This window comes from Variovorax sp. Soil_C_12, assembly GCF_057657375.1.
Window position 1 is genome coordinate 1 of sequence record NZ_JBDGIO010000006.1, and the last position, 217,623, is coordinate 217,623.

Here is a 217,623-nt window from a genome sequence, read left to right on the forward strand (position 1 = left end):
CGCTCCTGCGTCAGGCGGATCTTCTTGCCGTTGACGATCAGGGTGTTGCCCTCGACGGTGACCTCGCCCTGGAAGCGGCCGTGCACCGAGTCGTACTGGAGCATGTAGGCCAGGTACTCGGGCTCGAGCAGGTCGTTGATCGCGACGATCTCGATGTCGTTCTTGAAGTTCTGCACCGCCGCGCGCAGCACGTTGCGACCGATGCGACCGAAGCCGTTGATGCCGAGTTTGATAGCCATGTGGTTTGCTCCTGGAAGGTTGAAAACTGGGTGCGGCCGGATCAGCGCGCGAGCGCCGCCTCGACCGTGGCAGCGACGTTCTCGGCCGTGAAGCCGAAATGCTTGAACAATACGCCGGCGGGCGCCGACTCGCCGTAAGTGTCGATGCCGACGACGGCAGCGACACCGTACTTCCACCAGCCGTCGGTGGCACCCATCTCGACGGCGATGCGCGGCGTTCCTTGGGGCAGCACGCTCTTCTTGTAGGCCACGTCCTGGCGGTCGAAGGTGGTGGTGGAGGGCATGGAGACCACGCGCACGGCGATCTTCCTTGCCGCCAGCAGCTCCTGGGCCTTGAGCGCGAGCTGCACTTCGGAGCCGGTGGCGATGATGACGGCCTGCAGCTTCTTCTTGAGTTCGGGCTCGGCCAGCACGTAGGCGCCCTTGCTGATGTCGCTCAGGTCTTTCTTGGGCGCATAGGGCAGGTTCTGGCGCGACAGCAGAAGCGCGGTCGGGCGCGTGGCGTTCTGCAGCGCGACGGCCCAGGCCACCGCGGTCTCGGCCGTGTCAGCGGGGCGCCAGACGTCGAGATTGGGGATGAGGCGCAGCGAGGCCGCGTGCTCGATGGACTGGTGCGTGGGGCCGTCTTCGCCGAGGCCGATGGAGTCGTGCGTGAACACATGCACCACGCGCTGCTTCATCAGCGCTGCCATGCGGATGGCGTTGCGGCTGTAGTCGCTGAAGGTCAGGAAGGTGCCGCCGTAAGGGATGAAGCCGCCGTGCAGCGCCACGCCGTTCATGATGGCGGCCATGCCGAACTCGCGCACGCCGTAGTTGATATGGCGGCCCGGCAGGCCGTCGGGGATCTGCTCGTTGCCCTCGGTGCGCACCACGGCGCCCGTGGCGTCGAAACGCAGGGCCGGCGTGCTCTTGGTGTTGGTGAGGTTGGAGCCGGTCAGATCGGCGCTGCCGCCCAGCAGCTCGGGCAGGGCAGCGGTGAAGGCTTCGAGCGCCAGCTGCGAGGCCTTGCGCGAGGCCACCGTCTCCGCCTTGGTGTGGGCCGTGACGACGGCATCGAAAGCGGTCTGGTGGAAGTTCTTCGGCAGCTCGCCCTTCATGCGGCGGGTGAATTCGGCCGCGAGGTCGGGGAACTGCTTCGCATAGGCGGCGAACTTGTCGTTCCACGCGGCTTCGCGCTGCGCACCGGTGGCGTTGGCGTCCCATTCGTCGTACACCGCCTGCGGCAGCTCGAAGGGCTCGTGCTGCCATTGCAACGCGGTACGGGTGAGGCCGATTTCGTCGGCACCCAGCGGCTCGCCGTGGGCCTTGGCGGTGTTGGCGCGGTTGGGGCTGCCCTTGCCGATCTGCGTCTTGCAGATGATGAGGGTGGGGCGCTCGTCCTGCTGCCGGGCCCGCTGGATGGCGTCCGACACTTCCTTCACGTCGTGGCCGTCGATCGGGCCGATCACGCTCCAGCCGTAGGCCTTGAAGCGCTCCGCCGTGTTGTCGATGAACCAGGGCTTGACCGGGCCGTCGATGGAGATGCCGTTGTCGTCGTACAGCGCGACCAGCTTGCCCAGCTTCCAGGCTCCGGCCAGTGCGGCGGCCTCGTGGCTGATGCCTTCCATCAGGCAGCCGTCGCCCAGGAAGGCGTAGGTGCGGTGGTCGACGATGCTGTGCTCGGGGCGATTGAACTCGGAGGCCAGCAGCTTTTCGGCCAGCGCGAAGCCGACTGCGTTGGTGATGCCCTGGCCCAGCGGGCCGGTGGTGGTTTCCACGCCGGGCGTGATGCCGGTCTCGGGGTGGCCGGCCGTCTTGCTGTGCAGCTGGCGGAAGCGCTTGAGCTCCTCCACCGGCAGTGCGTAGCCGGTGAGGTGCAGCACGGCGTAGATGAGCATCGAGGCGTGGCCGTTCGAGAGCACAAAACGGTCGCGGTCGAACCACTGCGGATTGCCTGGGTTGTGCCGGAGATGCTCGCCCCACAGGGCGACCGCCATGTCGGCCATGCCCATCGGTGCGCCCGGATGCCCCGAGTTCGCGAGTTGAACGGCATCCATGGCCAACGCGCGAATCGCGTTGGCCATCAAGGCTTGGTTGGCCATGTGGTCGGGGCTTTCTTGGGGGTGCTGGTTGGGGAGAACCCGGGATTTTAACGGGCGGGGCATGGCGCCTGTCCGGAGGCGCGGCAGAGGGCTGATAGAGTGCCGGCCATGCATGGGCTGCACCTGACCGCCGACCTCCACGATTGCCGTTGCGAGACGCGCTGGCTGGTCGATGCGCCAATACTGGGTGCCGCCTGCGTGAAGGCGGTGGAGGCGGCCGGCCTGCAGGTGGTGGGCACGCTGTTCCACGCTTTTCCGGCCAGCCCGCAGGGACCCGGCGGCGTGACGGCCACGGTGCTGCTCGCCGAGTCGCATCTGTGCGTCCACACCTGGCCGGAGCAGCGCGGGGCGACGCTGGATGTCTATGTCTGCAATTTCGGCGCCGACCACTCGGCCAAGGCGAGGGCGCTGATGGGGGCGCTGGAGGCGCTGTTCGTGGCGGGCCGCGTCGAACGGCACGCGCTGCAGCGCGGGGCCATCGCGGCGGAGGCGGTTGCTTCATGAGCATCCGGGCCATGATCCTCGCCGCCGGTCGGGGCGAACGCATGCGGCCGCTGACCGACACGAGACCCAAGCCGCTGCTCGAGGTGCAGGGCAAGCCGCTGATGCAATGGCCGATGGAGGCGTTGGCAGCAGGCGGCTTCCGGCGGCTGGTCGTCAACACCGATTGGCTGGGCGAGCTGATCGTCTCGCGCTTCGGGCACCGGCACGCTGGTGGCGAGATTGCCTATTCCCACGAAGGCCGCGACTTCGGCGGCGCCCTGGAGACTGCGGGCGGCATCGTGCGGGCGTTGCCGCTGCTGGGTGAGATCTTCTGGGTGCTGGCGGGCGACGTGTTCGCGCCGGATTTCGCCTTCACCCAGGCCGCGGTGGACCGTTTCGCGGCCGGCAAGGGCCTCGCGCACCTGTGGCTGGTGCCGAACCCGCCGCACAACTTGCGCGGCGACTTCGGGATCTCGCCCGATGGGCTGGCGCTGAACGATGCGCCGCTGATGCACACCTTCTCGACCATCGGCCTGTACCGCGCGGCGTTGTTCGCGCCGCCGTACTGCCGCATTCCGGCGGGCAACCCCGGCGGCGTCAAGGCGCCGCTGGCACCGCTGCTGCGTGCGGCCATGGCCGAGGGCCGGATCAGCGCTGAGCTCTACGAGGGCGCCTGGACCGATGTCGGGACGCCGGAGCGGCTCGCGGCGCTGAACGCAAGAAGACGACCTGCCTAGATCGCGGCCGCTCAGGGTACGTTGGCCGTGCGGATGTGGAAGGGCTTGCCCTCCATCGCATAGCTGCCGCCGAACTCGATGTTCAGGCCGCCCGTGGGCTGGACGGGACACCCGGTAGGCGGCTGGCAGGACCAGGAGCCGCCGCGGTCGGCGAAGACGACGGCGCCGTAGCGGTAGTTCGACACCGCCTTGCCCGTGTAGTCCGCGATGCTCAGCACCATGTTGTCGCTGGCGAAGTTGTCGGCGTCTTCCACCGCGATCGGGTCGACGATGCGTGAATCCTGCAGGGTGCGGACCACGCTGCCGCTGTCGCCGTTGGAGGCGAAGCGCACCCATTGGATCTTGCGATCGCCGCGCGAGGCCACCAGCACCTGCTGGTTCAACGGCTCGATGTCCCTGTTTTCCGGGTCGATCTTCGAGATGGCCAGCGAGGTTGGGTTCTTGCCGACTGCGACACGGCCCTTCTCGAAGACGTCCGTCGCGGTGGTGCCGGCCGGCACATTGCCCAGGCCGTAGATGCGCAGCGAGCCGCTCTCGGTAGCGATCCACGCACGATGGACGGGCCCGAACAGCGTAGTGCGTACTGCCGTCGGCCGGTCGTCCAGCGCCACGGTCGAGATGACCGCCGGCGTCTGCTGCGGCTTGTAGGCAAAGGTGTAGGGCCACTGGTTGTCGGCTTGGCCCAGGTTCGTGAACTCCGTCGGGCCGGTGCCGAAGTAGACGCCGTTGACGTAGCTGAACAGCGGCTTCAGGTCGATGAAGGCGGCCTTCTTCTCCGACTTGGAGATGACGACGGCCACGCCGGCCTTGGCATAGCGGTTGGCGTTGGAGCCGGAACCGCTGAAGGTCGCGCGCTTGGCCGGGTCGGTCAGGGGCGTGTAGGTCTGGCCCATGAACTCCCCATATTTTTCTGGCAGTGCGGTCTGGAACTGATCGAAGCCGGTAGTGACCGCGATCTCCGTTGGCGCGTTCATGCCCGGCAAGTCGATGTAGCCCAGGACCTTCATGAAGGCGGTGTTGCCCATGTTCGGGAGCCCGGGGTAGACCGCCATCCACTCATGCCACCAGTCGTACCAGGCGTCGTAGCTGCCGTTCCTCGCCGAGTTGTAGGGGTTGCAGTTGTTGCACAGCCCCGCCAGGGAGATTACCGCCACCTGGCCCTTCAGCGCCGTCGTGTCCCACACCGTCACCAGCGCGTATTCGCTGTTGTTCGTCATGGCGATGCCCGTCGGCACCTTGTTGGCAGGTAGCTTGACGGAGGTCCGGTTATTCGCGGTGTTGCTGCCGGCCGTGCCGATCAGGCCATTGTTGAAGGCCACGAGCGAGGTCGCGCAGAAGCCCACGCGCCCACCACACCGTGCCACCGCGACCGGGTCGCCGGTCACCAGGCCCGCGCTCTTGTAGGTGGTGACGTTGTAGTTGTTGCGCCCGGCGCTGCCGTCCCAGGCGGCCGCTTCCTGCCAGGGCAGCTGCGGCGCCTGCGCGAAGGTGTTGTGGTCGACCGCCGAAATCTGCAGGTCGCCCACACCGACGCGCAGCGTCGGATCGTCCGCCACGAAGCCCACATGGGCTTGGTTGGTGGAGTACAGGCCGGGTTCGGCCAGCAGCGGTCCACCGACCTGCCAGGTGCCGCCGTGGTAGCTCGCCATCGTCTGGTCGGTGCGCTTGAACAGCGTGGGGATGCCGCTGTTGTTGACGACCGGCGCATCGCCGTAGCGGTAGGCGATGCCCTCCGCCTTGGCCAGCCTGGGCGCCAGGGCGCGGTAGGCGTCGGCAACGACACGGCCGGCGCTGTCGATCACGTCGCCGGTAATCGGTGCGGGGGCGGGTGCCGGTGCCGGTGCCGGTGCGGGTGCCGGTGCCGGTGCCGGTGCGGGCGCCGGTGCCGGTGCCGGTGCGGGTGCCGGTGCCGGTGCGGGTGCCGGTGCCGGTGCCGGTGCGGGTGCCGGTGCCGGTGCCGGTGCGGGTGCCGGTGCCGTGGCAGGCACGCTGGCGGCTCCGAGTGAATAGCAGGCCTTCACGACAAAAGGCAGGGGATCGCCGCCGAAGAATTCATTGGTGCAGGCAGCACTGCCAGTGACCGTCTTTTGGATCCACGACGTGCCGGCGCCGTATTGGACCAAGGTCGCGACGGCGACAGTGAACGAAGAACCCTCCTTGGCGAGCAGCGTTCCCGCGACCGGTGCGGGTGCGGGTGCTGGTGCTGGTGCGGGTGCTGGTGCTGGTGCGGGTGCTGGTGCTGGTGCGGGTGCTGGTGCTGGTGCTGGTGCGGGTGCTGGTGGTGCGGGTGCCGGTGCCGGTGCGGGTGCCGGTGCCGGTGCCGGTGCCGGTGCCGGTGCTGGGGCCGGGGCCGGGGCCGGGGCCGGCGCGGGCGTCTGGCCCTGGATGTAACAGGCCTTCGCAACATTGGGCAGCGGGTCGCCGAAGGTCGCGTTGCTGCAGTCGACGGACCCCGAAAGTGTCTTGGATCTCCAGGTCGACTTTGCCCCGTACTTGACGACCATCGCGGAAGCCAGCACGAAGCTTTGATTCTCGTCAGCGACCTTGGTCCAGCTCGAATCGAGCGGCTTGCTCGAGGCTTCGGTTTCCTTTGCGTCGGCAGAGTCGGTGGTGGCCGTCGGGGTCGGGGCAGGGGCGGCTGTCGACGCCGCACCATCCGCCAGCGAGACGGGGAAGCCCCCACCCGAGTTACCGCCTCCACCTCCGCAACCCGCCAGCGCACCCGCAGCAACAAAGAGCAGAAGCGCGCTTTTGTCCGTGACTTTCATCCAATTGCTCCAGAAAGGATCGAGGTGGAGATTGCAGAAGCAGGCGATACGTCTTTCTACGTTACTTGCATTCCGTTTCTTTTCGATCCTTTTAGGGCCGTGTGCGTTACTGAAGTTTCAATTGGTTACTTGAACTTTCCAAAAAGGCATACTGAAGAATTCGTTGCCGACAGCAACTGTTTGAGGGAAGCAACAGCCAAAAAAAAGCGGCCCGCACAAGGCGGGCCGCAAAGCTTGGATCGAATCAGACGATCAAGGCACGTTGGCTGTCCTCAGCATGAAGGGCCGGCCCTCCATCGTGAAGCTGCCGCCGAACTCCATGTTCATGCCGCCGGTTCCCTGCACCGGACAGCCGCCCGACGACGCAGGGCAAGCCCCGCCACCCGCGAAGACCACCGAACCGTAGCGGTAGTTCGACACCGCCTTGCCCGTGTAGTCCGCGATGCTCAGCGTCATGTTGTCGCTCGCGAAGTTGTCGGCATCTTCCACCGCGATCGGGTCCACGATGCGTGAATCCTGCAGGGTGCGAACCACGCTGCCGCTGTTGCCATCGGAGGCGAAGCGCACCCACTGGATCTTGCGATCGCCGCGCGAGGCCACCAGCACCTGCTGGTTCAACGGCTCGATGCTCCGGTTCTCCGGGTCGATCTTCGAGATGGCCAGCGAGGTCGGGTTCTTGCCGACTGCGACACGGCCCTTCTCGACGACGTCCGTTGCCGCGGTGCCGGTGGGCACGTCACCCAGGCCGTAGATGCGCAGCGAACCTTCTTCGGTGGCGATCCAGGCGCGGTGCACGTTGCCGAACAGGGTCGTACGAACCGCGGTCGGCCTGCTGTCCAGTGCCACGGTCGAGATCACCGTCGGTGTCTGCTGCGGCTTGTACGCGAAGGTGTACGGCCACTGGCTGTCGGCTTGACCCAGGTTGGTGAACTCCGTCGGACCGGTACCGAAGTACACGCTGTTGACGTAGGTAAACAGCGGCTTCAGATCGATGAATGCGGCCTTCTTCTCCGACTTGGAGATGACGACGGCCACGCCGGCCTTGGCGTAACGGTTGGCGTTGGAGCCGGAGCCGCTGAAGCTGGCGCGCTTGCTCGGATCGGTCAGGGGCGAGTAGGTCTGACCCATGAACTCGCCTTGCTTCTCGGGCAACGCCGTCCTGAACTGGTCGAAGCCGGTGGTGACCGCGATTTCCGTCGGTGCGTTCATGCCCGGCAAGTCGATGTAGCCCAGCACCTTCATGAAGGCGATGTTGCCCATGTTCGGCAGACCCGGGTACACGCCCATCCACTCATGCCACCAGTCGTACCAGCGGTCGTAGGTCCCGTTGCGGATGCCGGTCGGCGTCCCGCCATTCGAGTTGTACGGGTCGCAGTTGTTGCACAGCCCCGCCAGCGAGATCACCGCCACCTGGCCCTTCAGCGCCGTCGTGTCCCACACCGTCACCAGCGCGTATTCGCTGGTGTTGGTGATGGCCATACCGGTCGGTACCTTGTTGGCAGGCAGCTTCACCGAGCCTCGGTTGTTCGCCGTGTTGCTGCCCGCCGTGCCGATCAGGCCATTGTTGAAGGCCACAATGGAGGTCGCGCAGAAGCCTGTGCGGCCACCGCAACGCGCCACCGCGACCGGATCGCCATTCGTGAGACCGGCGGTCTTGTAGGTGCTGACGTTGAAGTTGGTGCGTCCGGCGCTGCCGTCCCATGCGGCCGCTTCCTGCCAGGGCAGCTGCGGCGCCTGCGAGTAGGTGTTGTGGTCGATCGCAGAGACCTGCAGATCGCCCACGCCCATGCGCAGGGTCGGATCGTCGGCGACGAAGCCGACATGCGCCTGGTTGGTCGAGTACAAGCCCGCGTCGCTCGTGACAGGGCCGCCGACCTGCCAAGTCCCGGCGTGGTAGCTCATGGTTTGGTCGGCGCGCTTGTAGAGCGTGGGAATGCCGCTGTTGTTCACGGTCGGGGCGTCGCCATAGCGATACCGGATACCTTGCACCTTGGAGAGCAGGGGTGCCATGGCGCGGTACGCGTCAGCCACCAGGTTTCCGGCGCTGTCGACGACGTCGCCGGAGACAGGGGCCGGTGCGGGTGCGGGTGCGGGTGCGGGTGCGGGTGCGGGTGCGGGTGCGGGTGCGGGTGCCGGTGCGGGTGCGGGTGCCGGTGCGGGTGCCGGTGCCGGTGCGGGTGCCGGTGCGGGCGCCGGGGCCGGCGCGGGGGCAGGTGCCGGCGCGGATGCTGCACCGAGCGAATAACAGGCCTTGACCACGAACGGCACGGGATCGCTGCCGAAGAATGCGTTCGTGCAGCTGGCGCTGCCACTGACGGTCTTCTCAACCCACTTGCCGTTGGCGCCATATTGCACGCGGGTCGCAGAGGCCACCGTGAAGGACGCGCCCTCGGCGGCCAGGCGCGTGCCTGCAGCGGGCGCAGTCGCGGGAGCGGGAGCGGGAGCGGGTGCGGGTGCGGGTGCGGGAGCGGGTGCGGGCGCAGCCTCGGTCCCAGTCTGGACATAGCACGCCTTCACCACGAAGGGCAGCGGGTCGCCGAAGGTTCCGTTGCTGCAGGACTGCGAGCCCGACAGCGTCTTGGTGGCGTAGGTGTCGTTCGCCCCGTATTTCACGACCGTCGCGGCGGCCAGCGTGAAGGTCCGATCCTCGTCCGCGACCTTGGTCCAGCTGGCATCGAGCTTACTGATCGGTGCGGCTTCCTTGGTCGCCGTGGATTCGGCGGCAGGTGCGGCGGTGGTTGAAGAAGCGGTCGCAGGTAACGCGTCCGAGCCCTGGGCTGCGGCGAATCCGCCGCTGTTGCTGCCTCCACCCCCGCATCCTGCGAGTGCGCCAGCTGCAACAAAAAGCAGAAGCGCGCTTTTGTCGATGACTTTCAAGCAAATCCCTCCTAAATTGGTTAAGTTGGGGTTTGTACGGGTCAATGGCTTCGCGGGCAACCGCTCTTGCACTTCTTTTCCTATGTGTATGCCGCCTCCCCAGGGCGGTGTTACTAACGTTGTGATTGCTAACGCTTTCAACGCAAATCCTCCAGATTGAGGAGGAACCTTCTTCGTACTGTCCATTCAGGGAGGGCGACGACCAAGCGCGTGCGTTCGGCCGAGACGCACAAGAAAAAAGGCCCGCACGAGGCGGGCCTTTGTGATCAATTGACGCTGGTTTTCAGCTGATCACGGCACGTTGGCAGTTCGAATCTGGAAGGGCTTGCCCTCCATCGCAAAGCTGCCGCCGAACTCGATGTTGACCCCATTGGTGGGCTGAACTGGGCAGCCACGCGGCGGCTGGCACGACCACGAGCCACCGCGATTCGCGAAGATGACGGAACCATAGCGGTAATTCGACACCTTTTTGCCGGCGTAGTCGGCAATACTCAGCACCATGTTGTTGCTGGCGAAGTTGTCGGCGTCTTCCACGGCGATCGGGTCCACGATGCGCGAGTCCTGCAGGTTGCGGACCACGCTCCCGCTGTTGCCGTCGGACGCGAACCTCACCCACTGGATCTTGCGCTCACCCCGCGAGGCCACCAGCACCTGCTGGTTCAGGGGCTCGATCGAGGTGTTCTCCGGATCGATCTTCGAGATCGCCAGCGAGGTCGGGTTCTTGCCGATCGCCACACGACCCTTCTCTGCCACGTCGGCAGCCACCGTCCCGGTGGGCACGTTGCCCAGGCCATAGATGCGAAGCGAGCCGCTCTCGGTAGCGATCCAGGCGCGGTGCACGCTGCCAAAGATGGTGGTGCGCACTGCCGTCGGACGGTCATCCAGCGCCACGGTCGAGATCACCGTCGGCGTCTGCTGCGGCTTGTTCGCGAAGGTGTAGGGCCACTGGTTGTCGGCCTGACCCAGGTTCGTGAACTCCGTCGGGCCGGTGCCGAAGTAGACGCCGTTGACGTAGCTGAACAGCGGCTTCAGGTCGATGAAGGCGGCCTTCTTCTCCGACTTGGAGATGACGACGGCCACGCCGGCCTTGGCGTAACGGTTGGCGTTGGAGCCGGAACCGCTGAAGGTCGCTCGCTTGGCCGGGTCGGTCAGGGGCGAGTAGGTCTGGCCCATGAATTCGCCGTTCTTCTCGGGCAGCGAGGTTCCGAACTGGTCGAAGCCGGTGGTGACCGCAATTTCCGTTGGTGCGTTCATGCCCGGCAGGTCGACGTAGCCCAGCACCTTCATGAAGGCGATGTTGCCCATGTTCGGCAGGCCGGGGTACACGCCCATCCACTCATGCCACCAGTCGTACCAGGCGTCGTAGCTGCCGTTCTTGGCCGAGTCGTAGGGATTGCAGTTGTTGCACAGCCCCGCCAGCGAGATCACTGCCACCTGGCCCTTCAGCGCCGTCGTGTCCCACACCGTCACCAGCGCGTATTCGCTGTTGTTCGTCATGGCGATGCCCGTGGGCACCTTGTTGGCGGGCAGCTTCACCGAGCTCCTGTTGTTCGCGGTGTTGGTGCCGGCCGTGCCGATCAGGCCGTTCTGGAAGGCCACCACCGACTCCGCGCAGAAACCCGTGCGACCGCCGCAGCGCGCCACCGCCACCGGCTCGCCGTTCGTGAGACCGGCGGTCTTGTAGGTGCTGACGTTGTAGTTGGTTCGCCCGGCGCTGCCGTCCCAGGCGGCCGCTTCCTGCCAGGGCAGCTGCGGCGCCTGCGCGAAGGTGTTGTGGTCGACTGCCGAGATCTGCAGGTCACCCACGCCCATGCGCACCGAAATGTTGTCCGGCACGAAGCCGACGTGGGCCTGGTTGGTCGAGTAGAGGCCGGCGTCGGCCAGCAGCGGTCCACCGACCTGCCAGGTGCCGGCGTGGTAGGCCGACATCGTCTGGTCGGCACGTTGGAACAGCGTCGGGATGCCGGTGTTGTCGACTGCGGCCGGGTTGCCGTAGCGGTACGCGATGCCGGCGTCCTTGGCGAACGCAGCAGCGGTCGCCTTGTAGGCATCCGCAGCGATCGTGCCGGAACTGTCGATTACTTCGTTCGGAACGGGCGTGGTAGCCGAAGACTGAGTGGCCGGCGCGGTGCCGGTACCGGTGGCGGTACCTGTATCCGTACCCGTACCCGTGCCCGTCGCCGTGGCGCCGAGGGCGGCGAATCCGCCGCCACCGCCGCCACCACCTCCTCCTCCACAACCTGCGATGAGTGCGCTTGCGACGACGGTCGCCAGAAGCGCGCCTTTATATGAAAAATTCAACAAAAACACCTCCAATTTGACAAGATGGTCATTTGTACGTGGGCGGCCTCCTACAGGGCAACCCTTCTTGCAAATGTTTTCGTGATGTGTTCCTACTCTCCAGGGGAGTAGTTACAAAGGTATTGCATAGTGACGTTATGACCGCAAATCATCTGGCCCGCCGCCGCAAGGAACTTTCTTCTTACTTGGGACCCGACGCGGTCGCCATCATCCCGACCGCGCCGGAGCGTCCGCGCAATCGGGACAGCGACTTCCTCTTCCGCCACGACAGCTACTTCTATTACCTGACGGGCTTTACCGAGCCCAACGCCTGGCTGGTGCTCACAAGCGAGGGACATGCCACCCTGTTCTGCGCCCCCAAGGACCGCGAGCGCGAGATCTGGGACGGCTACCGCCTGGGCCCGGAGGCGGCACCGGCGGCGCTGGCCGTCGAAGAGGCTTTCTCGATCGAGGAGCTCGATACCCGCATGCCGAAGCTGCTGGAGAACAAGAAGACGGTCTGGTACCCCTTCGCGACGCACAAGGGGCTGGAGTCGCGCGTCGACGGCTGGTTGTCGGCGGTGCGCGCCCGGGTGCGCTACGGCGCGCTGTGCCCCGAAGAGCAACGCGACCTCTGCGGCCCGCTGGACGAAATGCGGCTGATCAAGGATGCGGGCGAGCAGGACACGATGCGACGAGCCGCGCAGATCAGCGCCCGCGGCCATGTCCGCGCGATGCAGCTGTCGGCGCGCATGCTGCGCGAGGGCCGGGACGTACGCGAGTACCACCTCGATGCCGAGCTGCTGCACGAATTTCGCCTCGGTGGCTCGCAGTACCCAGCCTACAACTCGATCGTGGCCGCCGGCGCCAACGCCTGCGTGCTGCACTACCGCGCCGACGTGGCGCCGGTGCGCTCGGGCGAGCTGGTGCTGATCGACGCCGGCTGCGAGCTGGACGGCTACGCCAGCGACATCACCCGCACCTTCCCCGCCAACGGCACGTTCACCGGCCCGCAGCGCGCGCTTTACGAGCTGGTTCTGGCCAGTCAAGACGCAGCGGTGGCTGCAACGCGAGCGGGCGCTCGCTTCAACGATCCACACGAGGCCACGGTGAAGGTGCTGTCACAGGGCATGCTCGACCTGGGCCTGCTGGATGCCGACAAGGTGGGCGGCGTGGACGACGTGATCGAGAAGCGCGCCTATTTCGCCTACTACATGCACCGCACCGGCCACTGGCTGGGCATGGACGTGCATGACTGCGGCAGCTATGTGGAGCCCGCGCAGGCCGGCGAGGTGAGCGAGCGCCGGGACCCGCTGTCGAACGAGCTGATCAAGAACCGCCCCAGCCGCATCCTGAAGCCGGGCATGGTCCTGACCATCGAGCCGGGCATCTACGTGCGGCCGGGGGAGGGCGTGCCGGAGCAGTTCCACAACATCGGCATCCGCATCGAAGACGACGCGATCATCACCGAAACGGGCTGCGAGCTGATCTCGCGCGGGGTGCCGGTCAAGCCGGATGAGATCGAGGCGCTGATGCGGCCATGAGCCGCACGGCCGCTCCGAAGGCTCATAGCACCTTAGCCGAAGGCGAAGGTACTCCGGTGAGCGGCCCGGATTTCTAGGCGGCCTCGTCCGGGCCAAGCACCTTTCGCGCCCACGCGGGCAGCCAAAGCCCATGAGGCTGGACGCGCCCGGCGACCACCGAAGCCAGCAGGTGCGGGCCCCCGGCCTCGACGTCCGCCCCGTCGAACAGCATCGCGAGCGGCACCGCGCGAACGGCCACCCGCAGGTTCTCGAGGGTGCGCGGATAACGCGCCAGGATCTTGCTGGCCGGCACGTCGTGGCCGCCCTCATGCACGCGCTGTTGCACGCGCTCCAGCAGGCGGCGCGGCTCGTCGAGACACACGATGTAGAGCGCCACCTCGAAGCCGAAGGTCCGCGCCTCGGCAAGGAGTTCCAGCTTGGAGGGATGCGAGAAGACGGTCTCGCTCACGAAGGAGCGCCCGGCCTCCAGATGTGCCTGGCGTTGCGCGTCGGCCCATGCCCGGGCGGCCTCCGAGCGCCGCACGGCATGCCGGATATGACCGAGCTGCTCGCGCTCGTACAGGTCGGCGTTGATGAAGGGCAGCTGCGGGTAGCGCGGCTGGATCAGGTAGCGGTACAGCGTCGACTTGCCGGCGCCATTCGGGCCGGCAATCAGGTGCAGGACCGGCATCAGGCCGCGCGGCGGCTGCGCGGACGGGGCTGCGCCTTGGCGCGGTTCTCGCCCACCGCCGCCTTGGCCCGTTCAGCCAGTGCGCCGGACTGGGCCAAGGCCAGCACGTGACCATGCAGGGCGTCGAGTTCGGGCGACAGGGCCGGCTGAGCCTGACCGGCAACGACGTAACGTGCACCTTCTTCGCGCGCAATCAGCGCCTGGCTGTCCTGCGTGGAGAGGCCCGCCTGCTCGAGCGCGCGGCCGAGGGTGGCCCAGTATTCGATCTGGCTTGCCACCGAGCGGCGCATGGGCTGGGCCGCGTCGCGTGCCTTGTCGACCAGCGCGGCAGGCAGCTTGACGGAAGCGAAGGGGGTGGCCGAAGACATTGGGTTCACTCCTGATTGGCGCATTTTGCGCCAGTCTGCGAGGGCCCGTCAAACGCGATTCAACCAGCCGCCAGATGTCCGCGGACGAAGGCCTCTTCGAAGATCGAATACCCCGACCAGTCGCTGTGCGCAAAGGCCAGGCGGCCAGCGACGACGCGCTCGTGCGCGCCGCGGCCGGCGAGCAGGCCAGGCCCCGGGATGGCCATGGCATGGCCGTAGCGGGTGATTTCGATGCGGGAGGCGAGCCCGGCAAGATCGGGATGAGGCACCGACAGCTCGCCGAGAAGCTCGTCGCGCCAGCCGCTCCAGGGCCGGTCGAGCAGCAGGCGCCGGCCTTCCGGCCCGTCGTAAGCGCTCGGGCCCAGCGGCCGATACCAGCTCAGCACCGTGGCGCCCGGCGTGGGGTCCAGCGCCTGATGGCGAGCATCGACGTAGCCGAGCCCACGCGTGCCGTAGACCACGTTGTCCCAGCTCGGCGCCGCGCCGGGGCGGTCGGCCAGCGGCGCGCGCACATGCACGTTGGCCACCAGCCATGGCGCATAGCGCAGCCGGGCCGCCGCCTCGCGCAGCGGCGCGGGCGGGTTCTCCACCACGCGGGCGGCGATGAAGACCGGCAACGCGACGATGCAGCGCTCCGCCTGCCAGCGCACGCGCGCCCGGGCCGCCACATCGAAGGCCTCGACCTCGACGCCCGAGCGCGTCTCGGCGATGCGCAGGACGGCCTGGCCCGTCTTCAGCCGATCGCCCAGCGGCGCCGCGAGCCGCCGCGCGAGCCAGCCATTGCCCTCCGGCCAGGTCAGCACCGCGTCGCGCTCCGCTTCCTCGTCGCCGGGTGCATGGAAGCCGTGCCGGCTCGCGAAATAGTGGATGCCGGCCCAGGCCGAAACATGGGCGCTGCCGGCGCCGTAGTCGTCGCGGCAGCAATAGTCGAGATACCAACGCAGCTGGGGATCGTCGAGGCCTTCGCGCTCGAGCCAGGCGGCGAAGGGCAGCGCGTCCAGTTCCAGCAGGCGCGGCGTGAGCGGCACGCGCAGCGTCGGAATGGCGAAGCGCGTCTCGCGCCGCAGCGCTTCCACGCGCCGCGAGAACAGGCGGTACTGCGCCAGGGTGCGCTCGCGCACGCCCTGCACGGGCAGCAGTCCGTCGTGCCAGGCGCCTTCGAAGAACAGTCGCTCCTGGGGGCTGTGGCAGAGGTGGCGCTCCTCGTACTGCCATCGGCCGGCCACGCGCCGGCGCAGGCCGAGTTCCTCCAGCAGGTCTTGCACCTCGTGCGCCTCGTCGCCCGGCAGCGGCAGGTAGTGGGCGCCAAGCGGGCAGGCGATGCCGCCCACCTGGCCGCCGCGGCTGTTGCCGCCGGCCTGGTCTTCGAGCTCGAGCAGCACGAAGTCCTCGATGCCGGCCAGCCGCAGGGCGCGCGCGGCCGCCAGGCCGGCCACGCCCGCGCCGGCAATGAGGACACGGGTGCGGCGCGTGGCCGAAGGCGCGTCGTTGCGGCTCAGGGTCCCGTCGCGCAGCGCATGGCCGCGCTCGACGTCGATGCCGGCAAAGCCGCCCTCGATCTCGTGCCGCGCGTCGCAGCCGCCGAGCGCCAAGGCGCCGGCGGCGGCACTCAGGAATTCGCGACGCTTCATCAGTGGCCGGCGACCTTGCCCCACTCCTGCTCGTAGGTCGTGACGAGGGTCTGGTTCGACAGCCGGTTCACCTCGGCCGGCACCCGCGCCATGTCACGTGGGAACTCGAAGAGCTGCGGCAGCGCCGGCCCGGCCAGGAAGCGCAGGCCCTCGGGCAGGGCCTCGGGCAGCCGGTAAGGCCTGCGGCTCGCGATGATGAAGCCCCACTCGCCGAAGCTGGGCACATGCGCGTGGTAGGGCGCGGTCCGCAGGCCCACCGATTCGACGGTCGCGACCACGGTCCAGAAGCTCTTGCGGGCGACCAGCGGCGAGGTGGTCTGGATCACGGCATAGCCGCTGGCGGCCAGCCGCTTGTCGAGCAGGGCGTAGAAGGAGTTCGTGTAGAGCTTGCCGATCGCGAAGTTGGTGGGATCGGGGAAGTCGACCACGATCACGTCGAACATGTCGCCGGCTTGCTGCAGCCACTGAAAGGCGTCGGTGTTGACGACATGCACCTTCGGTGACTTGAGCGCGCCGCCGTTGAGCGCCGCCAGCGTCTCGTGCTCGCTGAACAGCCGCGTCATGTTCGGGTCGAGCTCGACCAGCGTGATGCTCTCCACCGAGGGGTACTTGAGGACCTCTCGCACCGCCATGCCGTCGCCGCCGCCGAGCACGGCCACCTTCTTCGGTGCGCCCTGCGCCGCCATGGCCGGATGCACCAGCGCCTCGTGGTAGCGGTACTCGTCGCGCTCGGCGAACTGCAGGTTGCCGTTGAGGAAGAGCCGATGCCCGGCGGCGCCCCGTGTGACGACGATGCGCTGATAGGGCGAGCTCTCGCTGAAAACGATGCGGTCCTGGTAGAACTTGTCTTCCGCCAGTGTCGTGATGTGGCCGGCGAAGACGAAGGCGCCGGCGAGCGCAGCCAGGGCCAGCACGCAGGCCAGCGCATGCGCGCCCAAGCGGCGCAGCTCGTGCCTGAAGAGCCACAGCGCCCACAGCGCCACCGCCGCATTCATGAGCCCGAAGAGCAGGCCGGTGCGGATCATGCCGAGCTGGGGCACCAGCAGCAGCGGGAAGGCGACCGACACCGCCAGCGCGCCCAGGTAGTCGAAGGTCAGCACCTGCGAGACCAGGTCTTTCAGCATCACGTTGCGGCGCAGGATGCGCATCACCAGCGGGATCTCGAGCCCCACCAGCGTGCCCACCACCAGCACCAGCCCGTAGAGCAGCAGCCGGAAGGCGCCGGGGATGTAGGCGTTGGCGATGAAGAGCAGGGCGGGAAGCGCGCCGCCGATCAGCGCCACCATCAGCTCGATGCGCAGGAAGTGCGCCGGCAGCTGGCGCTCGAAGTAGCGCGAGAGCCAGGAGCCCACGCCCATCGCGAACAGGTAAGTGCCGATGATGGTGCTGAACTGCAGCACCGAGTCGCCGAGCAGGTAGGAGCTGAGCGCCGCGGCGCTCAGCTCGTAGACCAGCCCGCAGGCCGCGACCACGAACACGCTGGCCAGCAGCGCGATCTCGACTGGCTGCGGGCCGCGCGCCGCCCTCGCGGGAGCCGGATGCAAGGCTGCCTCGCTCATCGACCGCCGGGAAGGCTCAATGGATCGCGGCCGCGACGATGATGCAGATGCCCAGGCTCATCGCGGCCACCACCACGCCGAGCGCCACGTTCTGCTTCTCGACGATCTCCTGCCACAGGTCGTAGGGCGTGAGCTTGTCGATGAGCAGGAAGGTGATCCAGAACACCAGCACGCCAATGATCGCGTACAGGATCGAGCCCAGGAAGGCCGCGGGCCTTAGCCATTCAATTCCCAACATGAGGACCTCCGGAAAAAGTCATTTGTGGCCGCCGCCACTGGAATAGCCGCCATAGGAGCCGCCCGAGCTGCGCGAACCGCCCGAGCTGCTGGTGCAGGTGCTCAGGATGATCAAGAGGATGATGATCACCACGATGATGAGGATGATGGTGCCGCAGCCGAGCTTGCTGGCCGAGCTCACCGGCAGCGCGTCGCCGCGCTTGAACATGTCCTTCTTGCCGTCGAGCTTGAAGGCCGCGGCCACCGCGGCACTGTCGATTTTGCTGCCGGACGACCAGGTCAACTCGTTTGCAGAGCGTTCCATCGACAGCAGGGCCGTGCCGCTCGCGAAGTCGCGGTTGAAGGTCTTCTGTCCGCGCTCGACCTGCCAGTAGAACTCGCCGGCCACGTAGGTGGTTTCGGCGTTGTAGGCGTACTGCTGCTGGTAGACCTTGCCCAGGTAGGTGGCGCGCGAGCCGCTCTCGGCCATGGTCGGCGCGCCGGTGGCGGGCTTGACCAGGCTCCAGCCGTCCTCGGCATCGACCAGGAAGCTGAAGCCGCGCTTCTTGTTGTAGAGCAGGTATTCGTTCCAACCGAAGTGCTCGTCGTCGCCCGGCGCCACGCCCATGCGGTGCTGGAAGCCCACGACCTGCCACAGCGCGCCCTGCAGCTGGCCGGTGGTGCCGACCGGGATCAGCGGCTGCACCGGTTCGTGCTGCTCCGCGTGGCGCAGCTCGCCGCCGATGCCCTGCGTCAGGTCGATGATGCTGTTGCAGGCGCGGCAGGTGATGCTCTTGCTCTCGGCGAAGTTGACCGTGACCGGCGAGCCGCAGTTCGGGCAGTTGAAGCTGCGGCCCTTTTCCTCCTTCGCCGATTCGTCGCGCAGGCCGGTAAGCTGCAGGTCCTCGAGCTGCACCGAGCGCCCGAGATAGGCGCCGGGCGGCCGGGTGTCGTAGTCGAGGCTCAGCACCAGGCCCTGGTCGCTGCGCAGCTCGACCACCGCGAAGGGCCGGCCGAGCTCTGGCAGCCGCGGCAGCTCGCCCTGGGCCGAGACCAGCCGGACCTGCTCGTTCGAGGCCACCGTGTAGCTCTGGCCGTTGAAGGCCGTGGTGGCGCCCACGCGCAGCTCGGCGGGATCCGGCGCCTCGCGCTGCAGCTGGTGCGGCAGCGAGAAGACGAAAGCGCCGTTGTCCTCGCTCAGGATGCCGGTGCGCTCGCCGTCGAGCGCGGCGATCCACTCGGTCCAGCGGCCGCCCTCGTAGCTGTACTGCAGGCGCCCCACCAGCGTGAAGGGCTGGTCCTGGATGCGCCCGGCGGCGAAGAGCTGCAGCGGGCTGAAATCGTCGAACAGCTCCGCCATCTTGCCGGTGCGCGCGAGGGTTTCGCCCTGGCGCACGACCGTGCTCTGGCAGTAGGGGCAGACGGCGTGGGTCGACTGCGCCGATCGGAATTCGACGGGCGCGCCGCACCCGGGGCAGGGCGCGCGGTAGTAGCGCTGCTGGGAGGAGTCGGTGGCCACGAAAAGACGGCAAGGATCCGCTCAGCGCGGCCCTGTCGACGCGTCGACGGGCTCGCCGCAGCGGAACGGGCTCAGACCAGCTTCTTCAGCAGTTCCGCCTTCTTGGCGTCGAATTCTTCCTGGGTGAGGATGCCCTTGGTCTTGAGCTCGCCGAGCCTCTCGAGGGTGGTCATCACGTCCGCCGGATTGACCACGGCGACGACGGGTTGCTGTTGCGCCGTCGCGGGGTTGTTCGGATTGAGCCCCTGCTGCAGGTTCTGCGCCAGCACCTGGCCCAGCGCGACGCCGGCGCCCAGGCCCATCGCATCGCCAGCGATGCCGCTGCCCTGGCCGGCGCCCTCGGCGAATTTGGGAATTGCCTGCGCCGTCTGGTACTGCATGAACTTGCCCATGTCCTGGCCGACCATGCCCATTCCGATCTTCTGGTCGAGGATCTTCTGCAGCTCTTCGGGCAGGGAAACGTTCTGGACCGTGATGGCCTCGAGCTGGATGCCGATCTTGGCGAACTCGGGCACCAGCTGCGCCGCCAGCGCCTGCGCGAACTGGATCTGGTTGGCCGCCAGGTCGAGAAAGGGCACGCCGCTGGAAGCGATGGCGTTGCTGATGTTCTGCAGCACCAGGCCGCGCAGCTGGCCGTCGAGGTCGGCCACGCTGTAGATGTCGCGCGTGCCCGAGATTTCGGTGTGGAAGAGCTTGGCGTCGCCGATGCGGAAGCTGTAGTTGCCGAAGGCGCGCAGGCGCACGGCGCCGAAGTCCTTGTCGCGGATCGTGATCGGCTGGGGCGTTCCCCATTTCTGGTCGACCTGCTGGCGGGTGCTGAAGAAGTAGACGTCGCTCTTGAACGGGGACTCGAAGAGCTTGTCCCAGTTCTTGAGATAGGTGAGCACCGGCAGCGTCTGCGTGGTGAGCTTGTACATGCCCGGGCCGAACACGTCGGCCACCTGGCCCTCGTTGACGAAAACCGCCACCTGCGACTCGCGCACCGTGAGCGAGGCGCCGTTCTGGATTTCCATCTCGGCCATCGGGAAGCGCCAGGCCAGCGTCCCATCTCCAGTTTCGGTCCACTGGATGATGTCGATGAACTGCTTCTTGATGAAATCCATCAGCGCCATGGTCGGTCCTCGTCCGGTTTTTCTGAGCGGGCATATTGCCACAACGGCTCGACGCTTCGGGCCTTTTTGGCCGCACCGGCGGCGCGGCAAGGCCGGTGTTCCGCGAATCGCGAGGTCTACAATCGGCGCCCCTCACAAGAAGCGTTGCACGGAGCCAAGGCACATGTCCGATCTGACCTCCCCGATCCCCACGCCTGAAGACAAGCGCGCCGAACTGCGCAAGGCGGCCCTCGAATACCACGAGTTCCCTGTTCCGGGCAAGGTCGCGATCGCGGCGACGAAGCAGATGCTGAACCAGCGCGACCTGGCGCTGGCCTACTCGCCCGGCGTGGCGGCGCCTTGCGAGGAGATCGTCAAGGATCCGGTCAACGCCTTCAAGTACACCGCGCGCGGCAACCTGGTGGCGGTGATCACCAACGGCACCGCGGTGCTGGGCCTGGGCGACATCGGGCCGCTCGCCTCCAAGCCGGTGATGGAAGGCAAGGGCGTGCTGTTCAAGAAGTTCGCGGGCGTCGACGTCTTCGATATCGAGATCGACGAGAAGGACCCGGCCAGGCTGGTCGACGTCATCGCGGCGCTGGAGCCGACCTTCGGCGCCATCAACCTCGAGGACATCAAGGCGCCCGATTGCTTCTACGTGGAGCGCGAGCTGCGCAAGCGCATGAAGATCCCGGTCTTCCACGACGACCAGCACGGCACCGCGATCACGGTGGCGGCCGCCATGCTCAACGGCCTCAAGGTGGTGGGCAAGGACATCGCGCAGATCAAGCTGGTCACCTCCGGCGCCGGCGCCGCGGCGCTGGCCTGCCTCAACTTGCTGCTCAAGGTCGGCCTGAAGCGCGAGAACGTGTTCGTGACCGACCTGGCCGGCGTGGTCTATGAAGGCCGTACCGAGCTGATGGACGACGACAAGCGCCAATACATGCAGAAGACGTCGGCGCGCTCGCTGGCCGAGGTGATCGAGGGCGCCGACGTGTTCCTCGGCCTCTCCGCCGGCGGCGTGCTCAAGCCCGCCATGGTGGCCAAGATGGCGGCCAGGCCGGTGATCTTCGCGCTGGCCAATCCGAATCCGGAAATCACGCCCGAGGACGCGAAGGTCGTGCGCGACGACGTCGTCATGGCGACCGGCCGCACGGACTACCCGAACCAGGTCAACAACGTCCTGTGCTTCCCCTACATCTTCCGCGGCGCGCTCGACTGTGGCGCGACCACCATCACCGACGAGATGGAAGTCGCGGCGGTGCATGCCATCGCCGAGCTCGCGCAGGCGGAGCAAAGCGAGCGCGTGGCGGCGGCCTACGTCGGCGAGAAGCTCAGCTTCGGCCCCGAATACCTGATCCCGAAGCCCTTCGACCCGCGGCTCATGATGAAGATCGCGCCCGCAGTCGCCAAGGCGGCAGCCGAATGCGGCGTCGCGCTGCGGCCCATCGCCGACCTCGATGCCTACCGCGACAAGCTGCAAAGCTTCGTCTACGCATCGGGCACCACGATGAAGCCGATCTTCGACGCCGCCAGGCGCGCCCCGAAGAAGCGGGTGGCCTACAGCGAAGGCGAGGAAGAACGCGTGCTGCGCGCCGCACAGATCGTGGTCGACGAAGGCATCGCACGGCCCACGCTGATCGGCCGGCCGGCGATCATCGCCCAGCGCATCGAGAAGTTCGGCCTGCGGCTGAAGGAAGAGCTCGACTACGACGTCGTCAACACCGATTTCGACCACCGTTACCGCGATTTCTGGCAAACCTACCACCGCATGACCGAGCGCAAGGGCATCACGGTGCAGGTCGCCAAGATCGAGATGCGCCGCCGCCTCACGCTGATCGGCGCGATGCTGCTGCACAAGGGCGACGTCGACGGGCTGATCTGCGGAACCTGGGGCACCACGGCACTTCATCTGCGCTATATCGACCAGGTCATCGGCAAGCGCGCCGGCGGCTGCCCGAGCACCCCCCAGGACGTGCCGATCTACGCCTGCATGAACGGCCTGCTGCTGCCCGACCGGCAGGTGTTCCTGGTCGACACGCACGTCAACTACGACCCGACGCCCGAGGAACTGGCCGAGATCACGACCATGGCGGCCGAAGAGATGATGCGTTTCGGCATCAAGCCCAAGGCCGCGCTGCTGTCGCATTCGAATTTCGGAACCAGCGAACACCCGAGCGCGGTCAAGATGCGTCAGACGCTCGCGCTGCTGCGCGAACAGGCGCCGTGGCTGGAAGTCGACGGCGAGATGCACGGCGACGTCGCTTTGGACGGCAAGCAGCGCGCCGCGGTCATGCCGCACAGCGCCCTGGCCGGCAATGCCAATCTGCTGGTATTTCCGAACATCGATGCGGCCAACATTTCCTACAACCTGCTCAAGACGGCGGCCGGCGGCAACATCGCCATCGGTCCGGTCCTGCTCGGGGCTGCCAAACCGGTGCACATCCTCACGGCCAGTGCCACGGTACGCCGCATCGTCAATATGACGGCCCTCACCGTTGCCGACGCCAACGCCGAGCGTTAAGCCTTCGTGCGACAGCGGTCGCTAACTTCAGTTGAAGCGATGAGACCCTGGCGCCTGCTCAAAGATTGAGCAGGCGCTTGCGTTTTGTACGGCCCTAGGGCACACTTGCGGCCTTGAATTTGCGGGTTAACCCGGAGGTTGACCTGCGATTCGGCCCTCGCTCTTTTCCTTCTGGTGCCCCATGGCGGCTTACGCCTCGATCACGTCCCCGGTTTCCAAATTCGCGCTCACAGGCCTCCTGCTGGTGGCCCTCGGCGCCGGAGCTCAGGCCCGTGAATGGATCGGCACCCGCGCCGGACAGCCGGCACAGGAAACGATCGCGCTGGCCGAATTGCCGGTGCAGGGCCAGCGCACTTACGGAGCCATCTTGAAGGGTGGCCCCTTCCGATATGAAAAGGACGGCTCGGTGTTCGGCAATCGCGAACGCCTGTTGCCGCGAGAGCGCCGGGGCCATTACCGAGAGTACACGGTCGAAACACCCGGCTCGCGTGACCGTGGTGCACGGCGCATCGTCTGCGGGGGCGAGCGCACGACGCCCTCGGTGTGCTGGTACACGGCAGACCACTACGCGAGTTTCAGGCAGATCGTGCCATGAGCGATGAACTGGATTTGAGCGGCGCACCCAGGCGCCCTGAGGTAAAGATGACCACGACAACTATGGAAAGACCAGCGGAGATGACCCCCACCCTTCGGGGCGTGCGACCCAATATCGTGCAGTCGATTCGTGCGTTTCGCGTGAGCGATCTGCAAGAGGCGGCGCACGCAGCGGGCCAGCACTTCCTTTACGCCAACCTGGGCAACGCCCAGTCCAAGCAGGACGTGCTGGACCTGATCGCCCAGCAGTTCACCTTTCCGCAGCATTTCGGCAAGAACTTCGATGCGCTGTACGACTGCATGACCGACCCGTTGCATAAATCGGGCCCGCAGCCCGGTTTCGTCATCGTGCTCGAGCAGATCCCTGCCAACGCCAAGTTCGACAAGGAAGCGCGCGAGCAGCTGCTCGACATCTTCCGGGATGCCGCCGACTACTGGGGAGATCGGAAGATACCGTTCCGGTGCTTCTATTCTTTTCTGTAGCCCGTTCTGCATCCACCAGCCAAGCAGAACGGGCGAACGAGGCTAACGGTACCGAATCGGTGCCCGGTATCGAAGTCCAAGGCAATAGCGACCCGGCGGCAGAAAAGATGCCGACCGACAAACTGGTCGACGTGTCGCCCCTGGCGCTGCGCATGAGCAGTCCTTTCAACGCAGGCTACTGGCTCGCAGCCGCGTAGGCTTGCCCGAAGAAAGGCCCGTCTCTGACGGGCCTTTTTCTTTATGGGGCGATGGCTTGGGCGAGGGCGACGTACTCGGCCACGGGCACTTCTTCGGCGCGCCGCTGCGTGTCGAAATCGCCGGCGAAGCCATGCTGCTCCAGCCATTTGCCCAAGCTATGGCGCAGCAGTTTGCGGCGCTGGCTGAAGGCGACCTGGACGATCTCGCCCAGCCGGCTCGCGTCAACCGGCGGCGGCTCGGCCAGGGGCACCATGCGCACCACGGCACTGTCCACGCGCGGAGGCGGATCGAAGCTCTCGGGCGGCACGAACAGCACGTTCTCCATCGCGTAGCGCCACTGCAGCATCACGCTCAGGCGGCCGTAATCCGAGGTGGCCGGCTGCGCGGTCATGCGGTCGACGACTTCCTTTTGCAGCATGAAGTGCTGGTCGGCAACCAAGTGCGCGAAGTCCAGCAGGTGGAACAGGATCGGCGTCGAGATGTTGTAGGGCAAGTTGCCCACCACGCGCAGCAGCTGCGTGGCCGGAGGGACCGCCAGTCGCGCGGCCAGGGCGGCGAAATCCACCTTCAGGACGTCCGACTCGATCACCTCGAGCTGCCCATGCGCCCGCAACCGCTGCGCCAAGTCGCGGTCCAGCTCGATCACCGTCAGCCGGCCCAGGCGCTCGACCAGCGGCTGGGTCAGCGCCGCGAGGCCCGGGCCGATCTCGACCATCGCATCGCCGGGCCGCGGCGCGATCTCGCGCACGATCGCATCGATGATGCCGGCGTCGGACAGGAAATGCTGTCCGAAGCGCTTGCGGGCAATGTGCTTCACCGAGGGCCGCCGCGGCGCCTTGCCATCAGGACTGGGGTGCCTCGCGGTACTCGACGTAGGCGCGCGTGCGCAGTTCCTGCGCCCAGGTTTCGTAGGCTTCTTCCAGCTTCTTCTCTCGCAGCACGCCACGCGCAGCCTCGCGCTGCTCGGCCTGGCTCAGCTTGGCATCGCGCCGCGCGACCACCTGGATCAGGTGCACGCCGAAACGGGACACGACCGGGTCGCTGACTTGGCCGGGCGCCAGCCGGTTCATGGCTTCCTCGAACTCGGGCACGAACTGCCCGGGACGCGACCAGCCCAGGTCGCCGCCTTCCTTGGCGCTGCCGTCTTGCGAGTTGTCGCGGGCCAGCCCCGCGAAATCGGCCGTGCCCTTCTGGATGCGATCCTTGAACTCGGCCAGCTGCGCCACCGCCTGAGCGGTGGTGCGCTTCGCGTCGTTGCGCAGCAGGATATGGCGCACCTGGGTCTGGGTGACCACCGCGTCGGCCGAGCCCGGCTGGCTCTTGGCCAGCACCTTGAGCACATGAAAGCCGGCGCCCGAGCGGATCGGCCCGGCAATGCCGTTGACCGCCGTCGACTGCGTCGCCTCGACGAACAGGGAAGGGTAGCGGTCGGCGCTGCGCATGCCCAGCACGCCGCCGTTGGCGCGATCGGGCGAATCGGAAAATTCCTGCGCGAGCTTCGCGAAATCCTCGCCGGCGCGCGCCCGCTGGGCGACGCCCTGGGCGCGCTGCTGCAGCGTCGCGATCTGCGCCTCGGTGGCGTTCTCGGGCACCGCCACCAGCACCTGCGCGAGGTTGAGATTGGGCGCCACGGCGGCGTTGGCACCGTTGCGCTGCTCGCGCATGAACTGGTCGACCTCGACGTCGCTGATCTTCACCTTGGCCTCGATCTCGCGGTCCCGCAGCCGGGTGAGCAGGAGTTGGTCGCGCAGGTCGTTGCGGAAGGCCTGGGGCGAGATGCCCTCGGCCGCGACGCGGCTGCGCAGTTCGGTCAGGCTCATCTGGTTCTGCCGGGCCACGGTCTGCTCGGCCTGGTCGATGGCGAGCTCGTCGACCTTGATGCCGACCTCCTTGGCCGCCTGCAGCTGGGTGCGCTCGGCGATCAGCCGCTCCAGCACCAGGCGCGTGAGCTCCGCCCTCGGCACGCGCTGCGCCTCGGCGTTTTCTTTCATCAGGCGCTCGACCCGGGTCTGCACCTCGTTGTTGGTGATGGGCTCGGAATTGACGAGCGCCACGATGTATTCGGCCGATCGCTGGGCGGTCGGTGCCGCCGGCGCGGCGCGGGGTGCGGCAGGTGCTGGCGCGAGGCGCGGGCCGGCGCGCATGATGTCCGTGATGCCGACGCCGGGGCGGGAGCCCTGTCCCTGCGCACCGGCCGCCGCGGCCAGCGTTGCGAGGCACGCCAGGGTGAGGATGGAGCGGATGTGGTTCATGGCGGGAAGGCTCAGTCGTAGTTGGTGAAGCGGCTCGGTGCGGGGAAAGGTTGCCGCAGAGGCTGGTAGCGCTGGATGTTCTGGGTCAGGGTGCGCATGGGGCTCGATCCGATGGAGGCGAAACCGACGAATTCGATCTGGAACATGATGCGCGTGTTCGCGGTGGCTTGGCCAGTGGTCAGGCGTTCCAGGACCACGCGACCGATCCAGCAGCAGCCGTCGTACTCGAAGCCGAGCACGCCGTCGGTGAGCTTGCGGTCCTGCAGGCTGTAGTTGAGCCGGCCCACGGCGTACCAGCGCCCGCCGCCCTGGCCGCGGCCCGGGCCGAGGTCCTTGCCCTTGTCGCCCCACAGGTCGTTGACCGGCCACTGCCAGCTCACGTCCAGCGACTTGTTGCCGTCGTTGGAGGTGGGGGTCGTGTTCGCCTGGTACCGGTAGGCCGCCGAGATGTTGCGGTAGGGCCCGGGGTTGTAGCGGGCGCTCAGCGCCGTGCGGGTCGACTTGTGGTCGTCGGGGTTGTACTGGACGGTGCCGTCCACGCTCCATTGCGGCGTCCAGTTGATCTGGGCGCCGAGCAGCAGGTCGCTGACGCGGTCGGTCACCGCCGTGCCGCCCGGCAGCGTGACGCGCTGGTCCTTGAAGCGCAGCCGCTGCGCGATCCCGAAGCGGGCCGCCTCGGCGCCGCTCTCGGGATCGATCAGCCGCGAGGTCACGCCGGTGGTGAGCGTGTTGCTGTCGGAGATGCGGTCGTTGCCGGAGAAGGCGTTCTCGGTGTAGACGGTCGCGAAGTTGAAGTCGTTGGCGGCCGAGTCGTAGTTCGGCAGCAGGCTCTGGTTGCGGTAGGGCGTGTAGACGTAGAAGGCGCGCGGCTCCAGCGTCTGGCGGAAGTCGCGGCCGAAGAAATTGGCGTCGCGCTCGAAGATCATGCCGCTGTCGAGGCTGAAGGTCGGCACCGTGCGGCTGGCCGAGCTGGCGCCGTTGGACAGCGGCGCATCAAACTGGTAGCTGGTCGTGTGCAGCTGGATCTTGGGAATGACGAAGGTGCCGGGCGTGAGGAAGGGCCGGCTCAGCGAGGCCAGCGCGAACACCCGTTCGCCATCGGGCTGCTTCTGCAGCGACGGGTCCCCGCGAAAGCGGGAGTAGTCGGCGTTGAACGAGAAGTCGAAGCCGTTCCAGTCGTACTTGTTGTAGTTGGCAGTGATCTGCGGCAGCCGGTCGTAGGGCGGCACGATCGGCGACAGGTCGTACTGCAGCGTCTGGTACTTCAGCGTGCGCACGACGCCGTTCCAGTCGCCCTTGGTCCAGTTGAGCGAGGCATCGTTGGCCAGCAGACGCGTCGTCAGCGACGGCGTGCGCGTGAAGTCGCGCCAGTAGTCATCGTCGCTCACCCGGTTGAACCTGAGAGAGGCGGTCAGCGAGTCCAGGCCCAGGGGCTTGGGGTCGAAGGTCTGCGAGTGGTTCGTCCAGATGCCCCAGCGCTTGCGGTTGCGCAGGCTGTCGGTCGGCATGTAGTCGACGCGAACGTCGCCGCTGTAGCCCTTTTCGAGGTAGCGGAACTCGGTGCCGAAATTGACGCCACGCTTGCTCATCACCTCAGGGTAGAGGGTCGCGTCGCGATTCGGCGCGATGTTCCAGTAGTAGGGCGTGGTGATGTCGACGCCGTTGACGCTGCCGATGCCGATGGTCGGCGGCAGGAAGCCGCTCTTGCGGTCGTTGCTGAGCGGAAAACTCAGCGACGGAAAGGGCGGCGTGCTGATGCCCATGAAGCTCAGCCGTGCATCGGTGGCCACACCGACGTTCTCCTCGGTGTCGGTGGTCAGGGTCGCGGCGCTCAGCAGCCAGGCCGGCATCCAGCCGGGATAGTCCTCGCGCCGGCAGGTGGTGTAGGTACCCTGCCGGGCGATCGAGACGTTGCTGTCGACAAAGTCCACCCGCTCGGCGTCGCCCTGGCCGCCCGAGGCCAGGAAGCGGTAGCGCACCTTGTTGAAGAAGCCCTCGAAGGTCTCGAGCTTGAGCTCGAGTTGGGGGCCCTCGTAGACGTTGCCGGCCTGGTTCACGCGCACGTTGCCGCTCGCCTTGGCAAGGTCTTCGGGCTGGTAGTACTCGAGCCGGTCGGCGTGGATCACCGTGTCGCCGCGTCGCAGCGAGGCATTGCCTTCGATCACGGTTTCGAGGTCGGGCCGGCCGGAGATGCGGTCGCCATCGACGAAGCTCGGCAGCTCGCCGCGCTGCGTCTTCGGGATGGTCTCCAGCAGTTGCGGCGTGCGCTTGAGCGTGATCGGCGCGTCCAGGCCGGCGTCCTGTGCCGATGCGCCTTGGGCTTGCAGCAGCGCCAGCGTCAACAAGGCCAGCGGCAGAGGCGGTCGGCACCGGCGCCAGTCAGCTCGGGTCAGGTCAGGCATCGGTACGGAAAGAATTCTTCTGGGGGGAGCGCCGGTGGTCGGGGGTTGCGACAGGCCCGCGCCGGGCGGATTTGTAGAATTGATTATCCATGACAGCCTCCCCGCCCCCGGACAGCGGCGCCTCGACGCCTTCCCAACCGATCAGCTGGAGCGATCCGGAGCGTGCCCAGGCCTTCGCGCATTGGCTGGCCGCCATCGGACCGCGGCACCGGCTGCTGCCGGCCACCGTGCGGCCGGCCTCGGCCGACGCCAGCTTCCGCCGCTACTTCCGCATCGACACGGAGGACCCGGCCGGCACGCGCATCATGATGGATGCGCCCCCCGCCCAGGAGAACAGCGCCCCCTTCGTGCAGGTCGCCCGGCTGATGCGCGACGCCGGCCTGACCGCACCCCAGGTGCTCGAATGGGACCAGGCGCGAGGCTTCCTGCTGCTCGACGACCTCGGCCGCCAGACCATGCTCGAGGTGATCGACCCGGCTAACCCCGACGCTGCGCGTCCGCTCTATGCCCAGGCGATCGATGCCCTGATCCGGTGGCAACTCGCGTCCAGGCCGCAGGTGCTGCCACCCTACGACCGGGCGCTGCTCGAGCGCGAGCTGGCCCTGTTCCCCGACTGGTACGTGGCCCGGCACCGTGGCCTGGCCGTCGAAGGCCCGCTGCTGGAGCGCCTTCAACGCAGCTTCCGCCTGATCGTCGAGAACAACCTCGCAGCGCCGAGCGTCTACGTACACCGCGACTTCATGCCGCGCAACCTGATGATCACCGGCGGCCCGGCTCTGGGCGTGCTGGACTTCCAGGACGCGGTGCACGGCCCCATCACCTACGACATCGCCAGCCTGATGCGCGACGCCTTCCTGAGCTGGGACGAGGACTTCGTGCTCGACGTGACGGTGCGCTACTGGGAGCAGGCGCGCAAGGCCGGCCTGCCGGTGGACGAGGACTTCGGCGCCTTCTACCGTGCGGTCGAATGGATGGGCCTGCAGCGCCACCTGAAGGTGGCGGGCATCTTCGCGCGGCTGACGCTGCGCGATGGCAAGCCGAAGTACCTGGCCGACACGCCGCGCTTCATCGCCTACATCCGTGCGACCGCGGGCCGCTATCGCGAGCTGACGCCGCTGCTGCGCGCCATCGACGAGATCGAAGGCACGCAGCCGCAGAGCGGCTTCGCGTACGGGCGGATGTGAAGCCGCGCTTCCACTGCACCACGGCCCTCGCCGCGCACAGCGCGATGGCGCTCCCGCCCGGCGCCGCGCGCCACGTCCAGGTGCTGCGCATGCAGCCCGGCGACGCGCTCACGCTCTTCGACGGCAGCGGCGGCGAGTACGCCGCCACCGTCGAGCGCATGGGCCGCAGCGAGGTGACGGTGCAGGTCGGCGCGCACGCCGCGATCGAGCGCGAGGCGCCGCGCGCCGTGCACCTGGCGATCGGCATGCCGGCCAACGAGCGCATGGACTGGCTGGTCGAAAAGGCAACCGAGCTCGGCGTCGCCAGCATCCAGCCCCTGATGACCGCGCATGGCGTGCTGCGCCTGGCCGGCGAGCGCGCCGACAAGAAGCGCGCGCACTGGCAGGCGATCGCGATCGCCGCCTGCGAGCAGTGCGGCCGCAACCGGGCGCCGCTGGTCCACCCCGTGCGCGCGCTGGCGGGCTGGATCGACTCGCCGCCGATCGACGACGCCGAGCGCTTCGTGCTCAGCCTGGCCGATGGCGCGCACAGCCTGCGCGAGATCCGCGATGGCGCGCCGGCCACCGGCCTGCGCGGCGCCTGCGTGCTCAGCGGCCCCGAAGGCGGCCTGAGCGCCGCCGAGGAGGGCGACGCCATCGCGCGCGGCTTCGCGCCGCTCACGCTCGGCCCGCGCGTGCTGCGCGCCGAGACCGCGGCGCTGGCGGCGCTTGCATTGCTCGCGCACCCGTGACCAAATCCTCCGGCACCTTCTTCGTGCTCTTCCCCCTCATTCATTTCAGGAGCCCATCATGGGATTGCTCGATTCGGTACTCGGACAAGTGCTCGGCGGCGCGCAGCCGCAGCAACCCCAGGGCGGCGGCTTGGGCGGGCTGGGTGAGCTCGGCGGCCTCGCCGGCGCGCTCGGCGGCCTGCTCGCCAACAACAGCGAGGTGGGTGGCCTCGGCGGGCTGGTCTCCAAGTTCGAACAGGCCGGCATGGGCGACGTGATCGGCTCGTGGATCAGTCAGGGCGAAAACCAGCCGGTCACCGAAGGCCAGCTGCAGAACGCGCTGGGCAGCGACGTCGTCTCCGGCCTCGCGCAGAAGCTCGGCATCAACGCCGCCACGCTGCTGCCGATGCTGGCCACGCTGCTGCCGATGCTGATCGACAGGCTCACGCCCCGGGGCCAGGCGCCAGCCGAGGGCCTGGGCGACCAGGACGAGCTGCTGTCCTCGCTCAGCAGTCTGCTGCACAAGGGTTGAGCACCTTTCGATGAACCGCAATCTCTGGCTGCTTGCCGTCTGCCAGGGCTTGTTCCTGACCAACAACGTCGCCTTCATCGCGATCAACGGCCTGGTCGGCCTGGCGCTGGCGCCGCGCGGCTGGATGGCCACGCTGCCGGTGATGGGCTATGTGGTCGGCGGCGCGCTGGCCACCGGCCTGGTGGCACGCACGCAGCGGCGCCTCGGGCGGCGCCGCTCCTTCCAGATCGGCCTGGCCGTGGCCCTGGGCTCGGCGCTGCTGTGTGCGCAGGCCGCGTTCTGGCAAGACTTCTGGCTGCTGTGCGCGGCCACGGTGGTGGCGGGCTACTACAACGCGAACGCCGCGCTCTACCGCTTCGCTGCCGCCGAACTGGCCGCGCCGGCGTGGCGCGAGAAGGCGGTCTCGCTGGTGATGGCGGGCGGGCTCATCGGCGCGGTGGCGGGCCCGAACCTCGCGGCCCTTACGCGCAGCTGGTTCGCGGTGCCTTTCGCGGGTGTCTATCTCGCCCTCGGCGCCGTCGCGCTGCTGGCGATGGGCCTGATGCACTTCATCGACTTTCCCGCGCCGCCCGCGAGGAGTGCGGCAACCGGCGGGCGCCCGCTCGGCGAGATCGTGCGCCAGCCGGTGTTCATCGTCGCTGCGATGGCGGGCGCTCTCAGTTATGGCGTGATGAACCTGCTGATGGCCGCCACGCCGATCGCGATGCAGATCTGCAGCCTGCCTTTCGACGATGTCGCGCTGGTGCTCGAATGGCATGTGATCGGCATGTTCGCCCCGGGCTTCTTCACCGGCCACCTGATCCGCCGCTTTGGCGCGCTGCCGGTGATGGGCGCAGGCCTGCTGCTCAACCTGGGCTGCATCGCAGTGGCGCTGTCGGGTGTGGAATTGCACCAGTTCCTCGTCGCGCTCTTCCTGCTGGGGCTGGGCTGGAACTTCCTCTTCACGGGCAGCACGACGCTGTCGCTCTCGGCGTACACGGCCGAGGAGAAGGACCGTGCGCAAGGCGCGCTCAACTTCTGCGTGTTCGCGACGCTGGCGCTCAGCTCCTTCGCCTCCGGCGTGCTGGTCACGACGCAGGGCTGGCAGCTGCTGAACATTGGCTCGCTGGTGCCGGTGCTGCTGACCGGCGCAGGACTGTTGTGGCTCGCGCGCAAGCGGCGTGCCGCGGCTGCGGCGGCGGCTTAGGCCGGCGGGAAGCGGGCATCGAGCCAGCGCGCCAGCGTGTCGAAGACGGGTTTCGATTCCAGCTCGTTGAAGATCTCGTGATAGAGCGCGGGGAAGCAGGTGGCGCTGAGCACCTTGGCCGGGGCGGCCTCCGCAAAGCGGCGGCTGCCGGCCGGCTTCACCAGGCGGTCGTCGCCGGCGTAGACCAGCAAGGTCGGCACCGTCCATTGAGGCGCCGCCGCCTGCACGACCGCGCCTTCGTCGGCCAGGAAGCGCGCCAGCCGCGCGCCGATACGGTCGTGGCACAGCGGGTCCGCGCGATAGCCCTGGACCACGGCCGGATCGTGGGAGAGATAGCGGTCATCGAGGCCGTTGCCCACGCGCAGCGTGGGCGCCGTGCGTGACAGCACGGCGACCAGCAGTTTCTGGAACGCGCTGAGCCCCGCATCCAGTCCCGGCGACGAGAGCACCAGCGCATCGACGGGCCGCACCGCGCGCGCCACGAAGCTCGCGGCGACCAGCCCGCCGAGGCTGTGACCCAGCACGACCAGCGGCAGCCCCGGGTACAGGCGGCGCGTGTCGTCGACCACCAGCGCGAGGTCATCGACCAATCGCATCACGCTGGGCAGACCGCCGCGCGCGCCGCTCGATGCGCCGTGGCCGTAGTGGTCGGCGGCGCGGACTGCGAAACCCCAGTCGTTGAGACCTTGCGCCACATGCGCGTAACGGCCCGCATGTTCGCCGATGCCATGCACCAGCACGACAACGGCCCGGGCGGGGCGATCGGCCGAAAGCGGCCAGTCGCGCAGGGCCAGCGTCTCGCCGTCCGGCGTGCGCAACTGCGCTTGCGCCACGAATGCGGCGGCCGGCTTCAGGCGCCGGCGGCGCGAGCGGCCGGCAGCGCAGCGATGACCTCGGCCACGGCCGCGGTCAGCTTCTTGGCGTAGGGCACATGCAGGAACTCGTTGGGTCCGTGCGCATTGCTCTTGGGGCCGAGCACGCCGCAGACCATCATCTGCGCCTTGGGGAAACCCACGCTCAGCATGTTCATGAGCGGAATGGTCCCGCCTTGCCCGATGTAGCCGCAGCTCGCGCCGAAGTGCGCCTGCGAGGCGGCGTTGAGCGCACGCTCGAACCAGGGTGCGGTAGAGGGCGCGTTCCAGCCGGTGGCGCCGCCGTTGCTCTCGAAGGTGACCTTGGCCTGGTAGGGCGCGTTGTCTTCGAGCAGCGTCTTGAGCTCCTGCACGGCCCGGTCGGCATCGACCAGCGGCGGCAGGCGCAGTGAGAGCTTGAATGCGGTGTACGGACGCAGCACGTTGCCCGCGTCCTTCAGCGCCGGGAAGCCTTCGGCGCCGGTCACGGAGAGCGTGGGCTTCCAGGTGCGGTTGATCAGCGCCTCCACCGGATCGCTGGTGGTCGGCAGCGCGAAGGCGGTCGCGCCGCCGCAGTCGTAGTGCGCCCAGGGGAAGCGCTTGTAGACCTCGTCGCCCAGGATTTCGGCGGTGGCCCTGGCCTGCACAAGGCGATCGGCCGGCAGCTCGCAGTGGAAGCTCTGCGGCAGCAGGCGGCCGGTCTGGCTGTCCTCGAGGCGGTCCAGCACCTGGCGCATGATGCGGAAGCTCGAGGGCACCAGGCCCGAGGCGTCGCCGGAGTGCACGCCCTCGGTCAGGATCTCGACCTTCAGCGTCCCGCTCGCCATGCCGCGCAGCGAGGTGGTGAGCCACAGCTGATCGTAGTTGCCGGCGCCCGAGTCGAGGCAGATCACGAGGCCCACCTCGCCGAGGCGCGGCCGCAGCGCGTCGATGTAGGGCAGCAGGTCGTAGGAGCCGGACTCCTCGCAGGTCTCGATCAGGCCGACCACGCGCGGATGGGCTGCGCCCTGCGCCTTCAGCGCCTGCAGCGCCGCGACGCTCGCGTAGACCGCGTAGCCGTCATCCGCGCCGCCGCGGCCGTAGAGCAGGCCGTCTTCATACTGGGGGGTCCACGGGCCGAGGTCGCTGCGCCAGCCGGTGAACTCGGGCTGCTTGTCCAGGTGGCCGTACATCAGCACGGTGTCGCTCATGTCGGTGCCGGTGGCCGGCACCTCGAAGAAGAGCACCGGCGTGCGCCCTTCGAGCCGCACGATCTCGAGCGTCAGGCCCTCGACCTTCTGCGCCTCGACCCAGGCGGCGGCATTGCGCATCACGGTGTCGAGATAGCCGTTCTGCACCCAGTCCTTGTCGAAGCCGGGCGACTTGGCCGGGATGGCGATGTACTCGGTGAGCTGGCGGACGATGTCCTGGTCCCATTTCGTCGAGACGTCGGACAGGGCACGCTCGGCGTCGAGCAGGCCCGAAGGCATTTCGCGGTGCAGGGGAGCGTTCATGGGGTTCTCCGCGTGGTGGGTCTGGGCGAGGGGATCTCGCGAATTATGGGCGCATGCCGCGCGGCCCGCAGGGCTTTGGGCTAATCTCTGCCGGCTTCGAAGTGGCAACCGATCGGAGGCAGATCTTGAGCAGCAACAGCACGAAAAAGCACGTTCGCGTCGGCATCGGCGGCTGGACCTACGAGCCCTGGCGCAAGAACTTTTATCCCGAAGGCCTGCCGCACAGCCAGGAGCTGCACTACGCGAGCCGGCAGCTCACGGCCATCGAGGTCAACGGCACTTACTACAGCAGCTTCAAGCCGCCGACCTTCAAGAAGTGGCACGACGAGACGCCGGAGGACTTCGTGTTCTCGCTCAAGGCCTCGCGCTTCGCGACCAACCGCAAGCAACTGTCGGCCGCGGGCGAGTCGGTCTCGCGCTTTGTCGAGAGCGGCATCACGGAGCTGGGCGACAAGCTCGGCCCGATCGTCTGGCAGTTCATGCCGACCAAGGCCTTCGACGCCGAGGACTTCGAGGCCTTTCTCGCGCTGCTGCCGAAGAAGGTGGGCAGCCGTGCGCTGCGCCACGTGATGGACGTGCGTCATCCGAGCTTCATGGCGCCGGCCTACCTGGCGCTGGCGCGCAAGTACCAGGCGGCGACGGTCTTCACCGACGCGGACAAGTTCCCGTCCTTTGCCGATCTGACGAGCGACTTCGTCTATGCGCGGCTGATGATGAGCGACGCCGGGCAGAAGACCGGCTATGCACCCAAGGCGCTCGATGCCTGGGCCGAGGCGGCGAAGCGCTGGGCCGGCGGGGGCCTGCCGGAGACGCTGCCCTATGTCGAGGAAGGCGGCAAGGGTACGAAGAGCGCGCGCGACGTCTTCATCTACTTTATCAACGGCGCAAAAGAAAAGGCACCGGCGGCTGCCGGTGCCTTGATTCAGCGCCTGGGCTGAAGGGAAGTCCGCGGCTTCAGGCTGCGGCTTGCAGCGCCGGCTTGCTGGCGCTGCTGCTGCCAGCGGCGGCACCGAAGCTGATCTCGCCGGAGAGCTGGCCACCTTCCTCGACCACGATCTTGCCGTAGCGGATCTTGCCGGTGACTTTGCCGGTGGAATGGATGACAAGCTTTTCGCGCACTGTCAGGTTGCCGTCGAACAGGCCGCGGATCTCGGCGATGTCGATTTCGGCCGAGCCCTTGAAGGCGCCTTGTTCGGCGATCTGCATCACGCGCGAGTCCATGGTCGCCTCGACCAGGCCTTCGACCACGAGCGTGTCGCAATCCGTGATCTCGACGCCCTTGAGCTTGATGTTGGGGCCGACGGTGAGCTTGCTGCCGCCTTCCTTGGCCACCGCGCTCGCTGTCGACTGCGCCGACAGATTGGCCGGGGCCACGGGCGAACCCGACAAGTTGGTGCCGGAACCCATCAGTGGCGCGGGACGAGAGGCAAGGGGTTCGGCTTCGCGTTCACGCTTGCCGAAGAAGGGGGACTGTGTGGCCAATGGGAAGCTCCTCAAAAAGGGTCATCGTAAGAAGACGCTCCGAGCTCACTGCACTTCATTGCGCAAGAAGCGTAACTGAATACGTCTCGAATGGCAGTGCCTGGGAACTTTCGTCTGCGTCTCGCGGGGTCGGCTCACGCAGTCTGCCACACCGCGCGCCCTTGCGCGGCATCGTCGATCGTTGCGATGAAGCCGGCGACCGCGGGCTCGGGCACGCTGAGAGCGAAATGCACGAGGCTTTCATGGCGCACTTCGCGCAGCGTGGCGCCTGCCGTCGCCATCTCGCGGCGCACGACGCCTTCGAGCGCGTAAGGGACGGCGCATTGCAGGCAGCACTGCTTCACCAGCGGCACGAGCGTTGCGCCGAGCAGCGCCTGCGCAATGCTGTCGGTGTACGCGCGCACCAGTCCGCCCGCACCGAGCTTGACGCCACCGAAGTAGCGCACGACGGTTGCGACCACGCCTTCGAGCGCGTGGTGCCGCAGCACTTCCAGCATGGGCCGGCCGGCGGTGCCGCCGGGCTCGCCGTCGTCGTTGGCGGCCGATTGCCCACCGGCCATCAGCGCCCAGCACACATGGGCCGCGCCGGGGTGCGCGCTGCGCAGCGCATCGACGATGGCCTGCGCGGCCGCGCGATCGGCCACCGGCTGCACGCAGCCGATGAAGCGGCTCTTCTTGATCAGGAGTTCGCTGTGCAGCGGCGCGGCGAGGGTGAAGGCCATTTGTTCCCGGCGCGCAGCCGAAGGCTCGGCTTCTTCAGCGCTCGCGCTCGAACTTGAAGACCGCCGTGCCGGCCCGCGCGTTCGGCAGCCAGCGCACCTCGGTGCCTTCCTGCAGGCCGAAGGCGTCGAGCACGCGCAGGCGGTTCTTGCGCGCGAGCACTTCGAAGTCCTTGAAGGTGCCGACGCGGATGTTGGGCGTGTCGTACCACTGATAAGGAAGGCGCCGCGTCACGGGCATGCGGCCGCGCGCGATGCTGATGCGGTTCGGCCAGTGCGCGAAGTTGGGGAACGCGACGATGCCGATGCGGCCGACGCGCGCCGTCTCGCGCAGCATCACCTCGGCATTGCGAAGATGCTGCAGCGTGTCGATCTGCAGCACGACGTCGAAGGAGGCATCGTCGAACATCGCCAGGCCTTCGTCGAGGTTGAGCTGGATCACGTCGACGCCGTGGCGGATGCATTGCAGCACGTTGCCGTCGGCGATCTCGACGCCGTAGCCGCTGCAGCCGCGCTCGCGCTGCAGCAGGTCGAGCAGGGCGCCGTCGCCGCAGCCGAGGTCGAGCACGCGCGAGCCCTCGGGCACGAGGCGCGCGATCAGGCGCTGGGTGTTCAGGTCACTCATTGAACCACCCCCTTTTTCGCGATGTGCTCGAAGTACGAGCGCACGACGCTCATGTAGCGCACGTCGTCGAGCAGGAAGGCGTCGTGCCCGTGTGGTGCATCGATCTCCGCATAGCTCACGTTGCGGCGGTTGTCGAGCAGCGCCTTCACGATCTCGCGGCTGCGCGCGGGCGCGAAGCGCCAGTCGGTGGTGAAGCTCACGAGCAGGAAGCGGGCGGTGGCCGGCGCCAGGGCGGCGCGCAGGTCGCCGCCGTGGGCGCGCGCGGGGTCGAAGTAGTCGAGCGCGCGCGTGATCAGCAGGTAGGTGTTGGCGTCGAAGTACTCGCTGAATTTGTCGCCGTTGTAGCGCAGGTAGCTCTCGATCTGGAACTCGACCTCCTGAGTCGAGTAGAGGAAGTCCGTGCCGGCCACATCGCCCTCGACGGCGTTGCGCAGCGCACGGCCGAACTTCTCGTTCATCAGGTCGTCGCTCTGGTAGGTGATGTGGCCGATCATGCGGGCGATGCGCAGGCCGCGCTTGGGGATCACGCCATGCTCATAGAAGTGGCCGCCGTTGAAGTCGGGGTCGGTCACGATGGCGCGGCGGGCCACCTCGTTGAAGGCGATGTTCTGCGCCGTCAGGCTGGGCGCGCTGGCGATCACGACCGCATGGCGCACGCGCTGCGGATACTGCAAGGTCCACGACAGCGCCTGCATGCCGCCCAGGCTGCCGCCCATCACCGCGGCCAGCGTGTCGATGCCGAGCGCGTCGAGCAGGGCGGCCTGCGCGCGGACCCAGTCCTCGACGGTGACCACCGGGAAGTCGGCGCCGTAGATGTGCCCCGTCGCAGGGTTCACATGCATGGGGCCGGTGGAGCCGAAGCAGGAGCCCAGGTTGTTGATGCCGATCACGAAGAAGCGGTCGGTGTCGACCGGCTTGCCCGGGCCGATCATGTTGTCCCACCAGCCCTCGGACTTCTCCTGGCCCGCATACACGCCGGCCACGTGGTGCGAGGCATTCAGCGCATGACAGACCAGTACTGCATTGCTGCGCTGCGCGTTGAGCGTGCCGTAGGTCTCGTAGGCCAGGCTGTAGTCGGAGATCGTCGCGCCGCTGCTGAGCGGCAGCGGACCCGCGAAGGACATGGATTGCGAAGAGACGAGCAGCGACATGGAAAAGAAAAACCCGGCCTCGCCAAAAACGAGCCGGGTCGGGCATCCGTCTTTAGCAGCATTTGTTAAGCGCCCGCAAGCTGGAGCAAATCGGCGCGTCCGGGGAGTATATGCCGCTCAACCCCAGCCGATCAACGCGCCGGCGCCGAGCAGCAGGAAGAGCGCGGCGGAGACGCCGTGCACCAGCTTGATGGGCGCCCGCTTCACGATGCGCTCGCCCAGCCACACCACCGGCGCGTTGGCCAGCATCATGCCCAGCGTGGTGCCGAGCACGACCCATGCATAGGCCTCGACGTAGCGCGCGGCGAGCATGACGGTGGCGATCTGCGTCTTGTCGCCCATCTCGGCGAGGAAGAAGGCGACCAGCGTGGTGCCGAAGACGCCGAAGCGCGAGGTCTTCGGCAGTTGGTCGTCATCGAGCTTGTCGGGAATCAGCATCCACAGCGCCATCGCGATGAAGGAGCCGCCCAGGATCCAGCGCAGCACATCAGGCCCCAGCGCGTGGGTGACCCAGTTGCCTACCGCGCCCGCCAGCGCATGGTTGACGACCGTGGCCGCGAAGATGCCCAGCACGATCGGCCAGGGCCTGCGAAAGCGCGCGGCGAGGACCAGCGAGAGCAGCTGGGTCTTGTCGCCCATTTCGGCGAGCGCGACCACGCCGGTCGCAACGAGAAAAGCTTCCATGAAACGGGATTCCTGGGCCGAAGGACGCAATTGACCGTGCAACACCTTCGGCCACATCCGAAGCTGCACGGTCAAAGGTCTCGCCAGGTGGAACACTGTCTGCGCCATGTCCGGCCGCGGCCGGACAAGTCTGTTGACGCACACCCTTCTCGCATGGAAGGCGGCTACTCCCCAATGACCGGGCGATTCTAGCCATGCGCAAGCTCCGCTTTGTGAGCAGGCGCAAACTTCCCATTTATTTTTCGCGAGGGCGCCATTGCGGGCAAATTCCTACTTGCGGGCGAATCGTTTCACCCATAATGCACGAGCCTCTCACTTGAGTTTTCGGGCGAGGGGCGATTCGGTGATCGGTCAGTTTCGCGCGGCCCAGCGGCATTTTCGTGGGTGGTGCTCCCGGGACTCCATCGCTTTTTCTTTGTGTTTATAGGAGTCCCTTCATGGGCAACAAACTGTACGTCGGCAACTTGCCTTATTCGGCACGCGACGGTGATCTTGAGCACGCATTCAGCCAGTTCGGCACGGTGACGAGCGCCAAGGTCATGATGGAGCGCGACTCCAGCCCGCCACGTTCCAAGGGTTTCGGCTTCGTTGAAATGGGCAGCGATGCGGAAGCGCAAGCGGCCATCAAGGGCATGAACGGCCAGGACATGGGTGGTCGCAGCGTCGTCGTGAACGAAGCGCGCCCCATGGAAGCGCGCCCACCGCGTAGCGGCGGTTACGGTGGTGGCGGCGGTGGCTACGGCGGCGGTGGTGGTGGCGGCTATGGTGGTGGTGGCGGCGGCGGTCGCAGCGGCGGTGGCGGCTACGGCGGCGGTGGCCGCAGTGGTGGCGGCGGCTACGGCGGCGGTGGTGGTGGCGACGGCGGTTTCCGCAGCCCCTACGGCGCCGGTCCGCGTGGCGGCGGCCGCAGTGGTGGTGGTGGCGGCGGTTATGGCGGTGGCGGCGGCAACAGCGGCTACTGATTCGCACCTCGCACAGACTAGAAAGGCTCCCTCGGGAGCCTTTTTCGTTGTGGGGCGCAGCCCACTCGTCATCGGCGCCAGGACTTATCCCTTGCGTCGTTGCTTTCGCCCGCGGCCCTGGACCGCGATATCGAACAAGCCATTGGGCAAGGCCCGCATGAGCTTGGCCACCACGCCCATCTGCCACGGAATCACGCGGTAGCTGGCGCCGGCCTCGATCGCGCGAAAGGCGCGATCGGCAAACGCCTCGGGCTGCAGCAGGAAGGGCATACCGTAGCGGTTGCCCCGCGTGAGCGGCGTATCGACATAGCCGGGCAACAGCGTGACCACTTTGACGCCGCTGGCGCGCAGCTCGCCGCGCAGGCTCTCGCAATAAGCCACCACGCCGGCCTTGCTGGCGCAGTAGGCGCCATGGCCGGGCAGGCCCCGGATGGCTGCGACGCTGGCGATGCCCACCAGGCGCCCGCTGCCCCGCGCGCGCATCGCGGCGACAAAAGGATGGAAGGTGGCGGCCAGGCCGACGTTGTTGATGGCCAGCGTCTCGGCCAGCACGTCGAGATCGCCGCGGTCTTCGGTATCGATGCCCACGCTGATGCCGGCGTTCGCGATGACCACATCCGGAATTCCCTGGCGCGCGATGCAGGCGGCGCCCGCCCCCACGATGCTGTCGATCTGCGCCACGTCGGCGCCATAGACCTGGACATCGCCGGCGCCGATGCCGCGCGAGGCGGCCCAGGCCTCGATCTCGGCGGTCCGCCGCGCCGCCAGCGCGAGCTGGTAGCCTGCCTCGTGGAAGCGCGCCGCCAGCGCCTGGCCGATGCCGCTCGACGCGCCGGTGACGAAGGCCAGCGGCTTCAACGCTTGGTTCCGGGCGTGGACGGCATCAGCATCCCCCGCACCCGGCCGTGCAGATTGGCCACGCCCGAGAGGTTGTCGTAGTCCATCGAATCGGCGGTGAACTGGTCCGAGCCGCGAATCAGGGTGACGGGCTTGTGCGACTTGACCCGCTCGGTGTCGAGGAAGGCATGCAGGAACTCGCCGCGGAACTCCAGCCGCGGCATCAACTTGCCGTCCGCCGTGGTGGCCGCTTCGCGCACCACGATCGCGTTGCCGAAGAGCTGGATCTCGCTGCCGTCGGCATTCGACAAGCCGCGCTTGGCGGTGGCGCGCGTGGTCAGGCCTTCCGGTGACACGGAGCGCAAGCGCACCTGGTCCACCTCCATCGTGTCGGTGTCCGGATAGTGCCGGCCCTCGGTGCCGAACAGCTCGCTGCGCAGCTCGCCGCTGGGCAGGAAGTTCTTGATCACGAAGTCGCGCATGAAGTAGTCGGGCTCGTGCTTGGGTGCTTCCTTGGGCACGGGTTCGAGCAGCTTCGGCGCATTGCGCACCAGCCAGTAGGTGCCCAGCGCGAGCACCGCCGTCAGAATGATCGGCAGGTAGATCGTGACCCGGTCGAAGGCGTCGCGCAGCACGTTCCAGGCCGCCTTCGCCTTCATGCGGCGGGGCCTCGCGCAATGTCCAGCAGGCGGCGGTAGTGGCCGCCGGCCGTGAGCAGGAGATCGCAGAATTCGCGCGCCGCGCCCTCTCCGCCGCGCGCGGAGGTCACATGGTGCGCGACCGCGCGCACCTCGGCATGCGCATTTGCGGGCGCGGCGGCGAAGGCGACGCGCGCGAGCACCGGCAGGTCCGGCCAGTCGTCACCGATGGCGGCGGCTTGTGTCCATTCGAAGCCGAGCAGCGCGAGCATGGCCTGCGCGGCCGGCAGCTTGTCCTCGGTGCCGTAGCGCACATGCTCGATGCCCAGGGCCTGCAATCGCAGGCGCAGCGGCTTGGAGTCGCGCCCCGTGATCACCGCCGGCGTGATTCCGGCCAAGCGCAGCAGCTTGAGGCCGTAGCCGTCGAGGATGCTGAAACGCTTGAGCGTTTCGCCGTGCTCGCTGAAATAGACGCCGCCATCCGTCAGCACGCCGTCGACGTCGAAGAAGGCGACACGAATGTCCTGGGCGGCGAGCAAGGTCTCCGCCGTGAATGGGAGTGCCATCAGATGACTTTCGCGCGCATCAGGTCGTTGATGCTGAGCGCGCCGATCAGCACGCCCGCCGCATCGATCACCAGCACGCTGGTGATCCTGTGCTGCTCCATCAGCTCGGCCGCCTCCGCCGCCAGCGCATCGGCGCGCAGCGTGCGCGGGCCGGGGTGCATCACGTCGGCCGCGGTCAGGGCGCGCAGGTCCGCACCGGTCTCGATCTGGCGGCGCAGGTCGCCGTCGGTGAAGATGCCGATCGCGCGGCCCTCGCGATCGACGATCGCGGTGGCACCCAGGCCCTTGGAGCTCATCTCGCGCATCAGCTCGCTGAAGCTGGCGTCGGGTCCCACCCGCGGCACGGCGTCGCCGGAACGCATGACGTCGCTGACATGGGTGAGCAGCTTGCGGCCCAGGGCGCCGCCGGGATGCGAGCGCGCGAAATCCTCGGTGCCGAAGCCGCGCGCATCGAGCAGCGCGACCGCCAAAGCGTCCCCCATGGCCATCTGCGCGGTGGTGCTGGCGGTGGGCGCGAGGTTGAGCGGGCAGGCCTCTTTCTCGACGCCGCCGTCGAGCACGATGTCGGCATGGCGGGCGAGCGTGGAGTCTGTGCGGCCGGTGATCGCGATCAGCGGCACGCCCTGCCGCTTGACGACCGGCAAGATTACCGTGAGCTCGTCGACCTCGCCGCTGTTGGAGATGGCGAGCACCAGGTCGACCGGCTTGATCATGCCGAGGTCGCCATGGCTGGCCTCGGCCGGGTGTACGAACATCGCGGGCGTGCCGGTGGAGGCCAGCGTGGCCGCGATCTTGCGGCCCACATGGCCGCTCTTGCCCATGCCCATGACGACGACGCGGCCGCGCACCTGCAGGATCTTCTGCACCGCCTCCACGAAGCTCGCGCCGATGCGCTGCTTGAGGCCGAGCACGGCCTCGGCCTCGATGTCGAACGTGGTGCGGGCCCGCGCGAGCATCGCGTCGGAGGAGGCCGGAAGGGCCGGGTCGGGGCTGGAGCGCATCGCGGGATTTTATCGGCCGGGCATGATCTCGCCCGCGAATGGGGGTTCCATTCAGTAGCATCGACCCATGTCCTCCTTCGATCTCACGCTGATGTACCTGCTCGCGGCAGTGGTCGGCGTGGTCGCCTGCCGCTTCCTGCGCCTGCCGCCGATGCTGGGCTACCTGGGGGCGGGCGTGCTCATCGGGCCCCATGCGCTGGCTCTGGCCCAGGACGCGGAGGGCATCCGGCACCTGGGCGAGTTCGGCGTCGTCTTCCTCATGTTCGTGATCGGGCTGGAGTTCAGCCTGCCCAAACTGCGCGCAATGCGCAAGCATGTGTTCGGCCTGGGGCTGCTGCAGGTCATGCTCACCATGGCGATTGCGACCCTGGGCGGGCTGCTGCTGGCCTCGTGGCTGCCGCCCGACTGGCAGCTGGGGTGGCAGACGGCGCTGGCGCTCTCGGGCGCGCTCACCATGAGCAGCACCGCGATCGTGGTGAAGCTGATGGCCGAACGGCTGGAGCTCGAGAGCGAGCACGGCAAGCGCGTGATGGGCGTGCTGCTGTTCCAGGACTTGGCCGTGGTGCCCTTGCTGGTGCTGATCCCGGCGCTGGGCGCACCCCCGGAGGCCATGCTGAAGGCGCTGGCCATCGCGTGGTTGAAGGCCAGCTTCCTGGTGGGGGTGTTGCTCTACGGCGGGCCGCGGGTGATGCGCTGGTGGCTGACGCTGGTAGCGCGACGGCGCAGCGAGGAGCTCTTCATGCTCAACCTGCTGCTGGTCACGCTGGGTCTGGCCTGGCTGACGGAGCTCGCGGGGCTGAGCCTGGCGCTCGGGGCCTTCGTGGCCGGCATGCTGGTCTCGGAGACCGAGTTCAAGCATCAGGTGGAGACCGACATCCGGCCCTTCCACGACCTGCTGCTGGGGTTGTTCTTCATCTCCATCGGGATGTCGCTCGACTGGCACATCGTGGTCGAGCGCTGGGCGCTGGTCGGCATCCTGCTGCTGCTGCCGCTGGCCTTCAAGCTGGTGCTGGTCACGCTGCTGGCGCGTTTGCTGGGGGCGACGGCCGGTGTGTCGCTGCGCACCGGGCTGTACCTGGCGCAAGCGGGGGAATTCGGCTTCGTGCTGCTGAGCCTCGCGCAGGGCGAGGAACTGCTGCCGGCGTGGCTCGCGAACCCGGTGCTGGCCTCGATGGTGCTGTCGATGCTGGCGACGCCCTTCATCGTCCTGTACAGCAACCGCATCGTGCGCAAGCTGGTGGCCAGCGACTGGCTGCAGCAGTCGCTGCAGATGACCTCGATCGCGCGCAAGACCATCAACACGGCCCAGCACGTGATCATCTGCGGTTACGGGCGTTGCGGGCAGAACCTGGCGCGCATGCTCGAGCGCGAGGGCATCCCCTACCTGGCGCTGGACCTGGACCCCGACCGCGTGCACCAGGCGGCCGCGGCCGGCGACTCGGTGGTGTTCGGCGACGCGGCGCGGCTGCAGGCGCTGATGGCGGCCGGCCTGGCACGCGCCAGCGCGGTGGTCGTGACCTACCTCGACACTCCCGGCGCACTCAAGGTGCTGGCCAACACGCGGGCGCATGCGCCGCAGGTGCCGGTGATCGTGCGCACCAAGGACGACCGCGAGCTGGAAAAGCTGCAGACCGCCGGTGCGACCGAGGTGGTGCCGGAGGCGATCGAGGGCTCTCTGATGCTCGCCAGCCACGCACTGGCACTGGTCGGCGTGCCGATGCGGCGCGTGATCCGCGTGGTGCAGGACCAGCGGGATGCCCGCTACAACCTGCTGCGCGGCTACTTCCACGGCGCCGACGACGACAACGCCGACGAGCTCGACCACGAGCGGCTCAACAGCTACACGCTCACGGCCGAAGCGCAGGCGGTGGGCCGGCCGCTGGACCAGGGAGCGCTGGAGGCGGTGGGCGTGCGGGTGGCCGGCCTGCGCCGGCATAACGGCAAGGCCGAGGCGGTGAGCGACGACGTGGTGCTGGCGGACGGGGACACGCTGGTCCTGTCGGGCAAGCCCGGCGCGCTCGCCATCGCCATCGAGCTGCTGCACAAGGGCTGAGCCCCCGCGCAACGGGGCTCAGTTGGCGAGGTTCGGGTTGCGCTTCTCCTCGTCGATCTGCTGCTGGCGCCGCACCGCGTCGCACTGGGCGTGGGCCCTGTTCTCGGGCCTGGCGCATTGGGCGACCATGCAGCGCGAGCGGCCGAAGAAGCCTTGACTCGAACATGCCGCCTCCGGGCTGGGCGGCGCGACCGGTTCGGCCGGCGCCGCGGCGGCGATCGCTACAGGCGTCGGCGCTGACTGAGGTATGGGCGTCGGCGCGGGCGGCGGGGCCTTGCGCGGCTTGGGCGCGGCGGCGACCACAGCCTTGGGCGCAGCGGCCGTAGCCTTGGGCGCAGCGGCCGTAGCCTTGGGCGCGGCAGCGGCAGCGGCTGCGGGCTTGGCCGGAGCTTCGGCCTTGGCGGGCGGCGGGGCGGCTGCGGGCGGCTCGGCGATGGCCGTCGCCTGGGGCGCCGGTGCGGGCTCTTCAGCCGCGGCCGGCGCGCTCTGGGCAGGCGGCGCCGGCTCGGGGGCCGGAGCGGGCGCCGCCGCCTCATGCACGGGAGCAGACGGCGCCATGGCGACGGGTCCCGCCGCCGCTGGCGTTTGGCTCACGGCCGGTGTCATGGCGTCGCGCGGGCTCTGCATGTACCAAGCACCCGCAGCGAGTAGGACGAGCAACAGGGCCAAGCCGCCCCACCGCGCCCGAGATCGGCGCGGTGCCGGCGGCGTGGAGAGCGCGGCGGGACGCGATGCCGCCTTGGGCGCTCGAACCGCGGGCGGAGACGGTGGCAATGGGGCGGGGCGGGTTGGCACCCGCGGTGGCGGGGCCGGTGAACGACCGATCGCCTCGGTTGTTTCATCGGCGGCGGATGAAGACCTCTTCGCCAGGGCCTCGGGCAGCGGCATCGGCTGCGTGATCGGCCAGCCGGCAGGCGCCCCCCTGTCGTTCGCGGCGACGGCCACAGCCACCAGTCGATGGCCGCAGCCCTTGCAGAACTTGGCGCCGTCGCGATTCTGCGTCCCGCAGGACGCGCACTCCACAGCCATCTTGGAAGCCCCTCAATCTGTACGCAACACCCTCCAAGCGGCGGAGGATGTTGGTCGAGGCACTCGTCAGGCCGAGAGCTTCAGGTCACCGCCACGCGCTTGGGCTTGTTGACCATTCTCTTCGCAATCACCGCGCCCAAGGCCATCGAGAGCTCAAGGGTCAGGGCAGGCTGGCGGTTCGACATCTCGGCAAAGCGGATGGCCGTAAGCCGCCAGACGCGCGCCGCGCCCGTGGCCACCACGTTCGCCGAGCGCGGGAGCCTGGAGAAGAAGGCGCCTTCGCCCACCACCGAACCGGGATTGAGGATGGCGAGCCGCATTTGCCCCTGGCTACCGATCAGATGCACGCTGAGTGCGCCGCGCTCGATGAAGAAGAGCGTGCGGTCGTGAGCGCCCTGGTCGATCAGCACCTGGCCTGCATTGAGGTCGTAGGGCTGCAGATAACCGGCGAACGTCTCCCACTGCTGGGCATTGAAGGCCGGAGCGAACGCGTCGTAGCTGGTGTTCTGTGCGACGGCGCGGCAAAGATCCTGGATGCTCGAAGACATGTTGATTCACCCTGCTGTGCGTGCGTGCCGGAACGCAGTATCGACGATTGCGTGAGATTGCAGTGACAGAAGTCACATCTACTAACGCTTTCTGTCTACTTTCCGATACAAAACCGGGAAAAAATCACACCCAGCAGGTCGTCGGCGCCGAACTCGCCCGTGATTTCGTTGAGCGCGTTCTGAGCCAGGCGCAGTTCCTCCGCCAGCAGATCGAGGGATTGCGCGCGGGCCGCCAGGTGCTCGGCGGCCATCGCGAGATGCTCCTCGACGCGCGACAGCGCCTGCACATGGCGCGCCCGCGCCAGGTAGACGCCTTCCGGCACCGCCTGCCAGCCAGCCACCTCGAGCAGGCGCTGGCGCAGCGCTTCGATCCCGAAGCCGGTCCTGGCGGACAGGCTGATGCCCGCGGCCGGCGCCGCGGAAGGGGCTGCGTCCTGCTTGCTCCAGACGTCGAGCACCGGCACGCCGGCGGGCAGTTTCTCGCTCAGCAGCCGCAGGATCTCCGCATCGGCCTGCGCGTAGTCGGCGCCGGCCACGCGCGTCAGGTCGTGCAGGAACAGCACGGCGTCGGCGCCTTCGATCTGGCCCCAGGCGCGCGCGACCCCGATCTGCTCCACCAGATCCGTGCTGTCGCGCAAGCCGGCGGTGTCGACCACATGCAGGGGCACACCGTGGATCTGGATGGTCTGCGACACCACGTCGCGCGTGGTGCCCGGGATCGGGCTCACGATGGCGAGCTCGGCGCCGGCCAGAGCGTTGAGCAACGAGCTCTTGCCTGCGTTGGGCTGCCCGGCGATGACCACCTTGATGCCTTCGCGCAGCAGCGCGCCCTGGCGCGCACGCAATTGCACCGCGCCCAGCTGCGCCTGCAGGGCGGCGAGCTGGCCCTCGGCATCGGCCTTCTGCAGGAAATCGATCTCCTCCTCCGGGAAATCCAGCGTCGCCTCCACCAGCATGCGCAGGTGGATCAAGGCGTCGCGCAGCGTGTGGATCTCCTGCGAGAAGGCGCCCGACAGCGAGCGCCCGGCGCTGCGTGCCGCCGCCTCCGTGCTGGCGTCGATCAAGTCGGCGATGGCCTCGGCCTGGGCCAGGTCGATCTTGCCGTTGAGAAAGGCGCGCTGGCTGAATTCCCCCGGCTCGGCCACGCGCAGGCCGGCCAGCCGAGGCCGGCCGGTGGCAGAGTCGGCTTCGGCGGCCGCTTCCAGGCAGCGTGCCAACAGCAGCTGGAGCACCACCGGCCCGCCGTGCGCCTGCAGCTCGAGCACGTCTTCACCGGTATAGGAATGCGGCGCCGGGAAGTGGATGGCCAGGCCATGGTCGATGGCGCCGCCGCCGGCATCGCGAAAGGGCAGGTACGTGGCCTCGCGCGGCTTGAGGCTGCGCCCGCAGACCGCCGCGATCAAGGGTGCCAGGCGCGCGCCGGACACGCGCACGATCCCCACCGCACCGCGGCCGGACGCCGTGGCGATGGCGACGATGGGTTCGGTGGTGCGCGCCAGCATGGGATGGATGATGCTTCAACAAGAAGGGCCGCATTCTGCGGCCCTTGCTCGAGATCGTTCCGATCGTGCAGCTACTTGCCGAGCACGCCCAGGCGCTTGTTGATGAACCACTGCTGCGCGATCGACAGCACGTTGTTCGTGATCCAGTAGAGCACCAGACCGGCCGGGAAGAAGATGAACATCACGCTGAAAGCCAGCGGCATGATCCACATCAGCTTGGCCTGCATCGGGTCCGGCGGCGTCGGGTTGAGCCAGGTCTGGAACAACGAGGTTGCGGTCATCACGATCGGCAGGATGAACCAGGGGTCCGGCGCCGACAGGTCCTTGATCCAGCCGATCCAGGGCGCGTGGCGCATCTCGACCGACGACAGCAGCACCCAGTAGAGCGCGATGAACACCGGGATCTGGACCACGATCGGGAAGCAGCCGCCCATCGGGTTGACCTTTTCCTCGCGGTAGATGCGCATCATCTCCTGCTGCATCTCCTGCGGCTTTTCCTTGAGCCGCTCGCGCATTTCCATCACCTTCGGGTTGATGGCCTTCATCTTCGCCATGCTGGCGTAGGCCTTGGCGTTGAGCCAATAGAAGGCGGCCTTCAGCAGCACCACCAGCGCGACGATGGCCCAGCCCCAATTGCCCAGCATCGTGTGCAGCTTGTCGAGCAGCCAGTAGAGGGGCTTGGAGATGATGGTGAAGATGCCGTAGTCCTTGACCAGTTCGAGGCCGGGCGCCACGGCTTCGAGCGTCTTCTCGGCCTGCGGGCCGACGAAGAACTCGGCGTCGATGGCCTTGGAGGCGCCGGGCTCCACCGCGCCGGCCGGCGTGATCATGCCGACTGCGTAGAGGTTGTTGTCGACCTTGCGCGCGAACAGGTCGCGCGGAACGCCGTCCTTCAGCAACCAGGCGCTCGCGAAATAGTGCTGCACCATCGCAACGTAGCCGTTGGTCGCTTCCTTGACGAAGTCGGCCTTGTTGCTCTCGATGTCCTTGAACTCGATCTTCTGGTACTTCTTCGCGTCGGTGTAGACCGCCGGTCCGGTGAAGGTCGAGTAGAAGGAGGACTCGCCCGGCGGCTTGTTGCCGTCGCGCACGATCTGCAGATAGAGCTGCGGCGAGACCGGCGCCGTGCCGGTGTTGACGATCTCGTGGCGCACCTGCATGTCGTAGGAGCCGCGCTTGAGGGTCCAGATCTTGACCAGCTTGACGCCGCCCAGGTCCGCGGATTCGAAGCGCAGCGCCAGTTCGTTGGCACCCTCCTTCAGCGTACGTTCGCCGGTGAAGGTCATCGGCGTCTTGTGCGTCGGGAAGGTGCCGCCGATCAGGCCGGTCTGGGCTACGTAGTAGCGGTTGGCGCTCTGGTCGAGGAGGACGAAGGGCTTGTCCTTCTCCGTCAGGTCGTCATGCTGGATGAACTCGCTCTGCACCAGGGAGCCGCCCTCGGTGTCGAAGGTCAGCTTGAGCACGTCGGTGGTGACCACGACTTTTTCGCTCGCCGCAGGCGCAGCGGTCTTGCCATCCGGCACCGCACCGGCGCCGCTGGCGCTGGACGGGGTCGTGCTGGTGGCCTGCGGCACTGCGCTTGATGCCGCACCCGAAGCTGCACCGGCCGGAGCGCCCACCGGCGCCGTCGCTGTCGCGTGCGGCTTGGTCGACGGCAGGAAGGTGGGATTGCGGCCGTTGAAGACCTGCCACTGGTCCCACAGCAGCACCAGCGAGAAACCAAAAATCACCCACAGGATGGTGCGGCGAATATCGTTCATGAAGAAGACTTCTTGTCGTCGGAGAAAAGGGAGGAGAACAGCGCACGCGCATCGCGGGCACCGCGCTCCTTCCTCGGGGGAACGGGATCATGGCCGCCCTGGCACCACGGCTGGCAGCGGACGAGACGGCGCAGAGTCAGATAGCTGCCGGCCGCCGCGCCATGGCGCTCGAGCGCCTCGATGGCGTAGACCGAGCAGGTGGGCTCGAAGCGGCAGCCCTGGCCGAGCCAGGGGCTCAGCAGCAGACGGTAGGCCTTCACCAGGCCGATCAGCAGGGCTTTCATGAGGCGCGCGCAGCAGCAGCTCGGGCGGCCCGCTCCATCAGTTGCTGGAGCTCGGCACGAACGGCGGCCTTGAGCTTGTCGGAACTCGCACTTTCGAATTCCTTGCGGTCGAAGCCCGCGCGCAGCCGCACCACGTGCGCAGCAGGCGGCAACGAAGCTTCGGCGGCCGAACTCATGCGGTAGATCTGGCGCTTGATGGCATTGCGGGTGACGGCCCGGCGCGCCCAGCGCTTGGGCACCATGGCCCCGACCCACACATCCTGCGTGGCGAACAACGGCGTGGCGCCCGCTTGCGCGTCAAGCGCGCAACGGTGCAAGGCGAAATGGGTGGTGCGCGCCACGGTAGCACCTGCAAGAACAGCCTGGAATTGCGCGCGGGTCTTGAGCCGCTGCATGGAAGCCAATCGCAGGGCGCCGACGGACAAGGACGGCGGCAGCGGAACGACTGGCAACGGAGCCTTAGACGGCGAGGCGCTTGCGGCCCTTGGCGCGGCGTGCGTTGATCACGGCGCGGCCGCCGCGGGTCTTCATGCGGACCAGGAAGCCGTGGGTACGGGCGCGGCGGACTTTGGATGCTTGGTAGGTGCGTTTCATGATGGTTTTCCTGATGGACCCGCAAGCTGGGCTTGTCGGGTTCTGTTGCCATGCCTGTTGCCAAAGCGGCTCCGGGCTGACCGAAGATCAAGTTTGATTACCCCGAAACCCACAAAGAGGTTTTCAGGGAAACCCGCGATTATCGCAAACATTCTGCGCCGCAACAATCCACGCGTGCCTGGGAGCGGTTTCCGCGCATCGGAAAACCATGTGGATAAGGTTTTGACAAGTTAGAATCACCGGCCCATCCCAGGGGCGACTATCCACAAGCAGAACGACAAATGATCGAGGGACACTTGACCTTTCAGACCCCCCATGCCGAGTGAAGGCATTGGCGACAGCCTCTGGCAAGCCTGCGTCGACCAACTCGCGCAGGAACTGTCGGAACAGCAATTCAACACCTGGATCAAGCCGCTGACCGCCAGGGTCGCGGACGATCTTTCGCGGGTCACCGTCTTCGTCGCCAACCGCTTCAAGCTGGACTGGATCCGGGCTCAGTACGCGGGCAAGATCGCCGCCATGGCCGAGAAGCTTTATGGCCAGCCGGTGATCATCGAGTTAGCGCTTGCTCCTCGGGAGATCGTTGCCCGGCCTGTATCCATGGCCGTCGCAGTCGAAACCGATGTGCCACGCGATGTGGCCGGTCCGGGCGAGGATCCGTCCGGCGGCGCCTTCAAGAACCGACTCAACTCCGGCCTGACCTTCGAGACCCTGGTCGAGGGCACGGCCAACCGCATGGCCCGCGCCGCCGCCATGCACGTGGCCGGCACGCCGGGCCATCTCTACAACCCCCTGTTCATCTACGGCGGCGTCGGCCTGGGCAAGACTCATCTGATGCATGCAGTGGGCAACCGGCTGCTGTCCGACCGCCCCGACGCCAAAGTTCTCTACATCCACGCGGAGCAGTTCGTGTCGGATGTGGTCAAGGCCTATCAGCGCAAGACCTTCGATGAGTTCAAGGAGCGCTACCACTCGCTCGATCTGCTCCTGATCGACGACGTCCAGTTCTTCGCCAACAAGGACCGGACGCAGGAAGAATTCTTCAATGCCTTCGAGGCCCTGCTGGCCAAGAAGTCGCACATCGTCATGACCAGCGACACCTACCCCAAGGGGCTGGCGGACATCCACGAGCGGCTGGTCTCGCGCTTCGATTCCGGGCTCACGGTGGCGATCGAGCCGCCCGAGCTCGAGATGCGCGTGGCGATCCTGATCAACAAGGCGCGCGCCGAGAACGCCGAGATGCCGGAGGAAGTGGCCTTCTTCGTGGCCAAGAACGTGCGCTCGAACGTGCGTGAGCTCGAAGGCGCACTGCGCAAGATCCTCGCCTACTCGCGCTTCAACCAGAAGGAAATCTCGATCGCCTTGGCGCGCGAGGCGCTGCGCGACCTGCTGTCGATCCAGAACCGGCAGATCTCGGTCGAGAACATCCAGAAGACGGTGGCCGACTACTACAAGATCAAGGTCGCCGACATGTACTCGAAGAAGCGCCCGGCGTCGATCGCGCGGCCGCGCCAGATCGCGATGTACCTGGCCAAGGAGCTGACCCAGAAGAGCCTGCCCGAGATCGGCGAGCTGTTCGGCGGTCGCGACCACACGACGGTGCTGCACGCGGTGCGCAAGATCTCCGGCGAGCGCCAGCAGCTCACCGAGCTCAACCAGCAACTGCACGTGCTGGAACAAACCCTCAAGGGCTGATGCATGCCTGTCATCGCAGATTCACGAAGGCCTGTCAAAGGACAACTCTGGGGAAAGTTCCGGCACAAACGGGCGCTTGTCCACAGGCGAGTCGCGCTCCCGGAAGTTGTGCGCCTTGGCGCGACAGCACCGAAGCACGCCTGCACACAGCCAGCCGGCAACGGCAAGTGCCTGTCGCCAAAGCGGAAAATGGCTCTGTCCACAGCGGGGCCCGTCCCTTATCTACTACTACTAATTTGAATTAAAGAAATAAAGGAAGAGGTAAGTCATGATCGTTTTGAAAGCTACACAAGACAAAGTCCTCGCCGCCCTGCAGTCGGTGGCGGGGATCGTGGAACGGCGCCACACGCTGCCGATCCTGGCCAACGTGCTGATTCGCAAGACCGGCCCCCGTCTGCAGCTGACCACCAGCGACCTGGAGATCCAGATCCGCACGCATGCGGAGCTCGGTGGCGACGACGGCAACTTCACCACCACCGTGGGCGCGCGCAAGCTGATCGACATCCTGCGCACCATGCCGGCCGACCAGACGGTGAGCCTGGAGTCGAGCGCCAGCAAGCTGGTGCTCAAGGGCGGCAAGAGCCGCTTCACGCTGCAGTCGCTGCCGGCTGAGGACTTCCCCCTAGTGCAGGAATCCGCCAACTTCGGTCCCGTGTTCAGCGTGCCGCAGAAAACCCTGAAGGACCTGCTCAGCCAGGTCTCCTTCGCGATGGCGGTGCACGACATCCGCTACTACCTGAACGGCATCCTGTTCGTGGCCGAGGGCAAGCAGCTCAGCCTGGTGGCCACCGACGGCCACCGCCTGGCCTTCGCCTCCGCCATGCTGGACGTCGAGGTGCCGCGCCAGGAGGTGATCCTGCCGCGCAAGACGGTGCTCGAAATGCAGCGCCTGCTGTCCGACGCCGAGGGCGCGATCGAGATGCAGTTCGCCAACAACCAGGCCAAGTTCGCCTTCGAGGGCATGGAGTTCGTCACCAAGCTGGTCGAGGGCAAGTTCCCCGACTACAACCGCGTGATCCCCAAGACCCACAAGAACTCGGTGACGCTCGGCCGCGCGCCACTGCTGGCCAGCCTGCAGCGCACTGCCATCCTGACCAGCGAGAAGTTCAAGGGCGTGCGCCTCAACATCGAGCCCGGCACGCTTCGCATCGCCTCCAACAACGCCGAGCAGGAAGAAGCCCAGGACGAGCTCGACATCGACTACGGCGGCGACGCTATCGAGATCGGCTTCAACGTGGGCTACCTGATCGATGCGCTGGCCAATATGGGCCAGGACATGGTGAAGCTGGACCTCGCGGATTCCAACAGCTCCGTGCTGATGACGATCCCCGACAACGCGTCCTTCAAGTACGTCGTCATGCCGATGCGCATCTGATGGCGTTCGACAGGGAGTGACGAGACCCGCCCGCGCATTCCGCGGGCTTGGTCTTTCAAGAGACGAATAAAACCTGGTTCCCGAGAGAGTAGAAAGATCCTGATGAGCGAAGACAGCAAGCCGGAAACGCCGCACACCGAGCCGGTCTACACCCCCGAGATCGACAGCGCAATCCCGATCGAAGTGACGCCACCCGCCGCCGACGCCTACGGCGAAGGCTCCATCACGATCCTCGAGGGGCTGGAGGCGGTGCGCAAGCGTCCCGGCATGTACATCGGCGACACCTCCGACGGCACCGGCCTGCATCACCTGGTGTTCGAGGTGGTCGACAACTCCATCGACGAGGCGCTGGCGGGCTATTGCGACGACATCGTCGTGACCATCCACACCGACAACTCGATCTCGGTGGTGGACAACGGCCGCGGCATCCCGACGGGCGTCAAGATGGACGACAAGCACGAGCCCAAGCGCTCGGCGGCCGAGATCGCGCTGACCGAGCTGCATGCCGGCGGCAAGTTCAACCAGAACAGCTACAAGGTCTCGGGCGGTCTGCACGGCGTGGGCGTGAGCTGCGTGAACGCGCTGAGCAAGATGCTGCGGCTCACGGTGCGGCGCGAGGGCAAGGTGCACGTGCTCGAGTTCAGCAAGGGCTTCGTGCAGAACCGCATCGTCGAGACGGTGAACGGCGTCGAGGTGTCGCCGATGAAGGTCACGGGCGACACCGAGAAGCGCGGCACCGAGGTGCACTTCCTGCCCGACACCGAGATCTTCAAGGAGAACGCCGACTTCCACTACGAGATCCTCAGCAAGCGGCTGCGCGAACTGAGCTTCCTCAACAACGGCGTGCGCATCCGCCTGCTGGACGAGCGCACCGGAAAGGAGGACGACTTCTCCGGTGCCGGCGGCGTCAAGGGCTTCGTCGAGTTCATCAACAAGGGCAAGACGGTCCTGCACCCCAACGTGTTCTACGCCGCCGGCGAGCGGCCGGCCGACACCTACGGCGGCATCCCCGGCACGCATATCGGCGTGGAGGTCGCGATGCAGTGGAACAGCGGCTACAACGAGCAGGTGCTGTGCTTCACCAACAACATCCCGCAGCGTGATGGCGGCACCCACCTCACCGGCCTGCGCGCCGCGATGACGCGGGTGATCAACAAGTACATCGAAGAGACCGAGCTGGCCAAGAAGGCCAAGGTCGAAGTCACCGGCGACGACATGCGCGAAGGCCTGTGCTGCGTGATGAGCGTGAAGGTGCCCGAGCCCAAGTTCTCCAGCCAGACCAAGGACAAGCTGGTGTCCAGCGAGGTGCGCGCGCCGGTGGAGGACATCGTCGGGCGCCTGCTCGGCGACTACCTGCAGGAGCGCCCGAACGACGCCAAGATCATCTGCGGCAAGATCGTCGAGGCCGCGCGGGCCCGCGAGGCGGCGCGCAAGGCGCGCGAGATGACGCGCCGCAAGGGTGTGCTCGACGGCATGGGCCTGCCCGGCAAGCTGGCCGACTGCCAGGAGAAGGACCCGGCGCTGTGCGAGGTCTACCTGGTGGAGGGCGATTCCGCCGGCGGTTCGGCCAAGCAGGGCCGCGACCGGAAGTTCCAGGCCATCCTGCCGCTGCGCGGCAAGATCCTCAACGTGGAGAAGGCGCGCTACGAGAAGCTGCTCACCAGCAACGAGATCCTGACCATGATCACGGCGCTGGGCACCGGCATCGGCCGCGCCGGCGCGACCACGGCGGGCGGCGGCGCCGACGACTTCAACGTCGCCAAGCTGCGCTACCACCGCATCATCATCATGACCGACGCCGACGTCGACGGCGCCCACATCCGCACGCTGCTGCTGACCTTCTTCTATCGCCAGATGCCGGAGCTGGTCGAGCGCGGTCACATCTACATCGCGCAGCCGCCGCTCTACAAGGTGAAGGTCGGCAAGGAGGAGCAATACCTCAAGGACGGCCCGGCACTCGACGCCTTCCTGCTGAAGGTGGCGCTCAAGGACGCCAGCATCCGGACCGGCGGCAACGAGCCGACGACGCTCGGCGGCGATACCCTGGCCGAGCTCGCGCGCAAGCACCAGCTGGCCGAGGCCGTGATCGCGCGCCTGGGCAACTTCCTCGACGCGGAGGCGCTGCGCGCCATCGCCGACGGCGTGTCGCTGGACTTGGACACCACCGCCGGTGCCGAAGCCTCGGCCGTGGCGCTGCAGGCCAAGCTGCGCGAACTCAGCGCCACCGGCGTGCCGGCCGAGGTGGCCAGCGAGTTCGACGTGCGCACCGACAAGCCCTTGCTGCGCATCAGCCGACGCCACCACGGCAACATCAAGAGCAGCGTGATCACGCAGGACTTCGTGCACGGCGCCGACTACGCCGCACTGGCCGAGGCCGCCAAGACCTTCCGCGGCCTGCTGGGCGAAGGCGCCGTGGTGCGCCGCGGCGAGGGCGAGAAGGCCAAGGAAGAGAAGGTGGGCGATTTCCGCGAGGCCATGCGCTGGCTGATCGGCCAGGCCGAGAACGCCACCTCGCGCCAGCGCTACAAGGGCCTGGGCGAGATGAACCCCGAGCAGCTGTGGGAAACCACCATGGACCCGAACGTGCGGCGCCTGCTCAGGGTGCAGATCGACGACGCGATCGAGGCCGACCGCGTGTTCACCATGCTGATGGGCGACGAAGTCGAGCCGCGGCGGGAGTTCATCGAGCAGAACGCGCTGCGGGCGGCGAACATCGACGTGTAAGGCGCGCGCCTCGGCGCCTTCTACCCGCCTGCCTGCGCCTGAGCGCGGCCCCCGCGCGGGCCGCCGACATGAGAGTCGCAAAAAAGTGCCGCATCAGGCGCGCTTCCCAGCCGCACTGCTCGTAAACGCTATACCTAGCCCGACTCTTGCTAAGCAAGAATTTCGGCCGATTGGACGCCGTTTTTGGAGCGAGGACAGCAGCATGAAAGCGAACCGGATCGGGTGGCCCCTGGCGGCATGGGTCTTCCTTGGTGCATGGACATCGGCGCAGGCGCTGCCGTCGAACCCGCCGATCCTGATGACCCAAGGCATCGAGTACATGTGCGGCGGCAAGAGCAGCGACGAGGCGGCGTTCATGCGCATGGTGTCGCCGCGCTGGGCGGCCACGCTGGAGTTCTCGGTCAACCGCGCCAAGCCCGGCGAGGTGCCTGACGATGTGGCGGTGGTGGTGCGTGAGCGCTATACCGGCCGCCCGATCATGCAAGCCGTTGCGGGCGCCCCCTTCATGCTGGCGCGACTCGATCCCGGCGCTTACGAAATCGAGGCCACGCTGGCCGGGGTCACGCTGAAGCAGCCGCTGACCGTGTTCAACGGCGTCGCTTCGCGGGCCGTGTTCGTCTGGCCTTCCAACGTCGATTTCGCCAATGCCGGCGGCCCGCGCAGGGCGGAGCAGCAGGCAGCTGCGCGCACCAGCGACTGACGCAGCGCGCCGGCGGCAGCACGCCACCGAAGTTCAGGTTGATCTAAGGCTGGCCGCCCATAGTCCCGGGCGTGGGGCGAACCGCTTCGCCTCCTCTTCCCAACCCGAGCAAGGACATGGCTATGAACACAACCCGTTTCTGGCGGCCGGTGGCCGCCCTGGCGTTTGGCGGCGCGTCGCTTCTGGGTGCGCTGGCGGCGCATGCGGCCTACAACCCGCCGATCCACATGGCCAATGGCATCGAGTACATGAGCGGGGGCATCAGCAGCGACGAAGCCGCGCTGATGCAGACGGTGGCGCCGCGCTGGCCGGCCACCTTCGAGTTCGCGATCAAGGACGGCACCCGCTCCGACTTCGCGGCCGATGTCGCCATCACGGTGCGGGATGCCGCGGGCCGCGCGCTGCTGTCGCAGGTCAACGCGGAAGGCCCCTTCATGGTGGCGCGCCTGGAACCCGGCCGCTACGAGGTGGAAGCCACGCTGGCCGGCCGCACGCTGAAGCAGACGGTCGAGATCCACGCCGGCAGCCCGACCCGCACGCTCTTCCTCTGGCCCGCCGGCACCGACGTCAGTGCGCATTCGTGAGCCACGGCCCGAGGAGCCTCGGGGCCTCTCGGCCCACATCCTGCCGACCTCGGCCACGATGGTCGGGGTGTGCATGACGGTGCTCTCGATCGGCCGGCTGCGCCGCAACGGCCGTTCGGGCGTGCTGATCGACAAGCTGCTGGCCTTCGACGCCCTGGTCTTCCTCGCGAGTGCGGTGCTTTCGTTCGCCTCGATACGTTCGCGCCACCAGGGGCCGCGTCACGAGCGCCGTGCCGAGCTGCTGTTCCTGGCCGGCCTCGCCATCCTGGCGCTGGGCGCTGTGGCACTGGCCTTCGTGATCGAGTGAGGTTGCTCTGGAACGGACCGTTACTTTTTGCTGGCACGCGCCTTGAATGCGGCGCTACAAGGGCCCACATGCGCTGCTGGTGCTTCGCTACCGTCCAAGGCCTCGATGCCGCTTCGCCCCCTCACACTCCTCGTCACGCTGCTGCATGTCTACATAGGCCTGCGGCTTCTGCCTGCGCTGGCGAGCCTCACCAGCGCCTGGCCGCTGCTGCTGGCCGCGCTGTTGCTGTCGGCCGCGACCATGCCGCTGCCCTTCATCGGTGCGCGCGGCGGCGCCGGGCGTCCGGCACTGGCCCATGGCTGGAAATGGCTGGGCCTGCTGAGCATGGGCTGGTTCTCCTCGATCTTCGTGCTCACGCTGGTGCGCGATGCAGGCCTGCTGCTGGCCTGGGCGCTCGCCCTGGTCGGTGGCGGGTCGATCGATAGCCCGGGCGCGCAGTCCTGGAGCGCGGCGGCCGTGGCGCTGCTCGCGACGCTGGTCACTCTGATCGGCTTCTTCAACGCCCGGCGCACCGCCAGCGTGGTGCGCGTCGACGTGCCGATCCGCGGCCTGCCCGCGGGCCTCGAGGGCTTCACCATCGCCCAGCTCAGCGACATCCACGTGGGCCCGACCATCCGGCGCGGCTACATCCAGCGGATCGTCGATGCGGTCAACCGGCTGGGCGCCGACATGGTCGCGATCACGGGCGACCTGGTCGACGGCACCGTGGCCGAGCTGCGTGAGCATGTGGCGCCGCTGGCCGGCCTGCGCGCGCGCCACGGCACTTTCGTGGTGACCGGCAACCACGAGTACTACGCCGGCGCCCACGCCTGGATCGACGAGCTTCGGCGCCTGGGCCTGCGCGTGCTGCTCAACGAGCATGTGGTGCTGCAGACGCGCAACGTGAAGGGCGCGCAGACCGACGAGGAGGTGCTCGACAGCGCCCTGGTGGTAGCCGGCGTGACCGACTACACCGCGGCGCATTTCGATGCCGCCCATGCCAGCGACCCACAGGGTGCGCTGAACAATGCGCCGCCGCTGGTGCGCACCCGGCTGCTGCTTGCGCACCAGCCGCGCAGTGCGCCGGCCGCGGCCGAGGCGGGCTACCAGCTGCAGCTCTCGGGCCACACGCACGGCGGGCAATTCTTTCCGTGGAACCTGTTCGTGCCGCTGCAGCAGCCCTTCACCGCCGGGCTGCACCGGCTGCGCGAGATGTGGGTCTACACGAGCCGCGGCACCGGGTACTGGGGGCCGCCCAAGCGCTTCGGCGCGCCCTCGGAGATCACGCTGCTGAGGCTGGTGCCGGAGCAGCCCTGAACGAGGGCGTGGACGCCCTCAGTCGGGCCGGATGTTGCGCGCCGTCGCCAGCAGCGTGGCGCACAGCGTCTCGCCGCCCTCCGGGGCCACAGCGTAGACCTCCGCCGCGCACACGGTGAGCAGCTGGCCGCCATGCACCACGCGCCCGCGCGCCCGCACGGCGCGGCCGGCAGCGGGAGCCACCAGCTTCAGCGTGGCGTCCACCGTGGCGTTGCGCCAGCCCTCGGGCAGCACGCTGCCGGCCGCCGACACGGCGGCGAAGTCTGCCGCTGCGAACACTGCGGTGGCCTGCAGGCGGCCCGGGCTGAAGCTGAGGGCCTCGGTGATCGGCAGCTCGATCTCGACCTCGCCGGCCGCGAGCTGTGTGAAGCGCAGGCCCAGCGTGCGCGCCATCGGCATGGCGAGCACGGCTTGTTCGACCCGCTGGAGTTGGGGGTTGTCGTTCATCGTCGCTTCTCCTTGGCGCCCGGCCAGGGCGCCTGTTTCGCTTTCTTCGAGGGGGTCGCGGCGCGCTGCGGGCGTTGCGCCCGCAGCCAGTCCGCGTGCTCGATCACCTGCGTGCGCAATGCCTGCAGCCGGGCGATCTCCTGGTCGAGGGCGGCCGCGCGCTCCTCCAGCGCATCGGTCATGCGCGTGATGCTCAGGCGGCCGGCGCGGTAGGCCGGCAGCAATTCGGCAATGGCGGGCAGCGAGAAGCCGATGCGCCGCGCCATCGCGATGAACACCACTTCGCGTCGCATCGACTCGGGATAGTCGCGATAGCCCGAGGCACTGCGGGCCGGCAGCAGCAGGCCCAGCCTCTCGTAGTGGCGCAGTGCATGCACCGTGACGCCGGCGCGGCGAGCGAGTTCCGAGATCCGCATGAGCCCAAGGCTAGCAAGCCTCGCGCTACGCGAAGCTTGGGTGAGGGCAGTTTTTTTGCGCCGCGACCCGGCGCGCGTTCAGGCCTGTGGCCCGGCGAGCCGCAGGGCATTGGCGCTCGCCTTGGCGTGGATCGGCTTGAGGCCGCGCTGCGCGATGCGCGCGCCGGCGCTCGACAGCTGGCTCAGCGTGGCGGCCGAACGCGTGGCCGCAACCGCGAGCGCGCGGCCGTGCGTCGCGATCTGCGCCGGCGTGGTGCTGGTGGCGAGCGAGACCAGCGCAACGGCGCCGCCCAGCCACTGCCGGACGGCGCGATTGACCAGGGCGAACTGGGTGCTGTGCAGCTGGTTGGCGATCGCGGAGCCCGACTCGGTGGCCGCCGCCAGCTTCTCGTGGCCCATGAGCTGCATCTCGGCAAGGTCCGCGTCGCTCGGCACCAAGCCGGCCTTGGCCATGAGCCCGGTGCGCAGCTGGATCACGGAGCTGGAGTACAGCAGCATCTCCTGCGTCTTGAGGGCCACGTCGACCCACAGCATGAACGGGTTGAAGAAGCGGGGGGAGGAGAGGGCTGCGGACATGAACGTCATACGAATGAGCTGAGATGCACTATAGGCTCATCGACGGCTTCTGCGGCAGCGCGGCAAAATTTGAGAGAAGATTTCCTATCTTCCGTCGCGGCGACCCTCCCTCGTCCGTCTGCTGTAAGGCGGCGATGGTAGTCACCGTTTTCGTTCGTCGCAGGTGCTGTTCGAAAATGCCTAATAAAAATCTGTCCTGCGTCAAGGTTCTGCTGTGTGCGGGACTCTTGTCGCTCTCTCTCGCCGCCTCCGCCTTCGAGGATGGCAACCCCGCCTTCTACTTCGATGCCGGCCGCGCGCCGCACAACGACACCAGCACCCGGTCGCTGACGATCGGCGCGGTCCTGCCCTGGGGTGCGCAGCATCTCGTGTGGGGCACTCGGGTGACGGCCTATGCGGACCTGTTCCTGAGCCAGTGGCGTGCGCCCACCGTCGCCCGGGATGGCTATCACAACTTCTCGCAGCTGGGCGCCATCGCGGGCTGGCGCTTTCGCTTCGACGAGGGCGCCTCGCCGTGGTTCTTCGAGGCGGGCCTCGGCGTCACTTCGATGAACGACCGCTACGAGTCGCCCGACCGCAGCTTCAGCACGCGCTTCCAGTTCACCGAGCAGCTGGGCATCGGCCACAGCTTCGGCACGCGCGGGGAGCATGAGCTGTCGCTGCGGGTCCAGCATTTTTCGAACGCGGGCATCAGAAAGCCGAACCCCGGGGAGAATTTCTACAAGGTCCGCTACCTCTATCGCTTCTGACGGGAGCGCTTGCGCGCGGCCAGGTATTCGTTGGCGACTGCGAGGTCTTTCAACCACTGTTCATAGGCCGATTCGCGCTGCTCCGGATCGCCCCTCAGCAGGGCTGATGGATGCAGCGTGACCAGCACCGGCAGGCCGCGCGCGTCGGTGTGCCAATGGCCCCGCTCGCGCATGACCGCGACCGGCCGCCCGAGCAGGGCGCGCGAGGCGGTGGCGCCGAGCGCGATGAGGGCCTGGGGGCGCACCTGGGCGATCTCGCTTTCGAGCCAGTGCAGGCAGGCGGCGACCTCGCGCTGGGCCGGCGTCTTGTGCATGCGCCGCTTGCCGCGCAGCTCGAACTTGAAGTGCTTGACCGCGTTGGTCACATAAAGCCGATCGCGCGACCAGCCCAGGTCCTCCACGGCCTTGTCCAACAGCCGGCCAGCCGGGCCCACGAAGGGGCGGCCCTGCAGGTCCTCCTGGTCGCCGGGCTGCTCGCCGACCACCATCACGGTGGCGCCGACGGGCCCTTCACCGAACACCGATTGCGTGGCGTGCTCGCCGATCGGGCATTCGCGGCAGCGGTCCGTGGCCTGGTGGAGTGCTTCCAGGGCCCGCTCGGGGTCCTCGGGGAGTTCGGGCGATGAAGGGGCGTCGGGCATGGCAAGCTCCGTGGGTCTTGCGCCGCATGCGGCAAGGGGGATTCGGCGCAGGGGCGTGGTCGGCGCGGCTTCGATCATGCGTTCGCTGCGCGATGTGGCGTCGCGTGCCAGCGCGTCGATGAGCGGGGCTTCCGGCAGGTTGTGCCAGTAGCCTCGCGGCATGTGCCGCTGCATGCTGGCAAGCTTGAGGCGTGCCGGATTGAAGACATGGCGGTAGTAGGTGAGCCACAGGCGCTCGCCCGCGTCGGGCGGCGGCCCCTGATCGCGCGATGCGCCGGGGCCGCATTCGAGCACCGCCCCATCCCAGCGCAAGCTGCACTCGGGCGTGAAGATGGCCCAGCGCATCTGGGTGAAGCGTTGCACGAAAAATGGCGCGACCGCCTCCACGATGTGGTGCTCGGGCTCGAACCACGCCACATGCAGCGGCGCATCCGAACCCGGTTCCTGAACCGTGCGGAATCGGACGAAGGCCTTCATGCGATGCATGTCGTTTCGCACCGCCTGCGCCATGCGGCGGATCCTCAGGCAGTCTGCATCGAGCGGATCGTGGCGCAAGCCGGGCTCGCGCACCAGGCGCCACAGCAGCCGATAGAGCATCGCGAAGCGCGCCGGATCGGCATGCAGGATCACGAATTCGCACAGCGAAAGAAAGGAGGCCGGTACCAGGAGGGCTTCCGCGCCCGTGTACACGCACTGCGTTGCGGGCGGTGCCTCGTCGAAGAGTTCGCAGGTGCTGCTGCCGTCGCGCGTGCACCAGCTCACCTGATCGGGGGGTACGAGACGAGCCATCAGCATGCGGGCCTGGCGCCGGAAGCCCGGCCAATCGGTCTCGCTGTCCAGCGTGACGAGCTGATGCGCCATGCTGCAGGGTAGGGAGCGGGGGGCAGACGTGTTGTAGGTCTTCAGCCGGAAAACAGCGAGGCCTGAACCGGCGCAGGCTTGAAGCGGGCGGCGATGTCGGCGGCCTCGAGTTTGCGGCCGGGTCGATGGTCCTCGGTGATGACGAACGACATCACGGTGGACAACGGAACGCGCAACCGGCGCAGGTCCTCGCTGCGCAGCCGCCGCACGCGGCGCGCGGCGAGCAGGCGGTCGACGGCCTTGACGCCGAGTCCCGGCACCCGCAACAGCATCTCGCGCGGCTGCCGGTTCAGGTCCACCGGAAAGCGTTCGGGATGTGCGAGCGCCCATGCGAGCTTGGGATCGAGATCGAGCCGGAGCATGCCGCCCTGCGCCGGAACGATCTCCTCGTGCGAGAAGCCGTAGTAGCGCATCAGCCAGTCGGCCTGGTAGAGGCGGTGCTCGCGCGCCAGCGGTGGAGCCTGCAGCGGCAAGGACGAGGAGGCGTCGGGAATGGGGCTGAACGCAGAGTAGTACACGCGGCGCAGGCCGTAGGCGCCGTACAGCCCGGCGCTGGTCGAGAGGATGGAGCGATCGTCGGCGGCGTCCGCGCCGACGATCATCTGGGTGCTTTGCCCCGCGGGCGCGAACGGTGCGGGCGCACTGCGGCGGGGCGGTACGCCGGGCATCGAGACGGGCTTGGCGGGCGCTGCCTCTTTCGACTCCGCGCGTGCCTGGTCGATCTGCGTGCGCAGCCGCGCCATCGAGCGGCGGATGGCCTGGGCGCTTTTTTCGGGGGCGAGCGAGGCCAGGCCTTGCACCGTCGGCAGCTCGATGTTGATGCTCAGCCGGTCGGCGTAGCGGCCGGCGCGCTGCAGCAGCTCGGGCGCCGCGTCCGGAATGGTCTTGAGATGGATGTAGCCGCGGAAGTCGTGTGTCTCTCGCAGCACACGCGCGACCTCGATGACCTGCTCCATGGTGTAGTCGGGGCTGCGGATGATCCCCGAGCTCAGAAACAGTCCCTCGATGCAGTTGCGGCGGTAGAAGTCGAGCGTCAGCGCCACCACTTCGTCGACCGAGAAGCGGGCGCGCGCCACGTTGCTGCTGACGCGGTTGACGCAGTAGAGGCAGTCGTAGCCGCAATAGTTGGTGAGCAGCACCTTGAGCAGCGAGACGCAGCGGCCGTCGGGCGTAAAGCTGTGGCAGATGCCGTGGCCGTCGGTGGAGCCCATCCCGCGGCCGCCGGTGGAGTCGCGTTTCGCGCCGCCGCTGGAAGCGCAGGACGCGTCGTACTTGGCCGCGTCGGCGAGGATGGCGAGCTTCTGCTGGATGTCCACTGGATGAATATACAGTGACGACGCGCCCCCACCGGCGTCAGGGTCTGCGCTGTCGTGCCCGCCGCCGGCGGTGCCGCACACGCACCTCGGTGAAGAAATAGGCGGCGGACGCGATGCACAAGGGCAGCAGGTAGTAGATCGCCCGATAGGCCAGCAGTGCGCCCAGCAGGCGATCCGTCGCGATCTGGTGCGACAGCAGCGCGACGAACACCGCTTCCAGCACGCCCAGCCCGGCCGGCACGTGCGTAATCACGCCCGCCACCGCGGCCACCAGCAACACGGCGAGCACCTGCGGATAGGGCAGCTGCTGCTGTAGCAGAAGCCAGATCACGCCGCCGATCAGCGCCCAGTTGGTGCAGGACATCACGAGCTGCAGCAGCGCCATGCCGAGGGCCGGGGTCTGCAGCTCGTGCCCGCGCAATTCCCAGGTGTGCTCCCGCGCCACCGCGCAGAGGATGAGGTAGGCGAGCGCCAGCACGATCAGCGTGCCGCCGAGAATGCGCAGCCCGTCCTCCTCGATCTTCCACTCGGGCGGCAGCGCCATCGGCCAGAAGAAGAAGGCGAGGCCGGCCACCACCAGGTAGCCGAGCCAGTTGGTCAGCATGCTGAAGCCGAGCACGCGCGTGATCGTGAGGTTGTCCAGGCCGTGGCGCGAATAGAGCCTGTATCGGAAGGCGACGCCGCCGATCAGCGATCCGAGGTTGAGGTTGAAGGCATAGCTGATGAAGGTCACGCCCATGACCGTGCCGGTGCCCAGCCGGTGGCCCGTCATGTGGCGGCCGAGCAGGTCGTAGGTGCTGTAGATCGCGAAGCTGCAGGCGGCCACGAGCAGGGCGGCCAACAACGCCGGCAGCGGGATCTCGACCACGGCCTGCAGCACCTCGCCCCAGTCGATGGTGCGTGCCTGGCGCACCAGCAGCCAGGCCACGAGGCCGAAGAAGCTCCAGGTCGCGATGCGCTTGAGCCAGGGCCACCACGCGTGCCGCGCCATGCCGCGCACCGGCACGCCGTTGCGCAACACGGGGCGCGCATTGCCGCTCATGCGTTGTCCGTCCGCGTCGCGCCGCCATGCGGCCCCTGGCCAGCCAGCGGATGGAGTCGCGGCGCGTGGCGCGGCAGCCAGCCGGCCCAGGAGGGATACCAGCGCAGCAGGTGGAAGAGGAAAAAGCTGCGCACCAGCCGCCAGGCGCTCCACTCGCTGAGATCGGCCACGTCGATCTTCTTGCAGTGATGCCGCATCAGATGTTCCAGCCGCTCGCTGAGCTGTGCGGTGAAGGCGGCATCGCGCACGATCACGTTGGCCTCGAGATTGAGCGACAGGCTCAGGGGGTCGAGGTTGCTGGAGCCGACCGTGCTCCAGCGATCGTCCACCAGCGCGACCTTGCCGTGCAACGGGCGCTGACAGTACTCGTGGATGCGCACGCCGGCATGCAACAGGTGGTGGTAGAGCATGCTGGCGCCGACCTTGACGATGGGCATGTCCGGCTCGCCCTGCAGGATCAGGCTCACCTCCACGCCGCGCCGCGCCGCGCGCCGAAGCTCCTTGATGAGCCGGTAGCCCGGGAAGAAGTAGGCGTTGGCGATCACGATGCGCTGGCGCGCGCTACGGATGGCGGCGAGGTAATGGCGCTCGATGTCGTTGGTGTGGCGTCGGTTGTCGCGCGTGACGAACTGCGCCTCGGCATCGCCGGCCGCCGCGTTGGCCGTCGGCGGTGCCGCCGCGAGACGGCGCCGGAACCAGCCGGCGCCCTTGTTGCCCACGGCGATGGCGTGCAGCACGAAGCGGTGGATCTCCGAGACGATCGGGCCTTCGAGCTCGACGGCATAGTCCTGCTTGGCCTTGGGGCCGAAGTCCATCACGTGATCGGCGGAGAAGTTGATGCCGCCCACGAAGGCCAGCCGCCCGTCGATCACCGTGATCTTGCGGTGCATGCGGCGAAACAGGTTGAGGCGCTGGCCGAGGAACTGGCGGCCCGGGTCGAACACGCGCACGCGCACGCCGGCCGCGCCCAGGCTTTGGACGAAAGTGTCGGACAGGTCGGGCGAGCCGAAGCCGTCGATCATCAGGTCCACCTTCACGCCACGCTGCGCCGCCGCGCACATCGCCTCGTGCAGCGCGAGCCCGACCTTGTCCTCGAACAGGATGAAGGTCTCGACGATCACTTCGCGCTCGGCCGTGCGGATGGCCTCGAAGACGCGCGGAAAGAACTGCTCGCCGTTCTCGAGCAGTTCCACGCGGTTGCCGGTTGTCCAGCGCTGGGCCATGGCAGGAATCCTGTTTCTTCGTCAGAGCTCGATCTCCGCCACCAGCGGCGCATGGTCCGAGAGGTGCGACCAGGGCTTGCGCGGCAGCACGACCGGGGCGTGCACGCCTGCGTTGCGCACGTAGATGCGGTCCAGCGGCAGCAGCGGGAAGCGCGAGGGGAAGGTCTTCGCGGCGCTGCCGTTGGCATGCACGAACACCTCGCGCAGTGCGGCGCCCTCCTGGAGGATCTCGTGCGCGCGGCCGCGCCAGTCGTTGAAGTCGCCGGCCACGATCAGCGGCGCATCGGCCGGCACTTCGTCGCGCACGATGTGGCACAGGAGCTCGAGCTGCTGCAGCCGGTGGTTCTCGGCCAGGCCCAGGTGCGCGCAGATCGCATGCACGTCGACTGTGCGGCCCGGCAGCCGCAGCACGCAGTGCAGCAGCCCGCGCTTTTCAGGGCCGACGATCGACACGTCGTGGTTCTTGAAGTGGATGATCGGGAACTTCGACAGCACTGCGTTGCCATGATGGCCCCTCGGATAGACCGCGTTGCGGCCATAGGCAAACTGCGGCCACATGGTGTCGGCCAGGAACTCGTAGTGCGGCGCCTCCGGCCAGTTGTCGATCCTGCGCGAATGGCGCGAGTGGGTGCCCAGCACCTCCTGCAGGAACACCACGTCGGCGCCGACGGTGCGGACTGCTTCGCGCAGCTCCGGCAGGATGAACTTGCGATTGAGCGCGGTGAAGCCCTTGTGGGTGTTCACCGTCATGACCTTGAGCGAGGTGGGCGAGGCAACCGTACCTGCAGCGGGGGTGGAGGGCTTCACAAAGGCAGTTGTAAGGCGATGTGCTCGGCATCGCTGTAGGAGCTTGCCACCTTCTTCGCAGGCTTGCGGAAGGCAGCGGCCGGTTCCTACAGGCGGGCCTGCCCGATCCCCACATCGGGGGCGCCGGGGGCTTCCTACGGTGAACTCGGAGCTCGAGCAAGGGCTCACGTTTCCGTTTGAATCTTGAAGGGGACATCACCATGAAGAGAGCCTTGATTGCAAGTGCGGTGCTCACTGGCCTGATGAGCCTGGCGGGCGCCAGTTTCGGCCAGACCACCAGCGTCCCGGCACAGCCCGACCCGGCCAAGGGCGGGCAGGCCAGCACCAAGAGCGTGCCGGGCGGCGTGGCCAACGCCACCCAGCGGCCCGACGGCACCGACCCCGCTTCGCGCGAGGCCGTGAGGGACGAAGCGCGGGCCCACAACCGCAACAACGTCAACAACCCGGTGCCCAAGGGCGAGGCGACGACCACGGTGAACGGCCAGCCCAATGCGATGCCGCGGCCCACGGGCGAGATGTCGCGTGCCGAGGTGAGCGCGGATGCGCGCAAGGTGAAGCCGCGCTTCGGTGAAAGGGGTGAGCGGCCGGAAGTGCCGACCAACCCGACCGACAAGACCGGAACGCCGCAGTAAGCGTGCCGTGGTCGCGAAAAAAGCCCGCAGCGATTGCTGCGGGCTTTTTCATGGGCGTGTGCCGCGCTCAGCTCTTGGCGGGTTCGCGCTGGCCGTGATGCGGGTGGCCGGGGCCGCCGCGATGGCCGAAGTGCACGGTTTCCGCATCGAAGGTCTTCTGCTGCGCCGGCGACAGCGTCGCATAGAAGCTGCGCGTGGCCTCCACGCGCTGGGCGAAGCGTGCGCTGCGCTCGGCCTGGCGGGCCTGCATGTGCTCCAGGCGCTGCGGCGTCGTCAGCTTGGCGAACTCGGCGCGGTCCATGCGGGCCTGGCCGGCCGGGCGAGCCGGCCGCTGCTGCGCGGCGGTGAAGCTGTTCCATGCGCCTTCCTGGCTGGCTTCGAGCTTGAGCTTCTGCTTGAGCTCGGCCAGGCGTTGCGTGCGCTTGGCCTGCATGCGCTCCATGCGCTGGGCGCGGTCCATGTGCGGGCGCGCAGCGGGCTTGGCATCGGCCGGGGCGGCCTGCGCGATCGTGGCAGGTGCGGCCGTCGAGGACGGGGAGCCCTGGGCGAAGCCGGTGCTGCAGGCGAAGGCGGCCGAGGCGATCAGGCCGGCCATGAGCTTTTTCTGACGAGACGAGATCATGAGGGTGCTTCCTTTCGAAGAAGCCTGCCGATACGCCGGCAGGTCAGGCAAGTGTGGAAGCGCTCTGTGTCGCCGCCGTCGCGCATGCGTGAGGCGGGCGTAAAGAAAGATGTCAGGCCGTTTCGGCCCTGGCCTCTACTTGGGCCGCGGGCGCTCGAGGCCGGCGTCCGGCGGCGCGAGCCGGCCGGCGCGCAGCGCGCCCACCGCGCGGGCGACCGCGCGCGCGACGTTGCGCACTTCTTCCTGCAAGCCGGTGTCCTGGTCGAGGGCGTCGTGGCTGGTGGCGTAGGGGCCGTAGTAGCCGAGGTAGCGGTCCAGCCGCGCCTGGGCACCGGCGTCGAGCAGGCCCATCCAGTCCAGCCAGTCGCTGAGGTTGCGCCGCAGGCTCTCCACGCCGGCCACGTCGCCGTGCACCACCAGGCCGTAGGCGCGGCCCGCCAGGTGCTTGGGGTAGTCCCAGCCCTTGAGTTCGATGGCCTTGGCCTCGTCGGCCTTCTTGCCATGGGTGGAGGTGGGGTCGGGATTGCCGCCGTCGGCGCAGACCAGCCGGTCGGCCATCAGCTTGAGCGGACTGGTGGACTGGTACCAATGGGTCGGCGTGAAGATGATCACGCCGTGGGCCGCCACCCAGCGTTCGTAGATCTCGTTCATCCAGTCGCCGGTTTGCCGAAGCGCATGGTTGGGGTAGCAGCTGCAGGGCCAGTGGCACAGCGGCATCGCGGTGGAGACGCAGCCTTTGCAGGGATGGATGTGGCGGCCGTAGTCGGAGGTGAGCACGCTGAGGTCCAGCACGTCGCTGTCGATTTGCTGCGCCTCGAGCACCTCGCGCGCCAGCTGCAGCAGGCGGAAGGTCTTCGACATCTCGCCGGGGCAGGTGCCGTCGTTGCGCGGGGAGCCGTTGATGAGCAGCACACGCGACTTCGTTTCGGGCTTCGACCACGCGGCCTGCGCGCGCTCGATGCGCGCCTTCGCTTCCAGCCAGTCGACGGAAAGTTCGTACTCGGGATCGGCATAGCCCGGTCCCGCCTTGCGCGTCACGGGGGCTTTCCGGCCTTCCTGGTAAGCCTCCCAGGCGATGACCTCGATGCGCGCCAGCGCCTCCGACTCGGCTCGATAGGCCGGGTCGCTGTAACTCTGCATGAAGCGTTCGTGAAACTTGGTGCGTTCGATGGGTGGCGGCGCCTGGCCTTTTCGGACTTCGGTCATCGCCTCAATCTACACAGCGCGCGGCGCTTGGGCACCGCCGAGACAGGCGCAAGCTGCGGTAGGTGGGCGACTACAGCCTGCCTGGGCACCGTTCCGCTCAGCCGAGCTTGCCGTTCTGGAAGTCGTGCACGGCCTGCGTCACTTGCTCGCGCGTGTTCATGACGAAGGGACCGTACTGCGCGATCGGCTCGTGCAACGGCTTGCCCGCGATCAGCAGCGCCCGCGCCGGGCTGTGGTTGGAGGCCGGCGCGCGCAGCAGCACCCCGTCGCTGTCCGGATCGTTGTCGAGGATGGCCATGCGCTTGGTCGGGATCTCGCTGCTGCCGACGTAGAGCGATTCGCGGAACACGTAGAGCAGCGCATTGCGCCCCGGTGCCAGCGGCTGGGCGAACTCGGTGCCCGGCGGCAGCGTGAGGTCGAGGTAGAGCGGCTCGGTGTGCTCGCGCTGCACCGCGCCGGCAATGCCGTGGCTCTCGCCCGCGATCACGCGCACATGCACGCCGGCCGGCGTGACGAGCTCGGGGATCTCCTCGCTCTGGATGTCGCGATACCAGGGTTCGCGCATCTTGTCCTTGGCCGGCAGGTTGAGCCAGAGCTGGAAGCCTTCCATCAGCCCTTCCTCCTGCTCCGGCAGTTCGCTGTGCACCAGGCCGCGGCCAGCGGTCATCCACTGCACGCCGCCGTTGGCCAACAGGCCCTCGTGGCCGGCGCTGTCGCGATGGCGCATGCGGCCGGCGATCATGTAGGTGACGGTCTCGAAGCCGCGGTGCGGATGACTGGGAAAGCCGCCGATGTAGTCGCCGGGGTTGTCGCTGCCGAAGGCGTCGAGCATCAGGTAGGGATCGAGCCGCTGTTGCAGCGGCTGGTGCAGCACGCGCGTGAGCTTGACGCCATCGCCGTCGCTGGTGGAGACGCCGGCGACGATCTGGTCGATGCCGCGCGGCCGGGCCAGCGCCACGGGCTCGACATGGTGAGGGGGACGGGTTGTGTTCGACGTGCTCATGCAAGGCATGGTGGCACGGACCGATGTCCGCGCTACGGGTGGGGATGCCGCCCGGCCAGCGCCTCGAGCTCCCAGGACACGCCCTGCCAGGCCGCGTCGATGCCGGCGGCCCGGGGAGCGGCCACCGTGCGCCCGGCCTCGATGGCCCAGCGCGCGCCGGCGCTCACGCTGTCGATCAGCGGCACCGGAAGGCGGGGCGCGATGGCGGCGGCCAGGCCGGCCAGCCCGGCGCCGCCCAGGATCACGGCCTGGGCCTCGAAGCGGGCGGCGGCCTCCAGGCAGGCTTCGGTCAGCAATGCCTGGGCGCCGGCCGGGTCGGCCGCAAGCTCGGCGCCGCTTGGCGCCACCGTGTGGATGCCGGCCAGCGAGGACGCGTGGCCGAGCGCCAGGGCCAGGCGTTCGAGCATCGGCCGCCAGCGCTCGCCGCCGGTCACCACCGCGAAGCGCCCGTGCCGGGCCGCGACGGCGAAGGCGGCTTCCGCCAGGCCGCCTACCGGCACACCGCAGGCCTCGCGCAGGGCGAACAGGCCCGGGTCGCCGAAGCAGCCGATGAGCACCGCGTCGGCCCGCTCCCCGCGCGCCACCGCCGCAGCCCAGGCATCGAGCACCGCATGCTGGGCCACCGCGTAGCTGGCCTCGCTGGCGATGTAGGGCGCGCCGAAGCGGGCGGTGACGGTGTGCACCTTCAGGGCCGGACTCACATCGCCCTGCACATGGCGCTGCAGCAGCGCGCTCACCACTGCCGAGGTGTTGGGGTTGATGATCAGCAGGCGGCCCACGTCATCAGCGCCGTTGCCGCGTGGCGCGCCGCCGCAGCCAGGCTGCGCTGCCGAGTGCGAGCGCCATCACCGCGAAGGAAACGATGGTGGTGACCGTGCCCAGCGCGTAGATGGCGGGCGTGGTCACGGTCGAGGTCAGGCCCTGCAGCTCCAGCGGCAGGGTGTTGACGTCGCCGATGGCCTGCGAGGTGCGCGCGATCTCGTCCCAGCTGAGCGTGAATCCGAACATGCCGATGCCGACGATCGAAGGCCCGATCAGCGGCAGCACCACGTGGCGGAAGCTCTGCCATGGCGTGGCGCCGAGGTCGCGCGCGGCCTCTTCGTAGGCCGGGTTGAAGCGGTTGAAGACCGCGAACATGATGAGCAGGCCGAAGGGCAGCGTCCATGTGAGATGGGCTCCCAGCGCGGAGCTCAGCAGACCCAGCGCGGTGCCGTAGTTTTCGAGCGTGTTGCTGGCATCCAGTGCCGCCAATGCGCCCTTGATGCCGCTGTCGAGCAGCCGGAACTGCAGGCCGATGCCCAGCGACACGATGATCGACGGCATGATCAGGCTCGCCACCGTGACGAAGAAGAGCGCGTTGCCGCCCGCGAGCTTCTTGCGGAAGGCCAGCCCCGCCAACACCGAGAGAGCGACGGTGAAGAGCATGACCACCGTGCCCAGCATCAGCGAGCGCCGGAAGGCCGCGCCGATGTCCACCGTGCCCAGGCCTTCGGCGAGCTTGTGGAACCAGTGCAGCGAGACGCCGCGCAGCGGAAAGGTGAGGCCGCCCTCCGGCCCCTGGAAGCTCAGCACGAAGATGGTGATCATCGGCCCGTAGAGAAAGAGCACGAAGAGCGCGAACACGATCGCGAGCGGCCAGAAGCCGCGGCTGCGCTGTTCGCCGATCCGTGTGCTCACCTCAGAGCTCCTTGCGGATGTCGACGAGCCGCGTGAGCCCCCAGATGATCATCAGCACCACGGCCAGCAGAATCATCGCGTTGGCCGCCGCCAGCGGGAACTGCAGGTAGGAGGTCTGGACCTGGATGATCTTGCCAACCGAGGCGATCTGCTGGCCGCCCATCACGCCGATGGTGACGAAGTCGCCCATCACGATCGTGATGACGAAGATCGAGCCGATGAGGATGCCGGTGCGCGAGAGCGGCACGATCACGTTCCACAGCGTCTGCCAGCCGGAGGCGCCGGCGTCGCTGGCGGCCTCGAGCAGAGCGCGGTCGATGCGCATCATCGAGTTGAAGATCGGCACGATCATGAACATCGTGTAGAGGTGCACGAAGGCCAGCACCACCGAGAAGTCGGAGAACAGCAGCCACTCCACCGGCGTGTCGACCAGGCCCAGGCCCATCAGCCCCTGGTTCACCAGGCCGTTGCGGCCCAGGAGCGGCACCCACGAGATCATGCGGATCACGTTCGAGGTCCAGAAGGGCACGGTGCACAGCACGAAGAGCAAGGTCTGCATGCCCGGAGAGCGCACGTGGAAGGCCAGGAAGTAGGCGACCGAGAAGCCGATCAGCAGGGTGATCGCCCAGACCAGCAGGCAGAACTTGAGCGTACTGAGGTAGGTGGACAACGTGACGCAGAAGTCGCCGTTGTCGGTGAGCTGCGAGCAGCCCTCGAAGATGCCGGCGTAGTTGCGCAGCGTGAGGGCCGGGATCAGCTCGTACTCGTTGAAGTTCCAGAGGCTGACCATGGCGATCAGCGTCAAGGGGATCAGGAAGAAGAGCAGGAAGACCGCCGCGAAGGGGGCGGCCTGCCACCAGGGCTTGATGGCGTGCACGGGCATGGTGGCGGTGTGCGCGCTGGTGGGAGAACTCATGATCTGACGAGAGGCGGCTCTTTCGGGGAACACCGCGGAACCGGCTTTGCCGGGCCGCTGGTGTTGCCCCCGGTCGGGGGTGGGAGTCGCGACACGAAGTGCGCAGCGACCTGGGGGCGAGCCAAAGTCACGCTGCGACGAACTCGTTCCACTTGCGCACCATGTACTCGTTCTCGTCCATCACGGCGTTCCAGCAGGCGATGCCGCCCATGCGCTGCTCGTAGCTGCCGCCGTCGCGCACCGCACCGGTCTTGGCCAGCAGATCGCCGTTCGGGCTCTTGATGTCCTGTGTCGCCGCCTTGCCCTCCATCCAGTAGGCCCACTCGTAGGCCTCCATCTTGGCCTTGGCCGTCTCCAGCACCGCGCTGTAGTAGCCCTGCCGATTGAGGTACGCACCGGCCCAGCCGTCGAGGAACCAGTTGATGAACTCGTAGGCGCCGTCGAGCTTGCGGCCCGAGAGCGTGGCCGGCAGCCCGAAGCCCGCGGCCCAGGCGCGGTAGCCTTCCTTCAGCGGCTGGAAGTTGCACGCGATGCCCTTGGTGCGCACGGCCGTCACGGCCGGCGACCACATCGACTGGATCACCACCTCGCCGGAGGCCATCAGGTTGACCGACTCGTTGAAGTCCTTCCACAGCGCGCGGAACTGGCCGGCCTTCTTGGCCTCGATCAGGGTCTTGATCGTGAGGTCGATCTCGGCCTTGCTCATGTTGCCCTTGTCGGCGTACTTGTGGATGCCCTTGGCCTCCACCACCATCGCCGCGTCCATGATGCCGATGGAGGGGATGTTGAGGATCGCGGCCTTGCCCTTGAACTCGGGATTGAGCAACTCGGCCCAGGTGTCGATCGGCCGCTTGATCAGGTCGGGCCGGATGCCCAGCGTGTCGGCGTTGTAGACGGTCGGGATCAGCGACATGAACTGGGTCGGCGACTTGGCGAACACCTTGCTCTTCTCGCCCTCGAGGAAGATCACCTTCTTCGGCGCCGTGCCCTGGTCGCCCACCTTCTTGCCGGCCACCTCGCCCTTGGTGAAGAGCGAAGTGATCTTGTCGGCGTTCTTGATCTTCTTGGTGTCGATGCCCTTGAGGTTGCCCGTGGGGACGATCTTCTTCAGCGAGAAGTACTCGGTGTCGATCAGGTCGAAGCTGTTGGGCGCGGTCACGGCGCGCTTGGTGACGTCGTCAGTGGTGACGGCCACGTACTGGATCTCGATGCCGGTGTCGGCCTTGAACTTCTCGGCGATCGCCTTGTCCTGGTTGACCGCGGTGCCGAGGTAGCGCAGCACGATCTTCTCCTGCGCGTGGATGGCGGGGAACACGCCGGCGGCGAGGATGCCGGCGGTGCCTTGCAGCAGCGCGCGGCGCTGCACGCCTTTGCCGGTGGTCGAGTCGATGGGTTCGGACATGGTTGGGCTCCTGATGGCGCGATAAAGAACTGGGTAAAGGGGGGCGGAATCAGGCCGCCATCGCCGCGAGCGCGGACAAGGGCGCGGGCCGCGACACCGGCCCGGCGGGCGGCTCGCCTTCGGGACGGACGGCGCCGGGGCCCAGCGGACGCGCATCGGCCGGCGACCACGACAGGCGCGCGGCGTCGCCGACCGCATAGGGATGCATCCCGAAGGCCTTCTCCGGCAGCAGCACCGAGACGCCGCTGCGCTCGGGCGCGGCGCCTTCGAGCTGCAGGCCGATCAGCACGTAGGTGCCCTGGTATTCGACATCGGTGATCCGGGCCGCGAGGCCGGGCTCGGCGGTGGCGGCAGGCGCGATCTGCATGTGGTCGTTGCGCACCGCGATCAGCCCTGCAGGCGTCTCCAACACGTTGTGCCCGCCCATGAAGCGGGCGACGAACTCGCTGGCCGGATGGTTGTAGACCTGGTGCGGCGTGCCCACCTGCTCGATCAGCCCGTGGTTCATGACCACCATGGTGTCGGCCAGCGCCATTGCTTCCTCCTGCGAGTGCGTGACGTGGATGAAGGTCAGGCCCAGCTCCTTCTGCCAGCGCCGCAGCTCGGCGCGCATCTGGATGCGCAGGAAGGGGTCGAGCGCGGACAGCGGCTCGTCGAGCAGCAGCACGCGCGGTTGCGTGATGAGCGCGCGCGCCAGCGCCACGCGCTGCTGCTGCCCGCCCGAAAGCTCGCCCGGCTTGCGCTGCGCCAGGTGCCCCATGGCGACGCGTTCCAGCAGCTGGCCCGCGCGCCGGTGCCGCTCGACCTTCGAGACGCCCTTCATCTTGAGGCTGAAGGCCACGTTGTCGAGCGCCGAGAGGTGCGGGAAGAGGGCGAAGCTCTGAAACATCATGGCCGTGCCGCGGGCCGCGGCCGGCAGGTGAGTGATGTTGCGGTTGTCCAGCAGGATGTCGCCGCCCGACGCCGTTTCATGCCCCGCCACCATGCGCAGCGTGGTGCTCTTGCCGCAGCCCGAGGGCCCGAGCAGACAGCAGTAGCTGCCGCTGGCGATGCGCAGGTCGATCTGGTCGACCGCGGGCGGCGCGCCGGCGGCGTAGCGCTTGCTGAGCGCCACGATTTCGACAGCTGCGGGCGGGAGGGCGGGGACAGCATCCATCGATAGCGTCTTCGCAAGATGGATGCCAGCGACTGCCCAGCTTGGGGCGGCCTGCCGTGCGCCGACTTGGTGCGGGCGGTGCCCGCTTCAGGGCGGTGGTGCGAAGCGCGACGAGGCGAGGTTCCTGAGCAGCGACTCGCGCTGGCCGCGGGTGAGGCCGCGCAGGCCCTCGGCCACCCACTTGGCGCGCTCGCCGTCGATGCGGCCGTCGCGCTGCCACTTCTCGAGCGCGACGCCCGGGTTGTTCAGCATCGCGGCCAGCCAGACGGCCTGGGCCGAGTCCAGGTTGCGGGCGCTTTTCTTGAAGTAACGGCGTGCCGCGGCCTCGGCGCCGCACAGGCCCTCGCCCCAGGGGGCGTTGTCGAGGTAGAGCTGCAGGATGCGGGGCTTGCCCAGGGTTTCTTCCATCTCCACCGCGTAGAGCAGCTCGCGCAGCTTGCGCTCGGCGCTGCGCTCGCTGCCGGTCACGACCAGCCGCGCCAGCTGCTGGCTGAGGGTGCTGCCGCCGCGCGCGACCTGGCCGGCCTTCTGGTTGGCGTCGAGCGCGGCCGTGAGCTCGGCCAGGTCGTAGCCGGGGTGGCTGAAGAAGCGCTGGTCTTCGGCCGCGATCACCGCGCGGGCCAGCCAGCTGTCGGCCGCCAGCCGGCTCGGCGGGCCGCAACTGGTGCGGGCGTTGAGCAGCGCCTCGGTGCCAAGGCCCTCGACTGCGAACTGCTCGATGCGCGGGTGCAGCGCGAGGTGGTTTGCCGGCAGGTCGAGCTGGGCGCGCAGGGCCAGGGTGCCGCTGATCTTGGCCCGCTGCAGCTCGGGCAGGGCGGGCGCCAGCACGCTGTACCAGCGGGCGATCGGCGCGTCGGGCGCATCGATGTGGAGCTGCAGGGTCTTCTGCGTGAGCCGGCCGTCCCAGCGTGCGCGCAGCACGTTGTCGCCCGCCACGCTGGAGACGGTGGTCGCGGCCGGCGTGGCTTCGAGCACGCCGTTGAGCGAGCCCGCGTCGCGGCGCGCAGTGAAGCGCAGGTTGTCGAGCCGGATCGGGGTGGTGCCCAGCGCCGGCACGGAGGCGCTGCAGGGGGCGCAGTCCAGCTCGAGGGTGGTGGTGGCCTCGTTCCAGCCGACGTGCACCGGGCCGTGCTCGGTCTGGAAGCTGCGGCCGGCCAGCCAGGGCGCGAACCAGGAGGAGGTGGCGAGCCGGATCGCGGTGGGGACGCCGACATCGAGCGTGAAGGGCCCCGCCTTGACGCGGGTCGGCCACTCGCCGGGACTGGGCGCCAGCGCCAGCTTCACGACCAGGTAGACGGCGACCGCGGCGGTCAGCACCAGGGCCAGCAGGCCGAAAAGCAGGAAGAGCAGCGCTTTCTTCAAAAAAATCTCTCAATCACTCGAACGCGATCGGCCTTGCCAGGGTGACAGCCTGCCAGGGCCCCTTGGACCGGCCACCGGCCGCCGCCCAGTACCAGGCTGAAGTGTCGGTGAAAGCCGTGCCCTCGGCATCGACGATGCGCTCGCAGACCCGCAACTTTTGCCCACCGGGGCCGTCGGTGACGAAACAACGCCACAGTCGGTCCTGCGGATCGCGTTCGAGCCGGGTCTCGCCGATGCGAAAACCCAGCGCGCGGTAGCAGTCGGCGGCCGGGTGGAGCATGCGGGTCGGTGCGTTCACCTGGCGCATCACCAGGGTCTGGCGGCCGTCGGTCAGGCGGGCGATGGCGCCGGGGAAGCGCTCGGCAAAGCGCTGCTCGACCGCGCCCAGCGCCATCGGCCGCAGCGGGGCGCCGTCCCAGTGGCTGGGCCACTCGTGGAAGCTGGCGACCGGGGCCGGTGGCGGCGACGGGCGCAGGGCCGATGCGGCCGACCACAGCAGGCACAGCGTGATCACCAGCGCGAAGCCGGCCTTGTGCGCGATGCGGTTGAGGAAGCGGTTGCCGAAGCAGCGTTCAAGAAAGAGCGGTATCGACACGGCGGGCTCCGGGGGTGGTGATCAGGCCGGGAACGGCGGTGGGGGTGAAAGACGCCCGGCGCGCCGGCGCCATCAGCTGCGCGATGACGCCGCAGACCAGCGCCAGCACGGCCAGGCCCACCGCCTCGTGCAGCCAGGGCGCGAACGCATGGCCCGCGCCCTCGAAGCCCACCAACACGCTGTTGCGCAGGATGTTGCCGCCCAGCACCAGCAGGCCCACGGCCGGCAGCCGGGCCAGGAAGCGCCGGTCCCCGTGCCGGGCCCAGAGCGCGACCGCACAGGCCGTGAAGTAGCCGAGCCAGGCCATCTGCACGCCGGAGCAGGGCGCGTCGACGATGACCAGCCGGCCATCGACCAGCAGGCTGCTGCCCTCGCGCAGCACCGAGAAGCCCGGCGCCAGCAGCCAGCGGCTGGCCTCGGCCGTGATCACGCGCAGCGGGTAGCCGGCATAGAACTGCAGCGAGGACAAGAGCGGCAGCGCCAGCACCGCCAGGCCCAGCACCGGCAGCCTGGCCACCTGGCGCGGCAGGAAGGCCAGCAGGCCGGCAGCCAGCGCGAGCACCGCGACCAAGCCGGCCGCGAGCGGCGGCAGCGCCGGCACGGGGCCGATGCCGGTGCGCAGCAAGGTGGCCGCCAGCGTGCCGCCGGCGGCGAGGGCCAGCCAGCCGAGGCGCGGCGCGGCGCGCAGCGACCGGCGCTTCGACCACGCGAAGAGAGCCAGCGCGCCGAGGGCCAGCAGGCCGAGCGGATCGTCGGCGCCATCCTGCAGCCGGCGCGCCATCCACAGCCAGGTCGGCGCCAGCGCGGCGGCCTGCAGCGCCAGCCAGGCGGCGGCGGGCGCGCGGTCGAGGCGGATGCCCCAGTCGAACACACGGGGGTGATTGCGGGCGAGTTGATCGAGGGTCATGCGCGCGTCCTCGTCATGCGGTGAAGCGGCGCGGATCGTGGCGGCGCGCGCGGCGGCGCAGCATGGCCAGCATCGACAGCAGCACGGCGATGGCGCCCCAGGTCTCGGGTTCCGGCGTGCTCGGCACCTCGGCGCCCAGCGTCTGTCCCTGGCCCAGCGCCAGCTCGCTCACGCCCTTGGGCAGCGGCTGCGGCTGGTCCACCGGGGTGCTGGCCTGCGGCGCGGGATTGCGCACCACCTTGTCGACCGCGATGAAGCTGGTGTACTGCGTGAGCAGGCTGTAGCGCAGCCCCAGCTCGGTGATGCGCTGCTTGAAGGCATCGCCGCCCTCCAGCGCTTCCTGGTCGCTCAGGCTGGCGATGCGGTGCCGCGCCCACAGGCTGCGCAGCGCGGCGGCGTCCTGGCGCGTCTTCGCGTCGATCACGAGTTCCTGGCGGTACGGGCCTTCCGCGCCCTGGCCCTGGATCACGACCCGGCCCTTGGGCTCGCCGCGCCACTTGCCGAACACGATCACCGGGCGCTCGCCCAGCACGTCGGGCAAGGCCTGCGGCTCCACGTCGTAGACATCGAGGCCGCCGAAGGTGGCTTTCACGTGGGTGAGCACCGGCGACTCGACCATGCGCTTGAAGCGTGCCGCTTGCTCGGGCGCCTGCAGCGGGTCGGTGATGATGAAGGGCTCGCCCATGCCGGCGCGCGCCAGGCCTTCCATCAGGTGCCGGTTGACCGAGCTGCCGATGCCGAAGGCGAAGACGTTGGCCTTCGACAGGTTCCGGCGCACCAGCTCGAAGGCCTCGCGCTCCACCGTCACGTAGCCGTCGGTCACGACCACCACGGTGCGCGACACCTCCTCGGCCTTGGGCTCCGCATAGACGCGCTTGAGCGCCGGGATGAGCTCGGTGCTGCCGCCGCCGCTGTAGTTCTTGATGGTGGACAGGGCCTGCTCGATGTTGGCGCGGGTCGCGGGCACCGACTGCGGCGACAGCATCTTGCTGCTGCCCGAGAACAGCAGCACGTTGAAGGTGTCGCTGGGCCGCAGGCCGCCGATCAGCCGCTCCAGCAGCACCTTGGCCGTGTCCAGCGGGAAGCCGTGCATCGAGCCCGAGATGTCGACCACGAAGATGTAGTCGCGCGGCGAGATGGCGTTGGCGGCCACGGACTTGGGCGGCTCGACCATGGCGAGGAAGAAGTTCTCGGCGTTCTCTCCTTGGCCCTTGTAGAGCATCAGGCCCGACTCGATCTTCTCGCCGGCCAGGCGCCAGTCGAGCACGAAGTCGCGGTGGTTGGCGGGCTCGCCCGTGCGGGCCAGCGTGATGTCGGCATGCTGGTCGTTGTCGCGCTTGCCGACGTCGATGGCATGGGTGGCGGAGCGCACCTCCTTGATGCCCAGCGGCGTGTCGAGCGCGACCTTCATTTTGAAGCTCGTGTTCGGCGCGACGCCCGCGCGCAGCGTGGGCTGTGCCACCCACTTCGCATTGCCCTGAGAAGACTGCGGACTGTTGTACCGCGGCCCGACCACCGTCGGGAACACGAACTGGTAGTTGCCGGCCTGCGGCACCAGCAGCTCGGTGTAGCGCAGCTCCACCTTGACCTCGTCGCCCGGCAGGATGTTGGCGACATTCATCTGGAACACGTTGGGCAGGTGCTGCTCCAGCAGCGCGGCGGTCTTGCCTTCCTTCTTCGCTGCGTCGTAGTCGATGCGGGCCTGCTGCTTCTCGCGGATCTGCGCGGTGATCAGGCGGTCGGCCAGTCGCACGTTGAGGCCGCCGACGGCCGCGCGCGTCGAGCCCGGGAACACGTACTTCGCCTCGATGGCGCGCGTGCCTTCATTGCGATAGGTCTGGGTGACGGTGACGTCGGCGATCACGCCCGAGACCTTGACGTCGACCTCGGTGGCCTTGAGCGGCAGCGCGTCGACCGCAGGGTCGTCGCTCTTGACGAAGAAGTACGGGCTCTCGGTCTTCAGGCGCGGGCCCTGCGCCTCCTGTGCATGCAGGGGCCGCGCGACGAGCAGCGCGAAGCCGGCGCTCGCGAGGCCGATGGTCGCGAGCCAGAGCCAGCGGCCGGGGCGTGTGGTGATGGCTTCCATGGCGATGGTCCTTTTCCCTCGATGGATTCGTGCAACGGTGCACGGGAGCCACTGTCGAGAGCGCAGGCGAAGGGAGTTGGAAGCCTTCTTGAAGCGCGCGGGGCTGTGTGAAGTCCGTGTGAAGTCCCGCGCCGCGCGCACTTCACATGCGCTTCGGGCGGCGCGGCCAGCATCGGGCCCATCGTCATCGATGAGGAAAACTTCCATGCTTGCCCGCCTTCGACATTCCGTGCTCATCAAGGTCCTGGGCCTGCTGGTCCTGACCGTGCTGCTGTGCATTCCGCTGGCCCAGATCGAGGAGCTGACCCGCGAGCGCGGCAACAGCCAGCGCGAAGCGGCCGCGGAACTGGCCGCCACCTACACCGGGGCGCAGACGCTGGCCGGCCCTTTCATCGTGCAGCCCTACGTGGAGCGCTGGATGGAGCCGCAGCGCGATGCGCAGGGCCGCGTCGTGGGCCAGGAGGCGCGCAGCAAGGAGATGACGCACCTGGTCTTTCCGGACAAACTGCACCTCGAGGGCAGCCTGGCGCCGCAGGAGCGCTACCGCGGCATCTTCCGCATTCCGTTCTACACGCTCGATGCGGCGCTGGAGGGCGGCTTCGCGGCCTTCGATGCGACCGCGCTGCCGCACAGCGAAAAGGAATCCACGATCGAGCTCAAGCCGCCCTACGTGGCCCTGCACCTGAGCGACCTGCGCGGCCTCGACGGCTCGCCCGCATTGCAGTTGGCGAGCGAGACGCTGCGCTTTCAGCAGCGCCTGCCGGGCGTGGCGGAGGATGCGGGGCTGGCGGGCGGCATCCACGCGCCGCTGGCCGGGGCCGCGCTGGCGGCCTGGCAGGCGCGCCGGCCGCTGCCCTTTCATCTGAAGCTCGGCGTGGTCGGGCAGGAGCGCTTCGCGATGGTGCCGATCGCCGAGGAGACCACGGCGCACCTGGTCTCGCCGTGGGCCCACCCGAGCTTCGGCGGGCGTTTCCTCGCCTCCGAGCGCAGCGTGACGGCGCAAGGCTTCGACGCGCGCTGGCGCGTGTCCTCGCTGGTGACGACCGCGCGCGAGCAGGTGCGCGAAGGCCTGCGGGGCGGACGCGACGGCCGGCCGGCCGGTGCGGGCGCGGCGATGCAGAGTTTCGACGTCTCGCTGGCGCAGCCGCTCAACGTCTATGCGATGTCCACCCGCGCCGCCAAATACGGCCTGCTCTTCATCGGCCTGGTGCTGATGGCCGCCTTCATGTTCGAGCTGTTCCGGCGGCTGCCGCTGCACCCGGTGCAGTACGGGCTGGTGGGCTTGTCGATCGCGGTCTTCTTCCTGCTGCTGCTCGCCCTGTCCGAGAAAGTGGCCTTCTGGCTGGCCTATGCCTGCGCCGCGGGTGCCAGCGTGCTGCTGCTGGCGGTCTACTTCAGTGCGGTGCTGCGCGGCTGGCGGCGGGGCCTTTCCTTCGCGGCCTACGTGGCGCTGCTCTATGGCGCGCTCTACGGGCTGCTGGCCTCGGAAAGCAATGCGCTGCTGCTGGGCGCGCTGCTGGTCTTCGGCATGCTCGCGGCGCTGATGCTGGCGACGCGCAAGGTCGACTGGTACGCCTTGTCGATGGGCCATGCGCCCGTTGCAGGAGCGCAGCCATGAAGGCCGGCGTCAAGCGCGCGCTGCTGTGGAGCGGCGCTGCGATGGCGGGTGGCGGGGTTGCGCTGGCCTGCGCCGCGGGGATCGTGGTCGCGGTGCTCTCGCCCCAGTTGCCGGATGTCTCGGAGCTCTCCGACTACCGGCCCAAGCTGCCGCTGCGCGTCTACACCGCGGACGGCGCGCTGATCGGCGAGTTCGGCGAGGAGCGGCGCGAGCTGGTGCCCATCGCCGAGATGCCGAAGGCGCTGAAGGACGCGGTAGTGGCGGTGGAGGACGCACGCTTTTACCAACACCCGGGCATCGATCCCAAGGGCCTGCTGCGCGCGGTGCTGGCCAACCTGCGCCATGGCGTGCACCAGGGCGCCTCCACCATCACGCAGCAGGTGGCGCGCAACGTCTACCTGAGCGCCGAGCGGACGTTGACGCGCAAGACGCTGGAGGCGCTGCTCGCCTTCCGGCTCGAGCAGCACCTGAGCAAGGACCAGATCCTCGAGATCTACCTGAACCAGATCTTCCTCGGCCATCGCGCCTACGGCTTCGCGGCAGCGTCGGAGCGCTACTTCGGCAAACCCTTGAAGGACATCACGCTGGCCGAGGCCGCCATGCTGGCCGGCCTGCCCAAGGCGCCCGGCACCAACGACCCGGTGAGCAATCCGCGCCGCGCGCGCGCCCGCCAGCTCTACGTGCTGGACCGCATGGTGGAGACCGGCGCCATCAGCGCGGCCCAGGCGGCGCAGGCCAAGCAGGAGCCGCTGCGCCTGCGCGACCCGTCCGAGCCGAAGCGCCTGCATGCCGAGCATGTGGCCGAGGCCGTGCGCCAGCTCATGTATGCGCAGTACGGCGCGAGCACCTACACGCGCGGCTTCAAGGTCAGCACCTCGCTGGTGGCGACCGAGCAGACAGCGGCGTACGAAGCCCTGCGCAAGGGCATCCTGGACTACGAGCGGCGGCAGTCCTGGCGCGGGCCCGAGCGCTTCGCCGACCTGCCTGCCGATGCGGCCGGGCTCGACGACGCGGTCGACGAAGCGCTGGCCGAGCATCCCGACAGCGGCGACGTGCTGGCCGCCGTGGTGCTGCAGGCCGATGCGAAGGAGGTGGTGGCCGTGCGCGCCAACGGCGACAGCTTGCGGGTCAGCGGCGAGGGCTTGCGCCTGGCCCAGGCCGGCCTGTCGCCGCGGGCGGCGCCGAACCTGCGCGTGCGGCGCGGTGCGGTGGTTTACGTGACGAAGACGCCCAAGGGAACGTGGGAGATCACGCAGCTGCCGGAGGTCGAAGGTGCCTTCGTGTCGCTCGACCCGCGCGACGGCGCGATCCGGGCACTGGTGGGCGGCTTCGACTTCGGCAGGAACAAGTTCAACCACGTGACGCAGGCCTGGCGCCAGCCGGGCTCGAGCTTCAAGCCCTTCATCTACTCGGCGGCGCTCGAGAAGGGCTTTACGCCGGCCACGCTGGTCGACGACGCGCCGCTCTTCTTCGACGCCGCCACCACGGGCGGCCCGCCCTGGGAGCCGCGGAACTACGACGGCCGCTTCGAAGGCCCGATGACCTTGCGCCGCGCGCTGGAGCAGTCGAAGAACATGGTCACGATCCGCGTGCTGCAGTCGATCGGGCCGCGCTACGCGCAGGACTGGATCGGCCGCTTCGGCTTCGAGCGCGCGAAGCACCCGGCCTACCTGCCGATGGCGCTGGGGGCAGGATCGGTCACGCCGATGGAGATGGTGGCCGCCTATGCCGTCTTCGCCAACGGCGGCTATCGCGTGAGCCCCGCGCTGGTGACGCGCATCACCGACCACAAGGGCCAGGTGCTGGTCGAGACGCCGCCGGCGGTGCGCGACGAAACGACGCGCGCCATCCCCGAGCGCAACGCCTTCGTCGTGAGCTCGATGCTGCAGAGCGTGGTGCGCAACGGCACCGGCGCCAAGGCCTGGCAGCAGCTGAAGCGCGAGGACCTGCACGGCAAGACCGGCACCACCAATGACTCGATCGACACCTGGTTCGCGGGCTTCGCTTCGACGCGCGTGGGCGTGGCCTGGATCGGCTACGACACGCCGCGCCAGCTCGGCGTGCGCGGCGAGACCGGCGGCAGCCTGAGCCTGCCGATCTGGACCGGCTACATGCAGGCGGCGCTGCAGGGCGTGCCTGTTGCGCCGGTGCCGGTGCCGGCGGGCGTGGTGCAGGCGGAGGGCGAGTGGTACTACGACGACTATGCGCCCGGCCGCGGCATCGCGAGCCTGGGCGTGGAGGCGAATGCGGTGGCGCCGGCCGAAACGCTGGCCGGCGTGCCTGTAGCCGCAGTGCCGGTGCCGGAGGAACGCAGCAGCATCCTCGACCTGTTCCGCTGAGGCGCGGCTTCGCTCACAGCTTCTTCAGCCGTGCGAGGCCAGCGGCAGCGTGAGCGTGGCCAACGCGCCGCCGCGCGGTGCATTGGCGAGCTCGATGCGACCGCGGTGCAGGCCGGCGATCTCCTTGACGAAGGCCAGGCCGAGCCCGGTGCTCTTCTTCTGGCTGTGCGGCCGCGCAAGCGAATAGAACTTCTCGAAGACCTTGTCCTTGGCGTAGTCGGGAATGCCGCGGCCATGGTCGCGCACGGTGATGCGGGCCTCGCGCGCGCCGGCATGCAGGGCCAGCGCGACCTCGGCGCCGGCGGGCGAGAAGTCGATCGCGTTGTCGAGCAGGTTGCTCAGCGCGCGCCGCAGCAGGAAGGGGTCGCCCTCGACGCGGGCCTCGCTGTCGATCGCCACGTGCAGGCGGATCTCGCGCGCCGCCGCCGCGTCCTGGGCGCTGGCCGCCACGTCCTGCAGCAGCGGCGCGAGCGCGACGGTCTCGCTGCGCTCCAGCGCGCGCTGGGTCTCCAGCGCGGTGAGCTCCATCATGCGGTCGACGATCTCCTGGATGCGCTGGGTCTCGCGCGTGATGTTGGCGAGGAAGCGCTCGCGCTCGGCCTGCGGCATCGAGGGCTCCTGCACCAGCTCGGCCGCGCCGCGGATGGCCGACAGCGGGCTCTTGATCTCGTGCGTGAAGGTCTGCACGTAGTCGGCCACGTAGCTGCGGCCGGTGAGCGCATCGCGCATTTCGCCGAAGCCGCTGCGCAGGGTGTCGACGGCGCGGCGCAGCATGCGCGAAAGGCTCCAGCTGCGCTGGCTGCGCAGCCAGCGCCAGTAGTCCGAGATCAGCCCGAAGGGGCGCACCAGCCAGACCGAAACGATGAGGGCGCCGACCAGCAGCGCGAAGGCCGAGCCCACGCCCACCCACAGCGTGCGGGCACGCGCGTCCTCGACGAACTGGCCGAAGCTCTGCACCGGCTTGCCCACGCTGACCACGCCGACGATCTCGTTGTTCCAGTGCACGGGGGCGGCGGCGTACATCACCGAAGTCAGCGGATCGCCCTCGATGTCGCGCGAGGTGCGCGCGCCGTACATGCCGGCCAGGGTGCGGCTGACGTCGCTCCACTTCGAATAGTCGGCGCCGGTGTTGCGGCCCAATGAATCGAAGAGCACGCGGCCGCTGCGGTCGGTGACGTAGACGCGCAGCTCGACGCGGCTCTTGTGCAGGTTGTAGATCTGGGCGGAGAACTGGCGCGCGTAGACCGAGCGGAACAGCGGCTCCAGCCGCGCGGTGTTGATGGCGCCGGCGATCACGTCCTGCTCGATCAGGCTGGCCATGAGCTGCGAGGCCTCGACCAGCGACTCCTCGGCCGATTCGCGGTAGCGCGGGTCGATGTCGGCGACCACGCGGTAGAGCAGGAAGGCGATGCCCGCCGTGTAGATCAGCAGGATGCCGATGAAGATGCGGGTTCTACGGCTCACGCGTTTGATGGCAGCTCTTCATTGAGCGCGTAGCCGGTGCCGCGCAAGGTGCGGATCGCCTCGACCTCGGGCGCGACGGCGCGCAGCTTGGCGCGCAGGGTCTTGATGTGGGCGTCGACGGTGCGGTCGAAGCTCTCGCTGGCGTCGTCCCACACGAGCTCGAGCAGCTCGTCGCGCGTGAAGACGCGCCCCGGCCGCTGCACCAGCAGCTTCAGCAACCCGTACTCGTAGCGCGAGAGCTCGAGCAGGCGGCCGTAGTAGCGGATCTGCATGCGCTCGGCATCGAGCACGAAGGGCGAGGCGGGGAGGGCCGCCGCGAGCGCGGGCGCGGGCGCGATGCTCGCCGGCGAATGGCCGTTGCCGCGCCCGCTGCGCCGCAGGATGGTGCGCACGCGCGCCACCAGCTCGCGCGGCGAAAAGGGCTTGGCCACGTAGTCGTCGGCGCCCAGCTCCAGGCCCACCACGCGGTCGATCTCGTCGCTGCGCGCGGTGAGGAAGAGCATCGGCACCTCGGGCCCGCCCTGCTCGCGGTTGAGCGCCTGCAGGCGCTTGAAGAGCTCGAAGCCGTTCATGTCGGGCAGCCCCACGTCGAGAATGGCGAGCGCGGGCGGCTCGGCCGCGAACTGGGCGATGGCTTCCTCGGCCGTGGCGCACCAGACGGGCAGGAATCCGTCGGTCCTGAGCACGTACTGCAGGGTGTCGGCGATGCCGGACTCGTCTTCGGCGATCAGGATCCGCGGGTGGGAGAGCATGGGGCGGATGGTAGCGGGCCGGAACCTTTGCGCGCCCGGGCGAACGAACAGGGCCTTTTCACTTTCCGGAGACTTCCCCCGTGACCCCATCCGAAACCCGGGCCATCGTGAGCCTGAGCCTGCTGGCGGCCTTCGTCGACGGCGAGAAGCACGAGCGCGAGCGCGCCGAGATCAAGCGCATCGCCGAGGGCCTGTCGCAGGCCGACGGCGTGCAGCTGCCCATGCTGTATCAGGATGTGCTGATGAAGCGCGTGTCGCTGGCCTCGGTGGCCGGCGAGCTGAAGAGTTCCGATTCGCGGCAGCTGGCCTACGAGATGGCCGTGTGCGTCTGCGATGCCGACGGCACCCAGTCGGAGGCCGAGCGCCTGTTCCTCGCCGATGCGCGCACGTCGCTGGGGCTGGACACGCCGGCGGCGACGCAGTTCGCGCAGCAGGCCGAGGCGATCGCCGCCGTGCCGCTGGCACCGGCTGCTGCTGCGGCGGCAACCCCTGCCGTCGACAGCGCCGCGCTGGACCAGGCCATCCTCAACGCCGCGATCCTCAACGGCGCGCTGGAGCTGCTGCCCGAGACGCTCTCCACCATGGCCATCATCCCGTTGCAGATGAAGCTCGTCTACCGCATCGGCAAGGCCCATGGCTACGAGCTCGACAGCGGCCACGTGAAGGACTTTCTCGCCACCGTCGGCGTCGGCCTGACTTCGCAGTACCTGGAGCAGGCCGGCCGCAAGCTGCTGGGCGGACTGCTCGGCAAGGTGGGCGGCGGCCTGCTGGGCGGGCTGGGCAAGCAGGCGGTGAGCTCGGGCATGAGCTTCGCGAGCACCTACGCGCTGGGCCATGTGGCGAAGCGCTACTACGCGGGCGGACGCACGCTGTCGACGCAGATGCTGAAGGACGCTTTTGCCAGCGTGACGCAGGAGGCGCAGGGCCTGCAAACGCGCTACCTGCCGCAGATCCAGGAGAAGGCCCGCACGCTCGATGCGGGCAAAGTGCTGGCGATGGTGCGCAGCGCTTGAGGCGCGGCCGCCACGCGGATCGATATCGACAAGGCAGAGGTGGTTGGGCTGCTGCTTCGGTGCGGCAGCTTCAGGCCTGGTGCAGGTCGAAGCAGCAACCCGCGTAGTACGGCTTGTCGCCGCCATCCACGAAGGGCACCTCGATCGGCTTGCCCTCGTTGCGCCAGGCGTCGCGCCGCTTGTAGCCCGACTCCGCCAGCTCGGCCAGCAGCTGGTCGTGGTGCTGGATGCGGTAGGGACAGACGGCGAAGCCGATGCTGTTGAGTGTGTAGAGCGTGCGCTCCGGATGCACGGCCGTGGTGTTCAGCACGATGCGCCGCGGCTTGACCGGCAGCGCCGCGATGATCTCGGAGATGCGCTGCGGCAGGTATTGCAGGCTGCCCGAGGCGTAGAGCACGTCATAGCCGCTCGCGTCCCGGAAGTCGGTGCTGAAGTTCAGCTGGGCGGTGGCTTCGCGTTGCACCGCGAGCTCGCGGCCGGTCTTGACCACGGTGGGCACGTCGCAGACCGTCCAGCGCAGGTCGGCCGGGTAGTTGAGCATGCGGCGAAAGGCGTAGTACTTGATGCCGACGTGGCCGCCCAGGTCGAAGACGCTGCGCATGCCATCGTCCAGCGCGCGGCCGATCCAGAAGAGGCCCGGATAGTCATAGAAGGCGACCTGATGGCTGTAGAAGGCGTCCGCCGGGGCATTGTCGTAGCCGACGGCCTTGGAGGGCGGCGCGCCGGCCTCGGCGGCGGCGAAGCTCTCGAAGGAGCCCATGAAGAGGTTTTCCTCCCGGTTCTCCAGGAATTTGCGCCGGTAGGCGGCTTCACGGACCGACGGGGGAAGAAGACTCGAAAGCATGGGAAGCCTTTGCCTTTGTGTTGAATGCAATTGCAATGCGCATTTTGCACTTTGAAACAAAGGTATTCAATAGTTTCGATAGCCGGCGCGGCCGCCGGTGGCCGCGGGCGCTATTCGACCCGGTAGCCGGCGTTCTCGATGGCCAGTGCGAGGTCCTGGCGCGGCTGCGCACTCAACACGTCGACGTGGCCGGTCTCGAGGTCCACGGTGACCTGCGCTTTGGGATCGACCGCCTGCACCGCGTTCTGCACGGCGGTGACGCAGTGGTTGCAGCTCATGCCCGACACCTGGAATTTCTGGCTCATCGTTGCTCCTTCAGGGGGTTGAAGCGCCAGTGTCGACTCTGCCACGGTGTCGATGTCAAGGTCGATGGCATCGCACATTTGCTGAAGGGTAATGCCGGCCTCGCGCGGGTCGAGGCGGTGTCCGGGAATGCGCAGCCGGAAGGCGTCCTCCACGGCGAACATGAATTCGAGGCGCCCGCTGCGGTCCAGCCCGAGGTGGTCCAGCACGTCCTCGGCGCGCAGCTGCGCCGGCGGCAGATGGAAGTCCTGCGCGAGGATGGCGGCGATGGTGTTGAAGGTGGGCGTGGTGGGGGTTGGCATGGGCGGGCTCCTCGGTGGCACGGGGAACCGCAGTGCGCGCCGCGCTGTCGTATCCTCGTGCCCGTTTGTCGCGTCACCGGGCTGACCGCTGGCTGACTGCCGGCGTGCCCCGCTCCCCTTTCTTTCTCTCTGACCCACCCATGCGAATCCTCCTGGTCGAAGACGATGCCGTGCTGCGCGGCGTGATGCTGCGCAGCCTCGGCGATGCCGGCCACCGCGTCGACGTGGCGGCCAATGCCGAGGACGCGGACCACCTCTGGCGCGTGCAGTTGTTCGATGCCGTGCTGCTCGACCTCAGCCTGCCCGCCACCGCCAGCGAGACGAGCGGCCTGGCGAGCGGGTTGACGGTGCTGCGCCACGCGCGTGCGCGCGGCGACCGCACGCCGGTGCTGGTGCTGACGGCGCGCGACCGCACCGAGGAGCGCATCGCCGGGCTCGATGCGGGCGCCGACGACTACCTCGGCAAGCCCTTCGACCTGGCCGAGGTCGAGGCTCGCCTGCGTGCGCTGGTGCGGCGCGCGCAGGGCACCGAGGACATCGCGACGCTGGGCCGGCTCAAGCTCGACCGCAAGGCGCGTCGCTTCGCGGTGGCCGGCGCGCCCCTGGACCTGCCGGCGCGCGAGTTCGAGGTGCTGTGGGAGCTGATGAGCCCGCCGGGCCGCACCGTGAGCAAGCGGGCGCTGTCCGACAAGCTCTCCACCTTCGACGAGTCGCTGGGCGACAACGCACTAGAGGCCTTCATCTCGCGCCTGCGCAAGAAGCTGGTCGGCAGCGGCGCAGCCATCCGCACGCTGCGGGGGATCGGCTACCTGCTGGAAGCGGCGGTGTGAGCGTCGCCCGCGCGCCGGCACGCCGGGCGGCGGGCGCGCCCCCGCTCAGCGGGCGCATGCTGCGGCGGGTGCTGCTGCCGCTGGCGCTGACCTGGCTGGTGGGCACCGCGGTGGCGGTGGCGGTGGCCGGGCACTTCACCGAACAGGCCTTCGATCGCGCGCTGCTCGACGACGCCTACGCCGTCTCGGCCAACGTCGAGTCCGGCGATCGCGATATCCGGCTGCAGCTGACGCCGCGAGAGGTCACGAGCGTGCTCTTCGATCAGTCCGAGAACATGTACTTCGCGGTGCTGCGGCAGGACGGCTCGCTGCTCGCGGGCCATGCGGGCCTGCTGGCGCCGGCGCCGGAGCAGGGCGTGCGCTACCGCTTCTCCGACATCGACTTCCAGGGGCGGGAGCTGCGCGCGGTGGTGCTGAACCATGAGCCGCCCGACGCCTTCCGCGTGGTGATCGCGCAGACCACGCGGGCGCGCAGCGCGCTGGTCGAGCGGCTGCTGGTCTACTCGCTGGCGCCGCAGCTGGTGTTGCTGGCGCTGCTCGCGTTCTGGCTGTGGCGCGGCATCGAGGGCGAGCTGCGGCCGCTGGGCGAACTGCGCCGGACGCTGGACCGGCGCGATGCGCGCGACCTGGCGCCGGTGCCGGTGGCGCGCAGCTCGCGCGAGCTGGAGCGCCTGGGCGAGACGCTCAATGCCCTGTTCGAGCGCCTCGGGCACAGCGTGCGCGCGCAGCGCGAGTTCGCGGGCAATGTGGCGCACGAGCTGCGCACGCCGCTGGCGGGTATCCGGGCGCTGGCCGAGTACGGGCTGGCGCAGCAGGCGCCGGCCGTGTGGCGCGAGCAGCTGCAGCAGATCGCCGCCAGCCAGGCGCGCGCCAGCCGCCTGGTCGATCAGCTGCTCGGCCTGGCGCTGGCCGACGAAGCGCGCACCGGCCTGCAGCGCGAGCCGCTGCGGCTGGACGTGCTGGTGGAGCAGGCGGTGCTGCGCCATCTCGCGCGGGCCGATGCCCAGGGCGTGGACCTGGGCGCGCTGGGCCTGGAGGCACCGGTGACCGTGCTGGCCAATGCCGCGCTGGTCGAGGGCATTCTCGACAACCTCATCGACAACGCGCTGCGCTACGGGGGCCGCACCATCACCATCGCGCTGGCCGAGCGCACACTGGCCGTGATCGACGACGGCCCGGGCATCGCGCCCGAGCTGCAGCGCGCGCTGGTGCAGCGCTGGTCGCAGGGCCCGGAGGGCACGAAGCTGGGGCAGGGCGCCGGCCTCGGGCTGGCGATCGTGGCGCGCTATGCCGCGCTGCTGGATGCCGAGCTGCGCTTCGAGCAGGCCGGCGAGGCGGGCGGCCTGCGGGTCAGCGTGGCCTTCGGCGCGCCGCCCGAGGATCAGTCCAGCGCCGGATAGTCGATGTAGCCCTTCTCGCCGCCGCCGTAGAAGGTGCCCTTGTCCCAGGGGTTGAGCGGCGCGCCTTCGCGCAGGCGGCGCACCAGGTCTGGGTTGGAAATGAAGGGCTTGCCGAAGGCCACGAGGTCGTCGCCTTCCTTCAGGGCGGCTTCGGCCAGCGGCTTGTCGTAGCCGTTGTTCACCATCCAGGCGGCCCGGCCGCCGGCCTTGCGGTAGGCGGACTTCAGCGCCTCGTAGTCGAAGGGGCGGTCCTCCAGCTCGCGCGGCCCGCCGGTGGCGCCCTCGATGACGTGGATGTAGGCCAGGCCCAGCGGCGCGAGCTGTTTCACGACGTACTCGAAGAGCGGCTGCGGATCGGCGTCGTGTACGTCGTTGGCCGGTGTGACGGGCGACAGGCGGATGCCGGTGACGCCGCCGCCGACCGCGTCGACCACGGCGCGTGCCGCCTCGAGCAGCAGGCGGGCGCGGTTCTCGATGCTGCCGCCGTAGTCGTCGCTGCGATGGTTGCTGCCGGTCTTGAGGAACTGGTCGAGCAGGTAGCCGTTGGCGGCATGGATCTCGACGCCGTCGAAGCCCGCGGTCTCGACGGCGTTGCGCGCGGCTGCTGCGTAGGCGTGGACGATGCCGGGCAGCTCGGCGGCGTCGAGGGCGCGGGGCTCGGAGGTTTCGGTGAAGGTGGGCACGCCGTCCTTGATCAGCACGGTCTTGGTCTTGGCCGCGATGGCCGACGGGGCGACCGGCTTGCCGCCGCCGGGTTGCAGCTCGTGGTGCGAGACCCGGCCCACGTGCCACAGCTGCACGACGATCTTGCCGCCCTCGGCATGGACGGCATCGGTGACACGCTTCCAGGCCTGGAGCTGCTCGCCGGCGTAGAGGCCGGGCACGTCGGCATAGCCCTGGCCCTGATGGCTGATGGCGGTGGCCTCGGTGATCAGCAGGCCGGCGCCGGCGCGCTGGGCGTAGTAAGTGATGGCGATGGGGGGCGGCACCGCATTGGGCGAGCGGTTGCGCGTGAGCGGTGCCATGACGATGCGGTTGGCAAGCGTCAGATCGCCGGCCTGGATCGGATCGAAAAGGGAGGACATCCTTTTTGCCTTTTGTTGTGAAGGGATGGGCCCGACGGTAATGCGATGCGCTCGGCCGTGCTGCCGCGGGGTTGTCGCATTGCTGCTAGGAGATGTCTGGTCATGCTTCAGAATGGCCGTCCCCGATGAATCGCCCCGCCACGCTCACGCCTGCCCAAGCCCTGCGCCTTGCGCTCGCGTTATCGCTGGGGGCGGCGGTGTCGCTGGGCATCACGCGCTTTTCCTATGGCCTGCTGCTGCCGCCGATGCGTGCCGATCTGGGCTGGAGCTACACGCTGGCAGGCGGCATGAACACGGCCAACGCCGCGGGCTACCTGCTGGGCGCCCTGATGACGCCGGCCTTGATGCGGCGCTTCGGGCCGTTGCGCCTGCTGGTGGGCGGTGCGGTCTGGGCCAGCCTGTTCATGGCGGCCAGCGGCTTCTTCACCTCGGCGCCGGCCCTGCTGGTCCAGCGCTTCCTGGCCGGGGTTGCGAGTGCCTGGGTCTTCGTGGCGGGCGGACTGCTGGCCGCGCGCCTGGGCACGCTGCAGCCCGAACGCGCGGGCCTGCTGCTCGGCCTTTACTACGGCGGCACTGGCTTCGGCATCACGCTGTCGGCCTTGCTGGTGCCGCCGGTGCTGCAGGCCGCGGCCGGCCAGGCGCATGGGTGGGCCTGGGCGTGGTGGGCCCTGGCGCTGGCCTGCGTGGCGGCGACGGCGCTCTTGGCCAATGCGGCGCGCGCGATGCCAGTCGATGCGCCTGCCGGCGCGGCGGCATCGCCGGCGACGGCCGCCACGCCTGGCAGCGCCGTGCTTCGCTTCGGCTGGGCGCTGGCGGGCTACGGCATGTTCGGCGTGGGCTACATCGGCTACATGACCTTCGTGATCGCGCTGCTGCGCGAGCAGGGTGCGAGCCCGGGCAGCATCACGGCTTTCTATGCGCTGCTCGGCGTGGCGTGCGTGGCCTCGGCACGGCTCTGGGCGGGCCTGCTGGACCGCTTTCGCGGCGGCGGGCCGCAGGCGATGCTCAATGCGCTGCTGGGGGTGGCGACGCTGCTCCCGGTGCTCAGTGCCGCCTGGCCGGTGGCACTGGTGTCGGGCCTGCTGTTCGGCGCGGTCTTCCTGTCGGTGGTGGCGTCCACCACGGCCCTGGTGCGCCACAACCTGCCGGATGCGCAATGGGCGACCGGCATCAGCGCCTTCACGATCGTCTTCGCGCTGGGGCAAATCGTGGGACCGACGGTGACGGGCTGGATCTCCGATGGCGCCGGTGGGCTGGCGCGCGGCCTCGTGGCCTCGGCCGTGGCGCTGTGGATCGGCGCAGCGCTGGCGTGGCGTCAGCGGCCGCTGGGCCGCTGAGCGCGCCGCGCGCGTCTTGGTCTTACTTGCTCAGGCCCTCGGCCTTGAGCGCTTCCTGCACGTTCGGCCGGGCACCGACACGCGCATGCCAGGCCTGCACGTTCGGGTAGGGCGACAGGTCGATCCCGACGGGCTTGGCCCAGTTGGTGACGGTGAACAGGTAGCCGTCGGCCACGGTGAAGTGCTCGCCCATCAGGTACTGCTTGCCGTCGAGCTCGCGGTCGAGCCACTCGTAGCGCGACTGCAGCTTGGACTTGAAGACGGCTTTCGCCTCGTCGGGCATGGCGGGGTTGAAGAAGGGCGAGTAGGTCTTGTGGATCTCGGTGCCGATGAAGGTGAGCCACTCCTGCAGCCGATAGCGCGACAGCGTGCCGGCCGCCGGCGCGAGGTTCTTGGTGGGCGCGAGGTCGGCGATGTACTGCACGATGGCCGGGCCTTCGCGCAGGCGCGTGCCGTCGTCGAGCTCGAGCATCGGCACGTAGCCGAGGGGGTTGATGCCGTAGTAGTCGGTGCCGTCTTGCAGCTTGTGGCTCTTCGTGCTGGCTAGCACGGGCTCGAAGGCGATGCCGGCTTCGCGCAGCGCGATGTGCGGCGACAGCGAGCAGGCGCCGGGCGAGTAGTACAGCTTCATGCGAAAGACTCCTTGGAATGTTGAAAAACGATCTGGGGGAGCAGGCGATGCTAGCGGTTTCGGTCGCGCCGCGTTTTTGTCCTACGGTGCCTCAAGCGGGCCGACTATCGGTGGCGGCAGAGGGCCTTCTTATTCTGCGTTGCGTTGCGGCGGGGGCCGCAATCGAAGGAGTCCCTCCATGTTGAAGTACGCCATCATCTTCGCGATCATTTCGCTGATCGCGGCCGGGCTCGGCTTCGGCGGCATCGCTGCAGGCGCGGCCGGAATTGCCAAGCTGCTGTTCGGCCTGTTCCTGATCCTCGCCATTCTTTTCCTGGTGCTGGCAGCGCTGGGCATCGGCGCGGCGAAAAAAGCCCTGGACTGACGACGCCACGGCCTGGGGAGGAATATGCATGTCTCGAATGTAGAAGCGGTGCTGGACTATGAAGTCGAGGCGCCCTCGCACCTGGTGTTCAACATCGAGGCCGCACGCAGCGGTGCGCAGGCGGTCGCCAGCGAGTCGCTGGTGATCGAGCCGGCGGTGCGGCGGGAGGCCTTCTGCGACGAGGGCAGCGGCAACCGCTTCGTGCGCTTCGATGCGCCGCCGGGGCCGCTGAAGATCCGATACCGCGCGCAGGTCCAGCGCGCCCATGTGCTGGTGCCGGCCGAACTCGCGGAGCTGCCGGTGAACCAGGTGCCGAACGAGATCCTCCACTACCTCATGCCGAGCCGCTACTGCGAGTCGGACCTGATGTCGCGCTGCGCGCAGCAGCTCTTCGGCGACCTTCCGGCCGGCATCGGGCGCGTGCAGGCGATTGCCGACTGGATCCACGACAGCATCGTCTACGAGCCCGGCATCAGCGATTCGACCACCACGGCGCGTGAGGTGTTCGTCGAGCGCGCGGGAGTGTGCCGCGACTTCGCGCACCTGGGCATCACCTTCTGCCGCGCGCTCAACATTCCGGCGCGCCTGGTGGTGGGCTATGTCTGGTTCGACGAGCCGCCGCAGGACTTCCATGCGTTGTTCGAGGCCTGGCTGGGCGGCCAGTGGGTGCTCTTCGATGCCACACGCATGGCCCCGGTGGACCGGCTGGTGCGCGTGGGTACCGGCCGCGATGCGAAGGACGTTGCCTTCTGCACCTTCTTCGGGCCGGTGCGCATGACCGGCAAGACGATGAGCGTGCATGAGCTGCAGGACGAGCGCCTGGTGGCCTCGGCCGGCCCGGTGCCCAGCGGGCAGTTGGTGGGCATCGAGAAGCCCGTTGCGATAAGTCCGGTGGCGGCGGGTTCGGTCTCTCTGCTGCAGACGGCGACCGAGATGCGTTTGCTATAAAAAAGATAGCAAACGACGAAGGCGGCAGGCGACTTGCCGCCGAGGCCCGGGCCACGGGCCCTTGCCCCTGCGGGCCTCCAGGTGTCGTCCGCAAGATTAAAATCGACGCCCCTTTCCGCAAGCGCACGCGCAGGTGCGCCCCTCCCCATGCTCTATCCCGAAGAATTCGATGTGATCGTCGTTGGCGGCGGCCATGCCGGCACCGAGGCCGCGCTGGCCTCCGCGCGCATGGGTGCCCGCACGCTGCTGCTCACTCACAACATCGAGACGCTGGGGCAGATGAGCTGCAATCCGTCGATCGGCGGCATCGGCAAGGGGCACCTGGTGAAGGAGGTCGATGCGCTCGGGGGTGCGATGGCAATCGCGACCGATGAGGCGGGAATCCAGTTCCGCATCCTCAATTCGAGCAAGGGGCCGGCGGTGCGGGCGACGCGGGCGCAGGCCGACCGGGTGCTCTACAAGGCGGCGATCCGGCGCCGGCTGGAGAACCAGGCGAATCTCTCGCTCTTCCAGCAGGCGGTGGACGACTTGATGATCGAGGGCGACCGGGTCGTGGGCGCGGTGACGCAGGTGGGCATCGCCTTCCGCGCGCGCGCCGTGGTGCTCACGGCGGGCACTTTTCTCGATGGCCGTATCCATGTGGGCTTGGACAATTACCAGGCCGGCCGGGCGGGCGATCCGCCGGCGGTCAGCCTGTCGGCGCGGCTCAAGGAACTGAAGCTGGCGCAAGGCCGGCTCAAGACTGGCACGCCGCCGCGCCTGGATGGGCGCAGCATCGATTTTTCCAAGTGCGTCGAGCAGCCGGGCGACGGCATGCCGGGCGGGGCAGGGCCGATGCCGGTCTTCAGCTTCATGGGCCGCACCGACATGCATCCGCGGCAGATGCCTTGCTGGATCACCAACACCAATGCGCGCACGCACGAGATCATCCGGTCCGGCTTCGATCGCAGCCCGATGTTCACCGGGAAGATCGACGGGGTGGGGCCGCGCTACTGCCCGAGTGTCGAAGACAAGATCAATCGCTTTGCCGACAAGGAAAGCCACCAGATCTTTCTGGAACCCGAGGGGCTGACGACCAACGAGTACTACCCGAACGGGATCTCGACCAGCCTGCCTTTCGACATCCAGTACCAGCTGGTCCGCTCGATGGCCGGGCTGGAGAACGCCCACATCCTGCGGCCCGGCTACGCGATCGAGTACGACTACTTCGATCCGCGCGAGCTGAAGAGCAGCTTCGAGACGCGTGCCATCCAGGGGCTCTTCTTCGCTGGGCAGATCAATGGGACGACGGGCTACGAGGAGGCGGCAGCCCAGGGCCTGTTCGCCGGCATCAACGCGGCGCTACAGTGCCGCGGCGAGGCGGCCTGGCTGCCGCGCCGCGACGAGGCCTACTTGGGCGTGCTGGTGGACGACCTGATCACCAAGGGCGTGACCGAGCCCTACCGCATGTTCACCAGCCGCGCTGAGTTCCGGCTGCAGCTGCGCGAGGACAACGCCGACATGCGCCTGACCGATGCCGGCCGCAAGCTGGGCCTGGTGGACGACGCGCGCTGGGACGCCTTCTCGCGCAAGCGCGACCTTGTTTCACGTGAAACAGAGCGGCTGCGTTCGATCTGGGTGAATCCGCGCAATCTGCCGGCCAGCGAATCGGAGCGCGTGCTCGGCAAAGCGATCGAGCGCGAGTACAACTTGGGCGACCTGCTGCGGCGGCCTAACGTCGACTACGCCGCCCTGATGTCGCTGGACGGTGGCAAGTACGCGGCGGACCAGCCGTTGGGCGAGTCGGAGATCGAGCAAATCGAGATCGCCGCCAAGTACGCCGGCTACATCGATCGCCAACACGACGAGGTCGAGCGCGCTGCGCATTTCGAGAATCTCAAGCTGCCGGCGGACCTGGACTACAGCCAAGTCAAGGCCCTGAGCTTCGAGGTGCGGCAGAAACTCACCAAGCACCGACCCGAAACCCTGGGGCTGGCCTCGCGCATTTCGGGTGTGACCCCGGCTGCCATCTCGTTGCTGATGATCCATCTGCGCAAGGGCGGGCACCGCGCCTTCGCGCAGGACGCCTCGGCCGAGCCTCAACAAGTCGGGGAATGAGTTCCGATCGGGAGCTGCGCGAGGGCGCAGCGACGCTTGGGCTGAGCCTGGACGACCGGCAATGCGAACGGCTGCTGGCGTACGGCGAACTGATCTTGAAATGGAACAAGGTCTACAACTTGACCGCTTTGCGCGACCCGGCGAGTGTGCTGACCCATCATCTGCTCGATAGCCTGTCCGTCGTCGGGCCGCTGGCCCGCGAGTGGCCGGGGAGGGCGGCGCTGCTCGATGTGGGTGCAGGGGCGGGGTTGCCGGGTGTGGTCATCGCGATTCTGCGCAACGACATCACCGTTACTTGCCTGGACGCGGTGGCCAAGAAAGCAGCCTTCGTCCAGCAGGTAGCGGCGGAACTCGGTCTGCCCAACCTGCGTGGCTTGCACGCCAGGGTCGAATCGCTGACCGGGAGCTACGAGCTGATCAGCTCGCGCGCCTTCGCCTCGTTGCCCGATTTCTTCGCAGGCTCGAAGCATCTGCTCGCGCCCGGCGGCCGTTGGCTTGCCATGAAAGGCAAGATGCCCAGCGACGAACTGTCGCAAGTGGCCGGCGAAATCGAGGTGTTTCACGTGGAACAACTGCGCGTTCCCGGGCTGGAAGCCGACCGCTGCATCGTCTGGGCGCGAAAACAGGCGGCTTGAGCGGCCTTCCGCGCATCGACCTCGCTTAGACTCGAAGCCTCCCTTTCCGAGGCAATTCCATGTTCGGCATCGCTGACTACGGCGCGTTCGTTGTCGCCATCATCATTTTTCTGGCGATTCCCGGGCCGGGCAATCTGGCCATCATCACTTCCACCGGCAAGGGCGGCATCCGTGGCGGGCTGGCGGCTGCTTTCGGCCTGATTGCTGGCGACCAGATCCTGATGTGGGCTGCCGTGGCCGGCGTTGCCGCGCTGCTGAGCGCCTATCCGCCGGCCTTCAAGGCTGTGCAGTGGCTGGGCGCTGCCTACCTGGCCTGGCTGGGCTTCCGGATGTTGACCGCCAAGCCGGGCGCCGCGCCGGTGCTCAACATCCGCCCGCGCCAGTACTTCCGGCAGGCGTTGATGATCACGCTCCTGAACCCGAAGGCGATCGTCTTCTACATGGCCTTCTTCCCGCTCTTCGTCGACCCAGCGCGTCACCAGGGCTTGCTGACTTTCGGTGTGATGGCGCTGACGATCGCGGTGCTGACCTTCGCCTATTGCCTGGGCGCCACGCTGCTCACGCACTTCCTGGCGGAGCGACTGCGTGCCAATCCGCGCATCAAGACCCTGCTTGAAAAGCTGGCGGGCGTCTTCCTGATCGGCTTTGGCGTGAAGCTGGCGGCGTCCCAGTAGCATGGCGAAGATCTTCTGTATCGCGAACCAGAAGGGGGGCGTGGGCAAGACCACGACCACCGTCAATCTCGCTGCCGGGCTGGCCAAGGTCGACCAGCGGGTCCTGATGATCGACCTGGATCCGCAGGGCAACGCGACCATGGGCTCGGGCATCGACAAGCGGCAGTTGGAGACCACCGTCTACGACGTGCTGCTCGAGTCCGCCTCGGTGGCCGAGGCGCGGGTGAAGGCCGAGAAGTGCGGCTACGACGTCCTGGGCGCCAACCGCGAGTTGGCCGGGGCGGAGGTCGAGATGGTGACGCTCGATCGCCGCGAGAAGCGGTTGCGCACCGCGCTGGCTGCCGTCGGCGCCGAGTACGACTTCATCCTGATCGACTGCCCGCCGAGCCTGAGCCTGCTGACGCTGAACGGCCTGTGTTCCGCGCACGGCGTGATCGTGCCCATGCAGTGCGAGTACTTCGCGCTCGAGGGGCTGACGGATCTGGTCAACACCATCAAGCAGGTGCATGCCAACCTCAACAAGAACCTGCAGATCATCGGCCTGCTGCGCATCATGTTCGACCCGCGCATCACGCTGCAGCAGCAGGTCAGCGAGCAGCTCAAGTCCCATTTCGGCGACAAGGTGTTCGACACCGTGATCCCGCGCAATGTGCGGCTGGCCGAGGCGCCGAGCTACGGCCTGCCGGGCGTGATCTTCGATCCGGCCGCGCGCGGTAGCCAGGCTTTCATCGCCTTCGCGGAGGAGCTGGTGCGGAAGATGCCGCCGGCCAGCGCGATGGCGGGCGCCGCCGCGGCGCCCGCACCGGTGCCGATGGATGCGCCGCCCGTCGTCGTCCAGGATCCCAATGGCCTCTAAAGGCCGCCGGACCGATCTTTCTTGCTATTAATTTTGCAGCAGATGACCGCGCCCACCATCCTGTTGCTGCCCGGTTGGCAGAACAGCGATGCCCCGCACTGGCAAAGCCGCTGGGAGGCGGTCCATGGCGACCGCCGTGTCGAGCAGCATGAGTGGATGCGGCCACTGCGCGGCGACTGGTCGGCCCGGCTGGAAGAGGAAGTGCTGGCTTCGCCGGGACCGGTGGTCCTGGTCGCTCACAGCCTGGGCTGCATCCTGGTGGCCGCCTGGGCCGCCCATTCGCGCAACACGCCCAAGGTGCAGGCCGCCTTTCTGGTCGCCCCGGGCGACCTCGAGCGAGAGGACCTGCGCCAGATGATTCCCGGCTGGGCGCCGATCGTGCGCCAGCCCCTGCCGTTTCGCGCGCTGATGATTGCCGCCAGCGACGATCCCTACTGCAGCGCCGAACGCTCGCGCGGCCTGGCGCAAGACTGGGGCGCCCGCTACCACGATGCCGGGCCCGGCGGCCATCTCAACGGCGAATCCGGCCTGGGCGACTGGCCCACGGGCCGCCAACTGCTGAACGAACTCCTGAAAGAAGAATGACCTCGATGGCCACCAAAAAACCCAAGGGCCTCGGCCGTGGACTCGAAGCCCTTCTGGGGCCCACTTTCACCGGCCAGGACAGCTCCGCGAACGACGACGCCGCTCCGCCCAATCCGACCACCCTGAACCTCGACCAGATGGTCCCCGGCGTCTACCAGCCGCGCACCCGGATGGACGAGGGCGCGCTCTACGAACTGGCCGAGAGCATCAAGGCGCAGGGCATCATGCAGCCCATCCTGGTCCGCCGCCTCGAAGGCGACGCATCGCGCGCCAACAACAACGCCGAGTTCGAGATCATCGCGGGCGAGCGCCGCTTCCGCGCTGCCAAGCTGGCGGGCCTCGACAGCGTGCCCGTGCTCGTTCGCGACGTGCCGAACGAAGCCGCGGCCGCCATGTCGCTCATCGAGAACATCCAGCGCGAAGACCTCAACCCGCTGGAAGAAGCCCAGGGCTTGCAGCGCCTGGTCTCCGAGTTTGGGCTCACTCATGAATCGGCGGCCCAGGCCGTCGGCCGCTCGCGCAGTGCCGCCAGCAACCTGCTGCGCCTGCTGAACCTCGCCGAGCCTGCCCAGGCCATGCTGATGGCGGGCGACATCGACATGGGTCACGCGCGCGCGCTGCTGTCGCTGGACAAAGCCACCCAGATCACGGCGGCCAACCAGATCGCCGCCAAGAAGCTCTCGGTGCGCGAGGCTGAGACGCTGGTGAAGAAGCTGGGCGCCGAGTTCAGCCTGCGGCCGCCGGTGCGGCGCGGCGGAGTGGAGAAGTCGCGCGATCTGCAGCGCGTCGAGGAAGAACTGGCCGATCTGCTGGCCGCCGAGGTCGAGGTGCGCATCAAGAAGCGCAGCAAGCGCGGGGGCAAGGTGGAGCAGAGCGGCGAGCTCGCCATCCATTTCGGCTCGCTCGAGGCCCTCAACGGCCTCATCGACCGCATCCGCCAAACGGTCTAGTTGCAAAGTGGGGAAGTCCTAGCTTCCGGATGGTTGTCCGGGGGCTTCTTTGCGCCTATGCTCTGCCGGTTACTTTTTCTAACCTAATAGCCTGAAAGTATTCAGAGGGAATCCGACCATGAACTCCGCCCGTCTTTCGCTTGCCGTCGCCGTGGGCGCACTTTTCCTGACCGGTTGCCAGACCACCGACATGCAGATGGGCAGCCAGAGCGCGAAGACGGTGGCCACCGGCAGCGCTGCCGGCACCGCCTCGGCCAACGCCAGCGGCTCGCTGGAGCGCTGCGCGTCGCCGCTCGGCACCGTCTCGCTGATCGAGAACCAGTCGGCCGGCTGGTACACCATCCTTCGCAACGAATACCGGTTGCCGCCCACCGCCAACCTGCTGCGCCTGCTGGTGCAGCAGTCCAACTGCTTCGTGGTGGTGGAGCGCGGCGCCGCGGGCATGAATGCCATGGGGCGTGAGCGCGACCTGATGGCCTCGGGCGAGATGCGCCAGGGCAGCAACTTCGGCCGCGGCCAGATGGTCGCATCCGACTACGGCCTGTCGCCCGAGATCGTTTTCAGCAACACCAATGCCGGCGGCATGGGCGGCGGGCTCGGCGGCCTGGTCGGAGGGCGCTACAGCGGTGTGCTCGCCGCCGTGGGCGGCAATCTCCAGACCAAGGAAGCCAGCGCGCTCCTGACCCTGATCGACAACCGTTCGGGCGTCCAGGTCGCGGCTTCCGAGGGCAGCGCCTCCAAGACCGACTTCGGCGCCTTCGGCTCGGTCTTCGGCAGCGGCGGGGCGGGCGGCCTGGGCGGCTACACCAATACGGCGCAGGGCAAGGTGATCAGCGCTGCCTTCATGGACGCCTTCAACCAGATGGTCGTCTCGCTGCGCAACTACAAGGCGCAGACGGTGCAAGGCCAGGGCCTGGGCGGCGGTGGCCGTCTGGGCGTCGATGGCGGCGTGGCACCTTCGCAGACCTCGGCACCCGCCGAGCGGGCGCCGGCGCGCCGCAAGTAATTCGAGAGAGGAAGCGCCGAAGTTCGGTCGGCGCACAAGAAAGCCCGGCCTCCTTGCGAGCGCCGGGCTTTTTCTTGGCGCCTCAGAGACTGAAGATCTTCCCCGGATTCATGATGTTCTTGGGATCGAGCGCACGCTTGATGGTCCGCATCATGTCGATCGCGCCGACGCCGGCCTCGTCGACCAGGAACTGCATCTTGTGCAGGCCGACGCCGTGCTCGCCGGTGCAGGTGCCCTCGAGCGCCAGCGCGCGCGAGACCAGTGCGTGGTTGAGCTTCTCGGCGGTCACGCGCTCCTCGGGCGCGTGCGGGTCGAGCAGATAGCCGAAGTGGAAGTTGCCGTCGCCCACGTGGCCGACGAGGAAGTAGGGGATGCCGCTGGCATCGGCCTCGGCCACCGATTCGAGCAGGCAGTCCGCGAGCCGCGAGATCGGCACGCAGGTGTCGGTGGAGATCACGCGGCAGCCCGGGCGCGACTGCACCGCCGCGAAGTAGCTGTTGTGCCGCGCGGTCCACAGCCGCGTGCGCTCCTCCGGCGTGCTGGCCCATTCGAAGGCCTTGCCGCCGTGGCCGCTGGCCAACTCCTGCACCGTCTCGGCCTGCTCCTTGACGCCGGCCGGGGAGCCGTGGAACTCCATCAGCAGCATCGGCTCCTCGCGCAGCGCCAGCTTGGAATAGTTGTTCACCATGCGCACCGTGTTGACGTCGATCAGTTCCACGCGCGCGATCGGCACGCCGAGCTGGATGATCTCGATGGTCGTGCGCACCGCGGCCTCGATGCTCGGGAAGGAGCAAATCGCGGCCGACACCGCTTCGGGCAGCGGATAGAGACGCAGAGTGATTTCGGTGACCACGCCCAGCGTGCCTTCGCTGCCCACGATGAGGCGGGTGAGGTCGTAGCCGGCCGATGACTTCTTCGCGCGCGTGCCGGTGCGGATCACCTCGCCGCTCGCGGTGACCACCTCGAGCGCCAGCACGTTCTCGCGCATGGTGCCGTAGCGCACCGCGTTCGTGCCGCTCGCCCGCGTAGCCGTCATGCCGCCGATCGAGGCATCGGCGCCGGGGTCGATGGGGAAGAACAGGCCCGTGCTCTTGATCTCCTCGTTGAGCTGCTTGCGCGTGACGCCGGGCTCGACCGTCACCGTGAGGTCCTCGGCATTGACCGAGAGCACGCGGTTCATGCGGCTCACGTCGATGCTGATGCCGCCCTGCACCGCGAGCAGATGGCCTTCGAGCGAGGAGCCGACGCCGAAGGGGATCACCGGCACGCTGTGCTCGCTCGCGAGCTTCACCGCATCGGCCACGTCCTGGGTGGTCTCGGCGAAGACCACCGCCGCGGGCGGCGGCGCGTCGAACGAAGACTCGTCGCGCCCGTGCTGCGTGCGCACCGCGAGCGCCGTGGAACAGTTGTCGCCGAAGCGGGCCTTCAAGGCCTCGATCAGAGCGTCGGGCACCTCGCGCAGCGCGATGGCAGGGGTGAGCTGGGAGAGGGCGGTGGGCGCGTTCATCGGCGGGTCTCCTGAGGGGGCTACCATTCTACGAACCACCTTCCACGAAGACAGCCACATGGGCAACCGACTCACACAGATCGCCACGCGCACCGGCGACGACGGCACCACCGGCCTCGGCGACAACACGCGCGTTCCCAAGGACCACCTGCGCGTGCACGCGATGGGCGAGGTGGACGAACTCAATTCGCACGTCGGCCTGCTGCTGTGCGAGCCGATGCCGGCACCGGTGCGCGAGCTGCTGGTCGACGTGCAGCACCAGCTCTTCAACCTGGGCGGCGAGCTCTCGATGCCCGGCTACACGCTGTTGAAGGGCGAGGCGCTGCTGCAGCTGGACGACGCGTTGGCCCAGCACAATGCCGCGCTGCCGCGGCTCGCCGAGTTCATCCTGCCGGCCGGCACCCGCGCGGCTGCCCAGGCCCATGTGTGCCGCACCGTCGCCCGGCGTGCCGAGCGTGCGCTTGTCGCGCTCGGCGCCGCGGCCGAGCTCAACGACGCGCCGCGCCAGTACCTCAACCGCCTGAGCGACCTGCTGTTCGTGCTGGCGCGCGTGCTGAACCGCGTGGATGGCGGCGACGACGTGTACTGGAAGAGCGAGCGGATGGCGCGTGCCGCCGCCGCTGACGACCAATGAAACACCCGATTCGAGGAGACCGACTCATGACCATCAAGCCCCTCTCATGCGCCTGCGCCGCCGCACTCGCCACTTGCCTGACGCTGCCGGTGGCGGCATCCGCGCAGAACGCGAACGATCCGCCCACGGCGCAGCGCGCCCACACGCTCAAGTCGCCGCCGCAGAACAACAAGGTGCTCGGCGGCATCCAGCGCGGCTCCGATGCCGCTGGCCGCAGCATCGACCACGCCGACTCGGCCACGCGCCGCGGCGTCAGCAACACCTCCGAGCGTGCGAGCAGGCCGATCCGCAATTTCGGCGAATCGCTGGGCCGCAAGCTGCCTGGGGGGCACGGCCGCAGTGCGCCGCCTTCCGTGGGCCCGCAGGGCAGCGCGCCCTGAGAAGCTTTCGCGGCGAAGCCTTTACCCGCGCTTACAGCCTTCATGCCCGCCACATCGGCGGCGTGCCACGGCGATACATGGGCTTTCCATACTGCACCCATGTTCCAACGCACTGAAGGAGTCGCAATGAACAAGCGCAGCAGGATCCGTACAAGCGTCATCGCCGCCATGCTGGCTCTCGGCATGGCCGGGAGCGCGCTGGCGCAGGACGACCGGCATGGCCATCGCGACCGCTACAGCCGTCACGACCAGGACGGCCCGCGCTACTCGCAGCGATACGACCGCGACCACGACCGGCGCGGACATTGGGACGCACGGGACGACCATCGCCGCTGGGACGAGCACCGCGCCTGGCGTCGCGGCGGCTATCTGCCGCCGGTCTACCGCGGCCACTACCGGGAGGTGGGCGACTGGCGTTCCCACAGGCTGCAGGCGCCGCCCAGCGGCTACCACTGGGTGAGCGCGAACGGTGACTTCGTGCTGGCTGCGATCGCGACCGGGCTGATCGCCCAGATCATCGCGTCGAACTAACCAAGCGGATCAGGCGGCGGCTGTGGCCGTCTGGGCGCACACGTTGCTTCCGGTGATGGTCAGGCGCAGCCCCCCGCCATGCCACTCGAGCCAGTTCAGCGCCACGTAGGCTTCGATGTCGGCATCGGCGATCTGGTCGGCCTGACGCTGCTTCAACAGGTTGACCGTGGCGGGCAGGGCCTGTCTCAGCCGCTCCCGCGCCTCGTCGGCCGCCGCGGAGGCGGGGTTGCGCGTGGGAAGAGAAGTCGATGCCTTGGCCAAAATCGCTCCGATCGCAGACGAAAGAGACCAATGTACGCTTCCTGCGAGCGCCGTCACGGACCTTTTTCGCGAAATGGGCAGGCGGCGGGTGCCGCCCGGCATCGACGGCGCCCCTACTTGCGCGGCGTCTTCAGCAGCTTGCTGACCTCGTCCACGTTGGCGCGGATGCGCTGGCTCACGATGTCGAAGGCCTCGGCCTGCGACTTGGCCGCCAGCTCCGACAGCTCCCGGATGTCGTCCAGCGCCTGCTTGAAGGCGGCCTTGCCCATGGCATCGAGCTTGGCGAGGTTCTCGCGCGGCTCGCCGGGCGACATGCCCTTCACCGTGCCCTGCCAGTCCACGATCGAGGCCTTGAGCATCTCGGTCTGGCGCGCCACCACGGCCTGCAGCCCCTGGTAGGAGCGCTCGTTGGCCTCCATCAGCGCCTGCAGGTCCTTGCGCCCGCTCTCGACGATGGTGCTGGCCGCGCCGGCCAGCGGGAGATTCTGCAAGCGTTCGGCCATGCCCTTGAGCGGCTTGACGAAGGCCTCCTGCACATCGTCCGCGACCGTCGGCCGCGCCTTTTTGGCGCCGGCTGTGCTGCTCGTCTTGCTGCTTGTTGCCATGCTTCTCTCCGGGTTGTGGTTGGAGCCGCCACGATACGCCCACACCCCGGCTGGATGGAAGTCGCAAACGCCCCAATTCTTCTTGTCTTGCAATTTCGCACGCATGTGCTAAATTGAAGCGCATGGATGCCAAGACCCAGAAGAGCGAGCTGACCCGCACGGCCATCGTCGGCGCCGCGATGGACCTCGCCGCCGCAGAGGGCCTGGACGCCATCACCCTGCAGACCGTCGCCACGCGCCTGGGCTTGTCGAAGAGCGGGGTGTTCTCCCGCGTGGGCTCGCGCGAGGCGCTGCAGAAGGCGGTGATCGAGGAGTTCGGCAGCCGCTTCCTGGCCGACGTCTTCGTGCCCGCGATGCAGAAGCCCAAGGGCCTGGCGCGGCTGGACGAGATCGTCGCGCGCTGGATCGTGCGCACCCGCGACGTGGAGACCGAGACCGGCTGCATCTACACCGCCGGCGCCTTCGAGTTCGACGACCGCGAGGGCGAGTTGCGCGACCTGCTGGTGGAGGAGGTCACGCGCTGGCGCGCCGCCCTGCGCCGCACCGTGCTGCAGGCCATCGAGACCGGCGAGCTGCGGGCCGACACCGATCCCGCGCAACTCGTCAGCGAGATCAACGGCCTGATCATGTCCCTGCTGCACGACGCCCGCTTCCTGCGAGACACACGCGCCGCCGACCGCGCCCAGCTCACCTGGCGGCGGCTGGTGGCCAGTTACCGCGCCTGAGACCCCAATGCCTGTCGCTGCCCTTGCCCTTCGCTCGTCCACATTTCGCACGGTCGTGCGATAAAGGAGAAAACCATGTTGATCGCTCTTCTGTTCCTCGGCGCCTGCCTCGTCGGCCTCGGCCTGCGTTCGGTCGTCGACACGCTCCGCAGCCTGCCCCAAAGCAACGAAGACTGGGTCTGGTACTGAACGACAAGGAACCCGTTATGACGACTGCCACATCCACCGCCGCCCCCTCTGCCGCGGCCTCCAACTACTACGGTGCCAGCCCCTGGATGCGTGCCCTGCGCCTGGCCCTCGGCGCATCGCAGCGGGCCTGGCCCGCGCTCGGCGTGCGCGCGGCCTACCGCCTGTTCGGCACGCCGCTGCCGCTCAAGTGGCTGAACCGCCGCCATGGCCCGGCGGCCGGATGGCAGCGCGAGGCCTGGGCCTTCGAGAACGCCAACCTGGGCCTCTACACGCCCGACGCGGCCCCGCCCGGGGCGCCGCGCGTGCTGCTGGTGCATGGCTGGGGCGGCCACGCCGGCCAGATGCTGCCGCTGGCGCAGGCCCTGGCGACAGAAGGCTTCGCACCGCTGCTGCTGGAGATGCCGGCCCACGGCAGAAGCGCCGGGACGGTGAGCAACCTGCCGCAGTTCGCGCGGGCCATCGACTACGTGGCGGCCCGGCTGGCACTGGAGGGCACGGCGCTCAAGGCGATCGCGGCGCACTCGCTGGGCGCCAACGCCCTGGCCTACGCCGCCAGCCGCGGCCTGCGCACGGAGCGCCTGGTCCTGCTGGCGCCGCCCGCGTCGCCGCATGCGTTCACGCGCTACTTTGCCCATGTGTTCGGCCTCAGCGAGCGCACGCGGGCTGCCATGCAGCACCGCATCGAGGCGCGCGAGGGCATCCTGATGCCGCTGCTGGAGCCGGCCGCCGTCGGCCCGAGCATCGCCCAGCCCACGCTGGTGGTGCATGACCGCGACGATCGCGTGAACCGCTTCGCCGACGGCGTGGCCTACCGCGACGCGATCGCCGGCGCAGAGCTGGTCGCGACGCAGGACCTGGGCCACCGCCGCATCCTGAGGGAGCCCTCGGTGCTGCAGCAGGTGGCCGCCTTCATATCGAAGGCTTGACCGGGGCCGCTCAGCGCGTCGCCAGCGCGGTCCCGTCCGGGAGCTCGATCTTCACCTCGAGCACCTCGAGGTTGTCCTGCTTCTCCAGGTGGACCTTGATGTCGTCGGCATTGATCGACACGTACTTGGAAATCACCGCGATCAGCTCGCGCTGGAGCTCCGGCAGGTAGTCGGGCCGGCGCTTGCCGCTCAGGCTGCTGCGCTCGTGCGCGAGGATGATCTGCAGCCGCTCCTTGGCGACGGCTGCCGTCTTCTTCTTTTCGCCCAACAGGAACGAGAGGAAAGACATCCCTTACCTCCCCCCGAAGAAGCGCTTGAAGAAGCTGGGCTTCTCGGCGTCGACGAAGCGCATGGGCTTGTCCTCGCCGAGAAAGCGCGCAATCACGTCGGCGTAAGCCTGCGCCACCATGCTCTCCTGGTCGTGAATCACCGGGATGCCCTGGTTGGAAGCCTGCAGCACGCTCTCCGACTCCGGGATCACACCGATCAGCTTGATGCGCAGGATGTCCTGGATGTCCTCCAGCGACAGCATCTGGCCGCCCGCCACCCGGTTCGGGTTGTAGCGCGTGATCAGCAGGTGCTCCTTGATCGGCTCGCCGCCTTCCTTGGCGCGCTTGGTCTTGGAGCCCAGCATGCCGAGGATGCGGTCCGAGTCGCGCACCGAAGAGACCTCGGGGTTGGTCACGATCAGCGCCTCGTCGGCGAAGTGCATCGCCATCAGCGCGCCGGTCTCGATGCCCGCGGGCGAGTCGCAGACGATGTAGTCGAAGCCCTGCTCCTTGAGCTCGTTCAGGATCTTCTCGACGCCCTCCTGCTTCAGCGCGTCCTTGTCGCGCGTCTGCGAGGCGGCCAGCACGAACAGGTTGTCGCACTGCTTGTCCTTGATCAGCGCCTGGCTCAGGTTGGCCTCGCCCTGGATCACGTTGATCAGGTCGTAGACCACGCGCCGCTCGCAACCCATGATCAGGTCCAGGTTGCGCAGGCCGACGTCGAAGTCGATCACGGCCGTCTTCTTGCCCGCCAGCGCGAGTCCCGATGCAAAGCTCGCGCTCGTGGTCGTCTTGCCGACGCCGCCCTTGCCCGAGGTCACCACCACAATCTTGGCCATTCCAGTCCTTCTCTTCTGTTTCGTTTGTTCAGGTGTGCGAGCCGATGCGCGTCACTCGATCGCGCTCATCACGATCTTTTTTCCATCCAGCGAGATCTGTGCCGGCTTGCCGGCGATCTCCGCGGGCAGCGCGACTTCCGCGGTGCGGTAGATGCCCGCGATCGCGACCAGCTGCGCTTCCATGCAGGTGGTGAAGATGCGCGCCTCGGTGTTGCCGCGCGCCCCCGCGATCGCCTTGCCGCGCAGCGGCGCGTAGACGTGCACGTTGCCGTCCGCGATCACCTCGGCGCCGAAGCTCACCACTGCGGTCACCACCACGTCGCCGCCGCGCGCATAGACCTGCTGGCCCGAGCGCAGCGGCTTGTCGATCACCAGCGTGCCGTTGGCCGGCACCGGCACCTCGCGCACGATCTGGGGTTGCGGGGGTTCGGCCGCCGGCGCGGGCGGCCGCGCGCTGGGCGTCGGCGGCACCGGCATCGCCGTCACCGACAGGCCGGCGGACCGCGCCGCGCGGTTCTGCGCATCGCTGCCGCCGCGCACCGCGATCGGCTGCGTCTGGTGGCGCGCCAGCAGGGCCCGCAGCGCGGCGAAATCGATGCCCGGCCCCGCATCGCCCTGCGGCAGCTGCGACAGGTCGATGACCACCGGCTCCTGGTCGAAGAAATCGGGGGAATCGGCGAGCTGAAGGTCCAGCGCCTCGGCCAGCACGCTCAGGTCCGCGGTCTTGAGGATCACGGCGATCAGCGGCAGCGTCGCGCTCTTGAATTCGAAAACCGCTCGGGTGCGCGCGGCGGATGCGTCGGCCATGGAAAACGTAGGTGCGAAAAGCGTTGGAGTCTAACGGGCAGTGGCGGGCAACCTGTCGATGCTTCATGGAAAGATGACGCCGCACAACACTTCTTGCATGGGGTTTCACATTGATTCGCGGACGCAACACCGGCAGGAATGATGGCTTGACTCCTACAAGCGCCGCCGCCTTTTCTTCACACACTCGGCCACTTCGAAATTGCGCGCCATGCTCGCCCTTATGCAACCCATCCTCGATATTCGAACGGTGCGCTCGGACCTCTACACCTACAGCCTCGGCGCGGCATCGGAGGCCGAGCTCCAGTGCGGCGACTTCTTCGACACGGCCGAACGCTGCCTGCTCGACGCGGGGCGGGGCCTGTACCTCTACTTCGACCGCGTCCAGATCCGCTTCGCCGGATTCGCGCTGGGCAGCTTCCCGGTCGCGCGCATGATCGACGACCCGCCGGGGCTGCTGCAGGAGCTGATGGCGCGCATCCTGCGCATCTACCGCACGCGCGCCGTGCCCCGCTGGAACCCGCCTCAGGCGGCACGCGAACGGTTGAGCAGGGCGTAGAGCAGGATCGCGCCGAAGGTGGCGGTGCCGATGCCGCCCAGCGCGAACTGGCCGAACTTCAGCGTGAAGTCGCCGGTGCCCAGGATCAGCGTGATGGCCGCCACGATCAGGTTGCGGTTCTGCGAGAAGTCGACCCGGTTGTCGACCCAGATCTTGGCCCCCGCCACCGCGATCAGGCCGAACACCACGATGCTCACCCCGCCCATCACCGGCAGCGGGATCGCCTGGATCAGCGCGCCGAACTTGGGGCTGAAGCCCAGCAGCAGCGCGATCAGCGCCGCCACCACGAAGATCGCGGTCGAGTAGATCTTGGTGGCCGCCATCACGCCGATGTTCTCGGCGTAGGTGGTGACGCCGGTCCCGCCGGCCGCACCGCTCACCATCGTCGCAATGCCGTCGCCGATGAAGGCGCGCCCCAGGTAGGGGTTGAGGTCGCGCCCCGTCATCGCGCTCACCGCCTTGATGTGGCCCAGGTTCTCGGCCACCAGGATCACCGCCACCGGCGCGATCAGCAGCATGGCGTTGACCTCGAACACCGGCGCCGCGAACTTCGGCAGGCCGAACCAGGCCGCCGCGGCCAGCGGGCCGAGGTCGATCGGCTTGCCCAGGCCCAGGCCGTTGGTCAGCACGGCGTAGATGAGGCTCGCGGCGATCAGTCCCATGAGGATCAAGAGGCGCTGCACCATGCCGCGCGTGTAGACCGCGATCAGGCCCACGCACAGGAAGGTCAGCGCCTGCATCCAGGTGTCGAAGCCGGTCGGCGCCATGTTCTTGATCGGCACGCTCGCCAGGTTGAGCCCGATCACCGCCACCACCGCGCCCGTCACCACCGGCGGCATCAGCCGCTCGATCCAGTGCACGGCGACGTCCTGCTCGATCTCTTCCACCTCCACGCCGCGGATCGGCATCGACTTGTGGTGCCGCTCGTTGGTGAGCGCGACCAGCACGCCGAACAGCACGTAGACCGCGCCGCAGGCGATGATGCCGCCCAGCGCCACGCCGAGGTTGGCGTTCGGCCCCTGGCCGGCATAGCCCGTGGCCGCGATCACCACGCCGATGAAGGCGAAGCTCGAACCCAGGTAGCTCGGCACCCGGCCGCCGGTCACCAGGAAGAAGATCAGCGTGCCGACGCCGCTCATCAGGATCGCGATGTTCGGGTTGAAGCCCATGAGGATGGGCGCCAGCACCGTGGCGCCGAACATCGCGATCACGTGCTGCACGCCCATCGCGGCGGTCTGCGGCCAGGGCAGGCGCTCGTCGGGCGCCACCACGGCGGCATGGCCGGCCGCGACCTCGCGCCAGCGGGGGAGGTAGGAATCGCTCATGGTTGGGGTTCTCCTCGGTTGTTGTTCTCGGGCTGCCTCAAGGGCTCAGCCTTGCGGGATCAGCACCGCCATGGTGATGCGCGAGACGCAGGTCAGCTCGCCGGCGTCGTTGCTGAGGTCGATCTGCCAGACCTGCGTGCTGCGGCCGCGGTGCACCGGGCGCGCAACGCCCGTGACCCAGCCCGAGGTCGTGGCCTTGAGATGGTTGGCGTTGATGTCCAGGCCCACTGCGCGGTGGCCTTCGGGCGCCGAGTAGTGGGCGCCGCAGGAGCCCAGCGTCTCGGCCAGCACCACCGACACGCCGCCGTGCAGGATGCCGTAAGGCTGGCGCGTGCGCTCGTCCACTGGCACGCGGCCGCGGATGAAGTCGGGGCCGATCTCGAGGAACTCCACGCCCAGCGTGGCGACCGCCGTGTTGACGTGGCTGCGGGTCAGCTCCTCGATCGAGATTTCTTTCTTCCAGATGGACATTCGCGTTTCTCCAGGTCGATGTGTGGCCAAAACTATAGCGACTGACCCTGACATCACCGGTCGTCCCAAGACGACATGGCCAACCCAACCCGGGACTCAAGCTGTGGCGATGACGCGAACGCGACGATGGCTCATCGGCACCGGCGTGGCGGTGCTGCTGCTCCTGGGCGGCCTGGGCTGGTTCGCCTTGCGGCTCCTGCCCAGCGACGAAGCGCTCGCGGCCCGGGTCAGCGAGAGCTTCGAGCGCGCCAGCGGCATCGGCCTGCGCGTGGGCAGCGCGAGCTGGTCCCTGCGTCCCACGCCGGTCGTGGTGCTGCACGATCTTGCGACCGATCAGCCGCGGCCCATCACCGTGCGCCGCGTGGTCCTGCGACCGCGGCTCGCCGCGCTGTTGCGCCGCTCCATCGCCATCGAGGCCGTCGAGGTCGAAGGCGCCGTGCTGCCAAGGGCCTCGGTGCGCGCCTTCCGCGGCCGCTGGCAAGCGGACGAGGTCCCCGGCATGCTGGCCGGTGGCTGGACCCCAGCCGAGATCCCGGTCGAGCGAGTGCGGCTGGAGGACATCGTCTGGATCAACCGCCGCGACATCGCGCTCGCCTACGATGCCGAGCTGCGCTTCGACCCCGGCTGGCGTCCGCGCGAGGCGGAAGTGCGGCGCCCGGGCGTGTCGCCCACCACGCGCCTGCGCCTCGCCCGCGAAGGCGGGGAGGACCGATGGCGCGTGCAGATCGACGCCGGCGGCGGCACCTGGAACGGCCAGGCCGAACTGCAGACGCTCGAGAAGGGTCGCATGCGCATCACCGCCGAGCTGGAACCACGTGACGTCGACGTGGGCGGGCTGGTGAGCGCCTTCGGCCGCAACCAGGCCGTCGAGGGCCGTCTCGACGGCCGCACCGAAGTGCGCAGCGAGGGCGACGACGTCGGCGAGCTGATCCTGCACCTGAACACCCGCACCCGCTTCGTCATGCGGCCCGCGACGCTCAAGGGCTTCGACCTGTCGAAGGTGGTCGGCGCGCCGAATGCCGGCCGCGGCGGCCGCACGGTGCTCGACGAGCTCACCGGCACCCTCGAGACGCAGAACACCGGGGACGGCATCCTGCTGCGCTACACGGGCCTAAAGGCGCGCTCCGGCGTGCTCAGCGCCAGCGGCAGCGCGAGCGTGCTCAATCGGCGGCTGAATGGCGAGATGGCGATCGATCTGGTCGACGGCGTGGTCGGCATGCCGCTCAAACTGGCCGGCACGCTCGATGAACCGCAGGTGTCGCTCACCGGCGGCGCGCTGGCCGGCGCCGCCGTGGGCACGGCCGTGCTGCCGGGCGTGGGCACCGCGATCGGCGCGCGGGTCGGGCAGCAGGTGGAGAAGCTGTTCGGCGGCGAGGACGACAAGAAGAAGCCACGGCAGCCCGCGCCGTCCAAGGCGCGTTGAGTCGAAGTTCCGTCAAGCCGGCTTGAACCCGGGCAGCGCATGCATGCGCTGCTTCAACGCCTCGATGAAGGCCGTCACCCGCGCCGGCCTGTACAGCCCCGGCGGCAGCGCGACGTGGATGCCGATCGGCTCCAGCCACCAGCGCGGCAGCACCCGCTTGAGCCGGCCGGCCTGGATGTCCGCATGGCACATCCACGGCGCGGCGGCGCCGATGCCTGCGCCATTGAGGATCGCGCGGTAGCTCGACAGCAGGCTGTCGGTCTTGATCGGCGTGTCCAGCCGCACCATGCGCGAGCGCCCGGACCGGTCGAGCAGGCGCACGCTGCCCTCCACATAGGGCACCAGACCCACGCAGGGCAGCGAGGGCAGCCGCGCCAGCGTGACGGGGCCGGTGCGCTTGAGCAGGGCCGGCGTGGCGATCAGCACGCGCTCCATCGCGCCCAGGTGGCGGCTCACCAGGCCGGGGTCGCGCACATCGCCCACGCAGACCCAGCACTCCGCGCCCGAGGCCGCGAGGTCGACCACGCGATCGGTCAGCGTCAGCTCGATGCGCAGGCCGGGATGCGCGGCGCGCAGGTCCGTCACCGCGTCCGTCAGGAAGCCCGTGCCATAGCCCGAGGGGCCGATCACGCGCAAGGTGCCCTCGGGCCGGCTCTGGCCGCCCGACAGCCGGTGCGACAGGCCCGACCAGCGATCCGTCAGGTCATGCGCCTCGGCCAGCAGCGAACGGCCCTCGTCGGTGAGCGAGAAGCTGGCCGTGGTGCGCAGCGCCAGCTTGCAGCCCAGCAGGCGCTCCAGCTCCAGCAGGCGCCGGCTCGCCGTCGGCTGCGTGGTGCCGAGCAGCCGCGCCGCCTTGCTCAGCGATCCGCTCTCGCCGATGCGGATGAAGGTCTCGAGCAGGTCCAGGCGGTCGTGTGCGTACTTCATGCGCGTGACGTATAGCACTTCATCGCTTGATACGTCTACCCGGCAGGGCGCTCTGTTCGTATCGTCCGCGCATGAACAACCCGGCTCCCATCGTTCGCACCGTCGGCGACACGCCCCAGGGCGGCACCGTCCTCGGCTTCTACGCGCCCAAGGGCGCGCCACGCCCGCCGCGCATCGCGCGCGGCGAGGGCGTCTTCCTGTGGGACGCAGACGGCAAGCGCTACCTGGACGCCACCGCCGGCGCAGTGGTCGCCAACATCGGCCACGGCAACCCGCGCGTGTTGGCCGCGATGACCGAGCAAGCCGCCAAGGTCAGCTTCGCCTACCCGCGCTTCTTCGAAAGCGAGCACAACATCGCGCTGGCCGACCGCGTTTGCGCGCTGGCGGGCGAGGGCTTCGATCGCGCCTTCTTCGTCTCGGGCGGCTCGGAAGCCAACGAGTCGGCCATCAAGCTGGCGCGCCAGTACGCGGTGGTCACGGGGCAGGGCAGCCGCAGCAAGGTGATCTCGCGCGACCCCAGCTACCACGGCTCCACGCTGGGCGCGCTCGCGGTGACGGGCGACGCCAACACGCTGAGGTTGTACGGCCCGATGATCCGTTCGATGCCGAAGGTGCCGGCGCCGCTGTCCTACCGGGTGCCGGAAGGGCACACGGTGGCCTCCTTCGAGATGGCGTGCGCCGACGAACTCGAGCAGGCCATCCTGCGCGAAGGCCCCGAGACGATGCTCGCCTTCATCCTCGAACCCATCGGCGGCCTGTCGACCGGCGCGGTCGTCTCGTCGGCCGCGTACTTCGAGCGCGTGCGGCAGATCTGCGACCGCCATGGCGTGCTCGTGATCTACGACGAGATCATGAGTGGCGCCGGCCGCACCGGCGCCTTCCTCGCCGCGCATCACTGGCCCGCGGCGCGGCCCGACCTGGTCACGTTGGCAAAGGGGCTGGCCGCGGGATATACCCCGCTGGGCTGCCTGTTGGCGCCCGACCGCATCGTCGACGCGGTGGCCGGCAGCGGCGGCTTCGTGCATGGCCACACCTACTTCACCAATCCGCTCTCCTGCGCGGTCGCCCATGCGGTGGTCGACGAGGTGATCCGTCAGGACCTGGTCGCGCGGGCGCGCGACCGGGGCGAGCTGCTCATGGCGCGGTTGCGCGAGATCGCGGCGCGCTCGCCCATCGTCGGCGACGTGCGTGGCAAGGGCTTGCTGACGGCCATCGAGATCGTGGCGGACAAGTCCACCAGGCGCCAGCTGCCCGTCGCCTTCAACGCGCCGGCGCGGCTGACCGAGCAGGGCCTCAAGCATGGCATCGCGCTCTACAACCGGCGCGCCAACCTCGGCGCCTTCGGCGACTTCCAGATGATCACGCCGCCGCTCACCATCAGCGAGGCCGAGATCGATACGCTGGCCGAGCTGCTCCAGAAGTCGCTCGCGGACCTCGCCGACGAGATCGCGCGCAAGGGCCTCGCGGCCTGACCCTTTTTCCATCCCCCGAAGGCCCACCATGATCCATCGACTTCTGCAGACCGCGCTCGCCTGCGCGACCCTTGTCTTCGCCGCCGCGGCGCCCGCGCAGATCGCCACGAACAAGGGCCCCGTCAAGCTGATCGTCGGCTACCCCGCCGGCGGCTCCGCCGACGTGCAGGCACGCACGCTCTCCGACAAGCTCGCGGCCGAGCTCGGCACCACCGTGGTCGTCGACAACCGCACCGGCGCCGGCGGCCAGATCGCAGCCGACTACGTGCGCAACGCCGCGCCCGACGGCCTCACCGTGCTGCTGGCCAACATGCACATGATGGTGATGCTGCCCCTGACCTCGAAGTCGGTGCGCTACGACCCGGTGAAGGACTTCAAGGCCGTGGGCCGCATCGCCAGCTTCTACGAAGGCATCGCCGTGCCTGCCGCGCTGCCGGCCAGGGACGTGAAGCAGTGGCTGGACATCGCGCGCGCCGATCCGCAGAAGGCCAGCTACGGCGTGCCCGCGCCGGGCAGCGTCGCGCAGTTCATGGGCTACCGCCTCGGCACCGAGGCCAAGACCAACCTGGTGGCCGCACCGTACCGCGGCGCCGCGCCGCTGGTGCAGGACCTGCTGGGCGATCAGATCGCGGCCGGCATCCTGCCCATCGCCGACCTGGTGGCCCACCAGCAGAGTGGCAAGCTCAAGGTGCTCGCGGTCAATGGCGCGAAGCGGGCCGCGCTGCTGCCCGAGGTGCCCACGCTCAAGGAGCTCGGCCAGCCGCATTTCGACAACCTCGAATGGACCGGCCTGTTCGTGCCGGCCGGAACGCCCAAGCCCGTCGTCGACCAGCTGCATGCGGCACTTGGGAAGGCACTCGCCGACAAGGAGGTGCAGGAGCGTCTGCGCAAGCTCAGCAGCGATCCGCACCCGAGCAGCGGGGAAGAGCTCGGCAAGCTCATCGAGGACGATCTCAAGCGCTGGGGGCCGGTGGTCAAGGCCTCGGGCTTCACTTCCGAATGAGCTGCATACCCGCACACAAGGCGCTTCATCTTCCCGGCGTGCATGGCTATGCCGACCACAAGAGCGTGGCGGCCGGGGAGCTGCTGCGCTTCCATGTCAGCAGCGACCGGGCCTATCGCCTTTCGGTCTGCCGGCTGGGCAGCGATGTGGAGGGGCGCAGCGACGACCAGGTGCTGCATCGCTTTGCGCCATCGCCCGCGCGGGTGCAGCCCATCCATCCGGGCTCCTACGTGCATGTCGACAAGGGATTGCCCGCCGCGCTGCCCCTGCGCGGCCTGACGGTGGAATGCTGGGTCAAGCCCTGGCGCATCGACACGCGGCAGAGCCTGGTCGGCCAGTACGACTTCCCCGCGCATTGCGGCTGGGGCCTTTTCATCGAGGAGGGCGGCGCGCTGGGCTTCCATCTCGGCGATGGCGGCGCCTTCCGCGCCGATGCGCTGCAAGCCCGGGGCCGGCTGGTCGCGCGGCGCTGGCAGCACGTGGCCGCCACGTGGAACGGGCGGGTCGCCGCACTGTGGATCGACGGCGTGCAGGCCGGGCAATGGGAGGCTGCGCAGGAGGTGCGGCCCGGCCCGGCACCGCTGCGCCTGGGCGCCGGCGCCGTCGACGGCCTGGCCGATCTGTTTCTCGACGCCGACCTCCTGATGCCGGTGCTCTACGACCGCGCCCTCGAACCGGAGGAGATCTCGCAGCGCTGTGCCGAACGCGGCCTGGTCGCCGCCACCGACCGTTCGGTACTGGCCTGCTGGCCCTTGCGCGAGGAGCGCGGCGCGCAGGTGGCCGATGCGAGCGGCCATCAGCGCTGCGGGCGCATCGTCAACCACGGCACCTGGATGATCGTCGGCCCGGCCTTCGAGCCGGCCAAGGTCGGCGCGCATGAAGACGCCGAATCGCGCTACGACCCCTTCAGCGATCCCACCCGCGGCCACGGCCTGCGGCTGGCCAGCGACGACCTTTACGACTGCCGCTGGGAGGCCACGCACGAGTTCCGCATTCCGCAGGAGGCGAAGCCCGGCCTCTACGTGGGCCGCCTGCGCTTCGAGCTCGAAGGCCGCGACGCCGACTACGACATCACGTTCATCGTCCGCAAGCCCGCGCATGCCGCGCCTGCGCCCATCCTCGTGCTGTGCGCCGTCAGCAGCTGGCTGGCCTACGCAAGCACGCCCTTCGCGAAGAACGTGGTGGACGATCCCATATGGCCGCGGCGCTCGGCGGGACTGGAGAGCTGCCACCCGGAGGCCCCGGCCTATTGCAGCTACACGGACCACCGCGCCGGCCAGCCCTGCTACCAGGTCGGCCTGCGCATGCCCTGGCCCAACGCGAGCCCCAACGCCCTGTACGACCCCGAGGGCAGCGGCTTCAGCCAGTGGGCGCGGCTCGAACGCCGTCTTCACGTGTGGCTCGAGCGCCAGGGCTACGACTTCGATGTGATCGGCGACATCGACCTGCACCGCGACCCGTCGCTGCTCGCGCGCTACCGCAGCGTGTTCGTCAACGGCCACAGCGAGTACTGGTCGACCCCCGCCGTCGACGGTCTGGACGACTACCTGCGCCGCGGCGGCAGCGCGATCGTGCTGTCGGGCAACACGATGTACCTGCGCGTGAGCTACGACGAGGACATGACGGTGATGGAACAGCGCAAGGTCAACGGCCCCGAGCACGACGAGACGGCGCCGCCGGTGGGCCCGCCCGCCGGCTCCTTCGGCGAGCAGTTCCACAGCCAGGACTGGGCGCGCGGTGGCCGGCTCAAGGCCTCGGGCCGGGCGGCCGCGGACATCATCGGCCTGGAGACCGCGGGGTGGGCCTTCGCCGACGGCGAGGACTTCGGCGTCTACCATGTCACGCAGCCGCGCCATGCCTTGTTCAACGAGCCGCATCCGCTGGGCCTCGCCGAGGGCCAGACCTTCGGCCATGCGCCGGACGGCGGGCTGCCGCGCGCGATCGGCCACGAGTGGGACCTCAGCATCGCCACGCTCGCGCGCATGACGAAGCAGGTACCGCCGGGCGCGTCGCTGCCGGTGCCGCAAGAGGGCATCGAGGTCATCGCCCAGGGCATCCGCCGCGTGCCCGGGCGGCTCGATGCCTACCTCGACTGCTTCTCGAATCTCACAGAGTCGCTCGACGGCCTGTCGGCCGAGATGATCTACTGGGAGCGGCCCCAGGGCGGCCGCGTGTTCCACGCCGGCGCGGTGGGCGCCGCCTGGGTGCTGGGCAGCGATCCGGTCTTCGGCCGGTTGCTGCGCAACGTGCTGCACCGCTTCGGCGTGCAGCCCAGGGAGTGAAGCTCAGCCCGCGAGCAGGGCGCCCAGGCGCTCCACGTCGACATTGCCGCCGCTGATCAGCACGCCCACGCGCAGGCCGCGCAGCTGTGCCTTCACCTCGCGCGCGGCCGCGAAGCCCAGGCAGCCGGTGGGCTCGACCACCAGCTTCATGCGCGTGGCGAAGAAGCGCATGGCCTCGACCAGCTGTGCATCGCTCGCCGTCAGCACGTCGTCGACATCGCGGCGGATGACGGGGAAGGTGTGCTGCCCCAGGTGCTGCGTCTGCGCGCCGTCGGCGATGGTCTTGGGCGTGTCGATGTGCACGATGCTCCCGCTGCGGAAGGACTGCTGCCCGTCGTTGCCTGCCTCGGGCTCCACGCCGTAGAGCTTGCACTGCGGCGCCAGCGCGCGCGTGGCCAGCGCCGTGCCGGACAGCAGCCCGCCGCCGCCCAGCGGCACGAACAGGGCATCGAGCGGGCCGGTTTCCTCGAACAGCTCCTTCGCCGCCGTGCCCTGGCCGGCCATCACGTCCGGATGGTCGTAGGGCGGGATGAGCGTCATGCCGTGCTTCTGCGCGAGCTCGCGCCCGATCTGCTCGCGGTCGTCCTTGTAGCGGTCGTAGATCACCACCTGCCCACCGTAGCCCCTGGTGGCCGCCACCTTCGCGGCCGGCGCGTCGTGCGGCATCACGATGGTCGCGGGCATGCCCAGGATGCGGGCCGCCAGCGCGATGGCCTGCGCATGGTTGCCGGAGGAGAAGGCCACCACGCCGCCGCGCCTTTGCTGCTCGTCGAACTTCGACAGCGCGTTGAAGGCGCCGCGGAACTTGAAGGCGCCCATGCGCTGCAGGTTCTCGCACTTGAAGAAGAGCTGCGCGCCCAGTTCCTCGTCGGCCGTGCGCGAACGCAGGACCGGGGTGCGATGGGCATGGCCTTCGATGCGGCGCGCGGCCGCGGCGACATCGTCGAAAGTGGGGAGCTTCAGGGTGTCTGGCATTGGGGGTACTCCTGTGTTGGACTGATCATTCATAACTGGACAAATCGTCGAAGCCTCGTCAAAGCCCTTCGAACCAGCGGTCGGCCCACTGGTTGAGCGGCTTCAGTCGCTTGACCAGTTCCGCGCCCGATTCGGTGAGCGCATAGCCCGCCTCGGCCAGTTCGACGATCAACAGCGCGCGCAGCTCCTTGAGCCGGTCGTTGAGCACCGAGGGCGACATCTCGCCCGCATTCGCCTGCAGCGCGCGAAAGCTCTGCGGCGTGCCGTCGCGCAGCTCCCACAGGATGCGCAGCGTGCCCTTGCGCCCCAGCTGTTCGAGCAGCGCCATGACGGGCCGGCGGGCGGTGAGATGGGCGGCGTCGGGGGCAGGAGCGGGCATGGCGGCGAGACGAGGTCGTGGCGTTCTTGCGCTACGGAATCCGTAGCGATAGACTTCATTCAAGTGCTACGGATTTCGTAGCGTTCGAACCATTCTAGCCAGCGGAGTCGCCCATGACCATCGAGCCCGCACCGCGCATCGCGCCGCTCGCGCCACCCTATCCGGAGGAGCTCGGTGCGCTGCTGAAGAAGATGACGCCACCCGACGCGCCCGAGATCCTCGCGCTGTTCCGCGTGCTGGCCATCAATCCTGCGCTGGCCGAGCGGTCCATGCCATGGGGCGGCTACCTGCTGGGCCGCAAGGCCACGCTGCCGCTGCGCGACCGCGAGATCGTCATCCTGCGCGTGTGCGCACGCTGCGGGGCGGAGTACGAGTGGGGCGTGCACTGGGCCGCGTTCGCGCAGGCCGCGGGGCTGGGCGAGCGCGAACGCGAGGCCATCGCCTCGGCCGATGCCGCGCTCGACGGCCTTGCGCCGCGCGATCGCTTGCTGATCGAGCTGGCGGACGCGCTGCACGACAAGGCCGACGTCGACGATGCGCTCTGGCAGGCGCTGTCGGCCCAGTGGAGCGAGCCGCAGCGCATCGAGCTGCTGATGCTGGCCGGCTGGTACCACGCGATCAGCTATGTGTGCAAGGTGGCGCGCGTGCCCCTGGAGCCGTGGGCGGCGCGCTGGTGACATCGCGGCCGCTTCGGGGATGACGCTGGCGCAAGCACGACTCGCGCGGTGCCCGTCGCGTTTTTTTCCGCCGCTGCCCTGTTCGCCGGCCCTCGGCCTGCCGATATGCAGGCATGAGCACGTGGAAGCCAGCGCCCGAGGGCGCGCCGAACTACCGAATCTTGCAGCGCGAAGGCTGCACGATCGTGTACGGCCACATGCCGCTGGGCACCTGGCTGCGCCTGCTGCGCGGCGCGAGCGACCTGCATGTGCTGCATGCCGACGTGGCGCGCATGCTGGGCGCCACGGCCGTCATCGGCCCGCCCGAGGGCCTGGCGCGCATCCGCGAGCAGGAGACCGCTGCCGCCACCGGCCGGGTGCGCGCGCAGCTGGGTCGCGCGGCACGACGGCTGGACGCGCAGGCGGTTCGCTGGCTGGCGGCCGGCGAGCAGGGCCTGTCGAGCCTGGCGCTCTTCACGCTGCTGACCGGCGTGCGCCCGCCCCACTACGGCGGCGCCGCGCTGGACCTGCCGCGCGATGCCCAGGAGTTCCGGCGCTGCCGCCTGCTGGTGGAGCAGGTGCCGGTGCTGCAACGCGCGCTGCATCAGCTCGCACGCCGCGTGGCCGACCCCGAACTGGTGTCCTGGGCGGCCCTGGCCGAGACCTGGAACGATCTCTGCGCCCAGATGGACCATGAATGGCCGGCCTGGCGCACGCAGGCGGGCCGGGCGCCGGGCGTGAACGCGATGCTGGCCTGCTTCCACGAAGTGGAGACCGACCGCGCCGTGCTCCGGGCCAGCCGCACGACCGCGTCGCTGCCGTTGCCCTACGGCGTGCTGGATCGGACCGCGGGGCGGGGCAACGGGCGCTGGCTCATGTAGGAAGACGTGTCGCACATCGCCACACCGGCGCCCCGTCAGCCGAGCCGCACCACCTCGGCGTCCTGCCCGGCCTCGTGCAGGCGCTCCACCTCTGCGGCGCGCCGCACCAGCACCGCGCGCTGGTTGATGTAGCCCTTGTCCGTGATCTCCCCCGCATCGATATCCGGCGGCGTCGCCAGCACCAGCGCGCACACCGGGCATTGCGATGAACCCGCGCCCTCGTCTCGCAGGGCCCGCATCGTGCGCAGCAGTGCCGCCGCCAGCTCCTCGCGTGGCCGCAGCGCGGCCTGCGCGCTCGGGAAGACCAGCATGCCCACCGCCTCGCGGTCGTGGCCGGTGATCACCACGTCCTGCACCAGCGGCGCCAGCCGCGAGACCAGCTGCACGCGCAGCGTGCCCACCGAAACCCAGGTGCCGCTCGTGAGCTTGAAGTCCTCGGCCACGCGGCCGTTGAACATCACGCCGCATTCGGGCCGCTTCGCGTCGGCCAGGTAGCCCGCATCGCCGATGCGGTAGTAGCCCTCTTCGTCGAAGGCCTGCGCGGTCTCGCGCGGCGCGTTGCGGTAGCCGGGGAAGACCGAGACGCCCTTGACTCGCATCTCCAGCTTGTCGCCGTTGGGCACGAACTTCAGCTCCAGCCCCGGCAGCGGTGCGCCGATGCAGCCCGCGCCCTCGAGCTTCCAGTGGGCCGAGGTGATGGCCGGCGAGGTCTCGGTCGCGCCCCAGGAGGTGGTGAGCCACAGCGGCGCAGCCGGCCGCGCACGCTTCGCTACCGCCTCCAGCCGCTGCCAGGTCGAGGGCGCCAGCGCGGCGGCGGCGTAGAAGCACAGGCGCAGGCGCGACAGCACGTCGGCGGCGAGCGCTTCATCGGCCTCGAGGAAGGGCAGCAGCATGTCGAAGCCGCGCGGCACGTTGAACATCAGCGTGGGCCGCACCTCCCGCAGGTTGCGCACCGTCTTCTCGATCAGGCCCGGCGCCGGCCGGCCCTCATCGATGTAGAGCGCGCCGCCATGGCAGAGCACGACGTTGAAGTTGTGGTTCGCGCCGAAGGTGTGGCTCCAGGGCAGCCAGTCCACCAGCACCGGCGGCTCCTGGTCCAGGAAGCGCCAGGTCTGCGCAATCATCTGCTGGTTGGCGCACAGCATGCGGTGGGTGTTGATCACCACCTTGGGCTTGCCGGTGGAGCCCGAGGTCAGCAGGTACTTGGCATGGGTGTCGGGCAGGATGGCCTCGAAGGCCTGCATCACGGCCGGCGTCTCCTCGGTGGCCAGCAGGCGCTCGAAGGCGAGGGCGCCGGCATGCGCATCGGCGTTGCGGCTGAACACCGTGATGGCTTCGACGCCGCAGCCGGCCAGCGCGCTGCCGTAGACCTTGGCGTCCGAGGCGTAGATCAGCGCCGGCCCCAGCGCCTGCAGCATGCCGTGCAGCCGCGACGGGTCCTTGGCCATGCGCGAATAGGCGCTGGAGAGCGAGCAGGCGGTGCGGCCGATGTGCATGGCGGCGAGCATCAGCACCGCATGGTCGATCGCGTTGTCGGAGAGGATCACCACCGGCTTGTCTGCCGGCACGCCCAGGTCGAGCAGGCCCTGCGCCACGGCGCCGACCTCGCGGCGCAGTGCGCGGTAGTTCAGCTTGCGCCAGCCCTCGCCGCTCTCGTCGCGCTCGGCCAGCGCCAGCGCATCGGGGGTCTCGCGCGCCCAGCGCTCCAGCCATTCGCCGATGCAGCGAGCGTAGGGCTTGAGCGCCACCGGCGAGCGCAGGGCGAAGGAGCCGTCGTCGAAGTCGATGCGGATCGTGCGGGGCGGGGCGAGCTGGGTGGGGTCGTCGAAGAAGCCTTCGGCTTTCATCGCTTGTCTCCTGGAGGCGCGTTGCTATTCGAGTGTGCCGGACGCGGACTTGGCGCGGATCAGGTTCAACAGCAGGGTGTCGCGCGTGCGTTCGAGCTCGCTTTCATGGCGCTCGCCGAGTGCCTCGGCAACGCCCTCGGTCACCTGCTGCTTGAGCTCCGCCGTCATGAGGGGCGATCCCAGGTCTTTCCACCAGTCCTCGATCGGCCCGCCCAGGTGCGCCAGCACATGCGCGATGCCGCCCGCGCCGCCCGACAAGTGCAGGTTCATGAACGGACCCATCACCGCCCAGCGCAGGCCGGGGCCCTGCGAGATCGCGGTGTCGATGTCGGCCACCGAGGCCACGCCCTGATCGACCAGGTGGAAGGCCTCGCGCCACAGCGCCGCCTGCAGCCGGTTGGCGATGTGGCCCTTGACCTCGCGCTTCACGTGGATCGGCCGTTTGCCGATGGCGGCGTAGAAGGCCATGGCGCGCTCGACGGCGTCGGCCGAAGTGCGTTCCCCGCCGATCACCTCCACGAGAGGAATCAGGTGCGGCGGATTGAAGGGATGGCCCAGCACCACGCGCTCCGGGTGCGCGCAGCCCGACTGCATGCCGCTGACCGTCAGCCCTGAGGAACTGGAGGCCAGGATCGCATGCAGCGGCGCGGCGGCGTCCATGCGGCGGAACAGATCGATCTTGAAGTCCAGGCGCTCCGGGCCGTTCTCCTGCACGAAGTCCGCTTCGCGCAGGGCGTCTTCCAGCGACGCGTGAAAGCGCAGGCGCTCCGTCGACGCACCGACGGCCAGCCCAAAGCGCTCCAGCGTGGGCCAGTGCTGCGCCACGGCCTCGCGCAGGCGCGTCTCGGCACCTGGCGACGGGTCGGTGGCATCGACGTCCAGCCCCTGCGCGAGAAACCAGGCGGCCCAGCTGGCCCCGATTACGCCGGTGCCGACCACTGCGACGCGCCTGACGGGCGTGCCCATGTGCGCCATGCCTCAGGACTCGGCCGTGAAGCCGACCTTCTTGACCAGCGGGCCCCAGCGCTCGAATTCGGCCCGTTGCGAGCGAGCCATCTCTTCGACCGTGGAGCCCTGCGCGATCAGGCCGACCACTGCCAGGCTGTCGATCACCGACTTGTCCTTGATCGCAGCGTTGATGGCTGCGTTGGCGGCGTTGACCACCGCGCCCGGCGTCCTGGCCGGCGCGTAGAAGCCGAACCACTCCTCGGTCGTGAGCTCCGCGAAGCCCTGCTCGGCCAGGGTCGGCACCTCGGGCGAGAAGGGCGAGCGCGCCTTGCCGGAGGTGGCCAGCAGCCGCAGCTTGCCGGCCTTGTGGTTGGCGATGAAGTCGCCGCTGGGCGTGACCATCGCGGCGATCTGGCCGCCCACCACGTCGGTCACCCCGGGGATGGAGCCGCGGTAGGGCACGTGCTTGAGCTCGACGCCGTTGTTGATGCCCAGCAGGGCCCCGATGAAGTGCGGCGTGGACCCGGCCGCCGGCGAGCCGTAACTGGCCTGGTCGGGGTTGGCCTTGGCCCAGGCCAGGAAGTCCTTGACGTTCTTGACGCTGGCCGGCACCAGCGGGCCGACCGCCAGGCCATGGTGCATCACCGCCGCGATCGACACCGGCGTAATGTCCTTGACCGGGTCGTAGCTCAGCTTGCTGTAGATGTGCGGGTAGATGGAGGTGCAGGAGAAGGGCGTCAGCGCCAGCACGCTGCCGTCGGCCGGCGCGCCCTTGAGCACCTCCAGCGCGATGCGCCCGCCCGCGCCGGGCTTGTTTTCCACGACGCCCGAGTTGCGGGTGTAGGCCGAGCCGGCCAGCTTCTCGCCGACGCGGCGCGCCACGCTGTCGCCGGCGCTGCCGGCCGGGAAGCCGTAGTAGATCTTGATCTGCTCGAGCGTCTGGGCCAGCGCGCTCAGCGGTGCGAGCGCCCCGAAGGCGGCAGCGGCGCCGAGGGTGTGGAGGAAGTGGCGGCGATCGGTCATGGTGTTGTCTCCTCGGAGGCTGTTGTAGAGAGCGTTCGTCACAGGGCGAATTCGGGGCGCGGCAGGCCCACGCGCGGCAGGCCCATCATGTCGCGCGCCTCGGCGGGCGTCGCGGGTTCCATGTCCATCTCGCCGAGGATGCGCACGATGCGCTCCGTCAGCTGCAGATTAGTTGCGAGCTCGCCGTGGCGGTAGTAGAGGTTGTCCTCCAGCCCGACGCGCGCATGGCCGCCCAGCAGCAGCGCGCTGATGTTGGCCTCCAGCTGCGAGGGCCCGATGCCGCTGACGCAGAAGATTGCGCCCTTGGGCAGCGTGTCCACCATCATCTGCAGGTGGCGCGGCGAGAAGGGCATCGCGTTCTGAAAGTTGCGGTGCACGTTCATCACCAGGTTGATGAAGTAGGGCTGCTCGTCCAGCCCCTCGTTGATCAGCGTGGTCGTGTCCTGCAGGATGTGGGTGGGGCTGAAGACCTCCCATTCGGGCTTGATGCCGCGCGCCTTCATGCCGGCGGCGAGCTCGCGGCCCTTGCCCAGCGGCGTGTCCATCAGGATCTCGCGGCCCTCGAAGCTGAGGTTGAGCGTGGTCGCGTCCAGCGTGCACATCTCGGCGCCGGCGTCCATGCCCTTGACGCGCTCCTCGAAGGCGATCTCCCAGCGCCCGCCGGGCAGCGGCTTGACCATGTCGCCGTGCACGCCGCCGCCGGTGGAGTTGTTGATCACGATGTCGCAGCCGGCGTCGCGGATGCGCTGGTTGATCTCGCGGTACACCGCCGCGTCGCAGGTCGCGCCGTCGTCCGGCCGCCGCGCATGGATGGCGGCCACGCTGGCGCCGGCCTTCCAGCAGGCCACCACGTCGGCGGCAATCTCCGCGGGCTGGGTGGGGAGGTGGGGGTTCTGCGACTTGTGCGCCATGCCGCCGGTGGGGGCAATGGTCACGATCACCTTGCGCTTGGACATCGGGTCGGTCTCCTTGGCTGAGCGCGCTATTATTTTTGCCCGCCGGCGTGCCCACAGTCATTGCGACGACATTTGGAGTCAGGGTTTACGCGGCGCAGGAGCGTCGATGCACAACAAGCCGAGCCGGCGACCGGCGGCATCCCTTTCCATCCCCGAGCTGCTGGAGCGTTCGGTCTGGTTTCCCGCGCTGGATGCGCAGGCCCAGGCGCGCGTGCTGGACGAGATCCGCGAGCAGCCGGTGGCCGCCGGCTGCGCACTGTGCCGGCGGGGCGACACGCCGCTGCACTGGTACGGCACGCTGGAGGGGCTGCTCAAGTGGTCCATCACCGCCGACGACGGCCGCGCCGTGACGCTCGGCGGCCTCTCGGTCGGCAGCTGGTTCGGCGAGGGCACGCTGCTGCGGGCCCTGCCGCGCTCGGCCGACATCATCGCGCTGCGCGACAGCCGGGTGGCGCGCCTGCCGCTGGAGACCTTCGAGTGGCTGCACCAGACGCAACTGAGCTTCAACCACTTCCTGCTGCGCCAGCTCAACGAGCGGCTGCACTGGTTCATGGGCAACTACGCGGCGCACCGGCTGCTCGACGCCGACAGCCAGGTCGCGCGGGCGCTGGCGGGCCTGTTCCATCCGTGGCTGCATCCGGGCAGCGATGCGCACCTGCAGACCTCGCAGGAGGAGATCGCGAACCTCTCGGGGCTGTCGCGCCAGCGCTGCAACGCGGCGCTCAACCGGCTGCGCGAGGCGGGGCTGCTGCGCATCGAGTACGGGGGGATCACGGTGGTCGACCTGGAAGGCCTGCGGCGCTTCGTCGAGTAGCGCCGGCCGGCCCCATGGCCGGCGGCTTCAGTGCTGCTGTTGCTGCGTCTTGTGCAGGGGCTTGGCGCCCGGGCTCTGGGGCTGTTCGCCTTCCTCGGCAGGGCCGGCATGCGGGCGCCCTCGCTGCAGCTCGTCGTGCTCTTCGTCGAGGCGGCGCACCTGCTCGTCACGCCACTTCTCGTAGTCCGGATCGCGCCGCGGCGGGCGTTCCTCCGCAGGACTGGGGGCAACGTGTCTGGGCATGATCAAGCTCCTTGGAAGGCGATTGCCTTCAAGCTAGCCGATGCCGTACTCGTCGATGTCGGGACGGCGCGGGATTCGCCGTCGGAGAACACGCACGTGGCGGCCGCGGCCGCGTAGCCCTCACAGCGTTCGCCAAGGACCTTGCCAAATTTTGCCAAAGCACCTAGGCTTGCGGGCGTGAGCACCATGAACATTTCACTGCCGGAGGCGCTCAAGGAGTTTGTCGACCGGCAGGTGGCCGAGCGCGGCTTTGGTACCAGCAGCGAATATTTGCGTGAGCTGATCCGCAAGGACAAGGATCGCACGCAGCTGCGCGCCTTGCTGATGGCCGGCGCCGGGTCCCCCTTGGGTGCGCCGGCCGACGAAGCCTTTTTCGAACAACTGCGCGCACGCGTCCAGAAGGGCAAGGCTGCGACGCGAGGCCGCTCCGCGCGTTGAAGTCCAAGCCAGTCCGTCCCCGCCAGCTTGCGATCGAGGACGTCGAAGCGGCAGTCGATTGGTATCTGACGGAGGCTGGTGCGCAAGCAGCCGCGGGATTTGTCGACGAACTGGAGGCGGCCTTTGCGCACATCGGTCGCCATCCGGGCGCCGGTTCGCCGCGTTATGCCCATGAGCTCGACATTGCGGGTCTCAGGTCGTGGCCCATGACCCGGTATCCGTACCTGCTCTTCTATTTCGAGCAAGCCCAACATATCGAGGTATGGCGCGTCCTGCATGGCAATCGTGACCTGCCGGCTTGGCTCTCAAAGCCTCCGGGCAAAGCCTAGACGCCACCTCAGAACTTGTGCGCCAGACGAGGCGGCCCGTCTTCTTCGCCCGTGCTCTCGTCGTCCACCGAGGCGAGTCGGAGGCGCGCGGCTTCGTGCCGCACCATCAGTTCCGCATAGCGCTCGCGCGCGGCCGGCTTCGACGGCGTCTGCTGCATGCAGGCGGCGAAGAAGCGCGACTCCTCCGCGTTCAGGCCCTGCAGCACCTCCTGCCCCTTGGCATCGATGGCCAGGCCGCTGCGGGCGGACAGCTCGGCGCGCTGCTCGGTGGACATGTCCAGAAGCTTCATGCTCGGCTCCTCGTCAACTCCTCGTAGTCTGGCACCAATCGCCGGCCGCGACACGCGGACCGCGCCTGGATGTCGCAGGCCTCATGCAACAGCGTCGCAGCCGCGTGACACCCGATGACGCGTCGCCGATCCCTGCGGCGCCGCACAACCAAACGCGTGCATCGGTCACTTGATATTTGCGATGGCCTCACCTAAAACCCACTTATTACATGGAGAAACCGGCCTGCGCGTCCGTGCGGCCGACAGAGGAAGGAAGTGCGAGCAACTGGCCCTTGGGCAGCGGGCCAGGCGGGGGACGATGAATGTTCACCTGGATCATCGGCTCAAGTCTGAGGTTCCGTTTCCTGGTGCTCGCCATCGCTGCCACGCTGTTGGTCTTCGGCACCCAGCAGCTGCGCAGGATGCCGGTCGACGTGTTCCCGGAGTTCGCTCCGCCCAAGGTCGAGATCCAGACCGAAGGCCCGGGCATGACCTCCATCGAGATCGAGGAACTCATCACCATCCCCATGGAAGACCAGCTGCGCGGCGTGCCGGGCGTCGAGTACGTGCGCTCCTCGTCTGTCACGGGCCTGTCGCAGGTGGTGCTGCTGTTTCGCACCGGCACCGACCTCATGGACGCGCGGCAACGCGTGCAGGAGCGCCTGAAGCTCGCCATCGCCGAGCTGCCGAAGTCCTCCGGCATGCCGGTGATGCTGCAGCCCCTGTCCTCGACCAGCCGGGTCATGAAGATCGGGCTGTCGTCGAAGGTGTACGACCCGATGGACCTGTCGATGATCGCCTACTGGACGATCAAGTTCCGCCTCATGTCCGTCCCTGGCGTCGCCAACATTCCCATCTGGGGCGACCGGATCAAGTCCCTGCAGGTGCAGGTCGAGCCGAGCCTCATGCGCGCCCACGGCGTCACGCTCAACGAGGTGATGGAGACCACCGCGGACGCGCTGGACATCGGCCTGCTGACGTACAGCTCGGGGGCCAAGGCCCGCATCGACGGCATGATCGACACGCCCAACCAGCGCTTCGCCATCCACAACGAGTCGCCGGTGCTCTCGGTCGAGCAACTGGCCGCGGTGCCGCTGACGCTCAAGGGCCGGCGCGTCAACCCGCCGCGCCTGGGCGACGTGGGCCAGGTCGTGTGGGACACCTGGCCGCTGGTCGGCGATGCCGTCATCAACGACGAGCGCGGCCTGATGATGATCGTCGAGAAACTGCCTTGGGCGAACACGCTGGAGGTCACGCGCGGCGTGGAGGAAGCGCTGGCGGCCCTGAAGCCGGGGCTGCCCGGCATCGAGATCGACTCCACGATCTTCCGCCCGGCGACCTTCATCGAGCTGTCGATGGCCAACCTGATGCAGGCGCTCGTCATTGGCTGCGTGCTGGTGGTGATCGTCCTGTGCGCCTTTCTCTACGAATGGCGGGTGGCGCTGATCAGCATCGTCGCGATCCCCCTGTCCCTGGTGGCGGCCGGCGTGGTGCTGCACCGGATGGGCGCCACGATCAACACCATGGTGCTGGCCGGATTCATCGTCGCCCTGGGCGACGTGGTGGACGACGCCATCATCGACGTCGAGAACATCGTCCGGCGGCTGCGGCAGCACCGGCAGGCGGGCAGCGCCAAGTCGACGGCGCGCATCATCCTCGACGCCTCGATCGAGGTCCGCTCCGCCATCGTCCATGCCACGGTGATCGTCGTGCTGGCGGTGACGCCCGTGTTCTTCATGGGCGGGCTCTCGGGCGTGTTCTTCGAGCCGCTGGTGCTGGCCTATCTGGTGGCGATGCTGGCGTCCATGGTGGTGGCCCTGACGGTCACGCCGGCGCTGTGCCTGCTGCTGCTGGACGGCACGCGCATCGAGCAGCGGGAGTCGCCGCTGGTCCCGTGGCTGAAGCGCCGCTACGGCGCGATGCTCACGCGCACCCTGGAGGCGCCGCGCAAGACGCTGACGGCGGCCGCGGTCTTCGTCGTTGCCGCCCTCTGCGTGTGGCCCTTCCTCGGGGCCTCGCTGCTGCCGGAGTTCAAGGAGCGGGACTTCCTGATGCACTGGGTTCCGCCCGAAGGCACCTCGCACCCGGAGACCTTCCGCATCACCCAGGCGGCCAGCCGCGAGCTTCGCGCCATCGAGGGCGTGCGCAACTTCGGCGCCCACATCGGGCGCGCCGTCGGCGGCGACGAGCCCTATGGCGTCAATTTCACCGAGAACTGGATCAGCGTCGACCCCAAGGTGGACTACGACAAGACCCGCGCCAGCGTGGAGGCGGCGGTGGCCGGCTACCCCGGGCTCTACCGCGACGTGCAGACCTACCTGAAGGAGCGGATCAAGGAGGTGCTGACCGGCGCGGGCGAGTCCATCGTCGTGCGCATCTTCGGTCCCGAGCTGCCGGTGCTGCGCGACAAGGCCCGCGAGGTGGAGAGCGCGCTGAAGGGCATTCCCGGGCTGGTCGACCTGCACCTGGAGCAGCAGGTCGACGTGCCGCAGGTGCAGGTCAAGGTGGACCTGGAGAAGGCCGCCCGCCACGGGATCAAGCCCGGCGACGTGCGGCGGGTCGTGAACATCCTGATGTCGGGCATCGAGGTCACGGACATCCACCGGGGCGGCAAGGTCTACGACGTCTTCGTGTGGACGGCGCCCGCGTCTCGCCAGAACGTGGACGACATTCGCGAGTTCCTGATCGACACGCCCTACGGCGGGCGCGTGCGGCTGGCCGAGGTCGCGGAGGTCGGCGTCCTGCCGACGCCGAACAAGATCAAGCGCGAGAACAACTCACGGCGCATCGACATCCACGCCAACGTCCGAGGCCGCGACCTGGGATCGGTGGCCAACGAGGTCGAGCAGCGGCTCGAGGGCCTGCAGTTCCCGATCGGCTACTACCCGCAGCTGCTGGGCGAGTACAAGGAGCGCCAGGCGGCGCAGCGGAACCTGCTGGTGGCGACCCTGGCCGCCGTGGCGGCGATCTTCCTCGTGCTGCATGCCACCTTCGCGAACCTGCGGCTGGCCACCATGGTCTTCCTGGCCCTGCCGGCGGCGCTGGTGGGCGCGGTGCTGGCGACCTTCGCGGCCGACCGGGTCATCTCGCTCGGCTCCCTGGTCGGCATCATCACCATCCTGGGCCTGTCGGCGCGCAACGGCATCATGCTCATCGAGCACTGCCGGCACCTCGAACGGGTGGAAGGGATGCCTTTCGGCCGCGCGCTCGTCCTGCGCGGCGCCGGCGAGCGCCTGTCCCCGATCCTGATGACCACCCTGTGTACGGCGCTGGCGCTGCTGCCGCTGATCGTGCCGGGCAGCATTCCCGGCCACGAGGTCGAGCACCCGATGGCGGTGGCCATCCTGGGCGGCATCGTCACCTCGTCCCTGCTGAGCCTGTTCGTGGTGCCTGTCCTGTACCTGCGCTTCGGTGCCGGCGAGCCGGTCGAGGTGCTCACGCCCCGCACGGCCTCGCCCTAGCGAAAGCCTGCCGATGACTGCATCGAGTCGACGGTCGAAGAAGAAGAGAGGCATCCATGGTTCGCTTGCTCGGTTATCTCGGCGTGTTCTCGGCGGTCATCGCCCTGGCCTTCGCTGCGCCCGGGCGGGCGCAGGCGCAGCAGGACCCCGCGCCGGACCACCAGCCCGTTCCCCGTTCCCAGACCAATGACAGCGCGGCGGACGACCACACGCCCAAGCCGGTGCAGGACGCGGCGGAGCCGGACCACGTCCGCGGCCAGGTCACCCGGGTCGAAGGGGCCTCCATCGTCGTGAAGACCGGCGACGGCAAGACGCTGAGCATCGGGCTCCAGGACAACACCACGGTCATCGGCCTGAGCAAGGGCAGCTTCACGGAAGTGGACTTCGGGGTCTACGTCGGTACGGTGGCGGTGAAGCTGGAGGAATACAGCCCCATCGTGCGCGACTCGGCGGTCTGGCTGCACAAGGGCTTTGAGCTGCGGATCATCGACGACAAGCTGCGCGGCATCGCGCTCGGGCACAGGAAGTGGGACCTGACGCCGGACAGCATCATCTCCCACGGCTGGGTCGACGACCTCGAGGTGCGGGTGCTCTCGATCAAGTGGGGCCCCACGGACTATGACGAGACCGATGTCGAGGTGCCGCGCGACGTGCCGGTGCAGCGGATGTCGCTCGGCGACAAGAGCCTGATCAAGCCGGGCAGCTCGGTGTTCGTCGGGGCGCAGAAGGGGCCGGATGGCAAGTACGTGGCGCTCTTCGTCCTGGTCGGCAAGGACGGGATCGTCCCGGCCCTGTAGCCGGCGAGTGCAACAGACAAGGAGGCATCCCATGAAGACAACCCAACCCATCGTCCTCTCGCGAGCAGGCTGCACGCGCCTGGCCGCGGTCGCGGCGCTGCTGTGGGTGCCGATGGCGGCGCATACCGCGGACTCCGGCCCCTCGAAGCCGGCCGCGAAGAGCTCCGCCGTCGCGCTTCAACCGGTGGCCGGCAGCAGCGTGAAGCGCGTCGTGCTGAGCGCCAAGGCCGCCGAGCGGCTGGGGATCGAGACCGGCACCGTGCGCGAAGAGCCGATCGTCTTCAGGCAGATGGTCAGCGGGCTCGTGGTTGCGCCCGTCGACAGGGCACCGGTCCCGAAGCCCGGCGGCGGCACCTTCGGCGGCTTCGCGCAGGCCGCCGGCGGCCCCGCCATGGGCCTGCCCGCGGGCGGCGCAGGCCCGGCTGCCGGGGTCGCCAAGGTCGCCGTCGTCGCGGGGGCACCGGCCGAGCCGCCGGCATCGGACGGTCCGGCGAGCGGCGCAGCAAAGGTCATGGCCGCCTCGGACCTTCAGCCTTCCCCCGGCACGGCACCGCCGCGGGCGAACGCGCCGCTGGTCGGCGATGCCTGGGTGCTGGTGAGCCTGTCGCCGGCGGAGTGGGAGCGGCTGGCGAAAGACAAGCCCGCGCGCCTGCTGCCGCTGGCCACCCGCGACCGTCCGCAGGGCGAGTTGGTGGCGCGGCCCTCCGGAATGGTGCCGGTGGAAGACGCGAAGCGCTCGATGCTGTCGCTCCACTACATCGTGGCCGGCGCGGACCATGGCCTCGCGCAGAACACCCGCCTGCGGGTCGAGCTGCAGATCGCCGGTGACGAGGCCCGGCGCAAGGTCGTGCCCTACGGTGCCGTGTACTACGACGGCAAGGGCGCACCCTGGGTCTATGTCGTCGCCGGCCCGTTGAGCTTCGAGCGCCGGCGCGTCGGCGTGGAGCGCGTGGTGGGCGACCTGGCGGTGCTCTCCAGCGGCCCCGAGGCGGGGACCCCGGTGGTCACCGTGGGGGCATCGCTGCTCTTCGGGGCGGAGATCTTCGGGAAGTAGGGCGCGCGTGCCGGCAAGGCGTTGGCGAAAGGGGGCCGCTATGTTTCGCTGGATCATTGGCCTGGGCCTGCAGTTTCGCTTCCTGGTGCTGGGCATCGCCGCGGCCCTGATGGTCTTCGGCACGGCCCGCCTGCGCCATGCGGCGGTCGACGTCTTTCCCGAGTTCGCGCCGCCGGTGGTGGAGGTCCAGACCGAGGCGATCGGCCTGTCGGCCGACGAGGTGCAGGCGCTGATCACACTCAACCTGGAAGAGCTGCTGTCGGGCGTGCCCTGGCTGCACTCGATCCGCTCGCAGTCGGTGACCGGCCTGTCGTCGATCGTGCTCACCTTCAAGCGCGGCACCGACATCATGAAGGCCCGGCAGATGATCCAGGAGCGTTTGACGCTGGCCTACACGCTGCCGAACATCGCGCAGCCGCCGGTGATCCTGCAGCCGCTGTCGGCCACCTCCCGCTTCATGATGGTCGGCATCACCTCGGACCGGGTCGAGCCGACCGAGCTGTCGCTGCTCGCACGCTGGACGGTCAAGCCGCGGCTGCTGGGCGTGCCCGGCGTGGCGAACGTGGCGATCTGGGGGCAGCGCCTGCGGCAGATGCATGTGCAGATCGACCCCAACCGTTTGCACGACGCCAAGGTGCTGCAGGAGGACATCATCGCGGCGGCCGGCGATGCGCTGTGGGTGTCGCCGCTGACCTTCCTCAAGGGATCGGCGCCCGGCACCGGCGGCTGGATCGACAACCGGAACCAGCGCCTGGGCGTGCAGCACACCATGCCGATCGAGACGCCGGAGGACATGGCGAAGGTGGCCGTCACGACGCCGCACTTGCTGCTGTCGGGCAAGAGCCTGTCGCTGGGCGAGGTCACCGAATTGACTTTCTCGCATCCGCCGCTGATCGGCGACGCGGTGGCCCGCAACGGCGGCGGCCTGATCCTGGTCATCGAGAAGTTCCCCTCCACCAATACGCTGGAGGTCACGCGCTCGGTCGACCGGGCGCTGGCGGAGCTGGCGCGCGGCCTGCCGGGCGTGCAGATCGACACCCGGATGTACCGGCTGGCGTCCTACGTCGACGACTCCATCGCCCACCTGGCCGAGGCGATCCTGATCGGGGGCGCGCTGGTGATCCTGGTGATCGGCGCCTTCCTGCACAGCTGGCGCAGCGCGCTGATCAGCGCGGTGTCGATCGCGCTCACGCTGCTGGCCGCCCTGGCCGCGCTGCAGCTGACCGGCGCCACCATCAACACCATGATCCTCGCCGGCCTGATCATCGCCCTCAGCGTCGTCATCGACGACGTGGTGGCCGACACCGAGCTGCTGCGGGAACGGCTGCGAGCGCGCAGCGCCGAGGGCAGCGCGACGGTCGCGGCGGTGGTCTTCGAGACCACCCTGGCATCGCGACGCGACGCGCTCTACGCGACCCTGGTGGTGATCCTCGCCGTGCTGCCCATCTTCTTCATGGGCGGCGTGGCCGGCTCCTTCTTCGAGCCGCTGGCGCTTGCCTATCTGCTGGCGGTGGCGGCGTCGATGGCGGTCGCGCTGACGGTGACCCCGGTGCTGAGCCTGATGCTGCTTGGGCATGCGGCCGGACGGGAACGCGAATCGCCGGCGGCGGCCTGGCTCGGCCGGCATTACGACACAGCCCTGCGGCGGCTGCTGGGCGTGCCGCGCAAGGCGGTGCTGGCGGGCGGGATCGCGGTGCTCGCCGGCATCGCCATCTGGCCGCTGCTGGGCCATTCGCTGCTGCCCACCTTCAAGGAGCAGGTGCTGATGGTGAACTGGTCCACGCCACCGGGGACCTCTCATGCCGAGACGCATCGGATCACCGCGCGGGTCAGCAACGAGCTGCGCTCCCTGCCCGGCGTGCGCTCCGTCGGCGCCCATGTGGGGCGCGCGGTGACCGGCGACCAGGTGGTGGGCATCAATGCGAGCCAGATCTGGATCGGCCTCGATTCCAAGGCCGACTACGACAAGACGGTCGCGGCGATCCGGGAGACCCTCGAGGGCTACCCGGGCATTGCGCACAGCGTGCGCTCCTACCTGCGCGACAAGGTCGGCGAGGTGCTCACCGGCACCGGTCACGCGATCGTCGTGCGCATCTACGGCCACAAGCTGGAGGTCCTGAACCAGAAGGCCGAGGAGATCAGGCAGGCGCTTGCCGGCGTCAAGGGCATCGTCGACCTGCACACCGAAGGCCAGGTGGAGGAACTGCAGGCACAGGTCAAGGTGGACCTCGATGCCGCCGGCCGCGCCAACGTCAAGCCCGGCGACGTGCGGCGCGCGACCGCGACCGTCTTCTCCGGCCTGGTGGTCGGCTACCTGTTCAAGGAGCAGAAGATCTACGAGGTGGTGGTCCACGGTGCACCCGAGGCACGCCACAGCCTGAGCAACCTGCGTGACCTGTGGGTGGACAAGTCGGATCGCACCCAGGTGCGCCTGGGCGATGTTGCCGACGTTCGCCTGGTCTCGACCCCGACGGTGCTGCGCCACGAGCGCATTGCGCCCTACGTCGACGTGGTGGCCAACGTGGCGGGACGCGATGCGAGCTCGGTGGCGGAAGAGGTGGAGGACCGGCTGGAGAAGCTCCAGTTCCCGCTCGAGCATCACCCCGAGCTGCTGGGCGAGTCGGCCGAGCTGGAAAGCGCCCAGCAGCACATGCTGGGCGTGGCGGCCGCCGCGCTGATCGGCATCCTGCTTTTGCTGCAGGCCTGCTTCGGAAGCTGGCGCCTGGCCTTCCTGGCCTTCCTGGGCTTGCCGGCCGCGGTGGCCGGCGGCGTGCTGGCGGTGCTCGCCAGCGGAGGCGTGATGTCGCTGGGCTCGATCGTGGGCTTCCTCGCGGTGCTGGGCATCGCGGCGCGCAACGGCGTCTCGCTGATCGATCACTACCAGCAGCTCGAGGCGCGGGACCGGGTGCCCTTCGGTCCCGAGCTCGTCCTGCTCGGCGCGCGGCAGCGGCTGTCGCCCATCCTCGCGGGCTGTCTAGCGATCGTCGCCGCCCTGCTGCCGATCGTCGTGTTCGGCCAGCGCGCCGGCTTCGAGATCCTGCAACCCATCGCCATCGTGATCATCGGCGGCCTGCTCGCCTCCACGGCCGTGACCTTGCTCGTGATGCCGGTCTTGTACCTGCTCGTTGGGGCGCAGGCCCGCCGCCACGCGGATCTGGGCCTGGCTGAGACGGCGTGAACCCCCTTGGAAAAGGAGAACATCCATGACGACGAAGAAGTTTCACCAACTGCTGGCCGTCGCCGCGATCGCTGCGTGCTGCTGCGGCGGCGCCGCCGCCGCGCAGCAGGACGCGGCCGGCACTTCGGCATGGCAGGAGGAGTTCGGCATCGCGGACTGCCGCCTGCTCACCGAGGGCCGCAACACCTACTTCGTGCTGGAGCCGGGCTACCAGCTCGTGCTCGAAGGCGGCGGCACCAAGCTGGAGATCACCGTCCTCGACGAGACCAAGACCATCGGCGCAACGAAGACGCGCGTGGTCGAGGAGCGGGAGTGGAAGAAGGGCGAGCTCTACGAGGTTTCCAGGAACTACTTCGCCATCTGCGAGCAGACCAAGGACGTCTTCTATTTCGGCGAGGACGTGGAGTTCTACAAGAAGGGCAAGGTGGTCGGCCACGACGGCAGCTGGCACGCGGGCGTCAACGGCAGCCGGGCCGGACTGATCATGCCCGGAACGCCGAAGCTGCGGATGAAGTACTACCAGGAGATCGCGCCCGGCGTGGCCATGGACCGGGCCGAGGTCGTCAGCCTCACCGAGACCTGCAAGACGCCGGCGGGCACCTTCACCGGCTGCCTGAAGGTGAAGGAAGGCTCGGCCATCGAATTGCTGGCGAGCGAGTACAAGTACCACGCCCCCGGCATCGGCCTGGTCAGGGACGAGGACCTGCGGCTGGTGCGCCACGGATTCATCAAGAACAAGTGACTGCGCCGTGCCTGCGGGCTCTGCCTCATTGCCTTCGGACCACGGCTACGCAATCATCCGTCGGCATTGAGGCAGGAGGCATGGCAACAATGAAGAACGGCAAGGGCTTGAATCGCATCTGTCGAAGCGCAACGCATTCTCTCGTCTGCTCCACCTTGATCGCCGCGGCGCCGGATGCGCTGGCGCTCGAAGTCGACCCGGAAGCCGTGCTCGCGGCCGCGCCCGCGGCCGGCAGCACCGATGCCGCCCCGCCGCTCGACAGGCCGCCCCGCCATGACGATGCCGACCTGCGGGTGGCGCAGTTCCAGCTGCCTCCACCCACCTCCACGTTGCCGGCCATCCCTGGCGATCCGGTGTACTCGAGCTACCCGGAGCGGCCGTTCATCTCGCGCCTGAGCTACCAGTTCTCCTACGGCAGCGAGTCCGACGTCACCTACCGCCGCAATGTGGACCTGGACAAGCGGCTGAAGGACAACTCCCTCATCCTCTCGCCGCAGATCAACGGAAGCATCATCTACCGGCCCACCGACCGGGTGGAGATGATGCTGGAGATGCTGCTCCAGCAGGACTTTGCCTCGCAGGAAGAAAAGATCGTCATCCTGCCGAACGGCCAGACGCAGCTGGCGCCGCGCCGCTACCTCATGCTGCCGATCGACCAGGCCTGGGTGACCTTCAAGGAGGTGGGGCCGGTGGACCTGACCTTCGGACGGCGCAACTACGAGGACGACCGGCACTGGCTGTACGACACCTCGCTGGACACGGCGCTGGCGCGCTTCAAGGAAGGCGCATTCCAGGCCGAGTTCAGCTACTCGCGCAAGGACCGGTTCGACGGGGACCTGTGGGGGCCGACCCAGAAGACCCGCAACGACACCTACATGGCCTACCTCGCCTACCGCGGCATCGAGGACATGCGCCTGGGCGGCTACACCATCTACCGGGAGGACCAGGCGGGCAGGGAAGGGCAGCCGCTGCACCTGGGCCTGCGCGCCTCCGGCAACCCGAGCGACCGCTTCAACTTCTGGAGCGAGCTGGCGATGCTGCGCGGCAAGGACGAGACGAAGAAGCAATTCCGGGGCTACGCCGTCGACCTCGGCGGGACCTACCGCTTTCCGCACCTGCCCTACGCGCCCAGCATCACGCTGGGCTTCGCTTATGGCAGCGGCGACGGGAATCCCAACGACAGGCGCAATCGCGAGTTCAGGCAGACCGGCCTGCAGTCCAACGAAGGCAGGCTGGCGGGCATCCCCAAGCTGAAGTACTACGGCGAGGCGCTCGATCCGGAGCTGAGCAACCTCCAGATCTTCACGCTGGGGGTGGGCTTCAGGCCGGCACCGAACGTCTCGGTCGACCTCGTCTATCACCGCTACAAGCTCAACCACCTCGCCGACACCCTGCGCAACTCGGCGCTGACCGCCGAGATGAACCAGGACGCCTCGCGGCCGAGCAAGCAGGTCGGGGACGCGCTGGACATCGTGGTGGGCATTCGCAACCTGTTCGGCATCCGGCGGCTGGGGCTGGACCTGAGGGCGGGCTGGTTCTTTCCCGGCCACGCCTTCCGCAACGAAGTGATCACGACCAATCCTGTCACCAGGAGGCAGACCAGCAGCTACCGCAACGCGGACCTGGGGATCAGCGTGATCGCCAAGTTCTGGTACTGAGCGAGCGGCGCATCGAGGGGAAGCACTGTTCCACGGGCGTCGCTTCCTGCGGCGAACATGCCGTCGCTCAAGCCACGCCATGCGCCTGCAACAGCGCCTCCCTGAAGGCCAGCGCCGCGCGCGAGGGCGCCGGCGAGCGCCGCATCACGCACACGAAGCCGCAGTCGTAGCGGAACATCGACTTGCGCACCGGCCGCATGCGCCCGCCGTCCTCGAAAACCCGCCCGTAGTGGTCGGGCAGGAAGCCCAGGAAGCGCCCGGAGAGAATCAGCGTCGCGATCGCCTCCTGGTCCAGGCCGGTGGCGGCGCGCTTGAGCCCGGCGCGGTGGCTGGCCTCCATGTTGGGCGAGTGGTAGCCCAGCCCGGCGAAGCGATGGGCGCGCAGGCCCTTCCAGTCCAGCCCGGTGTTGCGGCCCTCGAACAGCGGATGGCCGGCACCGCAGTACAGCAGCATGGTCTCGTCGAACAGCAGGTCGTAGGCCAGGCTCTCGGAGCTGCGGTGCGCGGGGATGATGCCCACGTGCAGGCTGCCGTCGATCAGCTGGCGCTCGATCGCGTTGATGGTGCCGATCTGGATCTGCAGCGCCACCTCGGGCGCGCGCTCGACGAAGCCGGCGATGGCCTCGCCGATGCGCGCCTTCGGGTTGGTCGCGGTCTTGTCGAAGAGCCCGATCTCCAGCTGTCCGCCCATGCGCTGGTGGATGTCGTCCACGCCGCTGCGGAAGGTGTCGACCGCGCTCAGCAGCCGCATCGTCTCCTCGTAGATGCGCTGCCCCTCGACCGTCAGCGCGAAGCCGGCGCGGCCGCGCCGGCACAGGGTGAGGCCCAGCCGCGTCTCCAGGTCCTTGATCTGCCGGCTGATGGTGGAGGTGCCGACGTTGAGCTCCAGCTCGGCCGCCGCCATGCCGCCGCAGTCGGCCACGGCCTTGAAGACCTTGAGCATGCGCAGGTCCGATTCGCCGAGCTGGCCCAGGCGGGAAGGGGCGGAAGAGGAGGGCGCCTTTACTTTCATGGATTGGCAAGTGAACGTGGATACTCCGTCATTGGCCGAAGTATCGAGCCTCCTCAGAATCGATGCCACCTCCAACCCGCCGGCGCGCCAGCGCCCTCCTGCCATGAGCTCCCTCGCTGCCGACACGCCCGCCCATCTCCCCACGGTCCGCACCGACGCCGCCTGGCTGGATGCGCACTGGATGCCCTTCACCGCCAACCGCCAGTTCAAGGCCGACCCGCGCCTGATCGTCGAGGCCCAGGGCCTGTACTTCACCGACAGCGACGGCCGCAAGATCTTCGACGGCCTGTCCGGCCTGTGGTGCTCGGGCCTGGGCCACGGCCGGCCCGAGATCACCGAGGCGGTGAGCCGCCAGATCGCGAAGCTGGACTATTCGCCGGCCTTCCAGTTCGGCCATCCGCTGTCCTTCGAGCTCGCCAACCGGCTGCGCGAGCTCACGCCCGAGGGCCTGGACTACGTGTTCTTCACCGGCTCCGGCTCCGAGGCCGCCGACACCTCGCTCAAGATGGCGCGCGCCTACTGGCGCGCCAAGGGCCAGGGCGGCAAGACCCGCCTGATCGGCCGCGAGAAGGGCTACCACGGCGTCAACTTCGGCGGCATCTCGGTGGGCGGCATGGTCGCCAACCGCAAGACCTTCGGCCAGGCGGTGGAGGCAGATCACCTGCCGCACACCCAATTGGCGGCCAATGCCTTCTCGCGCGGCGAGCCGGCGCAAGGCGCCGAGCTGGCCGACCGCCTGCTGGACCTGATCGCGCTGCACGACGCGAGCAACATCGCGGCCGTCATCGTCGAGCCCTTCTCGGGCTCCGCCGGCGTGGTGATCCCGCCCCAGGGCTACCTGAAGCGCCTGCGCGAGATCTGCACCGCCAACAACATCCTGCTGATCTTCGACGAGGTCATCACCGGCTTCGGCCGCGCCGCCGCCATGACCGGGGCCGACGCCTTCGGCGTGACGCCGGACATCATGAACGTGGCCAAGCAGGTCACCAACGGCACCCAGCCGCTGGGCGCGGTGATCGCGAGCCGGGAGATCTACGACACCTTCATGGCGGCCGGCGGGCCCGACTACATGCTCGAGTTCCCGCACGGCTACACCTACTCGGCCCATCCGGTGGCCTGCGCCGCCGGCGTTGCGGCGCTGGACGTGCTGGTGAAGGAAGACATGGTCGGCCGCGTGCAGGCGCTGGCGCCGCACTTCGAAGCCGCGGTGCACAGCCTCAAGGGCAGCAAACATGTGGCCGACATCCGCAACTATGGCCTGGCCGCGGGCTTGACGCTCGCACCGCTGCCCGGCGAGCCGGCGCGCCGGCCCTACGAGGTGGCCATGGCCTGCTGGAAGAAGGGCTTCTACGTGCGCTATGGCGGCGACACGATCCAGCTGGCGCCGCCTTTCATCGCGGAGAAGGCCGACATCGAGCGGCTGGTCAGTGCGCTGGGCGACGCGCTGGCCGAGACGGCCTGACTTTGACTACGGGGCGGCGGGGGCTCGACGGGCATGCAGCATGCCGTCAGCCCACGCTTGCCTGATCTTCGCGAGAAAACCAGCCGGCACCCGCGCATCGCCTTTGGCGTCTTCCAGCGTCTGGTGCATGGCCTCTGCAATGGCTTCGAGCACACGGCCAGGCTGGCTCACCCCGCAAATGCGGCGACCGAAGTCATGGAGTTCCTCGGTGCTGGGGTAGGCCTTGTTCCGATGCCTGCCCGCGAAAAGCTTGAGCGCCAGCGTACGGTCCTCGAGCTCGGGACCACCCGGGTACTGCGTGTACCTGTAGACCGAGGTCGTCACCACGTCGAACATCGGCGCGAGCCACACATCCGCGGAGGAGCGGTACAGCACGCCGAAGTTCTTCAGGTGTGCATCGCCGTTGCGCACCATGACGGAGAAGGCCACCTGCTGGAAGAAGCGGTGCAGGTTGTCGCTGTGCAGCCGCAGTTGCCGCAGCAGCTCGGCGATGCGCTGGTAGCTGCCCTGGTACTTCCGGTCCGACAGGATCTCGCGCACGCGCAGGCCTGCCAGGGCTGCGACGTCCTCGAAGCCCAGCCGCTCGATGCGGCCATCGTCGCGCTGCACCAGGTCGAAGCGGTCCAGGATCAGCATCTGCCCATCGTCGGAGAGGGCGAACGAAGGCACTTCGATGCCGGCGCTCCTTGCAGCGCTCAGGCACAGGTACTCGTTGGCCGCCAGGCTCGGGTAGGCCGCGCTGGCGGCCTTCACGATGAGCGAGGGGACGGGAATCGTCGGGCGGTCCGGCACCATGATCTTGGGCTGCATGCCCGCAATCCCGGCGCCCGTGCTCAGGTAGGCGGCCACCAGTTCGTTGAAGACCTCCGGCGTGTATCGGGTCTTGAGCAGTTCATCCTTGCTCAAGGGCGGCGGTGCTGCCGCCGGCGGATGCTCCGGAAGGCTGTACCCCAGCCGGCCGATCCCGTTGCGGCCGATCAGTGCCAGCAGATGCATGGGCGTCATCGGCTGCTTGGGGAACAGCTCCCGGATCTTCATGAACAGGTCGCCCTCGGGCAAGTTCTGGTCCATAGGCGGGAACAGGTCGCCGTCCTGCCAGGTGAGTCTCTCCTTGGGCGGCATGAGCAAGGCCACGGGCGGCTGATCGGGGTCCGGGTCGAGGTAGCGGAATTCGTAGGTCGACGTCTTGAGCAGCTGGCCCGCAGCGTCCGCGTCGCCGATGGAGACCGCGAGGGCGCGGATCTTTTCAGGAAGCATCGTCTTCTTCCTGGAAGCGGCGCGCGACTTCCTCGGCCGAGGGCAGGCCGACGCCCTCCAGGCGCATGCCCAGGCCCAGAGCACCCAGGATGGCCATCAGGGACGAGACGGTGGAGTCTTCGCCAGCCTCCAGGCGGTAGATGACCTCGCGAACCTTGCCGGCCCTGGCCGCGAGCTCGGACTTGCTCATTCCAAGGGCCTCCCGCCGTTCGCGAAGGGTGCGGCCAAGTTCATCCGGCAAGCGGAGAGTGTCAGTCATGGCTGACAATTATCCGTACGGTGGCGTGATTTGCAAGCTATAACTTGCAGCCGCCTGATTTGGATGCCAGCTGCAACTGCCAGTTTTGACTTACAAACTACGCACTGCGACGCAAATTTGCTAGCCATAACTGGCAACCAGGCCAGCGCCGTTTACCACGCAGCCGGCAGCTTCTTCAAGATCACCAGCCGCCCGTCCCGCTGCCCGACATAGCCGCCGGCCGTGAGCTCCTTCATCACCCGGTTCACCATTTCGCGCGAGGAGCCGACGCGGTCGGCGATGTCCTGCTGCGTCAGCTTGTGGCGCAGCAGGCGCTCCTCGCCCACCGGCTCCGACAGCTCCGTCAGCACCCGCACCATGCGGCCGTAGACGTCCTGCAGCGCCAGGCTGCGCACCTGCTCGGTCAGGCGCCGCACCATGCGGATCAGCTTGCGGGTCAGGTGCATCGCGAAGTCGGGGTGGTCGGCCAGGAACTGGCGCAGCTCCGAGCCCTGCACCACCCGGCAGCTGCAGGTCTCCATCGCCTTGATCGAGGCCGAGCGCTTCTCGCCGTCGATCGAGAGCTCCCCGAAATACTCGCCCGGGCCGTGCTCGGCCAGCACCAGCTCGCGGCCGTCGTCCGAGCTGGCATAGATCTTCACCCGGCCGCTCAGCAGGATGTAGAGCGAATCGGTGGTGTCGCCCTCGTTGATCAGGATGGCGTTCGCGGGAAAGGTGCGCGTCATGCCCCGCGGCGCGATCGCGTCGAGCAGGTGCTGCGGCAGGCGGTCTTCGGCGTCGGCGGGCATCGGGGCGCTCCTGTGCACATGGGGGAAGCTGGATGTCGCCCTCGCGGCGACCGATTTCGGCGTCCCCAGCGGCAGTGTGACGCAGTTCACATCCGCGCTGCGCACTGCGCACTCGTGACGAAGGGGCTCTTTCCCTAGATTTGCGACATGGCCGGTGCGCATCGTTTTCACCGGCCGAACAAGTCCGATGGAGCCCGCAATGACCGCCTCTTTCGCCCGCAGCCCTCTCCTGATCGCCCCCTGGATCAGCCTGCGGCTGGCGATGGTGGCCTTCGTGCTGGCCGTGAGCGCGGTGCTGGCGGGCTGCGCCGGCCTGCCGAGCGCGGTGCAGCGCACCCCCTCCCAGGCCCGCACCGACGTGACCGACACCCGCCTTGCCACCGTCGCCGCCGCCTCCATGCCGGAGCGCGACGAGGCGCTGTCGGGCCTGCGCCTGCTGCCGGCCGGCGAGCAGGCTTTCGAAGCCCGCATCGCCCTGGCCCGCGCCGCCCAGAAGAGCATCGACGCCCAGTACTACCAGATCGCCGACGACGCTTCCGGACTGCAGTTCCTGCGCACCCTGGCCGAAGCAGCCGGCCGCGGCGTTCGCGTGCGCCTGCTGGTGGACGACCTGCACGCCATCGGCCAGGACACGCTGCTGGCCGGCCTGGCCGCCCGCCCCAACGTCGAGCTGCGCATGTTCAACCCGCTGCCGGTGCGCAACGGCGGCGTCGCCTCCCGCGTGGTCTTCTCGCTGCACGAGTTCTCGCGCATCAACCGCCGCATGCACAACAAGCTCTTCGTGGCCGACAACGCCTTCGCCGTCACCGGCGGCCGCAACATCGCCGACGAGTACTTCGACCGCAGCGGCCCGGACAACTTCATCGACATGGACATCCTGGCCGCCGGCGCCGCCGTGCAGGCCCTGTCTACGGTGTTCGACGGCTACTGGAACAGCGAGCAGGCCTACCCGATCCAGAGCCTGGTCGACGCCGCCCTGACCCCCGAAGCCGCCCGCCGCGCGTTCGACCAGGCCGCACAGCGGGCCGGTGCCGCCGAGCGCCCACTGGCTTCGCGCGACCTGCTCGGGCAGACCAGCGTCGGCGCCCAGCTCGCTACCGGCCGCCTCCAGCTGCACCTGGCCGCCGTCCGCGTGCTCGCCGATGCGCCCGTCAAGGCCCCGATGGCCGACGGCGCGGTCATGAACGGCAAACTCGAGCTGCTGCAGTCGGCGCGCTCGGAAGTGCTGGTGGCCTCGCCTTACTTCGTTCCCGGCCGCCGCACGATGGAGATCCTCAAGCAGGCCACCGACAGCCAGGTGCGCGTCTCCGTCATGACCAACTCGCTCGCCACCACCGACGAGCCTCTGGTGCATGCCGGTTATGCGCGCTATCGCACCGCCCTCCTGGACATGGGCGTCTCCCTGTACGAGCTGATGCCCGGCGCCGTGCCAGCCCGCGCCGTCGCCGGCGAGGTGCATGGCTCGCTGGGCCGGCTGCATGCCAAGCTCGCCGTGGTCGACGGTCGCCGCTTCTACATCGGTTCCCTCAACATGGACCGCCGCTCCGCCCACCTCAACACCGAGATGGGCCTGATCGTCGACAGCCCCGAGCTCGCCGGCCAGCTGGCCAGCCTGCTGCGCGGCGAGCGTCAGCCCCGCAGCTACCAGGTGCGCAGCGCCGGCGGCTCGAAGAACCTGCAATGGGTGGCGCAGGGCGGTGACGCACCGGTCGTGCTGGCCCAGGAACCGAATTCCCGCTGGTCCACCCAGCTGCGCCTGGCGCTGCTGTCCAGCCTCATCGACGAGGAACTTCTCTGATCCTTCGGGAAGGGGTCCCTGAAGGAGGGGAGGGCAAGGCCCCCCTGCGCGCGGCGGCCCGTCGCAGTACCATGGCCGCGCCATGGCTTGTCCCGCCTGTGGATTCGACGTCGACCGCGACTTCGCCTTCTGCCCGAAGTGCGGAACGCGGCTCGCGGCCGCCCCGCCCCCCGCCCCCGAGCCCGAGTCCGACCGCCGCATGGTCACCGTGATGTTCGCGGACCTGTCGGGCTTTACGGCGCTGTCCGAGACGCTGGACGCCGAGGACCTGCGCACGCTGCAGACCGAGCTCTTCGAGCAGATGGCCGCCACCATCCGCCGCTTCGACGGCTTCGTCGAGAAATTCGTCGGCGACGCCGTGATGGCCGTCTTCGGCGCCCCCGTGGCCCATGAGGAAGATCCGGAGCGCGCGCTGCGCGCCGCCCTGCTGCTGCACCGCCGGGTCGGCGAGCTCGGCGAGCGCTGGCAGGCGCGCACCGGCCGGCCGCTGTCCCTGCATATCGGCATCCACACCGGCCCCGTGGTCGCGGGCCATCTCGGCTCGGAGGGCGATGCCGCCTATGCCGTCACCGGCGACACGGTGAACGCCGCCTCTCGCCTCCAGAGCGCGGCGGGCGCCGGACAAACCGTGGTCAGCCACGCGACCTGGCTGCACACGCAGCATGCCTTCTGCTTCGAACCCATGGGCGAACTCGCGCTCAAGGGCATGGCCCAGCCGATGTCGGCCTACCGGCTGGAAGCGGCACTGAACGCCCCCCAGTCGACGCGCGGCCTGCAGGCGCACGGCCTGACCAGCGCGCTGGTCGGCCGCGAAAAGGAACTGGAGGCGCTGCAGCAGGCCTTCGAGCAGATGCGCGCCGGCCAGGGCCAGCTGCTGCGCATCGTTGCCGAGGCGGGCAGCGGCAAGACCCGGCTGCTCACCGAATTCCTGGAGCACCTTCGGGTCCAGGGCCGGCTGGAGGACGTGGCCCTGCGCCGCGCCGCCTGCTCCCCGCTCGGCGAGCGCGCCTACGGCGTGCCGGCGGCGCTGCTGCGCGACGCCTGGGGCCTGGACACGCGCGACCCGGACGACACGGCGCGGCAGAAGGTCGCCGCGGCGCTCGTCGGCCTGGGCGTGCAGGAAGCCGAGATGCAGGCGCTCGCGGCCTGCCTGGGCCATGTGCTGGGCCTGGAGGGTGAGGAGGCGCACACCCGCTACCTCGACCCGGAGCGGCTCAAGCAGCAGATCTTCTTCGCCGTTCACGCCGTGGTCGAGCGCCGCCTGCAGCAGAACCCCGTGATCATGATCGTGGAGGACCTGCACTGGACCGATGCCGCCTCGCTGGAGCTGCTGCGCTTTTTGGTGGAGCGGCTGCGCGACCGGCCTTTCATGCTGATGGCGACGCAGCGGCCGACGCCGGCCCTGGAGGCCTGGGCCGAGGCCGCGGGCGCGCAGACCGTGCTGCGCCTCGAGCCGCTGTCGGCGCGCTCCAGCGATGCCCTGCTCGATGGCCTGTTCGGCCCGCGCGCCCTGCCCGGGGCCTTGCGGCAGCGCATCGTCGAGCATGCCGGCGGCAACCCGTTGTTCCTCGAGGAGATGGCCCGTGGGCTCATTGCCGACGGGCTCCTGATGCGCCGGGGGGAGCGATGGGTCTACAACCCCAGCGTGAGCGCCGTCCAGGTGCCGCAGACCGTTCACGGCTTGCTGCTCGGCCGCATCGACCGGCTGCCCCCGCCCGTCCGCGCCGTGCTGCGCGAGGCCGCGGTGATCGGCCCCGAGTTCGACGAGGCCCTGCTGCGCGGCGTGGCGAGCGCGCCGGAATCGGTGGCGCAGGGGCTGGACAGCCTGCTCGACGCCGGCATGCTGGCCGCCATGCCCGCGGAGGACGGCCGCGAGTTCCGCTTTCGCCAGGGCTTGCTCCAGGAGGTCGCCTACCAGAGCCTCCTGCTGCGCCGCCGCACCGAGCTGCACACCCGCATCGGCGAGGCGCTGGAGAAGCAGTGCGGTGGCGAGCCCCGGCGGCTGGAGGAACTGCAGGCCCTGGGCCATCACTTCCGGCTGAGCGTGGACAAGGTGCGCGGCGCGCGCTATCTGGTCGCCGCCGGCGACTGGGCGCGCGGCACCTACGCCAATGACGACGCGATCCGCGACTACATGCAGGCGCTGGAGATCCTGGCCGCCAGCAAGGGCAACGAGGAACAGCGCCTGGCCGTGCGAGAGCGCCTGGCCGACGTGCTTGCCCCCGCGGGCCGCCTCGCCGAGGCCACGCAGCAGCTGTCCGCCGCCCGCGAAGGCCGCTCGGCCGACGGCGACCGGGTCTCCGAGGCCCGCCTGCTCGGCAAGATCTCCGCCCTGCGCTGGGAGGCCGGCGACCGCGTCGAGGCCCAGGAGTGCCTCACCACGGGGCTGGCGCTGGTCGACGGCGAGGCGCCGCACATCGAGCGCGCCTGGCTCTACCAGCGCATGGGCGAACTGCGCTTTCGCAACGCCGACAACCACGGCGCGCTGAACTGGACCCAGCGCGCGCTCGCCCACCTGGAGGCGCTCGAGGGCCGCGAGGGCGCGGACGAGGAGGAGCGCCGCAACGCCCGCGCCGCCGCCGCGCTCGCCCTCAATACCCAGGGCGTGGCGCTGGCCCGGCTGAACCGCCTGGACGAGGCCGTTGCCCAGCTCGAGCGCAGCGTGGCGGTGGCCAGCCAGGCCGACCTGCCGCAGGCCGAATGCCGGGCGCTGTGCAACCTGGGCGTGCTCTACAGCTCCAGCCACCCGCAGCGCGCCATCGAGGCCTGCGAGCGCGGCTTGGAGACCGCGCGCCGCATCGGCGACCTGGGCCTGCAGTCGCGCCTGTCGGCCAACCTGGCGGTGGCCTACTGCACCCTCACCAACCGCTGCGACGAGCGCGGCGTCGGCGCCGCCCATGCCGCCATCGAGATCGACCGCAGCACCGGCCAGCTGGACCACCTGGCCGTGTCGCTGGTCGTGCTGGCGCAGATCTACCAGTGCCACGGCGAGGCGGCGCGTGCGATGCAGCATTACCAGGAGGCGCTGGCCCTGGCCGAGAAGAGCGCCGAGCCGCAGTTACTCTTTCCTTGCTATGAAGGGCTTGCAACCCTGTACCTCGATGCCGATGATGGCGTGCAGGCGGAGCGCTACATGGCGCTTGCCCAGGACACCTGCCAGCGTGCGGGGCTGGACCCCGATGCGCTGGTCGTGCTTCCGTTCCTTTGCTGAATTTGCAGAAGGGAGTCGTTCATCATGGCCATGACAATGCACCCCGTCGCCCCCGGTGAAGTCGCACCGGGCTTCGCGCTCCCGTCGATTGCCGGCTCCGGCATCGTCACGCTCGACGACTATCGCGGCCGCAGCCCGCTCTTCCTGTCCCTGATGCTCGGCCTGTGGTGCCCCTTCTGCCGCCGGCAGCTGGCGCAGCTCGGCACCTTCGAGGAGCGGCTCAAGGGCATGGGCGTCGAGAGCCTGGCGGTGGTCGCCACGGCGCCGGAGAACGCGCGGCTGTACTTCAAGTTCAGGCCCACGAAAGTGCCTCTGGCCGCCGACCCCGATCTCTCCACGCATCGCGCCTATGGACTCCCCAAGCCGGAGCCCACGCCGGCCTTTATCGAAGCGTTGGACACGGTGCGCGTCAACCCCTACGGCGACCTGCCCGAGCCGCTGCCGGTCTCGCAGGCGGGCAAGGTGCTGCAGGAGATGGATGGCTACCAGTACACGCCGGCCGACCAGGTCGACGTCGAGAAGCAGTGGCCGCAGCTGAAGGGGCTGTTCATGATCGACCGCACGGGGGTTGTGCGCTGGGCGTACGTGGAGTGCGCGACGGAGGGGCTGGCGGGGATTGGGAAGATGCCGGCGGCGGAGGAGATATTGGAGGCGGCGCGGCAGTGCGCGGCTTGAGAGGGCGTTGAGGCGAGCTTTATCGCCCGAAGCCAGTATCTTGCACATATCGCCTTTAGGCGATAAAATGCAGTTACTGGCTTTGGCCGATAAATGCACCAACCGCCGATGGACTACGCAATCCGACTCGCAGACCAGCTGAGAGCGCATCTTCGTGCCCTGCGCAAGGAGCGCGGGCTGACCCAAGCCCAGCTCGGGCAGCGGCTGGGCCTTGGCCAGGCGCGTATCGCAGAGATCGAGGCCAAGCCGGGCTTGGTCAGCGTCGATCAGCTGGTCCAGATCCTGTCGGCCCTCGGTGCCACCCTGGTCCTGCGTGAGCTCGGGGAGGGCGCCGCGTCTTCAGTCGTGACAGCCCGTGAACCCGACGCCAAGGCCCTAACAAAACCAACGGCAAAGCGAGGGTCGACCCGTACACCGCCCCGGGCCCTCATCATCCCGCCGAAGAAGGGCTCCTGGTGAGCGCCGCCCTTGGCATCTGGATGAACGGGGAGCTTGTTGGCCACTGGAAAGTCGAGCGCGGCACCAGCAGCCTGACCTACGCGAGCGAATGGCTGCAGTCCGAGAAGCGCCGTCCGCTGTCGCTGTCCCTCCCCATCACGGGTGCGCGCGAGACCCGAGGGCAGGTGGTCACCAACTACTTCGACAACCTGCTGCCGGACAACCAGAAGATTCGCGAGCGCCTGAGCCGCCGCTTCAGGACCCGCAATGCCGAGGCCTTCACCCTGCTCGAGGCGATCGGCCGCGACTGCGTCGGCGCCGTGCAGTTGCTCCCTGAAGGCATGGCGCCGCAGGGCTGGGATCGCATCGACTGCGAGTCGTTGAGCGACGCGGGGGTGCGCAGGCTGCTGGACGCCGTGCCCTCGGACACCCCATTGGGCCAGGCCGCGGACGATGAAGACCTGTTCCGGATCTCGCTTGCAGGTGCGCAGGAGAAAACGGCGCTGACTCGGGTCGGCAAGCGATGGTGCCGGCCGCATGGTGCGACGCCGACCACGCATATCTTCAAGCTGCCGCTGGGGCTGGTCGGCGGATCGCGGCGCGTCGACCTGTCCGATTCCGTCGAGAACGAATGGCTCTGCGCGCAGCTGATCCGCGAGCTGGGCCTGCCGGTCGCCAACTGCGACATGGCGGAGTTCGACGGGCGGAAGGTGCTGATTGTCGAGCGCTTCGACCGTGCCTGGATGGACGGCGGCTCGTGGATCGCGCGCCTGCCCCAGGAGGACTTCTGCCAGGCGTTGGGGTATCCGCCGGATAAGAAATACGAGAAGGATGGTGGGCCCGGCATGGAAGCCTGCCTGAAATTGTTGGACGGCAGTTCCGATGCGCAGGTGGATCGGACGGCGTTTCAATTGACCCAACTGGCGTTCTGGCTGCTGGCTGCGACCGATGGGCATGCGAAGAACTACTCGATCTTTCTTGCGCAGGGCGATGTTTATGCGATGACGCCGCTCTACGACGTCATCTCGGTCTGGCCTTACGTCGGGGACGGAGCCAACCAGTTCCGATGGCGCAGCGCGGGGCTCGCGATGGCGCTGCGCGCGAAAAATGCGCACTACGCACTTCATACGATCCAGGCCAGGCACTGGCATTGGCTGGCAATGAAGAATGGTGGGCCCTCGGTTTGGGAGGCGATGACTGCCATGGTCGGCGAGGTGCAGGCGGCGATTGGGCGAGTCGAGGCGCGGCTTCCGACGGCGTTTCCCGGAAAGACCTGGGAGCGCATCGTGAAAGGGATGCGGTCACAGGTTAGGCAGTTTGAAAGTGGGCTACGCGCGCTGGAGGGAGGTTGAGGCGGCAACGCGAGCGGCCGTACGGGAGGCAGAGGCCGTGGCTGCCTCAACGCAGCGGCAAAGGGGTCTAAATGGGCGTTCTTTTGGGTGCGAGTGGCGGCGGTAAGTGCGCCGCCGTTCAGGCAGGCCCGGAGCCTATTTGCCCTTCTCGCGAATCGCCTTCCACTTTTCCTCGTAGCCGTCGATCAGCTGCTGGAATTCCTTGAAGCCCCACTCGGCGATTTCGTCCCTGCGTTCCTCGAAATCGGGACTGCGCTCCTCGAACTCCAGGCGCGTCTTGAGGTTCTCCAGGTCGCCGCAGTGCCCCATGATCACCACCCACAGCTCGCGCGGCGTGTAGAAGCCGCCGGCCAGCGTGATCAGCGTGATGATCGCGCTCAGGACCAGCACCACGTTGCTGGCCGCGATGCTTCGCTCGGGCCCCAAGGTCTGGAAGCCTGTGATCACCGTTACCAGCGCCGAGAGCGCTGCCGCAGACATCTGGTAGCCGAAGTTCAGGCGGCGGTACCACTTTGCCAAGCCGAGGCGCCGGTTGCAGGTGGCGTCGATCTGGCGGTAGAGGTAGTTGAGCTGGGTTTCGGCGTGCCGGCGACGCTCGGGGCGAGGTGTGGAATCGGACTCGAAGCCCGGCTCGTGTTGCTGGACGATTGCGGTGGGCTCGGCTGACATCGCGCGGTCCTTTCGCATGGGGGCTCGGTGCTTCGGGAGACGAGGGGATGATGCAGCAGGGGTGGGGCGGGCTCTATATGCGGAAAGCCCTAGCCTGGTCCGGCGCCCGGCGCAGCAGCGGAAATGGGTGTAAACGGGCGGATAAATGCGCCACGCTCGACGGTTGCCCGGAGGGAATGGGTGTAAATGGATGTAGTATTGGCGCCGATGATCCGATCCGACGGCGTCCAGATCACCCCCGAGATCCTGAACCTCATCGCTGGTGTCGATGAGTTCAAGGGCGCTTGGCGAGCCCTCGGCACCCTGGCGCCGGATCGGCTCTCGGCGTTGCGGCGGGTGGCCACCATCGAGAGCATCGGCTCGTCCACCCGCATCGAGGGCAGCAAGCTGTCGGACCGGGAGGTCGAGCGTCTGCTCACAAGCCTGCAGATCAAGTCCTTCACCACGCGCGACGAGCAGGAGGTGGCCGGCTACGCCGAGGTCATGGAACTGGTGTTCTCGTCGTGGCAGGACATCACCCTCACCGAGAGCCACGTCAAGCAACTGCACCGCGACCTGCTGACCTACAGCGACAAGGACGCGTTGCATCGTGGCAAATACAAGACCTCCACGAACAACGTGGTCGCCTTCGACGAGGACGGAAAGCAGCTGGGCGTGGTGTTCGAAACCGCGACACCCTTCGACACGCCGCGGCTGATGACCGAGCTGGTGACCTGGTTCAACGAGGAACGCGACGCTGCGCGACTCCACCCCCTGCTGCTCATCGGCATCTGGGTCGTGGTCTTCCTGGAGATCCACCCATTCCAGGACGGCAACGGTCGCCTGAGCCGGGTACTGACCACCTTGCTGTTGCTGCAAGTCGGCTATGCCTACGTGCCGTACAGCTCGCTCGAAAGCGTGGTCGAGCTGAGCAAGGAGGCCTACTACCTTAAGCTGCGGCAGACACAAGGGACGATTCGCACCGAGTCTCCGAACTGGCAGCCCTGGCTCGTCTTCTTCCTGCGCGCACTGGCGGAGCAGGTTCGTCGGCTCAATCGCAAAGTCGAGCGCGAAAAGCTTGTGCTGGCCGTACTGCCCGACCTCTCATTGCAGATCGTTGAATTTGCGCGGGAGCATGGGCGCATCACGATGGGGGATGCGATTCGGCTGACTGGGGGGAATCGCAATACGCTCAAGCAGCATTTCCGGGCGCTTGTTGAACGGGGCCATCTGAGCTTGCGTGGTAGCGGGCGTGGAGTTTGGTACGAACTGCGCTGAGGGTCGTGCGTTGCAACGCGGGCGCACTGCGCCCTAGCGCCGGTCGACTCCCTGCGCCGTGGTGCAGGGCTACGATCGAGAGCGTCGGAGCAGCGACAAACCCGAGGGGGTGATCTCGCTGACCACCACGCCGACCTGTGGGCCACCGCCCAGGAGATCGACGACGACACGCATCACGGCATCGACATGACCTGCTTGAAACAGAGCACTGACGGCGAGCAGGTTTTGGTCGCCCGTCAGGACATGAGGGAGAGGTTCGCTGGCGATGCGACGGAGCAAGGAGTGCTCGCTGCGTTTCTCTCGGACGCGCGATCCCAGTACTTTCAAGGGTTCATTTTTCACCGGGCGATCGTCATCAAGTGATGACGATAAGTCCACGGACTAGAGTGCTCATTTTTAGAGCCGGGCGTCGGCGTTTATGCCAATGGATCTGTCCGTTGTGCCGCGGAAGCCGACATTGGGCCCATGTTCGCGTACTTCCGTAGTCGGCCATGACCTGCCATGACCGGACATTCGCCCGTCCGCCAGCAACGACCGGTCTTGCGCGCATGCCTGTAGTTCGGTGCTTCGGGTCTAAACTAAGGAAGCTCACGAATGCTCGCCGCCCGCGGACGCACTTCGGCTCGTAGAACCTTGATGCAACGCCAGTTCACGAAACCGAAGCGCCGCAGGGTTATGAGTGTCAACTCGCGTTGCCATCGCCAATGAAATGCCCGCTGAAGCCGGAAGCCCCTGAACGGGCCGGAACACCACGTCCCGTGCAGCCAGTCGCGCACTGACTGAAGGCACAAGTGCCACCCCCATCCCGCTTTGCACCAGACTAATCACCGTTTGCACCTGGGTCGCTTCCTGGGCGACGTGTGGCGTCAACCCGGCTTGCTGAAACACCAGCATCACCATGGCGTGCAGGCCCGGAACGTGCGTCGAGGCATAGTCCACGAAAGGCTCGCGCGCCAATTCTGGCAGCGCGAGGCGCTTCTTTCGGGCCAGCGCGTGCGTTGACGGCAGGACCGCACAGAACACGTCACGCTCAACGATCTCGAACAGCAGGGTGCTGGCGGATCCGGTCGGATAGCGGACCAGCCCTACGTCTAATTCGCCGCTTTCAACCATTGCAAGCAGTTCGCGGTTGGCGGACTCCCGCAGCACCAATTCGACCTGCGGATAGCGAGCGCGAAACGCGGGCAGCAGCCTTGGCAGCAGCGCGTAGGTGGCCGAGCCGACAAAGCCCACCCGCAGCGTCCCCCGCTCGCCCCCGGCTGCGGCGAGCGCTGCGTCACGCAAGGCTTTCGCATCGTTCACGCAGCGTCGGGCCAAGGCCAGTGCGGCAATGCCCGCCGCCGTCAACGCGACGCCGCGCGCTTGGCGATCGAACAGCGGCGCGCCCACCTCCTCCTCCAGCTTGCGGATCGCCACCGAGAGCGGCGGCTGCGCCATGTGCAGGCGCTCGGCAGCGCGGCTGAAGTTGAGCGTCTCGGCCACGGCAATGAACTGATGCAACTGGCGCAGTTCCATGAGGCTTACTTTGCATGTATGGCAAATGACATGAACGGTATTGGACGCGTTAAGGCTCCACTTCTACGATTCGTGCATACCCCAACAGACGAGCGGCCCGAGACACCGCCAGCCACCATGACCACTCCTGCGTCGAATCTGCCACTCGAAGGCGTCCGAATCCTCGACCTGAGCGCGGTCGTGCTCGGCCCCTACGCCAGCCAGAATCTGGCCGAGTACGGCGCCGACGTCATCAAAATCGAACCGCCCGAAGGCGACTCCACCCGGCGCACCGGGCCCAGCACCGAGCCCGGCATGGGCGCCATCTTCCTGGGCGTCAACCGCGGCAAGCGCAGCGTGGTGCTGGACCTAAAGCGCGCCGAAGCTCGCGCCGCACTCCTCACGCTCGTCGACACCGCTGACGTGCTGATGCACAGCATTCGCCCGCAAAAACTCGCGGCCATCGGCCTGGATCCGGACACGCTGCTGACACGCAACCCGCGCCTGGTCTACGTCGGCCTGCACGGCTTCGCGGAGGACGGCCCCTACGGCGGCATGCCGGCATACGACGACATCATCCAGGGCCTGTCGGGCTGCGCGGCCTTGATGGAGCGGCAGTCCGGCGCGCCGCAGTATTTCCCGACGATTGCGGCCGACAAGACCTCTGGCCTCGTGGCCACCCATGCCATCCTGGCCGCGCTGTTCCGGCGTGAGCGCACCGGCAAGGGCGGCTATGTCGAGGTGCCGATGCTCGAATCGATGGTGTCTTTCAACCTGGTCGAGCACTTCTACGGCCATCACTTCTTGCCACCCCTTTCGGACACTGGCTATCCGCGCCTGTTCGCCAAGCATCGCCGCCCTTATCGCACTGCCGACGGCTACCTCTGCGCCATGCCTTACACCGACGCGCACTGGAAGCGCTTCTTCACCGAAGGCGGCATGCCCGAAGCCGCGGCCGATCCCCGCTTCGCCGACATCACCGAACGCACGCGCAACATCGATGCGCTCTACACGCTGGCCGCGCAAGTCATCGAGACGCGTAGCACCGACGAATGGCTCGACGTATTCGCGCGCCTCGAAGTGCCGGCCTCGCGCATGAACCGCCTCGAAGACCTGCCCGACGACGCACACCTCAAGGCAACCGGTTTCTTTAAGACCATCGATGACCCGAAGATGGGCAAGCTGAATTTCCCTGGCGCGCCGGTGCGCATCGATCGGCAACAACTGCCGGTGCGCATGGCCCCGCGCCTCGGCGAACACACCCACCAGGTATTGAGCGAAGCCGGCATCGCACCCATTGGCACCGAACAACCCGCCCTGCAAGGAGCACCGATATGACCGCACCCACAACAGCCAAGTACCCGCTGCTGGGCCATGGCTTCTTCTGGCAAGACCTCGAGGTCGGCCAGAAATTCCAGACCTTCAACCGCACCGTGACCGAGACCGACCTGGTCAATTTCATCTCGTGCACTGGCATGCTGGAGATCATCTTCATCGATGCCGAAGGTGCGGCCAGCGCGATCGGCGGGCGCCCGGTGCCCGCAGCGCTGACCTACTCGCTCATCGAGGGCTTCATCCTGCAAACCATGATCCAGGGCACGGGCATGGCGATGCTCGAATGCACGCAGAAAGTGCTGGGCCCGGTGCGCGTCAACGACACCATCCACGCGGTTGTCGAGGTCGCCGGCGTCAAGCCCACCTCCAAGGGCAACCGCGCCATCGTCGATTCGAACATCGACGTCTTCAATCAGCGCGGCGAAGCCGTGCTGCGCTACACGGCGCGCCGCATGCTCGCTGGCCGCCCCGAATCCCACTGACCTCTCAATGCAAGGCCCACTCACCATGACCGCTGCTGTCCAGACCCGCCCTGCCTCTGTTCGTGATCGCGTGAGCGATGCGGAATGGAAGGTTCGCACCGACCTTGCCGCCTGCTACCGCCTGGTGGCGAAGTACGGCATGAGCGACCTCATCTACAACCACATCACGGCCAAGGTGCCGGGCGATGCGAAGCACTTCCTGATCAACCCGTTCGGCTTGCTCTACACGGAGATCACGGCCTCGTGCTTCTACACGCTGGACCTCGACGGCAACGTCGTCGACAAGCCCGACGGCGAGTTCGGCGAGTTCCCCGTAAACCGCGCGGGCTTCATGATTCACAGTGCCGTGCACGGCGCACGGCCCGACCTGAAGTGCGTCATGCACACCCACACCCGTGCCGGCATGGCGGTCTCCGCGATGAAGCAAGGATTGCTGCCGCTCACGCAATCGGCCATGCGCTTCTACGGCGCGATCGGGTTCCATGACTATGAGCAGCCCACGGTTGACCTGAGCGAGCGCGACCGTATCGCGCACGACCTCGGCCCGCACAGCACGCTGATCCTGCGCAACCACGGACTGGTGGCCTGCGGCCCGAGCGTGCAGGACACCTGGAACCTGATGTACTGGCTGGAGACCGCATGCCAGGTGCAGGTCGACGTGCTGGCCAGTGGCGCCGAAGTCAGCATGCCCAGCGCCGAACTGGCCGCCCAGATGGCTAAGCGCTACGGCCCGCAAGGCAAGGTCAACTTTTCGCCGATGGAATGGCCCGCGCTGCTGCGCCAGCTCGATCGCGAAGACCGTTCGTACAAGACCTGAGCGGCTGAACGCTCGCCCCATTCAATAAACCGGAGACAACCATGTTCAAGCCCCTCGCCCTCGCCCTGGCCGCCACGGCCGTTTTCGCTACGCCTTTGCTTTCGCATGCCGAAGACAAATACCCGTCCAAGACGGTGAAGATCATCGTGCCCTATGCGCCGGGCGGTCCCAACGACATCGTGGCCCGGTTGCTCGCAGCCAAGCTCGGAGAGATGGAGAAGCAGTCCTTCATCGTCGAGAACAAACCGGGCGGCGGCTCCAACATCGGCGCCGACTTCGTCGCCAAGGCGCCAGCCGACGGCTACACCTTGCTAATCGCTGCGACCTCGCATGCCATCAACATGACGTTGTTCCCGAAGGAGCAACTGAAGTACGACCTGCTAAAGGACCTCGCGCCGGTCTCGATGATCATGACTGGTCCCCTGGTGTTGGTGACGCGGCCTGATTTCCCGGCCAGCAACCTGAAAGAACTCGTCGTGGCCGCCAAAGCAAAGCCCGGTGAGTTGTCGTTCGCCTCTTCGGGCAACGGTTCGTCGACGCATCTCGGTGGCGAAATGCTGAACAGCGCGGCTGGCATCAAGACCATTCATGTGCCCTACAAGGGCAGCGGCCCCGGCCTCACCGACGTGATGGGCGGCCAGACCACTTACATGCTCGACACCATGATCTCGGCCACGCCCTTCGTGACGTCGGGCAAGCTCAAGGAGCTGGCCGTCACGGGCAAGAAGCGCTCGCCTGTTCTACCCAACGTGCCGACCGTGGCCGAACAGGGCTACCCCAACTTCGAAGCGGTTGCGTTCATCGGCATGATGGCGCCGGCCGCGACACCCAAGCCGATCATCGACAGGATCAACGCGGACATGCAGAAGATCCTCGCGATGCCGGAAATCAAGGACAAGCTGGCGGCGCAGGGTTTTGCCGCCGAGTGGATGAAGCCGGCTGACTTCGGCAGCTACCTGGCTAAGGAAGTGCCCAAGTGGGGTGCCATCGTTAAAAGCGCGAACGTCAAGGTCGACTGATATTGCCGGCCCAGGCTGTGAAGACGGACAGTTGCGCGCCTTCGCAACCCAAGTCGGCGTGCGCGAGACGCGTAGGATCGCCGGCGATCATGTGTTGACCGCGGACGAGTTGCGGCACCCGAACAGTTCTCCAATGCCATCGCGGCTGGTGCCTATCCCATAGACATCCACCCCGCCGCAGATGGCGAACTGCGATATGAGGGGCTGGGCGACGACTACGCGTACCAAATCCCGTACCGCAGCCTCATTCCGCTGGGCTTTGACAACGCCTTGGTCGCGAGCGAGGACCCAAGTCGATATGGCCTCTATCGATTGGGCGTCGCAAAGACCGCTACGAATCGCATACCCGGCCTGCCGCCCCCCAATCCGGGCTCTGTGTACGCGCGTCAGCTTGTCGGCAAGCTCAACTCCTCACACCCCCAACAACTCCTCCAACACCTTCGGCTCCGCCAACAACCCCGCCGAAGGCCCCTGCCTCACGATCTTCCCCTTCTCCATCACCACCGCCTGCTCGGTGTGCCCCAGCACCTTGCGCCAATCCCGATCCACGATCAGCGTCGCTATCCCGGTCGCCCGAATCTCCGAGATCACCCGCCAGATCTCCGCCACGATCAACGGCGCGAGCCCTTCAGTCGCCTCATCCAGAATCAGCAACCGCGGATTCGTCATCAACGCGCGCCCGATCGAAAGCATCTGCTGCTCTCCACCCGACAGCTGCTGCCCCCCATGCGACAGCCTTTCCGTCAGCCGCGGAAACGTCGTCATCACCCGATCGAAGGTCCACTCCCGCTTCCCATCGATCCCCGCCCGCGCGCTCATGACGAGGTTCTCCTTCACCGACAGGTTCGGAAAAATCCCGCGCCCCTCCGGCACATACCCGATCCCCCGCCGCGCCATCTTCTCCGGCGCCCACCCGGTCACATCGACCCCATCCAGCTTCACCCGCCCCGAGGCCGGCCGCACGTAGCCCATCAGCGATCGGATCAGCGTGGTCTTCCCCATCCCATTGCGCCCCAGCAGCCCGATCGAGGTCGCCGAAGGCAGTGCGACGTCGACGCCGCGCAGGATATGGCTGTCCCCGTAGTAGGTGTTGAGCCCTTCGATCTGCAGCATCTCAGTGGTCCTCGCCCAGGTAGGCCGTGCGTACTTCGGGATTCACGCGGATCGAAGCCGGGTCGCCCGTCGCGATCACCGTGCCGTTCACCATCACCGTGATGCGGTCCGCGATGCGGAACACCGCATCCATGTCGTGCTCCACCAGCAGGATCGCGTGGGTGGCCTTCAGGTTGGCGAGCAGGCTCAGCATGCGCTCGGTCTCCTCCGCGCCCATGCCGGCCAGCGGCTCGTCCAGCAGCAGCACGCGCGGCTTGGTGGCCAGGCACATCGCGACCTCGAGCTGGCGCTTGGCACCGTGGCTCAGCGTGCCGGCGACGCGGCCGGCCACCGTGCCCAGGCCCGCGGCTTCCAATGCCTCGCGGGCGGCGCCATTGCTGTACTCGCAGCTCTGCGAGGACTGCCAGATCGCCCATGGCTTCGGCGCCGCGGCCTGCGCCGCGAGGCGGCAGTTCTCCAGCACCGTGAACTCCGGAAAGATGGTGGTGCGCTGGTAGCTGCGCCCCACGCCGGCCAGCGCGCGGCGGAATTGCGCGCGCGTGGTGATGTCCTCGCCGTTCAGCGTGATGCGCCCGTCGGAGGCCTCGATCTCGCCCGAGAGCATGTTGATCAGCGTGGACTTGCCCGCGCCGTTGGTGCCGATCACCGCATGCACCTCGCCGAGGTGCAGGTCCAGCGTCACCTTGTTGACCGCGACCAGGCCGCCGAAGCGGCGCGTCAGGTTCTCGACCGCAAGAAGCCTGCTCATTGGAATACCTTCGCCTTCGGTTGCGGTGCTATTCGCCTTCGGAGCGGCCGTGCTGCTCATGCCGCAGCCTCCTTCTTCGGCATCACGCGCACCCGCAGCCCGACGATGCCCTTGGGCAGCAGCGCGACGAAGGCGATGATGGCCAGGCCCAGCGTGAGCTGCCAGTGGTCCGCCAGCGGCCCCACGATCGCGTGGGTGGACAGCAGCTCCTTCAGCAGCGTGAAGGCCACCGCGCCGATCACCGCGCCGCGCAGGTGGCCCAGGCCGCCCAAAATGATCATCAGCAGCACCTCGCCGGAGTTGTGCCAGGCCAGCAGCTCGGGGTTGACCACGCCGTCGCGCGAGGCGACGAGAAAGCCCGCCAGCCCGGCCAGCGCGCCGGCAATGACGAAGGCCGCGAGCTTGTAGCCGTACACCGGAAAACCCGCCGCGCGCATGCGCTGCTCGTTGACGCGGATGCCCGCCAGCGCAGCGCCGAAGCGCGAGCGGCGAATCAGCGCCAGCAGGCCGTAGGTGAAGACCAGCGCGCCGAGCACGAAGTAGAACTGGACCTTGCTGTTCTCCAGGTCCAGCGCGCCCAGCACCGGCCGGATGTACATGTAGATGCCGTCGCTGCCGCCGCCCAGTGCGGTGTCGTGAAAGACGAAGAAGGCCATCTGCGCGAAGGCGAGCGTGACCATGATGAAGTACACGCCGCGGGTGCGCAGGCTCAAGGCGCCGGTCACCAGCGCATAGCCGGCCGCGCAGCCCATGGCCAGCGGCAGCAGCAGGGCGATGGAGCCGCCCTCCTTGCCGGAGCCCAGCACGGTGGCATAGGCGCCGATGCCGTAGAAGGCCGCGTGGCCCAGGCTCACCAGGCCGGTCATGCCGACCAGCAGCTCCAGGCTCAGCGCGAAGATCGCGAGGATCATCACCTTGACCACGAGGTCGCCGAGGTAGGGGCCGAGGAAGGGCCCGAGCGCCGCAAGCGCGATGGCGCAGATCAGGGGAAGGTAGTGCGAGAAGGTCTTCATGGTTCAGGCCTTCTTGCCCATCAGGCCTTCGGGACGCCAGATCAAAATCACGGCCATCAGCACGTACACGCCGATGCCGCTCAGCTCCGCGAAGAACACCTTGCCGAAGGTGTCGACAAAGCCCACCAGCAGCGATGCCACCAGCGCGCCGGTGATGGAGCCGATGCCGCCGATCACCACCACCACGAAGCAGATGATCAGCACGCTCGCACCCATGTTCGGGTAGACCGAGGACATGGGCGCCGCGATCATGCCCGCCAGCGCGGCCAGCGCCACGCCGGCCGCGAACACGATGCGGTAGAGCCGGCGGATGTCGATGCCCAGGCCGCGCACCATGTCGCGGTTGCTGGCACCGGCGCGGATCATCATGCCCAGGCGCGTGCGGTTCACCACGTAGTACAGGCCGATCGCCAGCACGATGCAGGCGGCCGAGGCGAAGAGCCGGTACCAGGGGTAGCTCATCAGGCTGCCCAGCGCGAAGCTGCCGCTCAGCCAGGGTGGCACCGGCACGCCGTGCACGTCGTTGCCCACCAGGATCGAGCGCAGCTCCTCGAAGACGAGGATGAGCCCGTAGGTCATCAGCACCTGCTGCAAATGATCGCGCTGGTAGAGGTAGCTGAAGAAGGCCCACTCCAGCACGTAGCCGAAGAGCGCGGTGAGCACCACGCCCCCCAGCAGCATCAGGATGAACTGGTCACCGAAGAGCGGCGAGAGCGCGAACGCCATGTAGGCGCCGATCATGTAGAAGCTGCCGTGGGCCAGGTTGATCACGCCCATGATCCCGAAGATCAGCGTCAGTCCCGAGGCCACCAGGAACAACAGGAGCCCGTACTGAACCGAGTTCAGGCACTGGACAAGAAAGGTACCGAAGTCCACGACAGGTCATCGCTTTCAGCGTTGGTGATTACATCTTGCAGCCGCGGGCCGGGTCGGCGAGACCCTTGACGGCGACGTTGACCATCTTGTTTTCCTTGCCCTCGACCTTGCGCAGATAGATGTCCTGCACCGGGTTGTGCGACTTGCCCATGGTGAAGGCACCGCGCGGGCTGTCGATCTTGGCCTTCTCGATGGCGGCCGCGAAGTCGGCCTTCTTCGTGATGTCGCCCTTGGTCGCGGCGAGGCCGATGGCCAGCATCTGCGCCGCGTCGTAGCCCTGCACCGCGTACACGTCGGGCTGCAGCTTGAACATCTTGGCGTACTCGGTGCGGAACTTGTTGTCGCGCGGCGTGTTGAGGCCATCGGCATAGTGCAGCGTGGTCAGCATGCCCTGGGCCGCTTCGCCCTGCGCATCGAGCGTGCCGTCGGTCAGGAAGCCGGGGCCGTAGAGCGGGATGTTCTTGTTGAGGCCCGCAGCCGCGTAGTCCTTGACGAACTTCACGGCGCCGCCGCCCGCGAAGAAGGAATACACCGCATCGGGCTTGGCCGCCGCGATCTCGGTCAGGAGCGCCTGGAACTCCACGTTGGGGAAGGGCACGGTCAGCTGCTTCAGCACCTTGCCGCCGCCCTTCTCGAAGCCTTCCTTGAAGCCGGCCACCGACTCGTCACCGGCCGCGTACTTCCAGGTGAGGGTCATCGCGGTCTTCTTGCCCTGCTTGGCCGCGACCTCGCCCATGGCGTAGGCCGGCTGCCAGTTGGAGAAGGAGCTGCGGAAGATGTTCTGCGCGCACATCGGGCCGGTCACCGCGTCGGCGCCCGCGTTGGGCACGATCAGCACGGTGCCGCTTTCCTTGGCGGCCTTGGCCATCGCCATCGCGACGCCGGAGTGCACGGTGCCGACGATCACATCGACGTTGTCGCGCTTGATCAGCTTGTTGACGTTGTCGGTGGCCTTGGCCGGGTCGGACTCGTCGTCCACCTTGATGTACTCGATCTCGCGGCCGCCCAGCTTGCCGCCGTGCTCCTCGACATGAAGCTTGAAGCCGTTCTCGATGGCCACGCCGAGCGCGGCGAAGGTGCCGCTGAAGGGCAGCATCAGGCCGACCTTGAGCTTGCCCTGCTGGGCGTGGCCCAGTGTGGCGATGCAGGCCAGTGCGAGGGCCGTCAGAGTGGTGCGGGCGATGCGGGTGGTCATGGTGATCTCCTGGCGTTGGTATTGAAATGAAAGGGGAACGGCTTGAAGACGGGGGCGGCGGGTTGGGCGCGTGTCTTCACGACGCGCCGCCGCGGGCGCAGATACTTTAAGGGTAAATCATTTATCTCTCAAACACGAGTTTTCCCTGACCGGGAATTCCGGTCCTCCACGAATGAAACGGTCGCCACTATCGCTTTTTCGGGCTGGTCGCGATGCGGGGAATGCCCGCAGTCGGGCAGCTCCAGCAGCTCGGTGCCCGGCACGCGCTGGGCGATGCCGCGAATCTGCGCGAGTGTGCCGTACTCGTCATCGATGCCCTGGATAGCAAGAACCGGGCAACGGATGGCATCGAGCTCGGCTTCGATGTTCCATTGCTTGAAGGGCGGATGGAGCCAGATGCGGTTCCAGCCCCAGAAGGCCGAGTCCACGTCGTCGTGGTAGCGGCCCAGCTTCTTCGGCAGGTCGGTCTCCAGGTAGGCCAGCCGGGCCTGCTCGATGTTGGCGACCGTCACGTCCTCCACGAAGATGTGCGGCGCCAGCACCACCAGGCCGGCCACGCGCTCGGGGAAGCGCGCCGCATACAGCAGCGAGATCGAGGCGCCGTCGCTGTGGCCGAAGAGCCAGGGTTGTTCCGTGAGGCCGATGGCTTCGAAGAAGGCCGGCAGCACTTCGTGCGCCTGGCGGTGCATGAAGTCCACGTCCCAGGTCTCCTCGGGCCCGCGCGGCGTGGAGCGGCCGTAGCCGGGGCGCGAGAACACCAGGCCGCGAAAACCGCCGGCTTCGCACAGGCGCTCGGGGAAGTCCTTCCACATCGCGATCGAGCCGAGGCCTTCGTGGAGGAACACGAGCAGGGGGGCGTCGGTGCGTTCCGGTGCGATGCGCACGTATTCGAGGCGCAGGGGGCGCCCCCGCCAATCGATGGCGGCGAACTCGGGCGCGGCGGTCACGCCTTCTGCTCCCGCTCGCGCAGCCGGAAGCGCTGGATCTTGCCCGTGGCCGTCTTCGGCAGTTCCTCCACGAACTCGATGAAGCGCGGGTACTTGTAGGGCGCAAGACGCTCTTTCACAAAGGCCTTGAGCTCGTCGTCCGTCACGCTCTGCCCGGCCTTGCGCACCACGTAGGCCTTGGTCTTGACCAGGCCGTCTGCATCCTCCTTGCCGATCACCGCGGCCTCGAGCACGGCCGGGTGCTGCATCAGCGTGGCCTCGACCTCGAAGGGCGAGACGTAGATGCCGCTGACCTTGAGCATGTCGTCGCTGCGGCCCGCGTAGGTGTAGTAGCCATCGGCGTCGCGCGAGTACTTGTCCCCGCTCTTGGTCCAGCCGTCGCGGAAGGTGTCGGCGCTCTTCTCGGGGTTGCCCCAGTACATCACGGCCGTGCTGGGCCCTTTGATATAGAGGTCGCCCACCTCGCCCACGCCGACGGGCTGGCCGTCCTCGCCGCGCAGCTCGATCGCATAGCCCTCGACCGGGCGGCCCGTGGTGCCGTAGCGGATGTCGCCGGGCCGGTTGGAAATGAAGATGTGCAGCATCTCGGTGGAGCCGATGCCGTCGATGATCTCGCAGCCGAAATGCTGCTTGAAGCGCTGCGCCAGCTCGCCCGGCAACGCCTCGCCGGCCGAGGAGCACATGCGCAGCGACACCGCCTCGCGCGCCGGCAGGTTGGGGGAGGCCAGCATGCCGGCGAAACCCGTTGGCGCGCCGAAGAACACGGTGGGCTTGTGCTGGCTGGTCCAGCGCTTGAAGGTCGCATCGGGCGTGGGCCGCTCGGCCATCAGCAGCACCGTCGCACCCACCGAGAGCGGGAAGGTCAGCGCATTGCCCAGGCCATAGGCGAAGTAGAGCTTGGCCGCCGAGAAGCAGACGTCGTTCTCCGTCAGTCCCAGCACCGGCTTGCCGTAGAGCTCGGCCGTCCACCAGGGGTTGCCGTGCGTGTGTACCGTGCCCTTGGGCTTGCCCGTGGAGCCGGAGGAGTAGAGCCAGAAGGCGTGGTCCTGCGACGTGGTCGCGGCGGGCTCCGCCAGCGGCTCGTGCGCAGCGAGCGCCGCCTCGAATTCCTGCGCGCCCTCGGGCAGCGGTCCGGTCGGCTGCGAGACGAACAGCGCCTTCAGCGCATGCGAGCCCTTGCGCTGCGCATCCTGCAGCACCGACAGCAGCGCGCCGGAAACCAGCGCCGCCTTGGCGCCGCTGTTGGCCAGCATGTAGGCATAGTCGTCGGAGGTCAGCAGCGTGTTGACCGCGACCGGCACGATGCCGGCGTAGAGGCTGCCGAGAAAGCTCACCGGCCAGTCGCTGCTGTCCAGCATGAGCAGCAGCACGCGGTCCTCGCGCTTCACGCCGGCGGCGAGCAGCGCGGCGGCGAGCCGGCGCGAGCGCTCCTCCAGCTGGCCGTAAGGCAGGGCGCCGCGGTCGTCGACATAGGCGGTCTTCTGCGCGCGGCCGCGGTTGAGGGCGAACAGGTGTTCGGCAAAATTGAATCGTGCGGGCAGGCTCATCGTGTTCTCTCCTCGGGTCATCCCTGTGTTCTTGCTCAGGCCTGCGCCAGGCCCAGCTGCGCCAGCACGCCCGGGCTGGCCTGCACCGCGGCGCGGCGGTGGTAGAAGTCCAGCGCGCGCGGCCCGCCCAGCTCGGCACCGCCGCCAGCGCGGCCGGGGCCCCCGTGCAGCGAGTGGGGCATGACGTTGCCGTGGCCGGTGTGCGCCTGCGCGACGTCGGGCGTGATCACATGCACGCGGCCATGGCTGGCGGCGACCTGCACCGCCGCCTTGCCCAGCGCGGCCTCGTCGGCGCCGTAGAGCGAGGTCACCAGCGATCCCTGGCCGCGATGCGCCAGCGCGATCGCGTGGTCGAAGTCACGGTAGGGCAGCAGCGTGGCGACCGGGCCGAAGACCTCCACGTCGTGGACCCGCTGCGCCGCGTCGGCATCGCGCGCGCCCAGCAGCACCGGGCCGATGCATGCGGCCACCGCCGGGTCGGCATCGACCAGCGGCGCCCGGCTGCCGTCATGCAGCACGCTGGCCTGGGCTTTCAATTCGTCCAGCCCCTCGCGCACCGCGTTCAGCTGAGCGCGGCTCACCAGCGAGCCCATGCGCACGCTCTCGTTGCGCGGGTTGCCCACCGTGATGCCCGCGAGCTTGCTGCCAAGCGCCTCGGCCGTCGCGTCGTACAGCGCGGCCGGCACCAGGATGCGGCGGATCGCGGTGCATTTCTGGCCCGCCTTGACCGTCATCTCGCGCACCACCTCGCGCACCAGCAGCTTGAAGCTCTCGCTGTCGGCCGTGGCATCGGGCAGCAGCAGGGCTGAGTTGAGGCTGTCGGCCTCGATGTTCACGCGCACCGAGCGTTGCGCCACCGCGGCATGCGAGCGGATCACCGCGCCCGTGTCGGCCGAGCCGGTGAAGGACACGACGTCCAAGCCCTGCAGCTGATCCATCAGCCCGTTCGAGCTGCCGCAGATGATCGACAGCGCACCGGCCGGCAGCACGCCGGCCTCGATCACGTCGCGCACCATGCGCTGGGTGAGCCAGGCGGTGGCGGTGGCCGGCTTCACGATCACCGGCACGCCCGAGAGCAGGGCGGGTGCGGCCTTCTCCCACAGGCCCCAGGAGGGGAAGTTGAAGGCGTTGATGAAGAGCGCCACGCCGCGCGTGGGCACCTGCAGGTGCTGCGACTGGAACACGGGCTCCTTGCCCAGCTTCACCGCATCGCCGTCGCGCAGCGCATGCACGTCGCCCAGCGCGTCGCCCCACTTGGCGTACTGGCCCAGCGTGAAGATGCCGCCGTCGATGTCCACCGCCGAGTCGTTCTTCACCGTGCCGGAGTTGGCGGTGGCGATCTCGTAGTAGGCGTCGCGGTTGGCCTGCAGCACCTTGACGACGCCCGCCAGCAGGGCCGCGCGCTGCTTGTAAGTAAGGGCGCGCAGGGCAGCCCCGCCGCTCTCCCGCGCGAAGCCGAAGGCCTCGGCCAGGTCCAGCCCGCCTGCGTCGACGCGGACCAGCTCGGTGCCCAGCACCGGATCGAAGAGCGGCGTTCCGGCGCCGCTGCCGGCCTGCCAGCGGCCGGCGACGTAGTTGGAGAGAAGTTCGGTCATCTGATGGGCTCCGGTGTTGTTCGGGGGACACCGCGCAACCGGCTTTGCCGGGCCGCTGGTGTCGCCCCCGGTGAGGGGTTGGCGGCTACACGAAGTGAGCAAGCCTGGGGGAGAGCGTCATTTACTGAATTGGATTTGCCCTTCGGGCAATAGATAGAGCACGAGCGCGCGGCCCTGGGCCACCGTGGGGTGGTGCGCCGATCCCGGCGGGTAGACGCACCAGCCCGCGGGCCGGCCGTCGAAGGTCGCATCGCCTTCCAGCGGCATGATCAAGTCGACCTCGCCATTCGGATGCGTGTGGTGCGGCCCCTGGATGTCCTTCATGTCCACCACGTCGACCGAGAAGCGGTGCAGCTCGTCCTCGGCCTTGAACACCCTTCCATACTTGATGCCGCCGCCCTCGCGCTCGCACAGCCAGCCTTCGGCCACGCCGTCGATACAGGCCTCTTTCAGGCGTTCGTAGCTTTCGCTGCCGACACCGTGAACGGTGTTGAGCCAGCGGTCGAGCTCGTCGTCGAGCGGGCGGCCGGCGATCTGCGAGGTCACGTCGGCGACGATCTGGTGGAAGGATTCCTTGGACATCGTGGTGCGCTCATGCATGGGTGAAGAAGAACAAACTTGCGGCAAATCGCCGCGTGCAGTATCTTGCCTGTGCATGAACCATAAGCACCGACACAAAAGGTGTCAAGCAATATAGTGCATATATGGTGTTTACCCGTAGACCGCAGCGACGAGGAGAGGACGAAGCGAGATGAATGAGCGAGCCGACGCGGTGCTGAGCGCACCCGCCGATCCGGCCCAGCCGGCCGAGGAAGCCAAGAACCCGCTGCTGGTGGCGCTGGGCGAGCGGGTGCGCAACCTGCGCGCGCGCCGCGGCCTCACGCGCAAGGCCGTCGCGCAGGCGGCCGAGGTGTCGGAGCGCCACCTGGCCAACCTCGAGTACGGCATCGGGAATGCCTCCATCCTGGTGCTGCAGCAGGTGGCGACCGCGCTGCACTGCTCGCTGGCCGAGCTGGTGGGCGACATCACGACCAGCAGCCCCGAGTGGCTGCTGATCCGCGAGCTGCTGGAGCGCCGCGGCGAGGCCGACCTGCGCCGCGCCCGCATCGCCCTGGGCGAGCTGCTGGGCACCGCCGCGGGCGACCCGGCGCGCCACCGCCGCATCGCGCTGGTGGGCCTGCGCGGCGCCGGCAAGTCCACCCTGGGCCAGATGCTGGCGGACGACCTCGACGTGCCCTTCATCGAGCTGAGCCGCGAGATCGAGAAGCTGGCCGGCTGCAGCGTGCGCGAGATCCACGACCTCTACGGCACCAACGCCTACCGCCGCTACGAGCGCCGCGCGCTCGAGGAGGCGGTGCAGATCTACGCCGAGGTGGTGATCGCCACCCCCGGCGGCATCGTCTCCGACCCGGCCACCTTCAACGAGCTGCTGTCGCACTGCACCACCGTCTGGCTGCAGGCCGCCCCCGAGGAGCACATGGGCCGCGTCGCCGCGCAGGGCGACACCCGCCCGATGGCCGCCAGCAAGGAGGCCATGGACGACCTGCGCCGCATCCTCGCCGGCCGTGCGGCCTTCTATTCCAAGGCCGATCTCAGTGTGGACACGAGCGGCCGCGACCTGGCGCAAAGCTTCCAGGCCCTCCGGACGACGGTGCGGGAAGCGATGAGCCGGGGCGGCTGAGAACGCCGGAAGCCGGCGGTTGCAAAAAAATCCGGGGAGGACTTGACGCGCCGCAAAACATGCAAGATGATGCATGTCATGGCAATCGCCAACTGCACTATTGTTCACGCCACCAGGCACCCAGGAGACCGCGACATGACCGAAACCGCTGCCCATCCCGCCCGCGTCGACTACCGCACCGACCCGACCCAATACCGCCACTGGAAGCTCAGCGTCGAGGGCTCCGTCGCCCGCCTGTCGCTGGACATCGCCGAAGACGGTGGCATCCGCCCCGGCTACAAGCTCAAGCTCAACAGCTACGACCTGGGCGTGGACATCGAGCTCAACGACGCGCTCAACCGCGTGCGCTTCGAGCATCCGGAAGTGCGCTCGGTGATCGTCACCAGCGGCAAGGACCGCATCTTCTGCTCCGGCGCCAACATCTTCATGCTGGGTGTCTCCAGCCACGCCTGGAAGGTGAACTTCTGCAAGTTCACCAACGAGACGCGCAACGGCATCGAGGACTCGTCCAAGCACTCGGGCCTCAAGTTCATCGCTGCCGTCAACGGCGCCTGCGCCGGCGGCGGCTACGAGCTGGCCCTGGCCTGCGACGAGATCGTGCTGGTGGACGACCGCTCCTCCTCCGTCTCCCTGCCCGAGGTGCCTTTGCTGGGCGTGCTGCCCGGCACCGGCGGCCTGACCCGCGTCACCGACAAGCGCCATGTGCGCCATGACCTGGCCGACATCTTCTGCACCAGCGTCGAAGGCGTGCGCGGCCAGCGAGCCGTCGAATGGCGCCTGGTCGATGCGGTCGCCAAGCCGGCGCAGTTCGGCGCCGCCGTGCAGGAGCGCGCCGCCAAGCTGGCCGAGGGCAGCCACCGCCCGGCCGGCGCCAAGGGCGTGAGCCTGACCCGCGTCGAGCGCGAGGACGGCGCCGACAGCATCCGCTATGAGTTCGTCACGGTCGAGATCGACCGCGCCCGCCGCACCGCCACGCTGACCGTCAAGGCTCCAACCGGCGCGCAGCCCACCGACATCGCCGGCATCGAGGCCGCGGGCGCCGCCTGGTGGCCGCTCGCGATGGTCCGCCAGCTCGACGACGCCATCCTCAACCTGCGCACCAACGAGCTGGACATCGGCACCTGGCTGCTCAAGACCCAGGGCGATGCCCAGGCCGTGCTCGACAGCGACAAGACCCTGCTTGCCAACAAGGACCACTGGCTGGTGCGCGAAACCATCGGCGCGCTGCGCCGCACCCTGGCCCGCCTGGACGTCTCCTCGCGCAGCCTGTTCGCGCTGATCGAGCCCGGCTCCTGCTTCGCCGGCACTCTGGCGGAGATCGCCTTCGCCGCCGACCGCGCCTACATGCTGGCCCTGCCCGACGAGCCCGAACGCGCGCCCAGGCTGGTGCTCGACGAGTTCAACTTCGGCTTCTTCCCCATGGTCAACGACCAGAGCCGCCTGCAGCGCCGCTTCTACGAAGAGGCCGCCCCGCTCGAGGCCGCCCGCGCTGCCGCTGGCAAGCCGCTGGACGCCGACGAGGCGCTCAAGCTCGGCCTGGTCACCGCCGCCCCGGACGACATCGACTGGGACGACGAGATCCGCATCGCCATCGAGGAGCGCGCCGCCATGTCGCCCGACGCCCTCACCGGCCTGGAGGCCAACCTGCGCTTCGCCAGCCAGGAGAACATGCTGACCCGCATCTTCGGCCGCCTCACCGCCTGGCAGAACTGGATCTTCAACCGCCCGAACGCCGTCGGCGAAAAGGGTGCCCTGAAGGTCTACGGCACCGGCGAGAAGGCCGGCTTCGATCTCAACCGCGTCTGAACGTCAGAACTCTTTGCAAGGAACAACGATGAGCACGATCAACTACAGCGAGAAGATCCCCAACAACGTCAACCTCGGCGAAGACCGCACGCTTCAGCGCGCGCTCGAAGGCTGGCAGCCCAACTTCATCAACTGGTGGGACGACGTCGGCCCCGACGGCTCGACCAACTACGAGGTCTACCTGCGCACGGCCGTGAGCGTCGACCCGCAGGGCTGGGCCCAGTTCGGCCACGTGAAGATGCGCGACTACCGCTGGGGCATCTTCCTGAATCCGGGCGACGCCAACCGCGAGATCCACTTCGGCGACCACAAGGGCGAGAAGGCCTGGCAGGACGTCCCCGGCGAGCACCGCGCCAACCTGCGCCGCATCATCGTCACGCAGGGCGACACCGAGCCCGCCTCGGTCGAGCAGCAGCGCCACCTGGGCCTGACCGCGCCCAGCATGTACGACCTGCGCAACCTGTTCCAGATCAACGTGGAAGAGGGCCGCCACCTGTGGGCCATGGTCTACCTGCTGCACAAGCACTTCGGCCGCGACGGCCGCGAAGAAGCCGAGGCCCTGCTGCAGCGCACTTCGGGCGACGAGAACAACCCGCGCATCCTGGGCGCCTTCAACGAGAAGACGCCGGACTGGCTGGCCTTCTTCATGTTCACCTACTTCACCGACCGCGACGGCAAGTTCCAGCTGTCGGCCCTGGCCGAGAGCGCCTTCGATCCGCTGGCGCGCACCACGAAGTTCATGCTGACCGAAGAAGCGCACCACATGTTCGTGGGCGAGAGCGGCGTCTCGCGCGTGCTGCAGCGCACCGCGCAGGTCATGAACGAGCTCAAGACCGACGATCCGCAGAAGGTGCGTGCGGCCGGCGCCATCGACCTCGGCACCATCCAGCGCTATCTGAACTTCCACTACAGCGTCACCATCGACCTGTTCGGCGCTGACCAGTCGAGCAACGCCGCCACCTTCTACAGCTCGGGCCTGAAGGGCCGCTACGAAGAGGGCAAGCGCACCGACGACCACGTGCTCAAGGGCCAGACCTACAAGGTGCTCGAAGTCAAGGACGGCCAGCTCCTCGAGAAGGACGTGCCGATGCTGAATGCGCTGAACGAAGTGCTGCGCGACGACTTCATCAAGGACTCGGTCGCCGGCGTGGGCCGCTGGAACAAGGTGCTGGAGAAGGCCGGCATCCCGACCCGCCTCACGGTCCCGCACAAGGCCTTCAACCGCCAGATCGGCGCGCTGGCCGGCATCAAGATGTCGCCCGAGGGCCGCGTGGTGAACGAGGCCGAATGGGCTGCGAAGAAGAGCGAGTGGCTGCCGACGCCCGAGGACTTCGCTTTCGTGGCATCGTTGATGGGCCGCGTGGTCGACCCCGGCAAGTTCGCCGGGTGGATCGCGCCGCCGGTGATGGGCATCAACCGCCAGCCGGTGGATTTCGAGTACGTCCGCTTCGGCTGAACTGTTGCTCGCCCCCAGGTTGCCCGGCACTTCGTGTCCGGGCGCCCACCCCCTGCCGGGGGCAACACCAGCGGCCCGGCGAAGCCGGTTCCGCGGTGTTTCACGAAGGGGCCGGCGCTTTGCGCGGCCCTGGGGCGGTACAAGGGCCTTGAACGGTGATGGGCCGTCTGGGCGGCAAAGGAGATAAAGACATGGACACGGCCACCATCCAACTCGGCGTCATCAAGCAACACCTGATCGACCCCGAGATCTGCATCCGCTGCAACACCTGCGAGGCCACCTGCCCCGTCAACGCCATCACGCACGACGACCGCAACTACGTGGTGCGTGCCGATGTCTGCAATGGCTGCATGGCCTGCATCTCGCCCTGCCCGACGGGTTCCATCGACAACTGGCGCACCATGCCCGTGGCGCGCGCCTACTCGATCGAGGAGCAGCTCACGTGGGACGAGCTGCCCGCCGAGCTCACGCCCGAGCAGCTGGAGGCCGAGGGCATCGCCTCGCCAGACGAGGTCATGATCCAGGCGCAGGCCGCCGCCGCGCCGCAGCCGCAGTCCGAGCCCGGCGCGCAGGTCTTCAATTCCGCGCAATACGGCGCCACCGTGCCGCCCTGGTCGGCCGCGCACGCCTACACCAACCTGTTCCCCCCGAAGAGCCCCACCACGGCGACCGTGGTCGGCAACTTCAACTGCACCGAGGCCGGCTACGAGAACCAGACGCACCACATCGTGCTGGACTTCGGTTCCATGCCCTTCCCGGTGCTGGAGGGCCAGTCCATTGCCATCATCCCGCCGGGCACCGACGCCAACGGCAAGCCGCACTTCGCGCGCCAGTACTCCATCGCCAGCCCGCGCAACGGCGAGCGGCCCGGCTACAACAACGTTTCGCTGACGGTGAAGCGCGTGTTGCAGGACCATCAAGGCAACCCGGTGCGCGGCGTCGCCAGCAACTACGTGTGCGACCTCAAGGTGGGCGACAAGGTCCAGGTCATCGGCCCCTTCGGCACGTCCTTCCTGATGCCCAACCATCCGAAGTCGCACATCGTGATGATCTGCACCGGCACCGGCAGCGCGCCCATGCGCGCCATGACGGAGTGGCGCCGCCGCCTGCGCAAGAGCGGCAAGTTCGAGAGCGGCAAGCTCCTGCTCTTCTTCGGCGCGCGCACGCAGCAGGAGTTGCCCTACTTCGGCCCGCTGCAGACCCTGCCCAAGGACTTCATCGACATCAACTTTGCCTTCTCGCGCACGGCCGGCCAGCCCAAGCGCTACGTGCAGGACGCGATGCGCGAGCGCGCCGCCGACCTGGCCGCGCTGCTCAAGGACGGCCAGACCCACTTCTACGTCTGCGGCTTGAAGAGCATGGAAGAGGGAGTGGTGCTCGCGCTGCGCGACGTGGCGGTGGAAGCGGGCCTGGACTGGGACACGGTGGGAGCCACCCTGAAGCGAGAAGGCCGCCTGCACCTCGAGACTTATTAAGTAAGCTCGCGGCATGAAGTTCGCCGAGTTTCACGCGGGCCAGGTCATCGAGGCCGGGCCCTACCTCGTCACCGAGGCCGAGCTGCTGCAGTTCGCGAAGGCCTACGACCCGCAGTGGTTCCACACCGATGCCGAAGCCGCCGCCGACGGCCCCTTCGGCGGGCTGATCGCCAGCGGCTGGCACACCGGCGGCATCGCGATGCGACTGGTGACCGATGCGGCGTTGGCCGGCTCCGAATCCTTCGCCTCGCCGGGCTTGGCTTACGTGAAGTGGCCCAACCCGGTGCGGCCCGGCGATGCGCTGCGCCTCGTGGCCGACGTGATCGAGGTGCGGCGGTCAGAGAAGCGGCCCACGCTGGGCATCCTGCGCTGGCGCTGGCGGCTCTTCAACCAGCGCGAGCAATTGGCGCTGGACCTGGAGGCGACGAGCCTGTTCAAGCTCGAGGCCTAGGCGCCCGGGCCCTCAGCACGAGCGCGATCCCTCCGAGGATCGCCACCGACGCGAACGCCAGCCGCGGCGTGATCGCCTCCGACAGGAAGATCACCCCGCCGAAGGCCGCGATCAGCGGCACCGACAGCTGCACCGTCGCCGCCCGCATCGCCGTGAGCGAAGGCAGCGCCGCATACCAGATCACATAGCCTATGCCCGAGGTCAGCGCACCCGAGGCCACGGCCAGCGCGATACCGGCCGCGTCGGCGTGCGCGCTGCCGGTGCCGGCCAGCAGGGCGCTCAGCAGCAGCGCCATCGGCGCCGCCCGCACGAAGTTGCGCGCGGTGGCGGCAAGCGGGTCGGCCACACCCCGCCCGCGCAGCGAATACACGCCCCAGGCCACACCCGCGACCGCCATCAGCGCCGCGCCCAGCGCCGGCGGTGCCGTCACCCCCGGCGACACCAGGTAGATCAGGCCCGCGACCGCCAGTACGAAGCCCGACCACGCGACCGGCCCGAACATCTCGCCGGCGCGCAGTCCGGCGCCCAGCATCGTCAGCTGCACCGCGCCGAACAGGATCAGCGCCCCGGTGCCCGCGGACAGGCTGAGGTAGGCGAAGGAGAAGAAGGCGACATACGCGAACAGCATCGCCGCCGCCAGCCAGTCGGCGCGCCCGGCCGGACTGCGCCCCGACCGCAGGCGCACGACCAGCATCAGCGTGAGCGCCCCCGCCACCAGCCGGATGCTGCCGAAGCTGGCCGCATCGATGCCCCCGTGCTGCAGCGCCATGCGGCACAGCAGCGAATTGGCCGCGAAGGCCAGCATGGCCGCCACGGTGAGCGCGATGGCCCGCAGGCCCGGGCGGCCATCGCGCCCCTCAGGCATGGACGGCCACCACGACCAGGGCCCCCACCAGCAGCGCAATGCCCAGCGGCGCGCTCAGGCGCCGGCCCCAGGGCAGGTTCTTCTCGATCGCCATCAGTACGGCCAGCAGCAGCATCCAGCCCAGGCTGCCGGTGCCCAGCGCGAACATCAGCAGCATCAGCGCCCAGCAGCAGCCCACGCAGAACACGCCGTGGTGCGCGCCCAGCATGAAGGCCTGGCGCGCCGGCGCCGGCCCGCGCCAGTGCTCGATGACGAAGCCCAGCGGCGTTCGGCATTTCTCCAGGCACTGGTGCTTGAGCCGGCTGAACTGGAAGGCGCCCGCCAGCCCGAGCGTCGCGGCGCCGATCAGCCAGCCGTGCCAGGCCAGCGTCGGCGAGCGTTCGAGCAGCGCCAGGACCAGCTCGTGCAGCCCATGCGCCAGCAGCCCGAAGACGCCCCACACCGCCATGTAGCCCAGCCCGAGCAGCAGCACCAGGCGCGCGTGGTCCGGACGCCGGGCCGTCATGCGGTCGAACACGTTGAACAAGGGCAGGGTGGTCGGCAGCATCATGGCCGCGGTCATCAGGATCCAGGCCAGCGCGTAGAGCAGCGCGGGCAGCAGCAGCTCGCCCGCGGGCAGGGCGCGGCACAGGAAGGCCGCCGGCCCCGAGGCCATCCAGTCGCCATGCTCCAGGTAGCGGCCGTAGGGGCTGCGCGCCCAGGCCCACAGCGCCAGCCAGGCCAGCCCGATCAAGGCCACCAGCAGTGGCACGAACACCCGCCGATGGCGCGCCGCCCCGGAGCGCGACACGGCCGGCCGCGCAATCCCCGCAGGAGTGTTCATGGGGTCACCTCCGCGCTACGCGCTGCGGTGCGAGCGCCTTCGGAGCGGCCGTGCGGCGCTCATGGCTTCAGGCGTCGAAGACGAAGGTGCTTTGCAGCGCGTTGTGGTTCTTGATGTCCAGGTCGATGCCCAGGGCGGCATTCTTCGAGCGATAGACCGGCGCCTTGCCGACGAAGACCGGCGCGCCCGGCACGGTCGAGAACACGGTGTCCGACAGCACGGTCTGCGCGCCGGTCGCGCCGCGGTAGGGCTCGAGCTCGGCGTAGTAGTTGGTGCCGATCTCGAGCTTGCCCTGGCCCTCGTTCACGTGAAAGCCGATCTTCGCCCGCTCCACCGACACCACCGTGCCGATCAGCTTGGCCAGGTCGGCGATCGGCCCACCGGCCTGCCCGGTGTACACCTTGAGCAGCGCTTCTTCCTGTTCCTTGGAGGCGTTGTCGTCCACGAAGATGGCGGCGGTCCAGTTGCCTTCCAGGATGTTGCCGGGCACATGCGCCACGGCGGCGATGGTGTTGCCGCCGACGTCGAGGCCATCGATCGTTCCCTTGTCGATGCGCCAGGCGACGATGGTGTCGCAGGTCCCGTTGTCCGGGTCCTCGCCGATCCAGCAGGGGCACAACACGTTGCAGTTGCAGACCTCGAGCAGGCGACCTTCCAGGTGATAACTCATGCCGACCTCCGATGAAGTGTGGCTCACGGACTTGTCGCCGCAGCTGTGGCGGCAAGGCGGACGCCGATGCTACGCCGCAGGCGGCGGCGCGTCCATGTGCCGAACGGCCGGGTGGGCGGGGTCGGTCAGCGCCGGTCGAGCAGGCGCTTGAGCAGGTCCTCGAGCTGGCTCACGTCCACCGGCTTGGTCAGGTGGGCGAAGAAGCCGGCGTCGAAGCTCAGCTGGCGGTCGCGCTCCTGCCCGTAGCCGGTCACGGCGATCAGCGGCGGCGGATGCTCGATCTCGGCGCGTGCGCGCCGGGCCACATCGAGGCCGCTCATGCCGGGCAGTCCGATGTCCAGCAGCACCAGGTCGGGCGCCAGGCGCTTGATGGCCTCGAGCGCCGCCTGGCCGTCGTGGCGCACGATCGCGTGGCAGCCCAGCGTCTCCATCAGCGCGGCCATGGTCTGGGCCGAGTCGCGGTTGTCGTCCACCACCAGCACCGTGGGACGCCCGTTCGACTGCGGGCTGGCCGCCGTGGCTTTCTCGGGCAGGGACGGGGCAGCGGCCAGGGGCAGCCGGATCACGAACTCGCTGCCCTCGCCCGGCACCCCCTTGCTGTAGGCGGCGACATCACCGCCGTGCAGCCCGACCAGCTGCTGGACCAGGCTCAGCCCCAGCCCCAGGCCGCCCTGCAGCCGCGCGATGTCCTGCTCGCCTTGCTCGAAGAGGTTGAAGACGCGCTGGATGTCCTGCGGCGGGATGCCCGGCCCGTCGTCGCGCACGCTCAGCACCGCGCGCTGGCCGTCGCGGTGGGCCTGCACCCACACATGGCCGCCGGCCGGCGTGAACTTGATGGCGTTGCCGAGCAGGTTGCTCAGCACCTGGATCATGCGGGCGCGGTCGCCGGTGATCCACAGCGGCGTCTCCTCGATCTCGGTCTGCAGCCGCTGGCCCTTGTCCGTGGCCGCCGGCGTCATGGCCTCGACGGACTCCAGCACCACCCACTTGAGATCGACCGGCTTGGCTTCCAGCCGGATCTTTCCGCTGGTGATGCGGCCGACGTCCAGCAGGTCGTCCACCAACCGCACCAGCTGCTTGAGCTGGCGCGAGATCGTGTCCTGCGCCAGGCGCAGCGTCCGGCTCTCCAGCTTCTCGCGGGCCATGAGCGCGAGCGCGTTCGAGATCGGCGCCAGCGGATTGCGCAGCTCGTGGCCCAGCATGGCCAGGAAGGTGCTGATGCGCCGGCCTTCGTCCTCCAGCGAGCTGACGCGGCGCTGGTCGGTCATGTCGCGCGTCACTTTGGCGAAGCCGCGCAGCGTGCCGCTGGCATCGTGCAGCGCGGTGATCACCACACTGGCCCAGAAGCGCGTGCCGTCCTTGCGAATGCGCCAGCCTTCGTCCTGGAAGCGGCCGTCGCGGCGCGCCATGCGCAGCTCCTCGTCCGGCCAGCCGGTGGCCTGCGCTTCGGGCGGGTAGAACACCGAGAAATGCCGGCCGATGATCTCGGTGGCCTCGTAGCCCTTGAAGCGCCGCGCCCCGGCGTTCCAGCTCACCACGTGGCCGCTGGTGTCGAGCATGAAGATCGCATAGTCCTTCACCCCCTCCACCAGCAGGCGGAAGCGCTCCTCGCTCATGCGCAGATGCTCTTCCTCGCGGCGGCGGTCGCTGAGGTCGCGGGTGATCTTGGAGAAGCCGCGGAACTCGCCCTCGGGGCCCGACAGCCGCGTGATGATGACGTTGGCCCAGAAGCGGGTGCCGTCCTTGCGCACGCGCCAGCCCTCGTCCTCGAAGCGCCCGAGCTCGCGCGCGACCTTCAGCTCGTGCTCGGGCCAGCCGCGCTCGAGCTGCTCCGGCGGGTAGAACAGCGAGAAGTGGCGCCCGATCACCTCGTGCGCCTCGTAGCCCTTGATCTTGCGCGCGCCGGTGTTCCAGCTGCGAATGACGCCGCCCGGGTCCAGCAGGAAGATCGCGTAGTCGCTCACCGCCTCGACCAGCAGCCGGTAGTCCGCGTCGCCGGGCCGGGCCAGGGCCAACGGCTGGGTGGGGCCGGGCGGGAGCGGGACGTCGCGTGCATCTGCCATGCTGTAGATCGATGAGGCCGGTGGCCGCACCCGCCAAGCGTCCTGGCGCGGCCCCGTGAAGCCGGCGCATCGGGAGACCAAGGGACCAGGATGCAGCCGGGGCGGATCGCGGCAGTCTAGCGACGCTCACCGGTTTGCGGAGTCGGACAGATGCCCGGGTTTTCTCGCCGGGACGCGCGCCTTGCGCAGGCGGACGATCAGGCAGGCACTGGGGACGCCCAGGCAGGACGCCCCGCGCGCGGCGCGCCAAAGTGCATCCCATGCAGCAAGACCTCCATCCCCATGTCCGCGAATCCGGGGCCGGCCCCGGCGTCGTCTGCCTCCATGCCAACGCAAGCAGTTCCGCCCAGTGGCGCGGCCTGATGGAGCGCCTGGCCCCGGGCTGGCGCCTGCTCGCGCCCGACTCGCTCGGCGCCGGCCGAAGCCCCGCCTGGCCGCCGGATCGCGTGGTGACGCTGGCCGACGAGCTGGCTCTGCTGGAGCCCGTGTTCGCGGCCGCCGGCGATCCCTTCTGCCTGGTCGGCCATTCCTACGGCGGCGCCGTGGCCCTGATGGCGGCACTGGCATGGCCCGAGCGCGTGCGTGCCGTCGCGCTGTACGAGCCCACGCTCTTCTCGCTGCTGGAGCAGGAGTCGCCCGGCCAGGAGGCGGCGAACGGCATCCGCTTCGCCGCCGCCGATGCCGCGGCCGCCATCGAGGCCGGCGACCCCGACGCCGCCGCCGAACGCTTCATCGACTACTGGATGGGCCCCGGCAGCTGGCGCCGCATGCCCGAGCCGCGCCGCGCGCCCATCGCGCTGTCGATGGCCAACGTCGCCGGCTGGGCTCGCGCCCTGTTCACCGAGCCCACGCCGCTGCAAGCCTTCGCCGCGCTGGAGATGCCCGTGCTCTACATGACGGGCGCGCAGTCGCCGGCCTCGGCGCGCGGGGTTGCGCGGCTTCTCACCGGCGTGCTGCCCGACGTGAGCGTCGTCGAGTTCGAGGGGCTCGGCCACATGGGCCCGGTGACGCATCCCGAGATCGTCAACGACGCGGTGGCCGAGTTCCTCGCCCACTGCCGGGCGACCGAGGCTTACGAACGGTCACGATATGCCTGAAAACGCTGGCAGATAGCGGCCAAAGCGCGCTCTTCTGTCGCCAGCGCGCCATCGCCTTCGGATAGCATCGCGCAGACGGTGCTGCTGCCTCCATGGACCTTCGTCCGGACGGCGGGCCGCGATGAGGATCAGCGCTTGGGCACCGACGACGCTTTCGCCGAATTGGGTTTGGCATCTGACGCAAGCGAGAGCGAGGTGAAGGCGGCGTGGCGCCGGCTGGTCTCGCAATGGCACCCGGACCGCAATGGCAGCGCCGGCGCCGTGGCCAAGATGCAGCGCATCAACCAGGCCTTCGAGGAAATCCGCCGCGCCGGATTCCGGGCCGCTCCTGAACCCTCGGCCGACGATGCCGACGTCAGCGCGCCCGGCCCGGCGACGGACCCCGGCGCCGGATTCGACGACAACGACGACGGCGGCGATACCGCCTTCCGCGACGACGCCGGCACGAGCCGGCAGCGGCGGCCTATCCACCGCAAGGTCAAGCTGACCCTCGAGGAGGCCGCGGCCGGTTGCATCAAGGTGCTGCGCGGCAAGGTCACCGAGACCTGCCGGGTCTGCGCCGGCGCCGGCCACCAGGTGCTCGGCGGCAACTGCGTCCGGTGCGGCGGCTCGGGCGCCGTGTCCAAGCGCTCCTTCTTCGGCTGGCCCACCGGCCTGGCGGAGTGCGAGGCCTGCCTGGGGGGCGGGATCGCGCGGCAGCCGTGCGCAGCCTGCAGGAGCTCCGGCAAGACGGCCGCGCGCAGCTACCAGGCCAAGGTCCGCATTCCGCACGGCGTGCGCCATGGCGACCTGCTCCACGTCGACGGGCGGCGGCTGCGCCCCGAGCGCCTTCCCGCCGATCTCGAAATCCGCGTCGAGCTGCTCGACCATGCCTTCTTCACGCTCGACGACGACGGCACGCTTCGCTGCGAGGTCCCGGTCGATGGCTTCGCCTGGGTCGCCGGCCGGCAGGTCCAGGTGCCGACCCTCGCCGGCCTGCAGTCCCTGCAGCTGAGCCGCGGCCAGCTGTCCTATTGCCTGAAGAGCCAGGGCTTTCCGGTGGAGCGGCGCGGCGCGCGCGGCGACCAGTGGGTCACGCTGGTGCCCGTGTTTCCGGAACGGCTCAGCACCGACCAGCAGATCCTGCTCGACCAGCTCTGCGCCACCACCTCGGGCGCCGGCGCGCGCGAGGATGAACGGCTCCAGGCCTGGCACAGGGGCCTGCGCGCGTGGGAGCGTGGCCTGCGCGACTAGCCGGTCAGCCAGACAGCCAGTCAGCTGCCGGGGCGGTCCGCGAAGGCTCGAATTTCGCCGGGCTTGCGCAGCATCTTGTCCACATCCGCCGCATGCAGCTCCTCGGCATGGATCATCTGGCGGGCAAACTCCTCCAGCGCCACCGAGCGCCCCTCGACCAGCTGGAGCAGCTGCCGGTACAGCGCCAGCGCGTGGCCTTCGGTGGCCAGCGACTCCTGCAGGATCGCCGACATGTCGTGCTTGTGCGAATCGAGCAGCGCGCCGATGCCCAGCGACGGATAGGCACCCAGCGTGGTGATCCATTCGCCGACCTGCTGCGCGTGCAGCAGCGATTCGTCGGCCTGCGCCCGCAACCACGAGACGATGGGAATGCGCGAGAAGCCGAACACCAGGAACGAGTAGTGCGTGTAGCGCACCACCCCCGCCAGCTCCGCCTCCAGCAGGCGGTTCAGAACATCGACGACCTGGTCCTTGTCGATCTGGGACATGGCGCACCTCCTGGCGTGACGGACGCCGCCTCGGCAGCGCGGCCCCAAGCCTTGCACGATCCATCGACTTGCGCAAGGCGTCCGTGGCCGAGCGCGCGGCAGGCGCAGTTGCGCCGGCAGGCCCGCGGTGCTTCAATGACCGGCTCCCCGCACGTCCACAGGAGGCCGCCATGGCCTACGAAGCCCGCTACGTCTTCAAGCCCAATCCGGGCGCCGACCTGGCTGCCGTCATGAAAGCGATGGAGCAGGGCGCCGCGCTCTGGCGCAAGCACGGTGCGCCCAACCCGCGGTTGTGGGCCATCACCGCCGGCGAGCTGGGCAACTACGTGCTCAGCGTGCAGTTCGAGAACGCCCTGGCCTTCGCCCAGGTCGTCGACAACCTGTCCGCCGACCCGGAGTTCCGCGCCTGGCAGGCCCGCAACACCGAGGAGGGCCACATCAGCTGGGTGCGCAGCAACCACGCGCGTGAGTTGGCCCTCGGCGGCTGAGCGGGTTCATCCGGGCGACGCCTGGCCGCGCGACGCGCGTTCCTGCAGCAGGTGCTTCGCGAAGAAGGCCGTGATCCTGCGGTCCACCTCCGGCATCGTGGCCGCGCGATCGAAGCCCGGCGGGTCGTTGAGCATGTCGCCGACCAGGCCGGTGAGCCCCGGCGGCGGGGGCGACAGCAAGGCCCCGTGTCCGGCCGTCGGAAGCTCGGCGATGCGTTCGCAGGCCGTGCAGGCCGCCAGCACCCGATCGCTGTGGAAGCGTGGAATCAGCCAGCGGTCTTGCTGCGCGGTCACCAGGCCCAGCGGCACCGGCGGCGCGGCCAGCGAGGCCATGTCGAAGTCGGCCGAGAAGGGCACGCCGGCCACCACCGCCGCCACCCGCGGGTCGGCATGCACGCGCGGCGTGTCGTCGTCGAAGCGCCAGCGGATGGCCGTGAGCGCGGCCCATTTCTTGATCCCGTCCAGCGGCCCGCCGGTCAGCCGCGTGAACAGCCCGACGCAGGACTGGAAATCCTCCTCCAGGTGCGCCTCGCAATGTCGCCTGAAGCCGGCCGGCGACCAGCGTCCGCCCGCCATGCTCAAGGCTGCATGGCCGCCGGCCGACATGCCATAGACGCCGACCCTGTCCAACTGCAGCAACGCGGCGAAACGCGGGTCGCGGCCGACCGCATCGATGGCCCGCGACACCTCGGCCGGCCGCCGCGCCCAGCTGTCGGGGCCGGGCGTGCTGTGGTCCCTGTAGTTGTCGGCGCGGTGCTCGGGCATGGCGACCACGAAGCCGGCCTCGACCAGGCGGTGCGCCAGGTCCGCATGCACCCAGGGCGAGCCGCCCGAGCCGTGCGAGATCACCACCAGGCGGCCGTTGCCGCGCGCCGGCCGGCCCTGCGGCGCCACCTGCAGCGTGAAGGGCCCGCGCCGGACCGCCTGCTCGGCATCGGCGGACGGGTAGTACAGCGTCACCGGCCCGTCCTCGGCCGTCGCGGCGATTTCGCCGAGGCCCACCGAGGCCTGGGCCAGGCCGGACAGCAACAACGCCAGCGCGGACGCCAGCAAGCGCAAAGAACGCATCATGTTCATTCCTCGTCGTTGATCCGAAGGCCCCTGCCCGCGGTGATGCAGACGATGCCGTGCCGCGCCCGCCCGGTCTTGCCGAATGCGACGAAACGCACTTTTCGGCTCGCCGATTTCAGGAATCGGCCAGCTTTTCCCGCCGGAACTCGGTGGGTGTGAGGCCGGTGGCGGCCTTGAAGGCGCGGTTGAAGGGGCCGATGGACTGGAAGCCGGCCTCCAGCGCGATGCTCAGCACCGGCAGGCTGCGGCGCGCCGGATCGGCCAGCGCGGTGCGCGCCTCCTCGAGCCGGAAGCCGTTGACGAAGGCGTTGAAGTTGCGGTGCCCCAGGCGCTGGTTGATCAGCCGCCGCAGGCGGTACTCGGGGGTGTTCAGCCGCGCGGCCAGGCCGGCGATGCTCAGGTCTTCGGTGCGGTAGGCGCGTTCCTCGTTCATGAGGCGTTGCAGCGCCTCGGCCAGCGCCTGGTCGGCGGGATCGGGCGCGGCGGCACGCATCGGGTCCACTGCTTCGACCTGCGCCGGCGCCGTGTCGGGCCCGTCGACGGGCGGGGTCGGAATCACGGCCGTGCGCGCCGAGGGAAAGAGCTCGGAGCCCGCCAGCCGCAGCATCCAGAGCGCCACCGCCGCCACGATGACCAGCAGCAGCGCCACGTCGATCGTGGCCATCGTGCCGGAGAGCCGGCCCCGCGGCGAGGCCAGGCGCGCGACCAGCATCGCGAGCGTGTAGGCCACGCCCGTCACCACGATGAAGGCCCGCAACCGGCGCCGCCCCTCGACCAGGTCCGCGCGCCAGTGCGCCGCCGCCGCGATCGTCGCGAGCACGGCGAACAGCAGGGGCAGGCCGCGCTGGAGGCCCATCGTGACGGGCGCCAGCGTCGAACTGCTGCCGGCCATCCACGCGCAATTGATGCCGCCCAGGGCCGCCGCCGCGAGCCAGGCGGCAGCATGCACGGGCCTGAGCGCGAATTCGTCATCGAACAGCGCCTGCACGAAGATCCAGAACAGCACCGCGTTGGCGACCGCGACGGCCACCAGAGGCGCCTGCCACAGGCGCGGCGCCGTTTCCTCGATCAGCGGCATCGAGCCGAGCACCTGCAACGCGAGGCCCAGCATCATCGCCACCGCCGCGCGCGCCGCCGGCAGGCGCGGGCGGTCGCGGCCCAGCACCCAGGCCAGGAGCAGCAGCAGGGCCAGCAGCATGCCGCGCAACGCGGCATCGAAAAGCGTCAAGGGCACGGTGTCGGTCATGGGCGGAGCAGGGCGCGACAGGTTAGCAGGCGGCTCCCGTACAGTAGCCATCGACACCACAAAGCCCAACCACCATGCCCATCGAGCTGAACAAGGAAGCCAGGAGCGAAGCGATCAAGTCGATCGAGCGCTACTTTCAGGAGAACATGGAAGAGCGCATCGGCAACATCGCCGCCGGCGCGCTCCTGAGCTTCTTCGTCGAAGAGGTCGGCCCCGTCATCTACAACCAGGCCGTCGCGGAAGTCCAGGAGCGGCTCCAGGTGCGCATCTCGGAGCTCGACCTCGAAGTGCATGAGGACGAATTTCAGTACTGGCGCAAGCACGATGCTCAGCGCAAGGCCAGGAAGTGAGCACGAAACACAGCATCGCGACCCCCATGCGATTCCCATGGACCTCGGCGCTTCTTCCTACGGCGCGTTCGGGCTCGATGGGCTGGGGCACTACACGCTGGCGCTGTGCGCCGAACACACGTGGGCAATGAATCTCAGCATCTGGGCCGAGGCGGTTGCCGGTCTGGGGGTGGCGCTGGCTGCGCTCCGTCGGGCTTTTCGACGGCGCCTGCTCAAGGAGCATCGACATGAATGAACTTCACCGCAGCCGAGTTCCCGCTGGCCTTCGACCACAAGCTGGAGGGCAAGCTCTACAACGCAAACCCCTTCCAGGTGCAAGCCCTGGGCGAGCACGCCGCGACGACGGACCCGTTCGGCACCCACACCGTCGAGCCGGGCGACACCTGGGAACTGCCTGCGGGCGCTGAGTTCATTCGCCAACGCGAGCAGCCGTCTAGGCCAGATCGAACCAGAGCCAGCGGCAGTCCGTCAGTGCCTGCAAGTGGACGGCCCGCACCGTCGCCATCTGCAGGGCATCGCCGCCGCGCAGCTCGAAAGCATCGCCATCCGGTTCCTCCCGCGCCGACAGGATGCCGTCCAGGACCTGCAGCCAGCCGAAGCGACCCGCCGCGATCGTATGGGTACATCGACCGTCCGACGCCATGCGGCCCGCCCAGATTCGTACCGGCGCGCGCAAGCGCAGGGAGCCGTCGGTCGCATCCGGGCTCGCGACGAGACGAAAGGGCGCGCTGGCTTCGTTCAGCGCGCCGGGAAGAGCTTGGTACTGCGCAGCCGCATCGTCGGCCTCACCGTGCAGCCAGATCTGGAACAGATGCGCCCGCTCCGTCGCGGAGGGGTTGCGTTCTGAGTGCCTGATGCCGGTCCCTGAACTGATGAGCTGGACGTCCCCGCCGTGCAGCGTCCCCGCGTTGCCGGCCGAGTCTCTGTGCTCGATGGTGCCGGTCAACAGGAAGGTGAGGATCTCGAAGTGGTCGTGCGCGTGCTCGGCGAAGCCCGAGCCGCCGGCCACCACGTCCTCGTTGATGACGCGCAACGCCCTGAAGCCCATCCTCAGCGGATCGTTGAACGAGCCGAAGGAAAACGTGTGGTGGCTGGTGAGCCAGCCCGTACGGGTCAGGCCGCGTGCCTGGCGATCATGGAAGACGTCGTTCATGCGCCGACCTTACGCCCCGGGCTCCTGGCCACCCGACCGGGTGCGTGCGGGGTCGACCGCACCAGTGCCTGGGCAATGGATTTCATGGTTGGCTCTGGGTGATTTTGGCGATCAGGCCCTAGAAGGGGCAGGACGGATCGAACTTCGGGCTGCGCTTCTCGCGCAGCGAAGCGATGCCTTCCTGCACGTCCGGCCCCGAGAAGCCGATGAATTCCAGCGCCAACGAGCTGTCGAAGGTGGGCCCGGCCAGGCGCAGCCAGTTGTTGAGCGCGTACTTGGTCCAGCGGATTGCGGTCTGCGAACCGGCGGCCAGCTTCTCGGCCACCTCGAAGGCCTTGGCCACCAGCTGATCCTCCGGCACCGCCAGCGAGACCAGGCCGATGCGCTCGGCCTCCTCGCCCGACACCGCCTCGCACAGCATCAGGTAGTACTTGGCCTTGGCCATGCCGCACAAGAGCGGCCATACGATCGCCGCATGGTCGCCGGCCGCCACGCCCAGGCGCGTGTGGCCGTCGATGATGCGCGCCGTGGTGCTGGCGATGGACACGTCGGCCAGGAGCCCCGCGACCAGCCCCGCGCCCACGGCCGGGCCGTGCATGGCCGACACCACCGGCTTGGAGCAGTTGATCACGTTGTAGACCAGGTCGCGCGCCTCGCGCCAAACACGGGCGCGCACGTTGAAGTCGTTCGCCATGTCCTCCACCAGGCCCAGGTCGCCGCCGGCGGAGAAGCCCTTGCCCTCACCGCGGATCAGCGCCACGCGCGTTTGCGGGTCCTTGTCGATGTCGCTCCAGATCGAGGCCAGCTCGCGGTGCAGGTTGTGATCGGCGGTCGAGAGCTTCTTGTTCGCGCTCTGAGAGGCGCCCATCACCACCTCGAGGATGCCGTTGGGGTGGGGCTTGAGCGTGAGCGCGCTGTAGTGCGCGTAGGGGGAGTCGTTGGCCATGTCTCGGTCCTCGTTCGGGGGGTTGGAAACCCCCGATCTTCTCCCTTCCATGAGCGCCTAGCCATTTTCGCGCGGCCCGTCAGGCACGAGTGCGGCCGCGGCGCGCAGCACCTCCTCGAGCTGCTCCACCGTGTAGGGCTTCCGCAGCCAGAAGGTCCCGGGCGCGAGTCGGGACGGCGGCGGCCTGCCGGTGGCGAAGACCACCGGAAAGCCATGCCGATGCAGCTTCTGCGCAAGCTCGAGCCCGGAGAGCGCCGGCAGGTTGACGTCGGTCATCAGCAGATCGAAGACGCCGTCGAGAAAGCGGTTGATCGCCACCTCCGCGCTCTTCACCCCGGTGGCCCAATGGCCGAGCGTCTGCAGCAGCTCCAGCGTGATGGCCAGCATGTCCGGTTCGTCCTCGACCACGAGGATGCGCAGCTTGCGCGGCGACGCCGGCGCGCGCTCCGCGGCCGCGTCCTTGTTCAGCTCGGCCCTGCGCTGCGCCAGCCAGTCGAACATGCAGCGGCGGAACTGCGCGTGCCAGTCGGGATGCGAGAGCGCGTGATCCGCGCCCTCCAGCATTTGCACGCGCAGCGAGCGCGCGTGCGCGAAGGCCGCCGCATAGTTCTCGATGACCGGGCGCGGCACCGTGTCGTCGCTGCCCGATCCGATCAGCATCACGTCGCCCCGGAAGGCAGCGCAGGCTGCCAGCGCGCGGTTGTCCTCGGCGCGCAAGCGCAGCAGCCGGTAGGCCGCCAGGTCTTCCTTGTCGAGATCTTCCTTGGGCCTCGACCAGCCCCGGTCACGGTACAGCGCCGGCGCGCGCAGCGCGAGCCAGCGCACCGGGCGCAGGGCACTCGCGAACGCGGCCAGGTAGCCGCCGTAGCTCACCCCCACGAGGCCGATCGCGGCGCGATCGACGCCCGGCTCGCGGGCCAGCGCGTCGTAGGCCGCCAGCACGTCCTTCAGGTTGTCCTCGCGCGTCACCGCCGCGCGCTGCGCCGGCGACCACGACCCGTTCGGCAGGTCGACGAGGCGACAGGCCCAGCCCTGCGCGACAAGGCCATCGGCCAGCGCTCGGTAGCGCTCGCGGTGGTTGTCGTCCCATCCTGGCACCAGCAGTGCGCCAGGCTTGGGGGCGGTGGTCGAAGAGGCTGGGCTGTCCATGATGTGGTTCGTTCCCGACGGGGCAGGCATCCGAAGATGCCGGCGTGCCGGCTCGGCCGACCGTCAGCATCGGGCGCAATCGCTTGCCCGCCGATTCCTCGAAGCCCGGCCTCTCTACAATGCGGGCCCTTTCTCCCCACCCCCGCTCGCGCACCCATGGACATCGTCGTCAACGAAGAACTCAAGGCCTACATCGACCCGTTGACCCCGCAGGAGTACGAAGCCCTGGAGCGCAGCCTGCTGGCCGAGGGCTGCCGCGATGCGCTGGTGCTGTGGGGCGACGTGCTGGTGGATGGCCACAACCGCTACGGCATCTGCCGCAAACACGGCCTGGCTTTCCAGACCGTGCAGAACACGCGCTTTCGCACGCTCGAGGACGTGCATCTGTGGATGATCGACCAGCACCTGGGCCGGCGCAGCATCTCCGACTTTCAGCGCGGCGTGCTGGCGCTGCGCAAGAAGGAGATCGTTGCCGAGCGGCGCGCGCGTGCAGCGGCCGGCCCGGCACCGGCCCCCGACCTGCCGGCGAGCGCACCTTCGGCCGAAGCCATCGGCAGCGCCCCGCCGCCCGCTCCGCTCGACAGCCGCGAGGCCGTCGCCAAGGCCGCGCGCCTGAGCAGCAGCCAGGTGGTCATGATCGAAAAGATCCAGAAGCAGGCCGCGCCGGAGCTGGTGGCGGCCGTCAAGTCCGGCACCATCTCGATCAACGCCGCGGCCGCCGTGGCCACCCTGCCGGCCGAGGAGCAGGTCGCCGCCGTGGTCGCGGGCAAGGACGAGCTCAAGCACGCGGCCAAGCGCGTGCGCGAATCGAAGCGCAAGCCGCGCGAGGAGGGCGCCGAGGCGCCTCAGGAGGGCGCGCAGCCCGGCGACGAACTCCAGGCCCTGCGCCGGCGCGTGGCCGAGCTCAAGGCCGAGAACGAGGCGCTGCGCCGGCAGCTGGCCGCGCTGCAGGCATCGAGCGATGCGGAAGAGGGTGCCGAGCTGTCGGCACCTTTCTAGCAACGCCTAGTAACGGATCGTCACCCCCGCCTTCACGCCCTTGTTGTCCTTCCCGTCCGTGTGCGCGCCGGCGGAGAAGGAGACGTCGCCGCCCGTGCTCGCGCCCAGCGAGTAGTTCGGGCGCGTGCCGGAGGTGTCCATGCCGCCATAGACGCCGCTGCCGTCCTTGCGCTGCAGGCCCAGCGTCGCGCCGTTCGCGGTTGCCGCCTTCTCGGTCGGGGACAGGTTGGGGCTGACGTAGATCGAGCCCTCGTCGTTGCTTTCGAGCGGGAGCTTCGGCGTTTGGGCAAAGGAGGTCGCGCAGCAGGCGGCAAGGGCAAGCGATGTCAGGAGGGGTTTGTTCATGACGTCAGGGACAAGGCGTCGAGGGCAAACCAGCAACCTTATCCAAGGCTGCAAGGCAGGACAAGCATTCCGGCCCCGATGCGATGATTCACGCCGCTGCAGTGCTGCTTCGAGGAGACGAAAGTGTTTTCACATGTAGTCGTCAGCGCGACCGATTTCCGGCCCGGCGGCCTAAGCTTGCAGCTCGCTCTTGCGCTCGATGATGCGCGACACCAGCCCGTACTCCACCGCCTCCTCGGCCGACAGCCAGCGGTCGCGCTCGATGTCGGACATCACCGCCTCGAAGGACTTGCCGGTCTCGCGTGCGATGGTGCGCGCGATGCGCTCGCGGGCCTTGAGGATCTCCTGCGCGTGGATCGCGATGTCGCTCGCCGGCCCGCCGGCGCCGCCGCTGGGCTGATGGATCAGGAAGCGCGTGTTCGGCAGGCAGAAGCGCCGTTCGCGCGGCACCGCCAGGTACAGGTGCGTGGCCGCGCTGCCCACCCAGCCGGTGCCGATCATGCGCACCGGCGCCGCGATGAAGCGCACCACGTCGTGGATCGCATCGCCCGACTCCAGGTGGCCGCCCGGCGAGCTCACCAGGATGTCGATGGGTGCGTCGCTGTCGGCGTCCAGCGCGATCAGCCGGCGCGTCGCGTCGCGCGCCGCAACGTCGGTAATCGTGCCGAAGATCAGCAGCGTGCGCGACTTGAAGGCCTTTTCTTCTAGATAGGAACTGCTGCGCGGTTCGCTTGCCGGGGAGTCCGGTGCGTCTTCTTCAGGGGTTTCCATGGTGCTCCTCGACGTGTAGATGCCATGACGAACAGGGCCCGCAATGCATGATGGGCCGCCGGCGGCAAGCCGCCTCGCGTCGATTCTGGGGCAAACGCCGGGCCATCGCGCGAACGCGGGATCGGCAAGACGCACGCACGTGCCTACGATGAGACCAAGGATCGAAGGCCTTCACATGCTGTCACACCGGTCCCCGCACGCGCCGACACGCGTGCTCCGTTCTCAGGGGAGCAGGAAGAAGAAGCGCCTCAATGCCTCGGCTGTCGGGCCGGGCGCTTCTTCCGGGAAAAGTGGCCCGCGTCGATGGCGTGGCCTTGCACGTCGTCGGCCCACGCGCGCCACAACGCGAGCGGCCCGCCTTCGCCGGCATACCAGGTGTCGAGCGCGCCGCCCGCGCCCCACAGCGCCAGCACGGGGCAGCCGATGCGGCGGCCGGCTGCGAGATCGGCCTGGTCATGCGCGCGATCGATCGTGGCCGCGGCGCGGTACTCCTCGCAGATGGCATGCACGTGTGCGGCATCGCGCAACGCATCGACGTACGCCGCACGCACCTCCTCGCCGAACACGCCGGCCGGCGAGCCCCAGCTGTCGAGCGCGTTGTCGACTACCGCCTCGGGCGCCGCGGCCAGCAGGCGCTCCGGCAGCGGCTCGGGCTGCGCCAGCAGCGACCAGGGCCAGTAGCCCAGCGCGAGCCGCGCATCGGCGCGCGCCCACACCGTCTCCGTCGGCAGGATGTCGAGCACCGCGAGGCGTTGCACGCGCTGGGGATGGTCGAGTGCCAGGCGGTAGGCGACGCGCCCGCCGCGGTCATGCCCCGCGACTGAGAAGTGCGAATAGCCAAGTTGCCCCATCACCTGCACCAAGTCCTGCGCCATCGCGCGCTTCGCGTACGGTGCATGGTCGGGTGCCGAGGCCGGGTAGCTGCTTCGGCCGTAGCCGCGCAAGTCGGCGCAGACCACTCTGAAGTCGCGCGCCAGTTGTGGCGCGACCTGGCGCCACATGAGGTGCGTCTGCGGGAAGCCGTGCAACAGCAGCAAAGGCGCTCCGGCACCGAGGCAGCGCACGAAGATGCGCGTCTCGCCGGTGTCGATCTCGCTGGATTCGAAGTCGTCCATCATGGATGAGCATGCCTTGGGCCAACAGTAGGCAAGCGTTGCGTCACTCCCTGTGCGCGCCGGCCGGTCGTCATTGTGGGAACGCGCCGTCGGGGGGCTGGGCCATACCTCCCCCGAACGGGGGTTGCGCCTTACGCCCGAGCGCGTACGGTCGCGAGCCGTGACATCGAGGCCCGCAAGTTCCGCTCGAGCCTGGATGCGTGGGATCATGACGCTGCCACGCGCGCGGGCATCTTGCTGCAGGCCTCGCGTTTCCTTCTTGCCTGCTACTTGCTCTTGACGCCGGCTTCGCGACAGAAAGGGGACGATCCATGGAAAAGCCAGTTAGCCAATCGCCATCCGCCACCGAAGCATTGACGCTCGAGCAGGTGCGCGACCAGCTTCAGGACCTGCGAAAGCAGTTCAGGCAATTCATCTGGGTGGGGTCCATTGCGGTCACGGCGCTCTCGGCCATTGGGCTGGCCAAGTTGTCGGATATCGAGACGGAGGCTCGCAAGCGGGTCGATTCGGCTGTCACGAAGGGCACCGAGTACTTCGATCTCATGTCGAACGCTCAGCTGAGGATGAATGCCTCCTCATGGGCATCGGCAGCCACCTATCTCGAGCAAGCGCTGGCCCTGCGGCCCGATGACGAGTTTGTCTTCATGAGCTTGCTCGCAAGCTACGTGGGCGGTGCCAATACCGAGGCTGGGCTTCGCCTGCTCGAGTCCGCCGATCGCAACGGCATGCTGGTCAGGAAGTTCTCCGGCGTTTGGACCCAGTTGAATGCGGCGAGGCTGTACATGGTTGCAGGCGTCAACGACGGCAAGTACATCAAGTCCGCTGAGTACCATTTTGGGCGAGCCGAGCGCGCCGCGCAGGCCCTCAGTGGCGGCGAGATGTCTTCCGTCCTCTATTCGCAAGGTATTTTTCAGTACCTCACTGGAGACGATGCCAAGGCACGATCGACATTCCAGCGAATGGTCGAGCTGGATCCAAGAACCAGGCAGTGGCCTGCTGGCGATCGCGCTGAGCCCTGGTTTCAGCGCTTGTTGAAGGCGAGGCCGACGTTGCAAGCCGATCTTGAGGATCTTTTTGAGGTCAAGAGCGGCGGCTGACTCATGCATGGACTGGCCAGAGTGGCGGCCGTTCGGCACCCGCACGCTTCGCGTACGGCGCATGGTCGGGGGCCGAGGGCTTGGCAGCTGCTTTGGCCATGGCCGCGCCGGTCGGCTGAACCTTTCCATCGGCTCATCATCCCGCGCGGCGCTCCCCGCTGTCCTCGATGCGCTCGCCGTCTTCCTTGGTGAAGGGTGCCGTCTTGCCCGCGGGCAGGATCTCCAGCACTTCCTCGGACGGCCGGCACAGCTTGGTGCCCAGCGGCGTCACCACGATCGGGCGGTTCATCAGGATCGGGTGCTGTGCGATGAAGTCGAGCAGCTCGTCATCGCTCCACTTCGGGTTGCCCAGCTCCAGCTCGGCGTAGGGCGTTCCCTTCTCGCGCAGCAGCGCGCGCAAGGGCTGCCCCGTGGCCGCCGCGATCTCGCGCAGCTGCTCGCGGCTCGGCGGCGTTTTCAGGTATTCGACAACGGTGGGCTCGATGCCCGCATGGCGGATCAGCGCCAGCGTATTGCGCGAGGTGCCGCAGGCGGGGTTGTGATAGATGAGGACTTCGGACATCGGGCGATTCTCGAACATGGCCGGCGCCGCAGCATCTCCCGCGGTCATTCGATCCAGGGACCGCCGAGCATGGCTTGTATGTAGGCCGCGACTTTGACCAGGTCCTCGTCGGACAGCGGGACCGGGGGGGCATCGACAAGATGCTCGGCGACCAGGTGCAGCTTTGCCGACGCATTGGGCTGCTCGTGGAGCAGAACCGCGATCGCCGTGGTTTGGGCGACAGCCCGCAATTCGAGCGCACGCAGTCGCGCGTTGATGTCTTCCATTTCCATCTGGCCGTCCCCCGGGGTGCAAGTTAAGAAAAGTGATTCTGCTTCCAAAAGCGCAGACGCTCAGCTCCTGATCCGACCCTCCTTGTGGCATCTACTTGCCTTCCTTGCACCATCCACTTGGATGGTGTTAGGATGGCCGCATGCCTCGCAAAAGCGCTTCCCTCATGGCCTCGCCCAGGCCCGCAGACGAAAAGATCACCATCAACGTCGGTTGCGTGGACCTCGGCCAGATCGACCTCCTGGTGCAGGAAGGCTTCTATGCCAATCGCACCGATCTGATTCGCACGGCCATACGCAACCAACTCGCCGCGCAGGTCGACGTGGTGCGCCAGGTCGCGTCGCGCAAGTCGTTGGTGCTCGGCATCCAGCACTACGGCGCTGCCGACCTGCAGGCCACCAAAGTGGCCGGTCAGATGCTGCAGATACGCGTGCTCGGCTTGGCCGTGATTGCGCCCGATGTCACGCCGGCGCTTGCGCTCGCCACCATCGAATCCATCACGGTACTGGGCGCGCTCCACGCGAGTCCCGCCGTCAAGGCGGCCCTGGCCGCACGCATCCACTGACGAACCCCAACCTGAAGGCCCCCATGAACTTCGACTTCAAGCACTTGATGGCAGAAGCAACCCGCCTGACACGCACCGGCGACCTGCGCGCGGCAACCGCCGCGATCCAGGCCGCGCTGAGTCGCGGGCGTGGACCTGTTGTGCCATCGAACACCAATGAAACAAGCGGCGTGATCGACGTGGAGGCCAGGCAAGTCCCCGAGCCACCACCGCCCGGCATCTTCGACGATGCGCCTGCGGCGTACGACCCTGTCCCCGTTCCGGGCCGATTCATTGCCGGCAGTTTTTCTGACGCAGCCGGCTGCCGCGACTACAAGCTCTACGTTCCGCCCGAGGCGGGCCAGCGCCCCCTGCCGCTGGTCGTGATGCTGCACGGCTGCACTCAGAACCCCGACGACTTCGCCGCCGGAACAGGGATGAACGAGGCTGCGCTGGCGCAGGGCTTCTTCGTGCTGTATCCCGCGCAGTCGCGCCGTGCGAATCCTCAAGCGTGCTGGAGCTGGTTCAAGCACAGCCATCAGAAGCGCGATCGCGGCGAGCCGGCGCTCCTGGCGGGAATGACGCGCGCGGTCATGGCGCAATACGCGATCGATCCGCAACGCGTGTATGTCGCAGGGCTTTCGGCGGGCGGCGCGATGGCCGCGATCCTCGGCGAAGCGTATCCCGACCTGTACGCGGCCGTCGGCGTCCACTCCGGCCTGGCGGCCGGTGCCGCATCCGACCTGCCCGCTGCGCTGATGGCGATGAAGAGCGGCGGTGTTCTCGCCGGCAGTGCTGCCAGCGGCATGCCCACCATCGTCTTCCACGGCGATGCCGATGCAACCGTCCATGCGAGCAATGGCGAACAGGTCATCGCAGCCAGCGTCGGGGACACGACCACGGTCGAGATCCAGCATGTGAACGGCAGCGGCGCGCGCGCCTCGACGCGCCGCTTGCACCGATCCGCTGACGGACGGGTGCTTGCCGAGCACTGGACGGTACACGGAGCGCCTCATGCATGGGCGGGCGGCAGCGCCAAGGGTTCTTACACCGACGCCCGCGGCCCGGATGCGAGCGCTGAAATGCTGCGCTTCTTCTTCGAGCATCCACGGCTGCCTGCGCACTGAGCTGCGTCCAGCAAAAGAGCCCGAAACGCGTGAGCGCTGCGGGCTCTGCTTTCTCGATCGCTGGCTTACTTCTTCACGCCGATCGCACCCGAGCCTTGTGCCTGGCCGCCGGCACCGGCGCCCACGGCCCCGGTCGCGCCCTGCACCGCGCCGCCCACGGCATTCGTTGCGCCGCCCACCGCGTTGGTGGCACCGCCGACCGCGCCGGTCGCGCCCTGCACCCCGCCGCTCAGCGTGGAGCCCACACCGCCCAGCGTATTGCCGACCGTGCTGGCAGGCGAGCCACTGCTCGTGCCCGTGTCGGCACCTGCACTCGCACCCGTCCGCGTCTGCGCAGACCCGCCGGCACGCGTGCCGCGCTGCTGTTGCTGCGGCGTTCTCGCATCCGCGCCGCCCGCTGCGTTGACGTCGGCCTGCACGCCCACGCCGACACCGACCTTCGGCGTCTGCACGGTTTGCGCGTTGGCAGCGAATCCGCTGGCGGCCAGAAGGCCGGCGAGCAGGGCGCCGAGGGCAATGCGGTTGTGGTGTTGTTGCTTCATGTGTGACGGTCCCTTTCTTGATGAATGGTCACTGACAAAGGAGCTGGCTTCGAGCGCCAGTCCGGGAGGGACCATAGGGGAGGGCTCGTGCTGCGCCCTGTCCGGCAGGGGCGCCTGCAGCTGTGGGAGGTGGCCGTCGGCGAGATGTGGGGGTCATGCGTTGCGGCCGACCACGGCGCTGATGGCATCCAGATAGGCCGTGCCGAGCTCTTCGTCCGGTTCCAGGTAGGTGCCTTCCGCCCATTCGTTCCAGGCGTTGATGAAGATGAAGCGCGTTCCGGCGCGACTCGCCCCCTCGTAGAGCTGAGCGAAGCCGTCCTGGAATGTGGCGACGTCCACGTTCCGCATGACCAGGCTCGTGTCCAGTCGCCTGCGCGGCGTGTTGTCCCAGTCCACGAATGCGCCGGGGTAGTGGCGAGGAGGCCGGGGCCGACTGGCAATTTCGCGCCACATCGATCGGTAGTCCCTGCTTCGGGGCGCATAGGGGCCTCTTCCAAAATACTTCCAGCACAGCCGGCTGGCGCCGTTCGCGAGCTTCTCGGAAACCCTCAGATGCACAGGCAGGTGCGCCTGCGTGTAGAAGGGCTCGAACTCGACATAGGCATCGAACAGATGGCTGCGCGCATCGCGGCCGAACACTGTCAGCATGCTCACGACGTGCAGCCCCGCAAAGCCGGACTGCACCGCCAGGTTGCGCCAGCAGTCCAGCATGTCCTCGCACTCGGCAATGCTGGCGCTTCGATAGAAGAGGATCACCGGGCAGCCGTCCACCCGGATGTAGCGTGGGTCTCGAAACGCCTTCTCGAGATAGCGGAAGTGCGCTTCCCAATCGCTTCTGTCGCCATAGCTCTGCGGCATCAGGATGTCGCGGTCGCCGCCATCCCAGACACGGGTCCAGGGCTCGTTGGCCCATGCGAGACAGAACGGGAAGTCGGGCGCGCGCCGTCGCAGGATCGAATCCACGGGCCTTTCCAGCAGCTGCCGGCCTGCGAACCAGTAGTGGTAGTAGCAGAAGCCGCCCAGGCCGTGCGCCTTGGCGAGATCGGCCTGCCAGTCCTGCGTGCGGGGATCCGACAGGTCGTAGTAATGGCCGTCCAGCGGAATTCGCGGCTGGCGATGGCCGCGGAATCTCGGCTGCGCCTTTCTGACGTTCGTCCACTCGGTGAAGCCTTCGCCCCACCATTTGTCGTTCTCGGGAATGCGATGGAATTGCGGCAACAGGAATGCCAGCAGCTGCGGCTTGCTCAAGATGGAGGTCCTCAATGACGGGGTGCGCGGCGTTCTTGGGCACGCCGGAAAGACCGGCCATCCTGAGGCAGGTGGCGGCAGGCAGCGCTTCGTCTGAGTGCGGTCTGCATGTAGGCTGATGCCTACTGGGCGTAGGACAGCAGCGCCGTCCATCCCCCGTGGAACAACGATCCGACCGTCGTGTACGCTTTGCGCATGCGCCCACTGCCCGTTCGCCTTCCGCCCGGCTGCGATCTCAGGCACGCGCTGGAGTCACTGGCCCGTGATCAATTCCCGGATGGCGCCTTCGTCCTGTGCGGGATCGGCAGTCTCATCGATCCAAGACTCCGACTCGCCGGAGAGAGCGAGGAGGCGCGTTACGAGGGCCCGTTCGAGATCCTCACGCTGTCAGGCACCGTCACCCCTCAGGGCGCCCATCTGCACATGAGCATCGCGTCTTCAGCGGGAGACGTCAGGGGTGGGCACGTCGTGTACGGCAATGTGATCAGGACCACCGCCGAAGTCCTTCTTGCGCAGGCACCGGGATGGGAGCTGCTGCGCGAGCCTGATGCGGCGACCGGCTTCCTCGAACTGGTCGCGCGTCGTCGGCAAGTCGAAGACGAGCCTTGACGGTCGGGGTCATTCGTTCGATCGCGCGTCGGGAGCCACGTCCTGCGGCATCGCCACCGCGCGCAGCACCTGCATCGGCCCCACTGCACGGACGCGCTCCAATTCCTCTTGCGAACGCAGGAACAATGAGCCGGCGAAGCCGAGCCCGTTCACCGAGATCGATTCGAAGCAGGCGCGCGAACGCGGCACCACGAGCATCCAGCCTCGGCGAACCAGCAGGTTGTAGGGCGCCGACTGAACCTCGCCTTCTGACTCGGCGACAGCGGAAATGCCGCACCGATCGAGCAACTCGCGATAGAGCGCATGCAACTCGGGCGCCATCGCTTGCGGCGCCACGCGCGCGAACGCATGCCTGAACGGCAGCTGCGCGCCGCTGCCGAGCGCTCGCGCCATCGGTACGCCGTCCGGGCTCTCGGCGTCGAGCGGCAGCGGCACCAGCTGCAGGTGCTTGCGCCGCTGGCTCGCCCCGGCCTCGACGCCGCCGTTGTAGAAGCCGAGCCCGTCGACTTCGCGCAGGCAAGCGACGAGCGCCGCGAAATCATCGACGCCAAGCAGGCACTCCTGGCGCTCGAAGCGGCGCGTGACGATCAGCACATGACCGTCGAGCACCTGGAACTTGTTGAGCAGGACGTAGTGCGAAGACCCGAGCTCGCCCACGAACAGAGAAGGCTCGTAGTCGCCGAGCGGATCCGCGGCCGCCGCGGCCTGGCGTGCCTTGTCCTTGCGCGCGAGGCTCGACACCGTGCGCAGCACGAACCGGACGCCATCGCTGTCGAGGAGGATGGTTTGCGTCTCGATCGGCTGCAGTGCACCGTCTGCCAGGGCGCGCTGCGTTGCGTGCTGGATGATGGACTGCGAGAACACGCCGTCTTCTCTCGCCGTTCACGCGTCGACGATGAGCGTCGTGTGGCTGCCCATCACATGGCGCACTTCAGGCCGCCTGCACCGCAACCAGCCACAGCTGCGCCCCTTGCTGCGGCGTCGAGGCCCAGGTCACGTTGTAGCTCCCGGCCGCGCTGACCTGCCGGACGGCAACGGCGCACTGCACCAGGGCACCCGAAGCCAGCACCGAATCGATCACCGTGAAGCCGTTGTTGGGCGCGGCCGTCTTGTCCAGGTCGACACCGGCATCGCCCCACCACCATGCGACGAGCAGCGCAGGCCCGGTGGTGGTGACGCTGGCGCTGGTCAAGGGCTGGCCCGACAGCACCTCGCGCCACTGCGCATCGCGGACCGAGCCGCCATCGGTGATCTCGACGACGGTCAGCGTCGTTTCGTCGGTGACCTTGGGCTTCGCCACCGTGACCGCGTGGCCGGCCATGCCGCGGGCCTGCGCACAGGCATACAAGGCCGTCCCCGAGTTCGGCCAGAGGGTGTAGGTGTGCGCCACACCGAGCTGGACGAAGGCATTGCCCGCGTTGTCCGTCGGCAGGCCGGCAGCAAGCAAGCCCCGCCCGACGCAGGCCAACAGCGTGCTTCCGCTCGTGCGCGTGGTCATGCCGGAAGCGGACAGCGACGAGGACGTCACGCCGTCCCGGTTGAAGGCGAGCACGTGGCCGCCGAGGGCCGGCGCCGCCGAAACCGGAGCAGGTGCAGGTGCGGGAGCGGGTGAAGGCGCCGGAGCAGGGGCCGGGGCAGCAGCGGCGCCGGTTGCAGCGGCAGCAACAAGCGCTGCCCCGGCGCCACCACCTCCGCCACCGCCTCCCCCGCAGGCCGTGAGCGCAGCGCTTCCAGATGCCATGCCGACCGTCGCCAGCGCCGACATACGGCGCAACAGGGCGCGGCGCTCGTTCAGCAGCGCAAGTGCCGCATCTTCGGCGGGTTTATTCATGTAGGCATTCCGTTTTCATTTTTAGGCCTCCGATTGTGAAACGCCGAGGCCTGCGAGCCAAGCCACGCCCGCCACCCAGGTGTTACCGACAGTCAGTTCGCCCCTGTAGGTGGGTACTGTCATGGCCCGCAGTCCGTCGCCTTCATGGTGACTAGCGACTCGGCGCTGGAGGCATCGACGCAACGGGCGCAACTTGGCGTTCACTAGCGCCTTGGCGCGTTCCTCCGTCCAGGGGCGCTGAGCGATGACACCGTCACCTCCTTCACGCGTTACTTGCGTCGCCTGCGGTTCCTCGAACCGGGCCAATGCCATGTTTTGCATTGGGTGCGCGCGACGGCTGCCCACCTTTGTTGCATCCGGGCCTTCGGCGCTCGAAACGGTCAGTTCGCTGCCTCGTCGACCGAGCGCGCGAGCGCAGAGCCGCCCGCCAAGTCCCGCGCTACCGGCGGAGACGCCCTGGTTCTGGCTTCGGCTCGTGCTGCTGGTGCTGGCCATGATGATCGTCTTCATGGGGTGGTACGTGAGCTTCACCCACACGGGCGACGGGCCCGCTGTTGCAAACAGGGAGGCGGCACCTGGGCCAGCGGCCAACGCCGAGGGCAGGCGTGAGGCCGGATCGGAGGCCAAGCCCGGGCCCTCGCCCTCCGCCGCGCCCGCGCCCGCAAGCCTGCCGACAGCTCCCGCTGCCACCTCGTCGCGCGATGCTGCACCTGAAGCCCCACGCCCGAGGCGCAGTGACGCGCCTGTCGAAGCGGTTGCAAAGTTCTATCGCGCCCTCGCCGCCGCCGACGGCGCAACTGCCGCTGCGCTCGTCGTTCCGGCGAAGCGAGGGCGCGGGGCATTTCGGGCAGAAGAGATCTCGACCTTCTACGGCTCCCTCCGGGAGCCGCTTGCCGTTCGATCCATCCGCACGATCGACAAGAACCGCGTCGAGGTCAGGTATCGATACCGGGCCACGAAGACTCCGTGCGAAGGCACCGCCATCGTCGAAACCGAATCCGTCCTTCAGCAGACGCTGATTCGGAGCATTCGCGCCAATTGCTGACGCCTTGCCACCCCGTGGATGCGACCACCATGTCTTCATCGGCTCTCACCGGATTCGTGCGACGGCACCCCGTCCTGCTCGCCGTCGCCACGGCCCTGGTGATGCTGGTCCTCCTGTTCGACTGGAACTGGCTTCGTCCTCCCCTGGAACGCTACATCTCGCAGAAGACACAGCGCGAGTTCAGGATCTCCGACCTGCACGTCGAGCTCGGCTTCGTCCCCACCATCCGTATGCGAGACGTGTACTTCAGCAACGCTGACTGGTCGCAGCACGAGGCGATGGCCAAGATCGAGATGCTGGAGTTTTCCGTCTCGCTTCGCGACCTCCCCGAGAAGATCCTCATCCCGCGTGTTGCCCTGACCAAGCCTGACCTGGTCTTCGAACGGCTGCCCGATGACCGGAAGAACTGGATCCTCGCCGAACCCTCCGAGAAGACGCCGAGCAAGCTGCGAATCAGCACGCTGTCGGTCGATCACGGGCACCTGCGCTATCTGGACCACGGAGAGCCTTTCGAGCTGGACGTGCAAGGAAGCACCTTCGACCCCGCCACCCAGGAGAAGGTCAAGGATGCAGACGCCAAGCCTTCCAACGATCGCTACACCACCCAGTACAAGTTCAGTGGCAAATACCACGACGCTGCCTTCTCCGGTACCGCCCTCACCGGCGAAGTGCTCAGCTTTCAGGAGTCCGGCGTCCCGTTCCCGCTGAAAGGTAGTCTGGTTGCCGGCACCACGAAGGTGGAGGTCGAAGGCACCATCGCCGACGCCGCCGATATCTCGGCCATCGACACGCGCCTGTACATCGAGGGCCAGACGCTGGCCAACCTCTATCCCTTCCTGCTGCTTCCACTGCCCGCGTCGCCGCCCTATTGGTTGAGGGGCCAACTGGTCCTGAAGGGAAACCAGTACACGATGGATGACCTTGCCGGAAAGATCGGATCCACCGACGTCACCGGCAAGGCCCGCTACATCGACCGCAAACCGCGGCCCCTGCTCGAGGCCGAGCTGCACAGCAAGCTGCTGAACATGGCCGACCTCGGACCCATGATCGGCGTTCAGACCAAGGGCTCGGGCGGCAAGCCCGCGGTCTCTCAGGCCGAAACCCGCACGCGGCCTGCCGCCAAGGCCAAGGAGCAGGCGATCGATCCGAACCACATCCTTCCGGCCGGCAGCTTCGACGGCAGCCGCCTGCAGAAGATCGACGCCGAAGCGAGCCTCGTGGCGCTCAAGCTGGTCGTCCCGAAAGCCTTGCCGCTCGAAAGCCTGCGCGCTTCCTTGAGCTTGCATGACGCCATCCTGAAGCTCACGCAACTGGACTTCGGATTTGCAGGCGGCACCATCGCATCGCAGGCCGTGCTCGATGCGCGCGAGCCCACGATCAAATCCGATGTGAAGATCGACCTGCGACGCGTCCGGTTGGACCGGCTCCTTCCGGAAAGCCCCACGATCGCCCAGGGGGCGGGCTACGTCGGCGCGACCCTGCAGCTGAAGGGCACCGGCAACTCCATCGCCGACGCGGCCGCGAAGGCCGACGGCCGCATCGCCGCCACCATTGCGAATGGCCGCATCTCGAACCTGGTGGATGCCGCGAGCGGGCTGCAAGGCGGCAGGGTGCTCCAGCTCCTGGTGGGCGGAGACCGGCTGATCACCGTCAACTGCGGCGGCATGGTCTTCGACGTGAAAGGCGGTCGCGGCACGTCCACCCTGTTTGTCGTCGACACCGAGCAGACGCAAATCCTCGGTACCGGCGGGTTCGACCTGGAACATGAGCGCTTCGACATCACCGTGGCGCCCAAGCCGAAGAGCCCTGGCGTGCTGTCGCTGCGCACGCCGGTGCGTGTGCACGGAACATTCAAGCAGCCGGACTTCGAGATCGTGAAGGGGCCGCTCCTTGCGCGCGTCGCCGGTGCGCTCGCGCTGGCCGGCGCCGGACCCCTGGCGGCGCTTGTGCCTCTGATCGAAACCGGCCCCGGCGAAGAGACCAACTGCGGCGCGGTTCGCCGCGAGGTCGGCGCCGCGCGGGCCCAGGTCAAGCCGCGGGAAAAGCGGAAGTGACCTCTAACGACGCGCAGGCAAAACGGACCCTCTACGCCGCCGGCGGGTCGTTTTCCCGGTCGAAGTGCCGATGCATGCCCATGGCGGCGATGAATTCCGCAATGGCTTCGTCGGCAGCCGCAGCATCCGCGAGGATCAGGCCTGCGTCGGGCGAGCCGTCCGGAAACGTCAACGGGATCTGGGCCTCGGCCAGCAACGCTTCGGACGCGCCGAAAGCCAGGATGGTCTTGCAATGCCAGTACTGCAGGCGGAGAAACTCGAGCGTGTGCGCGTCCGCATCGAGGGTCTCCACGGCCGCTGCGCCATCGGGCAGCACGAGGGCGTCGAACAGCACACCCGGCGAGTTCTCCAGGGTCGCGTCCGCTGCGAACTTTTCGCCGCCGGCCCCGACATAGGCGCCAAGCCGCGGAGCGACCAGGCGTGGCACCGCTCCGGCTGCAACGAGGGCCGACACCAGCTTGTTGAGCGATGAGCCTTCGACCCCGTGGGCCACCAGGATTGCGACCTTGCGCGTGCGTATGCCGCCGTCGCCCGGCCGCGCCATGAGCGACAGGGCGGGCGAGCTCTCGACCTCCGGCTGCAAGGGGGTCTCGAGCGCCTTCGGTGTGGGGGGCGGCAGGTCCATGCCCAGGTCTTGCGCCACGCGCTCGGCGAGCGCGGGCACTGCATTGCGCAGGTTGGCGACCATGCGCTCGCGAATCGCCGGCACCGTCACCTTCGACAGTTCGAAGCGGAAGGCGTTGCCGATGTGCGCCTGCTCGACCTCGGACTGGCTCTCGAAGAACAGGCGCGCCTGGGTGTAGTGGTCGGCGAACTTCTCCGGCTTGATCCGGACCTTGTTCGCGCTTTCCTTGGCGTCGATCCGGTTCGCGACGCTGACGAAGCCCTGCGCCGCGCCGGCCTGGAAGGGGCAGCCGCCGGCCAGTGAATTCGGCTCGTAGGCCACGCGGCCGCGGTGGATGGCCTGCCGATGCATGCCGTCGCGCTGGTTGTTGTGTACCTGGGCCACCGGCGCGTTGATCGGAAGCTCGTGGAAGTTCGGGCCTCCGAGGCGGCTGATCTGCGTGTCGACATACGAATGGATGCGGCCGGCCAGCAGCGGGTCGTTCGTGAAGTCGAGGCCGGGGACGATGTGCGCGGCGCAGAAGGCCACCTGCTCGGTCTCGGCAAAGAAGTTGTCCGGGTTGCGGTTGAGCACCAGCCGGCCCACGATCTGAACCGGCACCAGCTCTTCGGGGACGATCTTGGTCGCGTCCAGGATGTCGAAGCTGAACTGTTCGGCCTGCGCCTCGGTGAAGATCTGCAACCCGAGTTCCCACTCGGGATACTCGCCCGCCTCGATGGCTTCCCACAGGTCGCGCCGATGGTAGTCAGGGTCGGCGCCTGAGATCTTCACCGCCTCTTCCCACACCATCGAATGGGTCCCGAGCTTCGGTTGCCAATGGAACTTGACAAGCACCGACTCCCCCGCCTCGTTGACCAGCCGGAAGGTGTGGACCCCGAAGCCCTGCATCATCCGAAAGCTGCGCGGAATGGCCCGGTCGGACATCACCCACATCAGCATGTGCGTGGACTCGGGCATCAGCGAGACGAAGTCCCAGAAGGTGTCGTGCGCACTGGCGGCTTGCGGCATCTGGTGGTGCGGCTCGGGCTTTACGGCGTGCACGAGGTCCGGGAACTTCATCGCATCCTGGATGAAGAAGACGGGCATGTTGTTGCCGACCAGGTCCCAGTTGCCCTCGTCGGTATAGAACTTCACGGCGAAGCCGCGGACGTCGCGCGCGGTGTCTTTCGATCCGCGCTCGCCGGCCACGGTGGAGAAGCGCACGAAGACGGGCGTCACCTTTCCTGCCTCCTTGAAGGGTGCGGCCTTGGTGTACTGCGTCAGCGGCTCGTAGCACTCGAAGAACCCATGTGCGCCGGAGCCGCGTGCATGCACGATCCGCTCGGGGATGCGTTCGTGGTCGAAGTGCGTGATCTTCTCGCGCAGGATGAAGTCTTCGAGAAGCGCGGGCCCGCGCGCGCCGGCCTTGAGGGAGTTCTGGTTGTCCGCGACTGCAACCCCCTGGTTGGTGGTGAGCACCCGGCCACTGGAGTCGACACGTACGCGGTCGAGCGAATCGATCGTCGTATTGACGCCCTCGCGCGCCACCGTGCCGGTCTTCGCAGAAGAGTTTTGTTCGGACAGGGTGCTGGCCGCCGGCAGCCGCGACGGCGGGCTCACGGTAGCGCCGGCCGGCGTGGCGAGCGCATTGGCCTCACCGTACTCAAGCGGCTTGTTTGCGTTGGCGGGCATCCCGCTCGCGAGCGCCTGGGTGTCGATCGCCTTCTGTGCGGGCGGATCGCCGTTGCCCGCAGCGGGAGGCGCGGGCTGTGCGGGCCCGCTGTCGGTGTTGCGTGCCGCTGCACGTGCAGCGTCGAGCTCGGCGGGAGGAGTCGTGGGTTTCTTGGCCATGGTTGTCTCGATGAAATGGGATGGGAGCCTAGGGCTGGGGTGAGAACGCAGGTGTAGGAAGAGCACGCATGAAGAGCTCGCTAGGCCGCGCCGGCCGGCGCCAGGCAGAGCTCCGGCACGGCCGCCAGCCTGAATGCCACCGCATTCAGCAGCGCATCGGCAAAACCCCCTGCGGCGCGAGCCTCGCGACGGGCGCTGGTAACCACACGCGGCGCGGCGCTCCACGCGACGCGGGCGCCCGTGGCTTCGAGCGCCGCCACCAGCGCGACATCCTCGCTGCAGGCCAGGTGCTGGAAACCACCGGCACGCCGGTAGGCCTCGGCCGAGACGCCGAGGTTGGCGCCGTGAACGTGGCGATGCCCGTCGCGATCCGAATAGGTTTCGAGGAAATGCGCATGGAGCAGGTCGGCGTGGATGCCGTGCGGCGACCAGTCCTCGACGCCGACCGGACCGCAGACCGCGTCGGCGTTCTGCGCCAGCTGGGCGACCAGCCACGAGGCGGAGACCCGCGTGTCGGCGTCCGTGAAGCCCAGCCAGCGCGCGCCGCGCGCGAGCAGTGCTTCCGCGCCGACCGCGCGCGCCACGCCGACGTTGCGCACCTTCACGCTGACGGTATCGGCGCCGGCCTGCGCGGCCAGCACGCCGGTGGCGTCCGTGCAGCTGTCGAGCACGACCAGCAGTTCGACCCGCTCACCCTTGAGATCCGGATGCAGTGCCGCCGCTGTCGCGGCGCGTACCGAGTCCCCGATCACGCGCTCCTCGTCGCGCGCGGGTATGACGATGCCCAGCATGTTGTTCTTCCTGTCGAGGAATGAAGGAGTGTCGAAACTAGCCTGCCGCTGGAAGGCGCTCGTCAGTGGCCGCGTTTGCTTCGTGTAGGCGGCGCACGAATGGCGCGTTTGTCTCATGTCTTTTGACATAGCAAGCCACGACGCGCCCTGGCGAGGCGTTGGTGTGGAGCGCCTACAGCCCCCGGTGTGCAGCGCCGACGGCCGGCCGGACATGGCAATGCATAAGCTGGCACGCTGGCCTTGCTCTACCCGGTCTACCCGGTCTACCCGATCTACCCGCCCGTCACATTCCACTCATGCCTGCTTCCTGCACCGACGATGCCCTGGCACAACTCGAGCGCGCGCACGGCGACGCCCTCACGCTGGGCCGGCTGATCGACGCCGGCATCGATCGGCTGCCGCTGCCCGGCTCGGGCCATACGCTGGAGCGCTGGCGTGTGCTGGCGAGGGTGGCGGCGCACGACCTCTCGCTGGTCAAGCTCTTCGAAGGGCACACGGATGCGCTCGCGATCCTTGCCGAACTCGACGCGCGCAGCGCGCCGCCCGAGTCGCGTTGGGGCACGTGGTGCGCCGAACCGCCCGACGCACGCGTGACCATCTCCGCCGGCGGCGACGGAGGTGCAGGGTGGCCCCTGGCGCGCCTCGATGGCACCAAGGCGTGGTGCTCCGGCGCCGCGCAGCTCACGCATGCGGTCGTGAGTTGCTGGAACGCCGCAGGCGAGCCTTGCCTGGCCGCGGTCGCGCTGAACCAGCCCGGCGTCGTCGTGACCAGCGAAGGATGGCGGGCCATCGGCATGGCAGCGAGCGCGAGCGTGGACGTGCGCTTCGAGGGGGCGGAGGCCGTGCAGATCGGCGGCGCCGGAGATTACGTGCGCCGGCCCGGCTTCTGGCATGGCGGTGCGGGCATCGCCGCCTGTTGGCTCGGTGGCGCACTGGGCATCGCCCGCATGACGCGGCGGCTTTGCGCCAGGGCGCCCGACGCCCATCGCCTCGCGCACCTCGGCGCGATCGACGTCACCCTCGCGGGCGCCGCCGCGGTGCTGCGCGAGGCCGCCGCGTGGATCGACCTGCATCCGCATGCGGACGCGCGCGACGTCGCACTGAGGTCGCGGCTGGTTGTCGAACAAGCGGCCGCGACGCTCATGCAGCACGCGGGCCGCGCTGTCGGTGCCGGGCCGCTGTGCCGCGATGCCCGCTTCGCCCATGCGATGGCGGACCTGCCGGTCTACCTGCGCCAGAGCCATGCCGAGCGCGACCTCGCCGCGCTCGGCCAATGGGTGCTCGATGCCGAGGAGCCGCCGTGGACGCTGTGAGCGTGCGCGCCATCCGCGGCGAGGGCACGTCCGAGGCTGCGTGGCAGGCATGGTCCGGCTTGGCGGACCTCCCATCCATCACCGCCGAGGCGCTGGTGCCGCCGCACACCCGCGCGGTGGTGGTGGCACCCCATCCCGATGACGAGGTGCTCGCGGTCGGCGGCCTGCTGGCGATGCTGGCGCGCAGCGGGGCGCCGGTGCAGGTCATCGCCGTCACCGACGGCACCGCCAGCCATCTCGCATCCAGTGTCTGGCCCGTCGAGTGCCTGGCGCGCGAGCGCCCGCTCGAAACCCGGCTGGCGCTGCATCGTCTCGGCGTCGAGCGCGAGGTGCTGAGACTCGGCCTGCCGGACGGCGAGCTCGACCGCCTGTGCGATGCACTGGCGGATCGACTTCGGGGTCTTCTGCATCGCGACGACGTGGTGTTCACCACCTGGCGCGAGGATGGCCACCCCGACCATGAGGCGACCGGGCGCGCGAGCGCCCTGGCCGCCGCTTGCTGCGGTGCGCACCTCGTCGAGGTGCCGGTGTGGGCCTGGCATTGGGCCACGCCCGGCGACGCGCGCTTGCCGTGGCACCGTGCCAGACGCCTCGCCCTGGATGCCGACGCGGCGCAACGCAAGCGCCATGCCGTGGAAGCCTTTGCCAGCCAGTTGCAGCCCGACGCGTCGACGGGTGCCGGCGCGATCCTCCCGGCCAGCACGGTGGCGCGCGCCGCCCGGCCGTTCGAGGTGCTGTTCGATGAGACGCCGGGCCGCTTCCAACACCAAGAGGGTGCCGCGTGAGCACGAGAGCCGACTATTTCGAGGCCATGTATGGCGCCAGCGACGACCCGTACGCGCTGCGTACGCGCTGGTACGAGGAACGCAAGCGCAGCCTGCTGCTGGCGGCGCTGCCGCACCGGCGCTACCGCCGCGCCTTCGAGCCCGGCTGTGGCGTCGGCGAACTCACTGCCGCGCTCGCCGCGCGTTGTGACGAGGTGCTGGCGAGCGACCTCTCGCCCGCTGCCGTGCGGATCGCCCGCGAGCGCTGCGGCGCGCTGCCGAACGTGTGCGTCGTGCAGCACACGCTGCCGGCCGACTGGCCGCGAGGCGAAGAGCGCTTCGACCTGATCGTGCTCAGCGAGCTCGGCTATTTCCTCGAAGCACCGGCCATGCACGCGTTGGCGCAATGCTGCCGGCAGTCGCTCGATGCCCAGGGCACGCTGCTTGCCTGCGACTGGCGGCCGGACTTTCGCGAACGCTCGCTCTCGACCGACGAGGTCCATGCCGAGCTGGCGGGGCTTGGCCTCACGCGACTGCTGCGGCACGAAGAAGACGACTTCCTGATGCAGGTCTGGTCGCGCGACGGTCGATCCGTCGCGCAGCGCGACGGCATTCGCTAGCTCAAGGTTCCGTCTTGAACAACCCCGTCGGTTGCCGGCGGCACCCATCACAATCGCCATCCAGCCGCGGCAGCCTTGTCCCCCGCGAAGCCCATCGAGTCCTCCTCTCCAGCGATCCATGTTCACCCTGACCCGCCTGACATTCCACCGCGCCAGGAAAGAGCGCTTGCCCCAGGTCGCCGGCAGCCTGACCTTCACGACCTTGCTGTCGATCGTGCCCTTGCTGGCGGCGAGCTTCGCGCTGTTCACGCACTTCCCGATCTTCAGGCGCTTCAAGGACGCGCTTCAGGAGCTGTTGTTGAGCAGGCTGCTCCCGGCGGACATCGCGCGCACCGTGCTGAAGTACCTGAACCAGTTCGCCGCGAACGCCAGCGGCCTGACATGGGTCGGCTCGCTCTTCCTGCTGGGCGCGGCCATCGCGCTGTTGCTGACCGTGGAGAACGCGCTGAACCAGATGTGGCAGGTGAGGAAGAATCGCCCGTTCTTCAGGCGCGTCGGCCTGTACCTGCTGATGCTGGCCGTCGGACCCCCCGTTCTGGGCCTGAGCTTGTGGGCCACGTCGTACTTGCTGGGCATTTCCATGGGCCTGATCGGCGCGCTGCCGCGATCGCTCGCCTTCGTGCTCGACCTCGGGCCGCTCATGCTCGGCGTGACGGCGCTGACGTGCATGTTCTACCTTGTGCCGAATACCAAGGTCCGGCTGCGCGACGCCGTCGCGGGCGGCTTGATTGCCAGCCTGGCTTTCGAGCTCGGCAAGCGCGCCTTCACCACCTACCTCGTGAAGGTGCCGACGTACAAGGCGCTGTATGGGGCGTTTGCGGTGCTGCCGATGTTTTTGCTGTGGGTGTACTTCTCGTGGTTGGTGACGTTGGTCGCGGCGATGATGACGGCCAATCTGGCGCTTACGCGGCGGCGGCGGGTGGCGGGGAAGGCTGCTCGGGTGTAGCAGCGGGTAATCTCCGCTCGATGAGCCCACCAGAACCTCGCCCCGCATCGACCTGGAATCGCTTCTGGTCGCCGAAGAGTTTCCTGGAGCAGGTGCCGCCCGCGGCGTCGGCAGAAGAGGCCGACGCCATTGCGCAGAGGAACAACGTCTGGCTCAAGACCTACATGGATTTGTACATCTTGAGGTGGGGTGGGCTGTGGGCGGGTTCGCTGGCGGTGACGCTGCTCATGGTGGATGTGGCGGGGTTGCTGTTTGTGCTCGCGCTGGCGTCGAACCTGGCGGCTTTTGTCGGGTTGGTTGCCGTGATCCTGATTTATCGCCGCGCGTCCAGGGCTCTTCGGGATCGGACGCTGAAGAACGGCGGGCGATGACACGTTTGCCTGCCGCCTGATCTCAACGAATAGCTGCATCGCAGCGGTTGCGGTCCGTCGACCGCCACCACCGTGTTCGCGGTGCCAGCCACATCACGATCATTGAGGTGCTGGGCCGAGTACCCTGCGGCCGACCGGTGCTGAGGGTGCTGCTGGACATCACGAGGTGACTGAGCAACATCTCGCGCCATGTACGCGCGAACAAGCCCCTGCCTCCGTCCCTTGGCCGCTCAATCCGCTAGGCGCGTCTGGTGCCGCGTGGGAGGTGTCGAGTGGTGCAGCAGACGCAGCAGATCCCCCTGCTTGGACGTGCCGGTCTTGGAGTAGATCCTCTGCAGGTGGGTGCGGATGGTCGGCTCGCCCACGCCTAGCATGCCGGCGGCCTCGATACCGCCGAGGCCTTGCGACAGCGCCATTAGCACGCGCAGTTCGCCCCCGGTGAGCCCATGCAGCCGTCCAAATGCCTCCCCCGGCATCAGCGGCGCCTGGACAGGATCCTGGATGAACACGGCAACACTCGCCGCGAACGGTGCAAGGATCCCGGCGCGCCGGCCATCGGCAACCGGCAGCAAGGTGGCGACGTAGCCCCCGCCGGTTCTATCAGGGATTCCGATCGCATGATCCTTGGTGCGCATGTCGGCACAATCACGGCCTGAATCCTGGATCGCCTGCGTCAACGCGGCACGAGCGGCCGGAGAGACCGGGGACAACCGGTTGTTCACCAGGCGCATCGCCGTGCCCGACTTGACCTGTCGCTCGGCCGCAGTGTTCATGTACACGACGTGACCGTCACGCGCCGCCAGGAACACGCCGGCCGCCAGCCCATCAAGGGTCCTCTCCAGCACCTCGGACTTCAGCACCTGGATGTCGAGCGCGTCGGAAATCGCCAGAGCACGGCAGACATGCGGCGCAAGGAGCTCGAACAGGCCGAGGTCGCCCTGCTGGTAGTGCGGCGACTTGTCGCTGCGCGACGCGTGCAGGGACGCCATGCGCCCGCCGGTGCGCAGCGCCGGAAACCAGATGATGTCGAGCACCCCGTATGGCTGCAGCACTTCGCGGTAGAAGCGGCTGTCATGCAGATGGAAGCGCTCCATCGACAGCGCGCTCACGTCCCCGACGTTGGAGACGACATCCGCCGCGGCCATCGGACTCTCGGCGTACCGGGCGCCGAGTTTCTGCAGAAACTCCGGCTCATAGCCGAAGACGTACAGCTGGTCGTTCTGGATCTGCTTCAGGTCGTGCACGCAGATGCCGCCCCCGACGCTGTCACAACGCTGCGCAATCATTCCGCATGTTGCGGCCCACCGCTGCGGGTCGAGGGAGCAGTCGTAGATCGCGCCGATCAGCTCCGACAGCTCGGCGGCGGGGATCCTTTCCAGGCCCGTCATCGCACACGGTTCCAAAACGACGCCCGAACCTGAGGCACAAGGTCCGTCAAATGCAATACGATGTTGGGCTGGTTCATCGAGGGATCGTAGGCAGGTAGGCTGCGTCGCGTAATAACCTAAATAGGTGACCAATTGAATGCAGGAGTTGCGCGCCCCGCCCGGCCTTCAATGAACGATTTCACCGAGGCGATCTACGCGCTGTGGGACAAACTCGCGAATTACCCCATCGGCCATGGCGATGAAGCGCTCGAGCACCTGCTCTGCAGCCTCTGCTCGATCTTCGGCGCGCACAACGCACTTTGGTCGGTGGTCGTGCGGTTGCCGAGCCCTGCGTTGGGCGACGCCTTGAACGGCTGGCGCCCGCGATTCGTCCGGCTCCTGCGGCCTTTGCCGCCGATTGCCGCTTCGGTCCAGGAGCAGTTCGACACCTTGTGGTCGCCGTCTGTCGACCTCTCGCAGATCCTTGCCGTGTCCGGCGAGGAGCCGTTCCGCACCCGGCTCCTGTTTGAAGCGCTGCCTCCGGAGTGGTTCGACGGTCCACACTACCAGCGCCACTATCTGGCTGTCGGACACGCGGATAGCATGTCGATGCGTTGTGCGGTCAACGACGATGTGCGGGTGCACCTGTTCATCTTCCGCAGCACGGAAGCTCCGCGCTTCTCATCAGCGGACAAGGACCCTTTCGGCCTGGCGCTTCGCGGCCTGCGCTGGTTCTACCGCCAGCAATTGCTCAGCCACGGGCTCCTCATCGCGAACGCACCGCTCACCGCGATGGAACGCAGGGTCTTGCTGGGACTGCTCGACGGAAAGACGGAGAAGGCCGTCGCGGCCATCCTGGACCAAAGCCCGAACACGACGCACATCCACGTGAAATCGATCTATGCCAAGTTCGGTGTCCATAACCGGGCGGCGCTGACCTCCCTCTGGCTCGGGCGCCCGCCCCAAGCCGGCCGATCGAACATCGATTGATCGCGCGGCGACCCCACGCGTCATTGCTTCCGATGACTCCTTGAGCGTGCGATCTCCCTAGGCTCGGGACCTCACCGTTCTGCTTAGGAAGACGACATGCGCATGCTCTCGTTGCCGCCGATTCCGCTGATGCCCCCAATCCGGCGGTCGCGATGGTCCCCGCGCGGCGTTGCCGTAGCAAGCCTGGTCACCGCCGTGAGTCTGGCGCTCTATGCCGCGTTGCAGGCCGCCCCCGCAAGCCCGAGGTCCGTGCAGCCATTGGCGGGCCAGTCCGGCACCGCCTCTGCCGGCAACGTGTTTCCCGAAGACCTTGTCTGGTGGTGGCCCCTGAACGTCGGAAGCGCGACCAGCCTCTTCCATTGCTGGCCGAACGCGGCCAAGAGCAGCGCAGACTCGGTGGTGGTCTGGACGGACAAGGCCAACCACGTCGTCGCGTTCGGCGCTGCGCAGGATGCAGCGCAACTCCCTGCCTATGCCGTAGCGCTAGGCACGACAGGGAAACGGGACGCGAGCCCCTTCGTTCAGATCGCCGGGAAAGGACATGTCGTGCGCGTTGCGGAGAAGAAGAGCGCACTCCGGCTGAACGACATGCAGCTCGATTGCGTCCGTACGTCAGACGACTGATCTCGAGCCGGGACGGACGGACTCCGGCGTGCATCTGCCCTCCATTCGTCACGGAAACGCCCTCTGCCTACGCTTGCTGCCTCAAGAAAAGGGTGGTCAAGGCGAAGAAGTCTTCCCCTCGCCAACACGCGACTCCAACCCCAGGAATTCACTATGAACATGAGCCGAATCCTCCCACCCCCGCTGTCGACCGACGCAGCTGAGGCGCCAAGCCCGTCCGTGTACGGCGCGTTCAAGCGTGCTGTCGCAGCTCTTGCGCGGCACTGCGCGACCGGCACAGCCGACCCGCGAGAACGCTATCTCTCGCGATCGGTCAATCATGAAGACCTGGAGAGCCGCATCCGTGCATGGGACGCGTACGAAGCCCGCCTGCGACGCCTTCCGCCAGTGCTGTGAGGCGAATCCAAGCCTCTGTCGTCCATCAGGATGGGCGCGTAGAGATACCGTTCTTCCGCAGCAGCGTGGGCCGCGAGCTCGATGCGCAATGCGCGGAAGGTCTCAATGGCGCGTGAGGTGCCCGGCTTGATGCGCATCAGTTGCCGGCAAAGCTTGCGCCGAAGCTCATGACTTTCACGCAAGGCTTCGTAGATGTTTTCCATGTTCTGGTTGAGTTGTTCTGGATGCTTGGTGCTGCTCCGGTTTGGCGGAGGCCAGTCATTTGCGACGCTGAAATCGCTGGTACGAAGCCATCAACGGGGTTGCTGACGAGCCATCTCGGCGATGATTCGATCAGATGGGCGTCGCGCGCGAGGCTCAGGGCAGTCCGACCGGGCGGCCGAAGGCGTGTTCCCTTTTCAACTAGACGAATGCTCAAACTCTGCGCACAGTGTGGAGTTCCGCTGGTGTTCTCGCATGCGGTGCAGCGCGAGTACGGATGAGGCCCGAGCGCTGTAACGGTGCTGACACCGCAGCACTCTCCAATGCAGGGCACCCCACACTCCCAGGAGCTCCCATGTCGTTTCCTTCCCGCCGCGGCTTCCTGCGCGGCTCGACCTCGGTTGCCGCGCTCTCGTTCATCGGCACGCTGCAGGCGTTGCAGGCCCGCAACGCCGATGCCGCAATCGCGGGCGATGGCGCCAGCGGCAGCACCGGTCTGGTCGCAAGCCCCTACGGTCCGGTCGCGCCGGTGCTCGACGAAGCAACGGGCCTGCCGCTGCTGCAGCTGCCCGAAGGCTTTGCCTACCGCTCCTACGGCTGGACCGGTGACCTGATGCGCAACGGCCAGCCCTGCCCGGGCAACCATGACGGCATGGCCGTGATCGCGTCGTACGGCCGCGGCAGCAGCGTCGACGTGGTGCTGGTGCGCAACCATGAGCGCGGCCAGTCGACCACACCGATCCATGCGCCCGCGATGTACGACGCCGTAGCGAGCAGCGTCGACGGACGCTTCGCCGGCGGCGGCACCACCAACCTGCGGTTCAAGGGGCGCCAGTGGATAGGCATGGAGCCGAGCCTCGGCGGCACCCTCACGAACTGCGCCGGCGGACCCACGCCCTGGGGCACCTGGCTCAGCTGCGAAGAGACCGGCAGCAATCTCGAGCCGCAGGGCGGCAAAAAGCACGGCTACGTGTTCGAGGTGCGCGCCGATGCGGCCGAGACGACGGGCAAGCCGATCGTCGCGATGGGCCGCTTCAGCCATGAGGCCGTGGCGGTCGATCCGAAGACGCGCTTCGCCTACCTCACCGAGGACAGCCGCAACAAGTCGGGCTTCTATCGCTTCGTGCCTGCCGATGCAAGCGGCCGCCCCGGCAGCTACGAGGCCGGCGGCAGGCTGCAGATGGCCAAAGTGGTCGGCCGGCCCAACGCCGACCTCAATGTAGCCTCGACCGGCGACACGCACCGCCTCGAGTGGGTCGACATCGCTGATCCCGATGCGAACCCGGTAGCAATTGCGCTGCCTGGCTTTGCGGGCACCACGGCCGTGGCCGGACCGTTCGCGCAGGGCTGGGCCCAGGGCGGCCTGCGCATGGCGCGCGGCGAAGGCATCTGGTATCACGAGGGAAAGCTCTTCATCGTCGATACCGCGACGGGCGTGAACGCCGCGGGCGCGGGCGGCAACGGCGAAGGCGCGGTGTGGGAGTACGACCTCGCGACGGACCTGCTCAAGGCCGTGTTCGTCTCGCTCGATGCGGTGGCCGCCAACAATCCCGACAACATCACGATCAGCCCGCGCGGCGGCGTGCTGCTTTGCGAGGACGGCGGCGGCGTCGATGAGGGCCAGGGCCGCGTCGAGCGCCTGGTCGGCCTGACACGCGACGGTGCGAGCTTCGTGTTCGCGCGCCACAACGTGGTGCTCGGCGCCGACCAGATCGCATCGGCCGGCAAGACCGTCGCGCCGGGCGACTACCGCGGCAGCGAGTTCTGCGGTGCCTGCTTCGACCCGGCCGGCAAGGTGCTATTCGTCAATGTGCAGTCGCCGGGCATCACGTTCGCGATCTGGGGGCCCTGGGCACGCGGGCCGCTCTGACAAACAGATGCCATGGGCTCTTCTGCGACAACGGAGTGAGCAGATGAGTCTTCTGTGATCGTCGGCGTCGTCGGCGTCATCGGCGTCGTCGGCGTCGTCGCCGGTATGCTGGCCGGCATCCTGGTCAGGGCGGCAGCTTCGGGCGGCTGGGTGATCCAGTGAGAAGAACACTCCTTGACTGGGAACAGTCGCAAAGCAGCCATGAGGCGGGCACTGCACTTGCCGGGTACGTGCTCTTTGCTGACATCGAGATCTTAGGAAAGCGGGCGTTCTGCTGAACGGCAAGTTCGCGCCGGGGCTGCCCTTCAAAGATCGGTATTCGAAGGGCGGTTTCTGCGAACCCAAGTCCATCAACTTCGGTAGTGGTGGATCAGGGCATCCGAGGCACATCGTGATGGAACTGCTTGCAAACCGGGTTGGCATTGAGCTGACGCACGTACCCTGCAAGGGCACCTCCCTTGCAATTCAGGGGCTCCTTGGGAGCGACGTCGACGCGATGATCACCGGTGTCGTTGAAGCAAATGCCCCACATCAAATCCGGCTCCGTCATTCCGTTGGCAGCCAGCGGACCGGCTGCAAAGGAAATCTTTCCTTCGTTGCCTCAGTTCAAGGAATTCAACCCAGATCTCGACGTCTCCGTCTGGTTCGGTCTGTTCGCACCTGCATCAACGCCGGCACCGTTGGTCACCGCGCTCAATTCCGAGGTTAACAAGGCAATGCTTCAGCCTGATGTTCAAAAAGCGACTCGCCGATTTCGGCCTGATGCCGACTCCGGGTCCGACCGCAGATCTGGACCTTTTGGTCAAGACCGACCTTGCCCGCTTCGGACCACTGGTCAAGTCG

General features: G+C 68.3%; 211 protein-coding genes, 4 pseudogenes and 1 riboswitch (1 of these 216 only partly in view). Of the genes and pseudogenes, 98 read left to right on the forward strand and 117 right to left on the reverse strand.

Annotation, left to right across the window (positions count from 1 at the left end; translation table 11 throughout):
• Both AC3A6X_RS17055 and tkt read right to left on the reverse strand, forming a co-directional pair.
• Positions 1-239, reverse strand: a 239-nt coding sequence (locus tag AC3A6X_RS17055; RefSeq protein WP_487843304.1) for a glyceraldehyde 3-phosphate dehydrogenase NAD-binding domain-containing protein, incomplete at its 3' end; no start/stop codon positions are given.
• 41 nt (positions 240-280) lie between these two features.
• Entirely contained in the window at positions 281-2,320 is a 2,040-nt protein-coding gene (tkt, locus tag AC3A6X_RS17060; RefSeq protein ID WP_487843305.1) for a transketolase, read from the reverse strand.
• Between the two features lie 108 nt (positions 2,321-2,428).
• Here tkt and AC3A6X_RS17065 point away from each other — a divergent pair, with 108 nt between their 5' ends.
• Together AC3A6X_RS17065 and AC3A6X_RS17070 are read left to right on the forward strand one after the other, a co-directional pair.
• Positions 2,429-2,824, forward strand: a complete 396-nt coding sequence (locus AC3A6X_RS17065; protein ID WP_487843306.1) for an S-adenosylmethionine decarboxylase family protein — start codon at positions 2,429-2,431, stop codon at positions 2,822-2,824.
• An 11-nt stretch (positions 2,825-2,835) separates the two neighbouring features.
• On the forward strand, positions 2,836-3,540 hold the full coding sequence (locus AC3A6X_RS17070; protein ID WP_487843691.1) for a nucleotidyltransferase family protein: 705 nt from the start codon (positions 2,836-2,838) through the stop codon (positions 3,538-3,540).
• 11 nt (positions 3,541-3,551) lie between these two features.
• Here the strand turns inward: AC3A6X_RS17070 and AC3A6X_RS17075 are convergent, their stop codons facing one another.
• The 3 genes from AC3A6X_RS17075 to AC3A6X_RS17085 all read right to left on the reverse strand — a co-directional run bounded on the left by AC3A6X_RS17075 (position 3,552) and on the right by AC3A6X_RS17085 (position 11,486).
• Positions 3,552-5,528, reverse strand: coding sequence for a hypothetical protein (locus AC3A6X_RS17075; RefSeq protein ID WP_487843307.1), 1,977 nt, complete (start codon positions 5,526-5,528; stop codon positions 3,552-3,554).
• Between the two features lie 1,032 nt (positions 5,529-6,560).
• The gene (locus tag AC3A6X_RS17080; RefSeq protein ID WP_487843308.1) at positions 6,561-9,185 is read right to left on the reverse strand and encodes a hypothetical protein; all 2,625 of its coding nucleotides are present in this window, start codon (positions 9,183-9,185) and stop codon (positions 6,561-6,563) included.
• A 291-nt stretch (positions 9,186-9,476) separates the two neighbouring features.
• The gene (locus tag AC3A6X_RS17085) at positions 9,477-11,486 is read right to left on the reverse strand and encodes a hypothetical protein (RefSeq protein ID WP_487843309.1); all 2,010 of its coding nucleotides are present in this window, start codon (positions 11,484-11,486) and stop codon (positions 9,477-9,479) included.
• A 137-nt stretch (positions 11,487-11,623) separates the two neighbouring features.
• On the opposite strand from AC3A6X_RS17085, the gene AC3A6X_RS17090 reads away from it, so the two are divergent.
• Complete coding sequence (locus AC3A6X_RS17090; RefSeq protein WP_487843310.1) at positions 11,624-13,009, forward strand: aminopeptidase P N-terminal domain-containing protein; 1,386 nt, start codon at positions 11,624-11,626, stop codon at positions 13,007-13,009.
• Positions 13,010-13,082: 73 nt separating this feature from the next.
• Here AC3A6X_RS17090 and AC3A6X_RS17095 read toward each other — a convergent pair whose 3' ends face one another.
• The 7 genes from AC3A6X_RS17095 to AC3A6X_RS17125 all read right to left on the reverse strand — a co-directional run bounded on the left by AC3A6X_RS17095 (position 13,083) and on the right by AC3A6X_RS17125 (position 20,084).
• Entirely contained in the window at positions 13,083-13,679 is a 597-nt protein-coding gene (locus AC3A6X_RS17095) for an ATPase (RefSeq protein WP_487843311.1), read from the reverse strand.
• Positions 13,679-14,047, reverse strand: a complete 369-nt coding sequence (locus tag AC3A6X_RS17100; protein WP_106559613.1) for a TA system antitoxin ParD family protein — start codon at positions 14,045-14,047, stop codon at positions 13,679-13,681. The genes AC3A6X_RS17095 and AC3A6X_RS17100 overlap by 1 nt, the downstream gene beginning before the upstream one ends.
• 59 nt (positions 14,048-14,106) lie before the next feature.
• Positions 14,107-15,678: an FAD-dependent oxidoreductase gene (locus AC3A6X_RS17105; protein ID WP_487843312.1), complete on the reverse strand. Its 1,572-nt coding sequence runs from the start codon at positions 15,676-15,678 to the stop codon at positions 14,107-14,109.
• Positions 15,678-17,237 carry a polyamine aminopropyltransferase gene (locus tag AC3A6X_RS17110; protein WP_487843313.1) on the reverse strand — a complete coding sequence of 520 codons (1,560 nt, stop codon included), beginning with the start codon at positions 17,235-17,237 and terminating at the stop codon, positions 15,678-15,680. The genes AC3A6X_RS17105 and AC3A6X_RS17110 overlap by 1 nt, the downstream gene beginning before the upstream one ends.
• A 16-nt stretch (positions 17,238-17,253) precedes the next feature.
• Positions 17,254-17,475, reverse strand: coding sequence for a DUF350 domain-containing protein (locus tag AC3A6X_RS17115; protein WP_106559610.1), 222 nt, complete (start codon positions 17,473-17,475; stop codon positions 17,254-17,256).
• Positions 17,476-17,493: 18 nt separating this feature from the next.
• Entirely contained in the window at positions 17,494-18,972 is a 1,479-nt protein-coding gene (locus AC3A6X_RS17120) for a DUF4178 domain-containing protein (protein ID WP_487843314.1), read from the reverse strand.
• Positions 18,973-19,043: 71 nt separating this feature from the next.
• Complete coding sequence (locus AC3A6X_RS17125; protein ID WP_487843315.1) at positions 19,044-20,084, reverse strand: SPFH domain-containing protein; 1,041 nt, start codon at positions 20,082-20,084, stop codon at positions 19,044-19,046.
• 163 nt (positions 20,085-20,247) lie between these two features.
• On the opposite strand from AC3A6X_RS17125, the gene AC3A6X_RS17130 reads away from it, so the two are divergent.
• The 3 genes from AC3A6X_RS17130 to AC3A6X_RS17140 all read left to right on the forward strand — a co-directional run bounded on the left by AC3A6X_RS17130 (position 20,248) and on the right by AC3A6X_RS17140 (position 23,664).
• Positions 20,248-22,587: an NADP-dependent malic enzyme gene (locus tag AC3A6X_RS17130; protein ID WP_487843316.1), complete on the forward strand. Its 2,340-nt coding sequence runs from the start codon at positions 20,248-20,250 to the stop codon at positions 22,585-22,587.
• Between the two features lie 181 nt (positions 22,588-22,768).
• Complete coding sequence (locus tag AC3A6X_RS17135; protein WP_487843317.1) at positions 22,769-23,182, forward strand: guanyl-specific ribonuclease; 414 nt, start codon at positions 22,769-22,771, stop codon at positions 23,180-23,182.
• A 47-nt stretch (positions 23,183-23,229) separates the two neighbouring features.
• Positions 23,230-23,664 carry a barstar family protein gene (locus AC3A6X_RS17140; protein ID WP_162577690.1) on the forward strand — a complete coding sequence of 145 codons (435 nt, stop codon included), beginning with the start codon at positions 23,230-23,232 and terminating at the stop codon, positions 23,662-23,664.
• 238 nt (positions 23,665-23,902) lie between these two features.
• On the opposite strand, the gene rsmA is transcribed toward AC3A6X_RS17140, so the two are convergent.
• Genes rsmA through AC3A6X_RS17155 form a run of 3 tightly spaced genes read right to left on the reverse strand, consistent with a single transcriptional unit; the run spans position 23,903 to position 28,516 of the window.
• Entirely contained in the window at positions 23,903-24,679 is a 777-nt protein-coding gene (gene rsmA, locus AC3A6X_RS17145; protein ID WP_487843318.1) for a 16S rRNA (adenine(1518)-N(6)/adenine(1519)-N(6))-dimethyltransferase RsmA, read from the reverse strand.
• A gap of 25 nt (positions 24,680-24,704) precedes the next feature.
• Complete coding sequence (locus tag AC3A6X_RS17150; protein ID WP_487843319.1) at positions 24,705-26,114, reverse strand: peptidylprolyl isomerase; 1,410 nt, start codon at positions 26,112-26,114, stop codon at positions 24,705-24,707.
• A gap of 11 nt (positions 26,115-26,125) precedes the next feature.
• Entirely contained in the window at positions 26,126-28,516 is a 2,391-nt protein-coding gene (locus AC3A6X_RS17155; protein WP_487843320.1) for an LPS-assembly protein LptD, read from the reverse strand.
• Between the two features lie 89 nt (positions 28,517-28,605).
• On the opposite strand from AC3A6X_RS17155, the gene AC3A6X_RS17160 reads away from it, so the two are divergent.
• The 4 genes from AC3A6X_RS17160 to AC3A6X_RS17175 are packed head-to-tail and all read left to right on the forward strand — an operon-like array spanning position 28,606 to position 32,128.
• Positions 28,606-29,700 carry an aminoglycoside phosphotransferase family protein gene (locus AC3A6X_RS17160; RefSeq protein WP_487843321.1) on the forward strand — a complete coding sequence of 365 codons (1,095 nt, stop codon included), beginning with the start codon at positions 28,606-28,608 and terminating at the stop codon, positions 29,698-29,700.
• Positions 29,697-30,431, forward strand: coding sequence for a 16S rRNA (uracil(1498)-N(3))-methyltransferase (locus AC3A6X_RS17165; RefSeq protein WP_487843322.1), 735 nt, complete (start codon positions 29,697-29,699; stop codon positions 30,429-30,431). The genes AC3A6X_RS17160 and AC3A6X_RS17165 overlap by 4 nt, the downstream gene beginning before the upstream one ends.
• Positions 30,432-30,489: 58 nt before the next feature.
• On the forward strand, positions 30,490-30,942 hold the full coding sequence (locus tag AC3A6X_RS17170) for a YidB family protein (protein WP_487843323.1): 453 nt from the start codon (positions 30,490-30,492) through the stop codon (positions 30,940-30,942).
• A gap of 10 nt (positions 30,943-30,952) precedes the next feature.
• The gene (locus AC3A6X_RS17175) at positions 30,953-32,128 is read left to right on the forward strand and encodes an MFS transporter (protein ID WP_487843324.1); all 1,176 of its coding nucleotides are present in this window, start codon (positions 30,953-30,955) and stop codon (positions 32,126-32,128) included.
• On the opposite strand, the gene AC3A6X_RS17180 is transcribed toward AC3A6X_RS17175, so the two are convergent.
• Complete coding sequence (locus AC3A6X_RS17180; RefSeq protein ID WP_487843325.1) at positions 32,125-32,961, reverse strand: lysophospholipase; 837 nt, start codon at positions 32,959-32,961, stop codon at positions 32,125-32,127. The two genes, AC3A6X_RS17175 and AC3A6X_RS17180, sit on opposite strands and share 4 nt — an antisense overlap.
• Before the next feature lie 17 nt (positions 32,962-32,978).
• Complete coding sequence (locus AC3A6X_RS17185; RefSeq protein ID WP_487843326.1) at positions 32,979-34,472, reverse strand: M20 family metallopeptidase; 1,494 nt, start codon at positions 34,470-34,472, stop codon at positions 32,979-32,981.
• Between the two features lie 125 nt (positions 34,473-34,597).
• Here AC3A6X_RS17185 and AC3A6X_RS17190 point away from each other — a divergent pair, with 125 nt between their 5' ends.
• Positions 34,598-35,410: a DUF72 domain-containing protein gene (locus AC3A6X_RS17190; RefSeq protein WP_487843327.1), complete on the forward strand. Its 813-nt coding sequence runs from the start codon at positions 34,598-34,600 to the stop codon at positions 35,408-35,410.
• Positions 35,411-35,426: 16 nt separating this feature from the next.
• Here the strand turns inward: AC3A6X_RS17190 and AC3A6X_RS17195 are convergent, their stop codons facing one another.
• The 5 genes from AC3A6X_RS17195 to AC3A6X_RS17215 form a co-directional block, all read right to left on the reverse strand.
• Positions 35,427-35,954 carry a bactofilin family protein gene (locus AC3A6X_RS17195; protein WP_487843328.1) on the reverse strand — a complete coding sequence of 176 codons (528 nt, stop codon included), beginning with the start codon at positions 35,952-35,954 and terminating at the stop codon, positions 35,427-35,429.
• Between the two features lie 134 nt (positions 35,955-36,088).
• The gene (locus tag AC3A6X_RS17200) at positions 36,089-36,676 is read right to left on the reverse strand and encodes an IMPACT family protein (RefSeq protein WP_487843329.1); all 588 of its coding nucleotides are present in this window, start codon (positions 36,674-36,676) and stop codon (positions 36,089-36,091) included.
• 34 nt (positions 36,677-36,710) lie between these two features.
• Positions 36,711-37,298 (reverse strand): methionine biosynthesis protein MetW, encoded by a 588-nt coding sequence (gene metW, locus AC3A6X_RS17205; RefSeq protein ID WP_309960027.1) that lies wholly within the window; start codon positions 37,296-37,298, stop codon positions 36,711-36,713.
• A complete protein-coding gene (gene metX / locus AC3A6X_RS17210; RefSeq protein WP_487843330.1) occupies positions 37,295-38,449 on the reverse strand; it encodes a homoserine O-succinyltransferase MetX in 1,155 nt (384 codons plus the stop codon). Before metX ends, metW begins: the two co-directional genes overlap by 4 nt.
• 117 nt (positions 38,450-38,566) lie before the next feature.
• Positions 38,567-39,133: a TMEM165/GDT1 family protein gene (locus AC3A6X_RS17215; RefSeq protein ID WP_487843331.1), complete on the reverse strand. Its 567-nt coding sequence runs from the start codon at positions 39,131-39,133 to the stop codon at positions 38,567-38,569.
• A gap of 5 nt (positions 39,134-39,138) precedes the next feature.
• A riboswitch (yybP-ykoY riboswitch) is annotated at positions 39,139-39,318 on the reverse strand.
• Positions 39,319-39,570: 252 nt separating this feature from the next.
• On the opposite strand from AC3A6X_RS17215, the gene AC3A6X_RS17220 reads away from it, so the two are divergent.
• Positions 39,571-40,095, forward strand: a complete 525-nt coding sequence (locus tag AC3A6X_RS17220) for an RNA recognition motif domain-containing protein (protein WP_487843332.1) — start codon at positions 39,571-39,573, stop codon at positions 40,093-40,095.
• Between the two features lie 84 nt (positions 40,096-40,179).
• On the opposite strand, the gene AC3A6X_RS17225 is transcribed toward AC3A6X_RS17220, so the two are convergent.
• Genes AC3A6X_RS17225 through AC3A6X_RS17240 form a run of 4 tightly spaced genes read right to left on the reverse strand, consistent with a single transcriptional unit; the run spans position 40,180 to position 43,137 of the window.
• A complete protein-coding gene (locus AC3A6X_RS17225; protein WP_487843333.1) occupies positions 40,180-40,953 on the reverse strand; it encodes an SDR family oxidoreductase in 774 nt (257 codons plus the stop codon).
• Entirely contained in the window at positions 40,950-41,591 is a 642-nt protein-coding gene (gene lptC / locus AC3A6X_RS17230; RefSeq protein ID WP_487843334.1) for an LPS export ABC transporter periplasmic protein LptC, read from the reverse strand. The genes AC3A6X_RS17225 and lptC overlap by 4 nt, the downstream gene beginning before the upstream one ends.
• Positions 41,588-42,136 (reverse strand): KdsC family phosphatase, encoded by a 549-nt coding sequence (locus AC3A6X_RS17235; protein WP_309960038.1) that lies wholly within the window; start codon positions 42,134-42,136, stop codon positions 41,588-41,590. Before AC3A6X_RS17235 ends, lptC begins: the two co-directional genes overlap by 4 nt.
• On the reverse strand, positions 42,136-43,137 hold the full coding sequence (locus AC3A6X_RS17240; protein WP_309960040.1) for a KpsF/GutQ family sugar-phosphate isomerase: 1,002 nt from the start codon (positions 43,135-43,137) through the stop codon (positions 42,136-42,138). The genes AC3A6X_RS17235 and AC3A6X_RS17240 overlap by 1 nt, the downstream gene beginning before the upstream one ends.
• A 67-nt stretch (positions 43,138-43,204) precedes the next feature.
• Between AC3A6X_RS17240 and AC3A6X_RS17245 the strand changes: the two genes are divergently transcribed.
• On the forward strand, positions 43,205-45,190 hold the full coding sequence (locus tag AC3A6X_RS17245; RefSeq protein ID WP_487843335.1) for a cation:proton antiporter domain-containing protein: 1,986 nt from the start codon (positions 43,205-43,207) through the stop codon (positions 45,188-45,190).
• 18 nt (positions 45,191-45,208) lie between these two features.
• Here the strand turns inward: AC3A6X_RS17245 and AC3A6X_RS17250 are convergent, their stop codons facing one another.
• The 8 genes and pseudogenes from AC3A6X_RS17250 to rpmH form a co-directional block, all read right to left on the reverse strand.
• The gene (locus AC3A6X_RS17250) at positions 45,209-45,784 is read right to left on the reverse strand and encodes a hypothetical protein (RefSeq protein WP_487843708.1); all 576 of its coding nucleotides are present in this window, start codon (positions 45,782-45,784) and stop codon (positions 45,209-45,211) included.
• A gap of 363 nt (positions 45,785-46,147) precedes the next feature.
• Positions 46,148-46,219: pseudogene (locus AC3A6X_RS17255) on the reverse strand (zinc-ribbon domain-containing protein); the annotation flags it as partial.
• A gap of 80 nt (positions 46,220-46,299) precedes the next feature.
• The gene (locus AC3A6X_RS17260) at positions 46,300-46,767 is read right to left on the reverse strand and encodes a Crp/Fnr family transcriptional regulator (protein WP_487843336.1); all 468 of its coding nucleotides are present in this window, start codon (positions 46,765-46,767) and stop codon (positions 46,300-46,302) included.
• Between the two features lie 95 nt (positions 46,768-46,862).
• The gene (gene mnmE / locus AC3A6X_RS17265) at positions 46,863-48,269 is read right to left on the reverse strand and encodes a tRNA uridine-5-carboxymethylaminomethyl(34) synthesis GTPase MnmE (RefSeq protein WP_487843337.1); all 1,407 of its coding nucleotides are present in this window, start codon (positions 48,267-48,269) and stop codon (positions 46,863-46,865) included.
• 71 nt (positions 48,270-48,340) lie between these two features.
• The gene (gene yidC, locus AC3A6X_RS17270; protein ID WP_487843338.1) at positions 48,341-50,029 is read right to left on the reverse strand and encodes a membrane protein insertase YidC; all 1,689 of its coding nucleotides are present in this window, start codon (positions 50,027-50,029) and stop codon (positions 48,341-48,343) included.
• The gene (gene yidD, locus AC3A6X_RS17275) at positions 50,026-50,313 is read right to left on the reverse strand and encodes a membrane protein insertion efficiency factor YidD (protein ID WP_487843339.1); all 288 of its coding nucleotides are present in this window, start codon (positions 50,311-50,313) and stop codon (positions 50,026-50,028) included. The genes yidC and yidD overlap by 4 nt, the downstream gene beginning before the upstream one ends.
• On the reverse strand, positions 50,310-50,708 hold the full coding sequence (locus tag AC3A6X_RS17280) for a ribonuclease P protein component (protein ID WP_487843340.1): 399 nt from the start codon (positions 50,706-50,708) through the stop codon (positions 50,310-50,312). Before AC3A6X_RS17280 ends, yidD begins: the two co-directional genes overlap by 4 nt.
• Before the next feature lie 64 nt (positions 50,709-50,772).
• Entirely contained in the window at positions 50,773-50,907 is a 135-nt protein-coding gene (rpmH, locus tag AC3A6X_RS17285; RefSeq protein ID WP_007834827.1) for a 50S ribosomal protein L34, read from the reverse strand.
• A gap of 315 nt (positions 50,908-51,222) precedes the next feature.
• On the opposite strand from rpmH, the gene dnaA reads away from it, so the two are divergent.
• From dnaA to AC3A6X_RS17320, 7 genes are all read left to right on the forward strand, one after another.
• Complete coding sequence (gene dnaA, locus AC3A6X_RS17290; protein ID WP_106559578.1) at positions 51,223-52,602, forward strand: chromosomal replication initiator protein DnaA; 1,380 nt, start codon at positions 51,223-51,225, stop codon at positions 52,600-52,602.
• A 268-nt stretch (positions 52,603-52,870) separates the two neighbouring features.
• A complete protein-coding gene (gene dnaN, locus AC3A6X_RS17295; protein ID WP_487843341.1) occupies positions 52,871-53,977 on the forward strand; it encodes a DNA polymerase III subunit beta in 1,107 nt (368 codons plus the stop codon).
• Positions 53,978-54,079: 102 nt separating this feature from the next.
• Positions 54,080-56,701, forward strand: coding sequence for a DNA topoisomerase (ATP-hydrolyzing) subunit B (gyrB, locus tag AC3A6X_RS17300; protein ID WP_409050574.1), 2,622 nt, complete (start codon positions 54,080-54,082; stop codon positions 56,699-56,701).
• A gap of 202 nt (positions 56,702-56,903) precedes the next feature.
• Positions 56,904-57,401: a hypothetical protein gene (locus AC3A6X_RS17305; protein ID WP_487843342.1), complete on the forward strand. Its 498-nt coding sequence runs from the start codon at positions 56,904-56,906 to the stop codon at positions 57,399-57,401.
• Positions 57,402-57,523: 122 nt separating this feature from the next.
• Complete coding sequence (locus tag AC3A6X_RS17310) at positions 57,524-57,985, forward strand: peptidase associated/transthyretin-like domain-containing protein (protein WP_487843343.1); 462 nt, start codon at positions 57,524-57,526, stop codon at positions 57,983-57,985.
• The gene (locus AC3A6X_RS17315) at positions 57,972-58,292 is read left to right on the forward strand and encodes a hypothetical protein (RefSeq protein ID WP_487843344.1); all 321 of its coding nucleotides are present in this window, start codon (positions 57,972-57,974) and stop codon (positions 58,290-58,292) included. Before AC3A6X_RS17310 ends, AC3A6X_RS17315 begins: the two co-directional genes overlap by 14 nt.
• 105 nt (positions 58,293-58,397) lie before the next feature.
• Positions 58,398-59,588: a metallophosphoesterase gene (locus tag AC3A6X_RS17320; RefSeq protein ID WP_487843345.1), complete on the forward strand. Its 1,191-nt coding sequence runs from the start codon at positions 58,398-58,400 to the stop codon at positions 59,586-59,588.
• A gap of 18 nt (positions 59,589-59,606) precedes the next feature.
• On the opposite strand, the gene AC3A6X_RS17325 is transcribed toward AC3A6X_RS17320, so the two are convergent.
• From AC3A6X_RS17325 to AC3A6X_RS17335, 3 genes are all read right to left on the reverse strand, one after another.
• Entirely contained in the window at positions 59,607-60,035 is a 429-nt protein-coding gene (locus AC3A6X_RS17325; protein WP_487843346.1) for a PaaI family thioesterase, read from the reverse strand.
• Entirely contained in the window at positions 60,032-60,451 is a 420-nt protein-coding gene (locus tag AC3A6X_RS17330; RefSeq protein WP_487843347.1) for a MerR family transcriptional regulator, read from the reverse strand. The genes AC3A6X_RS17325 and AC3A6X_RS17330 overlap by 4 nt, the downstream gene beginning before the upstream one ends.
• Positions 60,452-60,529: 78 nt before the next feature.
• Positions 60,530-61,027: a polyhydroxyalkanoate granule-associated phasin gene (locus AC3A6X_RS17335; RefSeq protein ID WP_487843348.1), complete on the reverse strand. Its 498-nt coding sequence runs from the start codon at positions 61,025-61,027 to the stop codon at positions 60,530-60,532.
• A gap of 176 nt (positions 61,028-61,203) precedes the next feature.
• Here AC3A6X_RS17335 and AC3A6X_RS17340 point away from each other — a divergent pair, with 176 nt between their 5' ends.
• Positions 61,204-61,776: an acyloxyacyl hydrolase gene (locus AC3A6X_RS17340; RefSeq protein ID WP_487843349.1), complete on the forward strand. Its 573-nt coding sequence runs from the start codon at positions 61,204-61,206 to the stop codon at positions 61,774-61,776.
• Here the strand turns inward: AC3A6X_RS17340 and AC3A6X_RS17345 are convergent.
• The 5 genes from AC3A6X_RS17345 to AC3A6X_RS17365 are packed head-to-tail and all read right to left on the reverse strand — an operon-like array spanning position 61,764 to position 67,609.
• Complete coding sequence (locus AC3A6X_RS17345) at positions 61,764-63,278, reverse strand: UdgX family uracil-DNA binding protein (protein ID WP_487843350.1); 1,515 nt, start codon at positions 63,276-63,278, stop codon at positions 61,764-61,766. The two genes, AC3A6X_RS17340 and AC3A6X_RS17345, sit on opposite strands and share 13 nt — an antisense overlap.
• A 41-nt stretch (positions 63,279-63,319) precedes the next feature.
• Complete coding sequence (locus tag AC3A6X_RS17350; RefSeq protein WP_487843351.1) at positions 63,320-64,594, reverse strand: putative DNA modification/repair radical SAM protein; 1,275 nt, start codon at positions 64,592-64,594, stop codon at positions 63,320-63,322.
• Positions 64,595-64,631: 37 nt separating this feature from the next.
• Positions 64,632-65,636, reverse strand: coding sequence for a lysylphosphatidylglycerol synthase domain-containing protein (locus AC3A6X_RS17355; protein ID WP_487843352.1), 1,005 nt, complete (start codon positions 65,634-65,636; stop codon positions 64,632-64,634).
• A complete protein-coding gene (gene clsB, locus AC3A6X_RS17360) occupies positions 65,633-66,859 on the reverse strand; it encodes a cardiolipin synthase ClsB (RefSeq protein WP_487843353.1) in 1,227 nt (408 codons plus the stop codon). Before clsB ends, AC3A6X_RS17355 begins: the two co-directional genes overlap by 4 nt.
• A gap of 21 nt (positions 66,860-66,880) precedes the next feature.
• On the reverse strand, positions 66,881-67,609 hold the full coding sequence (locus AC3A6X_RS17365; RefSeq protein WP_487843692.1) for an endonuclease/exonuclease/phosphatase family protein: 729 nt from the start codon (positions 67,607-67,609) through the stop codon (positions 66,881-66,883).
• A 257-nt stretch (positions 67,610-67,866) separates the two neighbouring features.
• Between AC3A6X_RS17365 and AC3A6X_RS17370 the strand changes: the two genes are divergently transcribed.
• Positions 67,867-68,298: a serine/threonine protein kinase gene (locus AC3A6X_RS17370; RefSeq protein ID WP_487843354.1), complete on the forward strand. Its 432-nt coding sequence runs from the start codon at positions 67,867-67,869 to the stop codon at positions 68,296-68,298.
• Positions 68,299-68,365: 67 nt separating this feature from the next.
• Here AC3A6X_RS17370 and AC3A6X_RS17375 read toward each other — a convergent pair whose 3' ends face one another.
• From AC3A6X_RS17375 to AC3A6X_RS17430, 12 genes are all read right to left on the reverse strand, one after another.
• Positions 68,366-68,920 carry a Spy/CpxP family protein refolding chaperone gene (locus AC3A6X_RS17375; RefSeq protein ID WP_487843355.1) on the reverse strand — a complete coding sequence of 185 codons (555 nt, stop codon included), beginning with the start codon at positions 68,918-68,920 and terminating at the stop codon, positions 68,366-68,368.
• Positions 68,921-69,055: 135 nt separating this feature from the next.
• On the reverse strand, positions 69,056-70,126 hold the full coding sequence (locus tag AC3A6X_RS17380) for a flavodoxin family protein (RefSeq protein ID WP_487843356.1): 1,071 nt from the start codon (positions 70,124-70,126) through the stop codon (positions 69,056-69,058).
• Positions 70,127-70,223: 97 nt separating this feature from the next.
• Positions 70,224-71,129, reverse strand: coding sequence for a pirin family protein (locus tag AC3A6X_RS17385; RefSeq protein ID WP_487843357.1), 906 nt, complete (start codon positions 71,127-71,129; stop codon positions 70,224-70,226).
• A gap of 32 nt (positions 71,130-71,161) precedes the next feature.
• On the reverse strand, positions 71,162-71,908 hold the full coding sequence (locus AC3A6X_RS17390) for an aspartate/glutamate racemase family protein (protein WP_487843358.1): 747 nt from the start codon (positions 71,906-71,908) through the stop codon (positions 71,162-71,164).
• A gap of 4 nt (positions 71,909-71,912) precedes the next feature.
• Positions 71,913-72,806, reverse strand: coding sequence for an ABC transporter permease (locus AC3A6X_RS17395; RefSeq protein WP_487843359.1), 894 nt, complete (start codon positions 72,804-72,806; stop codon positions 71,913-71,915).
• Position 72,807: 1 nt separating this feature from the next.
• Positions 72,808-73,722 (reverse strand): ABC transporter permease, encoded by a 915-nt coding sequence (locus tag AC3A6X_RS17400; RefSeq protein ID WP_487843360.1) that lies wholly within the window; start codon positions 73,720-73,722, stop codon positions 72,808-72,810.
• A gap of 127 nt (positions 73,723-73,849) precedes the next feature.
• Positions 73,850-75,124 carry an ABC transporter substrate-binding protein gene (locus AC3A6X_RS17405; protein WP_487843361.1) on the reverse strand — a complete coding sequence of 425 codons (1,275 nt, stop codon included), beginning with the start codon at positions 75,122-75,124 and terminating at the stop codon, positions 73,850-73,852.
• 49 nt (positions 75,125-75,173) lie between these two features.
• Positions 75,174-76,280, reverse strand: a complete 1,107-nt coding sequence (locus tag AC3A6X_RS17410; RefSeq protein ID WP_487843362.1) for an ABC transporter ATP-binding protein — start codon at positions 76,278-76,280, stop codon at positions 75,174-75,176.
• An 87-nt stretch (positions 76,281-76,367) separates the two neighbouring features.
• Entirely contained in the window at positions 76,368-77,642 is a 1,275-nt protein-coding gene (locus tag AC3A6X_RS17415; protein ID WP_487843363.1) for a biosynthetic peptidoglycan transglycosylase, read from the reverse strand.
• 13 nt (positions 77,643-77,655) lie between these two features.
• Positions 77,656-78,237, reverse strand: a complete 582-nt coding sequence (locus AC3A6X_RS17420) for a hypothetical protein (protein WP_487843364.1) — start codon at positions 78,235-78,237, stop codon at positions 77,656-77,658.
• A complete protein-coding gene (xrtQ, locus tag AC3A6X_RS17425; RefSeq protein ID WP_487843365.1) occupies positions 78,215-79,144 on the reverse strand; it encodes an exosortase Q in 930 nt (309 codons plus the stop codon). The genes AC3A6X_RS17420 and xrtQ overlap by 23 nt, the downstream gene beginning before the upstream one ends.
• Before the next feature lie 13 nt (positions 79,145-79,157).
• Positions 79,158-81,230, reverse strand: a complete 2,073-nt coding sequence (locus AC3A6X_RS17430; RefSeq protein WP_487843366.1) for a VIT and vWA domain-containing protein — start codon at positions 81,228-81,230, stop codon at positions 79,158-79,160.
• A 205-nt stretch (positions 81,231-81,435) separates the two neighbouring features.
• On the opposite strand from AC3A6X_RS17430, the gene creD reads away from it, so the two are divergent.
• Together creD and AC3A6X_RS17440 are read left to right on the forward strand one after the other, a co-directional pair.
• Complete coding sequence (gene creD, locus AC3A6X_RS17435) at positions 81,436-82,848, forward strand: cell envelope integrity protein CreD (protein ID WP_487843367.1); 1,413 nt, start codon at positions 81,436-81,438, stop codon at positions 82,846-82,848.
• Positions 82,845-85,187 (forward strand): penicillin-binding protein 1A, encoded by a 2,343-nt coding sequence (locus AC3A6X_RS17440; protein WP_487843368.1) that lies wholly within the window; start codon positions 82,845-82,847, stop codon positions 85,185-85,187. The genes creD and AC3A6X_RS17440 overlap by 4 nt, the downstream gene beginning before the upstream one ends.
• 24 nt (positions 85,188-85,211) lie before the next feature.
• On the opposite strand, the gene creC is transcribed toward AC3A6X_RS17440, so the two are convergent.
• Both creC and creB read right to left on the reverse strand, forming a co-directional pair.
• Positions 85,212-86,651: a two-component system sensor histidine kinase CreC gene (gene creC / locus AC3A6X_RS17445; protein ID WP_487843369.1), complete on the reverse strand. Its 1,440-nt coding sequence runs from the start codon at positions 86,649-86,651 to the stop codon at positions 85,212-85,214.
• Entirely contained in the window at positions 86,648-87,403 is a 756-nt protein-coding gene (gene creB, locus AC3A6X_RS17450) for a two-component system response regulator CreB (protein WP_487843370.1), read from the reverse strand. Before creB ends, creC begins: the two co-directional genes overlap by 4 nt.
• Before the next feature lie 80 nt (positions 87,404-87,483).
• Here creB and AC3A6X_RS17455 point away from each other — a divergent pair, with 80 nt between their 5' ends.
• Positions 87,484-88,416 carry a YcjF family protein gene (locus AC3A6X_RS17455; protein WP_487843371.1) on the forward strand — a complete coding sequence of 311 codons (933 nt, stop codon included), beginning with the start codon at positions 87,484-87,486 and terminating at the stop codon, positions 88,414-88,416.
• A 70-nt stretch (positions 88,417-88,486) separates the two neighbouring features.
• Here AC3A6X_RS17455 and AC3A6X_RS17460 read toward each other — a convergent pair whose 3' ends face one another.
• Together AC3A6X_RS17460 and AC3A6X_RS17465 are read right to left on the reverse strand one after the other, a co-directional pair.
• Positions 88,487-89,260, reverse strand: a complete 774-nt coding sequence (locus AC3A6X_RS17460; protein ID WP_487843372.1) for a TIGR04325 family methyltransferase — start codon at positions 89,258-89,260, stop codon at positions 88,487-88,489.
• Between the two features lie 110 nt (positions 89,261-89,370).
• On the reverse strand, positions 89,371-89,865 hold the full coding sequence (locus AC3A6X_RS17465; RefSeq protein ID WP_487843373.1) for a cation transporter: 495 nt from the start codon (positions 89,863-89,865) through the stop codon (positions 89,371-89,373).
• Between the two features lie 140 nt (positions 89,866-90,005).
• On the opposite strand from AC3A6X_RS17465, the gene AC3A6X_RS17470 reads away from it, so the two are divergent.
• Together AC3A6X_RS17470 and AC3A6X_RS17475 are read left to right on the forward strand one after the other, a co-directional pair.
• A complete protein-coding gene (locus tag AC3A6X_RS17470) occupies positions 90,006-90,695 on the forward strand; it encodes a response regulator transcription factor (RefSeq protein ID WP_487843374.1) in 690 nt (229 codons plus the stop codon).
• Between the two features lie 56 nt (positions 90,696-90,751).
• Positions 90,752-92,095 (forward strand): sensor histidine kinase, encoded by a 1,344-nt coding sequence (locus tag AC3A6X_RS17475; RefSeq protein ID WP_487843693.1) that lies wholly within the window; start codon positions 90,752-90,754, stop codon positions 92,093-92,095.
• Here the strand turns inward: AC3A6X_RS17475 and AC3A6X_RS17480 are convergent.
• Positions 92,077-93,180, reverse strand: coding sequence for an alkene reductase (locus tag AC3A6X_RS17480; protein ID WP_487843375.1), 1,104 nt, complete (start codon positions 93,178-93,180; stop codon positions 92,077-92,079). The two genes, AC3A6X_RS17475 and AC3A6X_RS17480, sit on opposite strands and share 19 nt — an antisense overlap.
• 125 nt (positions 93,181-93,305) lie before the next feature.
• Here AC3A6X_RS17480 and AC3A6X_RS17485 point away from each other — a divergent pair, with 125 nt between their 5' ends.
• Positions 93,306-94,517, forward strand: a complete 1,212-nt coding sequence (locus AC3A6X_RS17485) for a YbfB/YjiJ family MFS transporter (protein ID WP_487843376.1) — start codon at positions 93,306-93,308, stop codon at positions 94,515-94,517.
• Between the two features lie 22 nt (positions 94,518-94,539).
• Here the strand turns inward: AC3A6X_RS17485 and gstA are convergent, their stop codons facing one another.
• Positions 94,540-95,148 carry a glutathione transferase GstA gene (gstA, locus tag AC3A6X_RS17490; protein ID WP_487843377.1) on the reverse strand — a complete coding sequence of 203 codons (609 nt, stop codon included), beginning with the start codon at positions 95,146-95,148 and terminating at the stop codon, positions 94,540-94,542.
• A gap of 178 nt (positions 95,149-95,326) precedes the next feature.
• On the opposite strand from gstA, the gene AC3A6X_RS17495 reads away from it, so the two are divergent.
• The 9 genes from AC3A6X_RS17495 to AC3A6X_RS17535 all read left to right on the forward strand — a co-directional run bounded on the left by AC3A6X_RS17495 (position 95,327) and on the right by AC3A6X_RS17535 (position 103,263).
• A complete protein-coding gene (locus tag AC3A6X_RS17495) occupies positions 95,327-95,512 on the forward strand; it encodes a DUF1328 family protein (RefSeq protein ID WP_309960152.1) in 186 nt (61 codons plus the stop codon).
• A 24-nt stretch (positions 95,513-95,536) separates the two neighbouring features.
• The gene (locus AC3A6X_RS17500) at positions 95,537-96,460 is read left to right on the forward strand and encodes a transglutaminase-like domain-containing protein (protein WP_487843378.1); all 924 of its coding nucleotides are present in this window, start codon (positions 95,537-95,539) and stop codon (positions 96,458-96,460) included.
• A 147-nt stretch (positions 96,461-96,607) separates the two neighbouring features.
• The gene (gene mnmG, locus AC3A6X_RS17505; protein WP_487843694.1) at positions 96,608-98,557 is read left to right on the forward strand and encodes a tRNA uridine-5-carboxymethylaminomethyl(34) synthesis enzyme MnmG; all 1,950 of its coding nucleotides are present in this window, start codon (positions 96,608-96,610) and stop codon (positions 98,555-98,557) included.
• Entirely contained in the window at positions 98,554-99,192 is a 639-nt protein-coding gene (rsmG, locus tag AC3A6X_RS17510; RefSeq protein WP_487843379.1) for a 16S rRNA (guanine(527)-N(7))-methyltransferase RsmG, read from the forward strand. Before mnmG ends, rsmG begins: the two co-directional genes overlap by 4 nt.
• A gap of 59 nt (positions 99,193-99,251) precedes the next feature.
• On the forward strand, positions 99,252-99,866 hold the full coding sequence (locus tag AC3A6X_RS17515; RefSeq protein ID WP_487843380.1) for a LysE family transporter: 615 nt from the start codon (positions 99,252-99,254) through the stop codon (positions 99,864-99,866).
• 1 nt (position 99,867) lies between these two features.
• Positions 99,868-100,722 carry a ParA family protein gene (locus tag AC3A6X_RS17520; protein WP_487843381.1) on the forward strand — a complete coding sequence of 285 codons (855 nt, stop codon included), beginning with the start codon at positions 99,868-99,870 and terminating at the stop codon, positions 100,720-100,722.
• A gap of 42 nt (positions 100,723-100,764) precedes the next feature.
• Positions 100,765-101,307: an RBBP9/YdeN family alpha/beta hydrolase gene (locus AC3A6X_RS17525; protein ID WP_487843382.1), complete on the forward strand. Its 543-nt coding sequence runs from the start codon at positions 100,765-100,767 to the stop codon at positions 101,305-101,307.
• A gap of 5 nt (positions 101,308-101,312) precedes the next feature.
• Complete coding sequence (locus AC3A6X_RS17530) at positions 101,313-102,257, forward strand: ParB/RepB/Spo0J family partition protein (protein ID WP_487843383.1); 945 nt, start codon at positions 101,313-101,315, stop codon at positions 102,255-102,257.
• Positions 102,258-102,375: 118 nt separating this feature from the next.
• Positions 102,376-103,263 (forward strand): CsgG/HfaB family protein, encoded by an 888-nt coding sequence (locus tag AC3A6X_RS17535; RefSeq protein ID WP_487843384.1) that lies wholly within the window; start codon positions 102,376-102,378, stop codon positions 103,261-103,263.
• A gap of 82 nt (positions 103,264-103,345) precedes the next feature.
• On the opposite strand, the gene AC3A6X_RS17540 is transcribed toward AC3A6X_RS17535, so the two are convergent.
• A complete protein-coding gene (locus AC3A6X_RS17540; protein ID WP_487843385.1) occupies positions 103,346-104,770 on the reverse strand; it encodes an FAD-binding oxidoreductase in 1,425 nt (474 codons plus the stop codon).
• Between the two features lie 58 nt (positions 104,771-104,828).
• Here AC3A6X_RS17540 and AC3A6X_RS17545 point away from each other — a divergent pair, with 58 nt between their 5' ends.
• The 3 genes from AC3A6X_RS17545 (at position 104,829) to AC3A6X_RS17555 (ending at position 106,315) form a co-directional block, all read left to right on the forward strand.
• The gene (locus AC3A6X_RS17545) at positions 104,829-105,404 is read left to right on the forward strand and encodes a cob(I)yrinic acid a,c-diamide adenosyltransferase (RefSeq protein WP_487843386.1); all 576 of its coding nucleotides are present in this window, start codon (positions 104,829-104,831) and stop codon (positions 105,402-105,404) included.
• 26 nt (positions 105,405-105,430) lie between these two features.
• A complete protein-coding gene (locus AC3A6X_RS17550; protein ID WP_487843387.1) occupies positions 105,431-105,784 on the forward strand; it encodes a hypothetical protein in 354 nt (117 codons plus the stop codon).
• A gap of 126 nt (positions 105,785-105,910) precedes the next feature.
• A complete protein-coding gene (locus AC3A6X_RS17555; RefSeq protein WP_487843388.1) occupies positions 105,911-106,315 on the forward strand; it encodes an RcnB family protein in 405 nt (134 codons plus the stop codon).
• Positions 106,316-106,324: 9 nt separating this feature from the next.
• On the opposite strand, the gene AC3A6X_RS17560 is transcribed toward AC3A6X_RS17555, so the two are convergent.
• Both AC3A6X_RS17560 and phaP read right to left on the reverse strand, forming a co-directional pair.
• Positions 106,325-106,633, reverse strand: a complete 309-nt coding sequence (locus tag AC3A6X_RS17560) for a hypothetical protein (protein WP_487843389.1) — start codon at positions 106,631-106,633, stop codon at positions 106,325-106,327.
• A 56-nt stretch (positions 106,634-106,689) separates the two neighbouring features.
• Positions 106,690-107,181, reverse strand: a complete 492-nt coding sequence (phaP, locus tag AC3A6X_RS17565; RefSeq protein WP_309960176.1) for a TIGR01841 family phasin — start codon at positions 107,179-107,181, stop codon at positions 106,690-106,692.
• Between the two features lie 122 nt (positions 107,182-107,303).
• On the opposite strand from phaP, the gene AC3A6X_RS17570 reads away from it, so the two are divergent.
• Both AC3A6X_RS17570 and AC3A6X_RS17575 read left to right on the forward strand, forming a co-directional pair.
• The gene (locus AC3A6X_RS17570; RefSeq protein WP_487843390.1) at positions 107,304-107,906 is read left to right on the forward strand and encodes a TetR/AcrR family transcriptional regulator; all 603 of its coding nucleotides are present in this window, start codon (positions 107,304-107,306) and stop codon (positions 107,904-107,906) included.
• A 206-nt stretch (positions 107,907-108,112) separates the two neighbouring features.
• A complete protein-coding gene (locus tag AC3A6X_RS17575; protein WP_487843391.1) occupies positions 108,113-109,021 on the forward strand; it encodes an alpha/beta hydrolase in 909 nt (302 codons plus the stop codon).
• Positions 109,022-109,031: 10 nt separating this feature from the next.
• On the opposite strand, the gene minE is transcribed toward AC3A6X_RS17575, so the two are convergent.
• The 3 genes from minE to minC are packed head-to-tail and all read right to left on the reverse strand — an operon-like array spanning position 109,032 to position 110,936.
• Positions 109,032-109,310, reverse strand: coding sequence for a cell division topological specificity factor MinE (gene minE / locus AC3A6X_RS17580; RefSeq protein WP_106559709.1), 279 nt, complete (start codon positions 109,308-109,310; stop codon positions 109,032-109,034).
• A gap of 3 nt (positions 109,311-109,313) precedes the next feature.
• Complete coding sequence (gene minD / locus AC3A6X_RS17585) at positions 109,314-110,129, reverse strand: septum site-determining protein MinD (RefSeq protein WP_487843392.1); 816 nt, start codon at positions 110,127-110,129, stop codon at positions 109,314-109,316.
• A 51-nt stretch (positions 110,130-110,180) separates the two neighbouring features.
• Positions 110,181-110,936: a septum site-determining protein MinC gene (minC, locus tag AC3A6X_RS17590; RefSeq protein WP_487843393.1), complete on the reverse strand. Its 756-nt coding sequence runs from the start codon at positions 110,934-110,936 to the stop codon at positions 110,181-110,183.
• A gap of 208 nt (positions 110,937-111,144) precedes the next feature.
• On the opposite strand from minC, the gene AC3A6X_RS17595 reads away from it, so the two are divergent.
• Entirely contained in the window at positions 111,145-111,492 is a 348-nt protein-coding gene (locus AC3A6X_RS17595; protein WP_487843394.1) for a hypothetical protein, read from the forward strand.
• Here AC3A6X_RS17595 and AC3A6X_RS17600 read toward each other — a convergent pair.
• A complete protein-coding gene (locus tag AC3A6X_RS17600; protein ID WP_487843395.1) occupies positions 111,459-112,817 on the reverse strand; it encodes a solute carrier family 23 protein in 1,359 nt (452 codons plus the stop codon). The two genes, AC3A6X_RS17595 and AC3A6X_RS17600, sit on opposite strands and share 34 nt — an antisense overlap.
• Before the next feature lie 45 nt (positions 112,818-112,862).
• Positions 112,863-113,288 carry a hotdog fold thioesterase gene (locus tag AC3A6X_RS17605; protein WP_106559714.1) on the reverse strand — a complete coding sequence of 142 codons (426 nt, stop codon included), beginning with the start codon at positions 113,286-113,288 and terminating at the stop codon, positions 112,863-112,865.
• A 109-nt stretch (positions 113,289-113,397) separates the two neighbouring features.
• On the opposite strand from AC3A6X_RS17605, the gene AC3A6X_RS17610 reads away from it, so the two are divergent.
• Entirely contained in the window at positions 113,398-114,711 is a 1,314-nt protein-coding gene (locus tag AC3A6X_RS17610; protein ID WP_487843396.1) for an AsmA family protein, read from the forward strand.
• 12 nt (positions 114,712-114,723) lie between these two features.
• Here AC3A6X_RS17610 and AC3A6X_RS17615 read toward each other — a convergent pair whose 3' ends face one another.
• Positions 114,724-115,638: a LysR family transcriptional regulator gene (locus AC3A6X_RS17615; RefSeq protein ID WP_487843397.1), complete on the reverse strand. Its 915-nt coding sequence runs from the start codon at positions 115,636-115,638 to the stop codon at positions 114,724-114,726.
• 71 nt (positions 115,639-115,709) lie between these two features.
• Between AC3A6X_RS17615 and AC3A6X_RS17620 the strand changes: the two genes are divergently transcribed.
• Genes AC3A6X_RS17620 through AC3A6X_RS17630 form a run of 3 tightly spaced genes read left to right on the forward strand, consistent with a single transcriptional unit; the run spans position 115,710 to position 120,395 of the window.
• Positions 115,710-117,110, forward strand: coding sequence for an aminotransferase family protein (locus AC3A6X_RS17620; protein ID WP_487843398.1), 1,401 nt, complete (start codon positions 115,710-115,712; stop codon positions 117,108-117,110).
• 28 nt (positions 117,111-117,138) lie between these two features.
• On the forward strand, positions 117,139-118,113 hold the full coding sequence (locus tag AC3A6X_RS17625) for a Bug family tripartite tricarboxylate transporter substrate binding protein (RefSeq protein WP_487843399.1): 975 nt from the start codon (positions 117,139-117,141) through the stop codon (positions 118,111-118,113).
• The gene (locus AC3A6X_RS17630) at positions 118,110-120,395 is read left to right on the forward strand and encodes a N,N-dimethylformamidase beta subunit family domain-containing protein (RefSeq protein WP_487843400.1); all 2,286 of its coding nucleotides are present in this window, start codon (positions 118,110-118,112) and stop codon (positions 120,393-120,395) included. Before AC3A6X_RS17625 ends, AC3A6X_RS17630 begins: the two co-directional genes overlap by 4 nt.
• 3 nt (positions 120,396-120,398) lie before the next feature.
• Here the strand turns inward: AC3A6X_RS17630 and AC3A6X_RS17635 are convergent, their stop codons facing one another.
• Positions 120,399-121,370 (reverse strand): threo-3-hydroxy-L-aspartate ammonia-lyase, encoded by a 972-nt coding sequence (locus AC3A6X_RS17635; RefSeq protein WP_487843401.1) that lies wholly within the window; start codon positions 121,368-121,370, stop codon positions 120,399-120,401.
• A 58-nt stretch (positions 121,371-121,428) separates the two neighbouring features.
• Positions 121,429-121,749, reverse strand: coding sequence for a winged helix-turn-helix transcriptional regulator (locus AC3A6X_RS17640; RefSeq protein ID WP_487843402.1), 321 nt, complete (start codon positions 121,747-121,749; stop codon positions 121,429-121,431).
• Positions 121,750-121,862: 113 nt separating this feature from the next.
• Between AC3A6X_RS17640 and AC3A6X_RS17645 the strand changes: the two genes are divergently transcribed.
• Positions 121,863-122,426, forward strand: coding sequence for a carboxymuconolactone decarboxylase family protein (locus tag AC3A6X_RS17645; protein ID WP_487843403.1), 564 nt, complete (start codon positions 121,863-121,865; stop codon positions 122,424-122,426).
• A 113-nt stretch (positions 122,427-122,539) separates the two neighbouring features.
• Positions 122,540-123,286, forward strand: a complete 747-nt coding sequence (locus tag AC3A6X_RS17650) for a hypothetical protein (RefSeq protein ID WP_487843404.1) — start codon at positions 122,540-122,542, stop codon at positions 123,284-123,286.
• A 35-nt stretch (positions 123,287-123,321) separates the two neighbouring features.
• Here the strand turns inward: AC3A6X_RS17650 and AC3A6X_RS17655 are convergent, their stop codons facing one another.
• Genes AC3A6X_RS17655 through AC3A6X_RS17670 form a run of 4 tightly spaced genes read right to left on the reverse strand, consistent with a single transcriptional unit; the run spans position 123,322 to position 128,060 of the window.
• Entirely contained in the window at positions 123,322-125,133 is a 1,812-nt protein-coding gene (locus tag AC3A6X_RS17655; RefSeq protein ID WP_487843405.1) for a feruloyl-CoA synthase, read from the reverse strand.
• Between the two features lie 24 nt (positions 125,134-125,157).
• Positions 125,158-126,099 carry a 3-hydroxyacyl-CoA dehydrogenase NAD-binding domain-containing protein gene (locus AC3A6X_RS17660; protein ID WP_487843406.1) on the reverse strand — a complete coding sequence of 314 codons (942 nt, stop codon included), beginning with the start codon at positions 126,097-126,099 and terminating at the stop codon, positions 125,158-125,160.
• Between the two features lie 12 nt (positions 126,100-126,111).
• Positions 126,112-127,104, reverse strand: coding sequence for a Bug family tripartite tricarboxylate transporter substrate binding protein (locus AC3A6X_RS17665; RefSeq protein ID WP_487843407.1), 993 nt, complete (start codon positions 127,102-127,104; stop codon positions 126,112-126,114).
• A 38-nt stretch (positions 127,105-127,142) separates the two neighbouring features.
• Positions 127,143-128,060, reverse strand: coding sequence for a beta-keto acid cleavage family enzyme (locus tag AC3A6X_RS17670; RefSeq protein WP_487843408.1), 918 nt, complete (start codon positions 128,058-128,060; stop codon positions 127,143-127,145).
• Positions 128,061-128,166: 106 nt separating this feature from the next.
• On the opposite strand from AC3A6X_RS17670, the gene AC3A6X_RS17675 reads away from it, so the two are divergent.
• Positions 128,167-128,874, forward strand: coding sequence for a Crp/Fnr family transcriptional regulator (locus tag AC3A6X_RS17675; RefSeq protein WP_487843409.1), 708 nt, complete (start codon positions 128,167-128,169; stop codon positions 128,872-128,874).
• A 27-nt stretch (positions 128,875-128,901) separates the two neighbouring features.
• Here AC3A6X_RS17675 and AC3A6X_RS17680 read toward each other — a convergent pair whose 3' ends face one another.
• Entirely contained in the window at positions 128,902-129,117 is a 216-nt protein-coding gene (locus AC3A6X_RS17680) for a hypothetical protein (RefSeq protein WP_487843410.1), read from the reverse strand.
• A gap of 177 nt (positions 129,118-129,294) precedes the next feature.
• Here AC3A6X_RS17680 and AC3A6X_RS17685 point away from each other — a divergent pair, with 177 nt between their 5' ends.
• On the forward strand, positions 129,295-129,555 hold the full coding sequence (locus tag AC3A6X_RS17685; protein ID WP_487843411.1) for a ribbon-helix-helix domain-containing protein: 261 nt from the start codon (positions 129,295-129,297) through the stop codon (positions 129,553-129,555).
• Positions 129,552-129,884, forward strand: coding sequence for a type II toxin-antitoxin system RelE/ParE family toxin (locus tag AC3A6X_RS17690; protein ID WP_487843412.1), 333 nt, complete (start codon positions 129,552-129,554; stop codon positions 129,882-129,884). Before AC3A6X_RS17685 ends, AC3A6X_RS17690 begins: the two co-directional genes overlap by 4 nt.
• A gap of 8 nt (positions 129,885-129,892) precedes the next feature.
• Here the strand turns inward: AC3A6X_RS17690 and AC3A6X_RS17695 are convergent, their stop codons facing one another.
• Positions 129,893-130,174, reverse strand: a complete 282-nt coding sequence (locus AC3A6X_RS17695) for a hypothetical protein (protein ID WP_487843413.1) — start codon at positions 130,172-130,174, stop codon at positions 129,893-129,895.
• Between the two features lie 302 nt (positions 130,175-130,476).
• On the opposite strand from AC3A6X_RS17695, the gene AC3A6X_RS17700 reads away from it, so the two are divergent.
• From AC3A6X_RS17700 to AC3A6X_RS17725, 6 genes are all read left to right on the forward strand, one after another.
• Complete coding sequence (locus AC3A6X_RS17700) at positions 130,477-133,614, forward strand: efflux RND transporter permease subunit (protein ID WP_487843414.1); 3,138 nt, start codon at positions 130,477-130,479, stop codon at positions 133,612-133,614.
• A gap of 56 nt (positions 133,615-133,670) precedes the next feature.
• Positions 133,671-134,411, forward strand: a complete 741-nt coding sequence (locus AC3A6X_RS17705; RefSeq protein WP_487843415.1) for a hypothetical protein — start codon at positions 133,671-133,673, stop codon at positions 134,409-134,411.
• A gap of 31 nt (positions 134,412-134,442) precedes the next feature.
• Positions 134,443-135,465, forward strand: a complete 1,023-nt coding sequence (locus AC3A6X_RS17710; protein WP_487843416.1) for an efflux RND transporter periplasmic adaptor subunit — start codon at positions 134,443-134,445, stop codon at positions 135,463-135,465.
• Positions 135,466-135,505: 40 nt separating this feature from the next.
• Positions 135,506-138,643, forward strand: a complete 3,138-nt coding sequence (locus AC3A6X_RS17715; RefSeq protein WP_487843417.1) for an efflux RND transporter permease subunit — start codon at positions 135,506-135,508, stop codon at positions 138,641-138,643.
• Positions 138,644-138,668: 25 nt separating this feature from the next.
• The gene (locus AC3A6X_RS17720; protein ID WP_487843418.1) at positions 138,669-139,385 is read left to right on the forward strand and encodes a hypothetical protein; all 717 of its coding nucleotides are present in this window, start codon (positions 138,669-138,671) and stop codon (positions 139,383-139,385) included.
• An 80-nt stretch (positions 139,386-139,465) separates the two neighbouring features.
• Complete coding sequence (locus tag AC3A6X_RS17725; protein WP_487843419.1) at positions 139,466-141,043, forward strand: alginate export family protein; 1,578 nt, start codon at positions 139,466-139,468, stop codon at positions 141,041-141,043.
• Between the two features lie 67 nt (positions 141,044-141,110).
• On the opposite strand, the gene AC3A6X_RS17730 is transcribed toward AC3A6X_RS17725, so the two are convergent.
• Entirely contained in the window at positions 141,111-142,055 is a 945-nt protein-coding gene (locus tag AC3A6X_RS17730) for a LysR family transcriptional regulator (protein WP_487843420.1), read from the reverse strand.
• Positions 142,056-142,158: 103 nt separating this feature from the next.
• On the opposite strand from AC3A6X_RS17730, the gene aptA reads away from it, so the two are divergent.
• Complete coding sequence (aptA, locus tag AC3A6X_RS17735) at positions 142,159-143,517, forward strand: omega-aminotransferase AptA (protein ID WP_487843421.1); 1,359 nt, start codon at positions 142,159-142,161, stop codon at positions 143,515-143,517.
• A 6-nt stretch (positions 143,518-143,523) separates the two neighbouring features.
• On the opposite strand, the gene AC3A6X_RS17740 is transcribed toward aptA, so the two are convergent.
• The 3 genes from AC3A6X_RS17740 to AC3A6X_RS17750 all read right to left on the reverse strand — a co-directional run bounded on the left by AC3A6X_RS17740 (position 143,524) and on the right by AC3A6X_RS17750 (position 145,821).
• The gene (locus tag AC3A6X_RS17740) at positions 143,524-144,774 is read right to left on the reverse strand and encodes a type II toxin-antitoxin system HipA family toxin (protein WP_487843422.1); all 1,251 of its coding nucleotides are present in this window, start codon (positions 144,772-144,774) and stop codon (positions 143,524-143,526) included.
• The gene (locus tag AC3A6X_RS17745; RefSeq protein WP_487843423.1) at positions 144,764-145,033 is read right to left on the reverse strand and encodes a helix-turn-helix domain-containing protein; all 270 of its coding nucleotides are present in this window, start codon (positions 145,031-145,033) and stop codon (positions 144,764-144,766) included. The genes AC3A6X_RS17740 and AC3A6X_RS17745 overlap by 11 nt, the downstream gene beginning before the upstream one ends.
• A gap of 152 nt (positions 145,034-145,185) precedes the next feature.
• A complete protein-coding gene (locus tag AC3A6X_RS17750) occupies positions 145,186-145,821 on the reverse strand; it encodes a Crp/Fnr family transcriptional regulator (protein WP_487843424.1) in 636 nt (211 codons plus the stop codon).
• 199 nt (positions 145,822-146,020) lie between these two features.
• On the opposite strand from AC3A6X_RS17750, the gene AC3A6X_RS17755 reads away from it, so the two are divergent.
• From AC3A6X_RS17755 to AC3A6X_RS17775, 5 genes are all read left to right on the forward strand, one after another.
• Positions 146,021-147,619, forward strand: a complete 1,599-nt coding sequence (locus AC3A6X_RS17755) for a phospholipase D-like domain-containing protein (RefSeq protein WP_487843425.1) — start codon at positions 146,021-146,023, stop codon at positions 147,617-147,619.
• Positions 147,620-147,701: 82 nt separating this feature from the next.
• Positions 147,702-150,830 (forward strand): adenylate/guanylate cyclase domain-containing protein, encoded by a 3,129-nt coding sequence (locus tag AC3A6X_RS17760; protein ID WP_487843426.1) that lies wholly within the window; start codon positions 147,702-147,704, stop codon positions 150,828-150,830.
• A 24-nt stretch (positions 150,831-150,854) separates the two neighbouring features.
• Positions 150,855-151,505 (forward strand): redoxin domain-containing protein, encoded by a 651-nt coding sequence (locus tag AC3A6X_RS17765; RefSeq protein WP_487843427.1) that lies wholly within the window; start codon positions 150,855-150,857, stop codon positions 151,503-151,505.
• 108 nt (positions 151,506-151,613) lie between these two features.
• The gene (locus AC3A6X_RS17770; protein WP_487843428.1) at positions 151,614-151,964 is read left to right on the forward strand and encodes a helix-turn-helix domain-containing protein; all 351 of its coding nucleotides are present in this window, start codon (positions 151,614-151,616) and stop codon (positions 151,962-151,964) included.
• A 20-nt stretch (positions 151,965-151,984) separates the two neighbouring features.
• A complete protein-coding gene (locus AC3A6X_RS17775; RefSeq protein ID WP_487843695.1) occupies positions 151,985-153,295 on the forward strand; it encodes a type II toxin-antitoxin system HipA family toxin in 1,311 nt (436 codons plus the stop codon).
• Between the two features lie 135 nt (positions 153,296-153,430).
• Here the strand turns inward: AC3A6X_RS17775 and AC3A6X_RS17780 are convergent, their stop codons facing one another.
• Positions 153,431-153,964 (reverse strand): SLATT domain-containing protein, encoded by a 534-nt coding sequence (locus AC3A6X_RS17780; RefSeq protein WP_487843429.1) that lies wholly within the window; start codon positions 153,962-153,964, stop codon positions 153,431-153,433.
• A 207-nt stretch (positions 153,965-154,171) separates the two neighbouring features.
• Between AC3A6X_RS17780 and AC3A6X_RS17785 the strand changes: the two genes are divergently transcribed.
• The gene (locus AC3A6X_RS17785) at positions 154,172-155,221 is read left to right on the forward strand and encodes a Fic family protein (RefSeq protein WP_487843696.1); all 1,050 of its coding nucleotides are present in this window, start codon (positions 154,172-154,174) and stop codon (positions 155,219-155,221) included.
• 69 nt (positions 155,222-155,290) lie between these two features.
• Here the strand turns inward: AC3A6X_RS17785 and AC3A6X_RS17790 are convergent, their stop codons facing one another.
• Positions 155,291-155,563: a hypothetical protein gene (locus tag AC3A6X_RS17790; protein WP_487843430.1), complete on the reverse strand. Its 273-nt coding sequence runs from the start codon at positions 155,561-155,563 to the stop codon at positions 155,291-155,293.
• A 246-nt stretch (positions 155,564-155,809) separates the two neighbouring features.
• Positions 155,810-156,736: a LysR family transcriptional regulator gene (locus AC3A6X_RS17795; RefSeq protein WP_487843431.1), complete on the reverse strand. Its 927-nt coding sequence runs from the start codon at positions 156,734-156,736 to the stop codon at positions 155,810-155,812.
• A gap of 117 nt (positions 156,737-156,853) precedes the next feature.
• Between AC3A6X_RS17795 and AC3A6X_RS17800 the strand changes: the two genes are divergently transcribed.
• The 5 genes and pseudogenes from AC3A6X_RS17800 to AC3A6X_RS17820 form a co-directional block, all read left to right on the forward strand.
• Positions 156,854-158,053 carry a CaiB/BaiF CoA transferase family protein gene (locus AC3A6X_RS17800; RefSeq protein ID WP_487843697.1) on the forward strand — a complete coding sequence of 400 codons (1,200 nt, stop codon included), beginning with the start codon at positions 156,854-156,856 and terminating at the stop codon, positions 158,051-158,053.
• On the forward strand, positions 158,050-158,532 hold the full coding sequence (locus tag AC3A6X_RS17805) for a MaoC family dehydratase (RefSeq protein ID WP_487843432.1): 483 nt from the start codon (positions 158,050-158,052) through the stop codon (positions 158,530-158,532). The genes AC3A6X_RS17800 and AC3A6X_RS17805 overlap by 4 nt, the downstream gene beginning before the upstream one ends.
• 25 nt (positions 158,533-158,557) lie before the next feature.
• Positions 158,558-159,349 (forward strand): class II aldolase/adducin family protein, encoded by a 792-nt coding sequence (locus AC3A6X_RS17810; protein ID WP_487843433.1) that lies wholly within the window; start codon positions 158,558-158,560, stop codon positions 159,347-159,349.
• A gap of 41 nt (positions 159,350-159,390) precedes the next feature.
• A complete protein-coding gene (locus tag AC3A6X_RS17815; RefSeq protein WP_487843434.1) occupies positions 159,391-160,368 on the forward strand; it encodes a tripartite tricarboxylate transporter substrate binding protein in 978 nt (325 codons plus the stop codon).
• Positions 160,331-160,635, forward strand: a pseudogene (locus AC3A6X_RS17820) (FAD-dependent oxidoreductase); the annotation flags it as partial. The gene AC3A6X_RS17815 and the pseudogene AC3A6X_RS17820, both read left to right, overlap by 38 nt.
• A gap of 144 nt (positions 160,636-160,779) precedes the next feature.
• Here the strand turns inward: AC3A6X_RS17820 and AC3A6X_RS17825 are convergent.
• The 9 genes from AC3A6X_RS17825 to AC3A6X_RS17865 all read right to left on the reverse strand — a co-directional run bounded on the left by AC3A6X_RS17825 (position 160,780) and on the right by AC3A6X_RS17865 (position 169,984).
• On the reverse strand, positions 160,780-161,481 hold the full coding sequence (locus AC3A6X_RS17825) for an ABC transporter ATP-binding protein (protein ID WP_487843435.1): 702 nt from the start codon (positions 161,479-161,481) through the stop codon (positions 160,780-160,782).
• A 1-nt stretch (position 161,482) separates the two neighbouring features.
• The gene (locus AC3A6X_RS17830; protein WP_487843436.1) at positions 161,483-162,229 is read right to left on the reverse strand and encodes an ABC transporter ATP-binding protein; all 747 of its coding nucleotides are present in this window, start codon (positions 162,227-162,229) and stop codon (positions 161,483-161,485) included.
• Between the two features lie 56 nt (positions 162,230-162,285).
• Positions 162,286-163,242, reverse strand: coding sequence for a branched-chain amino acid ABC transporter permease (locus tag AC3A6X_RS17835; protein ID WP_487843437.1), 957 nt, complete (start codon positions 163,240-163,242; stop codon positions 162,286-162,288).
• A 3-nt stretch (positions 163,243-163,245) separates the two neighbouring features.
• The gene (locus tag AC3A6X_RS17840) at positions 163,246-164,118 is read right to left on the reverse strand and encodes a branched-chain amino acid ABC transporter permease (protein WP_487843438.1); all 873 of its coding nucleotides are present in this window, start codon (positions 164,116-164,118) and stop codon (positions 163,246-163,248) included.
• A gap of 28 nt (positions 164,119-164,146) precedes the next feature.
• Positions 164,147-165,313, reverse strand: a complete 1,167-nt coding sequence (locus tag AC3A6X_RS17845) for an ABC transporter substrate-binding protein (RefSeq protein ID WP_487843439.1) — start codon at positions 165,311-165,313, stop codon at positions 164,147-164,149.
• Between the two features lie 128 nt (positions 165,314-165,441).
• Entirely contained in the window at positions 165,442-166,260 is an 819-nt protein-coding gene (locus AC3A6X_RS17850) for an alpha/beta fold hydrolase (protein ID WP_487843440.1), read from the reverse strand.
• Positions 166,257-167,807: a benzoate-CoA ligase family protein gene (locus AC3A6X_RS17855; RefSeq protein ID WP_487843441.1), complete on the reverse strand. Its 1,551-nt coding sequence runs from the start codon at positions 167,805-167,807 to the stop codon at positions 166,257-166,259. Before AC3A6X_RS17855 ends, AC3A6X_RS17850 begins: the two co-directional genes overlap by 4 nt.
• 35 nt (positions 167,808-167,842) lie before the next feature.
• Complete coding sequence (locus tag AC3A6X_RS17860; protein WP_487843442.1) at positions 167,843-169,402, reverse strand: 3,4-dehydroadipyl-CoA semialdehyde dehydrogenase; 1,560 nt, start codon at positions 169,400-169,402, stop codon at positions 167,843-167,845.
• 117 nt (positions 169,403-169,519) lie between these two features.
• Positions 169,520-169,984, reverse strand: a complete 465-nt coding sequence (locus tag AC3A6X_RS17865) for a 4-hydroxylaminobenzoate lyase (RefSeq protein WP_487843443.1) — start codon at positions 169,982-169,984, stop codon at positions 169,520-169,522.
• Between the two features lie 169 nt (positions 169,985-170,153).
• Here AC3A6X_RS17865 and AC3A6X_RS17870 point away from each other — a divergent pair, with 169 nt between their 5' ends.
• The 5 genes from AC3A6X_RS17870 to AC3A6X_RS17890 all read left to right on the forward strand — a co-directional run bounded on the left by AC3A6X_RS17870 (position 170,154) and on the right by AC3A6X_RS17890 (position 176,271).
• The gene (locus AC3A6X_RS17870; protein ID WP_487843444.1) at positions 170,154-171,083 is read left to right on the forward strand and encodes a helix-turn-helix transcriptional regulator; all 930 of its coding nucleotides are present in this window, start codon (positions 170,154-170,156) and stop codon (positions 171,081-171,083) included.
• Between the two features lie 135 nt (positions 171,084-171,218).
• The gene (gene boxC / locus AC3A6X_RS17875) at positions 171,219-172,889 is read left to right on the forward strand and encodes a 2,3-epoxybenzoyl-CoA dihydrolase (protein ID WP_487843445.1); all 1,671 of its coding nucleotides are present in this window, start codon (positions 171,219-171,221) and stop codon (positions 172,887-172,889) included.
• Positions 172,890-172,917: 28 nt separating this feature from the next.
• Positions 172,918-174,345 carry a benzoyl-CoA 2,3-epoxidase subunit BoxB gene (gene boxB, locus AC3A6X_RS17880; protein ID WP_309960278.1) on the forward strand — a complete coding sequence of 476 codons (1,428 nt, stop codon included), beginning with the start codon at positions 172,918-172,920 and terminating at the stop codon, positions 174,343-174,345.
• A 191-nt stretch (positions 174,346-174,536) separates the two neighbouring features.
• Positions 174,537-175,820: a benzoyl-CoA 2,3-epoxidase subunit BoxA gene (gene boxA, locus AC3A6X_RS17885; RefSeq protein ID WP_487843446.1), complete on the forward strand. Its 1,284-nt coding sequence runs from the start codon at positions 174,537-174,539 to the stop codon at positions 175,818-175,820.
• 13 nt (positions 175,821-175,833) lie between these two features.
• Positions 175,834-176,271 carry a MaoC family dehydratase gene (locus AC3A6X_RS17890; RefSeq protein WP_487843447.1) on the forward strand — a complete coding sequence of 146 codons (438 nt, stop codon included), beginning with the start codon at positions 175,834-175,836 and terminating at the stop codon, positions 176,269-176,271.
• On the opposite strand, the gene AC3A6X_RS17895 is transcribed toward AC3A6X_RS17890, so the two are convergent.
• From AC3A6X_RS17895 to AC3A6X_RS17910, 4 genes are all read right to left on the reverse strand, one after another.
• On the reverse strand, positions 176,255-177,136 hold the full coding sequence (locus AC3A6X_RS17895; protein ID WP_487843448.1) for a DMT family transporter: 882 nt from the start codon (positions 177,134-177,136) through the stop codon (positions 176,255-176,257). The two genes, AC3A6X_RS17890 and AC3A6X_RS17895, sit on opposite strands and share 17 nt — an antisense overlap.
• Complete coding sequence (locus tag AC3A6X_RS17900; RefSeq protein WP_487843449.1) at positions 177,129-177,959, reverse strand: DUF2182 domain-containing protein; 831 nt, start codon at positions 177,957-177,959, stop codon at positions 177,129-177,131. The genes AC3A6X_RS17895 and AC3A6X_RS17900 overlap by 8 nt, the downstream gene beginning before the upstream one ends.
• A gap of 67 nt (positions 177,960-178,026) precedes the next feature.
• Positions 178,027-178,629 carry a DUF1326 domain-containing protein gene (locus tag AC3A6X_RS17905; protein ID WP_487843450.1) on the reverse strand — a complete coding sequence of 201 codons (603 nt, stop codon included), beginning with the start codon at positions 178,627-178,629 and terminating at the stop codon, positions 178,027-178,029.
• A gap of 125 nt (positions 178,630-178,754) precedes the next feature.
• Positions 178,755-180,692: a PAS domain-containing hybrid sensor histidine kinase/response regulator gene (locus tag AC3A6X_RS17910; RefSeq protein WP_487843451.1), complete on the reverse strand. Its 1,938-nt coding sequence runs from the start codon at positions 180,690-180,692 to the stop codon at positions 178,755-178,757.
• A 260-nt stretch (positions 180,693-180,952) separates the two neighbouring features.
• Here AC3A6X_RS17910 and AC3A6X_RS17915 point away from each other — a divergent pair, with 260 nt between their 5' ends.
• On the forward strand, positions 180,953-181,789 hold the full coding sequence (locus AC3A6X_RS17915) for an alpha/beta fold hydrolase (protein ID WP_487843452.1): 837 nt from the start codon (positions 180,953-180,955) through the stop codon (positions 181,787-181,789).
• Positions 181,790-181,924: 135 nt separating this feature from the next.
• Entirely contained in the window at positions 181,925-183,022 is a 1,098-nt protein-coding gene (locus AC3A6X_RS17920; protein ID WP_487843453.1) for a DnaJ C-terminal domain-containing protein, read from the forward strand.
• Between the two features lie 20 nt (positions 183,023-183,042).
• On the opposite strand, the gene AC3A6X_RS17925 is transcribed toward AC3A6X_RS17920, so the two are convergent.
• Positions 183,043-183,510, reverse strand: a complete 468-nt coding sequence (locus AC3A6X_RS17925; RefSeq protein WP_487843454.1) for a ferritin-like domain-containing protein — start codon at positions 183,508-183,510, stop codon at positions 183,043-183,045.
• 170 nt (positions 183,511-183,680) lie between these two features.
• Here AC3A6X_RS17925 and AC3A6X_RS17930 point away from each other — a divergent pair, with 170 nt between their 5' ends.
• On the forward strand, positions 183,681-183,998 hold the full coding sequence (locus AC3A6X_RS17930; RefSeq protein WP_487843455.1) for a hypothetical protein: 318 nt from the start codon (positions 183,681-183,683) through the stop codon (positions 183,996-183,998).
• 6 nt (positions 183,999-184,004) lie between these two features.
• Here AC3A6X_RS17930 and AC3A6X_RS17935 read toward each other — a convergent pair whose 3' ends face one another.
• Entirely contained in the window at positions 184,005-185,069 is a 1,065-nt protein-coding gene (locus AC3A6X_RS17935; protein ID WP_487843456.1) for an alpha/beta hydrolase family protein, read from the reverse strand.
• Positions 185,070-185,184: 115 nt separating this feature from the next.
• Positions 185,185-186,315 (reverse strand): AraC family transcriptional regulator, encoded by a 1,131-nt coding sequence (locus tag AC3A6X_RS17940; RefSeq protein WP_487843457.1) that lies wholly within the window; start codon positions 186,313-186,315, stop codon positions 185,185-185,187.
• A 74-nt stretch (positions 186,316-186,389) separates the two neighbouring features.
• Here AC3A6X_RS17940 and AC3A6X_RS17945 point away from each other — a divergent pair, with 74 nt between their 5' ends.
• Together AC3A6X_RS17945 and AC3A6X_RS17950 are read left to right on the forward strand one after the other, a co-directional pair.
• Entirely contained in the window at positions 186,390-186,665 is a 276-nt protein-coding gene (locus tag AC3A6X_RS17945) for a DUF2164 domain-containing protein (protein ID WP_487843458.1), read from the forward strand.
• Positions 186,666-186,702: 37 nt separating this feature from the next.
• Positions 186,703-186,900, forward strand: coding sequence for a hypothetical protein (locus AC3A6X_RS17950; protein ID WP_487843459.1), 198 nt, complete (start codon positions 186,703-186,705; stop codon positions 186,898-186,900).
• A 198-nt stretch (positions 186,901-187,098) separates the two neighbouring features.
• On the opposite strand, the gene AC3A6X_RS17955 is transcribed toward AC3A6X_RS17950, so the two are convergent.
• The 3 genes from AC3A6X_RS17955 to AC3A6X_RS17965 form a co-directional block, all read right to left on the reverse strand.
• Positions 187,099-187,818 (reverse strand): pirin family protein, encoded by a 720-nt coding sequence (locus AC3A6X_RS17955; RefSeq protein ID WP_487843460.1) that lies wholly within the window; start codon positions 187,816-187,818, stop codon positions 187,099-187,101.
• A 118-nt stretch (positions 187,819-187,936) separates the two neighbouring features.
• Complete coding sequence (locus AC3A6X_RS17960; protein ID WP_487843461.1) at positions 187,937-188,764, reverse strand: enoyl-CoA hydratase/isomerase family protein; 828 nt, start codon at positions 188,762-188,764, stop codon at positions 187,937-187,939.
• A gap of 57 nt (positions 188,765-188,821) precedes the next feature.
• Positions 188,822-189,913 (reverse strand): response regulator, encoded by a 1,092-nt coding sequence (locus AC3A6X_RS17965; protein WP_487843462.1) that lies wholly within the window; start codon positions 189,911-189,913, stop codon positions 188,822-188,824.
• A 156-nt stretch (positions 189,914-190,069) separates the two neighbouring features.
• Here AC3A6X_RS17965 and AC3A6X_RS17970 point away from each other — a divergent pair, with 156 nt between their 5' ends.
• Entirely contained in the window at positions 190,070-190,912 is an 843-nt protein-coding gene (locus tag AC3A6X_RS17970; protein WP_487843463.1) for a ParB N-terminal domain-containing protein, read from the forward strand.
• A gap of 6 nt (positions 190,913-190,918) precedes the next feature.
• Here the strand turns inward: AC3A6X_RS17970 and AC3A6X_RS17975 are convergent, their stop codons facing one another.
• The 3 genes from AC3A6X_RS17975 to AC3A6X_RS17985 form a co-directional block, all read right to left on the reverse strand.
• Positions 190,919-191,257, reverse strand: coding sequence for a hypothetical protein (locus AC3A6X_RS17975; RefSeq protein WP_487843464.1), 339 nt, complete (start codon positions 191,255-191,257; stop codon positions 190,919-190,921).
• A gap of 171 nt (positions 191,258-191,428) precedes the next feature.
• Positions 191,429-192,028, reverse strand: coding sequence for an ATP-dependent Clp protease proteolytic subunit (locus AC3A6X_RS17980; RefSeq protein WP_487843465.1), 600 nt, complete (start codon positions 192,026-192,028; stop codon positions 191,429-191,431).
• A gap of 248 nt (positions 192,029-192,276) precedes the next feature.
• A complete protein-coding gene (locus tag AC3A6X_RS17985; RefSeq protein WP_487843466.1) occupies positions 192,277-193,146 on the reverse strand; it encodes an alpha/beta fold hydrolase in 870 nt (289 codons plus the stop codon).
• Between the two features lie 308 nt (positions 193,147-193,454).
• On the opposite strand from AC3A6X_RS17985, the gene AC3A6X_RS17990 reads away from it, so the two are divergent.
• On the forward strand, positions 193,455-194,240 hold the full coding sequence (locus AC3A6X_RS17990; protein WP_487843467.1) for a hypothetical protein: 786 nt from the start codon (positions 193,455-193,457) through the stop codon (positions 194,238-194,240).
• Positions 194,241-194,376: 136 nt separating this feature from the next.
• On the opposite strand, the gene arsC is transcribed toward AC3A6X_RS17990, so the two are convergent.
• Together arsC and AC3A6X_RS18000 are read right to left on the reverse strand one after the other, a co-directional pair.
• On the reverse strand, positions 194,377-194,802 hold the full coding sequence (gene arsC / locus AC3A6X_RS17995; RefSeq protein WP_487843468.1) for an arsenate reductase (glutaredoxin): 426 nt from the start codon (positions 194,800-194,802) through the stop codon (positions 194,377-194,379).
• Positions 194,803-194,846: 44 nt separating this feature from the next.
• Positions 194,847-195,068, reverse strand: coding sequence for a hypothetical protein (locus AC3A6X_RS18000; RefSeq protein WP_487843469.1), 222 nt, complete (start codon positions 195,066-195,068; stop codon positions 194,847-194,849).
• 146 nt (positions 195,069-195,214) lie between these two features.
• Here AC3A6X_RS18000 and AC3A6X_RS18005 point away from each other — a divergent pair, with 146 nt between their 5' ends.
• Both AC3A6X_RS18005 and AC3A6X_RS18010 read left to right on the forward strand, forming a co-directional pair.
• Positions 195,215-195,637 carry a CopG family transcriptional regulator gene (locus AC3A6X_RS18005; RefSeq protein ID WP_487843470.1) on the forward strand — a complete coding sequence of 141 codons (423 nt, stop codon included), beginning with the start codon at positions 195,215-195,217 and terminating at the stop codon, positions 195,635-195,637.
• A 23-nt stretch (positions 195,638-195,660) separates the two neighbouring features.
• Entirely contained in the window at positions 195,661-196,743 is a 1,083-nt protein-coding gene (locus AC3A6X_RS18010) for an extracellular catalytic domain type 1 short-chain-length polyhydroxyalkanoate depolymerase (RefSeq protein ID WP_487843471.1), read from the forward strand.
• A gap of 65 nt (positions 196,744-196,808) precedes the next feature.
• On the opposite strand, the gene AC3A6X_RS18015 is transcribed toward AC3A6X_RS18010, so the two are convergent.
• Positions 196,809-197,285, reverse strand: coding sequence for an adhesin (locus AC3A6X_RS18015; protein ID WP_487843472.1), 477 nt, complete (start codon positions 197,283-197,285; stop codon positions 196,809-196,811).
• A 153-nt stretch (positions 197,286-197,438) separates the two neighbouring features.
• Positions 197,439-198,533, reverse strand: coding sequence for a glycosyltransferase WbsX family protein (locus AC3A6X_RS18020; protein ID WP_487843473.1), 1,095 nt, complete (start codon positions 198,531-198,533; stop codon positions 197,439-197,441).
• 195 nt (positions 198,534-198,728) lie between these two features.
• Here AC3A6X_RS18020 and AC3A6X_RS18025 point away from each other — a divergent pair, with 195 nt between their 5' ends.
• Positions 198,729-199,142 (forward strand): PPC domain-containing DNA-binding protein, encoded by a 414-nt coding sequence (locus tag AC3A6X_RS18025; RefSeq protein WP_487843474.1) that lies wholly within the window; start codon positions 198,729-198,731, stop codon positions 199,140-199,142.
• A gap of 9 nt (positions 199,143-199,151) precedes the next feature.
• Here the strand turns inward: AC3A6X_RS18025 and AC3A6X_RS18030 are convergent, their stop codons facing one another.
• The 3 genes from AC3A6X_RS18030 to AC3A6X_RS18040 all read right to left on the reverse strand — a co-directional run bounded on the left by AC3A6X_RS18030 (position 199,152) and on the right by AC3A6X_RS18040 (position 201,483).
• On the reverse strand, positions 199,152-200,006 hold the full coding sequence (locus AC3A6X_RS18030) for an ATP adenylyltransferase family protein (RefSeq protein WP_487843475.1): 855 nt from the start codon (positions 200,004-200,006) through the stop codon (positions 199,152-199,154).
• A 67-nt stretch (positions 200,007-200,073) separates the two neighbouring features.
• Positions 200,074-200,973 (reverse strand): hypothetical protein, encoded by a 900-nt coding sequence (locus tag AC3A6X_RS18035; RefSeq protein WP_487843476.1) that lies wholly within the window; start codon positions 200,971-200,973, stop codon positions 200,074-200,076.
• A 21-nt stretch (positions 200,974-200,994) separates the two neighbouring features.
• Positions 200,995-201,483: a hypothetical protein gene (locus AC3A6X_RS18040; protein WP_487843477.1), complete on the reverse strand. Its 489-nt coding sequence runs from the start codon at positions 201,481-201,483 to the stop codon at positions 200,995-200,997.
• Between AC3A6X_RS18040 and AC3A6X_RS18045 the strand changes: the two genes are divergently transcribed.
• Together AC3A6X_RS18045 and AC3A6X_RS18050 are read left to right on the forward strand one after the other, a co-directional pair.
• Positions 201,467-202,018, forward strand: a complete 552-nt coding sequence (locus AC3A6X_RS18045; RefSeq protein WP_487843478.1) for a hypothetical protein — start codon at positions 201,467-201,469, stop codon at positions 202,016-202,018. The genes AC3A6X_RS18040 and AC3A6X_RS18045 overlap by 17 nt on opposite strands.
• Positions 202,019-202,047: 29 nt before the next feature.
• The gene (locus AC3A6X_RS18050) at positions 202,048-204,072 is read left to right on the forward strand and encodes an AsmA family protein (RefSeq protein ID WP_487843479.1); all 2,025 of its coding nucleotides are present in this window, start codon (positions 202,048-202,050) and stop codon (positions 204,070-204,072) included.
• Positions 204,073-204,103: 31 nt separating this feature from the next.
• Here AC3A6X_RS18050 and AC3A6X_RS18055 read toward each other — a convergent pair whose 3' ends face one another.
• Together AC3A6X_RS18055 and AC3A6X_RS18060 are read right to left on the reverse strand one after the other, a co-directional pair.
• Positions 204,104-206,527 (reverse strand): catalase, encoded by a 2,424-nt coding sequence (locus tag AC3A6X_RS18055; RefSeq protein ID WP_487843480.1) that lies wholly within the window; start codon positions 206,525-206,527, stop codon positions 204,104-204,106.
• Positions 206,528-206,607: 80 nt separating this feature from the next.
• A complete protein-coding gene (locus AC3A6X_RS18060) occupies positions 206,608-207,318 on the reverse strand; it encodes a glycosyltransferase family 2 protein (RefSeq protein ID WP_487843481.1) in 711 nt (236 codons plus the stop codon).
• Between the two features lie 296 nt (positions 207,319-207,614).
• Here AC3A6X_RS18060 and AC3A6X_RS18065 point away from each other — a divergent pair, with 296 nt between their 5' ends.
• The 5 genes from AC3A6X_RS18065 (at position 207,615) to AC3A6X_RS18085 (ending at position 211,332) form a co-directional block, all read left to right on the forward strand.
• Positions 207,615-208,631 carry an acyl-CoA dehydrogenase gene (locus AC3A6X_RS18065; protein ID WP_487843482.1) on the forward strand — a complete coding sequence of 339 codons (1,017 nt, stop codon included), beginning with the start codon at positions 207,615-207,617 and terminating at the stop codon, positions 208,629-208,631.
• Entirely contained in the window at positions 208,619-209,416 is a 798-nt protein-coding gene (locus tag AC3A6X_RS18070) for a PIG-L deacetylase family protein (protein WP_487843483.1), read from the forward strand. Before AC3A6X_RS18065 ends, AC3A6X_RS18070 begins: the two co-directional genes overlap by 13 nt.
• The gene (locus tag AC3A6X_RS18075) at positions 209,413-210,015 is read left to right on the forward strand and encodes a class I SAM-dependent methyltransferase (protein WP_487843484.1); all 603 of its coding nucleotides are present in this window, start codon (positions 209,413-209,415) and stop codon (positions 210,013-210,015) included. The genes AC3A6X_RS18070 and AC3A6X_RS18075 overlap by 4 nt, the downstream gene beginning before the upstream one ends.
• Before the next feature lie 118 nt (positions 210,016-210,133).
• Positions 210,134-210,961 (forward strand): YihY family inner membrane protein, encoded by an 828-nt coding sequence (locus AC3A6X_RS18080; protein ID WP_487843698.1) that lies wholly within the window; start codon positions 210,134-210,136, stop codon positions 210,959-210,961.
• Between the two features lie 20 nt (positions 210,962-210,981).
• The gene (locus tag AC3A6X_RS18085) at positions 210,982-211,332 is read left to right on the forward strand and encodes a hypothetical protein (RefSeq protein ID WP_487843485.1); all 351 of its coding nucleotides are present in this window, start codon (positions 210,982-210,984) and stop codon (positions 211,330-211,332) included.
• Between the two features lie 230 nt (positions 211,333-211,562).
• Here the strand turns inward: AC3A6X_RS18085 and AC3A6X_RS18090 are convergent, their stop codons facing one another.
• Positions 211,563-212,720, reverse strand: a complete 1,158-nt coding sequence (locus tag AC3A6X_RS18090) for a helix-turn-helix transcriptional regulator (protein ID WP_487843486.1) — start codon at positions 212,718-212,720, stop codon at positions 211,563-211,565.
• A 168-nt stretch (positions 212,721-212,888) separates the two neighbouring features.
• Between AC3A6X_RS18090 and AC3A6X_RS18095 the strand changes: the two genes are divergently transcribed.
• Together AC3A6X_RS18095 and AC3A6X_RS18100 are read left to right on the forward strand one after the other, a co-directional pair.
• On the forward strand, positions 212,889-213,689 hold the full coding sequence (locus tag AC3A6X_RS18095; protein ID WP_487843487.1) for a helix-turn-helix transcriptional regulator: 801 nt from the start codon (positions 212,889-212,891) through the stop codon (positions 213,687-213,689).
• Positions 213,690-213,785: 96 nt separating this feature from the next.
• Entirely contained in the window at positions 213,786-214,313 is a 528-nt protein-coding gene (locus tag AC3A6X_RS18100; RefSeq protein WP_487843488.1) for a hypothetical protein, read from the forward strand.
• A 317-nt stretch (positions 214,314-214,630) separates the two neighbouring features.
• Here the strand turns inward: AC3A6X_RS18100 and AC3A6X_RS18105 are convergent, their stop codons facing one another.
• Positions 214,631-214,912, reverse strand: coding sequence for a hemerythrin domain-containing protein (locus AC3A6X_RS18105; RefSeq protein WP_487843489.1), 282 nt, complete (start codon positions 214,910-214,912; stop codon positions 214,631-214,633).
• Positions 214,913-215,265: 353 nt separating this feature from the next.
• Here AC3A6X_RS18105 and AC3A6X_RS18110 point away from each other — a divergent pair, with 353 nt between their 5' ends.
• The 4 genes and pseudogenes from AC3A6X_RS18110 to AC3A6X_RS18125 form a co-directional block, all read left to right on the forward strand.
• Positions 215,266-216,780, forward strand: coding sequence for a PhoX family protein (locus AC3A6X_RS18110; protein ID WP_487843490.1), 1,515 nt, complete (start codon positions 215,266-215,268; stop codon positions 216,778-216,780).
• Between the two features lie 349 nt (positions 216,781-217,129).
• Positions 217,130-217,285, forward strand: a pseudogene (locus tag AC3A6X_RS18115) (tripartite tricarboxylate transporter substrate-binding protein); the annotation flags it as partial.
• 16 nt (positions 217,286-217,301) lie between these two features.
• Positions 217,302-217,475 (forward strand): annotated as a pseudogene (locus AC3A6X_RS18120) (tripartite tricarboxylate transporter substrate binding protein); the annotation flags it as partial.
• A 34-nt stretch (positions 217,476-217,509) separates the two neighbouring features.
• Positions 217,510-217,623 carry the 5' portion of a hypothetical protein gene (locus AC3A6X_RS18125; protein WP_487843709.1) on the forward strand. It continues 21 nt past the right edge of the window, so the window shows 114 of its 135 coding nt (coding positions 1-114); its start codon is at positions 217,510-217,512; its stop codon lies beyond the right edge, outside the window.

Excerpts from the sequence above, each read along its gene's own strand:
- AC3A6X_RS17130 (WP_487843316.1), top strand. The coding sequence starts at position 20,248 with ATGTCCGATCTGACCTCCCCGATCCCCACGCCTGAAGACAAGCGCGCC.
- AC3A6X_RS17770 (WP_487843428.1), top strand. The coding sequence starts at position 151,614 with ATGGACTACGCAATCCGACTCGCAGACCAGCTGAGAGCGCATCTTCGT.
- AC3A6X_RS17625 (WP_487843399.1), top strand. The coding sequence starts at position 117,139 with ATGATCCATCGACTTCTGCAGACCGCGCTCGCCTGCGCGACCCTTGTC.
- AC3A6X_RS18015 (WP_487843472.1), bottom strand. The coding sequence starts at position 197,285 with ATGAAGCAACAACACCACAACCGCATTGCCCTCGGCGCCCTGCTCGCC.
- AC3A6X_RS17870 (WP_487843444.1), top strand. The coding sequence starts at position 170,154 with ATGAATGAGCGAGCCGACGCGGTGCTGAGCGCACCCGCCGATCCGGCC.
- AC3A6X_RS18005 (WP_487843470.1), top strand. The coding sequence starts at position 195,215 with ATGCCTCGCAAAAGCGCTTCCCTCATGGCCTCGCCCAGGCCCGCAGAC.
- AC3A6X_RS17140 (WP_162577690.1), top strand. The coding sequence starts at position 23,230 with ATGACCACGACAACTATGGAAAGACCAGCGGAGATGACCCCCACCCTT.
- AC3A6X_RS17760 (WP_487843426.1), top strand. The coding sequence starts at position 147,702 with ATGGCTTGTCCCGCCTGTGGATTCGACGTCGACCGCGACTTCGCCTTC.
- AC3A6X_RS17835 (WP_487843437.1), bottom strand. The coding sequence starts at position 163,242 with ATGAAGACCTTCTCGCACTACCTTCCCCTGATCTGCGCCATCGCGCTT.
- AC3A6X_RS17280 (WP_487843340.1), bottom strand. The coding sequence starts at position 50,708 with ATGCAGCGGCTCAAGACCCGCGCGCAATTCCAGGCTGTTCTTGCAGGT.
- AC3A6X_RS17985 (WP_487843466.1), bottom strand. The coding sequence starts at position 193,146 with ATGATGGACGACTTCGAATCCAGCGAGATCGACACCGGCGAGACGCGC.
- AC3A6X_RS17485 (WP_487843376.1), top strand. The coding sequence starts at position 93,306 with ATGAATCGCCCCGCCACGCTCACGCCTGCCCAAGCCCTGCGCCTTGCG.
- AC3A6X_RS17100 (WP_106559613.1), bottom strand. The coding sequence starts at position 14,047 with ATGTCTTCGGCCACCCCCTTCGCTTCCGTCAAGCTGCCTGCCGCGCTG.
- metX (WP_487843330.1), bottom strand. The coding sequence starts at position 38,449 with ATGTCGCTGCTCGTCTCTTCGCAATCCATGTCCTTCGCGGGTCCGCTG.
- yidD (WP_487843339.1), bottom strand. The coding sequence starts at position 50,313 with ATGAAAGCCCTGCTGATCGGCCTGGTGAAGGCCTACCGTCTGCTGCTG.
- AC3A6X_RS18100 (WP_487843488.1), top strand. The coding sequence starts at position 213,786 with ATGCGCATGCTCTCGTTGCCGCCGATTCCGCTGATGCCCCCAATCCGG.
- AC3A6X_RS17525 (WP_487843382.1), top strand. The coding sequence starts at position 100,765 with ATGACCGCGCCCACCATCCTGTTGCTGCCCGGTTGGCAGAACAGCGAT.
- AC3A6X_RS17385 (WP_487843357.1), bottom strand. The coding sequence starts at position 71,129 with ATGAGCACGTCGAACACAACCCGTCCCCCTCACCATGTCGAGCCCGTG.
- AC3A6X_RS17745 (WP_487843423.1), bottom strand. The coding sequence starts at position 145,033 with ATGACTGACACTCTCCGCTTGCCGGATGAACTTGGCCGCACCCTTCGC.
- clsB (WP_487843353.1), bottom strand. The coding sequence starts at position 66,859 with ATGGCCCAGCGCTGGACAACCGGCAACCGCGTGGAACTGCTCGAGAAC.
- AC3A6X_RS17305 (WP_487843342.1), top strand. The coding sequence starts at position 56,904 with ATGAAAGCGAACCGGATCGGGTGGCCCCTGGCGGCATGGGTCTTCCTT.
- minE (WP_106559709.1), bottom strand. The coding sequence starts at position 109,310 with ATGTCTTTCCTCTCGTTCCTGTTGGGCGAAAAGAAGAAGACGGCAGCC.
- AC3A6X_RS17640 (WP_487843402.1), bottom strand. The coding sequence starts at position 121,749 with ATGCCCGCTCCTGCCCCCGACGCCGCCCATCTCACCGCCCGCCGGCCC.
- AC3A6X_RS17785 (WP_487843696.1), top strand. The coding sequence starts at position 154,172 with ATGATCCGATCCGACGGCGTCCAGATCACCCCCGAGATCCTGAACCTC.
- AC3A6X_RS17125 (WP_487843315.1), bottom strand. The coding sequence starts at position 20,084 with ATGGCGCTGATGGATTTCATCAAGAAGCAGTTCATCGACATCATCCAG.
- AC3A6X_RS17700 (WP_487843414.1), top strand. The coding sequence starts at position 130,477 with ATGTTCACCTGGATCATCGGCTCAAGTCTGAGGTTCCGTTTCCTGGTG.
- AC3A6X_RS17710 (WP_487843416.1), top strand. The coding sequence starts at position 134,443 with ATGAAGACAACCCAACCCATCGTCCTCTCGCGAGCAGGCTGCACGCGC.
- AC3A6X_RS17495 (WP_309960152.1), top strand. The coding sequence starts at position 95,327 with ATGTTGAAGTACGCCATCATCTTCGCGATCATTTCGCTGATCGCGGCC.
- AC3A6X_RS17175 (WP_487843324.1), top strand. The coding sequence starts at position 30,953 with ATGAACCGCAATCTCTGGCTGCTTGCCGTCTGCCAGGGCTTGTTCCTG.
- AC3A6X_RS17465 (WP_487843373.1), bottom strand. The coding sequence starts at position 89,865 with ATGCCAACCCCCACCACGCCCACCTTCAACACCATCGCCGCCATCCTC.
- AC3A6X_RS17550 (WP_487843387.1), top strand. The coding sequence starts at position 105,431 with ATGACCATCAAGCCCCTCTCATGCGCCTGCGCCGCCGCACTCGCCACT.
- AC3A6X_RS18110 (WP_487843490.1), top strand. The coding sequence starts at position 215,266 with ATGTCGTTTCCTTCCCGCCGCGGCTTCCTGCGCGGCTCGACCTCGGTT.
- AC3A6X_RS17605 (WP_106559714.1), bottom strand. The coding sequence starts at position 113,288 with ATGTCCATCTGGAAGAAAGAAATCTCGATCGAGGAGCTGACCCGCAGC.
- AC3A6X_RS17940 (WP_487843457.1), bottom strand. The coding sequence starts at position 186,315 with ATGACCGACACCGTGCCCTTGACGCTTTTCGATGCCGCGTTGCGCGGC.
- AC3A6X_RS17930 (WP_487843455.1), top strand. The coding sequence starts at position 183,681 with ATGGCCTACGAAGCCCGCTACGTCTTCAAGCCCAATCCGGGCGCCGAC.
- AC3A6X_RS18085 (WP_487843485.1), top strand. The coding sequence starts at position 210,982 with ATGAGCCCACCAGAACCTCGCCCCGCATCGACCTGGAATCGCTTCTGG.
- AC3A6X_RS17325 (WP_487843346.1), bottom strand. The coding sequence starts at position 60,035 with ATGAACGACAACCCCCAACTCCAGCGGGTCGAACAAGCCGTGCTCGCC.
- AC3A6X_RS18090 (WP_487843486.1), bottom strand. The coding sequence starts at position 212,720 with ATGACGGGCCTGGAAAGGATCCCCGCCGCCGAGCTGTCGGAGCTGATC.
- AC3A6X_RS17520 (WP_487843381.1), top strand. The coding sequence starts at position 99,868 with ATGGCGAAGATCTTCTGTATCGCGAACCAGAAGGGGGGCGTGGGCAAG.
- AC3A6X_RS18000 (WP_487843469.1), bottom strand. The coding sequence starts at position 195,068 with ATGGAAGACATCAACGCGCGACTGCGTGCGCTCGAATTGCGGGCTGTC.
- AC3A6X_RS17675 (WP_487843409.1), top strand. The coding sequence starts at position 128,167 with ATGCACAACAAGCCGAGCCGGCGACCGGCGGCATCCCTTTCCATCCCC.
- AC3A6X_RS17380 (WP_487843356.1), bottom strand. The coding sequence starts at position 70,126 with ATGACCGAAGTCCGAAAAGGCCAGGCGCCGCCACCCATCGAACGCACC.
- AC3A6X_RS18025 (WP_487843474.1), top strand. The coding sequence starts at position 198,729 with ATGCGCCCACTGCCCGTTCGCCTTCCGCCCGGCTGCGATCTCAGGCAC.
- AC3A6X_RS17855 (WP_487843441.1), bottom strand. The coding sequence starts at position 167,807 with ATGAGCCTGCCCGCACGATTCAATTTTGCCGAACACCTGTTCGCCCTC.
- AC3A6X_RS17965 (WP_487843462.1), bottom strand. The coding sequence starts at position 189,913 with ATGGACAGCCCAGCCTCTTCGACCACCGCCCCCAAGCCTGGCGCACTG.
- AC3A6X_RS17655 (WP_487843405.1), bottom strand. The coding sequence starts at position 125,133 with ATGAAAGCCGAAGGCTTCTTCGACGACCCCACCCAGCTCGCCCCGCCC.
- boxC (WP_487843445.1), top strand. The coding sequence starts at position 171,219 with ATGACCGAAACCGCTGCCCATCCCGCCCGCGTCGACTACCGCACCGAC.
- AC3A6X_RS17430 (WP_487843366.1), bottom strand. The coding sequence starts at position 81,230 with ATGGAAGCCATCACCACACGCCCCGGCCGCTGGCTCTGGCTCGCGACC.
- AC3A6X_RS17500 (WP_487843378.1), top strand. The coding sequence starts at position 95,537 with ATGCATGTCTCGAATGTAGAAGCGGTGCTGGACTATGAAGTCGAGGCG.
- AC3A6X_RS17630 (WP_487843400.1), top strand. The coding sequence starts at position 118,110 with ATGAGCTGCATACCCGCACACAAGGCGCTTCATCTTCCCGGCGTGCAT.
- AC3A6X_RS17355 (WP_487843352.1), bottom strand. The coding sequence starts at position 65,636 with ATGAGCGGCAATGCGCGCCCCGTGTTGCGCAACGGCGTGCCGGTGCGC.
- AC3A6X_RS17375 (WP_487843355.1), bottom strand. The coding sequence starts at position 68,920 with ATGATCTCGTCTCGTCAGAAAAAGCTCATGGCCGGCCTGATCGCCTCG.
- AC3A6X_RS17845 (WP_487843439.1), bottom strand. The coding sequence starts at position 165,313 with ATGACCACCCGCATCGCCCGCACCACTCTGACGGCCCTCGCACTGGCC.
- AC3A6X_RS17910 (WP_487843451.1), bottom strand. The coding sequence starts at position 180,692 with ATGGCAGATGCACGCGACGTCCCGCTCCCGCCCGGCCCCACCCAGCCG.
- AC3A6X_RS17895 (WP_487843448.1), bottom strand. The coding sequence starts at position 177,136 with ATGCCTGAGGGGCGCGATGGCCGCCCGGGCCTGCGGGCCATCGCGCTC.
- AC3A6X_RS17105 (WP_487843312.1), bottom strand. The coding sequence starts at position 15,678 with ATGAAGCGTCGCGAATTCCTGAGTGCCGCCGCCGGCGCCTTGGCGCTC.
- AC3A6X_RS17340 (WP_487843349.1), top strand. The coding sequence starts at position 61,204 with ATGCCTAATAAAAATCTGTCCTGCGTCAAGGTTCTGCTGTGTGCGGGA.
- minC (WP_487843393.1), bottom strand. The coding sequence starts at position 110,936 with ATGGCCGACGCATCCGCCGCGCGCACCCGAGCGGTTTTCGAATTCAAG.
- AC3A6X_RS17440 (WP_487843368.1), top strand. The coding sequence starts at position 82,845 with ATGAAGGCCGGCGTCAAGCGCGCGCTGCTGTGGAGCGGCGCTGCGATG.
- AC3A6X_RS17095 (WP_487843311.1), bottom strand. The coding sequence starts at position 13,679 with ATGCCGGTCCTGCACCTGATTGCCGGCCCGAATGGCGCCGGCAAGTCG.
- AC3A6X_RS17575 (WP_487843391.1), top strand. The coding sequence starts at position 108,113 with ATGACGACTGCCACATCCACCGCCGCCCCCTCTGCCGCGGCCTCCAAC.
- AC3A6X_RS17740 (WP_487843422.1), bottom strand. The coding sequence starts at position 144,774 with ATGCTTCCTGAAAAGATCCGCGCCCTCGCGGTCTCCATCGGCGACGCG.
- dnaN (WP_487843341.1), top strand. The coding sequence starts at position 52,871 with ATGATCGTTTTGAAAGCTACACAAGACAAAGTCCTCGCCGCCCTGCAG.
- AC3A6X_RS17810 (WP_487843433.1), top strand. The coding sequence starts at position 158,558 with ATGACCGCTGCTGTCCAGACCCGCCCTGCCTCTGTTCGTGATCGCGTG.
- AC3A6X_RS17545 (WP_487843386.1), top strand. The coding sequence starts at position 104,829 with ATGGGCAACCGACTCACACAGATCGCCACGCGCACCGGCGACGACGGC.
- AC3A6X_RS17170 (WP_487843323.1), top strand. The coding sequence starts at position 30,490 with ATGGGATTGCTCGATTCGGTACTCGGACAAGTGCTCGGCGGCGCGCAG.
- AC3A6X_RS17135 (WP_487843317.1), top strand. The coding sequence starts at position 22,769 with ATGGCGGCTTACGCCTCGATCACGTCCCCGGTTTCCAAATTCGCGCTC.
- AC3A6X_RS18095 (WP_487843487.1), top strand. The coding sequence starts at position 212,889 with ATGAACGATTTCACCGAGGCGATCTACGCGCTGTGGGACAAACTCGCG.
- mnmE (WP_487843337.1), bottom strand. The coding sequence starts at position 48,269 with ATGCTGGCGCGCACCACCGAACCCATCGTCGCCATCGCCACGGCGTCC.
- AC3A6X_RS17405 (WP_487843361.1), bottom strand. The coding sequence starts at position 75,124 with ATGTCCGAACCCATCGACTCGACCACCGGCAAAGGCGTGCAGCGCCGC.
- AC3A6X_RS17620 (WP_487843398.1), top strand. The coding sequence starts at position 115,710 with ATGAACAACCCGGCTCCCATCGTTCGCACCGTCGGCGACACGCCCCAG.
- AC3A6X_RS17535 (WP_487843384.1), top strand. The coding sequence starts at position 102,376 with ATGAACTCCGCCCGTCTTTCGCTTGCCGTCGCCGTGGGCGCACTTTTC.
- AC3A6X_RS17650 (WP_487843404.1), top strand. The coding sequence starts at position 122,540 with ATGAGCACGTGGAAGCCAGCGCCCGAGGGCGCGCCGAACTACCGAATC.
- AC3A6X_RS18065 (WP_487843482.1), top strand. The coding sequence starts at position 207,615 with ATGCCTGCTTCCTGCACCGACGATGCCCTGGCACAACTCGAGCGCGCG.
- AC3A6X_RS17775 (WP_487843695.1), top strand. The coding sequence starts at position 151,985 with ATGAACGGGGAGCTTGTTGGCCACTGGAAAGTCGAGCGCGGCACCAGC.
- AC3A6X_RS17890 (WP_487843447.1), top strand. The coding sequence starts at position 175,834 with ATGAAGTTCGCCGAGTTTCACGCGGGCCAGGTCATCGAGGCCGGGCCC.
- AC3A6X_RS17800 (WP_487843697.1), top strand. The coding sequence starts at position 156,854 with ATGACCACTCCTGCGTCGAATCTGCCACTCGAAGGCGTCCGAATCCTC.
- AC3A6X_RS18055 (WP_487843480.1), bottom strand. The coding sequence starts at position 206,527 with ATGGCCAAGAAACCCACGACTCCTCCCGCCGAGCTCGACGCTGCACGT.
- AC3A6X_RS17945 (WP_487843458.1), top strand. The coding sequence starts at position 186,390 with ATGCCCATCGAGCTGAACAAGGAAGCCAGGAGCGAAGCGATCAAGTCG.
- AC3A6X_RS17935 (WP_487843456.1), bottom strand. The coding sequence starts at position 185,069 with ATGATGCGTTCTTTGCGCTTGCTGGCGTCCGCGCTGGCGTTGTTGCTG.
- AC3A6X_RS18105 (WP_487843489.1), bottom strand. The coding sequence starts at position 214,912 with ATGGAAAACATCTACGAAGCCTTGCGTGAAAGTCATGAGCTTCGGCGC.
- AC3A6X_RS17955 (WP_487843460.1), bottom strand. The coding sequence starts at position 187,818 with ATGAACGACGTCTTCCATGATCGCCAGGCACGCGGCCTGACCCGTACG.
- AC3A6X_RS17905 (WP_487843450.1), bottom strand. The coding sequence starts at position 178,629 with ATGAGTTATCACCTGGAAGGTCGCCTGCTCGAGGTCTGCAACTGCAAC.
- AC3A6X_RS17150 (WP_487843319.1), bottom strand. The coding sequence starts at position 26,114 with ATGAACCACATCCGCTCCATCCTCACCCTGGCGTGCCTCGCAACGCTG.
- metW (WP_309960027.1), bottom strand. The coding sequence starts at position 37,298 with ATGAGTGACCTGAACACCCAGCGCCTGATCGCGCGCCTCGTGCCCGAG.
- AC3A6X_RS17065 (WP_487843306.1), top strand. The coding sequence starts at position 2,429 with ATGCATGGGCTGCACCTGACCGCCGACCTCCACGATTGCCGTTGCGAG.
- boxB (WP_309960278.1), top strand. The coding sequence starts at position 172,918 with ATGAGCACGATCAACTACAGCGAGAAGATCCCCAACAACGTCAACCTC.
- AC3A6X_RS17310 (WP_487843343.1), top strand. The coding sequence starts at position 57,524 with ATGAACACAACCCGTTTCTGGCGGCCGGTGGCCGCCCTGGCGTTTGGC.
- AC3A6X_RS17695 (WP_487843413.1), bottom strand. The coding sequence starts at position 130,174 with ATGAAGCTTCTGGACATGTCCACCGAGCAGCGCGCCGAGCTGTCCGCC.
- AC3A6X_RS17805 (WP_487843432.1), top strand. The coding sequence starts at position 158,050 with ATGACCGCACCCACAACAGCCAAGTACCCGCTGCTGGGCCATGGCTTC.
- AC3A6X_RS17925 (WP_487843454.1), bottom strand. The coding sequence starts at position 183,510 with ATGTCCCAGATCGACAAGGACCAGGTCGTCGATGTTCTGAACCGCCTG.
- AC3A6X_RS17185 (WP_487843326.1), bottom strand. The coding sequence starts at position 34,472 with ATGAACGCTCCCCTGCACCGCGAAATGCCTTCGGGCCTGCTCGACGCC.
- arsC (WP_487843468.1), bottom strand. The coding sequence starts at position 194,802 with ATGTCCGAAGTCCTCATCTATCACAACCCCGCCTGCGGCACCTCGCGC.
- AC3A6X_RS17730 (WP_487843420.1), bottom strand. The coding sequence starts at position 142,055 with ATGAAAGTAAAGGCGCCCTCCTCTTCCGCCCCTTCCCGCCTGGGCCAG.
- AC3A6X_RS17330 (WP_487843347.1), bottom strand. The coding sequence starts at position 60,451 with ATGCGGATCTCGGAACTCGCTCGCCGCGCCGGCGTCACGGTGCATGCA.
- AC3A6X_RS17725 (WP_487843419.1), top strand. The coding sequence starts at position 139,466 with ATGGCAACAATGAAGAACGGCAAGGGCTTGAATCGCATCTGTCGAAGC.
- creD (WP_487843367.1), top strand. The coding sequence starts at position 81,436 with ATGCTTGCCCGCCTTCGACATTCCGTGCTCATCAAGGTCCTGGGCCTG.
- AC3A6X_RS17410 (WP_487843362.1), bottom strand. The coding sequence starts at position 76,280 with ATGGATGCTGTCCCCGCCCTCCCGCCCGCAGCTGTCGAAATCGTGGCG.
- AC3A6X_RS17750 (WP_487843424.1), bottom strand. The coding sequence starts at position 145,821 with ATGCCCGCCGACGCCGAAGACCGCCTGCCGCAGCACCTGCTCGACGCG.
- AC3A6X_RS17765 (WP_487843427.1), top strand. The coding sequence starts at position 150,855 with ATGGCCATGACAATGCACCCCGTCGCCCCCGGTGAAGTCGCACCGGGC.
- AC3A6X_RS17665 (WP_487843407.1), bottom strand. The coding sequence starts at position 127,104 with ATGACCGATCGCCGCCACTTCCTCCACACCCTCGGCGCCGCTGCCGCC.
- AC3A6X_RS17900 (WP_487843449.1), bottom strand. The coding sequence starts at position 177,959 with ATGAACACTCCTGCGGGGATTGCGCGGCCGGCCGTGTCGCGCTCCGGG.
- AC3A6X_RS17240 (WP_309960040.1), bottom strand. The coding sequence starts at position 43,137 with ATGCGCTCCAGCCCCGACCCGGCCCTTCCGGCCTCCTCCGACGCGATG.
- AC3A6X_RS17200 (WP_487843329.1), bottom strand. The coding sequence starts at position 36,676 with ATGGCCTTCACCCTCGCCGCGCCGCTGCACAGCGAACTCCTGATCAAG.
- boxA (WP_487843446.1), top strand. The coding sequence starts at position 174,537 with ATGGACACGGCCACCATCCAACTCGGCGTCATCAAGCAACACCTGATC.
- AC3A6X_RS17070 (WP_487843691.1), top strand. The coding sequence starts at position 2,836 with ATGATCCTCGCCGCCGGTCGGGGCGAACGCATGCGGCCGCTGACCGAC.
- AC3A6X_RS17345 (WP_487843350.1), bottom strand. The coding sequence starts at position 63,278 with ATGGCGCATCAGCTCGTCACGCTGGACAGCGAGACCGATTGGCCGGGC.
- AC3A6X_RS17980 (WP_487843465.1), bottom strand. The coding sequence starts at position 192,028 with ATGGAAACCCCTGAAGAAGACGCACCGGACTCCCCGGCAAGCGAACCG.
- AC3A6X_RS17555 (WP_487843388.1), top strand. The coding sequence starts at position 105,911 with ATGAACAAGCGCAGCAGGATCCGTACAAGCGTCATCGCCGCCATGCTG.
- AC3A6X_RS17815 (WP_487843434.1), top strand. The coding sequence starts at position 159,391 with ATGTTCAAGCCCCTCGCCCTCGCCCTGGCCGCCACGGCCGTTTTCGCT.
- AC3A6X_RS17865 (WP_487843443.1), bottom strand. The coding sequence starts at position 169,984 with ATGTCCAAGGAATCCTTCCACCAGATCGTCGCCGACGTGACCTCGCAG.
- AC3A6X_RS17160 (WP_487843321.1), top strand. The coding sequence starts at position 28,606 with ATGACAGCCTCCCCGCCCCCGGACAGCGGCGCCTCGACGCCTTCCCAA.
- lptC (WP_487843334.1), bottom strand. The coding sequence starts at position 41,591 with ATGAAGGCGAAGGCGGCCTGGAACGTGCTGCGCGACGCCTTCGACCGG.
- AC3A6X_RS17825 (WP_487843435.1), bottom strand. The coding sequence starts at position 161,481 with ATGCTGCAGATCGAAGGGCTCAACACCTACTACGGGGACAGCCATATC.
- xrtQ (WP_487843365.1), bottom strand. The coding sequence starts at position 79,144 with ATGACCCTCGATCAACTCGCCCGCAATCACCCCCGTGTGTTCGACTGG.
- AC3A6X_RS17090 (WP_487843310.1), top strand. The coding sequence starts at position 11,624 with ATGACCGCAAATCATCTGGCCCGCCGCCGCAAGGAACTTTCTTCTTAC.
- AC3A6X_RS17780 (WP_487843429.1), bottom strand. The coding sequence starts at position 153,964 with ATGTCAGCCGAGCCCACCGCAATCGTCCAGCAACACGAGCCGGGCTTC.
- AC3A6X_RS17365 (WP_487843692.1), bottom strand. The coding sequence starts at position 67,609 with ATGACGGTGAACACCCACAAGGGCTTCACCGCGCTCAATCGCAAGTTC.
- AC3A6X_RS17245 (WP_487843335.1), top strand. The coding sequence starts at position 43,205 with ATGTCCTCCTTCGATCTCACGCTGATGTACCTGCTCGCGGCAGTGGTC.
- AC3A6X_RS17460 (WP_487843372.1), bottom strand. The coding sequence starts at position 89,260 with ATGCTTTCGAGTCTTCTTCCCCCGTCGGTCCGTGAAGCCGCCTACCGG.
- AC3A6X_RS17115 (WP_106559610.1), bottom strand. The coding sequence starts at position 17,475 with ATGTTGGGAATTGAATGGCTAAGGCCCGCGGCCTTCCTGGGCTCGATC.
- AC3A6X_RS17705 (WP_487843415.1), top strand. The coding sequence starts at position 133,671 with ATGGTTCGCTTGCTCGGTTATCTCGGCGTGTTCTCGGCGGTCATCGCC.
- aptA (WP_487843421.1), top strand. The coding sequence starts at position 142,159 with ATGAGCTCCCTCGCTGCCGACACGCCCGCCCATCTCCCCACGGTCCGC.
- AC3A6X_RS17960 (WP_487843461.1), bottom strand. The coding sequence starts at position 188,764 with ATGGCCAACGACTCCCCCTACGCGCACTACAGCGCGCTCACGCTCAAG.
- AC3A6X_RS17570 (WP_487843390.1), top strand. The coding sequence starts at position 107,304 with ATGGATGCCAAGACCCAGAAGAGCGAGCTGACCCGCACGGCCATCGTC.
- creB (WP_487843370.1), bottom strand. The coding sequence starts at position 87,403 with ATGCTCTCCCACCCGCGGATCCTGATCGCCGAAGACGAGTCCGGCATC.
- AC3A6X_RS18035 (WP_487843476.1), bottom strand. The coding sequence starts at position 200,973 with ATGAATAAACCCGCCGAAGATGCGGCACTTGCGCTGCTGAACGAGCGC.
- AC3A6X_RS17260 (WP_487843336.1), bottom strand. The coding sequence starts at position 46,767 with ATGTCTTCGAGCATCCAGGATCTTTGCCGCGCCGTCGCACAGAACACC.
- AC3A6X_RS17540 (WP_487843385.1), bottom strand. The coding sequence starts at position 104,770 with ATGAACGCGCCCACCGCCCTCTCCCAGCTCACCCCTGCCATCGCGCTG.
- gyrB (WP_409050574.1), top strand. The coding sequence starts at position 54,080 with ATGAGCGAAGACAGCAAGCCGGAAACGCCGCACACCGAGCCGGTCTAC.
- AC3A6X_RS17795 (WP_487843431.1), bottom strand. The coding sequence starts at position 156,736 with ATGGAACTGCGCCAGTTGCATCAGTTCATTGCCGTGGCCGAGACGCTC.
- AC3A6X_RS17670 (WP_487843408.1), bottom strand. The coding sequence starts at position 128,060 with ATGTCCAAGCGCAAGGTGATCGTGACCATTGCCCCCACCGGCGGCATG.
- AC3A6X_RS17990 (WP_487843467.1), top strand. The coding sequence starts at position 193,455 with ATGGAAAAGCCAGTTAGCCAATCGCCATCCGCCACCGAAGCATTGACG.
- AC3A6X_RS17515 (WP_487843380.1), top strand. The coding sequence starts at position 99,252 with ATGTTCGGCATCGCTGACTACGGCGCGTTCGTTGTCGCCATCATCATT.
- AC3A6X_RS17595 (WP_487843394.1), top strand. The coding sequence starts at position 111,145 with ATGCTCGCCCTTATGCAACCCATCCTCGATATTCGAACGGTGCGCTCG.
- AC3A6X_RS18010 (WP_487843471.1), top strand. The coding sequence starts at position 195,661 with ATGAACTTCGACTTCAAGCACTTGATGGCAGAAGCAACCCGCCTGACA.
- AC3A6X_RS17970 (WP_487843463.1), top strand. The coding sequence starts at position 190,070 with ATGGACATCGTCGTCAACGAAGAACTCAAGGCCTACATCGACCCGTTG.
- AC3A6X_RS17235 (WP_309960038.1), bottom strand. The coding sequence starts at position 42,136 with ATGGCACTCCCATTCACGGCGGAGACCTTGCTCGCCGCCCAGGACATT.
- AC3A6X_RS17470 (WP_487843374.1), top strand. The coding sequence starts at position 90,006 with ATGCGAATCCTCCTGGTCGAAGACGATGCCGTGCTGCGCGGCGTGATG.
- AC3A6X_RS18045 (WP_487843478.1), top strand. The coding sequence starts at position 201,467 with ATGATGATCGTCTTCATGGGGTGGTACGTGAGCTTCACCCACACGGGC.
- AC3A6X_RS17915 (WP_487843452.1), top strand. The coding sequence starts at position 180,953 with ATGCAGCAAGACCTCCATCCCCATGTCCGCGAATCCGGGGCCGGCCCC.
- AC3A6X_RS17860 (WP_487843442.1), bottom strand. The coding sequence starts at position 169,402 with ATGACCGAACTTCTCTCCAACTACGTCGCCGGCCGCTGGCAGGCCGGC.
- yidC (WP_487843338.1), bottom strand. The coding sequence starts at position 50,029 with ATGAACGATATTCGCCGCACCATCCTGTGGGTGATTTTTGGTTTCTCG.
- AC3A6X_RS17715 (WP_487843417.1), top strand. The coding sequence starts at position 135,506 with ATGTTTCGCTGGATCATTGGCCTGGGCCTGCAGTTTCGCTTCCTGGTG.
- AC3A6X_RS18050 (WP_487843479.1), top strand. The coding sequence starts at position 202,048 with ATGTCTTCATCGGCTCTCACCGGATTCGTGCGACGGCACCCCGTCCTG.
- AC3A6X_RS17975 (WP_487843464.1), bottom strand. The coding sequence starts at position 191,257 with ATGAACAAACCCCTCCTGACATCGCTTGCCCTTGCCGCCTGCTGCGCG.
- dnaA (WP_106559578.1), top strand. The coding sequence starts at position 51,223 with ATGCCGAGTGAAGGCATTGGCGACAGCCTCTGGCAAGCCTGCGTCGAC.
- mnmG (WP_487843694.1), top strand. The coding sequence starts at position 96,608 with ATGCTCTATCCCGAAGAATTCGATGTGATCGTCGTTGGCGGCGGCCAT.
- AC3A6X_RS17600 (WP_487843395.1), bottom strand. The coding sequence starts at position 112,817 with ATGAGCGATTCCTACCTCCCCCGCTGGCGCGAGGTCGCGGCCGGCCAT.
- AC3A6X_RS17400 (WP_487843360.1), bottom strand. The coding sequence starts at position 73,722 with ATGAGTTCTCCCACCAGCGCGCACACCGCCACCATGCCCGTGCACGCC.
- rpmH (WP_007834827.1), bottom strand. The coding sequence starts at position 50,907 with ATGAAACGCACCTACCAAGCATCCAAAGTCCGCCGCGCCCGTACCCAC.
- AC3A6X_RS17475 (WP_487843693.1), top strand. The coding sequence starts at position 90,752 with ATGCTGCGGCGGGTGCTGCTGCCGCTGGCGCTGACCTGGCTGGTGGGC.
- AC3A6X_RS17660 (WP_487843406.1), bottom strand. The coding sequence starts at position 126,099 with ATGGGCACGCCCGTCAGGCGCGTCGCAGTGGTCGGCACCGGCGTAATC.
- AC3A6X_RS17615 (WP_487843397.1), bottom strand. The coding sequence starts at position 115,638 with ATGAAGTACGCACACGACCGCCTGGACCTGCTCGAGACCTTCATCCGC.
- AC3A6X_RS17155 (WP_487843320.1), bottom strand. The coding sequence starts at position 28,516 with ATGCCTGACCTGACCCGAGCTGACTGGCGCCGGTGCCGACCGCCTCTG.
- AC3A6X_RS17215 (WP_487843331.1), bottom strand. The coding sequence starts at position 39,133 with ATGGAAGCTTTTCTCGTTGCGACCGGCGTGGTCGCGCTCGCCGAAATG.
- AC3A6X_RS17610 (WP_487843396.1), top strand. The coding sequence starts at position 113,398 with ATGACGCGAACGCGACGATGGCTCATCGGCACCGGCGTGGCGGTGCTG.
- AC3A6X_RS18080 (WP_487843698.1), top strand. The coding sequence starts at position 210,134 with ATGTTCACCCTGACCCGCCTGACATTCCACCGCGCCAGGAAAGAGCGC.
- AC3A6X_RS17680 (WP_487843410.1), bottom strand. The coding sequence starts at position 129,117 with ATGCCCAGACACGTTGCCCCCAGTCCTGCGGAGGAACGCCCGCCGCGG.
- AC3A6X_RS17755 (WP_487843425.1), top strand. The coding sequence starts at position 146,021 with ATGACCGCCTCTTTCGCCCGCAGCCCTCTCCTGATCGCCCCCTGGATC.
- AC3A6X_RS18060 (WP_487843481.1), bottom strand. The coding sequence starts at position 207,318 with ATGCTGGGCATCGTCATACCCGCGCGCGACGAGGAGCGCGTGATCGGG.
- phaP (WP_309960176.1), bottom strand. The coding sequence starts at position 107,181 with ATGGCAACAAGCAGCAAGACGAGCAGCACAGCCGGCGCCAAAAAGGCG.
- AC3A6X_RS17220 (WP_487843332.1), top strand. The coding sequence starts at position 39,571 with ATGGGCAACAAACTGTACGTCGGCAACTTGCCTTATTCGGCACGCGAC.
- gstA (WP_487843377.1), bottom strand. The coding sequence starts at position 95,148 with ATGAAGCTGTACTACTCGCCCGGCGCCTGCTCGCTGTCGCCGCACATC.
- AC3A6X_RS17480 (WP_487843375.1), bottom strand. The coding sequence starts at position 93,180 with ATGTCCTCCCTTTTCGATCCGATCCAGGCCGGCGATCTGACGCTTGCC.
- AC3A6X_RS17635 (WP_487843401.1), bottom strand. The coding sequence starts at position 121,370 with ATGCCAGACACCCTGAAGCTCCCCACTTTCGACGATGTCGCCGCGGCC.
- AC3A6X_RS17320 (WP_487843345.1), top strand. The coding sequence starts at position 58,398 with ATGCCGCTTCGCCCCCTCACACTCCTCGTCACGCTGCTGCATGTCTAC.
- AC3A6X_RS17530 (WP_487843383.1), top strand. The coding sequence starts at position 101,313 with ATGGCCACCAAAAAACCCAAGGGCCTCGGCCGTGGACTCGAAGCCCTT.
- AC3A6X_RS17370 (WP_487843354.1), top strand. The coding sequence starts at position 67,867 with ATGAAGAGAGCCTTGATTGCAAGTGCGGTGCTCACTGGCCTGATGAGC.
- AC3A6X_RS17335 (WP_487843348.1), bottom strand. The coding sequence starts at position 61,027 with ATGTCCGCAGCCCTCTCCTCCCCCCGCTTCTTCAACCCGTTCATGCTG.
- tkt (WP_487843305.1), bottom strand. The coding sequence starts at position 2,320 with ATGGCCAACCAAGCCTTGATGGCCAACGCGATTCGCGCGTTGGCCATG.
- AC3A6X_RS17950 (WP_487843459.1), top strand. The coding sequence starts at position 186,703 with ATGGACCTCGGCGCTTCTTCCTACGGCGCGTTCGGGCTCGATGGGCTG.
- minD (WP_487843392.1), bottom strand. The coding sequence starts at position 110,129 with ATGGCCAAGATTGTGGTGGTGACCTCGGGCAAGGGCGGCGTCGGCAAG.
- AC3A6X_RS17110 (WP_487843313.1), bottom strand. The coding sequence starts at position 17,237 with ATGAGCGAGGCAGCCTTGCATCCGGCTCCCGCGAGGGCGGCGCGCGGC.
- AC3A6X_RS17720 (WP_487843418.1), top strand. The coding sequence starts at position 138,669 with ATGACGACGAAGAAGTTTCACCAACTGCTGGCCGTCGCCGCGATCGCT.
- AC3A6X_RS17830 (WP_487843436.1), bottom strand. The coding sequence starts at position 162,229 with ATGAGCAGGCTTCTTGCGGTCGAGAACCTGACGCGCCGCTTCGGCGGC.
- AC3A6X_RS17645 (WP_487843403.1), top strand. The coding sequence starts at position 121,863 with ATGACCATCGAGCCCGCACCGCGCATCGCGCCGCTCGCGCCACCCTAT.
- rsmG (WP_487843379.1), top strand. The coding sequence starts at position 98,554 with ATGAGTTCCGATCGGGAGCTGCGCGAGGGCGCAGCGACGCTTGGGCTG.
- AC3A6X_RS18040 (WP_487843477.1), bottom strand. The coding sequence starts at position 201,483 with ATGAAGACGATCATCATGGCCAGCACCAGCAGCACGAGCCGAAGCCAG.